The organism is Sphingomonas sp. PP-CE-1G-424 (assembly GCF_004341085.1).
Lineage (GTDB): Bacteria > Pseudomonadota > Alphaproteobacteria > Sphingomonadales > Sphingomonadaceae > Sphingomonas.
In genome coordinates this window covers 683,236-911,467 of sequence record NZ_SLXW01000002.1, presented here as the reverse complement: position 1 = coordinate 911,467, position 228,232 = coordinate 683,236, and the positions used below count along the sequence as shown (strand labels likewise).

Below are 228,232 nucleotides of genomic sequence, written 5' to 3'. Positions count from 1 at the left end.
CTTGAACTGGTCGATATGCGCGTCGGTATACGCGAGCCCACCCGAAAAGCTGAGGTCGCGGACCGGCTGGAACACCAGATCCAGTTCGCCGCCGCGCGTCGAGATCTCGCCCGCATTGGTGAACCGGGTCACCAGCACGCCTGCGACGATATCGGGGTTGTTCGCCTGGAAATTATGATATTTCGCGTAGAACGCCGCGAGGTTGACGACCAGCTTGCCGCCGAACAGCGTGTTCTTCAGGCCGAGTTCGTAGCTGTCGGCGGTCTCCGGCGCGATCACGTTGGTGCCGGTCGCGGTCAGGTTGTAGAAGATGTTGAACGCCGGCCCCTTATAGCCGCGTGAATAGGTGGCGTAGGCGGTCGACTGCCGGACGATGTCGAACTGCACGCCGCCCTTGCCCGACCAATTGTCGTTGGTGGTCTTGGCGGTGAACGGCACGCCGTTCGAGGACGCGACGGCCTGCGTCGCGGCAAGGTCGGGGCGGATGCCCTGCCCGACCAGCCGGACATACGCGTCGTTCACGCCCTGGTCGAAATTGGGGTTGATGCCGGGGCCGGTCAGCGTCGTGCGCCGGATATGCGACACGTCGAGCTGGTCGGTGGTGTAGCGGATCCCGCCGATCAGGCGCAGGCGATCGGTGAGCCGCAGCGTCCCTTGCCCGAACAGCGCGAAGTTCTTGAAGACCGAACCGAACTCCGCAGTCCCGGTCGGCCGCGTCGTGACCGTGCCGGTCGTTCCGCACGGGATCAGTACGGTCGTCGAGGTCGCCCCGGTGCAGGCGATATCGTTGCGGGTGAACGTGCGGTCGGTCTCGGCGCGCGAATAATAGGCGCCCAGCACATAGCTGAAGAACTGGTTCGACGGCGACGTCAGCCGCAGTTCCTGCGTCAGCGTATTGCTCACCTGCGGCCCGAAATCATGCAGCTGGTTCAGCCCGACATAGGCCCGCGGCAGCCAGTCGCCATCGCGGATCTCCTCGTTGTCGTACTCGCGGTACGAGCCGATATAGGTCAGCGTCTGGTTGCCGAGCGTCCAGTCGACCTGACCCGAAGCCCCCCAACTCTTCTCGTTCGAGCGCGTGACCAGATCCTGGTTGATCACCCGCGACTTGTCGCCTCGCGGCGTCGGCAGGACGGTGGCGGACAGGGTGTTAGGCACGGTACCGATCACCTCGGCGCAGCAATTGTCCTTGCTTCGGCGATAGTCGGCGATCAGCGTGATCGTCAGGTTGGGCGTCGGATCGGCGACGACGATCCCGCGCACGCCGTAATGCTTGTAGCCGTTGACGCGATCATTGCCCTGCGCGAGGTTGCGGATGTTGCCGTCGTAATGCCCGTAAAAGCCCGTGATCCGGCTCTTGATGATCCCCGAGATCGGCAGATCGACCGCGCCGCGCACACGATACTCGCTGCCGTTGCTGTAATACCCGCCCTCGACATAACCGCCGAAGTCGTTGCCGGGCCGCTTGGTGACGATGTTGATGACGCCCGCGCTGGTGTTCTTGCCGAACAACGTGCCCTGCGGTCCGCGCAGCACCTCGATCCGGTCGACGTCGATCAGGTCGCTGAACGCTTCCCCGGCACGGCTGTAGACCACGCCGTCGACCACCGTGGAGATCGACGGCTCGCCGGCGATCGAGAAGGTCGAGGTGCCGACCCCGCGCAGGAACAGCGACTGGTTGATCGCGGTGCCCGACTTCCGGAAGTTCAGCGTCGGCACGAGGTATTGCGCGCTTTCGAGGTTGGTGCCGCCCTTGGCGCTGATCGCATCGCCCGAGATCACCGACACCGCGACCGGCACGTCCTGGAGACGCTCGGATCGCTTCTGCGCGGTGACGACGATGTCGCCGGGCTGGTTCTGCGCGCCCGTAGCCAGCGCCTCGGAAGCTACAGCCGGCGCAGGCGGGGCCGCATCGGTCGGCGGTGCCGCCGGCGCCTGTTGCGCAAATGCGGGGGCGGCAATCGCCAGCGCGGCCAGGGCGACGCCCGTCAACAATCCCGTGTTCAAATCGGCTCTCCCTTTTCCTACCTGACCGGTAGGTTATATTTCTAACGCCGCCTTGTCGTCGGCGGTTCGTCTTTGGTCCGGGCAAGGCCTGCTATCGTCGAACCCGACGTCAAACCGGGCGTCGAACCCGCCGTCAGAAGTCCAGTTCGCGCATTTCCACGACGCGGTGTTCGCGCGCGCTGATCTCGGCCGCGGTGCCGATCGCGACCGCCATCAGCCCGTCGCGCGCCGTCACTTCGACGGCCCCCTCGCCGCGCACCGCCGCAATGAATTTCTGGTGTTCGTAGAAGGTCGACCCGTGATGGCTGCCCGCATCGAGTGCGACCGGATCGACCGCGACGACGCGGCGCGTCGCCCGCTTGGGATTGCGAAAGCCGACGCGCGGCGAATGGATCAACGCCCCCTCGGGGATCAGCACTTCCAGCCGCGCTGCATCGCCGACCGCGGCGATCTCCTCCTGGTTCTCCGCGCCGTCGGCGAACATCGACAGGTCGAGCATCGCACGCACGCCATTGGCGAAATCGATCGTCGTGTAGCTGTTGTCGATGATGTCGGGCCGCGCGCCGTCATAGCGCTCGTCGAGATGGTTCACGTCCATCGCCCCCGAGCAATAGACGCGCACCGCTTCCGACCGCGTGATCAACCGCATCAGATCGAAGAAATGGCAGCATTTCTCGACCATCGTGCCGCCGGTGTTGCGCGCGAACCGGTTCCAGTCGCCGACCTTGGCCAGGAAGGGAAAGCGGTGCTCGCGGATCGACAGCATCTTCAGCGCACCGATCGCGCCACCGTGGATCTCGTCGATGAACGCGGCGGCGGGCGGCATGTAGCGATATTCCATCGCGGTCCAGAACGGCGCTTCGCTCGCCTCTGCCTGTTCGACGATCCAGCGCGCATCGTCGATCGTCGTCGCGAGCGGCTTTTCGCAGAGGATCGCGATGCCCTCGCCGAACAGCGGCGTCAGCACGTCGCGGTGCGTGTTGTTGGGGCTTGCGACAATCACCGCATCGACCAGACCGCTTTTAGCCAGCGCGCTGGAGTCGGCAAAAGCAGTCACGCCATCCGCCCGCGCGCCCAGTGCTTCGCGGGCCCAGCCAAGCGACGCCTCGGTCGGATCGGCGATCGCGGTCACGACCGCGCCGGGCGTGACCGCGAGGTTGGCGAGATGCTCCACGCCCATCATCCCCGTGCCTACCAACCCGTAACGGACTTGCTCAACCGGCATTCGCCCCCCTATCATGACAACGATGTCTGACCTTCATGTTACACCTGATTCGCGTCCCCTCGGCAAGAGCGGAATCCTCGTCTCACCGGTCGCCTGGGGCATGTGGCGGTTCGCCGGCAACACCGAGAGCGAAGGCCGTGCGCTGATCGACGCGGCGTTCGAGGCCGGCGTGACGCTGTTCGACACCGCCGATATCTACGGGTTCGACGGCAGCGGCGGGTTCGGCGATGCCGAGGCGCTGCTCGGCCGCATCTTTGCCGCATCGCCGGGTTTGCGCGATCGCATGGTGCTCACGACCAAGGGCGGCATCACCCCACCCGTGCCCTATGACTCCAGCCGCGACTATCTGATGTCCGCGCTCGATGCGTCGCTCAAGCGGATGCAGGTCGAGCAGGTCGATCTCTACCAGATCCACCGCCCCGATATCCTGACGCATCCGCACGAAGTGGCGCGCACGCTCGAGGACATGGTGACGTCGGGCAAGGTGCGCAGCATCGGCGTGTCGAACTACACGTCGGCGCAGACCGCGACGCTCGCATCGTTCCTGACGAACGTGCCGATCGCGACGCAGCAACCCGAATTTTCTCCGCTGTTCCTCGATCCGATGACCAACGGACTGTTCGATCAGGCGATCGTGAACGACATCGCCGTTCTTGCCTGGTCGCCGCTCGGCGGCGGCAGGATCGCCAAGCCGACGACCCCGCACGAAACCGCGGTCGCGGATGCGCTTGACGCGGTCGCGGCGAAGTTCGGCGTCAGTCGATCGGTTGTCACCTACAGCTGGATCATGGCACATCCAGCGCGCGTGATCCCGATCGTCGGCACGCAGAACGCCGGCCGGATCGCCGAACTGCGCGACGTCTTCAAGGTCGTCTGGTCGCGCGACGACTGGTACGCGGTTCTGACCGCCGCGCGCGGAGAGCCACTGCCATGACGACCGGCCCTTGCGAGGTTTCATGGTTCTCGGCGCTCTGCGATGACGATTACGAATTCCTTGGCCAGCCCGACCCCGCGTTGGCGTCCAGCTGGGAGCATTGCCGCGATATCGTGATGCAGGCCGAAACCGGCGGGTTCGACAATATCCTGCTGCCGTCGGGTTATGCGCTCGGGATCGACACGACCGCGTTCGCCGCGGGGATCGCCGCGTTGACCAAGCGGATCAAGCTGCTGATGGCGGTACGCGTCGGTGAATCCTGGCCGCCCCAGCTCGCGCGCCAGATCGCGACGCTCGACCAGATGACCGGCGGCCGCCTGACGATCAACATCATCTCCTCCGACCTGCCCGGCGAAACGCTCGCCTCGGCGCCGCGCTACGCCCGCACGGTCGAGGCGATGCACATCCTCAAGACGCTGCTCAACGGCGAGGCGCTCGATCACCAGGGCGAATTCTGGCAGCTGAAGGTCGATCCGCCACGCATCCGCACGGTCTCGGGCAAGGCGCCCCTGCTCTATTTCGGCGGCCTGTCGCCCGACGCGCGCGAGGCGGCGGCCAAGGGCTGCGACGTCTTCCTGATGTGGCCCGACAAGAAGGAGACGATCGCAGCGATCATCGCCGACATGACCGCGCGCGCGGCCGCACACGGCCGCACGCTCCGCTTCGGCTACCGCGCACACGTCATCGTCCGCGATACCGAGGCCGAGGCGCGCACCTATGCCGACCGCCTGCTGTCGAAACTCGACGCGCAACAGGGCGCCGAAATTCGCGCGAAGTCGCTCGACTCCAACTCGGCCGGTGTCGCCGCGCAGGCCGCGCTCCGCGAAACCGCCGCCGACGACGGCTATGCCGAGGAGAATCTGTGGACCGGCGTCGGTCGCGCACGCTCGGGCTGCGGCGCAGCGATCGTCGGCGATCCCGATCAGGTGCTTGCCAAGCTGCGCATGTACCAGGACATGGGGATCGAGGCCTTCATCCTGTCCGGCTACCCGCATGCCGCGGAGGCCGACCTGTTCGCGCGCCACGTCCTGCCGCGTATCGACCACGCTCCGCTGGCACGCTGATCCTGCGAGGATCGCCGCCGCGTCGGCGCGTCCGCGCCGACATTTATACCCGTGACATTAGTAGTTTCCGATCGCTCGCAGCGTCGGAAACAGCCGTAGGCACGCCCGTCTAAACCACGGGTGGTAGCCATGACGGATCTGCACGACGGCGGCGCAACGGCCGCGCCTGACGACTTTATCGAAGACGACGCGGCGTATTTTCGCACGCGCGCGGCATGGCATCGTGCCCGCGCCTCGGTCGCGCTGGACTCGCCAACACGCAACCTCCATCAGAAATTTGCGACGCTGTATGAAGCGCGTTCGCTCTCCTGACGTGGTACATCCCGCTTAGTATTTGTGAGAAAAGTACCAGGAACCAATCGGTTAGGCTCGGGTTTATCCGCCTGATCCGATGGCACATCGCTTTCGGACGATCGCTGGAGCGTTGCCGATGAAGCGCCTGTTCGAAATCGCCGAGGTCTCGACCTCGCGCGGACCGTCGCCCGCCGCACTGCTCCCTGGTCGCGACGCCGCAGCCGGGTGACGGCGGCATCCTGTTTCAGGATCCGCCCCCTCTCCGCTTCGACATCTCCGTCTCACCGCGGCGTGCTCGTCAGAGCCGCTCGCGACTTATTCCAACAAAGGACACCAGCATGAACAAGGACGAATTCCAGGGCGGTGCACGCTATGTCGGCGGCAAGGTCGAAAAGGCCATCGGCGATACGGTGAGCAGCCGCGACTGGCAGGTCGACGGCGTCGTCGACCAGGTCGCGGGCGGCGCGCAGAATTTGTACGGCCGCGCAAAGTCGGCGGTCGAGGACATCGTCGACGGAGCGCCCGAACTCGCCGACAAGCTTGGCAGCGAGGCCCGTCAGGCCGCCGATCGCACCGCCGAGGTTGCCCGCCAGGGCGCACGGACCGCGCAGGATTCGGCCAAGGACGCACCTTTGCTCTGGGCACTGGGTGCGGCGGCGATCGGCTACGGCCTCGCCTGGCTCGTTCACGGCCAGCGCGACTAAGCCTGTGACGTTGGTCCCGGTCCTCAAATCGCTTCGCGACTCCGCGGATCTGCGTCATTTGCGCCAGATCATCGCGGGGCTCGACGAAGGCGTGATCCTGATCGATCCCGATCAGTCGATCCTGTGGGCGAACGCTGCGGCGCTTGCGATGCACGGGGTGGAGTCAGTCGAGGATATCGGGGCCGATGTCGACGATTATCGCGGACGGTTTCAACTGCGGTATCGCAACAACCACCGACTGAGTGGTGCCGACTACCCGATCGAACGCGTCGTGTCGGGCGAGGCGTTCTCACAGGTCGTGGTCGAGGTCGCGGTTGCCGGAGAGGACGACCCTCGCTGGGTCCACCAGGTCCGCAGCCTCGTCCTGACCGACGACGATGACGCGCCCGAATGTCTCGTCCTGATCATTCAGGACGTGTCGGCGCAGTTCGAGGCGGAAGACCGGTTCGAACAGTCGTTCAACGCGAACCCCGCGCCCGCGGTGATCTGTCGCCTCAGCGATCTCAGGTTCGTGAAGGTCAACCAGGGGTTCGTCGAGATGACGGGCCACGACAAGGCCAATGTGCTGTCGCGCACCGTCTACGACATCGACGTGCTCGAACGCGCCGAAAAGCGCGACCTCGCCAAACAGCGGCTGTCCGAAGGCCGCACCATCCCGCAGATGGAGGCCGAACTCGACCTGCCGGACGGCACGACCAAGCTCGTCATCGTCGGGGGCCAGCCGATCGACATGGGCGATCAGCCCTGCATGCTGTTCACCTTCGCGGACCTCGAACCGCGTCGCAAGGCCGAGACCGCGCTGCGCCAGAGCGAAGAGCGGTTCATGCGGACCTTCTCGCTCGCTCCCGTGGCGCTGGCGATCGGTTCGCTCGACGGCCACCGCCTGTGCGACGTCAACGAGGCGTTCACCGCCCTCACCGGCTATGCGTCGCAGGAGATCATCGGCCGCCCGCTCGGCGAGGTCGGACTGTGGGAAACGCCTGCGCTCCGGACCGCGATCGAGGCGGACATCGACGCGGGCGTGGCGATCCGCGACCGCGAGACCCGCATCCGCGAGAAGGACGGCGACGTCCTCGACTGCATGATCTCGGCAGAGCCGATCCATCTCGGCGACGAACCCTGCGTGCTGTGGGCGATGCGCGACATCAGCACGCGCAAGGCGTCCGAACGCGAGCTGGTCAACGCGATCGAAGCGGTGATGAAGGACACGAGCTGGCTGAGCCGGTCGATCATGGAAAAGCTCGCCCGGATCAGAACCCCGGAAGCGACACCGCTGGGCGTCGGGCTCGACGAACTGACACCGCGCGAGCGCGAGGTGCTGGCGCTGATCTGTCGCGGTCTCGACGACAAGTCGATCGCCCGTACGCTCGACGTCTCGGGCAACACGGTGCGCAATCACGTCGCACGGATCTATTCGAAGATCGGCGTCAACCGTCGCAACGCGGCCGCCGCCTGGGCGCGCGCGCGCGGGTTCGACGGCGACTCGATGCCGCCGCCGCAGCGCCCCGTCGCGCCCGCCAAGGAGATGGCAGCATGACCAGCAAGAAAGACGAGGCCGTGGTCCGCCAGACCAAGGGGTCCGTCCAGGAAGCCATCGGCAAGATCATCGGCGACGTCGCTGTGGAAAAGCAGGGCTCACGCGAGAGCAAGGCCGGCGCGAAGCAAGCGGACGCCGAGACCCCCATCGATCCGAACGACAAGACCTAAGCGTTCGTCGAAACTTAGAATCAACAGGAGTGACTATGGCTATCGATACGACAACCGGCATTTTGCCGGAGCATGACGCGCGCTTTGTGAAAACGCCCTCCCGCATCTCGTGGGGCGCGATCTTTGCCGGCGTGGTGATCGCGATCGCGGTGCAACTCGTCCTCGGCATCCTCGGTACGGGCATCGGGCTCACCATGGTCGATCCGGTCGAGGGCACCACGCCCGGCGCAGCCGGCTTCGGGATCGGCGCAGGGATCTACTGGATCATCACGACGATCATCGCGCTCGGCGCCGGCGGCTATTCCGCCGCCCGTCTCGCCGGTGTCCATGACCGCTTCGACGGCCTGGTCCACGGGCTGGTCGTGTGGGGCGTGACGCTGATCCTGACGCTGTACCTCCTCACCTCGGCAGTCGGTGGCATTATCGGCGGTGCCTTCCGCACCGTCGGTTCGGTCGCGACCGCCGCCGGTAGCGGCATCGGTGCCGCAGCCCCCAAGGTCGCCGACGTCGCTGGCGTCGACACCGGCGATGTCCGCGACGAGGCGTCGGCCTATCTGTCGACGGCACCGTCGGATCCCGCCCAGATGACTCCCGAGCAGGCGCAAAAGGAAATCGCCAAGGAACTGCCCGCCCTTGCCCGCGGTGGTCAGGACGGCGCGCAGGCTGAAAGCCAGATCGTCGACATCGTCGCCGCGCAGCGCAAGATTAGCCGTCCGGAGGCACAGGCTCAGGTGACGCGCGCCAAGGCGCAGTTCGTCAAGACCAAGGACAACGCGATCCAGACCGCCAAGTCCGCGACCGACAAGGCCGCCGGTGCCGCCGCCGGAACCTCGTTCATGGTCGTGATCGCGCTGCTAATCGGCGCCGCCGCAGCGGGCTTCGGGGCGACGGCCGCCACGCGCCGCCGAGTCTGATTTCGACACTTGATATCGATGAGGACGGTATCCGCCAGACTGATACCGCCCTCGTTCGATCGACAATATGACGAGGATATCCTGCGCCGCTGCCGATTACCTCGTGCAGCGGCGTAGTCGTATGGGGACCCCGCCAAAGCAGCGACGCACGCCGATCTCTGTTTGCCACGTGGTCAGTTCTGAAGATAACCTAGAGTCTACAAATACAACTTCATGTCAAGCACTACGATATCCTCCAGCATTTGTACCATTTATCGGCTCTTATAGATTTTATCTTACAGTATTAATAAAATTAAACCCAACCTGAACGAACACATTCAGCCTTGCGTGCCATCACTCCGGTATGCCGAACTCTACCAAGCCATTCAGCTCGGTACGGTTTGATGAAAAGATGTTCACGCTGGAACTTACCGTCTTCAAATCGTCTTTCCGACCCCGACTGAAGCGATGCGAGGACGTGCACACATGGCAAGCAAGGCGCTGACGCCCTCCGGCGAACGGCAAAGCGATGCCAGTCGCGCGAAGACGGCGCTCCAATCGCTCAATTTCTTCATGGCGGACATGCAGGCGGGCATCGGCCCGTTCCTCGGCGTGTTCCTTCAGCAGCGCGGCTGGTCGACCGGTCCGATCGGCACGGTGATGACCGCGGGCGGCGTCGCCGGGATGATCATGACGGTCCCGGCCGGCGCGTTCATCGACCATACCGAGAAGAAGCGGATGGTCGTGATCGTCACGGGCATCTGCACGGTGATGGCGTCGTTCCTGATCCTGCTGTCGCAATCCGCCTGGGTCGTCACCGTCAGCCAGGTCGCGACCGCGATCGCCGGCGCCGCGATCGGCCCCGCGGTCGCGGGCATGACGCTCGGCGTCGTCCGCCAGCGCGGCTTCAACGCGCAGAACGGCCGCAACCAGGCCTGGAACCACGCCGGCAACATGATCGGCGCGGGACTGTCCGGCTATCTGGGCTGGAAATTCGGCATGCCGGCGATCTTCTATCTCGCCGCAGTGTTCGGCGTCCTCGCGATTACCAGCGTGCTGATGATCCCCGAAAAGGCGATCGACCACCGCGTCGCACGCGGTCTCGAAGCCGCCGACGACGATACCGGTAGCGAGGGAGAAAGCGGCAAGGTTGAAGGCTTCAAGGCGCTGCTCCGCAACAAGCCCATGCTGATCCTGGCCGCCGCCCTCGCCTGTTTCCATCTCGGCAATGGTGCGATGCTGCCGCTCTACGGACTGGCGGTGGTCGGCGCGGGCAAGGGCAACGCCGCGCTCTTCACTGCGGAGACCGTCGTCGTCGCGCAGGCGGTGATGATCGTCGCGTCGTTGCTGGCGATGCGGATGTCGGCAGGCAAGGGCTATTGGCTGGTGCTGCTGATCTCGTTCGCCGCGCTGCCGTTGCGCGGGTTCCTTGCCGGCACCTTCATCGAACATTGGGGCGTCTGGCCGGTCCAGGCGCTCGACGGGATCGGCGCGGGATTGCAGAGCGTCGCGGTGCCGGGACTTGTCGCGTGCCTGCTAGACGGTACCGGCCGCGTGAACGTCGGCCAGGGGGCCGTGATGACCGTGCAGGGCGTCGGCGCCTCGCTCAGCCCGGCGATCGGCGGCTGGCTCGCGCAGGAACTCGGCTACAATATTGCCTTCTATATCCTCGGCAGCTTCGCGATCGTCAGCGTCGCGCTGTGGGTCGGGTTCGCGGGAACCCTGCGCCCCGCCTGTTCGGGGTCGCGGTCGCAGCATAAGGAACAAATCGCATGACGCCCTCGCTCACCTGGGTCCATATCGGCGATCTCCACATGGACGAGGCGAACGGCTGGCAGAGCCGCGACCGGCTCGCCGCGATCGTCGCCGAGATCAACGCGCATATCGGCGACGCCGCTGATTTCGTCTATTTGCCCGGCGACAACGCGAACCACGCGACCGCCGAGCAATACCGCGTCATCACCGGCACGCTCGCGCCGCTGTCGCTCCCCTACCGCGTCATCCCCGGCGATCATGATTTCGAGCTCGGCGATCTCGCGAATTACGAGGCCGCTTTCCCCAAGGCGAACCGGCCCGAAGCGGAGGTCATTGCCGGCCATCGCTGCATCTTTCTCGACATCATTTCGGCCGGCGCGGGCGGTCCCGATTTCCGGCTGACGATGCACCATCGCAACCGCCTGCTCGAAGAACTCGCGCGCGCCGAAGCCGAGGGCCAGACCCCGGTCGTCTTCATGCACGCCTATCCCGGCGATCTCGCCGCCGATGGCGAGGACATCGCCCGCACACTGGCCGACGCGCGAGTCGCGTTCGTCGACACCGGCCACACGCATTACAACGAACTGCTCAACGACGGCCGCGTGATCTACGGCGCGACCCGCTCGACCGGCGAGATCGAGGAGGGCGGCGGCAAGCCCGGCTTCTCGATCACGACGATCCATGGTCGCGTCCCGAGCTGGCGGTTCAAGGAAACCGGCGGCGATTGGCCGTTCGTCCAGATCGTCGCACCCGCCGACCTCCGCCTGGTCACGCGTCCCGCCGATCCGACGCAGGTTCCGCGCCCCGGCGAGGTCGAGATCGTCGCCAAGCTGTTCGGCGCCACGTCCGAGACTGTCACGCTGTCGGTCGATGGCACCGCGCACGCGATGATCGCGACGCCCGGCACTGCATTCTGGACGGCCCGAGTCCCGCTGGACGCCGGACTACACCGAGTGGGAGTTTCCGTCGGCACGGATCGCGACGTGATCGACATTCTCGTCCGCGGCGAAAAGGACATTCCCCGTCGCGGCATGCCGATCGCGCCGGGACGCGATATCCACAGTATCGGACCCTGGCCCGAACACGGTATCGAAGCGTCCAGGCTCGGCCCCAACAAGAACGGAAAGCATTGGTGATACTGGCGACGGGCGCGACTTGGGGGATTTGCGCCGCCTCGACCGCCGCGGTGATCGCGCGACCGTTCCGCTGGCCTGAGGCGATCTGGGCGGTCGCCGGTGCCGCGCTGTTGCTGCTGTTCGGCCTGATGCCCTTCCCCGCGGCGCTGCATGCGGTCGAAAAGGGCATGGACGTCTATCTGTTCCTGATCGGCATGATGCTGCTGAGCGAGACCGCGCGCGCCGAAGGGCTGTTCGACTGGGTTGCGGCCACCGCGGCGATCCACGCCAAGGGATCGCGCGCGCGCCTGTTCGCGCTGGTCTACGTCACCGGGATCGTCACCACGACGTTCCTGTCCAACGATGCGACCGCGGTCGTGCTGACCCCGGCGGTGTATGCGGCGGCGAAGAAGGCGAAGGCGGACCCGCTGCCGCTGTTGTTCGCGTGCGCGCTGATCGCCAACGCGGCGAGCTTCGTGCTGCCGATCTCCAACCCCGCCAACCTCGTGCTCTACGGGGGCAAGATGCCGCCGCTCGGCCAGTGGTTCGCCTCGTTCGCGCTGCCGTCGCTCGCCTCGATCCTCGTCACCTTCCTCGTCCTGCGCTGGCTCGAGCGCAAGCGACTGGCGGGCGAGTGCGTCAGCGATGTCGAGCGCACGCCGCTGACCGCCGGCGGCAAGGCCGCGTTCGTCGGGATCGTCGCGACCGCAGTCGTGCTGTTGGTCGTCTCCGCGCTCGACATGGAACTGGGCCTGCCGACCGCGATCGCCGGGATCGTCACGACGCTGGCGGTGTCGGCGATCGCCAAGTCGTCGCCGCTGAAACTCGCGCGCGAGATCTCGTGGAGCGTACTGCCGCTCGTCGCCGGCCTGTTCGTGCTGGTCGAGGCGCTCGACCTGACCGGCGTGATTGCAGAGGTCGCACAATTCCTGCGAACGCTGTCGGTCGATCCCGCCCACGGTGCGGCAATCTCGGGGACGATCCTCGCCTTCGGGTCGAACCTGATGAACAATCTCCCCGCCGGCCTCGTCGCGAGCACCGCAGTCGCGCAGGCGCATCCGCCGCGGCTGATCGTCGACGGCCTTCTGATCGGCGTAGACCTCGGCCCTAACCTGTCAATCACCGGCAGCCTCGCGACGATCCTGTGGTTGCAGGCGATTCGTCGCGAGGGCGAGGATGTCGGCTTCTGGCGGTTCCTGAAGGTCGGCGCGGTCGCGATGCCGCTTGCGTTGCTCGCCGCGCTCGGCACGCGTATCGCGCTCGGATGACCCGCACCCGCCCCTGGCGCAAAGTCCTGATCGCGCTGTTCGTCGCCGTCGTGGCGTTTACCGGCTATCACGCGGTCCGCACCGTCAGCGACGCGATCTACTGGAACGCGCACCGTGACGAGCCGATCGAACGCTGGATGACGATCGGCTATGTCGCGCATTCCTATCACGTGCCCCCGCACATCCTGCATCAGGCGCTGAACCTGCAACCCGCCCCCGACCACCGTACGCTCGGCCGGATCGCGCGGCAGAGCGGCCGGTCGATGACGCAGGTCGAGGCCAAGCTCACCTACGCGATCGTCCATGCGCGCCCGCCCTACCCGCCGCCCGGCCCGCCGCCACGACCGTTCCAGCCTGCGCCGTCGCCCAAACCGTGACGGAACAGCTTCTCGAACTGCTGACCACCTACGGCCTGCCCGCGCTGTTCGGCGCGATGGTGCTCGCCGCCGCGGGCATGCCGTTCCCGAGTTCGCTCACGCTGGTCGCGATGGGATCGTTCGTTGCGCAGGGCGAGCTGTCATTCTGGCCCGTGGTGTTCGCTGGCGCTACCGGCGCGATCGTCGGCGACCAGATCGGCTATGCGTTCGGTCGCTACGGCGGCCGCCCGCTCCTCGCGGCGGTGACGCGGCGGATCGGCGGCGCGGACAAGGTCGAGCAGGCTGAGGCCTATTCGCGCAAATGGGCAGGCTGGGGCATCTTCTTCAGCCGCTGGCTGATCGGGCCGCTCGGACCGTGGATCAACGTCACCAGCGGCCTTACCGAATATCCGTGGATGCGGTTCATCGCGCTCGATGTCGCGGGCGAATTCCTGTGGCTGCTGATCTACGTGTCGCTCGGCCGCGCGTTCAGCGATCAGGTTCAGACGATCGCGAGCCTGCTCGGCAACCTCACCTGGGTCATCGTCGGGGTGCTCGTCGCCGGACTGCTCGGCTGGAAGCTGTTCGCGAAATCGTCGAACGGCGAGACCGCCCCGGAATCCGACGAACGGACCGCAACGAAACGCTGATGCTGGCATGATGTGGAGCGGGTGAAGGGAATCGAACCCTCGTCACTTGCTTGGGAAGCAAAAGCTCTACCATTGAGCTACACCCGCATAGCCTTGAGATTACCGCGTAATGTCAGGCACCGGCGGTTGCTGTGCAGCACGCCGATGCCCCGCCTCTATCCGCTGCCCGTGACCGGCGCAAGAGTCCCTTTTGCGCATGCGGCGCTGCGCTTTCCTGTTACGGTGAGAGCATGGACGAACTGACGCTCAGCGTGGTCGGCATCGACTTTCCCAATGCGGACCGGAGCAAGAGCAACCGGCGCATGGAACTGCTGCTCTGCGCGCCCGGCGAACCGGTCGACCTCCGCAGCGAGCCCAAGAACCCGCACGACGCCAACGCGGTGGCGGTGTTCAGCGCACGCGGTATCCAGATGGGCTATCTTTCTGCCGAGCGCGCACCGCTGATCGGCCGACGGATGCAGCAGGAGGAGCATGTCGCGGTGTTCCAGGCACTGACGGGCAGCATGGGCTACGTCCGCATTCGATTCGGCGGCGGCGCCCCAAGCTTGCCGAATCCAGAAGCGCCCACGCCTGCAAGATCTCGCGCGGCTACGTTCGACCCCGACGCCTTCTACCCCGATCCCGAAGGACCCGAATGGGGCGCATGACCGCAAACCTCTGACCCTCCCCCGCCAGGGGGAGGTGGCCGGCGCTTGCCGGACGGAGGGGGCGGCCACGCAACGGAGGTCATCGCCCCCCTCCGTCGCTAACGCGCCACCTCCCCCTAGCGGGGGAAGATACTCGAATAGCCTTAGATCGCCTGCCCGCTGACCGTCCGCCCGGTCGCTTCGAGATCGCGCGTCAGGTCGGCGAGGCAGCGGTCGACCAGCGCCTCGTCCGAACTCCGCACGACGAAGTTCGCGCCCGTCCTGCCATCGCGAAAGAACGGATAGCTGCCGATCGCGACGCCCTCGTGTGTCTTCTCGGCGTCGCGCAGGATATCGGCGACCTCACTCTCCGCGACCCAGCACCCGATCGTCTTCGACACAACCGGGCGTCCGCCCTCAAGCGTCCCCGTCAATGCGTCGAGCATCCCCGCGGTAATGTGCGGCACGCCCGCCATGATGAAGATGTTGCCGATCTTGATCCCCGGTGCGCCCGACACCTTGTTGTCGATCAGGTCCGCCCCGACCGGCACCCGCGCCATCCGTGCGCGCGCCTCGGTAAGCCCGCCGCGCGTCGCGTAATACGCCTCCAGCACGGCCATCGCACGCGGATGATGCTCGACCGCGACGCCCAGCGCCTCGGCGATCGCGTCCACCGTGATGTCGTCGTGCGTCGGCCCGATCCCGCCGGTCGTGAACAGGTAATCGTTGCGCGCGCGCAGGATGTCGACCGCCTCGACGATCGCCTCGGTCTTGTCGGCGACCACGCGCACCTCGGCGAGGCGGATGCCCTGCACGTTGAGCCAGGCCGCGATCTGCGCGACGTTCTTGTCCTGCGTGCGGCCCGACAGGATCTCGTCGCCGATGATCGTCAGCGCGGCCGTCCAGATGCGTTCCTCTACCATGCCCCTCGCATAGCCTCGCAAAACCGCGCCCGCCACGCTATATCGCGCGTCATGACCGAATATGTAACCGTCACCTCGGACCAGCCCGACGCGCGCACCGGCGCGATCAAGCTGCACGGCCCCGCCGCCTTCGAAGGCATGATGAAGGCGGGCAGGCTCGCCGCCGAAACGCTCGACATGATCGTACCGCACATGGTGCCCGGCGTGACCACCGCCGAGATCGACCGGCTGATCTACGACTTCATCGTCGCCGGCGGCGGCGTCCCCGCGACGCTCGGCTATCGCGGCTACACGCACAGCGTCTGCATCTCGATCAACCATGTCGTCTGCCACGGCATCCCGAGCGAGAAGACGCTGAAATCGGGCGACATCGTCAACGTCGACGTCACGCCTTTGCTCGACGGCTGGCACGGCGACACGAGCCGGATGTACCTGATCGGCGACGTCCCAATCAAGGCGCGGCGCCTCGTCGAAGTCACCTACGAATGCCTGATGATCGGCATCGAGCACGCCAAGCCCGGCAACCGCATGGGCGACGTCGCCAACGCGATCCAGCGTCACGCGGAGAAGCACCGCTACGGCGTGGTCCGCGATTTCTGCGGCCACGGCGTCGGCCGGCTGTTCCACGACGCCCCCGAAGTTGTCCATGTCGGCAAGCCCGGCACCGGCCCCGAGCTTCGCTCCGGCATGATCTTCACGATCGAGCCGATGATCAACATCGGCCGCCCCGACGTAAAGCTGCTCGACGACGGCTGGACCGCGGTGACGCGCGACCGCTCGTTGTCCGCGCAGTTCGAGCATTCGATCGGCATAACGGAAGACGGCTGCGAGATCTTCACGCTGAGCCCCAAGGGGTACACGCAGCCGCCTTACGGCTGATCAGGCCGGCAAATGGTCTACCGCATATACCCCACGAGCCCGGCTATGCCGCCGCCGGCCTGAACACCAACATTCAGGCCGCCAAAAATTACGGCCCCCGCAGCATCGGCGATCGCACGGCTAGTCAACATCGAGAGCGCCGGGTTTGTAATACCGGCAAGAAGCATAACCGGGTTTATGCCGAACAGCATGCCGTCGACGGCGGCGCCACCAATCAATCCCAGGCCGCCTTCGACAAATACAACTGCGCCCCGAATGTCATCCGCTGTCAGATCTCGGTTCCCCAGCTTGGCCGAACGAAAAACCCAGCCGACGCTCGGGAAGTCCTTGGTCGACACGGCGCCCGCAACGTTTTTGCCTCGGATCGCCACTTTGGGCATTTTAGGTATCTTGAACCCTGCCGACCATCCTGCGCCTAGTCCGCCAAAGACAAAACGCTCGACGTTGCCCTTCGGCGACTTCAGAAAAATCGCTCCACCCGAGACGGCGACGATGGCTATACCGATGCCGCCTGTTGCTCCGGTTTCATAAGTCCATTTGCTCGGCTCGAAGAACATTCGGTTACCCTTTCCGGCTGGACAACCATTGAACTGCACCAAGGACGGCTAGACCGCCACCAATGAAAGCCAGTAGCAGCGGCACGGCATACAGCGCGCCAAATCGATCAATGGACGCTGATCCCGCAGGATTGGCTTCATCGTATCGCACTCTAACCTTGTCGCCGACGGCGTATCCCCAGATCAAGCCACCTTGCGGATAGCTCACCGGGACACCGGTCCGTGTGACGAACGCTATCTCGGGATGGCTCCCACCGGCGTTCAATCGAGCTACCCGCCCATCGGCAACCACGCTGCCGCGAACGAAGCGTGCGATACTGACCGTCGCAGTTGCCGCGCTAGCCAGCAGCAAAAGACCGACGAGCAGGAAGACGACGCCTTTTACCTTTTCCATGAAATCTTTTATCATTCCGTGGGTGGAGGGCAACGGATAATTGCAATCGCCGATACAGAGCGTCCGTCCCTCTCCCCATTCGGTCCCACTCGACAGGGAACATCTGCTGGCAACGCCGGGCTACCCCCGCTAAAGCCCGCCCCATGACCGAGATCACACCGCAGATCGTCGCCGACCACGGCCTGTCCCCCGAAGAATATGAGCGCGTCCTGCGCGCCATCGGCCGCGAGCCGAACATGGTCGAGCTCGGCATCTTCTCGGTCATGTGGTCCGAGCATTGCAGCTACAAATCCAGCAAGATCCACCTGATGAAGCTGCCCACCAAGGGTCCGCGCGTTATCTGCGGCCCGGGCGAGAATGCCGGCGTCGTCGATATCGGCGACAATCAGGCGGCGATCTTCAAGATGGAGAGCCACAACCACCCGTCCTACATCGAGCCGTACCAGGGTGCTGCGACCGGCGTCGGCGGCATCCTGCGCGACGTCTTCACGATGGGCGCGCGACCGATCGCCAACCTCAACGCGCTCCGCTTCGGCCGCCCCGATCACCCCAAGATGCGCCACCTGATCTCGGGCGTGGTCCACGGCATCGGCGGCTACGGCAATTGCGTCGGCGTCCCGACCGTCGGCGGCGAAGTGAACTTCCACTCGGCCTATGACGGCAACATCCTGGTCAACGCGATGACCGTCGGGATCGCCGATCAGGACAAGATCTTTTATTCCGCCGCGAGCGGCATCGGCAATCCGATCGTCTATGTCGGCAGCAAGACCGGCCGCGACGGCATCCACGGCGCGACGATGGCCTCGGCCGATTTCGGCGAGGATTCGGACGCCAAGCGTCCGACCGTCCAGGTCGGCGATCCCTTCACCGAGAAGCTGCTGATCGAAGCCTGCCTCGAACTGATGGCCACCGACGTGATCGTCGCGATCCAGGACATGGGCGCCGCCGGCCTCACCTCGTCCGCGGTCGAGATGGCGTCGAAGGGCGGCGTCGGCATCGAACTGACGATGGACGACGTGCCGCAGCGCGAGACCGGCATGACGCCGTACGAGATGATGCTCTCGGAATCGCAGGAACGCATGCTGATGGTCCTGAAGCCCGGTCGCGAAGCCGAGGCCGAGGCCATCTTCAAGAAGTGGGAGCTCGATTTCGCGGTCATCGGCCGCGTTACCGACACCGGCCGGATGGTGCTGACGTTCAAGGGCGAGACCGTCTGCGACATCCCGCTCGGACCTTTGGCTGACGAAGCCCCGCTCTACGATCGCCCGCACGTCCCGACGCCCAAGCCCGCGCCGCTTGAAAACGCACCGCACAGCAGCGACATCGCCGCCGACCTGCTAACGCTGATGGGCTCCCCCGACATCGCCTCGCGCCGCTGGATCTGGGAGCAGTACGATCACATGGTCGGCGCCGACACGGTGCAGCGCCCCGGTGGCGACGCCGCGGTCGTCCGCGTCCACGGCACGCAGAAGGCGCTGGCGATGACCACCGACTGCACGCCGCGTTACTGTTTCGCCGACCCGGTCGAGGGCGGCAAGCAGGCCGTCGCCGAAGCGTGGCGCAACCTGACCGCGGTCGGCGCGCTGCCCTTGGCGGTGACCAACTGCCTCAACTTCGCCAACCCGCAGCGCCCCGAGATCATGGGGCAAATCGTCGGCTGCCTCGAAGGCATGAGCGACGCCTGTATCGCGCTCGACTTCCCGATCGTGTCGGGCAACGTCTCGCTCTACAATGAATCGAAGGCAACGGGCGGTGGCTCGGCGATCCTGCCGACGCCGGCGATCGGCGCGATCGGGTTGCTGGCGGACTGGCAGAAGAATGCGACGATCGCGTTCAAGGGCTCGGGCGACATCATCCTCGCGGTCGGCACGCGCGGCGGCCATCTCGGCCAGTCGCTCTGGCTGCGCGAATGCCACGGCCGCGAACAGCTCGACGCCGGCCCGCCCCCACCCGTCGATCTCGCCGCCGAACGCCGTGTCGGCGACCTGATCCGCGAAGCGATCGCGCTGGGCCAGCTGACCGCGGTTCACGACGTGTCCGACGGCGGCATCGCCGTGACGCTTGCCGAGATGGCGCTCGCCGGCGGTATCGGCGCGATGATCGACCGCAAGCAACCGTTCGACTGCGCACGCTCGTTCTTCGCCGAGGACCAGGGCGTCTATATCGTCACGGTCGACGACCATTCGCTGCTCGACTTCCTCGGCGCGGCGCACGCTGCCGACGTCGAGGCCGAACCCCTGGGTCGCACCGGCGGCAAGCGCCTGATCTTCGAACGCCCCGACCGCGACGACGTCATCGCACTTGATACGTTGCGCACGGCGCACGAGGGGTTCTTCCCGAAGCTGATGGGGGTCGACGCGGCACTGGCTTAAGGCAACGCGGCGGCGGGCGAACTGAAACGCAGTCCGCTGCCGGCGACCGCTGATTGCCACTGCCCGCCCTCACACGCACCACCCCGGCGGAGGCCGGGGCCCAGTTGGGAAGGCCGAGGTAATTGAGCACCGCGCTCATCATCACCGTTTCCCAACTGGGCCCCGGCCTCCGCCGGGGTGGTGGATTGAGAGCGGGGATAGCCTTAAACGCAGCATGTTTCCCCGCGAAGGCGGGGACCCAGTCTGGGCTCCCGCCTTCGCGGGAGAACAAGGAGCGGAGAGGTGTCGTTCGATCAAGCTCACGTCGGGTTTGACTACCTCCCCCTCTCCGTCATCCCAGCGGAAGCTGGGATCTCCCGCACCGGGCCGCAGCGCTAGCAAACGGGGATACCCCAGCGTTCGCTGGGGTGACGGGGGTGGATCGGCTTCGGGTGCGACAGCCGAGGAGGACAACAGGCGAGGTACGGCGGGGTATTGCGCAGGAACGACAGGTCAAGCAGATGACCGACCGACTGGCCGACGCACCAAGCCGCGAGGCTTCTGACGCCGAGATGCCCCTCAAAGCGGCCTGTCCTACACCACCCCGATATGCCAGCGTCGAACCATGACAGAAGCATTCCAAGCCTACAGCGCTACCAATACACGTCGACCGGATCCGAGCGTCGATCGAGCACCACCTGCGTTGGGCCGGCCCAGCCGAGTCCGCCACTCTTGCAACGCCGCCGAGCGCGATCATGCCGCCTGCCAGCGTGTGCTACGGCCTCACGGAAATGCTGCGCGAGCGTCTACACTTCCTATACTTCACTTTTCCCGCAAGCCCTCTGCCCCCGCCAGAACCGCCACGCTCGACCCCATCCGTGGCGTCACCGTCGCCAGTACGCTAGCAGTCGAAATTGCCTCCTCCCAGGCGATGCGCCGCTCCCGTGAGATGCTGCGCGAGCGTCTACACTTCCTATACTTCACTCTGCCCGCATGACCCCCGCCCCCATCAGAATCGCGACGCTAGACCTCATCCGAGGCGTCGCCGTCATGGGCATTCTCGCATCAAACATCGCCGCATTCGGCTTCCCCGAGTTCGCCTACATGACCCCCGCCTCGATGGGCTGGCCAAGCACGACAGACCTCATCGCCTGGACCACGACCTTCATCGTCATCGACGGCAAGATGCGCGGGTTGTTCTCGTTCCTGTTCGGCGCGTCGATGTTGCTGGTCATCGACCGGGCCGAGGCAAATGGCGAGGACCCGGCGACCGTCCACCTGCGCCGCATGGCGTGGCTGTTCGTGTTCGGCATCGCGCATCTGTACCTGCTGTGGTGGGGCGACATCCTCGCGCACTACGCGCTGGTCGGCGCGATCGCGTACATGTTCGCGCGGTTGCCGGTGCGCTGGCTGATCGGCGTCGGGCTCGCCTGTATCGCGTTCCAGACAGTAGAGCTGACGACGCTCGTCGCCTACACGTTCGACCTCCACGGCGCCGCGCTCCGGCCGGGCGCAACGGCGCGAGTCATCACGAACTGGCAGCTGTTGGCGGATCAATTCGGCCAGCCCTCCCCCGCCTCCGTCACCCGCGAACTCGCCATCGGTCGTGGCGGATGGCGCGATCTGGTCGCGTGGCGCTGGACGCACGCCGCTGGGCCGATCACGTCGCTGACCGCCACTGGTCCGGAAACGCTAGGCTTCATGCTGTTCGGCATGGCGGGGCTGCGATCGGGGTTCCTGACGGGGGAATGGTCGCGGCGACGCTACACCGTGATTGCGGTCGTCGGGATCGGACTCGGCTGGATCTGCTATGCGACCATTGCGGCGTTCGACATCGCCCACGGGTTCGACGCACGCTATGTCGCGCTGTCGTGGCTCGCGCTCGCAACCCCGCTTCGGCCACTGACGATCATGGGGTACGCCGCGGCAATCATCCTGCTCGCACGGCCCGGCGGCTGGCTGACGACCCGAGCCGCGGCGGCAGGTCGAATGGCGTTCTCCAACTATCTCGGCACGACCGTCCTCTGCACCACCCTGTTCTACGGCTATGGTTTCGGACTGTACGGCGACCTCTCCCGCGCCCAGCTCTACCTGGTCGTCGCACCGATCTGCCTGCTGATGCTCCTCTGGTCGAAGCCATGGCTCGATCGGTTCCGCTATGGTCCGCTCGAATGGCTGTGGCGCAGCCTGTCGCGATTCGCGTGGCAGCCGATGCGCGGTTCGGCGTTCACGACGAACCGATCGGACTAGTTGCGAATAAGACGCAAAACAGCTTGCGAGTGGTTCGCATTATCCGTATCCCGTGCTTACAGCTAGGGAGTTCCCATGGTCGTCTGCGTTTGCAATGCCATACGAGAATCCGACGTTCGCAACTGCGCACGCGGCGGTTGCACTACACCGTGCCAGGCCTTCCGTTCGATGGGCCGCAAACCCAAATGCGGGCAGTGCACATCGATAGCGCGAGCGATTATCGACGAGGAACGCGCCGCTGCATAAGCGTCGCAACAGCTAAGAAAGCCCGGAAAACCGCCATTTTTGGGGGTTGTGCTAATCTGTGTCAGCCCGCTACATGCTCCTCAGAGGTGACGGAGATATGGCCATGCGCGGCGACCCACAAGTAATCGAATTCCTGAACGAGGCGCTCAAGAACGAGCTGACCGCGGTCAATCAATATTGGCTCCATTACCGGATGCTCGAGCATTGGGGCGTCTACAAGCTCGCCCAGTACGAGCGGATGGAATCGATCGACGAGATGAAGCACGCCGACTGGCTGTCGGAGCGCATCCTGTTCCTCGACGGCCTGCCGAACTTCCAGCTGCTCGGCCGCCTTCGCATCGGCGAGACTGTCGAGGAGGTCCTGAAGTCGGATCTGGCGCTCGAAGTCGAGGCGACCGTCCAGCTCAAGGGCGCGATCGCGTACTGCGAAGAGGTCAAGGATTACATCAGCCGCGACCTGTTCGCGCGCATCCTCGCCAGCGAGGAAGAGCATGTCGACACGCTCGAGCGCCAGTTCGAGATGATCGCGCGGATGGGCATCCACAACTACATTCAGCTCAACTCGATCTCGGAGCATGATTCGCCTAAGGCGGGCGCGGCTCCGTATCTGAAGGGGTGATCTAGTCCCCGTCGTCCTGACGAAAGCCAGGATCGAGAGCCGAAGGTGCGTATCCTTGCGGCTCTGGATCCCAGCTTTCGCAGGGATGACGGATTTGGTTCATTGTCTTCTTGTCGAGGGCTTCGATGAGACACGAACCGACGGCGTTATTCTTCGCCGAAGCCGGTCGGGACGGCTCGGCGACCGAAGCCGACAGCGGTGGGCTTGCGCGCGACGATCGGGTTGGCTTCGCGCTCCAACAACGTCAGCGTCTCCCTGAACAACGGCCGCAACCGAACGATATGCTCCAGCGCCTCGTCCGGCGTATCCTGCATTTCGACACATTCGCGCGCGATGACCTCGATCGCTTCGGCCAGATCGGCGAGCGGCTCGGCCCCGAACTGCAGCGCTTCGCCCTTGAGCGTGTGCGCCGGAATCACCATTGCCGCCGCATTGAGCGATCGCATCGCCGCTTCGATCGCCGCGACCGACTTCACGCCGTCCTCGCGGAAATAACCGAGAATACGGCCAAATCCCGCACCCAGCTCACTGCGCGCCTGCGAAAACGCCGGCCAGTTGATCACGGTGCTTCCTTCGAACGACACTGTCGCCTTCTCCCGTTGAGCAATAGCGCCATGAAGATCAGAACCGCATCTTACCCGGTTCTGGTAAATACAATGTTCTCATACTACCGACAAGTTACGACATACGTCCGGTAAGTTTCATCCAAAATGATCTCGATCGTCGCATCGTTCGCTTCGGCAACCGCCGCAAGTTCGGTCGACGCCTGCGGATCGTCGGCAAGGATCTCGGCGATCCGCGCGCCATCACGCAGCCCGCGGGCAAGCCGCACCGCCGGCCAGGGGCAGCGCATACCCCGGGCGTCGATGCGGACCATGCCGGACACCACCGCCTTAGCTGCCGCCGCCGCCCCTGCCGTTGTCGTCATACGGATTCTTCGGCGCACGGAACATCAGACGCACCGGTACCGCACCGAACCCCAGATCCTTGCGCATCGAATTGACGAGATAGCGCTCGTAGCTCGCCGGGAGCTGATCGACGCGCGTGCCGAAGATGACGAAGCTAGGCGGACGCGTCTTGACCTGCGTGACGTAGCGCATCTTGATTCGCTTGCCGCCGGGGGCCGGTGGCGGCGTCGCCTCGATCGCGCGCTCGAACCAGCGGTTGAGTTCGCCGGTGCCGACGCGCTTCGACCATGCGTCGCGCGTATCGAAGCACGCTTGGAGCAACTGGTCGATGCCCTTGCCGGTCGCACCCGACACGGTCATCACGGTGACGCCCTTGACCTGGCTCAGGCCGTCTTCGAGCGCCCGCTTGACGCCGTTGAACAGCGACGAGGCGCTTTCGGCGATATCCCATTTGTTGAGCGCGATGACGAGCGCACGGCCCTCCTGCAGCACCTTGTCGGCGATGCGGAGATCCTGCGCCTCGAGACCGAGCGTGGCATCGAGCAGCAGCACGACGACCTCGGCGAAGTCGACCGCGTGAAGCGCGTCCTCGACCGACATCTTCTCGAGCTTGTCCTGCACTTTGGCGCGCTTGCGCATGCCCGCTGTGTCGATCAGCCGAACCTTGCGCGCTTCGCCACCGGTCGGATGCCAATCGTAATCGACACTGATCGAATCGCGCGTGATGCCCGCCTCGGGACCGGTGATCATGCGGTCCTCGCCAAGGATGCGGTTGACGAGCGTAGATTTGCCTGCGTTCGGGCGGCCGACGATCGCGAGCTTCAGCGGGCCCTCATATTCGTTGTCGGGTTGCTCCTCGGGCGGCTCTTCCTTGCCTTCGAGCAGCGGGAGCAGGCCTTCGAACAGGTCGCCTAGGCCTTCGCCGTGCTCGGCCGACAGCTGGACCGGATCGCCGAAACCGAGTGCTAGTGATTCGAGGATGCCGTCTTCGCCCGCGCGGCCCTCGGCCTTGTTGGCGACGAGAATCACGGGGACGTCGGCGGTGCGCAGCCAGCGCGCGATCTCTTCGTCGAGCGGGACGATACCGGCGCGCGCGTCGAACAGGAACAGCGCGACGTCGGCTTGCTCGACGGCAGCTTCGGTCTGCTGACGCATGCGGCCGGGCAGAGTCTGCGCGTCGTGGTCTTCATAGCCGGCGGTGTCGATGATGCGGAATTCGAGGCCGATCAGCGACGCGTCGCCTTCGCGGCGGTCACGCGTGACCCCGGGCCGGTCATCGACCAACGCGAGCTTCTTGCCGACGAGGCGGTTGAACAGGGTCGACTTGCCGACATTGGGGCGGCCGACGATTGCGACCACGGGGAGTTTGGACATGGCGTGCCCTTAGCGCGGGAACGCGCTGGCGTCACCTAGTCCCTCACCCCCTCCGGGGAGAGGGAGGGAGGAGCGAAGCGACGGAAGGGTGCGGGGAATTTGGGAGAGCGTTCCGAGCCTCATCCCCCTCACCCTTCCCACCCGGCTTCGCCGTGCGGGCCCCTTCCCTCTCCCCGACGGGGAGAGGGAGTTCAGGTCACCGGTACGCGGTGACCTTGCCCTTCTGGTCGAGCGTGTAGAGCGTCGAGTTGGCGACGATCGGCGACAACGAGAACGGCGTCTTGGTCTCGATCGTCGAGCTTACCGAACCATCGGTCGGCGAGACGAAATTGATCTCGCCGCGCGAGTTGGTGAGCACGAGGTGATTGCCGGCGAGGACCGGACCGAACCACGTGATCGCATTGCTGCGCTTCTTCTCGTTCTGGAACCGCGGCAGCTGGGAAATCCAGCGGGCCTTGCCGTTCGAGCGCGAGAGGCAGACGAGCTTGGCGTCGTCGGTCACCACGAACAGCCACTCGCCCGCGATCCACGGAGTCGAGATACCTGCGAAGTTCTGCTCCCACAGCCGCTGGCCGGTCGCCAGTTCGAGCGCGACCATCCGGCCACCCTGTCCCACCGCATAGACGCGACCGCCGTCGATCACCGGCGCCGCGTCGATGTCCGACAGGCTCGACACCGAGGTCGTGATCGACGTGCGCGACAGCGCGTCCTGCCACAGGATACGGCCGTTCTCGTAGCGGTATGCGCTGAGTTCGCCGCTCGAGAAGCCGGCGACGACGGTGCCCTGGCTGACCGCAGGCGCCGCGACGCCGAACACGCCCTGCGTTTCGAGCGTACCGGACTGTACCCACTGGACCTTGCCGTCGGTCTGGTTAAGCGAGAACACCTGGTTGTCCTGAGTCAGGACATAGACCGCGCCGTTGGCGACGGTCGGCGACCCGCGCAACGGCGCGCCGGGCTTGGCCCGCCACAGGATCTTGCCGTCCGCCGCGCTCATCGCGACGACATCGCCGACGCCGTCGGTGGCGTAGAGCTTGCCATCGTCATAGCTGACACCGCCGCCGAAGCGGGCCGCGCGGTTGATCTTGCCTTCGGTGATCGCCGCGCTCCACAGCGCCGCGCCCGTATCGGCCTTGAACGCATGGATCGTCGCGGTGACGTCGCTCACGAACAGCATGCCGTCGGCGACGACCGGTGGCGCACCCAGGCGCTCGCGGTTCGAGCCACCGTCGATCGACGCCTGCCAGGCGCGCTTGGGCTGGTCGCCCAGCGCGAGCTGCCCCATCGACTTGGCGGGGTTGCCGCCGGGCTGCGCCCAAGCGTCGTTGACTGCCGGCGCGGGCAGCAGAACCTGGACGTCGGCGATCGCCTTGTCGGTCTCGACTTGGTTCTCGGAGACCAGGATCGATACGCGGTCGCCCACCGTAGGGGTCTTCTTGCCGCCGCCCTTGAAGATACCACACCCGCTCAAGGCCACCAGCGCGGCGACGGCGACCGTCACCCGATATGTCTTCATCATTGCGCCTTGGTATCCTCGTTTGATGCAGCCGTCTTGATCGTTCCGGCCCGCGCCTCAGTGCTCGCAACAGCGTCGACACCCAGTACGCCGGCCATCTGAACCGCGCGTTGACGGATCGTGTCGGGCACGGTCGCGTCACGCGCGATCTGCCCGAACATCGTGCCGGCCTGCTGACGCTGGTTCATGCGGAGATAGGCGATCGCGACCATCTCGCCAGCGCTGCCCAGCCATGCGCCACCCGGTACCGCCAGCGGCCGCAGCCGCTCGACCACGACCTGCGGCTTCAGCGTGTCGAACTCGGCCGACGTCTGGCGAACCAGCGCGAGATCGCGGAAGGGCTTGGCCAGCGAAGTATCCGCGGCGATCGCACCGAGCTTGGCAGCGGCGCCCTTCAGATCGTCCTTCTGCAGCAGCACGTCAGCCTGCGTGAACTGGGCGAGCGCGCGGTAGCCGTCGCGGTTCGACTTGGCGAGTTCGGCCAACGGCTTTGCCGCGGCCGCAGCGTTGTTCGCACCGAGCGCATCATATGCCACCTGAAGCTCTTCGCCCTCGACGCCTGCCGCTTCACCATTATGGTGCTGCCAGTACAGGAATCCGGCGAGTGCGGCGAGCGCGGCGACGACGCCGATCGCGACCCAGACGCCCCAGTTCGTCCAGAACCCGGCGAGTTGGTCGCGGCGGAGTTCTTCGTCGACCTCGCGCAAAAATGCTTCATCGGTTTTCGGCGGGAGGGCCAAGGACAGCTCCGGAATATTGGGGATGGACGGCGCGGACCTTAGCCGCGCGGGAACCGAAACGGAAGCGGATCAATCCTTGGGCGCGTAGACCTGCTCCGGCCCCGGAAATGCGCGGCTCCGAACGTCGTCGGCATAGGTCTGCGCCGCCGACGAGATCGTGTCGGCGACGTCGGCGAACCGCTTTACGAACTTGGCGGTGCGATCGAACATCCCGAGCATGTCCTCGGCGACCAGGACCTGCCCGTCGCACTGCGCCGACGCACCGATGCCGATCGTCGGGCACGCGATACTGTTGGTGATCTCGATCGCGATCGGCTCGACCACGCCCTCGATCACCAGCGCGAACGCCCCCGCCTCGGCGATGTCCTGCGCGTCGGCAACGATCTTGGCGGCCTCCTCCGGCGTGCGACCGCGGGCACCATAGCCGCCGAGCACGTTCACCGCCTGCGGGGTCAGCCCGACATGCCCCATCACCGGAATGCCGCGCTCGGTCAGGAACTTGACCGTCGGCGCCATCGCCGTGCCGCCCTCGAGCTTCACCGCCGCCGCGCCGGTCCGTTTCAACAGATACGCCGCGCTTTCGAACGCCTTCTCGGGCGACGCCTCATAGCTGCCGAACGGCATGTCGATCACCACGACCGCATGATAGCTACCACGCACGACCGCCGCGCCGTGCGCCGCCATCATCTCGAGCGTCACGGGGACGGTCGACGGCAGCCCGTAGATCACCTGCCCCAGGCTGTCGCCGACCAGCAGCATGTCGCAATGCGGATCGAGCAACTGCGCGGTCCGCACGGTGTAGGCGGTCAGCATAACGAGCGGCGTTGCGCCCTTCTGGCGACGAATCGCGGGCACGGTGAGGCGCTTCAGCGGCGCAGGCGTTGGATTGGCGCGACTCGTCGCGGTGTCGAGCGTGTAGGTCGTGGACATGCGGGCGTTCTAGCGATTGTCGGTGGGCTAGCCCAGCCGCCGAAATTTCAGCGGACCCGCGGTCGCGTTTCGGACCGGGAAGAGCGGGAGCTTCCGACTGCAACTCTTCCCGGCGTCGCATTAGGAACGTGCGATGCGGCGTATGAACCTGCGCTGAGTGGGCTCGGCACCTACTCAAGCGGACGCATTCTCTGGGGACGCCTCCACTACCGCGAAGGCGTATCGACCAGTCAGACTAGTCGGCTTTGCTTGACGGCGGCTTCGATGAAGCTTGCGAACAGCGGATGCGGGTCGAACGGCTTGGACTTCAGTTCGGGGTGGAACTGAACGCCGACGAACCAGGGGTGATCGGGACGTTCGACGATCTCGGGCAGCGTGCCGTCCGGTGACATGCCGGAGAAAACTAGACCGCCCTGCTCCAACGCTTCCTTGTAGCCGGTGTTGACTTCGTAGCGATGACGATGGCGCTCCGAAATGTCGGTGCCGCCGTAGATCGACGCCACCACGCTGTTGCCGTCGAGCTTCGCATCATACGCGCCGAGCCGCATCGTGCCGCCCATGTCGCCTTCGGCCGCACGGGTTTCGAGACCTTCGCGGCCCATCCATTCGGTGATCATGCCGACCACCGGCTCGTCGGTCGGGCCGAATTCGGTCGACGACGCATTGGGAATGCCGGCGAGATCGCGCGCGCCCTCGACGCAAGCCATCTGCATGCCGAAGCAGATCCCGAAATACGGGATCTTACGCTCACGCGCGAACTTTACGGACGCGATCTTGCCTTCCGCGCCACGCTCGCCGAACGCGCCGGGGACTAGGATCGCGTCGCACGGCTCGAGCTGGCCGGCGATGTCACTCTCGGCGTTCTCGAAAAGCTCGGCGTCGATCCAGCGGACGTTGACCTTCACGCGATTCGCGATGCCGCCGTGGACCAGCGCCTCGTTGAGCGACTTGTACGCATCCTGGAGCCCGACATATTTGCCGACCACGCCGATCGTGACTTCGCCTTGGGGATTGGTCAGGCGGTCCATGATCTCGGTCCAGCGCGACAGGTCGGGTGCCTCGGCAGGTTCGATCCCGAATGCGCGCAGCACTTCGATGTCGAGGCCTTCGCCGTGATACTGGAGCGGCACCGCGTAGATGCTCTTCGCGTCGAGCGCGGGGATGACGGCGCTGGCGGGAACGTTGCAGAACAGCGCGATCTTGGCGCGCTCCGACGGCGGCAGCGGATGTTCGCAGCGGCAGACGAGCACATCGGGCTGGACGCCCAAGGCGGCGAGTTCGCGGACCGAATGCTGCGTCGGCTTGGTCTTCAGCTCGCCGGCGGCGGCGATGTACGGCACCAAGGTCACGTGGATGCTGATCGCGTTGCCGCGGCCCTCCTCGTTCTTGAGCTGGCGAATCGCCTCGATGAACGGCAGCGATTCGATATCGCCGACGGTGCCGCCGATCTCGCAGAGGACGAAGTCGATACCGTCGGTCTCGGCGCGCGCGAACGCCTTGATCGCGTCGGTGACGTGCGGGATGACCTGCACGGTGGCGCCGAGATAATCGCCGCGACGCTCGCGGGTGATGATCTGCTGATAGATGCGGCCCGACGTGACGTTGTCCGACTGGCGCGAGGGAACGCCGGTGAAGCGCTCGTAATGGCCGAGATCGAGATCGGTCTCGGCGCCGTCGTCGGTGACGTAGACCTCGCCGTGCTGATACGGCGACATCGTGCCGGGATCGACGTTCAGATACGGATCGAACTTCCGAATCCTGACGGTATACCCGCGTGCCTGGAGGAGAGCGGCAAGCGATGCCGCCATGAGACCTTTACCGAGCGACGAAACCACGCCCCCGGTGATGAAAATGTACCGAGCCATGGGAAGAGTCTCGTAGCGTGTGTTGGGGACGAACGACAAGAGCCCCGCGGATCACGCAGGGGCCTTTTATCGGCGAATGGAGTGTTTAGCGGGCGAGTGGGACCGCAGAATTGTCGGCGGGCGTGGTGGTGCCGGCGGGAACGCCAGCGTTCTCGGCGCCACCGGCGAACGGCGCCGCATCACCCTTGGGCTGCGCAGTCGGAACGGCCGTTGCCGCCGCCGGGGTGCGGGCGAGCGACGTGTCGATCGTGGTCGTCCGGTGATTCGCCGCGAGAACCGCGAGCAGGATCGAGAACAGCACGAACATCGTCGCCAGGACGCCGGTCGCGCGGGTCAGGAAATCGGCCGCGCCGCGCGCCGACATCAGGCCCGACGGACTGCCGCCCATGCCCAGACCGCCGCCTTCCGAGCGCTGCATGAGGATCACCGTGACGAGGGCGGCCGCGATGATCGCGTGGATGACGAGCAGAAAGGCGAACATTGCGCGGAAAACCCCGGAACTTTTGCGAAGGCGCGCACATAGGCGACGTCGCGGTTTCGATCAACCGCAACACGGGCTCCGCATATCGCAAGCCAATCGCAAAACGACGGAAACATGACGTCCGGGGGGCGTTGTGAACCCGTAATGACGCTCATGACTGGGTATCGTGCATATAAATTCAGATGGCGGATCAACGCTGTGGCATCAATGGCAGCCAATACCTTATCGACCTGGATGACCGCTCTGGTGGATTATGTCCGCTCGGGTGAACCCGATCTGACCAATCGGCAGATGGCGCTTCTTCTGCTCGTTTATCTCAAACCGGGGCCGCATACGGTGCGCGGCCTGGCCCGTGCGCTGAACGTATCGAAGCCGGTCGTCACGCGCGCCTTGAACAGATTGGGTGCCCTCGGCTATCTGCGCCGGCAACGCGACGATAGCGACAAGCGCAACATCTTCGTCGCGCGCACGACCGAAGGGGCAGATTTTCTTGAAGAGTTCGGGCAATTCATCGGCGACGGCCCCGCCCCAGCCGGCTCCAATGGGCGCACAGCCGCTCACGCTTGAGCCGTTCGACGACCAGGCCCGCACGAGCTTTTCGCTGACGGGCCGCTCGGTCGACCTCGACCCGCGTACCCACGCGGTTCGCCGCGATATCGCCGACATTCGCCTCGCCGAATACGTATTCGCTCCACACTATGCTGTGCCGATGATACGGCCCGTCGCGCGCACAGCTTTGTTGCGCAGCGGACGAGACGAAGCGAGCGATACGATGGTCGACCTCAACCCCGGCGACAGTTTCGAAGTGCTGGAAATTGCCGGCGTTTCGGCATGGGGCGTTGCGCGCCCGAGCGGGCTGGTCGGCTATGTCGAGGCCGCTGCGCTCGACCTTTCGACGACGGACGCGGCATGACCACGGTCTTCATCGACGGCGCCGTCGGCACCACCGGCCTCGAGATCCGCGAGCGGCTCGCCGGGCGGACCGACATCACACTGGCGCTGCTGCCTGAGGATCGTCGCAAGGATCCGGCGGCACGGCGCGAGGCGCTGAACGATGCCGATTTCGTCATCCTTTGCCTGCCGGACGACGCATCGCGCGAAGCCGTCACGCTGATCGACAATGCGCGTACCCGCGTGATCGACGCATCGAGCGCACACCGTGTCGCTGTCGGCTGGACCTACGGATTCCCCGAGTTGCCGGGCCAGGCCGGGAAGGTCGCGACCGCGATGCGCGTGTCAAACCCCGGCTGCTATCCCACTGGCTTCCTTGCGCTCGTCGCGCCTCTGGTCGCGGCCGGTCTCATCCCCGCCGACCTCCCGCTGAGTGTCAATGCGACCTCTGGTTACTCGGGCGGTGGCAAGGCAATGATCGCGGCGTTCGAGAATGGCGAGCCTGCGACGGCGTTCCGCGCCTACGCGCTCGACCTTGCGCACAAGCATATCGCAGAGATGACGCAGCATGCGGGCCTCACGCACGCGCCGATCTTCGCGCCTGCGGTGGCGAATACGTATCGCGGCATGGTCGTCGAAGTGCCGTTACATCTCCACGCCCTGCCCGGCCGCCCGTCGCTCGCAGCGATCGAAGACGTGCTGCGCGCTGCGTTCGATGGCTCGAAGCTCGTCTCGGTTGCCCCCAGCGATATCGGATCGGTCGATATCGAGGAGAATGCAGGGACCGATCGTCTGATGCTGCGGATCTGCGGTAACGACGCGGTCGGTCATGCGCGGTTGGTCGCGACGCTCGACAATCTGGGCAAGGGCGCCGGCGGTGCCGCGGTCCAGAACCTCAACATCATGGCCGGGGTCGATCCCGTAGCCGGTCTCGTTTTCTAGGACCGGCGTTTTTCGCCAGGTCCATCGCCACATCCAGGAGCTTCCATGCACCGTAATCCCGTAGCCAAGCTGCTTCTGTTCGGCGCGACCGGCGATCTCGCGCAGCGCATGCTGCTGCCATCGCTCTATGGCCTGCATGCCGACGGGTTGCTGCCCGAAGAACTGACGATCACCGGTGCCGCGCGTCACGAGCATGACGACAAGGATTACCGCAAGTTCGCCAAGAAGGCGCTCGACGAGTTCCTGCCCGAGGATCGCAAGGACGAGAGTGCGATCGGGACGTTCCTCGACCGGATCTTCTATCAGCCGACCGACCTGTCGGATCCGGCGAGTTTCCAGCCGCTGGCGGACAAGATCGGCGATATCTCCGGCGGGCTGGCGATCTATCTGTCGACCGCGCCCTCGTTGTTCGAGGCTGCGATCGAGGGGCTGCACAAGGTCGGGCTTGCTGGCGAGACCGTGCGCGTCGGGCTGGAGAAGCCACTCGGCTACGATCTGGAGACGAGCCGCGAGATCAACGATGCGGTGGCGAAGGCTTTCCCCGAAGAGCGGACCTACCGGATCGATCATTATCTCGGCAAGGAAACCGTCCAGAACATCCTTGCGCTGCGCTTCGGCAACTCGTTCTTCGAGCCGGTGTGGAACGCGCAAGGCATCGACAACGTCCAGATCACGATCTCGGAGACGGTTGGGCTCGAAGAGCGCGCAGGCTATTACGAGACGGCGGGTGCGTTGCGTGACATGGTCGCCAACCACATGCTCCAGCTGCTCGCGCTGATCGCGATGGAGCCACCGGCGCGGTTCGAGGGCACCGACGTCCGCGACGAGAAGTCGAAGGTGTTCCGTTCGCTGCGCATGATCAAGCCGGAAGAAGTGCCTAACGTCACGGTCACCGGGCAGTATGGCGAAGGCGCGGTGAAGGGGAAGTTCGTCAAGAGCTACTCCGAAGAGTTGGGCCAATCTTCGACCACCGAGACGTTCGTCGCGATCAAGGCGCATGTCGATAACTGGCGCTGGCAGGGCGTGCCGTTCTATCTGCGCACCGGCAAGCGCATGGCGACGCGGCGCAGCGAGATCGCGATCCAGTTCAAGGCGGTCCCGCACTCGATGTTCGCGGGGCGTGGCGGGCTGCTCCAGCCTAACATGCTGATCATCCGCCTGCAGCCGGAGGAATATATCCAGCTGCTCGTGATGGCGAAGGAGCCGGGTCTCGACCGCGAGGGCGTCCGCCTACGCGAAGTGCCGCTGAACCTGAGCATGGATGCCGAGTTCGCCGGCTCGCGTCGGCGGATCGCGTATGAGCGGTTGCTGCTCGACCTGATCGAGGGCGACCAGACCTTGTTCGTGCGCCGTGACGAAGTCGAGGCGCAATGGACCTGGATCGACGCGATCCGCGAGGGCTGGAAGGCCAACGCGATGAAGCCCAAGAGCTATGCCTCGGGCAGCTGGGGTCCGTCGGCCGCGATCGCGCTGACCGAACGCGACGGCGTGACCTGGCAGGACGACTGAGTTTGGTTTCGTCCGTTCGTCCCGAGTAGCCTTCGAGCAAAGTTGAGAAGGCGTATCGAGGGATCGGCCCGATTGTGGCATTGTACCTCGATACGGGCTCTCGGCTTCGCTCGATCCCTACTCGGCACGAACGGCATTTTTTGACAGCAATTTTCTGAGTGAGTTCAAGTTTATGACCGAAATCGAATGGTGGGAATATGACGACGCGGGCGAGCTCGCCAATGCGGTCGCGGGCGATATCCAGTTCGTCATCGAGAGCGCACTGGACGCGCGCGGCTCGGCGGTGATCGCGCTGGCGGGCGGCAAGACGCCGATGGCCGCGTATGAGAAGCTCGCCCAGGCGAAGCTCGACTGGAAGAAGGTCACGATCATCCCCGGCGACGAGCGGATCGTGAAGCTCGGCGATCCGCTGTCCAACGTGACGGCGCTGGCGAAAATCTTCCTCCCCAAGGGCGCGCGCGTGAAGCCGATCGTTCCCGAGGCGATGTCGGACTACAAAGCTGCCGGGCGTTCGGCGGATGCTCTGATGCAGGACCTGCACTGGCCGCTCGACTTCTGTCTGCTCGGCATGGGCGGCGACGGTCATACCGCGTCGATCTTCCCCGGCCCCGATTACGACGAGGCGCTGAGCGGACCGAAGGAGCGTCGTGCGCTCGGCGTGATGCCCGATCCGCTCCCGCCCGAAGCACCTCTGGCCCGCGTGACGTTGTCGGCTGCGGCGATCGCATCATCGAAGGCGCTGATGATCATGATCACCGGCGACGCGAAGAAGAAGGTGCTCGAGCAGGCGATCGAACAGGGTCCGTCGTCGTCCTATCCGATCGGCCGCGTGCTGGCCGAAGTCGAGCTGCCGGTCGACGTGCACTGGGCACCGTGACGATGTTGAACGCCGTCGTCTCCGCGGTCACCGATCGGATCATCGAACGCTCGCGCGACAGCCGCGCCGCCTATCTCGCGCTGATCGAGCGCGAGGCAGCGGCGCAAGTCCGTCGTCCCGGCCTCGGCTGCGCGAACCTCGCGCATGCTTATGCCGGCACCGAGGAAGATCGCGACGCGATGAAGGCCGATGCCGGCATGAACATCGGCATCGTCACTGCGTATAACGACATGCTTTCCGCGCACGCTGTCTACTATCGCTACCCGGAGCTGATGAAGATCTGGGCGCGCGAGGCGGGTGCGACGGCGCAGGTCGCGGGTGGCGTGCCGGCGATGTGCGACGGCGTGACGCAAGGCTATCCCGGCATGGAGCTGTCGCTGTTCAGCCGCGACACGATCGCGCTGAGCACGGCGATCGCGTTGTCGCATGGGACGTTCGAGGGCGCGGCGCTGCTCGGCATCTGCGACAAGATCGTGCCGGGGCTGCTGATGGGCGCGTTGCGCTTCGGGCATCTGCCGATGGTGCTGATCCCAGGTGGGCCAATGCCGACCGGCTTGCCGAACAAGGCGAAGGCGGCGGTCCGCGAGAAATTCGCGGAAGGCCTAGTTGGGCGCGACGAGCTGCTCGAAGCCGAGATCGGCGCGTATCACTCGAAGGGCACGTGCACCTTCTACGGCACGGCGAACACCAACCAGATGATGATGGAGGTGATGGGCCTCCACATGCCCGGGGCGGCGTTCGTCAATCCGGGCACCAAGCTGCGCCAGGAACTCACGCGGGCCGCAGTGCACCGCTTGGCGAAGATCGGTGCGCGCGGCGATTCGTATCGGCCGCTCGGGCACTGCGTCGACGAGAAGGCGATCGTGAACGCCGCGGTCGGCCTGCTCGCGACCGGCGGCTCGACCAATCATCTGCTCCACGTTCCGGCGATCGCTCGCGCAGCGGGGATCATCATCGACTGGGAGGATTTCGACCGCCTTTCCTGCGCAGTCCCGCTGATCGCACGCGTCTATCCCAACGGCTCGGCGGACGTGAACGCGTTCGAGGCTGCCGGGGGCATGCCCTATGTGATCCGCGAACTGCTCGGCGAAGGCCTGCTGCACGGCGACATCATGACGATCGGCGGCGAGGACCTGTCGGCGTATGCGAAGACCGCGGTGGTCGAAGGCGATACGCTAGCCTGGCGCGATACGCCGGATAGCGGCGACGAGACGATTCTGCGTCCTGCGACAGCTCCGTTCTCGCCCGATGGCGGGATGCGGATTCTCGCGGGCAATATCGGCCGCGCGTGCATCAAGGTGTCCGCGGTCGAGCGCGAGCGCTGGATCGTCGAGGCGCCCGCGATGGTGTTCGACGACCAGCTCGACGTGATCGAGGCGTTCAAGCGCGGCGAGTTGGAGAAGGACGTCGTCGTCGTCGTCCGCTTCCAGGGGCCGCGCGCGAACGGCATGCCGGAGTTGCACAAGCTGACGCCGCCGCTGGGGGTGTTGCAGAACCGCGGGTTCAAGGTCGCGCTGGTTACCGACGGCCGCATGTCGGGTGCGAGCGGTAAAGTGCCGTGCGCGATCCACTGCTCACCCGAGGCGCTGCTCGATGGTGCGATCGGGTTGATTCGCGATGGCGACATGATCCGGGTGGATGCGGTCAACGGTACGCTGGACGCGCTGGTCGACGCGGACGTGTGGGCGACGCGCGAAATGGTCGCGGTTCCACCGCCGGTTAGCGGCATGGGGCGCGAGCTGTTCGGGATGTTCCGCGGGCTTGCCGACGAGGCTGAAAAGGGCGCGTCGGCGATGCTGGCGGGGGCTGGGCTTTAGGATCCCTACCTACCGTTCGTCCTGAGCGAAGTCGAAGAACCGCCCGCTTGGGGCCATGTCCTTCGACTTCGCTCAGGACGAACGCGTATAAAGATATCGAGGAGCGGGAGAGACGAATGGAAATCGTAGCGGCAGATATCGGCGGAACGCACGCCCGCTTCGCGATCGCCGAGGTCGAGAACGGTCGCGTCGTGTCGCTTGGCGAGCCGGCGACGCTGAAGACCGCAGACCACGCATCGCTCCAGACCGCGTACCAGGCGTTCGAGGCGGGGCTCGGGCGCCCCCTCCCCCGTGCGCTCGCGATCGCGGTCGCGTCGCCGGTCGCGAACGACGTCATCCGGCTGACCAACAACCCGTGGATCATCCGCAAGTCGCTGATCACCGAGCGCTTGAAGGCCGACCAGTGGGTGGTCGTCAACGATTTCGGCGCGGTCGGCCATGCCGTCGCGCAGGTGCCGAGCAGCGACTTCATCCACCTCTGCGGCCCCGATACGCCGCTGCCGTCGATGGGCATCACGACGATCTGCGGCCCCGGTACTGGGCTTGGCGTCGCGCAGTTGCTGCGGCGCAAAGACGGGTATCAGGTGCTCGAAACCGAGGGTGGCCACATGGACTTCGCCCCGCTCGACGGGATCGAAGACGCGTTACTGAAGCGACTGCGGAAGACTTTCACACGTGTCTCCGCCGAGCGCGTCGTGGCCGGGCCGGGCATCGTCGCGATCTACGAGACGCTTGCCGCGCTGGAGGGGCGCGCAGTGCCGAGCCATGACGACAAGACGATCTGGACCGAGGCGATCGACGGCACCGATTCGATCGCGCTCGCCGCGCTGGACCGGTTCTGCCTCGCGCTCGGCGCGGTCGCTGGCGATCTGGCGTTAGCGCAAGGCGCGAAGGCGGTCGTGATCGCGGGCGGCTTGGGCTTCCGGATCAAGGATCGGCTCATCCGCTCAGGCTTCGACCAGCGCTTCGTCGCCAAGGGCCGCTTCCAGGGCATGATGGCGGCGATGCCCGTCAAGCTCATCACTCATCCCCAGCCCGGCCTGTTCGGCGCCGCGGCCGCCTTTGCACAGGAACACACCCAATGACCGCAACCCCCTCGCCCACTATCGCAGACATCATGCAGACCAGCGCCGTCATCCCGGTGCTGGTGATCGAGGACGCGGCGCTTGCTCGCCCGCTCGCGGAAGCGCTGGTCGCCGGCGGCCTGCGCGTGCTCGAGGTGACGCTGCGCACCGGCGCCGCGCTGGAGGCGATCGCCGAGATGAAAAAGGTGCCGGGCGCGATCGTCGGCGCGGGAACCGTCGTCAACACGCAGCAGTTCGCGCAGGTCCGCGATGCGGGCGCGGAATTCATCGTCTCGCCGGGGCTGACCGAACGCCTTGCTACGCCGATCATCGAGAGCGGCATTCCGTTCCTGCCGGGAATCGCCAATGCGGCGGATATCATGACCGGGCTCGACCTGGGGCTGACGCACTTCAAGTTCTTCCCGGCCGAGGCGAATGGCGGGTTGAAGGCGCTAAAGGCTCTGGCCGCGCCGTTCTATCAGTGCAGCTTCTGCCCGACCGGCGGTATCACCGAGGCAAGCGCGCCCGATTGGCTGGCGTTCAAGCCGGTGCTCTGCGTGGGCGGAAGCTGGGTGACCGGCGGGACGATGGCCGAGATCGAGATCAAGGCGCGCGCGGCTAACGCTTTGCGGGGGTAGCTCCTCCCCGGCACGGGGAGGGGGACCGCGACGCGCAGCGGCGGGGTGGAGGGGGAGCGCCGCGAGCGTACCACCTGCCGTACCCCGCCACTGACGGTACGCGCGCGGTGAGCCCCCTCCACCATCCTGCGGATGGTCCCCCTCCCCGTTCCGGGGAGGATTACATTTCGCCGCGGGCTTTTCGGATTGCGTACCATTTCTTCACGTTGGCGTTGTGTTCGGCCAGCGTGTTCGCGAACACGTGGCCGCCGGTGCCGTCTGCGACGAAATACAGCGCCTGGGTCTGCGCCGGATCGATTACCGCGTCGATCGAGGCGCGGCCGGGGTTGGCGATCGGGCCGACCGGGAGGCCGGCTTCGGCGTAGGTGTTGTAGCCGTTCTTCGCATGCAGTTCCGACCGCAGGATACGGCGGCCTAGCGGGCGGCCCTTGGTGATCGGGTAGATCACCGTGGGGTCCGCCTGAAGCGGCATGCCGTTGCGCAGGCGATTGCCGTAGACGGCAGCGACGGTGCGCCGTTCGGAGGGCTTGCCGGTTTCCTTCTCGACGATCGAGGCGAGGATGATCGCCTGTTCGGGCGTCGTCACCGCGATGCCAGGCTTGCGCGCGGCCCAGGCGGTAGCGAGGTAGGTCTTCATCGCCGCCTGCATCCTCGCGACGACCGATACGCGGGTGTCGCCGGCCTGGAAGGCGTAGCTGTCGGGGAGAATCGAGCCTTCAGCCGGGACTGGTACGGTGCCAGTCAGGCCGTCCACCTTCGCCAGCGCTTCGTGGATGAGGACCGAGGGATAGCCTTCGGGGACGACGATGAGCCGCTGGACGACCTTGCCGCCCTGCATCAGCTTGAGGATGTCGGACTGGCTGGTGTGCGGCGCGATGCGGTATTCGCCGGCCTTGATCGGATCGCCCGAGCCGAACACGCGGGCGTACAGACGGAAGTGTCGCGCCGAGGGGATCGCGCCGGCCTTTTCGAGTTCAGCGGCAGCGCCGGCCAGCGTGCTGCCTTCGCCGATCTGCACGGTCAGCGTGCGGGCCGCTGGGCCGGCGCCGCCCCAGCCTTGGACGACAAAGAACAGCGCGACGACTGCCACCAGGCCGATAATCAATCCGAGACAGCCGACCTTACGCATTGGTACTCCTTGGATCCCCGCGAAGGCGGGGACCCAGTCTGGGCCCCCGCCTTCGCGGGGGAACAACTTCGTTACTGGACCTTCGTCATCACCAGCGACGCGTTGGTGCCGCCGAAGCCGAACGAGTTGTTCAGCACCGCGCGGACTTCACGCTTCTTGGCCACGTGCGGGACGAGGTCGACGCCCACGCAGCTGTCGCTCGGGTTGTCGAGGTTCAGCGTCGGCGGGACGATCTGGTCGCGCAGCGCGAGGATGCAGAAGATGCTCTCCACCGCGCCGGCGCCGCCAAGCAGATGGCCGATCGCGGACTTTGTCGACGACATCGACAGACCCGAGATCGCGTCGCCGAACAGTCGGCGGACCGCGCCGAGTTCGAGTTCGTCGCCCAGCGGCGTCGAGGTGCCGTGTGCGTTGATGTAGTCGATGTCCTCGAGCTTTAGGCCCGACTTCTTGATCGCCATCTGCATCGAGCGGAACGCACCGTCGCCTTCCGGATGCGGCGCGGTCACGTGGTATGCGTCGCCCGACAGGCCGTAGCCGATCACCTCGGCATACATCTTCGCGCCGCGCGCCTTGGCGTGCTCGTACTCTTCGAGCACCAAGACGCCCGCGCCCTCGCCCATGACGAAGCCGTCGCGGTCCTTGTCGTAAGGGCGCGAGGCCTTTTCGGGCGAATCGTTGAAGTTGGTCGACAGCGCGCGGGCCTGTGCGAACCCGGCGATGCCTAGCGGGCAGACGGTGCCCTCCGCGCCACCCGCGAGCATCACGTCGGCGTCGTCCATCGCGATCATCCGCGCGGCGTCGCCGATCGCATGCGCGCCGGTCGAGCAGGCGGTGACGACCGCGTGATTCGGACCGCGCAGGCCGTATTTGATCGAAACCTGGCCCGAGATCAGGTTGATCAGGCGGCCGTGGACGAAGTGTGGCGAAACGCGACGCGGGCCCTTTGTATGGAGCACGATCGCCTCGCTCTCGATACCCGGCAGGCCACCGATACCCGAACCGATCGAGACGCCGGCGCGCCAGCTTTCCTCGAGCGTCATGTCGAGCAGACCGGCATCCTCAAGCGCCTGACCAGCCGCGTCGATGCCGTAGATGATGAACGGATCGACCTGACGCTGGACCTTGTGGTCGACGCGCTTGCCGGGATCAAAGCCATATTCGTGGTCGGCCGGTTTCACCTCGCAGGCGATGCGGCACACCTGATCCGACGCGTCGAAGCGCGTGATTGGGCCCGCGCCCGACTTGCCGGCGAGGATATTCGCCCAGGCCGTTTCAACATCCGCCCCCAGGGGGGTGACCAGGCCTAGCCCGGTTACGACGACACGCCGCATGGCTTCAAACTCCGTCTGCTCTCAAAACGAAACGGCTCCCCGCCCTCTTTGCCCAAGGACGGGGAGCCGCTCAAATCACACCCTTCAGGGCAGGTCCAAAGTTTTGAACCCTAGACCCTGATCAGGCCTTGTGCTCGTCGATATAGGTGATCGCGTCCTTGACGGTCGCAATCTTCTCGGCGGCATCATCGGGGATCTCGACACCGAATTCTTCCTCGAACGCCATGACGAGTTCGACGATGTCGAGGCTGTCTGCGCCCAGGTCGTCGATGAAGCTCGCGTCCTCGGTCACCTTGTCGGCTTCGACGCCGAGATGCTCGACGACGATCTTCTTCACGCGGTCAGCGGTCTCGCTCATGGTAGTTCCCTCTTCAAATCTGGGGGTTTTCGGTATTTCCTGAACGCACCTAGAACGCGGTAGTTCAGCGCGCAAGTTCAGATCATCGCCATCCCGCCGTTCACGTGCACGGTTTGTCCCGTGACGTAACCGGCTTCACGGCTTGCAAGGTACACGATCGCGGCGCCAATGTCTGCGCCTTCGCCGAGGCGACCGGCAGGAATCTTTGCGGTGAGCGCTGTCTTCTGCGCATCGGGCAGCGCGTCGGTCATCGGCGATGTGATGAAACCGGGGGCGACGCAGTTGACGGTGATGCCGCGGCTGGCGAGTTCCTGCGCCATCGATTTGGACATGCCGATCAGGCCGGCCTTCGACGCGGCGTAATTGGCCTGGCCGGGGTTGCCGGTGACGCCGACGATCGAGGTCACCGAGATCATCCGGCCGAAGCGCGCTTTCATCATCGGCTTGGCGGCGGCGCGCATGAGGCGGAACGCGGCTTCGAGGTTGACGCGGATGACGCTGTCCCACTCGTCATCCTTCATCCGCATCGCGAGATTGTCGCGGGTGACACCGGCGTTGTTGACGAGGATGTCTAGCTTGCCGAGCTTCTCCACTGCCTGTGGGACGAGCGCGTCGACGGCAGCGGCGTCGGAGAGGTTGCAGGGAAGCGCGACGTGGTCGCCGCCGAGGGTGGCGCGGAAGGCTTCGAGCTTGTCGGCGTTGGAGCCGGATACGGCGAGGCGGGCGCCTTGCGCGGCGAGGGCCTTGGCGATCTCGGACCCGATCCCGCCGGATGCTCCGGTGACGAGGGCGGTCATGCCTGTGAGGTCGAACATTTTGGTCTCCAAATTCAAGAAATTTGTTCGCGCAGAGGCGCGGAGGACGCGGAGGGGCGGTAGTTATTGACGAGGCGGCGGACGCCTTCTTTCAGGGTGGCGCCGCCGAAGTTTATGAGCAGCCCGACGGGCTGTTTGGTGAGCCTTAGATAGGTCAGCAGCTGCTTGGCATGGACAGGGAGAAGGCACTCGACCGATTTGATCTCGACGACCAAGCGGTCGTCAACAAGGAGATCGATCCGAAACGCTGCTTCGAAACGCAAGCCTTCGAACTCGATATCGATTGGCCGCTGCCGGGCGACCATATAGCCCATGGCAACCAATCGACCGGCAAGGACCGCTTCGTAAACGCTTTCGAGCAGTCCCGGCCCTAAATCTCGATGCAATCGCAGAGCAACATCCAGGACGTCGCCACTGACCACATCGATATCTTTCATGGGCTCTGCGTCCTCTGCGCCTCTGCGCGAAAATCTACAGTACCTTAATCAACGCCTCGATGTCGTCCATCGTGATGACGCTCGTCGTTTCGGCGTCGGGGGTGATGCGCTTGACCATGGGGCTGAGCACCTTGCCGCCGAATTCGACGAAGTGGTCGACCCCCGCCGCATGCATTGCCAACACCGATTCGCGCCAGCGGACCATGCCGGTGACCTGCTGGACCAACAGGTGACGGATTGCGCCGGGGTCGGCGACGGCGGTTGCGTCTACGTTGGCGAAGACCGGGACCAAAGGCGCGCGGAGGTCGGCGTCGAGGAGCGCGGCTTCCATCGCTTCGGCGGCGGGTTGCATCAGGGGGCAGTGGAAGGGGGCGGATACGGGCAACAATACCGCACGCTTGGCGCCGAGGTCCTTCGCCAGCGCGATCGCCTTTTCGATGGCGAGGCGGTGACCGGAGATGACGACCTGTGACGGATCATTGTCGTTGGCGACGGTGCAGATCAGCTCGGGGCCGCCCTCCGCGAGGATCGCGTCGACCGCGGCGCCGGCGATCACCTGGGCCTTTTCGAGGTCGGTGCCGAGCAGCGCGGCCATCGCGCCCTCGCCTACCGGAACCGCCGCCTGCATCGCGCGGCCGCGGAGTTTCAGGAGGCGGGCGGTGGTCGACAGGTCGAGCGCACCGGCAGCGCACAAGGCGGTATATTCGCCTAGGCTGTGGCCAGCGACATAGTCCGCCTTGTCAGCGAGGCGGATGCCGCCTTCCTTCTCGGCGACGCGCAAGGTGGCGATCGCGTTCGCCATGATCGCGGGCTGCGCGTTCTCGGTGAGGAGCAGGTCGTCCGCGGGACCTTCGCTCATCAGGCGGAACAGGTGCTGGCCGAGCGCCTCGTCGACTTCGGCGAAGACCTCGCGGGCGGTGGCACTAGCGTCGGCGAGCGCCTTGCCCATGCCGACAGACTGGCTCCCCTGGCCGGGGAAGATGAACGCGCGCATGGCCTCTCCTCTGTGTTCGGTCTTCGTTTGAACGCGGGGCCTATAAAGGTGCGCGTCGAGTTGCAACCTGAACGAACCTTGCGGCCTTGCGACAATATGCGACCATTTCGCCGACCTTGCGACAATCGCCTGCGACAATCGGCTCCCAGATTATGGAGGACGCCGCAGCAACGGCGCCGTGTTTCAAACGGGAGATTATCATGAAGAAGTTCATCCTCAGCGCGCTTGCCGCCACCCTCGTCGCCAGTCCGCTGCTCGCCGCAGCGCCGGCCGAAGCGCAGCAGCGCCGCGAAGTCACTACCGTGCGCCACAACGACAACGGCCGCACCGTCGTCACCAAGCGCACCGTCGTCCGCACGCCGCAGTATCGCAACTGGCGCGCCGGCCAGCGCTTCGATCGTCGCCAGGCGCAGAACTACCGGGTCATCACGACGTACCGCAACTATCGCCTTGCCGCCCCGCCGCGTGGCAGCCAGTGGGTCCGCTCGGGCAACGACGCGCTGCTAATCAACGGTCGCGGCAACGTGGTGCAGGTTCGTGGCGGCGCGTTCCGGTAAACCTGAACACCTTGCCTTTCCCCGATAAACGGGTAAGGCCCTCTGCAACCGGGGTGAGAGATTCGCGTCTCTCGCCCCTGTTTGCATTCTAGACGACAGCCGGAGGGGTGCACGCATGGGGCGTGTATCAGCGATCGGCCAAGACGAAGGACAAGACATGGCTCTTTACGAGCACGTGTTCCTTGCGCGCCAGGATCTGGCACAAGCGCAGGTGGACGCACTGGCGGAAATCGCCACCAAGATCGTGAACGACAACGAAGGTCGGGTCGTAAAGACCGAGAACTGGGGCCTGCGTTCGCTGGCGTACAAGATCGCCAAGAACCGCAAGGCGCACTATGTCATGCTCGAGATCGATGCCCCGGGCAGCGTGATCGCAGAGCTGGAGCGCCAGACCCAGATCAACGAAGACATCATCCGTTACATGACGGTCAAGGTCGACACCCTTGAAGAGGGCCCGACCGTGATGATGCGCAAGCAGGATCGTGACCGCGAGCGTCGTGGCGACCGTGAAGGTGGCCGTGAGGGCCGTCCCGATCGTGGCGATCGTCCGGACCGGGGTCCCCGTCGTGACCGCGAAGAGGGAGCTGAATAATCATGGCACGTCCATTCTTCCGCCGCCGCAAGAGCTGCCCGTTCTCCGCCAAAGACGCTCCCCGGATCGACTATAAGGACGTCCGGTTGCTGCAGGGCTTCGTGTCCGAGCGTGGCAAGATCGTCCCGTCGCGTATCACTTCGGTGGCCGCAAAGAAGCAGCGCGAACTGGCTCAGGCCATCAAGCGTGCGCGTCATCTGGGCTTGCTGCCCTACATCGTTAAGTAAGGAGCGCCCACATGGACGTCATTCTGCTTGAGCGCGTCGAAAAGCTTGGTGCTATCGGCGACGTGGTGAAGGTCAAGGACGGTTACGCGCGTAACTTCCTGCTTCCCAACAAGAAGGCGCTTCGTTCGAACGAAGCCAACCGCAAGGTGTTCGAGTCGAACCGTGCGAAGATCGAATCGGACAACGCATCGCGTCGCAGCGATGCCGAGACCGAAGCGAAGACCTTCAACGACGCGACCGTGACCCTGATCCGTCAGGCGTCGAACACCGGTCAGCTCTACGGTTCGGTCGCGGTTCGCGATCTGGTCGATGCGCTGGTGGCCGACGGTCACAAGGTCGGCAAGTCGGCGATCGTGCTCGACAAGCCGATCAAGGCGATCGGTGTGTATACCGTCAAGGTATCCCTGCACCCCGAGGTGTCGGTGGCCGTCAAGGTCAACGTCGCCCGCTCGCCTGAAGAGGCCGAGATGCAGGCTTCGGGCGTCGACGTGATGTCGTCGATGTTCGAGCGCGACGAGGCTGGCTTCGTCGAGGATTACGATCCGAACGCAGAGCCCGGCGCGACCGCCGAAGCACCGCGCGACCAGGAGGACGAAGCGCAGGGTTGATCCCTCCGCTTCCTTCTAGCCGATACAGAAAGGCCCGCCCGGAGTGATCCGGGCGGGCCTTTTCTTTTGTGCTTTTGCGGGGGTGTCAGGGGCAGGTTACGCAGGCGCCGATCATTGCCGCGAAGGGGATGAGGGCGCAGAGGATGGGGACTAGGTGTTTCATGACCGGGTGACTCTTGGGGGGTGTTATCCGGTTAATGCACAAGGTCTGGAAAGGTTGCCGGGAGGTGAACGAATTTTGTACCGATCGGTTTTCGGTGCGAGAACTTTACTGGCTTACCACCCCGGCGGAGGCCGGGGCCCGATTGGGAAAGCTGGAGTAACGGATCGCAGCGTCCATCATTCGCGTCCTCCAATTGGGCCCCGGCCTTCGCCGGGGTGGTTCAAAACTAAAGGTGTCAGCTTTCGACATTCTCCGGCTTCTCGATCAGCGCGGGGCCCTCGCCTAGCGCCAGTGCGTCGACCGAGGACACGTCCTCCAGATCCCGCGCGCCGGTCTCGATGTTCAGGTCGCGGAACTTGCGCCCCGTCACCATCAGGCGGCCGTTGAACGAGTTTGTGAAGCCGTTGAAGTTCTTCACCGCGCTGTTGAGGCCGACGCCGACCTTCCGCAGGTCGTCCGCCACCTTGGCGAGGCGATCGTGCATCTCCTTGCCGAGTTCGCCGATCTTGCGTGCTTCGTTGGCGAGTTTTTCCTGGCGCCAGACCGCCGCGACGGTGCGGGCGATCGCGATCAGGTTCGTGGGGGTGGCGAGCAGCACGCGCTTTTCGAAGGCGAAGTCCCAGAGCGTCGGGTCGTGTTCGAGCGCGGCGGAGAGGAAGTGTTCGCCGGGAACGAACATGATGACGTAGTCGGGGGTGTCGGCGAACTGGCTCCAATACGCCTTGTTGCCGAGGCCGTTGACGTGCGCGCGCATCGAGGCTGCGTGAGCAGCGAGTCCGATCAGGCGTTCGGCGTCGTCGACCGCGCCGAAGGCGTCCTGGTAGGCGTTGAGCGAGACCTTCGCGTCGATGACCAGTGCTCGACCGCCGGGGACGCGGATGATCGCGTCGGGGCGCAACCTTGCCCCGTCGTCACCGACCGCGACTGAGACTTCCGTCTGGAAATCCGTGTGCTCGCTGAGCCCGCAGGTTTCGAGGACGTTCTTGAGCTGCTGCTCGCCCCAGCGGCCGCGGGACTTGGGGGCGTTGCGGAGCGAGTTGACGAGTTTGGCAGCTTCGGTCGAGACCTTTTCCTGGCCGAGGCGCATCTGCTCGATCTGGCCCTTGAGGTCGCCGAACGCGTCGCGGCGCTCGGCCTCGACCTTGGCGACGCCCTCTTCATAGCGTTGCAGGCGATCGCTGACGGGTTGTAGCATCGACTTGAGGTTGAGGCCGGCGGATTCTTCGGACTGGCGGAAGCGGGCGTCGGCGCGTTCGAGGAAGGTCTTCTGCGCGTCGCTGAGCAGCTTGTTGGCGACGTCGCCGAACTGCGCGGCCATGACGTCCTTCGCCTCGCGAAGTTCGAGCAGGCGCGCTTCGAACGCTTCGCCTTGTGCTTTCAGCGTGGCGATTTCGGTGCGGGCCGCGTCGCGGTCGGTGCGGATCGTTGCGAGGTCGAGGCGCAGGCGGTCGGTGTCGGTGGCGCGCTCGGCGTTCTGCGCGCGGAGGGTAGCGAGGTCCTGCATCGCGGCGTTGCGTTCGCGCTCGACGGCGTCGCGCGCGGTGCGGATAAGGTCGGCGTCGGCGACCTTGGTTTGGGCGACGGCGAGTTCGCTGGCGAGAGTGGCGGCTCGGCGGGAGGCTAGCAACCAGCCCAGGAGGATGCCCGCGGCTAGCGCGAGGACGGCGATGATGGCGAACTCAGCCATTTTGCACCGGCGAATTTAGCTGGAAGTGCACAAAGTGCAGACACTGGCGCAGCATTTTCTCAGGGGAGAATGTGCGCATCGCCGAGCGGGTTTGGGAAGGAGATGGAGACGTCATGCGTGGAACATACGTCGAACGGTTGATGTAGGACAATCGGAATATGTTGTTCTTCCGCGGAGGCGAGAGCCCAGGGTTACGGGCGGTGGCGCTCGTGGTCCTGGGCCCCCGCCTTCGCGGGGGAACTAGAAAGGGGGCGCTCCGACACCCTCGCCGAACAGTACCACCCCGGCGGAGGCCGGGGTCCAATTGGAAAGGTTTCAATAACGAGGGACTGCGCTCAGTTGGCGATGTCCCCCAATTGGGCCCCGGCCTCCGCCGGGGTGGTTGCGTGTTGGGTGAGTAAGCCGCGCTCTCAGGGACGCACTCTCAACACAGAGAGCACGGACACCCCCCGCGCCTCAGCCCAGCTTCCGCTGCTTCGCCAGCTTCTTCAGCACCATGTCCCGCTTCAGCCGGCTGATGTGGTCGATGAACAACACCCCGTCGAGGTGGTCGATCTCATGCTGCATGCAGGTCGAGAGCAGCCCGTCGAAATCCTCCTCGTGCGCAGCACCGGTCTCGTCGAGCCACTTGACGCGGCACCGCGCCGGGCGCGCCACTTCGGCATATTGCTCGGGGATCGAGAGGCAGCCCTCGTTGTACGTGGAGACCTCGTCGCTGACCGACAGGATTTCGGCGTTGATGTACGCCTTGGGGTTCTTGATCGGCTTGTCCTCCTCGTCCTTCTCCTCCTGGAGATCGATGACGAGGACGCGCAGCTGGACGCCGACCTGGGTCGCCGCGAGGCCGATGCCGTTGAAGTCGTACATCGTCTCGATCATGTCGGCGACGAGCGTGCGGGTGGAGTCGTCGACCGTCTCCACCGGCTCGGCGACGAGGCGCAGGCGGGGATCGGGGACTTCGAGAACGGTCATGACGGTCATAGCGCGTCCGCTAAGGTACGCGTGGGCATCACGTCAAGCCGATGGGCGTCAAGCCATTGGCCTTCTGGCCCTTAATGCCTGCGCCAACGTCCCCTCGTCGAGATAGTCGAGTTCGCCGCCGACCGGCAGGCCGTGCGCGAGTTGGGTGACGCGGACGGGGAAGCGTTCGATGCGCTCGGCGATGTAGTGCGCGGTGGTCTGGCCTTCGAGCGTGGCGTTCATCGCGAGGACGACTTCGTCGATGCCGCCGGCTTCGATGCGGCGGACGAGGCTGTCTATGCTGAGATCCTCGGGGCGGATGCCTTCGAGTGCCGACAGGCGCCCACCGAGGACGTGGAAGCGGCCGGGGAACAGGCGGGAGCGATCTAGCGCCCAGAGGTCGGCGACTTCCTCGACGACGCACAGCGAACGCTGGTCGCGGCGCGGGTCGGCGCAGATCGCACACGGGTTGGTGGTGTCGACGTTGCCGCAGGTCGAGCAGTTCTCCAGCCGCTCGTCGACCGCGGTCAGCGCCTCGCGCAAGGGACCCAGCGCCGCGTCGCGCTTCTTGAGCAGATGCAGCACGGCGCGACGTGCGGACCGGGGGCCGAGGCCGGGGAGCCGGGCCAGCGCCTGCGTCAGCGCCTCGATCTCGGGGGAAGCCATAGGGAACAGATAGGGGGTTGCGCGGCTCCCCGCCAGCGTGTTCGAGAGGGGCATGCGGATCATCTTCATGGGAACGCCGGACTTCGCAGTGCCGGTGCTGGAGGCCCTCGTCGCGGCGGGGCATGACGTGGTGGCGGCGTATTGCCAGCCGGCGCGACCGGGCGGGCGGCGTGGGCGCGAACTGGTGCCGTCGCCGGTGCAGGTTCGGGCGGAGGCGCTGGGCATCGAGGTGCGGACTCCGGTGTCGTTCAAGGCGTCGTTGCCGGAGGGGCTGGAGGCTCGCGAGGCGTTTGCGGCTTTAGGCGCGGATGTTGCGGTGGTCGCGGCGTATGGTCTTATTCTGCCGCGCGCGGTGCTGGAGGCGCCACGGTTTGGGTGCCTCAACGTGCATGGATCGCTGTTGCCGCGGTGGCGCGGGGCGGCGCCGGTGCAGCGCGCTATCCTCGCGGGCGATGCCGAGACGGGCGTCGGGATCATGCAGATGGAGGCGGGTCTGGATACCGGGGCGGTAAGGCTCGAGGGTCGGACGCCGATCGTCGGCAAGACCGCGGGGGACCTGACGTCCGAGCTGTCGGCGATGGGGGCGCGGTTGATGGTCGAGGTGCTGGGCGATCTCGACGCCTACCCTGCCCGGCCCCAGCCCGAGGAGGGCGTCACCTATGCCGCCAAGATCGACAAGGCGGAGGCGCGGATCGATTTCGAGCGGTCGGCGGTCGAGGTCGAGCGGCTGGTGCGGGCGATGAATCCGGCGCCGGGGGCGTGGTTCGAGGTTGCCGGCGAGCGGGTGAAGGTGCTGGCGGCGGACGTGTTGCCGTTCTCGTTCCTTGGCTGCGAGGGGCTGACGGTCAATGCCGAGCTGACGATCGGGTGCGGCGACGGGGCGATCCGGCCCACCCTGGTGCAGCGCGCTGGGCGCGGCGTGACGTCTGCGGAGGAAATGCTGCGCGGGTTTCCGATCCGGTCGGGGACGCAGCTTTGACGCGGTTCGCGTTGACGGTGGAGTTCGACGGGCGGCCGTTCATGGGCTGGCAGCGGCAGAAGCATGGGCCGAGCGTGCAGGCGGCGCTGGAGGCCGCGGTGCTGAAGATGACCGGCGAGACCGCGTCGGTGCAGGCGGCGGGGCGGACCGATGCGGGGGTCCACGGGATGGCGATGCGCGCGCATGTCGACATCGCGAAGCCGCTCGCGGCGTTTCGGTTGATGGAGGGGTTGAACGCGCTGGTGAAGCCCGCGCCGGTGTCGGTACTGGCGTGTGAGGTGGTCGACGACGATTGGCATGCGCGGTTTTCGTGTGTCGGGCGGTCGTACGAGTACCGGATCGTCAATCGGCGATCGCCGCTGACGTTCGAGGCGGGGCTGGCTTGGCAGGTGCCTCAGTTGCTGGAGGCGGACGCGATGGCGGAGGCTGCGGGGGCGCTGGTCGGGCGGCATGACTTCACGACGTTTCGGTCGGCGCATTGCCAGGCGGATAGTCCGGTGCGGACTTTGGACCGGCTTGAGGTGGTGCGCGAAGGGGAGCGGTTGTTCGTCTATGCGGCGGCGCGGTCGTTCCTGCACCATCAGGTGCGGTCGATGGTCGGGTGTCTGGCGCTGGTTGGTATGGGGCGCTGGGCGGTTGGCGATGTTGCGGCTGCGCTCGCGGCGAAGGACCGGGCGATGCTGGGGCTGAATGCACCGCCCGATGGGTTGTTCTTCGTTACGGCCGTCTACCCCTGACAAGCTTGTTCCCCCGCGAAGGCGGGGGGCCAGACTGGGCCCCCGCCTTCGCGGGGGAACAAGGGCTTAGCGGATGAACTTGGCGGCTAGCTCGACATGCGTCGACCAGCGGAACTGGCCGACCGGCTGGACCCAGTCGATCCGCCAACCCGCGTCGCACAGCTCTTTCGCGTCGCGCGCGAAGCTCGCCGGATTGCATGAGACGTAAGCGATCACCGGCGTCTTGCACTCCGCCAGCGCGGTCGCCTGCTCGCGCGCGCCGGAGCGGGGCGGATCGATCACCACCGCATCGAAGCGATCGAGTTCGGCCACCGTCAGCGGTCGGCGGTAGAGGTCACGGTGCTCCGGATAGACGGGCCGCTGGGTGCGGTGTGCGGCGGCCTTGAGCGAGCCGAGTGCGTCGCGCGCGCCTTCTGCCGCATAGACCTTCGCCGGGATTGCTAGTGTGAAGGTGCCGAGGCCGGCGAACAGGTCGGCCACAGTGCCGGGCTTGCCGATCGCTTCGAGGACGGCGGCGGTGAGTGCGGCCTCGCCGTCGGGCGTGGCCTGGAGGAACGACGCGGGCGGGAGCGGCACGGGGACGCCGCCGAGCGTGATCGTGACCGCGTCGGGCTCCCAGCGCGTCTCGGGGCCGAGACCGTCGTCGAACGCCACGCGGGCGATCTTGTGGTCTTCGCAGAATTTGGTGAGCGCTTCGGCGGCGGGGAGGCCTTCGGGGGCGAAGCCGGTGATCAGGATGTCCGCGCCCTGGTCGGCGAGCGTCAGGTGGATATCCGCGCGGCGGCGGAAGTTGAGGCGCTTGAGCAGTTGGCGCAAGGGCTGGACGAGCGCGAACAGGCGCGGATCGAGGATCCAGCATTCCTTGATGTCAACGATCGTGTGCGCCTTCTCGGCGGTAAAGCCGAGCGTGATCTTGCCGCCCTTGGCCTCGGCGTGGAGCGTCGCGCGGCGGCGGCTGCGTTCGGGGGAGATGTGCGGGGTGCGGATCGGCGCGGACAGGTCCTGACCGTCGAGCGCGGAGGCGATGCGGTCGGTGACGAACTCGGCATAGGCCTGGTCGTCGAGATGCTGGAGTTGGCAGCCGCCGCAGGTCGGGAAATGCACGCAGGGGGGCGTCTGGTGGTGCGGGCCGGGGATCACGGTGCCGTCGGCGGCGAGCGTGTCGCCGGGCGCCGAGAAGGCGGCGTGGCGGCCGTCGGCGGTCATGCCGTCGCCGCGCGCCGCGACGCGGATGATCGTGTCGATATTCGTTTCAGAGGTCGAGTCAGTGGTCATGGGGCCGCTCTGGCCGACCGGAGCGCTTCCGCCAAGTCGTCGGCGATGAAAGCCGCGCCCAATCGGCGGGCAGCGTCACCGTGGAGCCACACTCCGGCGCAGGCTGCGTCGAGCGGATCGAGCCTGGCGGCGAGCATTGCGCCGATCGCGCCGGCTAGCACGTCGCCGGTGCCGGCGGTGGACAGCCAGTCGCTGGCGTCTTGTGCGATGCGGACGCGGCCGTCGGGGGCGGCGATGACGGTGTCGGCGCCTTTGAAGACGACGATCGCGTTGGCGCGGGTAGCGGCGTCGCGGGCTCGGGTGATCTTGTCCGCGTCGGACTTGCCGAAAAGCGCGTCGAATTCGCCTGAATGCGGGGTGAGGATCACGGGGACTTGCAGCGCTTTGATCCGGTCGAGGTCGAGCAGGCGGAGCGCGTCCCCGTCGATGATGAGGGGATGACCTGAGGTCAGCGCGGCTTCGAGACGCGCCTTGGCGACATCGTCGCGCCCGAGGCCGGGACCGATGACGAGCGCACCGATCCGGTCGTTGGCGAGCGCGTGGTCCGAGAACCACGTGCGGACGAGCGCGTGCGGGGGGCCTTGGCTGTCGCCGAGCAGGGTTACGTAGCCGGCGCCGACGCGCATTGCAGCTAGGGCTGCAAGATCGGAAGCGCCGGACATGGTGCCGGCGATGATCGCGATCATGCCTCGGGTGTATTTGTGCGAGTCCGGGCCGGGGGTTGGAAGGATTGGGGCCTTGAGGACTTCGGCGTGGCTGACGGTAGGAACGCCGATGTCGAGGAGGCGGATCTGGCCGCAGTAGCGCGCGGCGGGTTGAAGGAGGTGTGCTGGTTTCACCGCACCGAGCGCGAAGGTGAGGTCGAAGACGGGGGGCGTGCTCAGCGCCTCCCCTGAGTCGGTGGCTAGGCCACTGGGCAGGTCGACCGCGATGCTTAGCTCCGCGGCGTTCGCGAGGGAATGGAGACACTCGACCACAGACCGTTCCCCCGCGGACGCGGGGGCCCAGGATAGGCCGCTAGGTGAGCCCTCGGGATTTAGCTGGGCCCCCGCGTCCGCGGGGGAACGGTTGGGGGTCGGTGGTGTACTGGCGTCGAGCGGGCGCGTGAGGCCCGTGCCGAACAGCGCGTCGACCAGGATGGGCGCGGGTTTTGCCTCCGCCAGCGTTTCGACCGGGCCTGGCCACCCTGCCCTCGCCGACTTCGCCGCGTCGGTCTTGGGCTCCGACAGCGCCGCGACCCTCACCGCAATGCCCATTTCGGCCAGCACGCGGGCTGCGACATAGCCGTCGCCGCCGTTGTTGCCGGGGCCGCAGAGGATCAGGACTTCGTTCGTACCCGCGAGCCGGCGGACTGCCTCAGCGATCGCCATGCCGGCGCGCTCCATCAGCGTTTCAACCGAGACGCCGGTAGCGATAACCGCGTCTTCCGCCGCGCGCATTTCGGCGGCGGTAAGGACCGGCTGGCCTTCGATTCGGATCATGAGGGGTTCGTCGTACCCTTGACGGTAGCCGGGAGGCGATAGCGGTTGCCGCCGAGCGCGACCTCGATGCCGTCCGTGCCCGTGATCGTGACCTTCGCGACCTCGGCGCCGTCCGCGGCTATCACGCCGCGGCCGTCCTGCGTTACCAGCAACCGGCGGAAGGCTCCGTCGGGGTGGCGGATCGTCAGGATCAGGCCATCCTTGCCTTGCGCCTGCTCGATCGTGCAGGTCGACGCGAACGCGGCGTCACCCTGCGCGCAGGCGATACGGCTGTCCCCAGCGGTTTCGGTGCGCTGCTTTGCCGCGACCTGTTCGCTGCTCGGCTGCCCCCGCCCGCACGCTGAGAGCGGGAGCGAGAGAAGCGCGGCAACCGCCAGTATTTGCTTAGATATCCGCGTAGACATGGGTTTCGGCTGCCGCTCCAGGGTGCGTGACGGCACCCTTGTAGGCGGGGCCGACGGTCTTCGCATAGCGCCAGAGTGCGCCCGAGCCGTAATCGTTCGTGCGCGGCACCCACGCGGCGCTGCGCTCCGCCATCACGTCCTCGGGAACGTCGAGGTCGATCGTGCCAGCCTCGGCGTCGATGTGGATGATGTCGCCGTTCTCGACCAGCGCGATCGGGCCGCCGTCCGCGGCTTCGGGACCGACATGGCCGATGCAGAAGCCACGCGTGCCGCCCGAGAAGCGGCCGTCAGTGATCAGCGCCACGCTCTCGCCCATGCCGAGGCCGTAGAGCGCGGCGGTGGTCGACAGCATCTCGCGCATGCCGGGGCCGCCCTTGGGGCCTTCGTAGCGGATGACGATGACTTCGCCTTCGTTGATCTCGCGCTTCTCGACCGCGGCAAAGGTGTCTTCCTCGCAATCGAATACGCGCGCCGGGCCCGAGAACTGAAGGCGGTGCATGCCGGCGACCTTCACGATCGCGCCGTCGGGGGCGAGGCTGCCGCGTAAGCCCACGACGCCGCCGGTCGGGGTCAGCGGAGTCTTGATGTCGTAGATGACCTTCTGGTCGGGGTTCCACGTCACCTGGTCGATGTTCTCGCCGAGCGACTTGCCCGTCACCGTCAGGCAATTCCCGTCGAGGAACCCGCCAGCGAGCATCGTCTTCATCAGCATGTAGACGCCGCCGGCTTCATACATGTCTTTCGCCACATACTTGCCACCGGGTTTGAGGTCCGCGATGTACGGCGTTGTCTTGAAGATCTCGGCGACGTCGAACAGGTCGAATTCGATGCCGGCTTCGGACGCCATTGCGGGGAGATGCAGCGCGGCGTTGGTCGAGCCACCGGTCGCGGCGACGACGCGGGCGGCGTTGATGAACGCCTCGCGCGTGCAGATGTCGCGGGGCCGGATATTGTCGGCGAGACAGTCCATAACCTGCGCACCGGCCGCCACGGCGATCTGTTCGCGCGTGGTGTAAGGTGCGGGCACCATGTTGCTGTTCGGGATCGACAAACCGATCGCTTCCGCAACGCAGGCCATCGTGTTGGCGGTGTACTGGCCGCCGCACGCACCGTGGCCGGGGCACGCGACCTTTTCGATCGCGTGGACTTCGGAGAGCGGGCACGCACCGGCGGCGTATTTGCCGACGATCTCGAACACGTCGACGACGGTGACGTCGCGGTCCTGATAGCGGCCGGGCAGGATCGAGCCGCCATAGACGAAGACGGAGGGGATATTGAGGCGTAGCATCGCCATCATCATGCCCGGAAGCGACTTGTCGCAACCGGCGAACCCGACCAGCGCGTCGTAGCAATGGCCGCGTACGGAGAGCTCGACCGAGTCGGCAATGACTTCGCGGCTCACGAGGCTGGCCTTCATGCCCTGATGGCCCATCGCAATGCCGTCGGTGACGGTGATCGTGTTGAAGCGGCGCGGCATGCCGCCGCCCTGGATGACACCGGCCTGCGCGGCATCGGCCTGCGCATCGAGCGTGGTGTTGCAGGGCGCGGAGTTGTTGCCGGCCGAAGCGAGCGCGACGAACGGGCGGGCAATCTGCTCCTCGTCGAGGCCCATCGCGTAGTAATAGCTGCGGTGCGGGGCGCGCTCTGGGCCGAGGGAGACGTGACGGCTCGGCAGGCGCGATTTATCGAATGTGCGGGTCATGGCGAACGCCTATGTCGCGGGAGAGGGTATTTACGCAAGAGAGTTGCGAGGCCGAACGGGCAATTTAGTGGACGAGCGCCATCAGCGCGATCAGCAGGACCATGACCCCGATCACCACGACGAAGAGCGGTGCGAGGATCAGAAACGTGCCGCTGTCGTTGTCGAACGCCCAAGCGACCGGGGGGAGCGCGAGTATCACGACGGCTATCGCGACGCTGCTGCCGCCGAAACCATACCCTGCGACCAGTGCTACCAGCGTGCACGACAGCGTTACCGTCCGGGCTCGCGAAAGTCGCATCAGGTCTGATGTAGCAAATACATAGGAACGCCGCGTGAGGCTGGGACAGTGTTTGTGCAATACGGTGGCATCGAGTCGCCAACGGGAGTCATTCCGACGAGGTCAGAATCCAAGGTTACTGACGATGCGCCACTTGGCTCTCGGTCCTGACCCTCGTCCGGGATGACGGTCTAGATGGAGGTTGCTCTCACCAAGCGCCCCCCGGCCTCCCCTTTTCAAGGAGGAGAAGGAGTCAGAGGCCTTCAAGGGCCTTGGCTACGCCGTCCATCGTGAAGGGCTTTTGCAAGCGGGGGCGGTCGCGGAATTCTGGGGCCACGCCGTCGTCACCGCCGCCGGTGGCGAAGACGAACGGGACGCCGCGCGCGGCCAGGGCCTCGGCGACCGCGGTGCTCTTTTCGCCGCCGCGGAGGTTGACGTCGAGGATGGCGCCATCGACGCCGCCCTCTTCGATCCGCTTGAGCGCGTCGGCGACGGTATCGACCGAGCCTGCGACTCCCTTGTCCAGCACCTCGAGGAAATCCTCGAGCATCATGGCGATCAACGGTTCGTCCTCGACGATCAGAATCTGCTGCGGGAGGATCTGCTGGGAAGCGGTCATGCCATGCGCATAGTCGGGATTGTTACGACTTGCCAACATCTTGTTCAATTCATTCCGGTTTCGTTTCACCGCGTGGCGAGCACGTCCCGCGCCGCTTCGGCGAGTTCCTGCACCGAGAAGGGTTTTGGTAGGAACGAGACGTTGTCCAGATCGATCGACTTGCGCAGCTGCTCCTCCGCATAACCCGACATGAACAGGATCGGCAGGTCGGGATATTTCTCGCGCACGTGCCGGACCATCGTCGGGCCGTCCATCTGCGGCATGACGACATCGCTGATGAGCAGATCGGGGCGGCCATGCTTCTCCAGCACTTCGAGCGCGACCTCGCCGTTCTCCGCGGTCAGTACCGTATAGCCCTGCCGCGAGAGCGCGCGCTCGGCGACCGCCCGGACCATGTCCTCGTCCTCGACCAGCAGGATCGTGCCGGTGCCCCAGAGATCGACGGGCTTCGGCGCCGGCTTCACGATCGCGGGCCGCGTCGCGGCGGGGGCCGAATGGACCGGCAGATACATCGTGAAGGTGGCGCCCTGCCCCAGCTTGCTGTCGGCGAAGATATAGCCGCCCGATTGCTTGACGATCCCGTAGACGGTGGAAAGGCCGAGGCCGGTGCCCTTGCCGAATTCCTTGGTCGTGAAGAACGGTTCGAAGATCTTGGGCAGCACGTCGGGCGGGATGCCAGTGCCGGTGTCCTGGACGATCAGCGCGGTGTAGTCGGCGACGGGCAGGATATCGGAGGCCATCGCGCGGACTTCGGACGCATACACCGCGCGGGTGGTTATGGTCAGCACGCCGCCACCGCGTGCGTTCGCCGAGACGATCGCGTCGCGCGCATTGACCGCGAGGTTGACGACGACCTGCTCGAGCTGGCCGGGATCCGCGCGCACCGGGCCGAGGTTGCGGCCATGCGTCATATCGAGGCGGACGTTCTCGCCCATGAGCCGCTTGAGCAGGTTCGAGACTTCGGAAACGACATCGGGGAGTTGCAGGATCTGCGGCCTCAGCGTTTGCTGGCGCGAGAAGGCGAGCAGCTGGCGCGTCAGGCTGGCGGCGCGGTTCGAGTTGGTGCGAACCTGCTGGATGTCGTCGTAATCGCTGTCGCCGGGCGAATGGCGCATCAGCATCAGGTCGCAGTGGCCGATGATCGCGGTCAGGATATTGTTGAAATCATGCGCGACGCCGCCCGCGAGCTGGCCGACCGCCTGCATCTTGGTGGCCTGCGCGACCTCGCGCTTGAGGCGGCTCTCCTCGCTATTGTCCTTGAGGCTGAGCAGCACGGCCGCGTCCCCGAGCCCGCGCGCGCCGGCGATGGTCAGCGCGACCGGCTCGTCGGGGTGATCCTTGAGGCGGACCGCCATGTCGGCGGAGTGCGTCGCGCCGTTCGCAAACTTGCGGATCGCGTCGGCGACCGCGGCCTTGTCCTCGCGGACGACCAGATCGCCCGGATACAGCGGCGGGGCGACCGGATTGACGCCGGCCGCGCGCAGGAACGACGTGTTCATCTGAAGAAACCGGCCGTCACGGTCGACCAACGCCATCCCGAACGGCATCAGGCTGACGAGGCTGCGGACGTGCGCCGACGCACTCGCACCGACCGGCGGAGCGGCCTCCTCGTCGTCCAGCAGCGCTACGAGAACCGGCGCATCGTCGCCCTCGAGAAACGGCACCTGGAGGACGCGAAGCGGCGTGCCTTCAAGACCCTCGCGTTCGAAGCGGACGAAGCCGCGGCTGTCGGTGATGAGAAAGCTCGCGAAATCGCGTCCGTCGATCGATTCGTGATCGTTGCCGCTGGCCCGCGCGCGCAGCACGCGGTTGGCGGTCCGCACGCGGCCGTCGGTGGAGAGCAGCGCCGCCATGATGCCACTGCCGCCGAGCCGGTCGCCGGTCGGGCCGGGCAGCAACGCCGCCAGCGTCTCGGCGAGATCGTGATCCTGCGCAGTGACGAATCGCCAGACGAGCATGTCCGCTTCATCCCCGGCGCGTGCGATGTGCGCGGACAGGCAGACTCCGCGGGCGTTGAGGCGCTCGACCCGCGCAATCCCATCGCGCCAGGCGGTTCGGCCGGCATCAGCAAGCGCCGCCGTGCCGACATCGTCGAGCGGCAATCCCGGGGGTGTCGGAAAGCCTGCGAACAGCGCATCGTATGCGTCGTTGGCGCAGACCAGTCGGCCGGCGCGGTCGGTGATCGCGATCGCGTCGGTGCCGGCTTCGGCGACGGTGCGGGTGAGGTCCCAGTCGACCGGGCGCGACGCGTCCTTCGCGACCGGGTTCAGCAGACGCCACGCTATCAGTGCACCGATGACGATGACGGCCGCGGCGAAGAACCCCGCGGCGGCGATCCAGCTGCCGACAAGCAGGAGAACGATCGCCGCGGCGGCGATGCCGGACGCGATGGCGACGAGCGCGGCGTTGCGGGCGGGAGTGGGTAAAGCGAACGATGCCATCGGGTGGGTCATCCGCTCAAGCGGGGCTGGGCGTCAAGCGGGTTGCGGGGGTATTGCCGTGGTTACTCGTATCACAGGCGACGTTCCCCACAAGAAATCGCCACCCCGGCGGAGGCCGGGGCCCAGTTGGAGAGGTGGTAATAACGATGCGCGGACCGTCGTCAGCAACGTCCCCCAACTGGACCCCGGCCTTCGCCGGGGTGGTTGTTGTGCCTAGGGTAAGGTTGATCCTGCTCCCCTCCCTGGAAGGGAGGGGTTGGGGGTGGGTCGGCCCGTTGGCGGACGTCGTGCGTTTCCCAGCGGCCTACCCACCCCCTGCCCCTCCCTTTCAGGGAGGGGAGACCGTTGGGGGTTAGGCTGACTTGAGCGCTTTCCTCCGAAAGACACGCCCAGTTTACGCTCCCCCCGCTATTCCAAGGGAAACCCTTACCAGATCCGAACGCGCTGTTCCGGCGTCAGGTACAGCTTCTGGCCCGGCGTCGGCTTGTATGCCGCGTACCAGGGGTCGAGGTTGCGCACGACCCATGCGCGCTGCTGCGACGGCGAGTGAGGATCGGTCAGCAAGCGGTTGCGAAGGTTCGCCTCACGGTAGTTGCGACGCCAGACCTGCGCCCAGCCGAGATAGAAGCGCTGATCGCCAGTAAACCCGTCGAGCACCGGCGCCGTCTTGCCGCCGAGCGCGGTGTGGTACGCATCATATGCCACCGTCAGGCCGGCAAGATCGGCGATATTCTCGCCCATCGTGAGTTGACCCTTCACGTGCATGCCGGGGAGCGGTTCGTACGCGTCGTACTGCGCGCCGAGCTTGCCCGTCAGCGCCTTGAAGCGCGAGACGTCCTGCGGCGTCCACCAGTCGGTGAGTTGGCCCTTGGCGTCATACTTCGAGCCCTGATCGTCGAAATGATGGCTCAGCTCGTGGCCGATCACCGCGCCGATGCCGCCGTAATTGACCGCGTCGTCAGCCTTCGGATCGAAGAACGGCGGTTGCAGGATCGCCGCGGGGAAGACGATCTCGACCATGCCGAAATTGGCATAGGCGTTCACCTCCATCGGCGTCATGCCCCATTCCCAGCGCTGGAGCGGCTTGCCGAGCTTGGCGATGTTGTCCTGGTGCTGCCATTCGTTCGACCGCCATTCGTTGCCGAACGCGTCGCCGCTCGTGACCGTCAGCCCGGAAAAATCCTTCCACTGGCTCGGATAGCCGATCTTCGGCGTGAACGCGGCGAGCTTGGCGTGCGCCTTGACCTTGGTCTCGGGCGCCATCCATTCGAGCTTGTCGATCCGGCGGCCCATCGCGGCGAGCACGTTCTTGACGAGCTTGTCGGCTGCGGCCTTGGTCTCGGGCGGGAAATACTGTGCGACGTAGAGCTTGCTGACCTCGTCATCGAGCGCGCCGGAGGTGAACTGGACGCCACGCTTCCAGCGCGCTTCCTGCTCGGGCGTGCCGCCGAGGACGGTGCCGAAGAACGCGAACTGCTCCGCGTCGAACGCCTTGGGCAGGACGTCCGCGTAACCGTCGAGCGAGCGGAGGATCAGCTGGTCCTTGAGCACGCCGATCGGTGCAGTCGCGACGAGCTTGGCGATGCCGGTGATCGCCGATGGCTGCGCGACGATGACGGTTGGGACGGGCGTGCCGATGCCCTTGAAATACGCGGCGAAATCGAAGCCGGGTGCGCGCTTGGCGAGATCGGCGACGGTCATCTTGTTGTAGGTCTTGGTGGCGTCGCGGCTGTCGACGCGGGTCCAGCTGACCTTGGCGATCTCGGTCTCGAACGCGAGCAACGCGGTGGCGCGCGCCTCGGCATTGGGTTCGCCGGCGAGGGTGAGCATCTTGACGATGTGCGCGCGGTACGCGTTGCGGGCCTCGACCAGCTTGGCGTCGGTGCTGAGGTAGTAATCACGATCGGGGAGGCCGAGGCCGGACTGGCCGAGCGAGAGCGCGTATTGCTCAGGCGACTTGTCGTCCTGGCCGACGCCGCCGCCGAACGGGCCGCCGATCCCGGCGCGGTCCGCCTCGGCGAGGAGGGCCGGATAGCCCGCGCGGTCGTTCAGCGCGGCGATTGTCTTCAGCCACGGACGGATCGGCGCGAGGCCCTTGGCCTCGATCGTGCCGGTGTCGAGATAGGTCGCGTAGGCGCGGCCGATCTTCGACTTCGGGTCCTTCGCGGCGGTGTCGAGGATGCCGCGGGTTCGGCTCTCGGACAGGTCGGACAGGAAATTGAACGCGCCATACGCCGCCTTGTCGGCCGGGATCGGCGTGGTCTTCGCCCAGGTGCCGTTGGCGTAGCTGTAGAAATCGTCGCCGGGCTGGACGGTCTTGTCCATGCCCTTCTCGTCGAAGCCGAAGGTCCCGTATTGCGCGCCGGTCGAGGCGGGTGCGGGCGGGGTCGGCTCAGCCGTTTGCGAGATGGCGGCGGTGACACCGGTGATGGCGGTTGCGGCGAGCAGGCCGGCGACGATGAACGACTTCATGTTTCTCTCCAGACTTCGTCATCCTGACGAAAGTCAGGATCCAGAGCCAACCGCGTTATCTGCGTGGCTCTGGATCCTGAGTCGAGCCCAGGATGACGGGGCTCTATGGAACGGGGTCAGTTACCAGATGCGGACGCGGTTGGCGGGGGCGAGGTAGCTCTTCTCACCCGGCTTGGCGCCAAATGCCGCGTACCAGGGATCGAGGTTGCGGACCGTCAGGACGCGCTGGTGACCCGGCGAATGCGGGTCGGACAGCAACGTCTGCTGGAGCGCTGCGTCGCGGAACTTGGTGCGCCAGACGCCCGCCCAGCCATAATAGAAGCGCTGGTCGCCGGTCGTGCCGTCGATGATCGGCGCCTGCTTGCCGCCGAGCGACTTGTGGTACGCGTCGTAGGCGACCGTGAGGCCGGCGAGATCGGCGATGTTCTCGCCGAGCGTCAGGCCGCCCTGGATGTGCTGGCCAGGGAGCGGTTCGTACGCGTCGTACTGCTTCACGAGCGCATCGGTGAACACCTTGAAGCGGGCGACGTCCTGCGGCGTCCACCAGTCGGTGAGCTTGCCGTTGAGGTCGTATTTGCGGCCCTGGTCGTCGAAATGATGGCTGATCTCGTGGCCGATTACCGCGCCGATGCCGCCGTAATTGACCGCCGGGTCCGCCTTCGGATCGAAGAACGGCGGCTGGAGGATCGCAGCCGGGAAAACGACCTCGTTCATCGTCGGGTTGGCGTAGGCGTTGATCGTCATCGGCGTCATGAACCACTCGCCGCGATCGATCGGCTGGCCCAGCTTCCTGAGGTCGCGGTCGTATTCGAACGCGTTGGCGCGCGCGACGTTACCGACGAGATCGCCCCGCTGGATCTGGAGCGCGGAGTAATCGCGCCACTTGTCCGGATAGCCGATTTTCGGGGTGAACGCGGCGAGCTTGGCGAGCGCCTTGGTCTTGGTTTCGGGCGCCATCCATTCGAGGTTCTTGAGACGCTCGCCCATCGCTGCGATGACGTTCTTGACGAGATCATCCGCCGCAGCTTTCGACGCGGGCGGGAAATACTTGGCCACGTACTGCTGGCCGATCGCCTCGCCCATCGCGCCCGACACGGTCGTGACACCGCGCTTCCAGCGGACCTGCTGCTCGGGCGTGCCGGACAGCGTGGTGCCGTAGAACGCGAAGTTGGTCTTGTCGAAATCGCTCGACAGATACGGCGCGTAGGCGCGCAGCACCTTGAGCATCGCATAGTCCTGGAGGACGTTGACCGGCGTGTCGGCAAAGACCTTGGCCTCGCCGGTCACTGCGCTGGGCTGTGCGACGAGGTAGAACGGACGGCCGGTGACGCCCATTGCGGTCATGTACTGCGCCCAGGGGAAGCCCGGCGCTTTCGCGGCGAAGTCGGCGGCGGTCCATTTGTTGTAGGTCTTGTCGGCGTCGCGGCTCTCGATCCGAGTCCAGTGCGCCGTCGCGAGGCCCTTTTCCATGTTGAAGACGGCGGCGGCGCGGGCGGCGGCGTTTGGCTCGCCGGCTAGCGTCAGCATCCGCGCCAGATACGCTTGGTACGCGGTGCGGACGGTCGCGAGCTTGGCGTCGTCCTTCAGGTAATAGTCGCGGTCGGGGAGGCCGAGGCCGCTCTGCCCGAACTGGACGACATAGGTGGTCGGGTCCTTGTCGTCCTGCGACACGCCTACGCCGACGAGGCCACCGACGCCCTGACGCTGGAGCCTGGCGATCTCGGTGACGAGCGCGGTCTTGTCCTTGGACGCCTTAAGCGCGGCGAGCATCGGCTTGACCGGGCCCGCGCCCTTCGCGTTGACCGCGGCCTCGTCCATGAAGCTCGAGTAGAAATCGCCGACCTTGTCGCCGGGCTTGGTCGCTGCGGCATCGAGGATCGTACGGGTACGAGCGAGCGACAGGTCCTGGAGGACGTGGAACATCCCGTAGGACGAGCGATCGGCGGGGATCGGCGTGGTCTTCACCCAGCCGCCGTTCGCGTAGTCGAAGAAGTCGGTGCCCGGCGTCACGCTGGTATCGCGGCCTGCCATATCAAAGCCGAAATCGCCGATCTGGGGCTTGTTCGCATCCTTGGCGGCGACGGGGCCTTTCGCGGCCTTCGCCAGCACAGGCGATGGGCGGTTGGTGCTGGGTTTCGTCTGGGCGAAAGCCGACGCCGCGGACGCGAGCAGGATCACGGTAACAATCGACTTGCGCATCAAGAACCTCGGAGAAAGATCGTCAGGATGCGGTGTGTTCTACGCCGATAGGACGGTCCGTCAATTCCAACCGGTGTCAAATGTTACGAAATATGACCGTGGCGATTATCATGCCGGTGCCGCCACTTGCGCGCGATCCACAACCGCCAGCCAAGCGCACTGAGCGCATAGCCGCCGATCGAACACACGACCGTTATGACCAGCAGGCCGAGCGCGGTGGCGGGGCCAGCCTGCATCAGCCACGGGATCCATTCGGTGCGCGCCGCAGCATCTGCGACGGGCTGGCCGGGGACGTGCGCGTCGAGGCGGAGCAGAGACGTGCCAATCCAATAGGCGGCGATCCAGAGCGGCGGCGTGGTCAGCGGGTTGGTGATGAAAGTGGTCAGCGCCGCGGTCGGCACGTTGGCGCGAAACGGCAGCGCGAAGATCGCGGCGACCGGGGTTTGCGCGACCGGGATCAGGATACCCGCGACCATTCCGAGCGCGACGCCACGCGGGACAGAGCGGCGCGTGAAACGCCACAGTTCGGGCGCGAGCACGCGGTGCGCGACGGGCCGCAGCAAGCGGTTCCGCTCCATCGATTCGCGGGTCGGCAGATTACGACGCGACCACGCCGCGAGACGCCCGAATATGCTCAAGACGATAGGGTCATCGACACCGGCGCCACGTCGGTTATCCGCGATCCCGCATGATCCGGCCCTGCTCGCGCTTCCAGTCCTGTTCCTTCACCGAGTCGCGCTTGTCGTGGTTCTGCTTGCCCTTGGCGAGCGCCAGTTCGATCTTCGCGCGGCCCTTCGAATTGAAGTAGATCATCAGTGGCACGAGCGTCATGCCCTGGCGCGCGACCGCACCGAACATCTTGTTGATCTCGCGCTCGTGGAGCAGCAGTTTGCGGGGGCGCTTGGGCTCGTGGTTGAAACGGTTGCCGTGGCTGAATTCGGGGATGTTCGAATTCACCAGAACGACGTTCTTGCCCTTCACCTCGGCATAGGCCTCGGCGATCGAGCCCTCGCCGCCGCGCAACGCCTTCACCTCGGTGCCGGTGAGCGCGATACCCGCCTCGAACACCTGCTCGATGTAATAGTCGTACCGCGCGCGCCGGTTCTCGGCGACGATCTTGGTCTTCTCGAAGGTCGGGGGTTTGGGACGTGCCATGGGACGCGCGATGTAGGAGGTCGGAGGGCTTAGGGGAAGCGGTCGTGGTCGTTATTAACTGCCCCCTCCTCTTCTCTGCCCCTCCCTGGAAGGGAGGGGTTGGGGGTGGGTCGGCTTCCGCATATCCGAACCGTGGCGGCTCAAGCTGGCCTACCCACCCCCTGCCCCTCCCTTCCAGGGAGGGGAGACTGTTGTGGTTGGTTCAAACGAGGTTCGCGTTCGCCGGGGCGGCGTCGACTGCGTCGCAACTCGTTCTGCAACCAAAAGCACATGATTGCCGCCCCCCAACCATTGGGTTAGCTCATGCCATGAACGTCACCGAACGCTACGACCAAGACGGCTATGCCGCCGTTCCGCGCTTGATCGCGCCGTCGGTCGCCAACGCCTTCCTCCGCCAACTCATCACCGACATGGAGGCTCGGGGCACGCCGCTAACCGCGCAGAAAAACGGCTCGGCGTTGCTGCGGCGCGACGCGATCGAGGTCTACGGGTTCCATTATCCGCCGATGCTGGGGCTGCTGTGGGGCCTGACGCCGTTCGTCGCGAATGCGATCGGGCGCGACCTGCTGCCGGCGTACAGCTATTTCCGGATCTACCAGGAAGGCGATATCTGTCGCGTGCACAGCGATCGGCCGTCGTGCGAGCACAGCCTGTCGCTGACGCTGGATTACAGCGACGGCGTGGCGTGGGATCTGGAAATCGGCACCGACCACATCGCCGTGCCGAAACCCGTGGTCGAGGAAGATTTCGGTTCGGCGGGGTTCGCCTCGGTCAGCATGGAGCCCGGCGATGGCGTCCTGTACCAAGGCGTGCACCGTCGGCACGGCCGGATCACGCCCAATCCCAATGCGTGGTCCGCGCACCTGTTTCTGCACTGGGTCGAGCGCGGTGGGCCCAACGCCGCGTTCGCCTTCGACGGCAACCATGCGGCGACCCGGCCCGTCGACCTCGCCTTGTAGCAGCAGGCTTCAGACCAGCCGGGCGTGTGCGAGCGCCGCATCAACCGCCGCGCGCGAGGCTTCGCCGGCGGGGGTCATCGGCAGGCGAAGGGTTTCCGGGAAGCCGGCCCGCACTTTGGTCATCGCGTACTTCACCGGCCCCGGCGAGGCGTCGGTGAACAGCGCCTCGTGCAGCGGATAGAGTTGATCCTGATACGCCAGCGCCTTGACGAAATCGCCCGCCTGGCACGCCGCCTGGAATTCCGCGCAGAGCTTCGGTGCGACGTTGGCGCTGACCGAGATGCAGCCGGTGCCGCCCATCACGTTGAACGCCAGCGCAAGGTCGTCATTGCCCGAAAGCTGGCAGAAATCCGCGCCGCATGACGCGCGGTGCTGCGAGACGCGGGCGAGGACGCCGCTGGCATCCTTCACGCCGACGAACATGTCCGGGAACGCCGTGACGATCCGCGCCAGCGTCGCCGGCTGGATATCCGTCACCGTGCGCGCGGGGACGTTGTAGAGGATGATCGGCAGCGGCGTCGTCTGCGCCAGCGCTTCGAAATGGCGAAAGATGCCCTCCTGCCCGGGCCGGTTATAATACGGCGGGACCATCAACGCGGCGTCGGCGCCGGCGTCCTTCGCCGCGCGCAGGTTTGCCGACGCGACGCGCGTATCGTTCGAGCCCGCGCCAGCGATCACGGGGACGCGGCCCTTCGCCTGGTCGACGCAGACGCGGACCACGTGGAAATGTTCGTCGTACGACAAGGTCGCCGCCTCGCCGGTGGTGCCGCACGCGACCAAACCCGACGAGCCCTCGACGATCTGCCATTCGATGAAGTCGCGATAGGCGGGTTCGTCGAAGCTGCCATCGGCGGCGAACGGCGTGACGAGCGCGGGAATGGATCCTGAAAACATGCGGTGGCCTGCGGTCCTATTGCGCCAGATCTTGGTACATATCTGGATTTCGTTCAGGACAGATACGGGTTCGATGCGTATGCTGTCCACATGGTAGCATCGATGTTCAAAACGAGCCTTCTTCTAGCCGTGGTCGCGGGGACGGCGGTTTCGTCCGGCGTGTTGGGCCAGGGCGGCGAGCAGACGCTGGATCGCTACAGCACGCAGCTCGCCAATATGGGGCCACAGGCTCAGCCGGTCGCGAACCCGACGATGAGCGACGGCGCGATCGCCTCGACCATCGCGCAGTGGCGCGCGTTACAGCAGACCGATGCGTTGCCGTTCGACAGCTATGCCGGCTTCCTGATGGCGCATCCGGGCTGGCCGAACGAAGCCGCGAACCGGCGGGCAGCCGAGCGCAAGGCGGCCACCGGATCGCCAACGAGCGTCGTCGCGTTTTTCCGTCGCTATCCGCCGCAGTCGGCGTCGGGCGGGGTCGGTTACGCGCGGGCGTTGATGGCGACGGGTGCGCGCGATCAGGCGTATGCGGCGGTGCGGACGGCGTGGCGGAGCAGCGGGCTGACGCCGACAGACGAGGCGATGGTGCTGTCGGGCTTTCCGGGTGCGCTGACGCCGGACGATCAGGATGCGCGGATGGATGCGCTGCTGTGGGCGGGCCAGACAGGCACGGCGCAACGGCAACTGGCATGGACGAGCCCGGCGCGGCGGCCGATCTTCGAGGCGCGGCTGGCGTTCCGGACGAATGCGCCGAACGCGTCGGATATCTCGGCCTCGACGCAGACGCTGTATGCGAACGATGCGGGCTATGTCGCGGACCGGGCGCAGTGGTTGCGCAATTCTGGGGCGAGCCCGTCGGCGCGGTCGTGGCTGGCGCGGCCTCGGTCGCTGGTGGCGCGGCCGGGCAATGCGGCGGAATGGTACGAGGTGCTCGTCACTAACGCGAACGGCGCGGCGAACGACGGGCAATATCAGACCGCCTACGATATCGCGCGGCAGATCGACGATGCGTATCCTTACGGGGCGGACGTCTCGACGAAATCCTATGCCGAGCGTGACGAATATACCAACCTCGCCTGGCTCGGCGGGCGGGTGGCGATGAAGCAGCTTGGCCGGCCGGCGGATGCGATGACGCTGTTCGACCGGTACGCGCGCGGCTCACGTTCGCCGCAGGTGCGGTCGAAGGGCTATTACTGGGCGGGGCGTGCGGCGGAGGCGGCTGGGCTCGCGCCTCAGGCGGCTGCGTTCTACGGGCAGGCGGCGGGGTACCGCGATCAATATTACGGACAGTTGGCTAACGAGCGGACCGGACGAGCGCTGGTCGCGCCGCCTTCGGTTGCTTCGGTGGCGATCGATCCGGCGACGCGCGCGGCGTTCGATCGGCGCGAAGTTGTGCGCGCGGTGAAGTTCCTCGGGCAGATCGGCGACTGGCAGGACCAGACCGCATTCGTCCGTCAGATCGCGGCGGACGCGACCACCGATACCGATCACCTGCTCGCAGCCGAGCTGTCCAAGACGATCAACCGGCCGGACCTCGGCGTGATGGTCGGGCGGAGTGCGCTGGCGAATGGGCTCAGCGATTATTCCGCGGTCGGCTTCCCGATGGTGGCGGTGCCGGCGGGGTATGAGGACAACTGGACGATCATCCACGCGATCTCGCGGCAGGAGAGCCAGTTCGATCGTGCCGCGGTGAGCCACGCCGGTGCGCGCGGGCTGATGCAGCTGATGCCGGCGACCGCGCGCGAGCAGTCGGGGAAGATCGGGCTGGCGTACAACCAGGCGGCGCTGACGACCGATCCGAACATGTCGATCATGCTGGGCTCGAGCTATTTCCAGCGGGTCTACGCCAATTACGGCAGTTATCCGCTGGCGGTGGCGGCGTATAATGCGGGCGGCGGCAACGTGAACAAATGGCTCCGCGCGAACGGCGATCCGCGGACCGGGGCTGTCGACATGGTCGATTGGGTCGAGGCGATCCCGTACCAGGAAACGCGCAACTATGTGCAGCGCGTGCTGGAAAATGCGGTGGTGTACGACCTGATGAACCCCGCGCGGGCGAAGAGCCGGGGGGCGGCTCGGCTGTCGTGGTATCTGGGGAAGAACCGGCCGGGTTGAGCTGTTCCCGTCACCCCAGCGAAAGCTGGGGTATCCCGGCTGTCGGTCGGACTGGAGCCGCGGGAGACCCCAGCTTTCGCTGGGGTGACGGTTGAGGCTAAAGTGTCCCGCATGGATCGCCCCAACTACATAACCCCTGTCGGCTACGCCGTACTTCGTACCGAATACGAGCAACTCCTGTCGACCGAGCGCCCGGCGTTGGTTGAAGTCATCTCGTGGGCGGCAGGCAACGGCGACCGGTCCGAGAACGGCGATTACATTTACGGCCGCAAGCGCCTGCGCGAGATCGATCGCCGGCTCGGCTGGCTGTCGAAGCGGATGAAGGCGGCCAAGGTCGTCGACCCCGCCGCGCAGGAAGATCGCTCGCGCGTGTGGTTCGGCGCGTGCGTTACGGTCGCCGACGAGGATGATGTCGAGCGTGTGCTGACGTTGGTCGGCGACGACGAGACCGATGCGAGCAACGGGCGGATCGGCTGGAACTCGCCGTTCGCACGCGCCTTGCGCGGCGCTGCTATGGGCGATGTGCGCCGCGTGGACCTGCCGGCAGGCGAGCGCGAATATGAGGTAACATCGATCGAGTATCCGTAATTTACGATCCTCCCCTGCCAGGGGGAGGTGGCTGGCGCTTGCCAGACGGAGGGGGAGGTAAGGGAAAACCGCTGTTCCGTGTCCTCCCCCTCCGTCACCTGCGGTGCCACCTCCCCCTGGCGGGGGAGGATCGTGAGTTGCCTGCGAACGATCCGTTTCGATTTACGCGAATTGACCTCCGCCCGTGCCCGTGGGACATTTCGCTCACGCAACGACTCCGAGGATACCCCATGCCGATACCCGCCACCTGGTCCACCCGCCTGCTCAGCGTCATGCGCATCGTCGTCGCGCTGGTGTTCTTCAGTCACGGCATCTCGAAATTCTTCGGCTTGCCCCCCTTCCCGATGCCGATGAACCCGCTGCTGACGGTCGCCGGCGTGCTCGAAGTCGTTGGCGGTGGCTTACTGATCGTCGGCCTGTTCACGCGGCCTGTCGCGTTCGTGCTGTCGGGCATGTCCGCGGTCGCGTATTTCATGGCGCACATGCCGAAGGGCCCCTTCCCGATCGCCAATGGCGGCGAGGCGGCGGTGCTCTACTGCTTCGTCTTCCTGTACCTCGCCGCGGCCGGTGGCGGCGTCTGGAGCGTGGACGCGCAGCGCGGGCGCGGCTAACCTCTAACGCATGATCGATACCACAACGCGCAACGTCGCCCTCCTGATCGACGCGGACAATGCGTCCGCGGCGACCCTCGACCCGGTGCTGACCGTCCTTGCCGAGCTCGGCACGGTCAACGTCCGGCGGGTCTATGGCAATTGGTCGAAGCCTGCGCTGAAGGCGTGGAGCGACATGTCGATCAAGCACGGCATCGAGCCGCAGCAGCAGTTCGACCTGACCAAGGGCAAGAACGCGACCGACATGAAGATGACGATCGACGCGATGGACCTGCTGTTCCGCGGCCGCATCGACGGCTTCGGCATCATGTCGTCGGACAGCGACTTCATGCCGCTTGCCACGCGTATCCGGCAGGACGGGATACCGGTCTACGGCTTCGGCACCAGCCGCACGCCCGAAGGGTTCCGCCAGGCTTGCACGCGGTTCATCGACGTGGGGGCGCTGAACGAGACGTCGCAGGCTATGCCCGCGCCAGCGCCTGCTCCGGTGGCTGGCGAGAAGCCCGCTGCCCCGACGCCGGTCGCTCGGCCGAAGACCGCTCAACCGATCGACGAGCAAGTGATCAAGCTGCTGATCGACGCGTACAATGCGGTGAAGCGCGACGAGAAGGGTTACGCCAGCGTCGCCGAACTCGGCCAGCTCGCGGGAAACCGGTCGAGCTTCGATGCGCGGAACTACGGGTTCAACCGATTGTCGGACCTGATCGAGACTATCCCGAACTTCCAGCACGAGCGCCGCGAAGGTGGGCGTTCGTTCGTGAAACGGCTGCGGTAGGCAGTTCAAGCCTGACTAAAGGTGAACCTCCCCGGCGGAGGCCGGGGCCCAGTTGGGGAACGTTGCGAACCGAGCGTGGCACTTAGTTATTGCAACCTTTCCAACTGGACCCCGGCCTCCGCCGGGGAGGTAGCTTTGATCTAGCGGGGCCAGATTTCGGCCTCACCCCGTAGGCTGCAACCGCCCGCCTGGCTCACTCATTCCGTGCGCCTGTTCCTCACTGTCGTCAGGCACCACCAGCGCGCCCTTCCGCCAGTTCCCGTAGCGATAATACCACGCGGCAATCGCCAGCGTCGCCAGCGACCCCAGCGGGAAGCTCCACCACAACGCATCCGCCCCGAGCCACGGCTTGGCGAGCAGCGCGAAGCCGATCCGCACCGGATACAGCGCGACGATCAGCGCGATCAGCGGCGCGATCACCGCGCCGTTCGCGCGGACGGTCGAGAACAGCACCATCGTCATCCCGAACAGGATGAAATTCCAGCTCGCGATCAACTGGATATGCCGTGCGATTGGCAGCGCGGGGCTGGCCGCGCCGATGAACAACGTCATCACCGGGCGATCGAACAGGATCACCACGCCAACCATCGCGCCGGTCAGCGCGATGTTGAAGAGCAGGCCGTACTTCGTGATGTCGCCCACCCGGTCCCAACGGCCCGCGCCGATATTCTGCGCCGCCATCGAACTGACCGCGGCGCCGATCGCCAGCGCGGGCATCTGTATATAAGTCCAGAGCTGCTGCGACACGGCATATGCGGCCGCGCTCTCGACGCCGAGCCGGTTGACCAGCCCGACCATCGCGAGGCCGGCGGTCGACATGACGAGCATCTGCGCGCCCATCGGCAGGCCTTTCCGCACGATCGTGCCGGTCAGCGCGCGCTCTGGAATGAGGTAGCGGAGTTCGTTGCCGCGCAGCCTCAGCGGCAGGTCGCGCTTGTAAATGTAGGCGATCAACCCGAGCAACGAGACGTGGCTGGCGACCAACGTCGCCATCGCCGAGCCGGCGATCCCCATCTGCGGGAACGGTCCGATACCGGCGATCAGCAACGGGTTGAGGGCGCTGTCGAGGATTGCGCTGAGCAGCATGAACCAGAGCGGCGTCATCGAATCGCCGGTGCCGCGCAGGCCCATCATGAGGAGGACCATCATCATCGACGCGGGCAGCCCGAGGAAGATCACCCGCAAATACGCGAGCGCGAGCGGCATGGCGTCGCCGGGGGTGGCGAGCAGGTGGAGGATCTCGGGCGCGAACACCCAGCCGAGCGCGGCGATCACGATCGCGCCGCCGAGGACCAGACCGACCGCGGACCCGAACGCGCGGCGTGCGCCCTCCAGATCGTGACGGCCGAAGCTCTGGCCGACCAGGATCGTCGCTGCCATGCCGAAGCCGAACACCGCGCCGAAGGTGAGGAACATGATGATGTTGGCGTTCGAGGTGGCCGCGAGTGCGCCTTCGCCGAGGTAGCGGCCGACCCAGATCGCGTTGATCGAGCCGTTGAGCGACTGGAGGATGTTCGAGCCGAGTGTCGGGAGGGCGAACGCTAGGAGCGTGCGGCCGATGTGGCCGGTGGTGAGATCGCGCTGGCCTGGCTTGCCGCGGGGGCGGTCGGACTTTGTGCTAAATGGGTCTTTGGAAACGGCGGTGGTTTCGACGTCGGGTGGAAGGTCGCTCACACAGTCTCTCCGTTAGGCCGAACCCGGTCCGGCAACCCCCGGCGAACGGTCAGGCGCTCTGTCATGTCGACTGCCTAGCCGCGGAGTGAACTCCGGAACAAGACGGTAGGTCCCCTGCCCCGAATAACTATGCCGCCCCGGCGAAGGCCGGTGCCCAATTGCGAAGGTCGTAGTAACGCAGCGCTGTCACAGTCAGCCACGTCACCCGATTGGACCCCGGCCTTCGCCGGGGGGGGGGAAGCGGGGGAAACGGCGGTGCTGATTTGAGGGTCGAAGACTCCCTCGCCCATGCCCCCCCGATTCGCCATCCCGGCGGAACCTGGGGGCGGACCTTGGTAGGAGCGACGAGGTCTTCAAGCACTTGTTCCCCTCCCGCTTGCGGGAGGGGTCAGGGGAGGGCGCGACGTACGTACTGGCGTCCGGCCTCTTGGGGCACGCCCTCCCCCAACCCCTCCCGCAAGCGGGAGGGGAGCTAGTTCACCCCAGGCGTCCCAGTGCCGCCTGCAATCGCGCGGCTTCGGCGGCCTTGTCGGCGTGGTCGGCCTTCGCCTTCTCCACCGCTTCGGGCTTGGCGCGTTCGACGAAGCTGGCGTTGCCCAAGCGGCCCGACAGCGCGTCGCGCTCCTTCTCCGCCGCCGCGATCGCCTTGGTCAGGCGGGCGCGTTCGGAGTCGAGGTCGATGACGCCTTCTAAAGGCAGGACGAACGTTGCTTCGTCGACCACGACCTGCGCCGCGCCGCCGGTGGCTTCGCCGTCGGCATGCGTGACGCGGGCGAGACGCGCGAGCGCCGGCGCCTGGCGTTCGAGCCGCGCCAAGGTTGCTGCATTCGCATCGCGGACGTGGAGCGGCAGGCGCGCGCCTGGCGGGACGTTCAGTTCGTTGCGCGCGGTACGGATTTCCTGAACCAGGCGGATCAGCCAGTCGACTTCCTTGCTCGCCTCGGGATCGAGCGCGCGCGCGTCCGCCATGGGCCATTTCGCGACGATCAGGTCGTGATCGCGCGGGCCCATCGCGTGCCACAGTTCCTCGGTGATGAACGGCATGAACGGGTGGAGCAGGACCAGGATTTGGTCGAGCACCCAGCCTGCTACGGCCTTAGACTCATCGTCGATGACACCGCGCTCGTCGCCGACCATCTGCGGCTTGATGAGTTCGAGATACCAGTCGCAGAAGCGGCTCCACGCGAACTGGTAGATCGCGTTGGCGGCGCCGTCGAAGCGGTAGTCGGCGAGCGCGAGGTCGACCGTCTGGACCGTCGCGATCGTCTCGGCGATGATCCACTTGTTGACCGCCAGTTCCGCGCGCGGTGCCTCCAGATTCGTGCTGGCGACGATGCCATTGGCCTGCGCGAACCGGGCTGCGTTCCACAGCTTGGTGGCGAAGTTGCGATAGCCCTCGACGCGCTTCTCATCCATCTTGATGTCGCGGCCCTGGCTTTCCATCGCCGCCATGAAGAAGCGCAGCGCGTCGGCGCCGTAGGTGTCGATCAGGCCGAGCGGGTTGACGACGTTGCCCTTCGACTTCGACATCTTCGCGCCGTCCGCCGCACGGACGAGTCCGTGGAGGTAGAGCGTGCGGAACGGCACGTCCTTCATGAAGTGCAGCCCCTGCATCATCATCCGCGCGTTCCAGAAGAACAGGATGTCGAAGCCGGAAATGAGGACGTCGTTGGGGTAGCGCCCGCCTAACTGCTTCTGCTCCCTCTCCCCTGCGGGGAGAGGGTCGGGGTGAGGGGTGGTACCGGGCGTTGCGCTGCTTGGCTGCCCCTCACCCTGGCCCTCTCCCCGGAAGGGAGAGGGAACGGCACCTTCCTCAGGCCAGCCGAGCGTGGCGAAGGGCCAGAGGGCGGAGGAGAACCAGGTATCGAGCACATCGGGGTCGCGGTAAATTGGCACCTTTCCCCGGTTTTGCTCGGCAAGGGCAAAGTTGCTGGAAAGTGCAGTATCCCAATCGAGATAATCGTCCTCCGTCTCGAGAAAAACGAATTCTCGATCTGGCCCATAGTATTCCGCGAGCTGCTGTTTCAGTTCTTCTTCGTCCAGTGCGACGAACGCTCTATCCGAAATAGCTGCCGTCAAGTCGGAAGTGTCAGGGTCGTTGGTTGCAAGCGTCGGCCCGAACCACGCCGGAATGCGATGCCCCCACCAAAGCTGACGCGACACGCACCAGGGCTGGATGTTGTCCATCCAGTTGAAGAACGTCTTCTCCCAGGTCTTAGGGACGATATCGATCGCGCCGACGCGCACCGCCTCGATCGCGGGCTGCGCGAGTGTCTTCGCGTCGACATACCATTGGTCGGTCAGCCACGGCTCGATCACCACGCCCGAACGGTCGCCATACGGCGTCTGGATCGTGCGCGGCTCGGCGTCGTGCTCTTCGCCGTCCTTGTCGACATGCGCGATCAGGAAGCCTTCGTCCTTCAGACGCGCGACGACGGCTTTCCGCGCCTCGGCAGTGGTCAGACCGAGCAGCTCGGCCGGGATCAACCCGTCGGAAACCTGCACGACGCGCGCCTTCGCATCGAGCATGTTGAGCATCGACCCCGCGGCCATCCCTGCCCGCTTGCCGACCTCGAAATCGTTGAAGTCGTGCCCCGGGGTGATCTTCACCGCGCCCGACCCGAGCTCCGGATCGGCATGGTCGTCGGCGATGATCGGGATCAGACGGCCGGTGATCGGCAGCTTCACCTGCTTGCCGATCAGCGCGGTGTAGCGCTCGTCCGCGCCATTCACCGCCACCGCCATGTCGGCGAGCATCGTCTCGGGCCGCGTGGTCGCGACTTCGATGAAGCCCGATCCGTCTTCGAGCGGATAGCGCAGGTGCCAGAAGCTGCCCTTGATCTCGCGCGTCTCGACCTCGAGGTCGCTAATCGCGGTGCCCAGGCCCGGATCCCAGTTCACCAGGCGCTTGTCACGGTAGAGCAGGCCCTGCTTGTGGAGGTCGACGAACACTTTCAGGACGGCCTTCGAGAAGCCCTCGTCCATCGTGAAGCGCTCGTTCGCCCAGTCCATCGAGCAGCCGAGACGGCGGAGCTGCTGCGTGATCTCGCCGCCGCTCTCTTCCTTCCACGACCAGACCTTCGCGACGAATTCCTCGCGCGACATGTCCGTGCGTTTCTGCGGGGGATCGAGCGCGCCCATCTGGCGCTCGACCACCATCTGCGTTGCGATGCCGGCGTGATCGGTGCCGACCACCCACAACGCATCCTTGCCCTTCAGGCGGGCGTGACGCGTGAGGATGTCCTGCAACGTGTTGTCGAGCGCGTGGCCGATGTGCAGCGAGCCGGTGACGTTGGGCGGCGGGTTGACGATCGTCCAGGGCTCGGCGTTCGGCCGGTCGGGGCGGAACTGGCCGCTCGCCTCCCAATGCGCATACCAGCGCGATTCGATGGAGGCCGGGTCGAAGGTTTTGGGAAGCTCGCTCATGCGCCGAGCCTTAGCGAGCGTGCCCGCGCTAGGCCAGCCTCCGGTACGTCAACGTCAGGTACGGGCGCCGGGCTTGTCGAGCACCTGACGGATCCGCTCGTTCAGTTCGTTGCGGCGGTACGGCTTGCGGATCAGCTCGAACGACCGGCTGCCTTCGTCGATCGCCTCGTCGGCAAACCCCGTGGTCAGCAGCACCGCGGTATGCGGATAATCGCGGCGCACCGACTGCGCGAGCGCGACGCCGTTCATCCCACCGGGCATGAGGATATCGGTGAACAGCAGCTTGAAATCGGAATCGCCCGCCAGCGTGTCGAGGGCACCGCGCGCGCTGTTCACCAGCACGACCTCATAGCCGAGATCCTCGAGAATCGTCCGGCCGAGTTCGCCGACTTCGATCTGGTCCTCGACCATCAGCACGCGTTCGGCGCCACCGGTGCGCGGCGCGAGCGGAGCGGCAGGCTTGCGCTCGACAGCACCACTGGCGCGCGGGAAATACAGCGAGAATTCCGCGCCGCCGCCAGCGCCGTTGCGGACGGTCGCAAGGCCGCCCGACTGGCGCATGAAGCCGTACACCATCGCTAGGCCGAGCCCGGCGCCCTTGCCCATTTCCTTGGTGGTGTAGAACGGTTCGAACAGCTTGTCGGCGGTCGTCAGATCAACGCCCGGGCCGTCGTCGCAGATGCTGACCACGACATATTCGCCGGGTTCGAGCTTGGCGAGGCTGGCATCCTCGGGCAGCACCGCGTTGCGCGTCACGATCGTGACCTTGCCGGCGCCGCCGGTAGCGTCGCGCGCGTTGGCGATGATGTTGAGCAACGCCATCTCGGCTTGGACCGGGTCGACCCGGCAGTTCCACAGATCCTCTGCCAGATCGCGCTTGAGCGTGATGCCGCTGCCGACGCTACGTTCGAGGATCACACGGAAGTCGCCGATCAGCTGGTTGAGGTTCATCAACCGATCGCGCAATTCCTGTTTCCGCGCGAACGCGAGCAGCTGCTGCGTCAGCGTCGCGGCGCGCGTCGCCGAGGTCGAGATCGCGTCGACCGCGCGGCGTGCCGACTTGTCGTCGGGATCGATCCGCGCGTCGAGGATGTCGGCATAGCCTTGTATGACCTGCAACAGATTGTTGAAGTCGTGCGCGATCCCGCCGGTCAGCTTGCCAACCGCCTCCATCCGCTGCGCTTCGTGGAGCGCCTCCTCGGCCTCGCGCCGACGCGAGATGTCGAGCTGGCTGGCGAAGAAATATTTAAGCGTACCGTCCTCGCCGAACACCGGCGAGACGAACAACGCGTTCCAGAAGGTCGAGCCGTTCTTGCGGTAGTTGAGGATCTCGACCGCGACTTCCTCGCGGTTCTCGATCGCCGCGCGGACTTCGGCGACGGCGGTGCGGTCGGTCTCGGGGCCTTGCAGGAAGCGGCAGTTGCGGCCGAGGATCTCGTCCTGCGAATAGCCGCTCATGAACGAGAACGCCTCGTTGCAGAAGATGATCGGGTTGTCGTCGCGGTGTGGGTCGGTGACGACCATCGGCATCCGCGTGGTCTTCACCGCGGCGAAGAAGATATCGCTGTTGGCGTCCGCGGACGAAAAGTCGTTCTGCCCGCCGTGCGACGCAGGAACTGCCGGTTTTTCGACGGGGCTAACGGTCTCGGTATCGGACATAGTTAGTCAAACACCGCATCGCACGGCGTTGTTCCGCAGCGATAAAACCAGATCGACCGCGTCGGCAACCCACTTGAGGTGTCGAGCGATATGAACGGCAGACGCGCGCGTCCGCCGCTCCGATCAGGGCTGCTGGTTCATGATCTTGGCGATCTCGCGCGCGACCATGTCCTCGACGAGGCCGGGCAGGTTCGCGTCCATCCATTCGCGCAGCATCGGCCGTAGCATTTCGCGGACGAGGCCTTCGAGCGTGCCGTCGCTGTTGGCATCGGGTTTCACCATCATCCGCGTCAACGCTTCGAGCGGCGCACGCGTTGCAGCGGCGGTTTCGCGCGACACGATCGGGCGATCGGTCGGTGCGACGGTCGCCGAGGGCGAATCGGCAGGCTGCGGCTTCGGCGCGGACTGACGCGACTCGGGGACTGCATCGACGGAAGACAGCACCGGGGACTTCGGGGTGCGGGGCGTACGGTCGACTATCGGCATGGGATCGCTCAGTTCGAGGATTTCGTCGTCGTCGGCATCGGCGCTGCCGTCCAGATAGGCGTCGCGATCGACCGGCGACGGCATCGGCCGCGACGGACGGCGGTTACGACCGGGCATCGTATCGCCCTCTTCGGCAATGATCCGTTTGATCGACGAGAGGATTTCCTCCATCGACGGCTCCGCACTGATATCCCCCATCCGGACCATCCCAAACCCCATGGCCGCGCGACGCCCCTATCGGCGGCTCGGCGCGTCCATACCTGTCGTCAATGCCGGGTTCCTGTCAACTGGCGTTGCGAGCAACGGATCGCTTTGCGGCTGGACATGCGCGTCCTGCGCGGGCGATTGCGCGGTGCTGGTCGCGACCGCAGCAGGTTCGCCGTCGCCGCCGAAGTCCCAGATCTTGTGGCTGACCCGCGTGTAATTGGCGACCGGATCGTAGAGCACGCCGCCGTCGAGCCCCAGGTCGCGCGCCTCCGCCTGCCCCATCGCGGCGAGCAACGCGAAGCCCGCGACATACGCATCGCGCCGCGCCGTCACGAGCGTGACCTGGCTGTTGAGCAATTCCTGCTCCGCGTTGAGGATATCGAGGATCGTCCGAGTCCCGACGCTGTTCTCGGCACGGACGCCTTCGAGGCTCAGCTTGTTTGCGTTGACCGCGGTCTCCGACGACTGGATCACCTGCTCCGACGACCGCCAGACCGCATAGGCCGAGCGCGCCTGCGAGATGACGTTGCGCTCGGTCGCGGTCACGTTCTCGATCGCGCGCGAGCTCAGCGCCTCGGCCTGCCGCACCTGCGCCGCGGGACGCCCGCCCTGGAACAGCGGCAGGGTCAGTGACAGCCCGCCCTGCACCGTCTTGTTCGCGTTGGGAAACGCGGCGACGCCGTTGGTCTTGCCGATCGACCCGAGATAATTGGTGTAGCCCGCACCGCCCGTCGCGCTGATCTGCGGCAAGCGAGTCGCGCGCGCCACGCCAATATCGTAGCGGGTCGCATCGCGCTCCTTGGCGGCGGCGAGCAGGGTCGGATTATTGTCGATCGCCACCGTCACCGCCGATGCCGGGCTGTCGGGCAGATGCGGCAACACCGGCGGTGGCTCGAGCGTGCCGGGCGGCGTGCCGACTAGCTGGATGTAATTTTCCCGGCTCGAGATCAGCTGCGCCTGTGCGGACTGGAGCTGCGCGCGGGCGAGCGCGAGACGGGCCTCGGACTGCGCGACGTCGGTACGCGTCAGGTCGCCGACCTGGAACCGATCACGGCTGGCCTGCAGATTGACGTCGAGCACGCGGACGTTCTGCGTGTTGAGCCCGACGATCGATTCGTCGCGGATCACGTTCATGTACGCGCTGACGACGTTGGTGAAGAGATCCGCCTCGGTCCCGCGCAGCGTCGCGCGACCGCCCTCGACGCGCGTCTTGGCGGCGGCGACCGAATTGCGGACCTGACCGCCCAGATACAGCGGGATCGACACGTTCGCGCGCGCCACCGCCTGCCGAGGGGGCGCGATGAAGCTGTTCTGCGCGGTCACCACGAACTCGGTATAGTCGCCGGTCGCATTCACCGACGGCAGTCCGGTCGCGCGCGCGATCGGCACGTTCTCGTCGCTCGCGCGCAGGGCGGCGCGCTGACCGGTGATCGTCGGGTTGGTGTTGTACGCCTTGACCAGCGCCTCGCGCAGCGTTTCGGCGCCAACCGGTGCAGCGCCGTAAACCAGCGCAACACCCAGAAACAAACGACGAATATGAGCGGTGCGCGGCATGGTCTGCCTCAGAACTTGAAGGATTTGGGCGTATCGAAGCCGGGTAGCGTGACGCATTCGACGTCGACGAAGGCCACCAGCGCGAAACCGCCGTCGGTCTTTCGTCCTGCCGCCAACCGGGTCAGCCCGCGCTCGGCGATCCCGGAGACGACACGGCCGCCCGGATGAACCTGCGCGATCAGCGCCTCGGGCACCGATTCGACCGCGCCGTCGACGATCAGCACGTCATAGGGTGCCCCGGCAGCGCTACCGTCCGTCATCGGCCCCTCGACGAGCTCGACGTTGCCGACCCCGGCCAGCGCCGTGCGTGCGGTCGCGACCAACGCCGGATCGCTCTCCACCGCGACCACCGAGGCGACGATCTCGGACAACACCGCGGCGGTGTAGCCGCTCGCCGCACCGATCAGCAGCACGCGGTCGCTGGCTGTGAGATACGCTTCGGTCAGCAGCCGGCCGGTCGCCATCGGCAGGTTGGCATAGCGACCGCCGCCGAGCGGGATCGCGGTGTCGCGGTACGCGATCGACCGGACGGCGTCGGGCATGAACGTCTCGCGCGGCACCCGCGCCATAGCCGCGACCACGCGCTGGTCGTTGACCGCGTTGGTGCGCAACTGGCTGGCGACCATCGCGTGGCGCATGCCGTCGTATGCCGATCCGGTGGGGCCGGTGTCTGCGCCGCCGATCGGGCGCGTGGCGGGCTGGCTTGCGAGGGGGGCGGTGTCGATGCTCATCGTCGTCATGGCTTATCCTGTCGCACAGCTGTTTTACATGTGCAATACACTAGTTGTCGTGATGACCTGATATCGCGCGCCCCGCGCTACGCCAAGCACGCGTTTGGTTCAAAACAGGCGGAAGCCCCCGCCCGACGCGACGAAGTGCGGAAGAGGACCGATGCTGGGAGGGTGACGCCCCGCCCGCCCGTGTGACACCGAGATGCCGCGGGCGGGACGTCGAGGGCGCATGCGGAAGTCCACGGCAACACCTCTGTGGCTCCCCTAGCAAGCAAACCGACCGTCGTCCCGCGCAAATCGCCTGTCCGCGCTACGGCTCACCGCATCCACTGCCCCGCGCCCGTCGTGACCAGACCGCGCTCCCAGGAACGGCCGGTCGGTTTGCACGCCCCCGCCACGCCGATCGCGACAATTCGACGCGATCGGCAAACTCCCGGTTGACCCGCCGCGCAAAACGAAGCATTTGCGCCGCCTTCACGCATCGGGGCCCGATGGCGGAGTGGTGACGTAGAGGACTGCAAATCCTCGCACCCGGGTTCGATTCCCGGTCGGGCCTCCAAATTGTCTAACCGTGATTTTCAGTCACTTAGCGCTGGCCAACTACGTCTAATCGCGAATTTCGTCGACTGCTGGTCGGCTGGAATGTCCGAAATGGGAAGGAAAGCGGACGTTAGGCCGCCAGGCGAACGATGATGCTGCCTATCCCGAAATAAAGAGCCAAGACGCCGACCATAACGGCAATCCCAGATAGGCCTGACTTAACCGTGCTAGGGAACCAGCGTCCGCCTTGTTCCAGAAGCCGCTGTTGAACGACGGCATTGATCGCGGCAGCCGAGAAGACTGCGACACAAACGATGAGGATTGTTACGGCCAGCATCGGGTTAGACTGCCACCGCCCCCCGCCTCGCGCAACGTCCGCTTGTGGGCGAAAAGCGGACGGCCGGAATGGGGAGGATAGCGGACATAACTACCTTCGGCCATAACGCACCCTTAGTTTGGGGTGCGGACAAGCCATGGAAGAGACGTATCAACGCCTTCGCGCGGGATGGGACGCGGGCGATCGCGATCGAGGATCAGCCCTGCATCTGCTATTCCTGACTTGGTGGCATTGGGCGGAGCCCGATTTTCTTACCGGACTCTCTCATGATCCGGCCGCTCCCAAACTATGGCGGGATGTGTTCGACCACTTCGGGGGTGAAGCCTCATCGGACGCGGAGTTCCTGTTTGTGGGAGCTATCATGGTCGCGATAACACCGTGGATCTTCGAAGATGACGCCGTTTCGAAAAATCTTGCCAAAGCGATGGAGACACGATCACTGGTTCTGCAACCAACTGGCTTTCACGCAGAGGCATTCGAAGGTCGAGGCGACTACGGCGAGTACTTTGCCCACCAAGCCCGCACGCCCCGGCCATAAGTATGGAACGACCGGGTGTGGGGAAAGCGCACATTACCAGATCGGTGCATTCAAATCGTCTCCGGCCTCATATCTCAACGTGCTAATCCGTTTGAACGCGGCTTCCCAAGCTCGTGTTTGCGCACGATCGCCATCGTCACGGGCCTTTTTGAGTTGCTCCGCCGCATCCCTGTGCCGCGCTCGTAGAGTAGGGATTAGGTCGCTTCTTTCCGTAGAGGCCATTCGAGCATCATCGAACGTCTCTCGAATGTCTGCAAGTGGGCGTTCCTTAAGCGGAATGGCCGGTGTGGGAAGTAAGCGGAAGGGCCGCTTTCGAACACGTCAGCGGCGATCGCTGCCACTGCGCGGCGGGGCCGCCTTTCTCGCAGTGCTGATCGATCACCCTTACTGGCTGCCACAGCCTTGGACCTTCGGCTCATGCAGGATCGGCTAGGCCGGTCGAAACGGTTGGACTTCGCGATAAAGTACCGATTCGGCCAGATGCGGCCAGGGTAGTTGCCTTGTAGAAGCTTGCTCCGCGCTCTGCTCGCCGCCGGAGCCATTTTCTCCCGCGGCGACCGAACGAGGTGCTCCCGACATGACCAGCATTCTCAAGATATTCGAGACTCACGAGCGTCTGGAAATCAAGCCAGCCGAGGCCACGGTGGTAGTGCCCCGATGAATATCAAGGACCGCGTCGACCGCATTCCGGGTGGCATGATGATAGTGCCACTGTTCATTGGCGCATTGTGCCGAACGCTGGCCCCAGGCGCGCCGCCGTATTTCAGCGGCTTTACCCAGGGGCTCATGACCGGGATCATCCCCATCCTTGCGGTCTGGTTCTTTTGCATCGGCGCATCCGTCCACCTCAGCACGACCACGACGGTGCTCCGCAAATCCGGTTCTCTGTTGCTGACCAAGCTTCTTACGGCTTGGGTGATCGTTGCCATCGCGTCCCGGTACATTCCACCGGACGGTGTTCAGACAGGATTTTTTGCCGGCATGTCGCTTCTCGCGATCGTGTGCGCAGTCGATATGACCAATGGCGGACTGTACGCGTCGCTGATGCAAAGTTTCGGGAGCAGCGAGGAATCCGGGGCTTTCGTCCTGCTCTCGATCGAGTCCGGTCCGCTGATGAGCATGCTCATACTCGGCGCAACTGGCGTAGCGCATTTCAAATTCGCGGTGTTTATCGGCGCCGTATTGCCATTTGTGGCGGGCTTTGCTCTTGGGAACCTCGATCCGAAGCTACGCGATTTCTTTTCGCCGGGATGCAAGATCTTGATCCCCTTCTTCGCGTTCGCGCTAGGCAATACGATCGATCTGCATACGTTGCTGTCACCATTGGCTGCGCTTGGGATCGTTTTCGCGCTTTTTGTAATCGTCGCGACTGGCGTGCCGCTGATCATCGCGGACATTCTGGTCGGCGGAGGCACCGGCACTGCTGGCATCGCCGCATCGTCTACCGCCGGCGCCGCAGTGGCCAACCCTCTGGCAATCGCCGCCGTCGCACCGGAATTCATGCCGGTCGCCAAAGATGCCACGACGTTGGTCGCCATCTGCGTGATCATGACATCGATCATAGTGCCGATTATCACCGGGCTTTGGCACAAGCGCTTCGGCCAGGGCCGCAACGCCGCAAAGGGCCAAGTTTCTGCAGGTCGTCTCCCTAGACGTCCTCCGGGTCGGTCAGATGCCATACGACGGCAGTGACGTTTGTCTGGCGGTCGCAGCCGCGATCGCAGTTGCGGCTGACGTACCGGCTCGCCGAGTCAGATCAGCGCGTCGAGCAGGCCGATCAGCGGACGGTCTGCGGGGGGCATCGCCAGCGCGTGCATCTCGACCGGCCTGACCCAGCGCAACGCGGTCGCTTCGAGCGCGCGCGGGACACCGCTCCACTTGCGCGTCACGTACAGCAGCAACAGCAGGTGGCGATCGCCCAGCGGTGCACTCGCGAACGTCGCCGGGGCGAGGCAGGCGTGCGGGACCGCGATTCCGAGTTCCTCCTCGAGTTCGCGAATCAACGCCGCTTCGGGCGTCTCCCCCGGTTCGACCTTACCGCCGGGAAATTCCCAGAGTCCCGCGAGCGACTTTCCCTCCGGCCGTTGCTGGAGCAGCACCCGCCCCTCCAGATCGACCAGCGCCGCGGCCACCACAGGCAGCAATCGCGCGGGAACACTGTCGTCGTTGGTCATTCTTTAATCTCCTGCGCCTACACGTGCGAGCATGCGTTTCCTGACGTCCAGATCGAACCGGGTGCCCCGCACCATCGTTAGCATCGTCCGCGATTCACGCGGCGCGACGGCGATCGAATATGGCCTGATCCTCGGTCTCGTGGTGATCGCGATGATCGTCGGGCTGTCCGCCATGGCGGGCTCGACGATCGGCATGTGGAACACCGTCGACGCCAAGGTTTCGCAGGCGCGCTGACCTGCGGAGCGCCATCGCGGCCCCCCTGTATCGGCACCGCCAAAACTATCGATCGCGGCCTTAAACCTTTCTCAACCAGACACTTGTATCTGTCGATGCGCTGTTCCGGTCCATCCGGCCAGCCGGGTGACACTGAAGCAATCCAACAATGGAGACCGGAATGAAGACGATCCGCAAGTTTTTCAAGAACTCCAAGGGCGCAACCGCAATCGAGTACGGCCTGATCGCCGCGCTGATCGCCGTCGCCGCCATCGCCGCGATGCAGGGCCTGGGCAACAGCCTGAACAAGACGTTCAACAACGTTTCGACCAAGCTGAACACCTCGACCACGTAATCGAGTTACCAGTAGCGTACGAAAAAGGGCGGCGAAACTTCGGTTTCGCCGCCCTTTTTCGTTGCGCTGTTCGGCGAAGTGCCGCCGGGCGAACGACCGCGTCAGAGGCGACCCATCTTGAGGAACTTCGCCTGGCGATCCGTGCGGAGGTCGGCAGGCGAGAGCGGCGCCAGCTCGGCCAGCGCAGACGACACCGCATTGCCGAGCGACTCGATCGCCACCACCGAGTCGCGGTGTGCGCCACCGAGCGGTTCTGCGACGATCTCGTCGATCACGCCGAACGCCTTGAGGTCCTGCGCGGTGATCCGCATTGCTTCGGCGGCCTCGGGGGCCTTGTCGGAGGTGCGCCACAGGATCGACGCGCAGCCTTCGGGGCTGATCACTGAATAGACCGCATGTTCGAACATCAGCACGCGGTTGCCCGCGGCGAGTGCGACCGCGCCGCCCGAACCGCCCTCCCCGACGATCACTGCGACGATCGGCACGCCGGCGTTGAGGCACGCTTCGGTCGAGCGGGCGATCGCCTCGGCCTGGCCGCGCTCTTCGGCCTGGATACCGGGGAACGCGCCCGAGGTGTCGACCAACGTGACGATCGGCAGGCCGAATCGGTTGGCGAGTTCGACCAGACGGATCGCTTTCCGGTAGCCCTCGGGCTTGCCCATGCCGAAATTGTGGCGGAGGCGGCTGGCGGTGTCGTCGCCCTTCTCGTGGCCGAGCACCATGATCTTCCGACCGCGGAACGTGGCGAAGCCGCCAATGATCGCCTGGTCGTCGCCGAACGCGCGGTCGCCCGCGAGCGGCACGAACTCGTCGAACAACGCGGCGACGTAATCCCTGAAGTGCGGGCGCTCGGGATGACGCGCGACCTGCGTCTTCTGCCACGGCGTCAGCCGCGCGAAGGTGTCCTTCAGCAGCTTGTCGGACTTGGCTTGCAGACGGGCGATATCGACCGACAGGTCGACGCTGCCTTCGGCGGCGGTGTCGCGGAGTTCGTCGATCCGGCCCTGGAGTTCGGCGATCGGTTTCTCGAAGTCGAGGAAGCTAGGCATGTGCGGCGGTTACGGCGCGGCGCCGTCCGCGTCAACGCGCCGCCCCGTTCGCGTCAGCGCGGGGGCAGATCCGCGAGGGGGTGATGCGTGTTGACGAGCTCGACGAGGCGGCTCGAATCGACGTGCGTGTAGATCTCCGTCGTCGCGATATCGGCATGACCGAGCATCGACTGCAGCGCGCGCAGGTCGGCACCGCCGGCAAGCAGGTGCGTCGCGAACGCATGGCGCAGGACATGGGGGCTGACCCGGTCGGGGGGGATGCCGGCTTCGGCGGCGAGCGCCTTTACGATCTGGTACAGCCGAATGCGCGAGAGGTGCCCCTTGCCCGACGGGAACAGCCAGGCGCGATCGGTCGCGACATATGTCCGCCACAGCGCCACGGCGGCGCGCGCACGGTCGGAGATCGGCACCAGCCGCTCGCGCCCGCCCTTGCCGCGCAGGATCAGGAACGGCCGATCGGGATGGACCGCGTTGCGCGGCAGGCTGACCAGTTCGGTCGCGCGCAGTCCGGAGCCGTAGAGCAGCTCGAACAGCGCGGACAGGCGCAGGTCGTTGGGGTCGAGCGGATCTCGCGCTGCCCGTTCGGCGATCGCCGCGAACAGCCGGTCGACATCGGCGTGGCTCAATATCCTGGGCAACGCGCGGACGGTGCCGGGACGAGGGAGCGCATTGCCGGGATCGTCGGGACGGTGACCCTCGTCGGCAAGGAACGCGAAGAAACGCCGGAGCGACGCAGACTTCCGCCCGACCGTCGCATTGGACAGCGCGGACCATTCGCCCGCGAGCGTCGCCAGCGCATCCGCATTTGCGTCGACTAGGCCGCCTTCAAGTGCCTGCGACGCGAGCGACAGGTCGCTGCGATAGGCCGCGACGGTGTTCGCCGCCGCGCCGGCCTCCGCCGTCATCATTTCCAGGAAGCGATCGATCAGCGCGCGATCCCGGCCGTGCGTCACGCCCGCGCGATCGCCTCGGCCGCGATCATCCGCGCTTCGCCGTCGAGCCCGACCGCGCGCAGCGCACCGACGATCCGGTACAGCGCCTCGGGCGGGATACCCTTCCAGTTGGGCGCCTGCATGCCGATCGCCGCGAGCAGGACGACGGTCCCTGCCTGACCGTCGCGCGCGGCTCGATCCAGCGCGCGCGTCCAGGCATTGGCGGCACCGATCCGCACACCGAGCGTCTGCGCGGCACGCTCGATGTCGCTTTGCGAAAGCCGGCCCATCCCGGCGAGGCCCGCGAACAGCATCCGTTGCTTCAACGCCGAATCGCCCGCGCCGCCCGAATAGGAGGCGAGGTCGCCATAACTCAGCCGGCGATACGCATCGGGATCGCTCAGCACGATCATCGCCCAGGCGTCGCTACCGCTCGGCACCGTACCGAGCCAGCGCGCCGCGGTCCGGTCGAGCCCGGCGGTCAGCATCGACGCGACCAGATGATCGGCGTCCGCCTTGCCCGAGGCCGGATCGATCCGCGCTGCCGCCCGCGCGGTCAGCACCAGCCGCGCATAGGCAGGTTCCGCCTCCTTGCCGCCCCACAACTGGCGCAGCGCGGTCAGTCGCGTCTCGGCATTGCGATCGGCATAGGCGGTCTGGAGATCGTTCGCCGTCGCGCTTGCGCCACTCTGCGCGTCGTCGTCGGTCGCGGTCGCCGCATACAGGTCGACCAGCGCGGCGCTGGACAGCACGCCCTGCCCCGCCGCCGCCTCGGCAGGCGCCAGTCGGTCACCCAGCGCGACCGACGGCGAGAGTGCCTGCCAGTATCGCACCTGCGGCCCGGCGCTCGCATAGAGCTCGTCGGGCACGGTGACGCCGGTCGCCATCGCCAGGCCGAACCGCCAAGCGGTCAGCTGATCGACGCCGTCCCATTCGATCGTCACCGCCTGACGCCCTTGCGCGCCGGCACCGACGACCTTCTGCGCCAGCAGCATGTCGACGCCGCTGGCGACGTTGCGGCGCTTGGCGGTCGCGATCAGCGGGGTCGCCTGCGCAGGATTGCCCGACAGCCCGGCGCATATCGCCTGCGCCATCGTCCAGCCGCGCGACGGGGCATAGCGCATCGCGCCGGGAACCAGCGGGCAGAACCCGGCAGGATCGCCGGTCGCCAGCGACGCGTTCATCGCGACCTGATACAGCTTCGGCGTGTAGTTGAAGGTATCGACGTTCTGCGTGACCGCCCGCGCCGCGACCGATTCGCCCATCCGCAACAGCAGCCACGCCCGCTCGGCGGCGAAGTCCGCGCCGTTGGTATGGCTCGGCGTATCGACATGCGACACCAGCGCGCGCCGCAGCAGGATCGACATCCACCGCGACGGCAGCGGCGCGGTCAGCCGGCGCATCAGCGTCTCGACATACTGGCCATCGGCATCGCCGAACGCATCCGTCTCCAGCCCGCCCTCGCTCGCCGTAAGCGGGCCTACCGTCTCGAGCGAACGCCGCGCGGATTCGGGCATCTCGTAGCGCGCGAGCACGCTCGGATCGACCGGCGAGGGCGTGGCGACGGGCGGTAGAACCGGCAGCCCGTCCGGCGTCGTCGACGGCAGCGGCTGGATCATCGCGCTGGAGGGCGATGGGGGTGTCGATGAGGGCGGCGATGATTGCGCCGCCGTGATCGGGCGCGTCGGCTGCGGTGCGTTCGCAGGCGCGTTCGGTCGCTGCGCGGGGGCCGGCGACGGGGTCGTATCGCCGAAGCCCGGCGGCAGGATCGATTCGGGGCGATCCTGACCGATCGCGGGTGCCAGCGCGACGAGCGCCCCAACGGCGACGGCCGCCGCCAGCGTTGCCTTAAGAGAGGTTCGCAAGCGTCACGGCCTTCTCGACGTGGCTCTGCGGACGCTCGGTCGCGCGGCCCGCCAGTAGGAACAGGCCGCCGACCACGACCACAAGAACGACGACGACCGAGACGATGAAACGGGACATACGACGTAACCTTGTAGTGAACGGGGGTAGTGAACGGGCAATGACAGATCGCACGCCAAGAGCTTTTGCCCTCACGCGGAGCCGCTGTATAGCGCGGGCTACGATGTTGCAAAGCCACAACCCTTCAGGCGGCCCCTCGGGCAGTCGCCGCCCTGCCCCGATCGATCGCCCGATCGTGCTCGTCGGGCTGATGGGCGTCGGCAAGACCACCGTCGGCCGCCGCCTCGCACTGCGCATGAACCTGCCGTTCGTCGATGCCGACCACGAGATCGAGGCTGCGTCGGGGATGACCGTCGCCGAGATCTTCGCCAAATACGGCGAAGAGTATTTCCGCGATGGCGAGCGCCGCGTGATCGCGCGGCTGATCGACGGCACGCCCAAGGTCATCGCAACCGGCGGCGGCGCGTTCATCAACGACGACACGCGCGCGCTGATCCTGCGCGATACGGTGTCGGTGTGGCTCAGCGCGCATCCCGACATCCTGGTCGAGCGCGTCGGCCGCCGCGACAGCCGCCCGCTGCTCCGCAACCGCGATGCGGGGAAGGTGCTCACCGAACTGGCGCGCGTGCGGAACCCGATCTACGCGCAGGCGCACATCCATATTGTCAGCAACAAGACGCCGCACGAAGCGACCGTCGCCGCTATCCTGAGAGCGCTTGGCCGATGAAGACCGTTATCGTTGAACTGGGTGCGCGGACCTATCCGATCCACATCGAAGCCGGGTTGCTCGCGCGGGCGGGTGAGTTCCTTGCGCCGCTTGCAAAAGGGCGGCGCGTGGCGATCGTCACCGACGAGAATTTGTCGATTCACCTCGCGACGTTGCAGGCTTCGCTGACTGCGGCGGGGATTGCATCCGAGGCGATCGTTCTGGCACCCGGCGAGGGCAGCAAGAGCTGGGCGACGCTGGAGATGCTGTGCGACCGGCTGCTCGAACTCGGTGTCGAGCGCGGCGATCACGTCGTCGCGCTGGGTGGCGGCGTGATGGGGGATTTGGTCGGGTTCGCCTGCTCGATCCTGAAGCGCGGGTGCAAGTTCGTGCAGATCCCGACGTCGCTGCTGGCGCAGGTCGACAGCTCGGTCGGCGGCAAGACCGCGATCAACACGAAGGCCGGCAAGAATCTGATCGGCGCGTTTCACCAGCCGGTGATGGTGCTGATCGATCCGCAGGTGCTCGACACGCTGCCGATCCGGGAACTGCGCGCGGGTTACGCCGAGGTCGTGAAATACGGCCTGATCGACGACTTCGCGTTCTTCGAATGGTGCGAAGCCAACGGTGCCGCGTTGCTAGGTGGCGACATCGGCCTGCGCGAATACGCGATCGCGCACAGCGTTTCGGCGAAGGCGCGGATCGTCGCGGCGGACGAGCATGAGACGAACGGCATCCGGGCGTTGCTCAATCTCGGGCATACGTTCGGCCATGCGCTGGAGGCGGAGACCGGGTTCTCGCAGGCTTTGATCCACGGCGAGGGCGTCGCGGCGGGCTGTTCGCTTGCGTTCGGGTTCTCGGCATCGCAGGGGATCTGCTCGGGGCAGGACGCCGCGCGCGTTGCCGCTCACTGGCGCGACGTAGGGCTTCCCGACGGTCTCGCGGCGGCGAAGATCGGCGCGAGCGGTGCGCGGCTGGTCGATCACATGCGCCACGACAAGAAGATGGCGGCGGGCACCCTCCCCTTCCTGCTCGCGCGCGGGATCGGCCAGACGTATCTCGACAAGACGGTCGACCTAGCTAACGTCGAGACCTTCCTCGACGCGCAGCCCCGCTGATGCCCAACGGTGTCGCCAAGCAGAATTTGCCGACGAAGATGTGCCCCGCGTGCGAGCGGCCCTTCGCGTGGCGGAAGAAATGGGCGCGCGACTGGGACAGCGTAATCTATTGTTCGGACGCGTGCCGGAAGAAGCGGTAGCACCCGAAGGTCACCAAGAACCTTGTTCACCCGCGAAGGCGGGTGCCCAGACTGGGTCCCCGCCTTCGCGGGAAACAAGCTTTGTCAGTTATCCCCGGGCGCTCCAAGCCAGCCACAACCACCCGCCGATCAGCAGCGCGCCGCCGATCGGCGTGATCGCGCCGAACCAGCGTGGCGCGCCCAGCGCCATCGCGTAGAGCGTCAACGCGAAAATCGCAGCGCCGACCACGAACAGCCACGCCGGCCCGCGCGCCTCCATCCGCACCGCAACCAGCGCCGCCACGACGTGGACGAGCTGGTACTGCGCACCGGTCTTGAGCCACTCCGCCGCCGAGCCACTCGCGCCGTGCGCGCCGAACGCTCCCGCCGCGACCGCGATCGCCCCCGACAAGGCGGCCAGTATGGCAATGATCATGTCGCGTCGTTCCCCCACGGAAAGCGTTCGGCGGTTTCGGCACGCGCCGCGCGCATGTCGCCCGAATCGATCTGGAGCTGCAACCGCTCCTTGTCACGCGCGCGGTACATGTCCTCCGCACGGTCGATATCCGCGCTCGCGACGCCGAGCCCGTCCATCGCCAGCCGCGCCATCTTCACCGCCGATTCGAGCACCTCGCGGATGACATACTGCGCCGACGTGTTCTTCAGCTTGACCAGCGCGCGGCGATCGAACGCGCGGACATAGATCGCGGCGTTCGGGAACGCCTCGTGCACGCCCTCGATCGTGTCGGGTTCGAGCTGATCGCCATCCATGCAGAAGCAGATCAGTTCGGCCTCCGCCGCCCCCGCCTGCCGCAACAGGTCGAGCCGCGTGCCGTCGCCGTAATAGACCTTCGCACCGAACTCGCCGGCGATGTCGATCATCTCGATATCGGTGTCGATCAGCGTCACCGGGATATCCTGCGCGAGCAGCATCTGGCCGACCGTCTGGCCGAACCGCCCATAGCCGACGATGATCGCATTCGCGCCGTCGACCTTGGGGCCGTCGCGTTCCTGGTTCTTCGCCAGCGGTTCGGTGCGGAAACGCCGGGTAATCCCCATCAGGAACGGCGTCGTCGCCATCGACAGCGTGATGATCGCGCCGAACAGGCTCGCCGCCTGCGGTTCGATCAGCAGCCCCGCCTGCGCCTGCGCGAACAGCACGAAGCCGAACTCGCCGCCCTGGCTGAGCAACAGCCCAAGCGCGAACGCCTGCCGCCATGTCATCTTGAACGCCATGCCGATCAGCATGATGACGCTGGTCTTGGTCGCGATCAGTGCGGCAGCCATCGCCATGACGAACACCGGTCGCTCGGCGATCGCGTTGAGGTCGAGCACCATGCCGACCGCGAGGAAGAACAGCCCGAGCAGGATCGAGCGGAACGGCTCGACATCGGCCTCAAGTTCGTGGCGATAGGGACTATCCGCCAACATCACGCCGGCGATGAACGCCCCGAGCGCGGTGGACAGCCCGAGCCATTCCATGATCGCCGCGCTGGCGATCACGGTGAACAGGCCGGCGAACACGAACATCTCGCGCTCGCCGAGATTGCCGATCAGGCGGAAGAACGGGCGCAACAGGAAGCGTCCCGCGACAACCAGCCCGACGACGGCGAGCACGGTGTAGATCGCCAGCAGCCAGCCGGGAGGCGCGTTGGCGTCGGCCGGGTTGCGGCTCATCGCGGCGACGATCGTGATGAGCGGCACGATCGACAGGTCCTGGAACAACAGGATCGAGAACGCGCGTTCGCCGAACGGCGTGCGCATCCGCCCCGAGGAGCGCAGCATCGGCAGCACCTGCGCGGTCGACGACAGCGCGAGCGGGAGGCCGAGCGCGAGCGCGGCGGGGAGCGAGAACTTCGCCCCGACCCAGACGATCGCGGTGATCGCGAGACCGCAGATCGCGACCTGAAGAAGCCCCAATCCGAAGATTTCCTCCTTCATCTTCCAAAGCCGTGAGGGGTTCAGTTCGAGCCCGACGATGAACAGCAGCAACGTGATGCCGAGTTCGGCGAACCCGAGCTTCGATTCCGCATCGCCGACCAGGCCGAGCACATGCGGCCCGACGACCGCGCCCGCGACCAGATACCCCAGCGTCGCGCCGAGCCCGAGCCGCCGGAACAGCAACACGAACATGAGACCGAACCCGAGCAGCACGACGCCATCGCGGAGCAGCGACGGTGCCGTCCCCTCCGCCATCAGACCTTCGCCTTTGCAGCGGTGTCGGCAGCCTCGGCCGCGGCTTCGAACGCGAGCCGGATCGACGGGTGCCGCGCGGTATAGTCGAGCGCGGGGGTGAAGATATCCATCCCGGGCCAATCGGGCGCATCGCCCTCACGCGCAAGCCATGCCGTCAGCGCGTCGCGCGCGGCGGCGAGTTCGGCGGGCGTGCGGCCGAGGATATTCGACGCCAGCAGCGACGACGAAGCCTGGCCGAGCGCACAGGCACGGACCAGCAGGCCGACCTCGCTGACCCGGCCTTCGTCGTCGACCGCGACGTCGATCGTCACGCGGCTGCCGCAGATCGGCGACCGTCTCTCCGCGGTCGCCATCGGCTCGGGAAGGCGTTCATGGTGCGGGATCGTGGCGGCAAGGCGGAGGATCTCGGCGTTGTAGAGGGGCGCGCTCATGATTTCGGGTCGCTTGCGTTGTCGGAATGGGAAGGCGGCGTGCGGGCGCCGAAGACGGGCTGACCACGGCGGCGACGATCGACGAAATCGGCGATGCCGGCGCTGGTCGCGTTGAGCAGCGGATAGGTGCGCGACCGGGTCATCCATTCGGGCCGGCGCGACGGTCCGCCGCTCATCGTATCGATCACGAGCGTCGCGAGCAGGAAGACGAGGCTGGCGAGGATCAGGCCCTTCAACGCGCCGAACCCGAAGCCGAGCGCACGGTCGACCGGCCCCAGGATCGAGGTCCGCGTCCGCGCGCCGATCGCGTTGGCGACCAGCCTACCGCCGATATAGGTGACGCCGGTGATGATCGCGAAGGCGAGTACGGCCGCCCCACCGACCGTGCCAATCATCGGCGACAACGCAGCGGCGAGCGGGATGTGGAACAGCTTCAACATCGCCACCATCGCCACCCAGGCGAACATCGACAGCACTTCGGTCACGAACCCGCGCACGAGCCCCAGCACCGCGGACCCGGCGACGGCGATCAGGACGACGATGTCTAGGGCGGTCAGGTTCATGGTCTCTGGAATAGGGACGCGGCGCGCGAACCGCTAGTGCACGCGGAAACCGAGGCTTAGCGGTTCGCTCCGAAAACAGCGTAGCGTTCGCGCCATGCGGCGACCTCGTCCTGCAAATGGTTGGGTGCCGCATCTTCCGAGAGAACAAAGCGCGCAACGTCGTTATCGGGATGCATCAGCATCTTCTTCGAGCCGTCGCTGAACCAGACCGGGACCAACTGGTCGCACAAGACGTCCAACACGGTGGCCGCCATACCGTTGCCGATCGCGTCGCTGCCGGTGAGCATGCGTACATGAATCGAGACGCCCTCAAGGCAGTTCTGCGGCCTGTCGACGAAATTGAGCGAGACGAGAAGCCCGGACCGGTCGGGCCGCGCTTCGTCGGGCAGGCTGGCCACACGGCGCCACGCGCAGAACCACGTCCGGCAGATCCGGGGGCGGACCGCATGGATGTCGCACCCCTCGCCTGAGAGGTGGATGCACGGAATTCCCGCGGGTTTGGCGAACTCAGGCGTGTTGACCGTCAGCTCGGTGCAGCACGCGGTGCAATCGCCGCACTCTCGATCAGGCAGGATCGGCCCCAGCAACGTGGTTTCCACGTCGGCTTGGGGCTGCATCTGCGTGCGAGCGTCCGTCGGGGTCGGGGTGTCACGCCGATCCACGGCTCAGTTTCCTTCGGAATCCACCGTGAAGACCATAGGTTTGCCGCGCGACATCGGCTCCCATCCCGCGGCCAACGCCGCCCGTACGCCGCGCGCGATCGTCGCGTCGTCGATCTGAAGACGCCCACGCGGCAAGCCCTTCAACAGCCGTTTGGGCGCGGGGAATTCGAGCAGGGCTTCGCGCTGCGCATCGTCCTGCAACAGCGAGATCGTCATGCCCTTCCAGCCCTCGGCATCCGTGTGTTGCGGCTCGCGCTCCAGGTTCCAGTCGTATCGGATGCCGTCGACCTCGAGGGTACCGGTATTGCTTTTAGTGTTCGCCATGCTGGCGGCCATAGCATGGCTGTCGCGAGAGGCCATGCGTTCGCCGCTTGGCCGAACCTGCCCGCCACGATGACGTCGTGTGCAGCTCGATCGATCGATGACCGACAACGGCCCTCACCACCCCACCCCGGCGGAGGCCGGGCCCAATTGGAGAGGTCGTGGTAACGAAGCGCAGCGGTCGCCAGTCGCGTTTCCCAATTGGGCCCCGGCCTCCGCCGGGGAGGAGACCATTCGGGACGTTAATAACGAACCGGAGCTATCCCCGTCGTAAAGGTACGTTTGACCCAACAGCGTCACTAACGCTACCTTGTTCTCCCGCGAAGGCGGGAGCCCAGTCTGGGTCCCCGCCTTCGCGGGGAAACAAGGTTTGGAACGCCTAACCCCGCCCCATCATGTGATCGACGAACGACGCCAGCGTCTTGAACCCTGACAGCTTCATCCCGCTCTTTTCTCCCGTCATCGACGCCGGCACCAACGCGCGTTCGAAGCCAAGCTTGCTCGCTTCCTTCAACCGCAGCGGCCCATGCGCGACCGGCCTGATCTCGCCCGACAGCGCGACCTCGCCGAACGCTACCGCGTCGACCGGCACCGGCCGCTCCGACATTGCCGAGATCAGCGCCGCCGCTACCGCGAGATCCGCCGCCGGGTCCTGCACCCGGTAACCGCCGGCGATATTCAGATATACTTCGGCGTTGGAGAAACTCAGCCCGCACCGCGCTTCCAGCACCGCCAGGATCATCGCGAGACGTCCCGAATCCCAGCCGACCACCGCACGCCGGGGCGTCGCGCCCGATGCGAGCCGCACGGTCAGCGCCTGGATCTCGACGAGCACCGGCCGCGTCCCCTCCAGCGCCGGAAACACCGTCGCCCCCGTCATCGCATCATCGCGGTGCGTCAGGAACAGCGACGACGGATTGCCGACCTCCGCCAGTCCCTCGGTCTGCATCGAGAACACGCCGATCTCGTCGGTTCCACCGAATCGGTTCTTGATCGCGCGGAGGATGCGATACTGGTGGCTGCGCTCGCCTTCGAACGACAGCACCGTGTCCACCATATGCTCCAGCACCCGCGGGCCGGCGATCGAGCCGTCCTTCGTCACATGCCCGACCAGAACGACGGCCGTGCCGCGCTCCTTTGCGAAGCGGATCAGTTCCTGCGCCGACGCGCGCACCTGGCTGACCGTGCCGGGCGCGCCCTCGATCAAATCGGAATGCATCGTCTGGATCGAATCGATCACCAACATCGCGGGAGGCCGCGTCTGCAAGGTCGTCAGGATGTCGCGCGTCGAGGTTGCCGCCGCCAGTTGCACCGGCGCATTGCCGAGCCCCAACCGCCGTGCACGCAACCGCACCTGATCGGCCGCCTCCTCGCCCGAGACATACGCGACCGACTGCCCCGCCAGCGCCATCTTCGCCGCCGCCTGCAACAACAGCGTCGACTTGCCGATGCCCGGATCACCACCAATCAGCGTCGCCGAGCCCTCGACGAACCCGCCGCCCAGCGCCCGATCGAGTTCGGCGATCCCGGTCGCCATCCGATCGGGCAACTTGATCTCCGCATCGAGCCCGACGAGCTGGATCGCCCGCCCGCCGGTCTGAAGATTATGCTTCGAATGGAACGGCGTAGCGGCAGTGTTCGCCTCCTCGACCAGCGTGTTCCATTCGTTGCAATCGGCGCATTGCCCCGCCCAGCGGTGCGACACCGATCCGCAGGCCTGACACACATAACGCTTCTGGGGTTTCGCCATATCGACGATGTACGAGAACGATACGGGAACATCAATGGGCGCCGTCCTGCACGGTGGCGAAGCTATCGTGCGGATTTAGTGGCGCTTCACCGCACCCGGCGTTATCCGCGCGGCGATGGACGCCACCGACCTGCGTATTGCCCTGTTCAGCGGCAATTATAATTATGTTCGCGACGGCGCCAACCAGGCGCTGAACCTGCTCGTCGGCCATTTGCTGTCGCAGGGCGCAAAAGTGCGTATCTATTCGCCGACCAACGCCAAGCCCGCCTTCCCGCCGACCGGCGACCTGGTCGCTGTCCCATCGCTGCCGCTGCCCGCCGGACGCGGCGAATACAAGATGGCGCGCGGGTTGCCCGCCGCGATCCGCCGCGATCTCGACGCGTTCGCGCCCAACCTGATCCACGTCTCGGCACCCGATTTCCTCGGCCACCGCGCGATCACGTATGGCCAGCGCCACGGGCTCGACACGGTCGCGTCGCTGCACACGCGGTTCGAGACGTATTTCCGCTATTACAGGATGGCGTTCTTCGAGCCCGTCATGATCAAGATCCTGACTCGCTTCTACAACCGTGTCGACGAAGTGCTGGTGCCGGGGCGCGGCATGGCCGAGATCGTCCGCGACTGGGGCGTGACGACGCCGACCGCGATCTGGTCGCGCGGCGTCAATCACGACCGCTTCACGCCGACCCGCCGCGATCTCGCCTGGCGTCGCGAACACGGGATCGCCGACGGCGAGGTCGCGGTCGGATTTCTCGGCCGGCTCGTAAAGGAAAAGGGTCTCGACGTCTTTGCCGACGTGATCCGCACGCTCGAGACGCGCGGCATAGCGCACAAGGTGCTGGTGATCGGCGAAGGTCCGGCGCGCAACTGGTTCGCCGAGCGCGTGCCCGGGGCGGTCTTCGCCGGGTTCCAGTCGGGCGACGATCTCGGCCGCGCGGTCGCGTCGATGGATGTGTTCTTCAACCCCAGCGTCACCGAGACGTTCGGCAACGTCACGCTGGAGGCGATGGCCTCGGGCGTACCCGTCGTGGCGGCGCGCGCCTCGGGCGCGGTCGGCCTGGTCGACGACGGCGTCACCGGCTTTCTCGTGCCGCCGACCGACATCACCGGCTATGCCGACGCGATCGGCCGGATCGTCACCGAACCGGGCCTGCGCGAGACGATGGGCTGGGCCGGCCACGACAAGGCCGCGGGCTATCTGTGGGATACGATCAACCAGACGGTGCTCGACACGTATCTGCAGGTCATGGCCCGGCGGGGGGCGTAGGTCGCTCAGACCTGGACGCTCAGGATGGCGATCCAGACTCCCGAGAACGGCGGTTCGTTCAGCACGATCAGCGAATTGAATGTCCCGCTATGGGGTCCAGGTCGAGATCGGGCATGGTTTAGCCGGCACCTCCAGCCACAGGTCAGAGAGCGAAAGCAATCTGGTTGGTAGCGTGTGGTCGCGAGGTAGGTTTGGCTCACTCAGCCAGGGGCGAAAAGGTTGCAGCTTGTCCATGCGTTGACCCATCGCGGTCGGTTAACTGCCAAATGCAACCGTCATCAATCGAGAATCGGCGACCGGACTTCGTTATCCTCACGCCGCAATATCCAGAGTAATGTCCGTCTTTTTTGACCTTATCCAGCAGGATCTGTCGATCCGCACGATTGATCGGCTCCGCGGATAGACGTGATGGTAGCGATGTAAACTCGCTCCATCCGTAACCGAAACAGCGCTGAGCCGCGATATTGGCGTAAATGAAAACGGGATCGGGATCGGCGTTGTGAGCGACAACAGCGAACGGCGCTTGATGATAAAGCCAATATTCATCGCAGTTTTCAGGAAATAAGGCATCGCCCACGATGCGGCGGTAACTACCGACCAATAGCTCGAAGAACGGCTTATCGAGGTGGGGCGACTCTGATGCCACTGCTGGTTCGATTTTCCGACCCTTGTTAGCCTCGATTTTCTGGAGAATGCCGGTCATTTCGGAAGCACTTCTTTCGATCGCTGCGGGAGAAGACGGATTGGGCTGGAGCCGGAGCACGAAGCACGCTTCTAAAGGGCAATCCCGTTGGCCGCATCTGGCCGAATCGGTACTTTATCGTAGCGTTCGACCGGTTCGACTGGCTCGCGAGCCCCGAATGAGCGAACATCGACAGAGCTAGCGGTTCGCAATGATGGGCGAATGGCCACAGCCGGGACCGCGCGAAAGCCGCCCGTCTGCTACCCACGTCATCCGCCATTCGCCGGATATCCCCTCCGCCTCCACCGCGATTCTTTTGGGGGTTCTGCAACGGCCATGCGCGCGTCGTGCGTGCCCAGGCGGCCGAACTTCGCGATAAGGTACCGATTCGGCCAGATGCGAGCGGTGTGATTACCCTGTAGAAGCACCGCATCCGTACAGATTGCGATTATTCAAAAGCTGCCTCCAAGCTCGAAACGAGGATGTCCGCGTATGAACGTCTTGACCGATCACGCCGAACTCGATGGCCATGACCAGCTCGCAGCCTTGATGGCAGCCAATGTTCACCCGCCGATCCACGAGACGCTGGATATCGTTTTGGTCGAACTCGAGCGTGGTCGTGTGGTGTTCGAGGGTTCGCCGTCGCGCAAGGTCTACAACCCGATCGGATCGGTGCATGGCGGCTATGCGGCGACGTTGCCCGACAGCGCCTGCGGCGCCGCGGTCCATTCCAGCCTGCCCGCGGGTCAGGGTTTTACGACATTGGAACTCAAGGTGTCGTATCATCGCGCGCTGAGCGAGACGAGCGGACCAGTGCGTGCCGAGGGCAAGGTTGTGTCGTTAGGGCGCCGTGCCGCTTTTTCCGAAGCTCGACTGCTGGATGTACAGGGACGACTATGCGCATCGGCGACATCGACCTTGCTGATCTTCCCTATGGCGGCTTCCACTGCGTGACCCGATCGAGCGTGAGCAGGCTATGCTCGCATGCGACTTTAGCCTGCCGACCTGATAAATTGGTATCGAGAAGCAGACCGTAACCGCAGTTGACGGGCGTTATCGAAAAAGGCGGCAGCGTCGCGCGATGGTGGCGATCGCGATACCCCCGCCCGGAAGCGGGCGTTCCGCTTTCCTCTCCAAACCGGCCAATCCGCTCACGCTTGAGACTTCCCCTGGGCGGACCGGACGCCCCTACCCTAGAGGGTAGGAGGATCGGTTTAAACCGCCTCCGTCCAGTCGAACGTCAGCGGCGCTTCGCGGAAGGCGAACCGGTCGAGGTGGCTTGAGACCACGCCGCGCATGCGGTCGACGTCCTCGTCCGCCGGGACCGTCAGCGCGATGTCCAGCGTGGCGGTGTCGACGCGCATGTCGAGCACCGCGCCGTTCGGAAAGGCGATGCGCCCCTCCTCTTCCGAGAACGTCACCTCCATCTTGTGGCTCCAGTGCTTGGCGAGCTGCTGGAGATACTTGCTCGCGGACTGCGTCGGCACGCGCGCGACCGAAATGATGGGCGAGACGCTCACTTGAGCCGCTCGATCTTCTGCGCCGCCTCGTCGAGCAACCCGGCGACCGCGTGCAGCGTGTCCTCGTTCACGTCCTCGCGCATCAGCCGCGTCTGGAGCACCTGTCGCAGATTGCCCATCGCGCGGCGGATCGGTGCGCCGTCGGTCCGCTCGGACTCGGCGCCGACGGCCGCCAGCCGGGCGAACAGCGCCTCGACGATCTCGGCATTGTCCTTCAGCAACTGACGCCCTTCGTCGGTGACCGCGAAGCGTTTCTTGGCACCTTCCGACTTCTGCTCGTCGATCAGCCCCATGTCGTCGAGCGTGCTGAGCGTGGGATAGATCACGCCCGGGCTCGGCGCATAACTGCCGCCCGCCAGTCCTTCGATCTCGCGGATCAGGTCGTAGCCGTGCCGCGGCGCATCCGCGATCAGCTTCAACAGCACGAGCTTCATCTCGCCGCCGTCGAAGACCCGGCGGCCGCGACCGCGTGGTCCCCCGCCCGACCTCCAATGGGCATGGTCCTCACCATGCTCGCGACGGCCGTGGCCACCATGCCGGGGGCCACCGCTCCACGGTCCAAATCCCATTTCGTTACGCATTTGAGTGTTCTCCGATATTTCTAGAATGGTATGAGATATATCGCAGAATATTCCGAATTCAAGGGATGCACTGAATTTTGTTCGATCTCGCCTGCAGCAGTCCTGAGCCCGCACCTCATCGCCAAGGGTTCAATGTCGGCGCCACACCCCTTATGTTCTCTCAGGCGAAAGACCCGCCGCAGCGATGTCGGCGATTGCCGTGCGCCGCGGTATCGCCCGCTGCGCTCCCTCGATCCGTGGAACCCGAGACCCGATGTCCGACACGCTCTTCAGCGCCAACGCACCGCGACCGCTCGCGGAAATCCTGCGCCCGCGCCGGTTTTCGGACATCATCGGCCAGGAGCACCTCGTCGGACCCGAGGGCGCGCTCGCGCGGATGATCGCCGCCAAGCGGCTGTCCTCGTTCATCCTCTGGGGCCCGCCCGGGGTTGGCAAGACGACGATCGCGCGGCTGATGGCGGACGAGGTCGGCTACAACTTCATTCAGCTCTCGGCGGTGTCGACCGGTATCGCCGACCTGCGCAAGGCGCTCGCCGAGGCGACCCGATTGCGCGAATCGGCGTCGAAACCGACCGTCGCGTTCGTCGACGAGCTTCACCGGTTCTCGCGGCCGGTGCAGGACGCGCTGCTCCCCGCAGTCGAGGACGGGACGATCGTGCTGATCGGCGCGACCACCGAGAATCCGAGCTTCAGCCTGGTATCCGCGCTGTTGTCGCGCGCGAAGGTCTACACGCTCAACCGCCTCGCTGCCGCCGACCTGCACCGCGTGATCGCGCGGGCGGAAGCGCATTTCGAACGCCCGCTGCCGCTCACCGACGATGCGCGCGACGCGCTGGTGGCGATGGCGGATGGCGATGCGCGCTATCTGCTCGGGCTGTGCGAGGATATCGTCGCGACCGATCACCCGTCCGATCTCGATACCATCGCGCTGGCCACCTTGGTGCAGCAACGCGCGCCGCTCTACGACAAGGGGCAGGAAGAGCATTTTAACCTGCTCAGTTGCTTCCACAAGAGTCTGCGCGGCAGCGATCCCGATGCTGCCTTATACTGGGCGGCACGGATGATCGCAGGCGGCGAGGACCCGTCGGTCGTATTCCGCCGGCTGTGCTGCGCGGCGTCGGAGGATGTCGGGATGGCCGATCCGCAGGCGCTGGTCCAGGTGATGACCGCGTGGCAGGCGTTCGAGCGGGTCGGCCTGCCCGAGGCGCGGTTGTTCCTCGCGCAGGCGATCAACTATGTCGCGACCGCGCCGAAATCGAACGCCTCGTACCGCGCGTTCGACAAGGCCAGCGCGCTGGCGAAATCGACCGGGTCGATTGCGCCGCCCAAACGCATCCTCAACGCGCCGACCAAGCTGATGAAGGAGCTCGGCTATCACGATGGGTATCAATACGACCACGATCACCCCGATGCGTTCGCGGGGCAGAGCTTCTTTCCCGACGAACTCGGCGGGCACGATCATCCCGTGCTCTACGAACCCAACGAGCGCGGCTTCGAACGCGACGTGAAGAAGCGCCTCGAATTCTGGAACCGCCGCCGCAAACAGGCGCCCGAGGCCAAGGACTGACGTGCGATTGGACAGCGGCGCGCGCCGATCTGCGTGGCGATGCGTTGGGGGTGCTCGTCCTGCCATCCCCAAGCCGTGAGATCCTCATGTCCATCATCGACCCCGCGCGCGACTATGCGACGCGCGACGCCAGCATCGTCGTCAACAGCTACACCACCGTGCTCCGCCGCCCCGGGGTTCCGCACGAGGTGTTCGCGAGCTATTGGCGCGACGTCCACGGCCCGCTGTGCTCGCGCATCCCGGGGCTCGGCTGGTATGTCCAGACGCATCTGAACCGCGAGCAGGACGCGCATCTGTGGCCGGCGATCGACGGCATCGCGCCGTTCGACGACTATGTCTTGGATGGCGGCGTCGAGATCGGCTTCGCCTCCGAAGCGGATCAGGACATTTTCAACGAGTCCTGCGCGATCCTGTTCGCGGACGAACAGAACATGTTCGCGGCGACCGTCGCCTATGCGCTGCCGAAGGGGTCGCGGACGCTGGTCGACCGCGCCCCGGACCCGATCCCGAACGGCGATGACGGTCTCGACCGCCTCCACGTGCATTTCGGCGCGCGTCACGACGACGCGGCCGGGTTCGCCGCGTTCATGACGCAGTTCGCCGAGACGCTGGCGGGCGATCCGGCGGTGCTGAAGGTGCGGCTCCATTTGCCCGAGCGCTACGATAATGCGGACCCCGCCCCGCCCGCGCCCAACGTCGATCACAGCGTGCCGCCCGAACGCGCGCTGGTGGCGATCCTCGACATCGCCTTTGCCACGCCGATGACGCGCCGCGCGTTCTACGCGTCCGACGCATTCCAGCGCACCACCGAGGGTCAGAAGGCGCATATCGCCCACACCTCGGCGTTCGCGGTCAGCGGGGTCTACACCTATGTCCGCGACGGCGCGCTGACGGTCGCGGGTCTGCGCGGCAGCCGCCCCGCGCAGCTGATCGAACGGCTCGGCGCCGCCAACCAGGTCGCCGACGACGCCCGCCACCTGCTCTTCACGGGCAACCTCGAGGACTAGGCGCGGGTCGCGGCACCCTTTGCCCGGCGGCTCGCCAGCGCGCTGCCGGGCACCGAACGCCCGGCCGAGCCGTCGATCCGATAGCGCACCATCACGCCGATATGATCCGACAGCATCGCGTTGTCGGGACCGCGACCGAACGGCGCGCTGAGCGCGAGCGGCTGGATGGCGGCGCCGTTCGACGGACGGTACAGCAGGAAGTCCTTGGCGCGCCCGGTCGAGTAGGCGATGTCGGCGGGCTGCGTCACCAGACAGGTCCGCGACTCCCGGCACTTCAGCGACCCGCCGGACAGCGCGGTCGCGCCCCCGAACATATGCTGCGCGAAATAGGCGCGCCGCGCGATGTCGCGGCCGACGTTGAAGTCGCCCGCCACCAGCATCGTCCCGCCGGGCCGGGCCATCGAACCGATGAACCCGCTGAGCACGTCGATCTGGCGCCGATACGCATACAGCGCGCGCGGCTCGGATACGCCGGTCGCGCCGTTCGAGTTGAGATGCGTGTCGATCACCGTGACCGGCCCCGCGACACCGGGGACCGCGATCAGCGCCGCCATCGCCCCCTTGTTCGCAAGGCAGTCATACCCTGCGCAGACCGGATAGCTGATCCGCCGCACCGCCAGGATCGGATAGTCGGAGAAGATCGCGAGACCGCTGCCGACATGCTTGCCGACCCGCTCGCCGCGCAGCATGCTGCCATCCGCGGCGAACTGCCGGTCCTGTGCGGTTGCGGGGTCCGCGGTCGCCTCGGCCGGCGCACCGAACGCGACGTAGCGATAGCCTGCCGAGGCACCGATCGCCTTGGCCTCCGGCACAAACGATTCCTGCAACGCGACGATTCCGGGTTGCCGCCCCTCGGCGCGCATCGTGCGAAGCTGCGCGGCGATCGCCGACAACGCGCTCGATCGGTCTTCCGCGACCGGCCAGGGCACGCCGTGGACGTTGTAGGTCATCACCGACACGCTCGTGCCGGGCGCGGTCATCACAGCGGAGGGCGCCACGGCGGCGGGCGCTGCGCTTCCGACCAGCGCGGCGATACCGACACCCAAACTCGCGATCCGTACCGACACCGTGCGATCTCCCTGCTCTTGCTTCGACGACGAGACGCCGCCGCCGCATCGGTTCCACATGTCCCGAGTAAAACTTCCGCGATTTCCGGTGTGCGATACTGCGGATCGATCGCCTCGTCGGCGTCTCCCAAGCAACGAGGGGAGAACATCATGACGGTTCGCGATCGCGCCACGCTCGCCAAGGTTGCCGCCAAGGTGCCGGCGGTGACGACGGCGTTCTGGATCATCAAGATCCTCGCCACCACGCTCGGCGAGACCGCGGGCGACACGGTCAGCATGTCGCTCAACCTCGGCTACCTCACCGCCACCATCGTCTTCGTCGCGATCCTGCTGCTGCTGGTGTGGCGACAGGTCGCGGCGGACCGCTATCGCCCGGCGCTCTATTGGGCGACGATCATCGCCTCGACGACCGCGGGCACGACGCTCGCGGACTTCGCCACCCGCTCGCTCGGGATCGGCTATCCAGGCGGATCGCTACTGCTGCTCGGCTGCGTCGTCGCGTCGCTGGCGCTGTGGCACAACCGGCTCGGCTCGGTGTCGGTCGCGACCGTGCACGAGCCGCGCGCGGAACTGTTCTACTGGCTGACGATCACGTTCTCGCAGACGCTGGGCACCGCGCTCGGCGACTGGACCGCGGATACCGGCGGGCTTGGCTACGGCGGTGCCGCGATCCTGTTCGGCATCGTGCTCGCGGGGATCGCAGGCCTGTATCTGTGGACCGCGGTCGACCGGGTTCTCCTGTTCTGGAGCGCGTTCATTCTCACCCGCCCGCTCGGCGCCGCAGTCGGCGATTTTCTCGACAAGCCGGTCGATCATGGCGGGCTCGCGTTCAGCCGCCCCTATGCTTCCGCGGCGCTGGTGATCGCGATCGTCGTCCTGGTGCTGCTCAAGCCCTTGTACCCGTCGGAACGCCGCGCCACCTGAGCTGCGATGCCGAGCCCGCCGCCTGTGAATTCCGAACCCGGCAAGGCGACGCGGTTTACCCGGTTCACCGCGATCGACTGGTCTGGCGCGCAAGGGCATCGCCACAAGGGTATCGCGGTGGCGACCTGCGGGGTCGGCGATGCGGCGCCGGTGCTGGTGTCGTCCCCCGACTCGGCGACTTGGTCACGCGTGGACGTGCTCGACTGGCTGCTGGATCAGCGCGGTTCGGCGATGCTCATCGGGCTCGATCTCTCGCCGGCGTTCCCGTTTGTCGATCAGGGCGGCTATTTCCCCGGCTGGCAGCAAAGCCCGGGCGACGCGCGTGCGTTGTGGGATCTGGTCGAAACGCTGTCGGCGAACGACCCGCATCTTGCGGTCGACACGGTCCTGCGCGATCCCGACATCCGCCGCCATTTCCGCCAGCACCGCGATTGCGGCGATCTGTTCGCGGGCGGCGCGGGCCGGATGCGCGTCTGCGAGCTGGGCCAGCGCGCGATGGGCTTTGCGCCGACGAGCTGCTTCAACCTGGTCGGCGCGGCGCAGGTCGGCAAATCGAGCCTGACGGGGATGCGCGTGCTGCACCGGCTGGCGGGCCGCATCCCGGTATGGCCGTTCGATCCGCTGCCCGATCACGGTCCGGCGATCGTTGAAATCTACACGACGATCGCCGCGCGCGCCGCCGGGATCCGCAAGGGCCTGAGCAAGATGCGTGACGCCGCCGCGCTCGATACGGCGCTGGCAGGTCTCGGCAGCGATCCGCATACGCCGCTGCCGCGCTACGACGATCACGCCACCGACGCGATCCTGACCGCGGCGTGGCTGCGCGCGAACGCGGATCGCGCCGATCTCTGGGCGCCGGCAGCCATGACGCGCGATATCGCCCGCACCGAGGGCTGGACCTTCGGCGTTTCTTGAAGCATTGGAGCGCAACGTCGCGGACGCCTTGCCGCTGCGCACGTGGGCCGGTTTAGCTCAGTTGGTAGAGCGCCAGTTTTGTAAACTGGATGTCGCGGGTTCGATTCCTGCAACCGGCACCACTTTTCACCACCACGGGAAGTCGAAACTCTTCTTCGACGGACACGGCCCCTGTCTCGACGTCCTGAAGCCGAGCGCCAAAGCGCCCTCCCCGCCTCTTCGAACCAAGGTTTCGCCCGTCGAGGGCAATATGGTTGCACCGGAATCTTGCGCGCGTTGACATTACGGCGTGGGTCCACGATGGTATTCGCATGTACGCACCTGCGACACATAAGCGTTTTCGCGACCACGCTGGCCAACTCGCCGCACGCGGTTAGCCCGAGCTCGCGGCCAATGCCGCTCGAGTTCGGGCTTTATTCGATCTGACCTTTGGGACGCGTGCTGCGCGCCCATGATCTCGAATGTGCGGAAACCGTAAAATGGCAGACAATATCTCGAAATCCGATGACCCTTCTGCGAACGACCATAAGCCACAGGTTCGCAGCCCGTCGCCTCAGCCTTTTCTGAGAATGCGACCCAAACACTTCTTCTCGAACAAATTCGACATGGAAATCGTCGAGGACTATTCGAAAGCCGATGCGGCGGGCGGGCCGGAGGGAAAGCGGAACTGGCTCGGTAGACTTATGGAGCTGAACCTTCTGCTTTTGATCCTTTTGATCGGCGTGCCGGTGCTGGTGTATTGCATCTTGTCGTCAGCGGCCTGACTCGGAACCAGACATGCGCGCCCACGCGGCTCGGCCAGCCACAGGTCACGCCGCATACCTGGTCCCTCTGCCCCCGGTGCGTATTGTCTTCGCCGGGGGGACGCTCCACACCGTAAGTCATGCCTTCCAGCCGACCCGACATGGCCGATTTCACCTATTTTCTGGCGATCGCGCGACACCGCAGTTTCAGTCGCGCGGGGCTCGAACTCAGCGTCACCGCTTCGGGCCTGAGCCATGCGCTGAAGGGGCTGGAAGGACGGCTCGGCGTGCGTCTGCTCAACCGCACCAGCCGCAGCGTCACGCTCACCGCGGCCGGGGAGGCGTTGCGCGATGCGGTCGAAGGACCGTTCGCCGAGATCGCCTTGGCCGTGGAAGGCCTCAACCGCTTTCGCGACACGCCGGCCGGGCGGATACGCCTCAACGTCGTCGCCGACGCTGCGACCTTGCTGCTCGGGCCGGTGATGTCGGCGTTCGCCGACCGCTATCCCGACGTCGAGGTCGACATCGTCGCCAGCAACCGGATGATCGATGTGGTCGATTCCGGGTTCGACGCGGGCATCCGTCATGGCGGCACGGTGCCGGAGGACATGATCGCGCAGCGGCTGTCCGCCGACCTGCGCTGGGTGGTCGCGGCGGCGCCTTCGTATCTCGCGCGGTTCGGTACGCCGACGACCCCCGCCGATCTCGTTCGGCATCGCTGCATCGGCGTGCGGCTGGGGGACGATCGCATCTATCGTTGGGAGTTCGAGGGACCGGACGGGGAGTTCGCGGTGCCGGTCGCGAGCCGGATCACCGCCGACGATGGCCGCGCCATGCTGGCGATGGCGCTCGGCGGCGCGGGACTAGTTTATGGCATCGCGCCGATCTTTGAGCCCCATGTCGCATCCGGTGCGCTCTCGCTGGTGCTGGAGTCCTGGTCGACGACCGGCCCCGGCTACGAGTTATATTACCCGAGCCGCCGCCATGTGCCGACCGGCCTCCGGGCGTTGATCGACTTGATCAAGGAGTTGCAGCCGCTCGGGCGGTGATGCGAAACGTTGAGCGCTGCTCACAGGTCCTGGGAGCGCATCGGGGCTAATCGTCGTCGCCGAACAGGCCTATCTCGCCGGAGAAATACGCCGCCGCGTTCCGAGGAGAGCTTCGCTGACCACCGCAACCCTGATCGACGCCGAGCACGGCCACGCGTCGCAAGCGCCCGCATGGAGCGCCGTGTACGCGATGACGCTCTGCACCTTCGTGCTGGTGGCGTCCGAATTCATGCCGGTCAGCCTGCTCAGCCCCATTGCCGCCGATCTCCGGCTCACCACAGGCCAGACGGGCCAGGCGATCGCGATCTCGGGCCTGTTCGCGATGATCGCCAGCCTGACGCTCGGCCGGGTGATCAACGGCATCGATCGCCGCCTGGTGCTGCTCGGGTTGACCGCCCTGCTGATCGTGTCCGGCGCCGTGGTGGCCTGCGCGCCGACCTACGCGATGCTGATGCTCGGACGCGCGGTGCTCGGGATCGCCATCGGCGGCTTCTGGTCGATGTCCGCGGCGATCGCGATGCGGCTGGTGCCGGCGGAGGCGGTGCCCAAGGCGCTCGCCATGCTCAACGGCGGCAACGCGCTCGCCACGGTGATCGGCGCGCCGCTAGGCAGCTTTCTCGGTGGCCTGATCGGCTGGCGTGGCGCTTTCTTCTGCGTGGTGCCGATCGCGATCGCCGCGACCGCGTGGCAGGCCTTTGCGCTGCCGTCGCTACCCGCCGAACGACGCGTCGGGGGCAGCGGCATGCTGGTCCTGTTGCAGCGCAGGATGGTCCTGCTCGGGCTGGCCGGTGCGGTCCTGCTCTTCATGGGCCAGTTCGCGCTCTACACCTATCTGCGTCCTTTCCTCGAACAGGTGACGCGGGTCGGGCTGGGCACGTTGTCGACGCTGCTGCTCGTGGTCGGCGTCGCGGGGTTCGTCGGCACGACGCTGATCGGTCGCCTGATCGGCCGCCGGCTTCACCTCCTGCTCGCGGCCATCCCGGCGATCATGGCCCTCGTCGCGGTCGGCCTGGCGATCTTCGGGAGGTCGGTCGCCATCGTCGCGGTCCTGCTCGCCGTGTGGGGCTTCGTCGCCACCGCGGCACCGGTCGGATGGTGGACCTGGTTGACCCGCGCCGCCCCCGACCATCCCGAAGCCGGTGGCGGGCTGATGGTCGCGGTGGTCCAGTTCGCGATCATGTCCGGGGCGACCATCGGCGGCCTGGCGTATGATGCCGCCGGACCGAGCACGGAGTTTCTCGGCTGCGCGGCGATCCTCGGCGCGGCAGCAGCGGTCGCGCTGTTCTGCGGCACCGAACGCGCCGCCGCCTGACCGCGTCCCGCACGCCCTCGCGCCGTACGCGCACTATCTATCACGGCCGACGAACCCACCGAAGCCCGCAAACATGCGGCGATATCTCGCCTAAATCACCCACAAGGAGTCGTTCGATGCACCTCAAGCGCGCAGGATCACAGCCGTCGCAACCCGGCCCAGCCGGCTATTTCACCGGCAGCGTACGTATCGACCCGCTGAACGTGCCGCCCGCTCCCGCCCGTCATTCCTGCGCGGCGGTGACGTTCGAGCCCGGCGCGCGATCGCACTGGCACACCCATCCGCTCGGCCAGACGCTGATCGTCACCGCCGGCTGCGGCTGGACGCAGTGCGAGGGCGAAAAGGTCGTCGAAATCCGCGCCGGCGACGTGATCTGGTGTCCTCCCGGCCACAAGCACTGGCATGGTGCGACCCCGACGACGGCCATGGCTCACATCGCCGTCCAGGAGGCGCTCGACGGCAAGAACGTCGAATGGCTCGAACCCGTCACGGATGCGCAATATGCCGGCGTTCGGGACGATGCCTGAGACCGTGCCGCGCCGCTCGACCCATCCACCAGGATCGCGAAACGGCGACTAGGGTGTGGAACACCGGGGCCCGGCTTGATAGCCTCGGCAATGCCTATATCTCCTGCCCCGCGCATCGCTTCCCTGCTGGTGCTCACGACGCTCGGCGCATCGGTCATGGCCAAGGAAGACCGTCCGGTGCGGAGCGTCCGCTTCGTGGGACCGGTCGAGCGGGTTACCGCCGCCAGCCTCCCCGACTTGTCCTCTAGTCTGGCCCGGCTGGCAGCGATCGAACCGACGCATCCGCTCGGCGACGGCAGCACCGCACAGACGCTGAGCCTGTTTGGTCGGGAAGACCTGATCGCAGCGAGCAGCAATGATTATCGGGCGAAGGCATGCGCGCCGGTCGCGGCCGCAACGGACGTCCTGACCGAGATCGCGCGACGCGCGCGGAGGACCTCGATCGTCATCGTCACCGAGAGCCACGAGCGCACCGACCATCGCGGATTCAGCGCCGCGGTCGCGACCCGGTTGCGGCCGCTCGGGTACGACACGCTGGCACTGGAAACGCTGTCTGCGTCGCTGCCCGGCACGCCGGCGCGATATCTGCCGGCGTTCGTCCGGCAGCCGGCGCTGCCGTATTTCGAGGACGGCGACGGCCATTATCTCTCGGAGGCGGGATACGGGCGGCTCGGTCGACGTGCCAAGGCACTCGGCTATCATCTCCTGGCCTACGAGTTCATCGACGAACATCCGGCGGCGGACGCGACGATGGAGCAGCGGATCGCAACGCGCGAGGAAGGACAGGCGCGCAACCTCGCCGCCTACGTACACGATCATCCCGGTGCCAAGCTGCTGGTCCATGTCGGCTACTCGCACGCCGCGGAGGTGCCTCGCGCCGACGGCACCCGGTGGATGGCCGCGCGGCTCAAGGCGACGACCGGAATCGATCCGCTCACCATCTCGCAGACGACGTGTCGCGGCGGCGGCGGCGAGGTGCGGCTGTCCGCGCTGCCGAACGACGAGCCGCCCGGCACGTTCGACCTGGTCGTCGATCACCCCACCGCGCGCTTTGTCCGCGGCCGCCCCCTATGGCGGCAGCGGGCCGGCGACCTGCCCGTCAGCATCCCGCGCGGGCTGTATCCGGCAAGCGGCTGGCGCGTCGTCGAGGCCCGCCCGGTCGGCGAGCCCGCCGCCTCCGTGCCGCTGGACCGGATCGCGATCCGCGCGGGCGATGATGTCGCGCTGATGCTGCCGGCAGGACGCTATCGGTTGCGGGTGATCGACGTCGGACCGACGCGAGGATCGCACACGGCGAGCAAACGGGCCCTGTGAACGGCGAACGGCAGGCTTCGCGCTTGATCCCTGCGCGCCAGCCCGTCCGCAAATGCAGCCTGCTCAGCGGATCGTGACGATCACCTGGTCGGCGGCGCGACCGGCTGCGTCGACGAGCCGTAATCGGTGCCGGCCCGGCGGAGCGAAGAACAGCAGTTGTTGCGCGGCGGGGCCGAGGTCGCGATTGTCGAGGAACACGTGGTGCGCGCGGACGTCGCCGGTCGTCTCGATCGCGAGGCGCTGGCGGTCGGCAGGGATGTCGGGGTCGATCGCGTAGACGCTGCCCGAGGCGGGGTTGACGATCCGCGCGCGGCGGGCGGTGGCTGGCGCCGCGGCGATCAGCGACTGGCCGGTACCGCGGAGGAAATACTCGATCCGTGGCTGCTCGATCGCATCGGCAAACGCGATGCGGCGACGTTCGACGCCGGCGGGCATGGGGGGCCCGCGTTCGTCGTCGCGTCCGAGCGCGAGCATGACGTCGCGCCACACCGGCGCCGCGCCGCTGGTGCCCGAGACCGCGCGCATCGGATCGCCCTCGACGTTCCCGACCCACACGGCGACGGTGTAGCGGCGTGAGAAGCCTACGCACCAATTGTCGCGCATGCCTTTCGAGGTGCCCGTCTTCACCGCGGTCCAGAACGGCAGCCGCAGTGCCGAGTCCAGACCGAAGGTGGCGGCGCGGGCGTTGGGGTCGGCCATCATGTCGGCGACGATCCACGCGGCCGCGGGCGTCGTGACCGGACGAGCGGCAACGTGGGGAGCGTCGGCGGTGAGCCGCAGCGGGGACCAGCGCCCGCCATTCGCCAGCGACCGGTACGCATCGGCCTGTTCGAGCAGGGTCACCTCGGCCGATCCGAGCGCAAGGCTGAACCCGTAATAATCGCCGTCCTCGACGAGCCCACGATAGCCCGTATCCCAGAGCCGATCACGGAACGGCTCGACCCCGACCAGCAGCAACGTCCGCACTGCGGGCACGTTGAGCGACCCCGCCAGCGCGCTGCGCACCGACACGCGCCCCTTGAACCCGCGATCGTAGTTCTGCGGTACGTAGAGCCCCGACGCCGTGTCGAGCTGCACGGGAGAATCGTCCAGCACCGACGCCGGGGTCAGGTATCCGCGCTCGATCGCTTGCGCGTAAAGGAACGGTTTCAGCGTCGACCCGGCCTGGCGATAGGCGTCGGCGGCATCGACGGATGGCGCGGTCGAGGCACCGCCGATCCCGCCGACATAGGCGAGGACGTCACCGCTCGCATTGTCGATCACGACCGCGGCACCGTCGCGCGCGCGCGATCCACCGAGCCCGAGCAACTGGCGACGCAGCGCGGCGGCGACCGTGCGCTGGAGCGCGGCGTCGAGCGTGGTCGTGATCCGCAGGCCGGGCTTGGTCAGCAGGCGATCAGCGAGATGCGGCGCGAGCCCCGGATCGAGCGCCAGCGTCCGCACCGGGCCGAGCATCGACGCGGCCTCGCTGGCGAACCGCGCGCAGTCCCCTGTGCCACCCAGGCGACACGCCCGCGCGGCGATGCGAGGGGCGGGCGCCTGGGGATCGGGGAGCAGCGCGGTCAGCAGCAGCGCGTCGTCGCGTGCCATCGCCGCGGGGGTCTTGCCGAACAGCGACAGCGCCGCCGCACCGATCCCCTGCGCCTCGCCGCGGAACGGCGCGAGGTTGAGATACGTCTCGAGGATCTGGTCCTTGCTCCACGTCATCTCCAGCGATCGGGCCGCGCGCATCTGGCGGAGCTTGTCGCGCCAGCCGCGCGCGCCGGGCATCGCCAGTGTCGGCGACAGGAACGCGGCGACCTGCATCGAGAGCGTACTGGCACCCCTGCCCCGCTCGCCCTTCGTTCGGGCGCGGATCGAGCCGAGGATCGCCAGCCAGTCGACGCCGCCGTGGCTGCGGAAGCGGGCGTCCTCCGCCGCGACGACGGTGGTGGGCACGACCGGGGCGATCTGGTCGAGCGGTACCCACGCCAGCCGACGCGCGGCGAAATTGACGCGTGCGCTGTCGATCAGCACGCCGTGGCGATCGTAGAGCCACGCCTCCGACGGCTTCCACGCAGCGCGCACCTGCGCATAGCCCGGCAGCGGCGGCGGGAACGTCGCCCAGTCGAACCCGACCGCGGCGAGGATCAGCACCAGCAGTCCGGCAAGCGCCGCGCGCTGCCTCATCGATCCGCGACGACCATCGTCTGGTTCGGCACCGCGGCGCGAATTGCGGGCGAATACATCGCCTCGACCCGGCTAGGCGGCATCTGGAACCGGCCGGCACCGTTGAGCCGCAGCGTGTACGATACGGTGGTGGTCCCCTTGGGCAGCCAGGCGAAATAGGCGCGCCACGTATCGCGGCCGCGTTCGACATAGCTCGGCCCGCCGCCCTCACCATCTGCCGCGCCGCCCTGCTGGAGCAGTTGTGACTGGCCACCGAGATCGCCGATCACGGTCGCGCCGGCGGGCACGGGATCGCTGATCGCGACCCAGTTGCGCTCGGCGGTCGCCTCGACCGACAGCGTCACGCGGAGCACGTCGCCCGTCGTCAGCCGCCCTGGGTTGCGCGCCTGCACGACGTCGACCTTCCGCGTCAGGCGATAGCCCGCGAACAGCGGCTGCCGTAGCGGCACCGCCGCCGAGATCGACACGGTCGCCCACGGCCCTGCCCCGCCGCCTTGCGCCAACCGCAGCGGTCCGGCGGCAGCGAGCGGGAACGACACAGTCCGCGCCGGTTCCGCCAGCGGCCAGCCGCGCGCAACGCTACGCCCGGCATAGGACAGCATCGTCGTGCCCGTGACAGCCTGCGCCGGATAGACCTGCGCGAACCGCCGCGCGGCGATCGCACCCCAGGCGTTGGCGGTGGTCGTATCCCAATGCCCGCGCGACTGGCGCAATGCCGTGCCGACCATCAGCCGCGGCGCGGCGTCCTGCCAACCCGGCCGCCCGAGCACCGCCGCGGTCGCCTTGTTCGCCGCCTCGTCCGCCGACGACATCAGCCACCACGACGCGTTGGCCGAGTCCGACAGATCGAGCCGCGTGCCCTCGAACACGAGGCGCGTGCGCAACACCGCCTCGGCCTGCGCCTTGGCCTCGGTCGACGCACCAGGGATCGCCGTCAGTGCGGTGATATAGTCGGCAAGGCTCGCGGTTGGCATGTCGGCGGGCGTCATGCCGATCTGGCCGAGCATCGCTGCCGTCGCCTCGCCCTGCCGCGCCAAGGCCGCCAGCGCCGCGACCTTGGTCAGGCGGACATCGCCGTAATCCTCGTGTCGCAAGCGTCCGTCGAGCACCGCCTTCATCGCCTCGATCATCCGCGCGCGCTGGACCGGCGGCAGCGACAGGTTCGCCGCGCCCGTCATCGACAGGACATAGGCGGTCAGCGCCTCCGACCCCTGCAGGCTGTCGCCGGGAAAATACCGGAGCAGTCCGTCGGGCGCCTGATAGGTCGGGATCTCGCCGGCCAGCGTCGCCCAGCCCGCCATGTCGCCGAGCACGACGATCCGCGACAGCCGCTGTTCGAAACAGTTGAACGGATAGCGCGTCATATAGTCGCGCACCCCGACGAGCGACGGCGCCAGCGTATCGGCAAGGCGGATGTCGACGCTGCCGCGACCCGGCAGCGCGCCCATCGGCGGCGCGATCGGAATCAGCGTATTCTCACCGACCTGCGCGAGCGTCGCCGCCCAGATCTCGGTCGGCACCGCCGGGATGACGTCCTGCGTCACCGTAACCTGATCGGTCGCACGGCCGTCGTTGCTCTTCGCCCGCACCGTCCAGCGCAGCGTATCGACTCCGGACGGCGCGGTGAGGTTCCACGCCACCGGTGCCGCACCGCCGGCGGGAATGGTGACCGTCAGCGGTTTGCCTTGTGCAATCCGCGGGAAGACGTCGATGTTCGCGGTGACCGTCATCGCGCGGTCCGATCCGTTCCTGAGCGTGAACCGCGCACCGTAGAAATCGCCCGAGCGGACCAGCGGCGGCATGCCCGCATAGAGCGACAGGTCCTGCGCGGTACGGATGTCGGTGCTGCCGGTACCGAACGCCTGCGCGCCGTCGGTGGCGATCGCGACGAGCTTGAACGACGACAGCGCATCGGACAGCGGCACGGACACGCGCGCACGCCCTTGCGCATCGAGCGGGACATGGCCCTTCCACAGCAATACCGGCTGGAAATTCTCGCGGTTGAGACCCGACAGGTCGCCGCCGCCACCGCCGCCACCCGCTTCGAGCGCCTTGCGGCCATAATGCCGTTTGCCGACGACCTGCATCTGCGCGGTCGCGGTCAGGACGGACAGCGGGCGATCGCCCATCATCGCGTCGAGGATGTTCCAGCTGTCGTTCGGTGCGAGTTGCAGCAACGCCTGGTCGACCGCGGCGAACGCAACGTCGGCCTCACGCGCCGGGCTGCCATCGGGCTTCCGCACCTGGATCGCGACGTTGGCCGTGCCCCGCGGCGCGTAACGCTCGCGGTCCGCCTTGACCGCGACGGCGAGCGTATGGCCTTCCCAGCCGACCTTCACCTTGGCGATGCCCAGGCGGTAGGCGGGTTTAGCGAGATCGACCAACGCGGTCGGCTCGGCGGCGTCCTCCGGCGTATCCGACAGCCCGAGCGTCCGCGCGATGCGGTGGATCCAGCTCCAGAAGCCGCTCTCGACACGACCGCGCACGACCAGCACCGAGACATAGACGTCGGGCGCATAGGCCGCGTCCATCGGCACCTCGATCACCGGGTCCTTGCCCGACAATTCGGTGACGAAGCTCGACAACACGCCCTCGCGCTCGACGCTGACCAAAGCGGTCGCCGAGCGGAACGGCATGCGGACCTGGAACCGCGCGGTCTCGCCCGACGCATAGGTGAGCTTTTCTGGCACGACGTCCATCCGGTCGCCATTGTCGCCGCCGAACCACCAATCGTCGTTCCCCGCGAGCCACACCGACTTCACCGCGCGCGCGACGTTGCCGTCCGCGTCGGTGGTGGTGACGACCGCGTAGATCTCGCCCGAGACGCCCGGATCCGCCTTGCACTGCGCAAGCCCCTGCGCGTCGGTGGTGGCGCTGCACGAGGCCGACAGCTTGGTCGTCCGCATCCGGTTGTCATAGGCGTAGAACCCGCCGATCAACCGCCGCCGCGCGGTCAGGATCTGGCGGCTGTAGAGCGCGACCGACAGCTTCTGCCCCTTGATCGGCTTGCCGTCGGTATCCAGCGCGACGAAGCGCAGGCGCAGATCGTCCGCGCGCATCATCCAGCCATCGGTGGCGACGCCGAGCTGGACGCCCGAGGCGTAGATCGGGATCGATTTCGAGGCGGTCAGCGTCTCGCCATTGGCATCGCGGTAATCCATCTCGACCTGCATATCGGTCGTGCCGGGCAGCGTTTGCGGCATGTCGACCGTCATCCGCCGCGTGCCGTCGCTGCCGAGCGTCGCGGGCAGCATCTGCGTCGGCGGCAACGGCGTCTTCGCATCCTCGCCCTCGCCATCGAGCGGCTTGACGCCTTCGCTGATCGGTTCGCCGCCGAAGCTGAATTTGTCGTAGCCGACAGGCGTCGCACTGTGCGCGAACCAGCCGATGCGGACGTCGACCGGCAAGCCGGGGGCACCGCCGCCCGAGAGATAGCCGGCGAACAGATCGAGTTGCGCGGTGCGCGGCTTGACGAGCGCGGTCTTGGGCCCGGTCACGCTCGCGCGCATCGTCGGCAGGCGGTATTCGTCGACCTTGAACGACTGCGTGGATTCGGTGGTGGTGTCGCCGACGACGAAGACGAGGTCGTAATCCCCCATCGGCGCGCCCTTGGGGGCGGTCCAGACCGTCTCGCCGGTCCCATTCGCGCCGATCGTCACGGGCATCTCGAACTGCGTGTCCGAGCCGCGGTGCGAAAGCCGGAGCGTGCCGGTAAAGCCCGGCGCGAGGCTGAAGCCACGCGCGTCGGGGCGGCGCAGGATATGCTTCATATGGATCGTCTCGCCCTGGCGAACCAGCGCGCGATCAAACACGGTGTGGATGATGTCGGTCGCCGCCGAATAACCATAGGACAGGTCGAAATCGAACGGCCGGATGCCCTCCCCCCAGTCGGTCAGCGTGAAGCTGAAATCGTCGCCGGTACGCGCCGAGATCATCAGCGGATGCGGTGAACCCTCGCCTTTACAACTGCCATAGGTCTCGGGTTCGGGAAGACCGCGCGCCACCATCAGCCCGCCGCTCTTGTCGGTCGCGCCGCGCGCGAGCGGCTTGCCGGTGCAGCTGTCGCTGACCTGCACCACCGCATTCGCCACCGGCTTGCCGGTCGACAGCCGCGTGACCCAGGCGAGCGAGCGATCGCGCCCCCATTCGAAGTGCACGGCAAGATCGGTGACGAGCGCGGCGCTCGCGACGTAGCGCGGCACGTCGCGGCCGAGCAGCGCACGGCCGAGCGTCGGGCTGGCGAGTTCGACGACGTAGAAACCGGGCTTGCCGAGCGGCAGGCCGACGACCTCGAAGTCCTTGCCTTTGCCCGGCAGGTCGAGCTTGAAGGGATCGCCTTCACCGCCGCCCCCGCTCCCGAACAGCAGCGGCTTCTCGCCGGTATGGTTGATCTGGAGCGGCTCGGCCCCCTTGCGCTCGATCGTCTGATAGTCGGTCTTGCCCGCCTCCTCGACGCGCCGCAGCCACGCGGCGATCTCGCCGTCGGTGCCGCCCACGCGCAGCCGCTGGCCGCCGATACCCGCGGTCTGGCCTTGCAGCGAAGGCTCGACGTTGCGGACGGTGACGGGCAGCACGCCGCCCTGTTTCGCCTCGAGGATACCGAAATCGGCCGCGAACTTGACGAGCGGCGGGGCTTCGTCGAACTTCACCTCAAGCGGGAAGCGTTCGCGGTTGGCGAGGATCCGGCCGCTCTCGTCCTTGAGGTCCGCCGGAATCGACACGTTGCCGCGCGTCGCGACTGGCAAGGGCGCGGCGAACGTGACCTGCTCGATCGTCGCGCGGTTCTTTTCTTCATCGCTGAACACGGGCGCGATCGATTTGCCGTCGGCGAGCGTCACGCGGACCTGCGTCGCCGCGCTCATCGGGACCGGCGCGGAGAACCGGAGATACGCCTTCTCGACCGGGCTGCATCCCGCCGCGGTGTTGACGCGCGAGCATTCGAACCGCGCGGTGAAGGGTTTCCGAACGGTGAAGTCGAACCGCTGATCGGCGCCGGCGAGCTTGCCGCCTGCACTGGCGATGTTGCTACCCCAGACCAGCGCCATGTCGCGGCCCGGCGGCAAGGGGCGTCGGCATTTCAGCGCGGTAATGCCGGCCAGCGCGCGCTTGCGCGACGCGGCATCGGCGGGGATCGCCTTGGGCCGTCCGGCACTCTCGAGGAAATTGGTGACCGAGTAGTTGCTTCCCAACCCGGCGAGCAGCTTGCCCGGCAAATCTGGCGCGAGCACGTCGACCGCGATCTTCTCGCCGATCCCGTCGACCGCACAATAGGCGTTGGCGGCGATCGATTCACGGGTCGCAAGCATGTTCGCGGCGACCAGGAACACCTGGTCCTCCTCGATATCGCCCTCGCCGGGCAGTACCGCGCGGGCGACCGGACCGCCGGCGTCGACGGTGAAGCTCTCCGCATCGACGCCGTAGCCCGCCGCGCTCTTGAGTCCTTCGCGCGTCGCAAGCGTGCAGCGCGTTCCGCCGGGCAGGCCTTGCGCGAAGTCCCAGACATAGGTTTGCTGATCGACCCAGCGCCCTTCGCCCGACACCGCGCACTCGACCTTCAGCGGCGAGGCGGCGCGCGGATCGCCGAGCGGGACGATCGCGTCGCTGAACCGCACGGTGAAGCGCGTGATCGCGCCATCCGAGATGGCGGGCGTGGCAAGCGTGACGTGCGGCGTATCGCCCCCGAACGCGGCAACCGGCGCGACGACGATCGCTAGCGCCGCCCACAGTCTAGCAAATCGCATCCCCGCTCTCCCCGCCGGCAGAATAGGGATTCGGGAGCGCTAGTCCAGACCGTTCCCGTCGATATTGGAATACGGCGCCACGCTACACCTACGAATAGGCCGTTCGACAGGGGCGGGAATGACCATGATGGCATTGAATACACGCAGGAGTCTTGGGCGGGCATCACCGGCGCTTCCCGATAACTCAATATGTTCGCTGGCAACGCGCGGGATCGAAAGTATAAATTGCGCAATGGTAGCGCTCTCTTTATCGTGGTGACCAATAACGATAAAACAGGGGAGAGCGATCATGGTACACGTGATGAGCAACAACGCGGCGGGTGGGGGCATGCGCCGCCGCCGTTCGGGATTCGGACTGGCACGACTCGGTTTCGCCGCAGCCATGATCCTCGCGACTCCCGTCCACGCGCAGTCCGACCAGATGACCCCGATCGCGATTCCCGCGCAGACCGATGCGATCGTCCTCGGCACCGGCAAGCTGCCTGGCGCAACCGCCCCCGAAGCCTGGCACAGCCAATATGGCAGCGTGTTCGCGCGCAACGTCACGATCGCCACGCTGACCCCGTTCCTGCCCGATCCGTCCAAGGCGACCGGCACCGCGGTGATCGTCGCGCCGGGCGGCGGCTTCAAGACGCTGTCGATGGAAAACGAAGGCTATGACGTCGCGCGCGCGCTGGCCGCCAAGGGCGTCGCCGCGTTCGTGCTCAAATATCGCCTCAACCCGACGCCGGAGGCGATGCCGGCGTTCGAAAAGTCGATGACCGCGATGTTCTCGTCGATCGCGCGGGCGCCGCGTCCGAAGCCCGATGCGATGATGGCGGGGCTCGCGCCGCAGATCGCGGACGCGCGCGCCGCCTTCGCACTTGTCCGCAAACGCTCAGCCGAATGGCATGTCGACCCGACTCGCATCGGCATGGTCGGGTTCTCCGCCGGCGCGATGCTGACGATGGCGACCACCGTCGCGGGCGGCGATGCGAAGCCCGCATTCATCGGCAACATCTATGGGCCGCTTGCGGCGATGACCGTTCCCGCCGGCGCCCCGCCGCTGTTCGTCGCGCTCGCCGCGGACGATCCGTTCTTCGGCAATAGCGGGTTCGGGCTGATCGAGAGCTGGCACGCGGCCAAGCGTCCGGTCGAGTTCCACCTGTTCGAACAAGGCGGCCACGGCTTCGGCATGTACCCCAAGACCACCACCAGCACCGGCTGGTTCGACGAGTTCACCCGCTGGATGGCGATGCACGACCTGCTCAAGCCCGCGAAGTAACCCCACCAAGACCTTGACTACCCAGCGGCCCCGCGAGCGCTCGATAGAAGCGCCGCCGCCGGACGAACTTGCAGACATCATCAGGGAGAGGCCTGTGCCAAGATCGGCGTTTATCGCTTTGCTCGCATCCGTCGGTGCGTGCGTCGTTCCAGCATTTTCCGGAGGCGCCGGAACGGCCTCCGCCCAATCGCTCACCGCGACGCCCGCCGGGACGCTGGAAACGCAGGGGCTGTCGGTGATCATCGACCAGAACCAGTTCAGCCCGATCTTCTTCGACGAGAAGAACGCGGGTATCCAGATCGTCCTGCACGGCAATCGCCTCGCGACCGACGGCGCCGTCCGGCTTGATCCCACCCCCGAACAATGGGCGCGCGTGCCCGCGTTCGTCAGCCGTACCAAGGGCAGCGAACCCAACCAGATCGTCGTCCGCTCGACCTACAAGGACATGAACCTCGCTTATGCAGTGAAGGTGACCGCGGAAGGCGACGGCTTCCGGATCGCGGTCGATCTCGATCAGCCGCTACCCGCCAGCCTCGCGGGCAAGGCGGGCTTCAACCTCGATTTCCTGCCGACCGCCTATTTCGGCAAGACCTACCTGATGGATGCCGCGCCGGGCCTGTTCCCGCGCCATCCGACCGGACCGATGGCGAAGGACGGCTCCGGCGATCCGCTGCCGATGGCGAGCGGTGGCAAGTCGGTCACGCTGTCGCCCGAGGATCCGCTGACCCGCGTGACGATCACCTCGGATCAGGGGCCGCTGTCGCTCTACGATGCGCGTAATCGTGCGCAGAACGGCTGGTTCGTCGTCCGCTCGATGATCGCTGCGGGTGCGAAGGAGAATGCGGTCGTCTGGCATGTCCGGCCCAATGTCGTGAAGAACTGGGTGCGCGAGCCGATCGTGTCGTTCAACCAAGCGGGCTATACGCCCAACCGGCCCAAGATCGCGCTGATCGAACTCGATCCCAAGTTCAAGGCGCCCACCGACGCCGCGCTCGTCAGGCTTACCGCCGATGGCGGCCAGCAGACCGTGCTGCGCGCCCGGACGCAATCGCGCGGCCGTTGGACGCGCTACGATTACGCGGCGTTCGATTTCTCGACGGTACGCGAACCCGGCATCTACGCGATCTCTTATGCGGGCAAGACGACCAACCCGTTCCGGATCGCCACCGACGCGTATGACCGGATCTGGCAGACCTCGCTCGACACCTTCATCGCCGAGCAGATGGATCATGTCGGGATCAGGGAGCAGTACCGCGTGTGGTCGGCGCCGTCGCATCTCGACGATGCGCGCCAGGCGCCGCCGAACATCACCCATTTCGACGGCTACAAAATGGGCGCGAACCTCGACTCGCCGTTCAAGGCGGGCGAGCACATCCCAGGCCTTGCGGTCGGCGGTTTCCAGGATGCCGGCGATTACGACATCCAGACTCCCGAGAACGCCGCGGTCGTGCGCGATCTCGTCTGGGCGCGCGAGTTGTTCGGGCTCGACTGGGACGAGACCAGCGTCGACGAGGCCGCGCGAGCGGTGGAAATCCGCAAGCCCGACGGCGTCGAGGATGCGGTCCAGCAGATCCGCCACGGTACGCTCCAGCTGCTCGCGCAGTACAAGGTGTTCGGGCACGCGATCGTCGGCATCGTCGACCCGGCGCTGCGCCAATACGCGCATCTCGGCGAAGCGGGATCGCAGACCGATAGCCTGCTATACGACGCCGCGCTGAAGCCGGCCGAGCGCAAGGGCGGCACGTCGGGCGCTCCCGACGATCGCTGGGCGTTCACCACCGACCTGCCCGCCAACAATTTGCTCGTCGCCGCCGCGCTCGCCGCCTCGTCGCGCGCACTGGCCACCAGCGATCCGGCGATGGCGAAGGACGCGCTGACCGCCGCGACGGCGATGTGGGGCAAACAGCAGCGCGGCATCGCCAAGTCGGGCGACGGTCGCGATGACTCGTCGTCGCCGCGCTCGGCCGAGGCGGCCAACGTCGCGGCGACGATCGAACTGCTGATCACCAGCAAGGGCGACAAGGTTTATGCCGATCGCCTCCGCCAGTTGCTGCCCGTGATCCACCAGAATTTCGGCTGGATCGGCGGCGTCGCGGTGCGGGCGATCCCGTTCATGGACGCCGACTATCGCGCGCAGCTCGCGCCGCTGGTCCAGCAGTTCAAGGCGAAGGCCGATGGCGACCGGGCACGCAATCCGTTCGGGGTGCCGATCAGCGACGGCTCCTGGGCCGGATCGAACCAGGTCGTGAGCTTCGGCACCTCGATGTACCTCATGCACAAGGCGTTCCCCGAGTTGATCGGCACGGGCTATACGCTCGACGCGCTCGACTATGTGCTCGGGCGCCACCCCGCCAACAACCTGTCGCTGGTGTCGACCGTCGGCACCGACTCGAAGCTGATCGGCTATGGTCACAACCGTGCCGACTACAGCTTCATCCCGGGCGGGATGGTGCCGGGCGTGCTGATCGTCAAACCCGACTTTCCCGAGTTGAAGACCGATTGGCCGTTCCTGTGGTTCGAGAACGAATACACCGTCAGCACGACCTCGGCCTATATCCTCGCCGCGCGCGCGGCGATGGCGGCCGCGGCGGAAGCCAAGTGATGCGCGCCCTCTGGGCGATCGCGGCGCTGGTCATGGCGGGGCCCGCGGCGGCACAGGACCCCGCGCCGGTGCCGGCCCCGACCTACACGTCGATCCCGCTCTGGCCGAACGGCGCGCCCGGTTCGACGGGACGCCGCAAGGAGGCGGAGGTCGGCCGCGACTATTGGGTCCGCAACATCCACGATCCGTCGCTGGTCGCCTTCCCTGCCGCGCCTGCGCACCGCAACGGCGCGGCGATGGTCGTCATACCCGGCGGCGGACACAAGCTACTCGTCTGGACCAACGAGGGGACGAAGGTCGCCACCGCGCTCAACCGCATGGGCGTCACCGCGTTCGTCCTGAAGTACCGGTTGGCGAACGAACCGGGTTCGCCCTATTCGGTCGAGGGCGACGCCGCCGACGATGCGCGGCGCGCCGTGCGCTGGGTCCGCGCCCACGCCGCCGACTACGGCGTCGATCCGCACCGCGTCGGCGCGATGGGCTTTTCCGCAGGCGGCGAACTCGTGTCGCTGATCGCCGACAATCCAGAGCCGCCCGCCCGGCCCGCGGTGGACGCGATCGACCGCCAGTCCGCGCGCCCCGATTTCCAGGTCCTGGTGTTCCCCGGACCGCGCGGCATACCGGCAAAGGCGATCGGCAGCGCGCCACCCGCCTTCCTAATCGCCGGCAGCCGCGACGCCTGCTGCGCCGCACCGCCGGTCGCGCTCTACGAACAATTGCGCAAGGCGGGCGTCTCGGCCGAGCTGCACATGTATGCGGACAGCGACCACGCGTTCAATCTCGACGAGTCCGACCGCATCTCGATTCTCCACTGGCCCGACCGGCTGAACGACTGGCTCGCCGACAGCGGCTGGCTGTCCGCCAAACCCGCGGCACCGCAGAAGTAACGCGATCCATATTTGTTCGCGGGCGCGCGGACCAAACGCCGGGCCATGCGTTGGGGGATGTCTGATACTGGACGAAGGACGCAGCGTGCCGCATTTTCTCGTCGCCGAGAGCGAAACCGCCGACGAGCGTGACGCGCGCCGCCAGCATACCGGCAAGAGTTCGGGCGAAAGCTACGCCGCCACGCTCGAACAGCTTCGTCCCGATGCCAGGATCACGATCGTCGCCCCGGCGGACGACGACGCGGAGGTCTACGACGCGACCGAAATCGCGGCGTTCGATGCGGTGTTCGTCACCGGCTCGCCGCTCCACGTCTACGACGACACCCCCGAAGTCCGCCGCCAACTGAGCTTCATGCGCAACGTCTTCGCATCGCGCACCCCGTCGTTCGGATCGTGCGCCGGCCTGCAACTCGCGGTGGCCGCAGCGGGCGGCTCGGTGCGGAAAATGCCCGGCAAGCTCGAGGCCGGGCTCGCGCGCCGGATCACGCCGACCGATGCGGGGCGCAGCCATCCGTTGCTCGCGGGCCGGGCACCCAGCTGGGACGCGCCCGCGATTCACGGCGACGAGGTCGAGCACCTCCCCGACGATGCCACCCTGCTCGCGAGCAACGCTGTCACGACCATCCAGGCGGCGGAAATTCGTCACGACGGCGGGATCTTCTGGGGCGTGCAATATCATCCCGAACTGGCGCCCGGCGAGATCGCGGTGGCGCTACGCCGACAGTCCGACGATCTGATCGAGGCGGGTCTTGCCGATACGCCCGAGGACGTCGAACGCCGCGCCGCGCAACTCGACGCGCTGCACGACGACCCCGGTCGCCGATCGATCCTCTGGGCGCTCGGCGTCGACAAGGAGTTCGCGCAGGAAGCAAGTCGGCGGATCGAGCTGACCAACTTCCTCGATCATTTCGTCGCCGCGACGAGCGCCGATCGTTCGGATCACCCCACCCCCCTTCCCGCCTAACCCAAGGAGTTCCCATGCCCACGACCCTCAAAGCCAAGTTCGACACCCGCCGCGAAGCCGAGATGACCGTCGAGCGCCTCGTCCAGGAGCAGCATATCGAGCGCACCGACATCTTCATCACCACCGACGGCCCCGCCAACAGTGCCGGCAGCGAGACGGCGGGCGCGGACACCGAAGGCCAGGACCCCTCGCCCGCATCGCGCGACGACGCGGCGCTCGAGGACAAGATCGTCGTGTCGGTCGACATCGCGGACGAGGCCAAGGCCGCCAAGGTCAAGGCCGCGTTCGCCGAGTTCGACGCGAGCGACGTCGCGCAAGGCTGAATGCGCATGCCGACGCGGGTCGATCCCGCGTCGGCGTTCCGATCGCTTTGTCGTTTCGCAGGCATGACGCCGCAACCCATTTCCCGGACGCCGCGTTAAGCCCTCACGCATGATCAAGGTTGCCAGCTACAATATCCACAAGGGCATCGGGCTCGACCGTCGGCGCAATCCCGAGCGCGTGGTCGAGGTGTTGCGCGAAATCGATGCCGACGTGATCGCGCTCCAGGAGGCGGATCGACGCTTCGGCGCCAAGGCCTGCGTCCTCCCGCACCACCTTCTCGACGAACATAGCGACTGGAAACCGGTCGATTTCGGCCTGCGCGCGCTCAGCATGGGCTGGCACGGCAACGTCATCCTCGTCCGCAAATCGGCGCGCATCGTGGCAAGCGAACCGCTGCATCTGCCCGCGCTCGAGCCTCGCGGCGCGGTGATGGCGGACATCGAACTCGCCGGCGCGACGCTACGCGTGCTCGGCATGCACCTCGACCTGTCGGGGCTCTGGCGCCGCAAGCAGGCTGCCGCGATCATGAACCACGTCGACGCCTGCGCGCACCGCCATCCGACCGTGATGATGGGCGATCTCAACGAATGGAGTGCAGGTGCGGGGTGCCTGCGCGATTTCGGGCGCGACTATGCGTTTGCCGAGACCGGCGCGAGTTTCCATTCCAGACGGGCGATCGCACGGCTCGACCGGATCATGGTCTCGCGCGACTTGCACGTCGCCGACTGCGGCGTGCATGCAAGCCCGGCAGCGCGGAAGGCATCGGATCATCTGCCGATCTGGGCTATTCTGCAGCCGACATAAGCGCGGTACGAACGACGATGCGGGACGGGATCTAGGATGCGCGAGAAGGAACTGCGGCTGGCGCTCGTCTGCTATGGCGGGATCAGCCTGGCGGTCTACATGCACGGCATCACCAAGGAGATCTGGCGCCTCGTCTGCGCCAGCCGCGCGTTCCACGACGGCGAAACCCCGGTCGGCGGCAGCCAGGGCATCTATCACGCGCTGCTCCAGGAAATCGAAGAGCATGCGTCGATCCGTGTCCGCGTGCTCGCCGACATCATCGCCGGCGCGAGTGCGGGCGGGATCAACGGCATCTTCCTCGCGCAGGCGATCGCCACCGGCCAGAGCCTCGATCCGCTGACCGACCTCTGGATGACGTCGGCCGATGTCGAGGCGCTGATCGATACCGAGGCGGCGCCGAAATCGCGGCTGTCGAAGGTCTGGGCGATGCCGCTCGCGTGGATGGCGGCGGGGCGCAGCACCGACAAGGTCGAGGAACTCGACGAACCGACGCGCGAAGAGGTGCGGACCAAGCTGTCGCACTTCATCCGCTCGCGCTGGTTCGAGCCGCCGTTCGGGGGGAAGACCTTCACCAACCTGCTGCTTGACGCGTTCGACGCGATGGCGGCAAGCACGCGCGGCCCCCGCCTGTTGCCGCCTGGGCAACCGCTCGACCTGTTCGTGACCGTCACCGATTTCTCGGGCCATCCCGAGCGGTTGCAGCTCAACTCGCCCGCCGAGGTGGTCGAGACCGAGCATCGGCTGGTGGTCGACTTCACCGACAATGGCGGCGCGACCGATACGCTCGCACCGCGTGCGGAACTCGCGTTCGCGGCCCGCGCGACATCGAGCTTCCCCGGCGCGTTCCCGCCGTTCACCGTCGCGGAACTCGATACCGTGCTCCAGACCCGCCAGATCGCATGGCCGGGGCGTGGCGCCTTCCTCAAGCGCGTCCTGCCACGCCATGCTGCGGCGAAGGCGGCGGAGACCGCGGTGCTGATCGATGGATCGGTGCTCGCCAACGCCCCGTTCCGACCCGCGCTCGATGCGCTCAAGGAACGGCCGGCACGGCGCCAGATCGACCGTCGCTTTATCTATATCGACCCCTCGCCGGGCATCAAGCTGCGGCTCAATCGTGGCGAAGGCACGCCTGGTTTCTTCCAGACGATCATCGCCGCGATCAGCGACATCCCGCGCCAGCAGCCGATCCGCGACAATCTGGAGGCGATCGCCGAACGCTCTGCGCGGATCGATCGGATGCGCGGGATCGTCACCGCGATCCGCCCCGATGTCGAGGCCGATGTCGAATCGCTGTTCGGCCACACGCTGTTTCTCGACCGCCCGACCGCCCCCCGGCTGATCGCTTGGCGACGGCGCGCGCAAAAGGCGGCCGCGTCGAAGGCAGGGTACGGCTTCGTCGCCTACGGACACGTCAAGCGCAGCGCGGTGATCGAGACGATGGCCAGCCTGCTGTTTCACGCGGGCCGTCATCATCGCCCACGCCGCCTCGCCCAGATCAGGTCGGCGATCGTGGCGAGCGTCGTCGCGACCAGCGCCGATCAGCTCGGCTCGAACTATCCCGGCGGCGCCAGCCCCGCGTCGATCGCGTTCCTGCGCACCTTCGACATCGGCTTTCGCATCCGCCGGTTGCGGTTGATGGCGCGCCGGTTGGCGGAGGTGGAGACGCAGGCCGACGAGCCCGAACTCGCGCCGATGCGCGACGCGATCTACGAATCGCTGTCGCCGTATCTCGATCGGATGCGCGGCGAGATGCATGCCGGACAGCATGACGCGGTCCGCGCGATGCGCGGCGATGCGACCGAGGTGCTGGCGACGCTCGGCCGGACGTTCGACCTCGGTCGGCTCGACGCGGAGACCGACCAGCGCCTCGCCGGGGCGTTCGCGCAACTCGCCAAGCCCGCACGGCGCACGATGTTGCTCGCCTATCTCGGCTTTCCGTATTTCGACACCGCCACGCTGCCGTTGTTGCAGGGCGAAGGACTCGACGAGTTCGATCCGATCAAGGTCGACCGCATCGCCCCCGACGATGCCACCGCGATCCGTTCGGGCGGGGCCGACGCGACGTTGAAGGGGATCCAGTTCGGCACGTTCGGCGCATTCTTCAGCCGCGCCTACCGCGAGAATGACTATCTCTGGGGCCGCCTGCACGGCGCCGAGCGGATGATCGACATCACCGTCTCGACGCTGCCGAAGACGGTGCGGATGAAGCCCGGTCGGGTCGCCGCGATCAAGCGCGCCGCGTTCGTCGCGATCCTCGACGAGGAGGAACCCCGGCTCACCGCGATCCTGCCGCTGATCGCGCAGATCAGGACCGAAATCGGCTGAAACCCGGCTTGTTCGGCACAAGACTGGCCAAACCGGCCGCTTGGCGGTAGCTCTGGCACACCCATCGGCGCTTCGGCGCGGAGGGACGCGATAGAGGTGGCCGCATGCAGTTCCTGAAAATCCTGTTCTGGTGTCTGTTGGCGTTCATCGCCGCAGTCTTCACGATCTCGAACTGGAACGCCGTCCAGATCCAGCTTTGGGGTGGGCTGATCGCCGACGTGAACCTGCCGCTGCTGCTGTTCGTCACGTTCCTGATCGGGTTCGTACCGACGATGCTGTACAATCACGCGATCCGGTGGCGGCTGCGCCAGCGGCTTGCGACGTGCGAACGCGAGTTGGTCGAACTGCGGACGCCGCGGCCCGAACCGGTGGCCTTCGCGCACGCCGAGACACCGGTTGCGCCGATCACCCCCGTTGGCCCAGCCACGGACATGTCGACCGCCACCCCGCCGGGCTCGCTGCTGTGAGCAACCGCATCTACGTCGCGCTCGACACGCCCGATCTCGCCAAGGCCAAGGCGATCGCATCGCGCGTCCGCCATCACGTCGGCGGCATCAAGCTGGGACTCGAATTCTTCTCCGCACACGGTCAGGCCGGCGTCCATGCGATGGCGGAACTCGGGCTGCCGATCTTCCTCGACCTGAAGCTTCATGACATTCCCAACACCGTCGCCAAGGCGGTGCAGGCGCTCGGCGCGCTCGAACCCGCGATCCTTACCGTCCACGCAAGCGGCGGCCGGGCGATGCTCGAGGATGCCAAGGCAGCCGCGCCGATCGGCACCAAGGTGATCGCGGTGACGATGCTCACCAGCCTCGACGCGTCCGATCTTGCCGCAACGGGCGTCGTCGGCAGCGCGCACGACCAGGTATCGCGGCTGACCGAACTGGCGTGCCAGGCGGGGGTCGACGGCATCGTCTGCTCGGGGGCCGAGGTCGCGGCGGCGAAGAAGATCTGGCCGAAGGGGTTCTTCGTCGTGCCGGGCGTACGCCTGCCGGATGGCCATATCGGCGACCAGAAGCGAGTCGTCACGCCGCGCCAGGCGATGGACGCCGGCGCGTCGATCCTGGTCGTAGGCCGCCCGATCACGCAGGCCGAGGACCCCGACACCGCCGCCCGCGCGATCGGCGCGACGCTCTAAACTCACGTCGTCATCCTGACGAAAGTCAGGATCCAGTGCCAAGATCGACAGCGTTCGTTACTCTGGATCCTGACTTTCGTCAGGATGACGGGCGCTAGAGCGCTACGTATTAATCGATCGCTGCTCCGTCCCGGACATCCGCTACCGTTGCAAAGGCCGAGAGAAGACCATGACCACCGCCAAGATCTGCGGCCTCTCCACCCCCGCGACACTCGACTCCGCGATCCGCCACGGCGCGAGTCATGTCGGGTTCGTGTTCTTCCCCGCCTCGCCGCGCCACGTGACGTTCGCCAAGGCCGCCGAACTCGCCGCGCGCGTGCCGGGCCATGTTGCCAAAGTAGGCGTGTTCGTCGATCCCGAGGACGAGATGCTCGAACAGGCGGTCGGATCTGCCACCCTTGATGTGCTCCAACTCCACAAGGCGACCCCGCCCCGCGTCGCCGCGATCCGCGCGAAGTTCGGGATCGAGACCTGGGTCGCGGTCGCGGTTCGCACGCGCGGCGATCTCGACGCGGCGCACGGCTTTGTCGGAGTCGCCGACCGCATTCTCTACGACGCGAAGACGCCGGACTCGGCAGCGCTGCCCGGCGGGATGGGCTTGCGGTTCGACTGGGACCTGCTCGACGGCTTCCGGCATCCGCTGCCCTGGGCGCTGTCGGGCGGGCTCGATCCGACGAACGTGGCGGAGGCGATCCGCCGCACCGGCGCGGAACTGGTCGATGTCTCATCAGGCGTCGAAAGCGAACCCGGTACCAAGGACGAAACCAAGATCGCGGCGTTTCTGAGGGCGGTCGCCACGCGCTAGCACCACCCCGGCGAAGGCCGGGGCCCAATTGGAAAGGTCGAGGTAACGGAGCATCCGACCCGCCAAAAAGCCTTTCCCAATTGGGCCCCGGCCTCCGCCGGGGTGGTCTTTAGCGGAAACGGAAGGGGTGACAGCGATTTACGAAGTGCTAAACGCCCCTGCATGAACGCTCCCCTCGCCCCCAACTCCTACCGCGCACAGCCAGACGAGCGCGGCCATTTCGGCGACTTCGGCGGCCGCTATGTCGCCGAGACGCTGATGCCGCTCGTCCTCGAACTCGACGAAGCGTACCGCGCGGCCAAGGCCGACCCCGCTTTCAAGGCGCAGTTCGACGACCTGCTCGAACATTATGTCGGCCGCCCGAGCCCGCTCTACTACGCCGAACGCCTCACCGAGGCACTCCGCGAGTCCGCCCCCGAGGGCATGGGTGCGCAGGTCTGGTTCAAGCGCGACGAGCTGAACCACACCGGTGCGCACAAGATCAACAACTGCATCGGCCAGATCCTGCTCGCGATGCGGATGGGCAAGACGCGGATCATCGCTGAGACCGGCGCGGGCCAGCACGGCGTTGCGACCGCCACGGTCTGCGCGCGCTTTGGCCTGCCGTGCGTGATCTACATGGGTGCCAAGGACGTCGAGCGTCAGGCACCCAACGTGTTCCGCATGAAGCTGCTCGGCGCCGAAGTCCGCCCCGTGACCAGCGGCGCGCACACGCTGAAGGACGCGATGAACGAGGGGATGCGCGACTGGGTCGCCAACGTCCACGACACCTTCTACATCATCGGCACCGCCGCCGGCCCGCACCCGTATCCCGAGATGGTCCGCGATTTCCAGAGCGTGATCGGCACCGAGGCACGCGCACAGATGCTCGAGCGCGTCGGTCGCCTGCCCGACATGCTGGTCGCGGCGATCGGTGGCGGCTCGAACGCCATCGGACTGTTCCATCCGTTCCTCGACGATGCCGACGTGCAGATGCTCGGCGTCGAGGCGGCGGGGCATGGTCTCGACAAGGAACATGCCGCCAGCCTCGCGGGCGGCTTCCCCGGCGTGCTCCACGGCAACAAGACCTATCTGTTGCAGGACGAGGACGGCCAGATCACCGAGGCGCACTCGATCTCGGCCGGGCTCGACTATCCCGGCATCGGCCCCGAGCATGCCTGGCTGCGCGACATCGGCCGCGTCCAGTATGACAGCGCGACCGACACCGAAGCGCTCGACGCCTTCCAGCTGCTGTGCCGCACCGAAGGCATCATCCCCGCGCTGGAACCAAGCCACGCGATCGCCACGGTGACGAAGAAGGCGCGCGAGATGCGGCAGGACCAGATCATCCTGGCCAACCTCTGCGGCCGCGGCGACAAGGACATCTTCACCGTCGCCGAAGCACTAGGGGTGGCGATATGAAACTGGACTGGCGCCAGGGAATGACGAGCGTCGTGGTTGGCGGATGTACCGCGGGCGTGGTGAGTTGGCTTGCCAGCCGCGTGGTCGACAACGGTCACTCCGTGTCTGTGCTCGCGATCGGTTTGGGCATCGGCGCGTCGCGCCTCGTCGTGAGTGACAAGCAATGAGCCGCCTCGCCGCCACCTTCGCGCGCACCGCCGCTGCCGGGCGCGCCGCGCTCGTCGCGTTCGTCACCGCGGGCGATCCCACCACCGAGGCTACCGGCCCGATCCTCGACGCGCTCGTCGCGGGCGGCGCGGACGCGATCGAACTCGGCATGCCGTTCACCGATCCGATGGCCGACGGCCCCGCGATCCAGGCAGCGAACATCCGCAGCCTCGCGCAAGGGACCCGCACTGCGGACATCCTCGCCACCGCCACCGCGTTCCGCGCGCGGCATCCGGACGTGCCGCTGGTGCTGATGGGCTATGGCAACCCGATGCTCCGGCGCGGCGCTGACTGGTTCGCGCAGGCCGCGGCCAATGCCGGTGTGGACGGCGTGATCTGCGTCGACGTGCCGCCCGAGGAAGACGATGCGCTCGGCCCTCAGTTGCGCGCCGCCGGAATCGACCTCATCCGCCTCGCTACCCCCACGACCGACGCCGCCCGCCTGCCGACCGTACTCGATGGCGCCAGCGGGTTCCTGTATTACGTCTCGGTCGCGGGGATCACCGGGCTCCAGCAGGCGCAGCAGTCCTCGATCGAGGACGCCGTCGGCCGCCTGAAGGCACAGACCGACATCCCGATCGCGGTCGGCTTCGGCATCCGCACCCCCGAGCAGGCCGCCAACGTCGCGCGCGTCGCGGACGGCGTCGTCGTCGGCTCGGCGATCGTCGAACTGGTCGCGCAGCATGGTACCGCTGCGGCCGAACCGGTCCGCGCCTATATCAAGTCTCTCGCCGACGCCGTCGCGTCCGCACGGAAGGTCGCCCCTATGGAGATTGGCGCATGAGCTGGCTCAACAGCGTCCGCAACGTCCTGCCCTTCGTCGCGAAGCGCGAGACGCCCGAGAATCTCTGGCACAAGTGCAAGGGCTGCGGGCAGATGATCTTCACCAAGGAGCTCGAGGACAATCTCTACGTCTGTCCGAAATGCGATCACCACGACCGCATCGGGCCGAAGATCCGTTTTGCGCAACTGTTCGACGAGGGCAGCTGCAGCGAACTCCCCGCACCCAAAGTGCCCGAGGATCCGCTCAAGTTCCGCGATCAGAAGCGCTACACCGATCGCCTGAAAGCGGCACGCACCGACAGCAGCGAACAGGACGCGCTGATCAACGCACGCGGCGCGATCAACGGCCACCGCGTCGTCGTGGGCGTGCAGGATTTCGGCTTCATGGGCGGGTCGATGGGCCTGGCCGTCGGCGAGGCGTTCGTGCGCGGCGTCGAGGCAGCGATCGAGGACCGCGTGCCCTACGTGATCTTCACCGCGAGCGGCGGCGCGCGCATGCAGGAAGGTATCCTCAGCCTCATGCAGATGCCGCGCAGCACGGTCGCGATCCAGATGCTGCACGACGCCGGCCTGCCGTACATCGTCGTGCTGACCGATCCGACGTCGGGCGGTGTGATGGCGGCGTATGCGATGCTCGGCGACGTCCAGATCGCCGAACCCAAGGCGACGCTGGCGTTCACCGGCCGGCGCGTGATCGAGAGCACGATCCGCGAGAAGCTGCCCGAGGATTTCCAGACGTCGGAATATTATCTCGAACACGGGATGATCGACATGGTCGTCCACCGGAAGGACCTGCGCGAGCAGCTCGGCACGGTGATCGGGTATCTCAGCGCGCGCGAGGCCGCGTAACGCACTCCCTCTCCCCTCCGGGGAGAGGGTCGGGGTGAGGGGCAGCCACAGACGCGGCGCTCGGAACTGCCCCTCACCCCAGCCCTCTCCCCGGAGGGGAGAGGGAGCCTAGAAGAATGCCCGACCACGCGACGTCTTCCTCGCCCGCAGTTCAGGCCCAACTCGACCGCCTCACCGCGCTGTCGCCCGGCGCCGACATCCTCGGCCTTGAGCGCATCAGCGCGCTCCTAAGCCGCCTCGGCGACCCCCACCTCAACCTCCCGCCGCTGTTCCACGTCGCTGGCACCAACGGCAAGGGCTCGACCTGCGCGTTCCTCCGCGCCGCGATCGAGGCTGCCGGGCACAGCGTCCACGTCTATTCTTCCCCCCACCTCGTCCGCTTCAACGAACGCATCCGCCTCGCGGGATCTCTGATCGAAGACGACCTGCTCGCCGCCCTGCTGGCGGAAGTGCTCGACCACGCTGCCGACCTCCAGGCGAGCTTCTTCGAAGTCACCACCGCCGCCGCCTTCCTCGCCTTCGCCCGCACGCCAGCGGCAGCGACGATCGTCGAAGTCGGCCTCGGCGGTCGGCTCGACGCGACCAACGTCATCCCCAACCCGGTCGTCACTGGCATCGCCGCGCTCGGTATCGACCACCAGTCATTCCTCGGCGACACGCTGCTGGAGATCGCCGCCGAGAAAGCGGGCATCGCCAAGCCCGGTGTTCCCCTCGTCACGATGGACTATCCCAAGGCCCTCCGCGCGAAGATCGCAGCCATCGCCGCAGCGGCCGGCGCACCCGTCGTCGCCCGCGGCACTGCCTGGACCAGCGAGACCGCGCGCGCGACCGTCCGCTACGAGGACGAAGGCTTTTCGGTCGTCACCAATCGCCCCCGCCTCGTCGGCGCGCACCAGTCGCGCAACCTCGCGCTGGCGATCGCCATGCTGCGGCACCAAGGCGCATTGCATATCCCCGAAGCCGCGATGCGCGCCGCCGCCGACTGGGCGCAATGGCCGGCGCGCATGCAGCGGCTCTCGGACGGCCCGCTCCTAGCGCACCTCCCCGCCGGCAGCGAACTATGGCTCGATGGCGCACACAACCCCAACGCCGCCAAGCCGGTCGAAAGGACATTGCGCCGGATCGCGCAAGGTCGCCCCGTCACGCTCGTCATGGGGATGCTGGCGAACAAGGATGCCGACGCCGTCCTCCGCATCCTGTCGCCGTCGCTGGCCCGGATCATCGCCATCCCTGTCGAAGGGCACGCGCACCACGCCCCCCAGGCACTGGTCGAGATCGCAGCCCTGTACGGCGTCCAGGGCGACGTCGCTCCGGGCATTGCGGACGCGCTCGATCGCCTGTCCACGCAGGGTCCATCAGTCGTGCTGATCGCAGGATCGCTGTACATTGCAGGCGAAGCGCTCGTCGGAAACGACCAGCCGCCGGACTGATCTCTTATTGCTATTGACTATCAATAACCAACAGGCGAGTTTGGCGCGACCACCACGGAGTCGCGTGAATGACCGATGTTCGAACCGCCACTGCCCTGCTTCCGCACGCGTTGCCCGAATGTGAAAACGCGCGGATCGCGCTGTTCGCGATGCGGCGGATGGGCGCGAACGGCCTTGCCGACGCACGCGCCGCGCACACCCTGTTCACCGCGTTCGGCCAGAGCTTCCGCCGGCCGCTCGTCCTGCTGCGCGCGTTGATGGCGGATCTTGCGGGCACGTCCGCGGGAACGATCGCGATCGCGCCGTGCTGCTGCGCGCGGATGACGCCGGCCGAGGCAGCGATGCTGTCGATCCTCGCGCGTATCGAGACCGCGCCCGAGACCGCCCGCCTGCTGATGGCCGATCTGCTCGGCGTGCGTCGCGTCGATGGGGTCCTCGCGAGCGCCGCCGCCGTCGCCGCAGCCTTTGCCGACGAAGGGCGCCCCGTCACCGCCTAGCGCGGGTCGGTCTGCGGCGATCGGTCTGCTGATGCCGGACGGGTGCCGGCATGGCGGTGCGCTACAGTCGAACGATCGTGGTTTTGCCGTCCTCGATCAATATCCCAGCGCGTGCGCCAGCGTCAGCAGCAGCCAGTACAGCCCCCCCGACAGCAGCATCGCCACCGGCAGCGTCATCACCCAGGCCAGCGCCATGTTCATCACCGTACGCCGCTGCAACCCGGCGCCGTTGGCGACGCTGGCCCCCGCAACGCCCGACGACAGGATGTGCGTCGTCGACACCGGCAAGCCGTAGCGGACCGCCAGCAGGATCGTCGCCGCCGCGACCAGCTCGGCCGATGCGCCCATCCCGTAGGTCAGATGCGACTTGCCGATCTTCTCGCCGACCGTGACGACGATCCGCTTCCATCCGACCATCGTCCCGAGCCCAAGCGCCAGCGCGACCGAGATCTTGACCCAGGTCGGGATGTAGCGCGTCCCCTGCTCGAGCTGCCCGCTATAGCTTTTGAGCGTCGTGACCTCCTGCGCGGTGAAGCGGCTTTGCGCGGCCGTATCGGCGGTGATCAGCTTGGTCGTATCGAGCAGCAGATACATGTCGTTGCGCAGGTTCGGCGTCGCCGCGGCGGGCACCTTGCCGAGCGAGCCATAGCCCGCGATCCGCGTCGACACGTCATCCGACAGCGTCGCCAACGCGCCATAAACGACCGGATCGGCGACCTGCTTCGTCTTCAGCGCGCGCGTCACGTCGATCCGCGCGGCGGCGACGTCTCCGGGCGCGCCATTCGCATGCGCCACGAACGCGGTCGACGCGTCGTGCGCGGCCCGCACGAACGCCGGCGTCGCGCTCTCGGGCATCGTCCGGTTGAGCGCATAGGCGGTCGGCGCGCAGCCGATCAGGATGAGCATGATCAGCCCCATCCCCTTCTGCCCGTCGTTGCTGCCGTGCGCGAAGCTGACCGCGGTGCACGTCCCGATCAACAGCGCCCGGATGCCGCGCGGCGGCGGCGTATCGCTCTTGGGTGCCTCGTACAGCGCGCGATCGCGCAGGAACCGCTTCATCACCAGCAGCATCAGCAGCGCGCCGACGAAGCCGACGACCGGGCTGAACGCGAGTGCGGACAACACTTTCCACACCTGCGCCATGTCGACGCCCGACGTGCCGTCCGCGCCGCCCTTGATCATCTGGTTGGCCAGGCCGACGCCGAGGATCGAGCCGATCAGCGCATGGCTCGACGAATTGGGCAGTCCAGCCGCCCAGGTCGCGAGGTTCCAGACGATCGCGGCGAGCAGCAGTGCGAAGATCATCGCGAACCCGCCGACGCTGCCGACGTTGAGGATCAGGTCGACGGGCAACAAGGTGATCACCGCATAGGCGACCGCCCCCGACGACAGCATCACGCCGAGGAAGTTGAAGAACCCCGACCACACCACCGCGAGCGGCGCGGGCATCGAATGCGTGTAGATGACGGTGGCGACCGCGTTGGCGGTATCGTGAAACCCGTTCACGAACTCGAACCCCAGTGCGATCAGCAACGCGAGCGCGAGGAACGCGAACGCGCCGCCCGCCAGCGATTCGCCGACTTGCGCGGTATCGATCGCGATGCTGAACCCGGCATAGGCGAGCCCGCCGATCAGGACTGCGAGGAAAATCCAGCGGCCAGACGGATGAATCGCATGATCGAGTTTGGGACCGGTGCGCGGGGCCGACGCCGCAGCGCTCGAATCAGCCGTCATCGCATCGGGTGCAAATGTGGAGGTTGCCATGAGGATGTGCAGTCGGCCCTAACGATGACAATCTTATGACAGATGTAAATCAAGCGACGATCCGCCCTGATTTGGGACGAGGCCGTCACCGATCCTCCCCCGCCAGGGGGGTGGAGCCAAAGGCGACGGAGGGGGAAGACATGCAACAGATGTGTCGCCTTACCTCCCCCTTCGTCTGGCAAGCGCTAGCCACTTCCCCTCGTGGGGGAGGACGTTCGGCGCCGACCTTCTCACCGAGCGCTACAGCTCACCGCCCCGCGCCGATGCTGGCGAGCTGCGTCCCGTTGCGGCCGAGGATCGCGGCGAACTTGACGCGCGCATCGTCGGTCATCTCCTGACGGCACTGGCGCGCGTCGGCGAGCGCATCGAGACCGTTGGTACGCGGCTGGCAGGCGCTGGCGATCGCCGAGCGCAGGCGGCGCTGGAACGCGGTGCGCCCGGCGTCGCTGGTCAGGTCGAGTCCGCGATGCGACACGCGCACCGACACTGGCTCGCGCACCGCGCTGGCCGATGCCCCCGCCGAGAACAGGCACGCGCCAAGGATCGCCGCCGAAACGACGCTGTTGAAAAGCTTCATGATGATGGTCCTCAAATGGTCCTGCGGTCCGCAGGGCGCTGCCTGCGGGACGACGGCGCCAGTGCGTCGGGCAGCCTTTCTGCATGGGGCTACTCCGACCACGAACCACGTCGCTGCGCCGTCTCTAGGCGCGCTTCATGACGCCCGCGCGACGATTCGGCGACGTTTCAAAGGTTGCCCGATCGCGCCGCGTTCCCTACCTGTTCACCGGTGAACCAGATCGCCCAAACGTCCGCGCCGCAAGCAGAGCCTCCCTATCTGCGCGGCCTCAATCCGCCGCAGCGCGAGGCGGTGCTGACCACCGACGGCCCGGTGCTGATCATCGCCGGCGCCGGCACCGGCAAGACCGCGGCGCTCACCGCCCGGCTCGCGCACCTGATCTTCACGAAGAAGGCGTGGCCGTCCGAAATCCTCAGCGTCACCTTCACTAACAAGGCCGCGCGCGAGATGCGCGAGCGCGTCGGTCGTCTGGTCGGCGATGCGGTCGAGGGGATGCCGTGGCTCGGCACGTTCCACGCGATCGCTGCGAAGATGCTGCGACGTCACGCCGAACTGGTCGGCCTGCAATCGAACTTCACGATCCTCGATACCGACGACCAGTTGCGGTTGCTGAAGCAGCTCATTCTCGCCGCCGACATCGACGAGAAGCGCTTTCCGACGCGGAGCCTCGCCGGGCTGATCGACCAGTGGAAGAACAAGGGCCTCGTCCCTGCCGACATCGATGCGGGCGAAAGCGAGCGCTATGCCAACGGCCGCGGCGGCGAGCTGTACCAACAATACCAGGCGCGGCTGATTGCGCTCAACGCCTGCGATTTCGGCGACCTGCTGCTGCACATGCTGGTCATCCTGAAGACGCACCGCGACGTGCTCGCGCAGTATCAGCAACGCTTCAAATACATCATGGTCGACGAGTATCAGGACACCAATTCGTCGCAATATCTCTGGCTGCGGCTGCTCGCGCAGGAGCGCAAGAACATCGCCTGCGTCGGCGACGACGACCAGTCGATCTATTCGTGGCGCGGCGCACAGGTCGAGAACATCCTGAAGTTCGAGCGCGACTTCCCCGGCGCGAAGGTCATCCGGCTGGAGCAGAACTACCGCAGCACGCCGCACATCCTCGGTGCCGCGTCGGGCGTGATCGCCAACAATGGTGGACGCCTCGGCAAGCAGCTGTGGACCGAACGCGACGTCGGCGAGAAGGTCAAGGTCATCGGCGTCTGGGACGGCCCCGAGGAAGCGCGCCGCGTCGGCGAGGAGATCGACATCGTCAGGCGCTCCGGCAAGAGCCTCGACGAAGTGGCGATCCTGGTCCGCGCGCAGCACCAGACGCGCGAGTTCGAGGACCGCTTCATCGCGATCGGCATGCCGTACAAGATCGTCGGCGGCTTCCGCTTCTACGAACGCGCCGAAATTCGCGACGCGCTCGCCTATCTCCGCGTGGTCAACCAGCCGGCGGACGACCTCGCCTTCGAACGCATCGTCAACGTCCCCAAGCGCGGCCTCGGCGACAAGGCTGTCGCGCGCATCCACCAGCTCGCGCGCGCCACCGGCACGCCGCTGACCACCGCCGCCGCGCGCATTCTCGACACCGACGAACTGACCGGCGCCGCGAAGAAGTCACTCGGACGCCTGGTCGGCGACATCGCCCGCTGGCGCGACATGGCGACCAGCCTGCCGCACGCCGAACTGGCCCGCCAGTTGCTCGACGAAAGCGGCTACACCGCGATGTACCAGGCCGAGAAATCGGTCGAGGCGACCGGCCGCCTGGAGAACCTCAGCGAACTCGTCCGCGCGATGGAGGAATACGACTCGCTCGGCGCATTCCTCGAACACGTGTCGCTGGTGATGGACAACGAGGGCGGCGCGCAGGATCCGCAGGTCACGATCATGACCATCCACGCCGCCAAGGGCCTCGAATACGATACGGTGTTCCTGGTCGGCTGGGAGGAAGGCCTGTTCCCGTCGCAGCGCTCGCTCGACGAAGGCGGCGTGAAGAGCCTCGAGGAGGAACGTCGCCTCGCCTATGTCGCGATCACCCGCGCTCGGCGACTTGCAGTGATCATCCACGCCGCCAACCGCCGCATCTACGGTCAGTGGAACTCGTCGATCCCGTCGCGCTTCGTCGCCGAACTCCCCGCCGAACATATCGACACCGAAACCACGATGTCCGGCGGCGCGAGCCTCTGGCAGGCCAACTGGTCCGACCGCGCCGATCCGTTTGCGGACGTCGCGAGAGGCACGGGTCGCGGTCCCGGCTGGCAGCGTGCGTCGGGCACCGGCAGCACCTTCTCCACCAAACCCGCCCGCGTCGTCGAAAGCCGGTCCAGCGCGATCAGCCTCGGCAACAAGGGCCGCGACGACCTCTCGCTCGGCATGCGCGTCTTTCACCAGAAATTCGGCTACGGCACGATCGCGGAGATCGAAGGCAACAAGCTGGAGATCGACTTCGAGCAGTCCGGGCGCAAGCGGGTGATGGACAGCTTCGTTACACTGGGATGAGGTAAAGCGTCGAGATGCGCTCGATGCCAAACTGGACGGATCATTTCCCCCCATTCCCGTAAACTTGCAACTTTCGGTCAAGTTTGAGATCATCCCCCCAAGACTTCGAGTCGAGGACAGATGCATGTCGGGTAACAAGCGAACGATTCCGCAGATCCGTTCTCGACTTCGCGAGATTGCGGACGAGTCCGGAATCGAAGAACTTCACGATCTAGCCGACGAAACGTATCGAAATTCGCCCGTTACGCATGCTTCGGTGCGAAGCGCACATTTCACGCCAGAACTCGCGGAGGATATCCGGGCATTCGTTGCCAGATATCCAAAGCTACATCAACGTGACGTGGCACAGAAATTCAACGTAAATCCGGGACGAGTATCCGAGGCGTTGACCCGCCAGATGTAAAACGATCCTGAGGTGATCGATGTTGAGGCGGTTAGGCCGCCACTCGCTCTACCTCGATCTCGCCCTCACGCGTCCGCGCTTCTGCCAGATCATACGCCGCCTGCATCCGCATCAGCGTTTCAGCCTGCAGACCGAACGCCTTCTCGAACCGGATCGCCATCTCAGCCGACAGCCCGGCCCGACTGCCAAGCAGGTTGCTCATCGCCTGCCGCGTCACGCGCAGTTTGGCGGCGACGTCGGTCACGCTCAACCCATGCGGCGCGACAACTTCAGCCCGCAACCAAGCGCCTGGGTGAACCGCAAAACTCGCATGAAGCTTGATCGCCATCAGTGATAATCCTCCAAATCGAGATCCTCGATGCCACCCGCATCGTTGATCCAAAACGTCATCCGCCAATTCTTCGTCACCGTCAGCGACCATAGGCCTGCCCGATCACCCGCCAGGCGATGCGCGCCGAAATTGGGTGGCACCGTCAGTTCGTCCGCGGCTTCGACAGCGACGAGATACGCCAGCATATTTCGCAATCGATCAACGAGATTGCCCGGTAATCCCCTCGACCGGCCGGTCTCGGCGAACGACCGCAACGCCTTATGCCGAATGCTTTCGATCACCATGATAAAGCGTGCGCCATTCGACGCAGATCGTCAACCGTCGCTTGTCGCTTTCCGATCACGCACTTCAATCGGGGGCGTCGTGCCCCCCAAACCTGTACCGCAGCCGACAACCCCGTTCAGGAACGATGTCACTCGACAGCCGTATCACCGGCACATCCCGATTGTCGGGTTCGAGAGGACATCTCATGAAGTTTACCCATCTCATCGCCGCCGGGCTGGCCTTCGCAACGCTCGGTCTCGGCGCCGCCGCACCGGCCGAGGCGCAGCGCGATCGCGGGCATAGCGAACAGTATCGCGACAACGATCACCGTGGCGACCATCGCGGCGACCGTCGTGATTTCCGCCGGAACGATCACCGCGGCGATCGTCACGACGGCCGGCGCTATCGTGGTCGCGACCATGATCGTCGCAACTGGAACAACAATCGCCGCTGCCGCACCGAATGGCGCAACCATCGTCGCGTGCAGATCTGCCGCTGATGTAAGGCGATCCGGTGCGTGAAATCGCGCGCCGGGAAAGGTGGACGGTGGTATCATGCTGCCGTTCGCCGTCGCGTTCGACCCTCGATAAGGATTTCAGTCATGAAGCGTTTGTTCGGTACGGTTGCAGTGATTGCGGCGACGTGCCTTTCCGTTGCGACACCGGCGCTCGCGCAGAGCAGCGCCGACGACGCGCGTTTCGCCGCCGCCCAGTCGCGCCTCGACAGCGAATTGCAGATCTTCCGCCAGGAATTCGATCGCTACCAGTCGGTCCGCAATCGCGGCGGCTATGCGCCACAGGGCGGCTATCGCACCGCACCCGACCGTGGCTATCAGGAAGCCTATCCCGACGAGCGCGACGAGGGCAATTACGACCCCTCGCGCTATTACCGCGCGGGCCCGAACTATCAGGAGCGGACGCTGTCGACCAACGATCGCGTCTATGCGGGCCAAGACGGCAAATATTATTGCAAGCGCAGCGACGGCACGACCGGGCTGATCATCGGCGCAGCGGGCGGCGGTATCCTCGGCAACGTGATCGACGGCGGTCGTTCGCGGACCGTGGGTACGCTGCTGGGTGCAGCGGTCGGCGGCCTCGCCGGGCGTGCAGTCGACCAGAACAACAGCCAGGTCCGCTGCCGCTGAGCCGCACCCCCATCCCGTCATCCTGACGAACCTCCGTCATCCTGACAGAAGTCAGGATCCAGAGCCACGAGCATAACGCGTCGTGGCTCTGGATCCTGGATCAAGTCCAGGATGACGGGACGGCCACCCCTACTTCACCGGCCCGACCAGCTTCTGCGTGAAGTACGTCATCTGCAAAGCCTGCAACCGAGCCCCCTGCTCGATATCCGCATCGCCCGAATGCCCGCCCGCCGTGTCCTCATAATACAGATATGGCAGTCCATATTCCTTCAACCGCGCCGCAAACTTGCGCGCATGCTGCGGCCCGACCCGGTCATCCTTGGTCGTCGTCCAGATATACGGCTCCGGATACGCGACGCCCTTCTTGATGTTCTGATACGGCGAGATCGTCTCGAGGAACGCCTTCTCCGCCGGCACCGTGACCGAGCCATATTCGTCGACCCACGACGCCCCTGCCGCGATCCCCTCGTACCGGATCATGTCAAGCAACGGCACCTGGATCGTCACCGCCTTCCACAGATCGGGATGCTGGTTGAACTCGACTCCCATCAGCAACCCGCCATTCGACCCACCATAGATTCCCAGCTTGGCAGGGCTGGTCAGCTTCCGCGCAAACAGGTCCTTCGCCACTGCGGCAAAGTCGTCATAGATCACCTGCCGCTTGGTCTTGCGCCCGGCGTCATGCCATTTCGGCCCGAACTCGCCGCCGCCGCGGATGTTGGCGAGAACATACGACCCGCCCCGCTCCAGCCAAAGCTTGCCGGTGCTCCCCGAATAGCTCGGAGTCATCGACACCTCGAACCCGCCATAGGCGGTCATGATCGTCGGCGTCGTCCCGTCGAGCACGATGCCCTTCTTGTGCACCACGAAATACGGCACCTTCGTCCCGTCGGTCGAGGTCGCCTCGAACTGCTCGACGACATCGTTCGACGCATCGAACTTCGCCGGCAGAGTCTTGATCGGCTTCGGCGCAGCGCCCGTCGCCGCATCCAGCGAATAGAGCGACGTCGGCGTCAGGAACCCGGTCACCGTCAGGTACGCGTCGTCGCTGCGATCGGTCGTGCTCACGACATCGATCGAGGCATTGTCCGGTAACGCGATCGGCTTGGCGGTCCAGCCGTTCGCGCCGTGCGAATAGACCGACGCGCGACCGCGGACGTTGTCCGACACGACCAGCAACAGCTTCGACCTGGTCAGCCCCATCCCGTCGACCGACTGACGCGGCCCCGGTGCGAACACGATCGTCGGGTTGATCGTGCCCTTCTCGACCTCGGCAAGCGGTGCAGAAGCGACCGCCCCCTCGGGAATCTTGCCCCACGGGTCGCTGGTCGAGAAGATCACCTGCCCGTCGATCATCCCCGCCGGAAACGTCCGATCGGGCAGCGCGAGAGGCCGCGTACCCGTCGGCGTCCACACCAGCTTGTCCGCGCCGAAGAACGTCTTGCGCCGCTGGATCACGATCAGGCGGTTGCCCCTCTCGTCGGTCAGCACATTGGTCGCGGTGCTGCCCTGGTCGGTCGCCGCCCCGCGATAGACTTCAGTCGCGGCGGTCAGCGGCTGGCCGCGCTTGAGCGTCTTCATTACGAACGCATAGCCCGACTGGGTGGTCGTCCCCGCCCCCCAGTCGCGCGCGACCAGCAGCGTGTCCTTGTCGACCCATGCCGCATCCTGCTTCGACCGCGGCAGCAGGAAGCCGCCCTCGACGAACTGTCCGGTCGACAGGTCGAACTCGCGATACGTCACCGCATCCTCGCCACCCTCCGATAGCGCGACCAGGCACAGCCGCTGCTCGGGCTCGAGGCAGGTCGAGCCCTTCCAGACCCACTGCTTGCCCTCGGCCTTGCCCAGCGCATCGAGATCGAGCGCGGTCGTCCATTTCGGCGTCGCGCTCGCGTAATCCGCCGCGCTGGTCCAGCGCCAGAGCCCGTGCGGATGATCGGCATCGCGCCAGAAATTATAGATCCGCCCGAACATCTGGTTCGGCATCGGGATGCGATCCTTCGCCGACGCGATCGCCAGCGCCTCGGCGTAGAAGGTCTTGTAGCGCGGATCGTTCTGGAGCCGCGGCAACGTCTTCGCATTCTCCGCCTCGACCCAAGCCAGCGGCTTCGCGCCATCCTTGTCCTCGAGCCAGATATACGGGTCGGCGGCGGTGTTCGTTTTGGTCATCGGTGCGACTTGGGCGGTGGCTGCCGTCCCCGCAAGCAGTGTCGCCGCCGTCGCAAACAAGATACCACGCATATACAACTCCCTATCGTCACCCCGACCCTTCGACTTCGCTCAGGAGAGCCTTGTTCCGGGGTCCACCGATCCGCATAACAAATCCTGTCGAGTGTGCGGCACGGTGGTCCCCGGAACAAGGCTCTCCTGAGGAAAGTTGAAGGATCCGGGGTAACGAAGCGAGTTCAAGAAAATGCAGGACGGCCTGCCCAAGCCTCGTCGCTTCGTCGCGATCGCCGCAATCTCGGCAGGGACCGCGCTGACGATCATCGACGGCGGCATCGCCACCGTCGCGCTCCCGACGATCGCGCGCGACCTGCACGTCGGCAGCAGCGCGGTGGTCACCGTCGTCACCGTGTACCAGCTGATCCTGGCGATGGCGCTGCTCCCGTTCTCCGGGCTCGGCGACCGCATCGGCCTGAAGCGGATGTACCAATACGGCCAGCTGATCTTCACCGTCGCGACGTTGCTCTGCTTCTTTGCCAAGAGCCTGCCGTTCCTGCTCGTCGTCCGCGCCGCGCAGGCCCTGGGTGCGGCGGCGGCACTGAGCGTCTCGTCGGCGCTGATCCGCTCGATCTACCCGACCAAGCAACTCGGCCGCGGGCTCGGTATCAACTCGGTCGTCGTCTCCAGTTCCGCGGCACTCGCCCCGACGATCGGCGGTCTCGTCCTCGCCATCGCCCCTTGGCCCTGGGTGTTCGCCAGCGCCGTACCATTCGCGATCGCGTCGCTGGTACTAGGCCGAGCGCTGCCCGAACCGCGCAAACACGACGAACCCTTCGACGTGCTCGGCGCAGTCATGTGCGCAGCGATGATCGGCCTCGTCATCGGCGGCGCGGAAAGCGCGGTCCACGGCGACAGCCCGATCGTCTCCGCCGCGATCGTGCTGACCGGCGCGGTGATCGGCTGGTTCTTCGTGAAGCGCGAGCAGGGCGAGACCAAGCCGATCCTGCCGATCGACCTGCTCGCCCGGCCCGTGCTCGCGCTGTCGGCGATCGGCGCCTACACCGCGTTCATCGCGCAGATGACGCTGCTGCTCTCGACCCCGTTCCGCCTGACGCATGCCTACGGCTTTAGCGCGGCGGAGGTTGGCGCGGCGATCGCACCATGGCCGCTCGCCAACATGTTCGTCGCGCCACTGTCTGGGTGGTTGTCGGATCGCTACCCGGCGGGGCTGCTCGGCGGGATCGGCATGGGGGTATCGATCTGCGCGCTCTTGCTGATCGCATACATGCCGGCGGACCCGGGGTATTTCGATATCGCGTGGCGGATGGCGCTGTGCGGATCGGGCTTCGGCATGTTCATGGCGCCGAATGCGCGCCTCATCATCGGATCCGCCCCCCGCGAACGCGCCGCAGCGGCAGGCGGCCTGGTCTCGACGGTGCGGCTGGTAGGCCAGACCACCGGTGCCACCCTGGTTGCGGCGTTGTTGGCGATGGGCGTAGGCGCCGGCATGACCCCGCCGCTCGTGGCCGCCGGCCTAGCGCTAGTAGCAGGCCTATGCAGCCTAAGCCGCCTCCGCCCCTCGATCCGCAACCCACCGACCGAAGAAACCCAAGACGTACAACCCGCGCAACAAACGCGGTGACTCCTGCTCCCTCTCCCCCCCGGGGAGAGGGTCGGGGGTGAGGGGCAGCCCCAAACGCCGCACTACTTGGCTCCCCCTCACCCCAGCCCTCTCCCCGGAAGGGGGAGAGGGAGCAGAAAGAAGAAGAAGAAGAATGTTCATCCGCGAAGGCGGGTGCCCAGTCTGTGTTCCCGCCTTCGCGGGGACACATGCTTTGGTTTGGGACGCCCTAACACCGAGAGCTACCACCCCGGCGGAGGCCGGGGCCCAATTGGAAAGGTCGGCGTAACGGAGGACTGCGCTTCGTTAGCGACGCTCCCCAATTGGGCCCCGGCCTTCGCCGGGGTGGACGGAAGGTGATGCAACCCCTCTCAGATCAAAACGCAGCCGTCGCCTTGGCCTCCCCCATCATCGCAGCCCGCACCAAAGGAATCGGCGGCCCCCCATAACTCAAGAATTGGTCATGGAACGCCTTCCAGGCCTTCCGCCCACCGCGCGTCGCAGTCCAGTCCGCCCGCAGTTTCCGGATCATCAACTTACCCATCGTATAGTTCAGATATGCCGGATCATACGTCCCCCGCGCCGCCTGCTGCTTGGCGTTCCCCTCGTCCTGGTAACACTCGTCGACGAACATCCGGAACGACTGCTCCTGCGTCATCCCCTTCGCATGCATCCGGATCGCCGAAAGATACCGGCAATCCCGCAGCAGAGCGTTCGAGATCTGCCCAACATGCGTCTCAGGATCGCCGTTGTTGAGCCCGGCCTCCCACATCATCTCCTCGGCATAATGCGCCCACCCCTCGGCAAACGCATACCCCACGAACAACCGCCCAAAGAGCGACGGCGAGCGGTTCGCATGCAGGAACTGGACGAAATGCCCCGGCATTACCTCGTGCACCGAGGTGAACAGCAGGTCGTTCTTGCCCGGCACGAACGCGTCCTGCACCGCCTTGGTCCAGCTCGGGTCGGGCGGCGAGATGTAATAGATCGACGGCACGCCCTTATCGAACGGCCCCGGCGGATCGATATACGCCGAGTTCTGCCGGTTATACGGCGGCGATTCCTCGACCAGCGCCTGCTCGGTCCCCGGGATCGTCACCAGGTCGTGATCCACCACGAACTTGCGCAAGGTCGGGATTTGCCGCCGTGCTTCGGCGACCGGGCCGCCGACCGGCTTGTTCGCATTCATCTTGTCCATGCACGCGAGGATCGTCTGCCCCTTGGCGAACAGCCCGCACGCCTGCGCCAGCGCCGCCTGGTTGCGCTTCAGATCCGCGACACCCGCCGCCTCGAGCTGGTCGAGCGGCGTATCGACACCCTCGGTCATCGCCACCATCCGCGAGAACTTGTCCGCCCCGAGCGCAAAATCCTGCGTCGCGGTCGCGCGCTGGCCCTCGGTCCACGTCCCCAGATCGCGCATCGCCTTCGACGCCGCCTGCGCTGCGTTGGTCAGCTGCTTCTGCGCCGCCGCATCCTTCACGCTCGCAAACGCCCTCACCGCGTCGCCCGCGTAATAATCCGCAAACCCGTTGAACGCCGCCGTCCCGTAATTGACGTAGCTCAGCGGCATCGGCGCCTTGAGGTTCGCCTTGATGTTACCCGCCGCCGCCGGGATCTTCTGCAGGAACGCGGTCAGCGCCTTCATCCGGGTCGGCGCATCGGCATAGTTGCGCGCGATATACGTGTTCGGATCGAGCCCCGCGCTCACATACCACGCCGGATTGTGATGCGGCTGGTCGGCATCCTCCAGCCAGAACAGCTTTCCCTTGGCGACCTGCACCAGATAGTCGCGCTCGAACGCCTCGGCGGGCTTCAGATCCTTGAACGCCCCTGCCTTGTCGATCGCGCCATGCAGGAAGTCCGCCTGCCGCTTCAGCCCCGCCGCGCTCCAGTCGCCCAAGCCGCCGTCATATTCGTGCTTGCCCTGATAGACCGCATTCGCCGGATCGATCTTGAACCAGCCGTCGATGAAGCCATCGCGAAACCCCGCCCAGTCGCCCTTCGCAGCGGTCGTCGGCGCGGCAGAAGCCTGCGTGTTCGCGGTCGTCTGCGCAGGGCCGCACGCGCTCAAGGCGAGGACCGCGCCGAGCGCCGTCGTCAAAAGTCCGATCCGCATCCTGTCTCCAATTCCGATTCGTCTGGGACCATGCTGCCAGTCGAAGCTTCGGTACGCCAGCGTGCGGAACGGTGGGCGCGATGAGCCGTTGAGCGCACACCTCCCTAGAGAGACTGGATAGCTTGATGCCCTACGTAAAAACCCGTGACGGTACCGATATTTACGTCAAGGACTGGGGCACGGGACGCCCAGTGATCCTGACGCACGGCTGGCCGCTCAACGCCGACAGCTGGGACGCACAGGCGATGGCGCTCGCGCACGCCGGCTTCCGCGCGATCGCGTATGACCGCCGCGGGTTCGGTCGCTCGGGCCAGCCCTGGACCGGCTACGACTACGACACGCTCACCGACGATCTGGCCGACGTGATGGAAGCCACCGGCGCGAACACCGACGCGACGATCGTCGGCTTCTCGATGGGCGGCGGCGAGATCGCGCGCTACATGAGCCGCTACGAGGGCAAGGGCGTGGTCGCCGCCGGGCTGATCTCGTCGGTCGTGCCGTACATGCTCAAGACCGACGACAATCCCGACGGCGTCGACGAGGAAACGCTCGCCAGCATCGGCGCGAACATCGAGGACGATCGCCCGGCGTTCTTCAAGACCTTCCTCCAGCAATTCCTCGGCGTCGGGTTCATCACCTCGCCGGTCAGCGACGAGGTCGTCGACTGGGCCTGGAGCTTGGCGATGCAGGCGGGCCTGCACCCGACGCTGGAATGCGCCAAGGCGTTCGGCCACACCGACTTCCGCGGCGATTTGGCGGCCTTCGGCGTACCAACGCTGGTCGTCCATGGTACAAGCGACAAGACGGTCCCGATCGACGCCACCGGCCGCGCCGCCGCCAAGGGCATCGCGGACTCGCAACTGGTCGAATATGACGGCGCCCCGCACGGCCTGACGATCACCGAGAGCGATCGCTTCACCAACGACCTGCTGACCTTCCTGGGTCGGTAACCTCCGGACGATCACACTTCTTGCCCCTCCCTGGAAGGGAGGGGTCAGGGGTGGGTCGGCTTCCCCATGTCCCATCGATGGCGGCTCAAGTTGGCCAACCCACCCCCAGCCCCTCCCTTCCAGGGAGGGGAGCAGAAGATCCCTCCTTTTAAAGAAGGGGGCCGAAGTCTAATTCCCCAGTGGGACGATAACTTCATCCGGATGCGCGACGTTCAGCTCTTTCCGGACCATCTCGTCGACCATATCCGGGTTCGCATGATCCGGGTTCAGCAACGCCACGCGGTTCTTCAACACCTCACGCTTGCGATCGAGCGCGGCATAGTCCTGCTCGCGCTTCGCAAGCTGGCGCTTGTAATCGCCATACGCGAACATGCCGTTCGGCCCGAGCACGGCATACGCGCCGAAGAACGCCATCAGCGTCAGCCCCAGCGCCGGCCACGCGGCCTTGCGCATCGTCTTCCGCAGCTTGCTGGTCTTCGTCGTCACGCGTGCCATGTCGAACCTCCGGTTTCCGAACCTATCAGCCCCCAATCAGGATGTCGCGCCCAGCATAACGCGCCGCGTCGCCCAGCTCTTCCTCGATCCGGATCAGCTGGTTGTACTTCGCCAACCGGTCCGACCGGGCAAGGCTGCCCGTCTTGATCTGACCGCAGTTGGTCGCGACCGCCAGATCGGCAATCGTCGAGTCCTCGGTCTCGCCCGAACGATGCGACATCACCGCGGTGTACTTCGCGCGCTGTGCCATCGACACCGCCTCCAGCGTCTCGGTCAGCGTGCCGATCTGGTTGACCTTCACCAGCAGCGAGTTCGCGATGCCCTGGTCGATGCCACGCTTGAGACGCTTCGGGTTGGTCACGAACAGATCGTCGCCGACCAGCTGGACCTTGTCGCCGATCAGGTCGGTGAGCGTCTTCCAGCCCTCCCAATCGTCCTCGCCCATGCCGTCCTCGATCGAGAAGATCGGATAGCGGCGCGTCAGGTCCGCGAGATATTCCGCCATCTCGGCGCTTTCGAGGATCCGGCCCTCGCCCGAGATGTCGTACTTGCCGTTCTTGTAGAACTCGGTCGCCGCGCAATCGAGCGCGAGCATCACGTCCTCGCCGGGCTTGTACCCAGCCTTCTCGATGCTCGACATGATGAAGTCCAAAGCTTCGGTGGTGCTGCCGATGTTCGGCGCGAAGCCGCCCTCGTCGCCGACGCTGGTCGACAGGCCCTTCTCGCTCAGGCCCTTCTTCAGCGTGTGAAAGATCTCCGAGCCGCAACGGACCGCTTCGAGGATATTCGACGCGCCGACCGGCACGACCATGAACTCCTGGAAGTCGATCGGGTTGTCGGCATGCTCGCCGCCGTTGATGATGTTCATCATCGGCACCGGCAGCAGATGCGCCTGCACGCCGCCGACATAGCGGTACAGTGGCAGCCCACGTGCTTCGGCCGCCGCCTTGGCGACGGCGAGGCTTACGCCGAGGATCGCGTTCGCGCCCAGCCGGCCCTTGTTCTCGGTGCCGTCAAGTTCGATCATCGCGCGATCGAGGTCCGACTGGTCCTCCGCGTCCATGCCGAGCACGGTATCGGTGATCTCGTCGTTGACCGCGTCGACCGCGCCATCGACGCCCTTGCCGCCCCAGCGGGTCTTGTCGCCGTCACGACGCTCGACCGCCTCGTGCGCGCCGGTCGAGGCGCCCGACGGCACGGCGGCGCGGCCGAAGCTGCCGTCTTCGAGCAGCACGTCGACTTCGACGGTCGGATTGCCGCGGCTGTCGAGGATCTGGCGTGCATGAAGGTCGATGATTGCGGTCACGTAACGATGCTCCTACAAATCCCGGTGCCGGGTCGTTCGCGCCGCCTCTATCGTCTCACGCCATATCGGGCAATCGCGCGGACATCCGAGAATAGTGTCGTGCAATCGCGCGACGGTTCGGGAACCGCGCTCCAACGACGGTGTTGAGGGCGTAACAATTCTGAAAGGGACCGTCATGGCCGACTCCAGCGTAAACGACACCGTCAACGACCTGAAAACGACCGCGAACGAGGTCGGGACCGAGCTCAGCAAGACGATCGATAACGGCGATGTCTCGGCCAAGGCCGGCGATGCCAAGCAGGCGATCAAGGACGGTGCGAACAAGTACACCGCGCAGGCGACCGACAAGGTCCGCACCTTCGCCGAGGACGGCAAGGCACGTGCCAGCGGCGCCCTGGAGCAGGTCGCCCAGTTGCTGACCGACGCCGCCGGCCAGGTCGATGAGAAGCTCGGGTCTCAGTATGGCGGCTATGCCCGCAGCGCCGCCGACAGCGTCTCGGGTTTCGCCGACCAGGTGAAGGCGAAGGACATCGACGAGCTGTTCGACGACGCGCGCGAACTCGTGCGGAAATCGCCTGCCATTGCGGTGGGTGCAGCAGCCGCCATCGGCTTCGTCGTCGCGCGACTGGTGCAGTCGGGCGTCGATGCCAACTCGAAGGTCTGACGTCTTGGTCGATCCACTGACGTTCGCGACCGGCGAGGACGAGAGCATCGCGTCGATCGTCGGTCGCCTGGCGACCGAGACGAAGAGCCTCGCGACCGCGGAAGTCGCTGTCTACAAGGCGAAGTTCGGTGAGACCGCCAGCGCGTACAAGTCGGCCGCGATGTTCTTCGCGGTCGCCGGCGTACTGGCTCTCGCCGCGCTGATCGCACTGCTGGTCGGTGCGATCTTGACGGTGGCGACGCTGGTGGGGCCAGGATGGGCGACCGCCATCGTCGTGGTGGCCGTCCTTGCAGTGGCGGCGATCCTGGCGATGATCGGCAAGTCGAAGCTTCAGACGAAGAGCGAGCCCGTATCATGACATCCGCCAAAGTCGCCGCCGCAGAGATCGAATCGGCCCTCGCCCGCCAGCGCGTCATGATGACGATCGGGCAGTTGCAGGACCGGCTCAATCCGCGGAAGCTCGCGCTGAACGCCAGCCGCGACGTTGCCGATGCCGGCACCGCCGCGCTCAGCGCCAGCGTCGAGACCGTGAAGCGCAATCCAGGGCCGACCGCGGGGTTCGCCGCAGTCGCCGGGCTGTTCCTCGCGCGCCACCGGATCGTCGGACTCTTCCGCCGCGGGCGGTGACCGAACTGACCGCGTCTCCGTATTGAAACCTAGAAGTCCCGGCTCGCGTTGAACCCTCATTGCATTGAACGGCGAGCAGCTTGCCACCAGAAGGACATTTCCATGACCGACGCAAAGACCACTGTCAACGAAGCCGCCCACGAGACCGAGAGCCGTCTGCGCGAAGGCCTCGACACCGTCCGCGAGACCGCATCGAAGGTCTATCACGATGCCGGCGACAAGGCCTCCGAGGTTCTCGAAGTCTCGCGCGAGAAGACCAAGCGCGTCGTCAACAACCTCGAATCCAACCCGCTCGGCATCCTCGTCGGCGGCCTGGCCGTCGGCGCACTCGCTGGCGCGCTGCTCCCGCGTTCCGCGCGTGAGAAGGAACTGCTCGCCCCGGTCGGCAAGCGTCTCAGCGAAACCCTCGTGGCGGCGACTGCCGCTGCGAAGGACGCCGGTCGTTCGGAACTTGGCGAACTCGGCCTGACCAAGGACAATGCCCGCGACCAGGCCAAGGGCTTGCTCGAGGGTATCGTCAAGGCGGTCACGACGGCCGGTACCGCAGGTGCGAAGGCGGTTTCGCAAAAGCCTACCGTCTAAGGGTTCAAACCGCGGGTCGAACACGCTAGGGAGGCGGCAACCACCTCCCTAGGAAAGCAAGCGCATGAGCAAGCTCCACCTCGTATTCGGCGGCCGCGTCAGCGACCCGCGCACCCTGGATTTCAACGATCTGAGCAAGATCGAGTTCGTCGGCGTATTCCCCGACTATGCGAGCGCGGAGAAGGCCTGGCGTGCTGCGGCGCAGCGTACAGTCGACGATGCCGAGATGAAGTTCGTTGTCGTGCACCTGCACCGCATGCTCGAACCGAACTTGGGTGCGACTCTAGCATAACAGCCGCCACCCACCGTCATTCCCGCGGAGGCGGGAACCCATACTGGCTAACGTAGCGACCTGATCGCAGCGATACAGTTCATGGATCTCCGCCTTCGCGGGGATGACGGCTTGGCGATACCTGGCCGACAATCAGGTTCTAGTAAGGTCACGGGCTCCGTCCTTCTCCCGATCGGGAGAAGGAAAGCCGCCAAAGGCGCCGCACCCCTTTCCGTTCGTGCTGAGTAGAGACCGAGTAGGCTCGAAGAGCCGTATCGAGGGCTCGTATCGAAGCACAGGTTCCGCCCACCAAACTGTCCTTCGATACGCCGCTTCGACAAGCTCAGCAGCTACTCGGGACGAACGGTGTGGACGGGGGCGTGGGCGTGGATCCGCGTGGCGCGGCGCACACGCCTGTGAGGGACAGGCCCTTCAAGCAGCCCGGTAATGCCAAAGCAACAACGGCCGGGCCAGCACCAGCCCCGCCAAAAACCCACCGATATGTGCGCCAATCGCAATCGGTCCACTAGCCCCAACAGAAGCCCCAAACCCGGCCAGCCCCATCAGCAACTGGATCCCGATCCACGCCGCGGCCAGCCAAACGACATGCACGACCCCAGCCGGCACCGGCCCGATCGCCTGCGCCCGCCGCTCGCCATACAACAGCGCATAAGCCCCAACGACAGCAGAAATCGCGCCCGAAGCGCCGATCATCGGCGCAGTAGACTCAGGCCCGAACGCCCAATGCCCCGCCGCCGCCGCATACGCGCCCAGCACGTACAAAACGACCAACCCGACCGTCCCCAGCGCCTTCTCGACGAACTGCCCGCAATACACCAGCATCACGAGGTTAAGCGCGATGTGCGCCCACCCGCCGTGGATCAACGTCGCGGTCAGCGGAGTCGCCCAAGACGGCACCACGAACATATGCTCGCTCGGAATACCGAGATCGGTCATCCGCAACGGAATGAACCCGGCGTTCACCGCCCAGTAGCCAAGCGACCCGCTCAGCACCAGAAATCCCGAGACGATGACAGTCACGATCGTGATGATCGCCGTCGCCCGCGTCTCGAAGAATTGCATAAGGCTCAGATGAACTCGATCTTGGAGACGACGTAGTAACGCTCGCCGGCCGGCACCGTGACCTCAACCTCTTCGTCGAGTTTCCGCCCGATCAGCCCGCGTCCCAGCGGCGAGTTGTACGAGATCCGCCCGGTCTTGGCGTTAGCCTCGGTCTGGCCGACGATCTGATACTTCACCGGCTTGTCGTTCTCGTCGAGCAACGTCACCGTCGCGCCGAACACGACCTTGTCGCCCGACAGGTCCTTCGGGTCGATGATCTGCGCGCGGCTCAGCTTGTCCTCGATGTCCGAGATCGATGCCTCGACCTGGCCCTGACGCTCCTTCGCGGCATGATATTCCGCGTTCTCGCTCAGGTCGCCGTGCGCGCGCGCCTCTTCGATCGCGTCGACGATCGTCGGACGTTCGGCTTTCAGGCGCTTCAGATCCGCGCTCAGCGTCTCATAGCCTTCCTGCAGCATCGGCATCTTTTCGACGGTCGCCATCATCTCGTCCCCAAATCCATTTCCCCGCGCGAGGCCCTGTACCAGCCCCGCCCACACATCATTCTCATGTCGGGATCAGTCGTGCGACTGAGAATAATAGGATTGCAGCGGCCGTACTTCAAGGCTGTGCGTCGAAAGCTTGGCAATCGCCTTCGCCGCTTCGAGCGAAGCGGGCGCGGTCGTGAAGTACGGAATGCGTTGTCCCAGCGCGGAAGCGCGGATCGGCTGCGAGTCCTTCAGGCTCTGCCACCCCTCGGTGGTGTTGAAGATCAGCGCGATATCGCCGTCCTTGATCCGGTCGACGATATGCGGCCGACCCTGGGCCACCTTGTTGACCTTCTCGACCGGCAAGCCGGCAAGTGCGAGATGATCCGCCGTCCCACCCGTCGCGACGATCGAGAAACCGGTGTCGACCAACGCCTTCACCGCCTCGACGATCATCGCCTTGTCCCCGTCCTTCACGCTGACGAAGACATTGCCCTTGGTCGGCAGGATCGTCCCCGCGCCAAGCTGAGCCTTCGCAAACGCGATGGTGAAATCGGGATCGATTCCCATGACTTCGCCGGTCGACTTCATTTCCGGTGACAGCACCGGATCGACGCCGGGGAATTTGTTGAAGGGGAACACCGCCTCCTTCACCGCATAATAGTCGATATGCCGGTCGATCTTTGGCAAATTGACCAGCTTCTCGCCCGCCATGACACGCGCGGCGATCTTGGCGATCGGCGCACCGATCGCCTTGGCGACGAACGGCACGGTGCGCGATGCACGCGGGTTGACCTCGATGAGGTAGACCAGGCCGTCCTTCACCGCGAACTGGATGTTCATCAGGCCGACGACCGACAAGGCATGCGCGAGCGCCACCGTCTGCCGCTCGATCTCGGCGATGATCTCCGCCGACAGCGAGTAAGGCGGGATCGAGCAAGCCGAGTCGCCCGAATGGACGCCCGCCTCCTCGATATGCTGCAACACGCCCGCGACCACCACGTCGGTGCCGTCGCAGATCGCGTCGACATCGACCTCGATCGCATCGCGCAGATACTGGTCGATCAGCACCGGCGAGTCGCCCGACACCTGCACCGCGGTCGCGATATAATGCTCGAGCTGCCCGATCGTATCGACGATCTCCATCGCCCGCCCGCCGAGCACATACGAAGGCCGCATCAGCACCGGATAGCCGATCCGCTCTGCCGCCGCGACCGCCTCGTCCCGGCTCCGCGCCAGGCCATTCGCCGGCTGCAGCAACCCGAGCTTGGTGATCAGCGCCGCGAACCGCTCGCGGTCCTCCGCCAGATCGATCGCGTCCGGCGTCGTCCCCAAGATCGGAATGCCCGCAGCCTCCAGCGCACGCGCAAGGTTCAGCGGCGTCTGCCCACCGAACTGCACGATCACGCCCACCAGCGTGCCGTTCTGCTGCTCGACATGCAGGATCTCCAGCACGTCCTCGGCGGTCAGCGGCTCGAAATACAGCCGGTCGCTAGTGTCGTAATCGGTCGACACCGTCTCCGGGTTGCAGTTGACCATGATCGTCTCATAGCCCGCATCCGCCAGCGCGAAGCACGCGTGGCAGCAGCAATAATCGAACTCGATCCCCTGCCCGATCCGGTTCGGCCCGCCGCCCAGGATCACGATCTTCTTGCGATCGGTCGGCTCGGACTCGTTCTCGGGATCGCCAAAGCTCGGCGCCTCGTAGGTCGAATACATATACGGCGTCTTCGCATCGAATTCGGCCGCGCACGTATCGATCCGCTTGAACACCGGCCGCACGCCGAGCTTCAGGCGATGCTGGCGCACCTCCTCCTCGGTCACGCCACCGGTCATCGCCTTCACGACCTCGTGGATCAGCCCCGAGCCGCGCGCGATCCCGCGGTTCATGCCGCGCAGATTGGCGGATTGCAGCGCCAGCCACGCGAGCCGCTTGTCGCTGAACCCCATGCTCTTGAGGCGGCGCATACCAGGCGCGTCGATCGGCAGGCCGTCCTTCATCACCTCGGCCTCGGCCGCGATGATCTCGGCGATCCGCTCCAGGAACCACGGATCATACTTGGCGATCGCATGCACCTCGGCGACCGTGAAGCCCTCGCGCAACGCCTGCGCCGCCACCAGCAACCGGTCCGGCGTCGCGACGGCCAGCGCCGCCTCGATTTCCGCGCGCGGTGCACCGACCAGATGATCGACCTGGTTGAAGCCCGACAAGCCCGTCTCGAGCCCACGCAATGCCTTCTGCATCGATTCGTGGATGTTGCGACCGATCGCCATCACTTCGCCGACCGACTTCATCGCGGTGCCGAGCGTATTCGACGCGCCCTTGAACTTCTCGAACGCGAACCGCGGGATCTTGGTCACGACGTAATCGATCGTCGGCTCGAACGCGGCGGGCGTAGCCCCGGTGATGTCGTTCTCGATCTCGTCGAGCGTATAGCCAACCGCCAGCTTCGCCGCGACCTTCGCGATCGGGAAGCCGGTCGCCTTCGACGCCAGCGCGGACGAGCGCGAAACACGCGGATTCATCTCGATGACGACCAGCCGGCCGTCCTTCGGATTGACCGCGAACTGGACGTTCGAACCGCCTGTTTCGACACCGATTTCGCGCAACACCGCGATCGATGCGTTGCGCATGATCTGGTATTCCTTGTCGGTCAGCGTCAGCGCCGGCGCGACCGTGATCGAGTCGCCGGTGTGGACGCCCATCGGATCGACGTTCTCGATCGAGCAGATGATGATCGCGTTGTCGTTGCGATCGCGCACCACCTCCATCTCGTATTCTTTCCAGCCGAGCAGCGATTCCTCGATCAGCACCTCGGTGGTCGGCGACAGATCGAGCCCGTTGCGGACGATCGCGATGAATTCCTCGCGGTTATACGCGATGCCGCCGCCCGAGCCGCCCATCGTGAAGCTCGGCCGGATGATCGACGGAAGCCCCGTCTTCTCAAGGCCTTCCAAGGCTTCCTCGACAGTGTGGGCGATCGCCGAGCGCGCGCTTTCCAGCCCGATCCGGTCCATCGCGTCGCGGAACTTCAGCCGGTCCTCCGCCATGTCGATCGCATCGGCATCCGCGCCGATCATCGTCACGCCGAACTTCTCCAGCGTCCCGTCATGGAACAGCGCGAGCGCAGTATTCAGCGCGGTCTGCCCGCCCATCGTCGGCAGGATCGCGTCAGGCCGCTCCTTCTCGATGATCTTGGCGACGATCGCGGGCGTGATCGGCTCGACATAGGTCGCGTCGGCCAGCTCGGGATCGGTCATGATCGTGGCGGGGTTCGAATTGACGAGGACGATACGATAGCCCTCCTCCTTCAACGCCTTGATCGCCTGCGTGCCCGAATAATCGAACTCGCACGCCTGGCCGATGACGATGGGTCCTGCGCCGATGACGAGGATCGAGGAGATGTCGGTGCGTTTTGGCATCTAACTAATCATCTTTGCAATTTCGAGAGCAAGCGTAAGAACCGTCGATATACTTGCGATTAATATCATCAGCTCTTTGATTGATTCCCAAGGAGGGCTTGGCGCTTCGGCCATCGTTATCGATGCAGCAATCAAGGCACCTGCCTGAGATTTTTCTGAGTTCGTAAGATCGGAATCCTCGACCACAGCCTGCAAGTTCTTTATTCTTTTGATAATTTCGACGCGCTTGGAGTCGGTGATGCTCGTTCTATCAAGCGACCCGGTCCATGACTCGGAGTTGATCGAGCTTGGCGTCGCCGCAATTTCCGCATCCATAATCTGGATGCCCTGCGAGGTTATCTGAAACCTGTCGCGCACTCCTCTCTTTGGTGCACCAACTAGTCCCTGAGAGAGAAGGTCATCGAGATGAATTTGAAGCACGGCAGGAGAAAGCTTTACCTTGCTGACATCGCTAAGAAGCTCGCTTATTCTCGGGCGCGTTAAACTGGGATCAGTCCGATGACCTTTTGTTGCGCGATCAAATAGCACATGCAAAACGTCACGCTGAGTTTGATGCGGCGATCTGCTACTCACTGCGCAAGCCGCCTACAAATCGCGCAAACAGATACAGGCTGTCCTGCGGCCCCGGGCTAGCTTCCGGGTGATACTGCACGCTGAACGCGTTCCGATCGGTCAGTTCCAGCCCTGCGTTCGACCCGTCGAACAGCGACACATGCGTCTCGCGGACGTTGGCCGGCAGGCTGTCGCGCTCGACCGCGAAGCCGTGGTTCATGCTGGTGATCTCGACCGCGCCGTCGGACAGGCGCTTGACCGGGTGGTTGGCGCCGCGGTGGCCCTGGAACATCTTGGTCGTGGTCGCGCCGACCGCGAGGCCGAGCAACTGATGGCCGAGGCAGATGCCGAACAGCGGCTTGCCCGTCTCCAGCAGCTTGCGGATCACCGGGACGGCGTAGTCGGCAGTCGCGGCAGGGTCGCCGGGGCCGTTCGACAGGAAGATGCCGTCGGGGGCGAGCGCCATCACGTCGTCGAAGCTGGCGGTGGCGCTTACGACGGAAACCCTCGCGCCCGCCTCGACGAGGTTGCGGAAGATGTTGCGCTTCGAACCGTAATCGATCGCGACGACGTGCGGGCGAGCCTTCTGCTCCCCTTCCGCGGAGCGGGAGGGGTTGGGGGAGGGCATGGCCTCCGGCGGGGTCGGCGCTGGTTGGTCAGCCCCTCCCCCGCCCCCTCCCGCAAGCGGGAGGGGAGCAGAAGCACCCTCTCCTGCTTGCGCGCTGTCCCCGTAGCCGAAGCCAAGCTTCCAGACACCGCCGGGCGCATCCTCACCCCAGCCATAATGCATCTCGGTCGACACGTCCTTGGCGAGGTCCATGCCCTCCAGCCCCGGCCATGCCCGCGCCATCGCCAGCAACGCCGCCACGTCGAACTCGCCGCTCGCCGAATGCGCGATCACGCCGTTAGGCGCGCCCGCAACCCGGATCCGCCGCGTCAGCGCGCGCGTGTCCACCCCCGACAGCCCGATCCGCGCATGCCGCTTCATCCAGCCATCCAGCCCCTCGACCGCACGAAAGCTCGAAGGCTGCGTCACGTCCTCGCGGACAATGATGCCGAGCGCGTGCGGGTCGTCTGCCTCGACGTCGTCGGGGTTCGCGCCGACATTGCCGATATGCGGGAAGGTGAAGCAGATCATCTGCCCGGCGAAGGACGGGTCGGTCAGCACCTCCTGATAGCCGGTCATCGCGGTGTGGAAGCACACTTCGCCGACCGCACTGCCCTCTGCGCCGAACCCGCGACCCCAGATCACGTCGCCATTGGCGAGGACCAACACGCCGGTGGCGCCAGCAGGCATTGCCAAAGACATGGGTGTAGGATTGGTGTCGGCCATCAGGCTGGGCACTCTCTTTACGTTGACGATGTCGCTAAGTGGTGTCCGCTAAGGCCGGCGTGCCGCAGCGTCAATCTGTTAAACGGACGGCGGACGCGCTATCCCGTCGGGCTATCCCGAACCGCCTGAAAGACCAGTACATGATTCGCGACGACATCAAGGCTGCGCAGCTGACCGCCATGAAGGCCGGCGACAAGCAGAGCCGCAACGCTATCTCGTTGATCCAGGCCGCGATCAAGAACCGCGACATCGAGGCGCGGACCGGCAAAGCCCCCGAGAGCGACGACGCGCTGGTGGTCGAGGTGCTCCAGAAGATGGTCAAGCAACGCCGCGAGTCGATCGAGATGTTCGCGAAGGGCGGCCGCCAAGAGCTCGCCGATGCGGAGACCGCCGAGGTCGCGGTGATCGAACGCTTCCTCCCGCAGCAGATGAGCGAGGCGGAAACGTCAGCGGCGATCGAGACGATCAAGGCAGAACTCGGCGCGACCGGCATGAAGGACATGGGCCGCGTGATGGCCGAACTGAAGGCGCGCCACGCGAGCGAGCTGGACATGAGCAAGGCAAGCGGCCTGGTAAAGGCAGCGCTGTCGTAAATGGATAAGGGCGAGCCCCTTCTTCTTCCCCTCCCGCAAGCGGGAGGGGACCGACGGGTGGGCACCTTCTGCGCCGCTCCCGCTCGCAACCGGCCTCTTCTTTTCCCGTTCGTTTCGAGCGAAGTCGAGAAACCCTGAAAACGGGCGGATCACTCGTTCCAACCCTCTGATACCGGTCGACCACCACCCCCAATTTTGGTACGACGACAGATGGTCTTCTGGACATACATGCTGCGATGCGCCGACGGCCTGTATTACACGGGCCACACCGATAATCTGGAGCGGCGTATCGGTCAGCACGACGCAGGCGGCCATTGCGGTTTCACCTCGTCAAGGCGTCCGGTAAACTTGGTCTGGAGCGAATACTTCCCATCACGCCTCGAAGCGCTGGAGGCCGAGCGCATCGTCGGCGGCTGGTCGCGCGGCAAGAAGGAGGCGCTGATCGCGGGGAACTGGTCGCTGGTCTCCCATCTCGCGCGTCCCCCCAAGGAGAGGGCTTTCTCGACTTCGCTCGAAACGAACGGTGGGGTGGGTGATACGACCGTTCCGTCGGCCTTAGCTACCGCTGACACACCTAAACCGTTCGTTTCGAGCGAAGTCGAGAAACCGCTCACCCCATGGCCCTAACCCCACAATTCCTCGACGAGCTCCGCGCCCGCACCTCGCTCTCGGCGCTCGTCGGCAAGACCACCAAGCTCACCAAGGCCGGTCGCGAGCACAAGGGCTGCTGCCCGTTCCACAACGAGAAGACCCCCAGCTTCTACGTCAACGACGACAAGGGCTTCTACCATTGCTTCGGTTGCTCCGCGCACGGCGACGCGATCAAGTGGATGACCGACCAGCGCGGCCTCCCCTTCATGGACGCGGTCAAGGAACTCGCCCAGGCCGCCGGGATGGACATGCCCGCGATGGACCGCCAGTCCGCCGCCAAGGCCGAGCGCGCCAAGGGCCTGCACGAGGTGATGTCCGACGCCGCCGACTGGTTCACCGAACAACTCAACGGCCTCCCCGGCACCGAAGCGCGCGCCCTGCTCGACCGCCGCGGGATCAGGCCCGAGACGGCGCGCGCGTTCGGCATGGGGTTCGCCCCCGACAGCCGCGGCAAGCTCAAGACCGCGCTGAAGGACTACGGCGACCCGATGCTGGTCGAGTCCGGCATGCTCATCAATGTCGAGGGCAAGGACCCGTACGACCGGTTCCGCGGCCGCCTGATGATCCCGATCCGCGATCCCCGCGGGCGCACGATCGCGTTCGGCGGGCGCGTGCTCGACGGCGGCGAGCCGAAGTACCTCAACTCCCCCGACACGCCGCTCTTCGACAAGGGCCGCACGCTCTACAACCTCGACAAGGCCGCCCCCGCCTCGCGCAAATCCGGCCGCGTACTCGTGGTCGAGGGCTATATGGACGTCATCGCGCTCGCCCAGGCCGGCTTCGGCGAAGCGGTCGCCCCACTCGGCACCGCGCTCACCGAAGCGCAGCTCGAACGACTATGGCGGATGGTCGACGTGCCCCTGCTCTGCTTCGACGGCGACGGCGCCGGCCAGAAGGCGTCGCTCCGCGCCGCCCACCGCGCGCTCCCGCTACTGGCACCCGGCCGCAGCCTCGCCTTCGTCACGCTCCCGCAAGGCCAGGACCCCGACGACCTTGTCCGCGCCGGCGGCCCCGGTGCGTTCGAGGCGTTGCTGAAAACCCCCGAACAGCTCGTCGACCGGCTCTGGGCGTCCGAAGTCGCCGCCGAGGCGCTCGACACCCCCGAACAGCGCGCCGGCCTCAAACGCCGCCTCCACGAACTTGCGGAAGGCATCGCCGACCCGTCGGTGAAGCAGCAATATCACGCCGAGTTCAAGAACCGCTTCTACGAGCATTTCAAACCCGTCCGCGCGCCCTTCGTGCCCAGAGGCGAGAAACCGAAAGGCGGCTGGAAGCCCCCCCCCGCGCCCGTCACCGAAGACGCGAAGGCCTTCCTCGCCACCGGCATCGACCGCGTCTTGGCCAAGGCGGTGCTCGCCGGCCTGATCCGCCACCCGGTCGAGATCGCGCGCCACATGGAGGTGCTCGGCTCGCTGCAAATGATCGACGGCGCGCTCGGCCGATTGTTCGAAGCGGTCGTAGATGTTGCACTTGAGGACCAGAAGCTTGATAGCGGGCGCTTGCTCACCATATTGGCGAGGTCCGGTTTCAATTCAGTCGCGAGTGACCTGTTGAGAGCCGATACGATGCCCTATTCGTTCACGCAGACCACGGCCGATCCAGCCCGCGTCCGTGCCGACCTCGACGAGGCGATCGCGATCATGGTCGCCCGCCCTGAGGTAGACGCGGCACTCAAGCAGGCGACCGCGGCGATGCAGACGCACTTCACCGAAGATGCGTTCGAACGACAAGTGGCTATGGTAAGAGAGAAACAGGCGTTGGAAGTCCGACTTGCAAATCTTGTACAGTCGAACGAAGACGCCCGAGCGTTGGGTACCGAGGGCGATTGATGGCTAAGGCGAACATGGCGGAACCCGCCGAGACGAACGAAACCGGCGATGCGCCGCTGATCGACATGAACGATGCGTCGATCAAGAAGGTCATCGCGCGCGCCAAGAAGCGCGGCTACATCACCTATGAGCAGCTCAACGAAGCGCTGCCGCAGGGCGAGATGTCGTCCGACCAGATCGAGGACATCAGCGCCGCGCTGAGCGAGATGGGCATCAACATCGTCGAGAACGACGAAGCCGGCGAGGACGGCGAGACCGAGCCCGCCAAGGACGACGAGGACGAGCCGGAGGCCGCCGACGCGGACGCCGACACAGGCCCCGCGATCGAGAAGAAGAAAGAGACGATCGATCGCACCGACGATCCGGTCCGCATGTACCTGCGCGAGATGGGCGCGGTCGAGCTCCTCAGCCGCGAGGGCGAGATCGCGATCGCCAAGCGCATTGAGGCGGGTCGCGACACGATGATCCTCGGTCTCTGCGAATCGCCGATCACCTTCAACGCGATCATCGACTGGTCGACCGCGCTGAACGAGGGCACGATGCAGCTGCGTGAGATCATGGATCTCGACGCGATGCTGTCGAAGGACCCCGCCCCCGAGGCGATGGCCGAGGACGGCGAAGCCGACGACGGCGAGATCAGCGAGAAGAACGCCGGACCTTCGTTCAAGGAAGAGGCCGAGCCCGAAGAGCCGTCCGCCGACGAGGACGAGGACGGCGAGCGTCGTGCCCCGCGCGCATCGGACGACGAGGAGGAGGACAACACCCTCAGCCTCGCGCAGATGGAAGAGCAGCTCAAGCCGATCGCGCTCGAGCGGTTCGCCAGCATCACCGCGCTCTACAAGAAGTTCAGCAAGATCCAGCAGTCGCGCGTCGACGCGATGGGCATCGGCGGCGATTTCTCCGCGGCCGACGAGCGCAAATACCAGAAGCTGCGCGAGGAACTCACGGCGGAAGTCGAGAGCGTCCAGTTCCACAACGCCAAGATCGAATATCTGGTCGATCAGCTCTATGCCTATAACCGTCGCCTGACCGCGCTGGGCGGCCAGATGCTGCGCCTCGCCGAGCGCCACAAGGTGCCGCGCAAGGACTTCCTCGATCGCTATATCGGTCACGAGATCGACGAGAACTGGCTGACGACGGTCAACAAGGTCGACAAGAAGTGGACCGCGTTCGTCCTTAACGAGGGCGAGGCGGTCGAGCGCATCCGCGCCGAGATCGCCGACATCACGCAGCAGACCGGCATGGCGCTCACCGAGTTCCGCCGGATCGTCAACATGGTCCAGAAGGGCGAGCGCGAGGCGCGTATCGCCAAGAAGGAGATGGTCGAGGCGAACCTGCGGCTGGTGATCTCGATCGCCAAGAAATACACGAACCGCGGCCTGCAGTTCCTGGATCTCATCCAGGAGGGTAATATCGGCTTGATGAAGGCGGTCGACAAGTTCGAGTATCGTCGCGGCTACAAGTTCAGCACCTATGCGACGTGGTGGATCCGCCAGGCGATCACCCGCTCGATCGCCGACCAGGCGCGGACCATCCGCATCCCGGTCCACATGATCGAGACGATCAACAAGCTGGTCCGCACCAGCCGCCAGTTCCTCCACGAGCAGGGCCGCGAACCGACCCCGGAGGAAATGGCCGAGCGCCTCTCCATGCCGCTGGAGAAGGTGCGCAAGGTGATGAAGATCGCCAAGGAGCCGATCAGCCTCGAAACGCCGATCGGCGACGAGGAGGATTCGCACCTCGGCGACTTCATCGAGGACAAGAACGCGATCATCCCGGTGGATGCCGCGATCCAGGCGAACTTGAAGGAGACGGTCACGCGCGTGCTGGCGTCGCTCACCCCGCGCGAAGAGCGCGTGCTGCGCATGCGCTTCGGCATCGGCATGAACACCGATCACACGCTCGAGGAAGTCGGCCAGCAGTTCTCGGTGACCCGCGAGCGCATCCGCCAGATCGAGGCGAAGGCGCTGCGGAAGCTGAAGCATCCGTCGCGTAGCCGGAAGATGCGGAGCTTCCTCGACCAGTAAGGGTTGGGGTTTTCGCAAATTAGGGGCCGCAGCTTTCGGCAAGCTGCGGCCCCTTTTTTATCAGCCTGAGGTTCTGGACCTGACTAACTCAGCCGTGCGCGTATCGTCGTAGCACCGTTCCTGTGATGACGATCGCACTTCCCCAAAAAACAACAAATAACAAATTTCCTCGCCAGCCAGAGTAGGCAGGGGGCGGCATAGGCGGCGATCGCCATTCTACGCGCTTGATTCCAGCAAGTCGGATTACGATCCAAGCAACGGCACGAACAAGCAAATCGTCGATCGGGCCAGCGGCTTCGGAACCCAACAATATACGCAGCGGCGCCCGCTCATACCCACTAACACCACGCGCTAGGCACCTTCTAATCAGACCCAAGTCCATGTCGCGGCCCAGCTCGAAAATGACCTGCTCCCATGTAGGCCAGATCCCCCTGCTCAGAGCGCCGTCGGAGGTTTTGCGCTGCATTCCAACCCAGCTTGATCAAGTCGTGCAGCTATTTGGCGAACAAGACTGAGAAAGTCTCGATCACGCGTACAGCTACCAGTAAAGTCGACAAACATGGTTGGTTTATCACTCGCAACGAGTCCAGCGGTCCGAACTTTAACCTTTTCGGTAGCTGGGAGTTCGTGGTTCATCGCATCTATAATCGCCCAACCACTGTCCTGTGTTTTCGGATTAAATACGATATAGCCATGCTCGACGTCATCTGGCGATCGCCCCCGGTCCGGACTACATGCCGTAACAAGTAGTGCGATCAAAAATACTCGCGTCCTCACCAGCCACGTCCCCGAATAAAAGAACCTACATGATCCGCCAAGGTTGGCGCGCGTCCTATCAGATCATGGCTATCAAACGGACGGCGGAAGAGAGTGAAGGGATCCTCCGTCGGGACATATACTCGTAGAATTCCGGCATCGTTGGTCAGCGGCCCAATCGCATTGGGGGCGAAAGTTGTGATGGACCTCCCCGAAGCACCTCCTATGGCGGCGCTTCCTGCAGCGGAGGCGGATGCCTTGAGACCGTCAGATGCCTTGGCTTTGCCGAGCATGCTTCGTCCGCTCGCTTGCCCGCTATACCAAGTCTGCTTGAACCAAATACGCCACGCAACCGGTTGCGTGGGAACCGAGCTACGGAACACTTGAGGACGTACTTCACCATAGGTAAGTTCGATACGACGGTCGCGCGCCATCGCTACAGCATTGCCAACACTGACCGGTAGCCCCATCAAGTTCGACTTAACGCGACTTTCCATAAACTCGCGATCTAAGCCAGCCTGCGAGGCTGCTATCGGCTCAGGAACACGCCCGCGAAAACGACGTGAGTTCACCTGAAAATCGAACTCGCTCTTACCGATTCTCATGTCATATTTCTCGACCGCGATTACAGCACCCGCGGAAAAATACAGACTGCCACCCTCGTTCACCGTAGCGACGAGACGAAAGGTCTTACGATCGATGCGGATCACTTTCTCGGCCATCGCTCAACCTCCAAGTCAAACCACCAGTCGTTGATGATAAATGTAATTAATCGTTTGATACAGCCAAAAATGGTAGCTTTTGGGCGCCACCTTACTTGGCGTGCTTCCATGCGTGGCGGCATCAACGAGTCTTTTATGTCGCCGGTTTGGCGTTACCCCTCGACCCTCTTAATGGTCTTCCCCTAAGACAGCGCCATGCCCCGGGTAATCCTGTTCAACAAACCGTACGACGTGCTCAGCCAGTTCACCGACGTGAACAGTCCGACCCCGCGCGCGACGCTGTCGCAGTTCGTCGAGGTGCCGGGCGTCTATCCGGCGGGGCGGCTCGACCGCGATAGCGAAGGGCTGTTGCTGCTGACCGACGACGGCCGCCTCCAGGCGCGGATCGCGGACCCGAAGTTCAAGCTGGCCAAGACCTATCTCGTGCAGGTCGAGGGCGATGCCGGCGAGGACGCGCTCGATCGGTTGCGGGGCGGCGTCCTGCTGAAGGACGGCCCTGCCCGCGCCGACGTCGAGCGGATCGCCGCGCCCGACCTTTGGCCGCGCGTCCCGCCGATCCGGGTCCGCGCGAGCATCCCCGATTGCTGGCTGAAGATAACGATCCGCGAAGGCCGCAACCGCCAAGTCCGCCGCATGACCGCCGCGATCGACCACCCCACGCTGCGGCTGGTCCGGTGGAGCATCGGCGACTGGACCGTGGCGGGTCTGGAGCCCGGCGCGTGGCGCGAGGCCTGACGGGTGCTTGAGGCGGGCTGACGGGTGCGTGGGGGCCACCGGAGGCGGGTACGCTCCACGGGCACGACCTACAGACGGCAGCGTTCGTGATTGCAAGCGGAACGCCTCCCCACCCACGCCGTCATCCTGACGAAAGTCAGGACCCAGAGCCAAGCAGCGCGGCGTTCGTGATCCTGGGTCCTGACTTTCGTCAGGATGACGGAGAAGGGCATGTTCACGCGAAGGCGCTAAGGCGCGAAGAGAAGCTCATTTAGCGCACTTGCCCAGTCTTCTCTTCGCGCCTTAGCGCCTTCGCGTGAATCCAGTCCTTGAGCTGCGCTCCGTGGCGCAATGTGATCATAAGTCCCGAGGATAGGGTTCCCCGCCCGCGCGGGGAGTGCGTTGCGTGACGCGCCGAAATTGCATGGTGGCACGACGAAAACTCCCTCCCCTTCAGGGGAGGGTCGGGGTGGGGCATGTCCACGCGAGCGTGCTCAGCGTGGCAAAGCCCCTCACGCCTCAAACGAGCAGCCATCCCAATCCGCCAGCAAGACGTGTTTCCCCGCGAAGGCGGGGACCCAGACTGGGCTCCCGCCTTCGCGGGAGAACAAGGAAGCGCAAGTCGGCCTGCGAAGGACCGCGCGTCCCTGTCCGACCGGATAACCGCCTCCCACGCCCCGATGGACAGACGAAGCGTGCAGCCCCACAACCACCGCTGGCCGGCGGCTAATCGGCTGTCCTACATGCCCGGAGAAGCGCACCGTCATCAGATGCCCGCGCCGACCCCCTTAACCGCGACACCGCCCTTACACCCCGACACCACGCCCACATCGAAAATGCTTCCCAGCGTCTACACTTCCTATACTTCCGTGCTGCAGCATAAACACGAAACACCAACAAACGGCAGCCTTTCCAACAGCTTGCTGCGCCAACCAGCCCCCACCCCGCGCACAACGAAAAAGGGCGCGGGGACCATCGCCCCCGCGCCCTTTTTCAACTCTAGCAGGCTCCGATTACTCGGCGGCTGCGGTGCCCTTTGCGGGGCGCATGTCGCGACGCTCGGCGATACGCGCTGCCTTGCCGGTGCGGCCACGCAGGTAATACAGCTTGGCGCGACGCACGGCGCCCTTGCGGACGACTTCGATCGAATCGACGTTCGGCGAGTAGAGCGGGAAGACGCGCTCGACGCCCTCGCCGAAGCTCATCTTACGCACGGTGAAGTTCGAACCCATGCCCTTGTTCGAGCGCGCGATGCACACGCCCTCGTAGTTCTGAATACGCGTGCGCTCGCCTTCGACGACCTTCACGCCGACCTTCAGCGTGTCGCCGGGGCGGAAATCGGGGATCGTCTTGTTGGCCAGGAACTTCGCGATGTTCTCGGCTTCGATCGTCTGCAACAGGTTCATGTCTCGTCCTCGTGTCGCTGCGCGCCAGAGGGCGACTGGACCCGAACGCCCTCATGGCGCTCCCAAAGGTCCGGTCGCCGTGACCGTGTATCGATCTCCGCGCGGCGTTTGCGCCATGCAGCGATCTTCGCATGATCCCCCGATCGCAGCACCTGCGGGATCGTGCGCCCTTCCCATATCTGAGGTCGGGTATAGTGCGGATATTCGAGCAGCCCCGCTTCGAAGCTCTCGTCATCCCCACTAGAAGCTGCGCCCATTACGCCGGGCAGCAGCCGAATGCAAGCATCGAGCAGCACCAGCGCGCCCATCTCGCCGCCCGACAGGATGTAGTCGCCGATCGAGACCTCCTCGATCTCCCGCGCCTCGAACAGCCGTTCGTCGAACCCCTCGAACCGGCCACAAAGAATGGTGACGCCGGGGCCCTGCGCGAGCTGGCGCACCCGCTCCTGGGTCAGCGGCTTACCCCGAGGCGTCATCGCCAGCACCGGCCGCCCATCGGCCACGCTGTCGATCGCCGAGGCCACCACGTCGGCCCGGAGCACCATCCCAGCCCCGCCCCCCGCCGGCGTATCGTCCACCGACTTGTGCTTGTCCGTCGCAAAGTCCCGGATCTGCACCGGCGAGCAAGACCACCGCCCCTCCCCCAGCGCACGGCCCGCAAGCGAAGTCCCCAGCGGCCCCGGAAACATCTCCGGATACAGCGTCAATATCGTGGCAGCGAAAGTCACAGCGTCCAATTCTCTAAGCGTTTGCGCCAGTGTGCGGCGCCGAATGCGTCCAGCACCTATACGGATCGCCGCGGTGGAACAATTACGCTGGCGAAACGCTCGCGGCGAATGGACGATTGCATCATCATCGGCGCCGGCCCGGCAGGCCTGACCGCGGCCATCTACCTCGCGCGGTTCCACCTCTCGATCCGCCTGTTCGATTGCGGCAGCAGCCGCGCCGCGCTGATCCCGTGCACGCACAACCATGCCGGTTATCCCGAAGGCATCCGCGGCACGGACCTGCTCGGGCGGATGCTGGCGCAGGCAGAAACCTATGGTGCAGTCCGCGAGGGCGTGCGGGTCGACGCGATCGAAGTCGACGACGACGGCTTCACCGTACGGCTCGGCGATCGTCGGGCGCGGGCTCGCAGCGTGCTGCTCGCCACCGGCGTCGTGAACAACCGTCCAAACATGCCCGACGCGATCCACGACGAAGCGCTGGAGGCGGGGCTGCTCCGCTACTGCCCGATCTGCGACGGCTACGAGGTCACCGACAAGCGCGTCGGCATCATCGGCACCGGCGACCACGGCATGCGCGAGGCGCTGTTCCTGCGCGGCTACACGAAAGACGTGACGCTGATCGCCCCAGAGGGTGGCCACGACCTCGATCCGGCATGCGAAGCGGCGCTAGACGATGCCGGGATCGTCCGCGTCGGAGGCCGTTGCGGCAACTATGCGATCGAGGGAGACAAATTGGCTTTGGACACGGTCGAGGGACGGTTGTCGTTCGACAGCATCTATCCAGCGCTCGGATCGGTCATCCGTTCGGAACTGGCCGTCGCCGCAGGCGCACGCGCATCCGAGGACGGGTGCCTGGAGGTCGACCCGCACCAGCGCACCTCGATCCCCGGCCTGTTCGCAGCCGGCGACGTCGTGAAGGGGCTCGACCAGATCAGCCACGCCATGGGAGAAGCCGGCGTCGCCGCAACAACGATCCGCAATCTGCTCGCCGAGCAGCAACCGCTGCGGCGGTGAGCGCACGCTTAAAGAAGATTGTTTCCCCGCGAAGGCGGGGACCCAGACTGGACTCCCGCCTTCGCGGGAGAACAAGGAAGCGGTAGTTAAAGCCTATTATTCGGCCGCGAACGAAGCCTCGACAATGAGCCGGTCGGCGTCCCACTCAGGAACGGCCTCGGGTCGCATCGGTATCATGAACCGCTTGCCGGGCTTGTCGTCCACGGACGGCCGCTCGATCTCGATCACATCGCCCGCACCGAAATTATCGATAGCAACGACCCGTCCGATCGCCTCCCCATCGGTCGAGACGACATCGAGCCCGATCACATCCGTGTGATAATACTCACCATCTTCCAGCGGCGGCAGCGACGACCGGGGCACCGTCAGCTCGGTTCCGCGCATCGCCTCGGCAGCGTTGCGATCGGCGACCTCGGCGAAGCGCGCGATCATGCCGTTGTTGCCGCTGCGGGCGGACTTCAGCGACAGCGCGCCATTGTTGAAGCTCTTATAGCTTCCGAAATTCTCGGCGAAGACCTTCAGCCGCACTTCGCCACCGATGCCGTGCGCACCGATGACGACGGCGAGCGTCACGTCAGCCTTGCGCGGAGCCTCCATCGCGGCCGGGGGTGTCGTCGGAGCCTTCGGCGGGGTCGTCGGCGGAGACGCCTTGGTTGGTGGCATCTTCGATGTCCTCGGGTGCGGGGGCTGTGCGGGGGTCGGATTGGGGGGCCATCATGCGCTCCTGTTCGGGGTTACCGATTGAGAGAACGCATGAAGTCCGGTTCGGGTGCGCTTACGCACGCGTCGGTGGAGGGGACACTCAGGCCCCGCTCCCTCACCGTCATCCTGGGCTCGACCCAGGATCCAGAGCAACGGAACGCTTTCGTCCGTGGCTCTGGATCCCAGCTTTCGCCGGGATGACGAGGAAAAGGATGGATCGGTCCAATCAGAACCGATCCGTCCGCCGTCTTACGAAGCGGCTTCTTCGGTCTCGGCAGCGGCAGGTGCCTCTGCCTCGGCAGCAGGTGCCGCCTTTGCAGCAGCCTCGGCCTCGGCAGCTTCAGCCGCCTTGGTCGCACGCTCTTCGGCGCGCTCGGTGGCCTTCTCGCCGGGCTTGCCCTTGTTCGGGTTGTTGCGCGCCGAACGCTCAAGCACGCCAGCCTGGTCGAGGAAGCGCGCGACGCGGTCGGTCGGCTGTGCGCCGACGCTCAGCCAATGCTTCGCGCGGTCGGCGTCGAGCTGCACGCGCTGCTCGTTGTCCTTGGCGAGGAGCGGGTTGTAGTTGCCGATCTTCTCGATGAAGCGGCCGTCACGCGGCGAACGCGCATCGGCAACGACGATCTTGTAGTAAGGACGCTTCTTGGAGCCACCGCGCGCGAGGCGAATGTTGATTGCCATGATATTTTCCTTCGTTTTCTAGATAGATCCCCGAGCGAACGCCGAGGTGTCGTGGTTGGATAAGGAGGGTTATTTCTTCTTCAGAAAATCGTCGAAACCGGCCGACATCTGCGGCATCTTGGGGCCACCAAGCCCCGGCAGGCCACCAGCGCCAGCCTTGTTGAGCATGTCGCCCATCTGCGGCCCGCCGATCGCGTTGCCGATGCCGCCAAGACCACCGCCCATGCCGCCCTTGCCGAGCATCGCCATCATGCCCTTCATGCCGCCCATCTTCTTGATCTTCTTCATGGCGGTCGACATTTCGAGGTGCATCTTCAGCAGCTTGTTGACCTCCTGGACGGTCGTCCCGGAGCCCTTGGCGATGCGGATCTTGCGCTTGGCGTTGATCAGTTCGGGCTTGTTGCGCTCCTTGATCGTCATCGAACCGATCATCGCGTCCATGTGCACCAGCACCTTCTCGCCACCGACCGACGCGACCGCGCCCTGCGCCTTCTTCATGCCGGGAATCATCCCCGCCAGCGCGCCGAGCCCGCCCATCCGCTGCATCTGCGCCAGCTGGGCACGCAGGTCGTTCATGTCGAACTGACCCTTGGCCATCTTGGCGGCCATGCGCTCGGCGTCTTCGGCCTGGATCGACTCCGCAGCGCGCTCGACCAGGCTGACGACGTCGCCCATGCCGAGGATGCGGCCGGCGACGCGCTCCGGGTGGAACGCCTCGAGCGCATCGAGCTTCTCGCCGGTGCCCGCAAACTTGATCGGCTTGCCGGTGACCGCGCGCATCGACAGCGCCGCGCCGCCGCGGGCATCGCCGTCCATGCGGGTCAGCACGATACCCGTCAGCGGCACCTGGTCGCTGAAGTTCTGTGCGACGTTGACCGCATCCTGGCCGGTCAGCGAGTCGACAACGAGCAGGATCTCTGCCGGGTTCGCGACGTCGGCGACCGCCTTCATCTCATCCATCAACGCCTGGTCGACATGGAGACGACCCGCGGTATCGAGCATCAGGACGTCATAGCCCTGGAGCTTGGCCGCCTGCATCGCGCGCCGGGCGATATCGACCGGCTGCTGACCCTGCACGATCGGCAAGGTCGCGACATCGATCTGCGTACCGAGCGTGGCCAGCTGCTCCTGCGCGTTCGGGCGATTGACGTCGAGCGACGCCATCAACACCTTTTTGCGCTCGCGACCGGCCTGTCCGAAATTGGCCTGCCCCGCCGCCAGCCGCTTGGCGATCTTGGCGGTCGTGGTCGTCTTGCCGGACCCCTGAAGGCCGACCATCATGATGACGGCGGGCGGCGTAACGCCCAGTTCGAGCTCGACGGCATCCGAGCCGAGCATCTCGACCAGCGCATCGCTGACGATCTTGACGACCTGCTGCCCCGGCGTGACCGAGCGCAGGACGTTCTGGCCGATCGCCTTCTCGGTCGCCTTCTCGACGAACTCACGCGCGACGGGCAACGCGACGTCGGCTTCGAGCAGCGCGACGCGCACCTCGCGCATCGCCGCGCGCACGTCCGCTTCGGTCAGCGCACCCCGGCCGCGAAGGCGGTCGAAGACGCCGCCAAGTCGATCGCTCAGGCTTTCGAACATCGAAATACTCCCATACACCGTTACCAAACGCAAAAGCGCCGGCGGGCGAAACCTCGCCGGCCAGCGTGCATCCTTGGATGCTCGTCCAATGCGCCCCGTAACGGAACGTGGGCCGCCACCTACGGGAAACGCGCGCGAAGTGCAAGGCAGGCATGATCCCGGAGGCCCGCCGACGGCGTACGGGGTCCTGCGTGTTCCCTTCACCGCAGCATATCAACGCCCCGGCGCAACGCGGCGGACCTTAACCTGTCCTACATATCTCACGGAGCACATCGGATGGACCAAGGACCCTACAGGCCGTTTTATCGATGATTTTACCGCCGGCGACGACCCGTTCGCTTCGCCTCATCAGCCGGGAATTCATGACCGGCGCGCTCACGGGCGCCGCACTGCTGCTGTTCATCGGCACCGGCGGGGGCGTATTGCTGGAAGCGATCGAGCATTTGAAGGGCGGCAACGCCGTCATCGATCGCACGCTGATCGCGGCGATGTTTCTCAACGTCGCGCTGATCCTGTTCGGCTGGTTCCGGTATCGCGGCCTCGCCGAAGAACTGTCGCAACTGTCGGACGCGGATCAGCGCGCGAAGCTGCTGTCGCAATATGATCCGCTGACCGGCTTCCTGAACCGCCGAAGCCTGATCGAGGAAGGTGCAGCGCTGTTCACCGGATCGCTTCGCCGGGGCAAGGCCTTGGCCCTGCTGACCATCGATCTCGATCACTTCAAGACGGTCAACGACGTGCACGGTTATGCCATCGGCGATGCGCTGCTCACGCTGGTTGCCGAAAAGATCAGCGCATTGGTCCCCGGATCGAGCCTGCTCGCGCGCCTCAACGCCGACGAGTTCGCCTGCGCAGTGGTATTCGATGCCGCCTATCCCGGGGTCGTCGACCGGATCGCCGACCGACTGATCGCGGACCTGTCGAAACCGTTCCTCATCGGCGAGACCGAAGTCCACGTCAGCACCTCGATCGGCATCGCCCGCTCGGACATCGATTGCACGTCGATGGACGCGCTGCTGCGGACGTCGGACATGGCGTTGCATGCTGCCAAGGTCGCCGGGCGCAATCGTCATGCCTGGTTCGATGGCGCGATGGAGCGATCCGTCCAGTTGCGCGGCGAACTCGAGGCCGGGTTGCGCGTGGCCGTCCCCAACGATGCGATCGTGCCGTTCTTCGAACAGCAGGTCGATCTGACGACCGGCTGCATCACCGGGTTCGAGGTGCTCGCGCGGTGGGAGCATCCGACGCGCGGCGCGATCGGGCCGGAAGTTTTCATTCCGATCGCGGAGGGGATCGGCCTGATCGGCGATCTGTCGCTGTCGGTCATGCGTCAGGCGTTCACCGCGGCGCGCGACTGGGATGCAGGCCTGTCGCTGTCGATCAACATCTCGCCGGTGCAGTTGCGCGACGCGTGGCTGGCGCAGAAGATCATCAAGACGCTCGTCGAGACCGGTTTTCCCGCCAGCCGGCTCGAGATCGAGATCACCGAGAGCGCGCTGTTCGACAATCTGCCGCTCGCCCAGTCGATCGTCGGCAGCCTGAAGAACCAGGGCATCAGCATCGCCCTCGACGACTTCGGCACCGGCTATTCGAGCCTCGCGCATCTACGCGCGCTGCCGTTCGACCGGATCAAGGTCGACAAGAGCTTCGTCGGCTCGATGCTCGACAATCCCGACAGCATGGCGATCGTCAACACGATCGTCCGGCTCGGCGATAGTCTGAACCTGCCGACCACCGCCGAGGGAATCGAGAACGCCGCAATCGAAGAGCGACTGCGCGGCATGGGATGCGCGAAGGGCCAGGGCTATTTGTACGGGCGGCCGCTGTGCGCTGCGCAAGTGCGCCGGCTGCTCGCGGAAAAGCGGCTGCTGGCGCAACGACCGGACATCAGCGCGCCGCCTCAGCGCGGCATCGCGCCAAGGTTGGCGGGCTGATCGACGGCAGCCGGGCCCGACCCGAGCCACAAAGCGTGGACTTCGCCCCTTACGGCTCCTAAATCGCGCGCATGTCACCCGCCCCCGCGCCAGAGGTCATCAGCCTCGGCTGCCGCCTCAATATCGCCGAAAGCGAGACCATCCGCGCGCTCGTCGCCGGGCGGGACATGGTCGTGGTCAACAGCTGCGCGGTCACCAACGCGGCGGTGAAGGCGACGCGGGTCGCGATCCGCCGGGCTAAACGCGATCGGCCGGACGCGCAGATCGTCGTCACCGGCTGCGCCGCTCAGATCGACCCTGCCAGCTTCGCCGCGATGCCCGAGGTCGACCGCGTCATCGGCAATGCGGACAAGCTCACGGCTCAGTCCTGGCAGACCGACGCCGCAGTCGTCGTCTCTGACATTATGCAGGTCCGCGAGACCGCGCCGCACCTCGCCGCGAGCTTTTCCGCCCACGCTAGAGCGTTCGTCGAAGTCCAGAACGGCTGCGATCACCGCTGCACCTTCTGCGCGATCCCGTTCGGCCGCGGCCCGAGCCGCTCGGTCCCCGCGGGCGCGGTCGTCGACCGGATCGCCGGTCTCGTCGACGCAGGCCATCGCGAGATCGTCCTCACCGGTGTGGACCTCACCAGCTACGGCCCCGACCTCCCCGGCACGCCGACACTCGGCCACCTCGTCGAACGCATTCTGCATCACGTGCCCGCGCTCGAACGCCTGCGCCTATCCTCGCTAGACGGCATCGAGATCGACGACCGCCTCTTCGCGCTGCTGACGACCGAGCGCCGGATCATGCCGCACGTACACCTGTCGTTGCAGGCCGGCGACGACCTGATCCTCAAGCGCATGAAGCGCCGCCATTCGCGCGCCGAAAGCGTCGCGCTGGTCGATCGCCTCAAGACCGCCCGCTCCGACATCGCGATCGGCGCGGACCTGATCGCCGGCTTCCCGACCGAGGACGCGGCGATGTTCGCCAACACGCGCGCTCTGATCGGCGACTGCCACATCGTCCACCCGCACATCTTCCCCTATTCGCCCCGCGCCGGCACCCCCGCCGCGCGCATGCCGCAGGTCGAGCCCGAAGTCCGCCGCCAGCGCGCCGCCCTCCTCCGCGAGGCTGGCGAAACGTCGCGAGCGAACTGGCTGCAAACGCTGGTAGGCACGTCGCAGGATCTGCTCGTCGAACGCCCCGGCGATCGCGGGCATATCGGCAATTTCGCAGAAGCCCTGCTGGACGAACCCGCCATACCCGGCGACATCGTCCGCATCACGATCACCGGCGCCACGGCCGAACGCCTCAGCGCAACACGAGAACCATCATGAGCACCACCCCAACCTGGCACGACAAGCTGATCGGCGGCTTCAAGCGCACCTCCGACCGGCTCGTCGGCAACCTCGCCGGCCTTGGCGGCGCACGGCTCGACGATTCGACGCTCGACGACATCGAGGAGGCGCTGATTGCCTCCGATCTCGGTCCCGAGACCGCCGGCCGCATCCGCCGCCGCCTGTCCGAAGGCAGCTTCGAACGCAACATGGAGGAGCTCGGCATCCGCGTGATCGTCGCGGAGGAGGTCGAGAAGGTCCTCGCCACGGTCGCCAAGCCGATCGAGATCGACGCCTTCCCGCGCCCGCAGGTGATCCTCGTCATCGGCGTCAACGGCTCGGGCAAAACGACGACCATCGCCAAGCTCGCGCATCTGCTGATGGAGCAGGATTACGGCGTGATGCTCGCCGCCGGCGACACCTTCCGCGCCGCCGCGATCGGCCAGCTCCGCACCTGGGCCGAGCGAGTCGGCGTGCCGATCGTCACCGGCCCCGAGGGCGGGGATGCAGCCGGCGTGGTATGGGACGCGGTCAAGAAAGCGACCGAGACCGGTATCGACGTACTGATCGTCGACACCGCCGGCCGCCTGCAGAACAAGCGCGAACTGATGGACGAACTGGCCAAGATCCGCCGTGTGCTGGGTCGCATCAACCCGGAGAGCCCGCACGACATCGTCCTGGTACTCGACGCCACCACCGGCCAGAACGCACTCCAGCAGATCGAGGTCTTCAAGGAGGTGGCGGGCGTCACCGGTCTCGTGATGACCAAGCTCGACGGCACCGCGCGCGGCGGCGTGCTGGTCGCGGCGGCCGAGAAATACGGCCTGCCGATCCACGCGATCGGCATCGGCGAGGGCATGACGGATCTGCGCCCGTTCGATGCCAACGAAGTGAGCCGGATCATCGCCGGTGTGGAGAGCGTCCGGAAGTAACGCTTGGCCCGTTCGCTCAGCGCACCTCGTTTTCCGTTCGCCTTGAGCCCTCTTTTTCCGTTCGTCCTGAGCGTAGTCGAAGGACCGGCCCGTTTGTGGCAATGTCCTTCGACTACGCTCAGGACGAACGGTATTCTGGATTGATCTCGTGACCCCAACCAAGCCCCCCCTTTCCCCCGGCCTCCGCATGGCGGTCGACTACGGCCCGCTCGCGATCTTCTTCGCGGTGAACTTCCTCACCCCCGGCCTGCCGATCGTCCGCGTCGTCGCCGCCACCACCGCGTTCATCATCGCCACGGTCGCCGCGATGATCGTGTCGAAGCTCAAGACCGGCCATATCTCGCCGATGCTGTGGCTCTCGGGTGCGCTGATCGTCGTGTTCGGCGGGCTGACGATCTATTTCCACGACCAGCGCTTCATCCAGATGAAGCCGACGATCATCTACGCGATGTTCGCGGCGATCCTGACGTTCGGTCTCGTCACCGGGCGCCCACTGCTCCAGTCGCTGCTCGCAACCGCTTACCCCGGTCTGTCCGCCGATGGCTGGCGCAAGCTCACGCGCAACTGGGCGGTGTTCTTCGTGTTCATGGCAGTGCTGAACGAGGCCGTGTGGCGCAACACGACCTGGGATTTCTGGGTCGGCTTCAAGCTCTGGGGCGCGATCCCGCTGACGCTGCTCTTCGCGTTCGCCAACATTCCGATGCTACTGAAGCACGGATTGCAAACGGGCGACAAAGCCGTGACCGACCTGCCGCCCGAAGGGTAATCTATTGCTCCCCTCCCGCCTGCGGGAGGGGTCGGGGGAGGGCCTGACCAAACAAACCGGACGCCGGTACGTACGTCGCGCCCTCCCCTAGCCCCTCCCGCAAGCGGGAGGGGAATTCAGGTCAGCCCGCGATCTTCGCGTAGCGCTCACCGACGACGTCCCAGTTCACGATGTCCCACCAGGCCTTCAGATAGCCCGGACGATCGTTCTTGTACGTCAGGTAATAGGCGTGCTCCCACACGTCGTTACCGAGCAGCGGCGTGCCGGGCTCCTTGGCGTCGTCCATAAGCGGGTTGTCCTGGTTCGGCGTGCTCGTCACCTTCAGCTTGCCGCTCGCATCCGCGATCAGCCATGCCCAGCCCGAGCCGAACTGCCCTGCACCCTTGGTGTTGAACTCTTCCTTCAGCTTGTCGAGGCCGCCGAAGTCGCGATCGATCGCCTCGGCGAGCTTGCCGGACGGTGCCTGGCCATTCTTGGCCGCCATCGTCTTCCAGAAGAAGTCGTGGTTCCAGAAACCGCCGCCATTGTTGCGGACCAGCGGCGGCTGCGACGAGATCATGCCGAGGATGTCCTCGATCGACTTGCCCGCCAGCGCGGAATCCTTCTCGACGCCTTCGTTCAGCTTCGCGGTGTACGCCGCATGATGCTTGTCGTGATGAAACTTCATCGTTTCCTGGTCGATCACCGGCTCGAGCGCGTCATAGGCATACGGCAACGGTGGGAGTTCGAAAGCCATGGGGGTTCTCCTTTATGGGGTCGGACGCTCAACGTCCGCACGTCGCAAATGGTCCCGCAAAAGTCGTTGCGCAAGCGTATCCAGCGGCCGAAACGCCGCGACCCGACAGCATCATCGGTCAGGCGGCGGTCTTGCCGTATTCCTGTCGCGTGACGGGGTGGCTGGACGAGAGGCCCCCGTCGACCGCGATCGCCTGCCCGTTGACATAGCTGGCGTCGTCGGAGGCGAGGAACAGCGCGACCTTGGCGAGTTCCTCGGGCTGCGCGCCGCGGTGGAGCGGGTTGAGGCGGCCGACGCGGTCCATCTTGTTCGCCTCGCGCGCGTAGTCGAAGACGGGCTTGGTCATGCCGGTCTCGGTCAGGCCGGGGCAGATCGCGTTGACGCGGACGTTGGAGCCCGTAAGTTGTTGGGCGGAGACGGCGGCAAGGTTGATGACGCCGGCCTTCGACGCGGAATAGGCGGGCGAGCCGGCGCCCGAGCGGATCCCCGCGACGCTGGCGGTAAGGACGATCGCGCCTTTCCCCCGCTCGGCGATGCGCGGCGCGGCGTGCTTGATCGCGAGGAACGGGCCGATCAGGTTGACGCGCAGCACTTCGGTGATGAGCGCGACGTCGGTGTCGAACAGGTTGGCCATGCCGCCCGAGATCCCCGCATTGGCGAACATCACGTCGAGCCCGCCGAAGCTGTCGCAGGCGAGCGCGATCGTGCGGATCACGTCCTCTTCGAGCCCGGCGTCGATGCGGATCGCCTTCGCCGTGCCGCCGGCCTGCGTGATCAAGTGCGCGGTTTCGTCCGCGCCCTCGGTCTTGTCGGCGACGACGACCCTGCCCCCTTCGCTCGCGAACAGGAGCGCGGCGGCGCGGCCTATGCCGGAGCCTGCGCCGGTGACGATGATGGATTTGTCCGTGAAACGCATCGCATGGTCCTTCGGTTAGATCGTGACGCCCCCGTCGATGACCATCGTCTGGCCGGTCATGAAATTGCTTGCCGACGACGCCAGAAAGACGACCGCGCCCGCGATTTCTTCCGGCTCGCCGATCCGGCGGAGCGGCACGCTGGTGTTCGCCGCCTCGATCCGCTGCGGGTCTTCCAACAAGGCGCGCGCGAAGTCGGTCTTGATCAGGCCCGGCGCGATGCAATTCACGCGGACGTTGGACGGGCCGAACTCGACGGCGAGGTTGCGCGCGAGCTGCATGTCGGCGGCCTTGCTGATGCAGTACGCGCCGATCACCGGCGAGCCGCGCAGACCGCCGATCGAGGAAATGATGATTATGCTGCCACTGCGGCGCTCCAGCATCTCGGGCGCGACCATCTGGATCAGCCAGTGGTTGGACACGATGTTGTTGTCGAGGATCTTCCGGAACTGGTCGTCGGCGATGCCGGCTTGCGGGCCGTAATAGGGGTTCGAGGCGGCGTTGCAGACGAGGATGTCGATCCGGCCGAGCTGGGCGCGGGTCTGGTCGACGAGGTTTTGCAGGCCCGCCTTGTCGGAGATGTTGGCAGCGATCGCGATCGCGGTGCCGTCTCCGTGCCTGGCGTTGAGTTCGGCGGCGACCGTGTCGCAAGCGTCCTGCTTGCGGCTGGAGATCACGATCTTCGCGCCGTGCTCGGCCAGCTCTCGCGCGGAGGCCAAGCCGATGCCACGCGAGGAGCCGGTGACGATGGCGACCTGCCCTGTGAGATCAAATTGCGACACTGACTTCTCCCTCCCGCTTGCGGGAGGGGTCGGGGGAGGGCCCGATCTTTCCGCAACGTTTCATGCCGGGGAAGGTCAGCCCCTCCCCTAACCCCTCCCGCAAGCGAGAGGGGAATTACGCCCCCGCCTTCACCGCAAAGCCCCACGCAGCATCCGCCAACCCGTGGATCTTGGCGACCGTCTTCTCCGCCTGAGCACTCGACGCAGTGCCGTCGATGATGCGCTTCTTGATGCCCTGCACGATGCCGGTCAGCCGGAAGAGGTTGTAGGCGAAATACCAGTTGAGATCGGGGACGCCATCGCGACCGGTGGCGGCGCAATAGCGCTCCACGACCTGCTCGATCGTCGGAATGCCCGTCCTCGGTCCGGTCATGCCAAGCACGCCCGAACGCCCCTCGGGCTCGGTCACCCAACTCATCAGCAGATACGAGAAGTCCGCCAGCGGATCGCCGAGCGTCGACAATTCCCAGTCGAGGACGGCGATGACCTTGGGCTCGAACGGCGCGAAGATCATGTTGTCGATCCGGTAGTCGCCGTGGACGATCGCGGTCCGCGTCTGCTCGGGCAGCGTGCGCGGGAGCCACTCGATCAGGCGTTCGACCGACTCCATATGCTCGGTCTCGGCGGCGCGGTATTGCTTGGTCCAGCGGCCGACCTGGCGCTCGAAATAATTGCCGGGCTTGCCGTACTCCTCAAGCCCTGCCGCCGCGTAATCGGTGTTGTGGAGCGCGGCGAGCGTGTCGACCATCGCCTCGTAATGCGCGGTGCGCTCGGGCGGAGTCGCGCCGGGCATCGCGCCGTCCCAGATCGTCCGCCCTTCGACCATTTCCATGACGTAGAAGGCCGAACCGATGACCGCCGCGTCCTCGCAGAGACCATAGGGTTGAGGCACCGGGAAGCCGGTCGGGTGGAGCCCCGCGATGACGCGGTATTCGCGGTCGACGGCGTGCGCGCTCGGCAGGATCGGGCCGAACGGTTTCCGGCGCAGCACGTACGCGCGCTCCGGCGTGTCGAGGCGGTAGGTCGGGTTCGACTGGCCGCCGGCGAACTTCGCGTAGGTCAGCGGGCCGGCATGGCCGGGCACGTTGGCGGTCATCCACGCGCCAAGCGTGTCGAGGTCGAGACGGTCCTTGTCGCCGACCGCGATCGTGCCGACCATGCTGGTCGATGCGTCGTTCACGAGAAGGTGATCACGCTACGGGTCGTGTCGCCGCGGCGGAGTTCGTCGAACGCGTCGTTGATCCGCTCGAGCGGCATCCTGTCGGCGATGATGGTGTCGAGATCGAGCAGCCCGCGCATGTAGAAATCGACCAGCCGCGGGATGTCGACCGGGAACCGGTTCGATCCCATGAATCCACCCTGCAGACGCTTGCCCGACAGCAGGTCCATCGCCGACAGCCCGACCTTCTCGCCGAGCGGCATCATGCCGAGGATCGTCGCGGTGCCGCCGCGTCGAAGCACTTTCACGGCGGTTGCCGCCGATTGCGCGCGCCCGACCGCCTCGATCGCGTGGTGCACGCCGCCCTTTGTGATCGCGACGACCTCGTCCGCTGCGGTCTCGGACAATGCATCGATGCTGTGCGTCGCACCGAGCTTTTCGGCCATCGCACGCTTTTCCGGGACGGGATCGAGCGCAATGATCTTCCCCGCGCCCGCGATCTTGGCCGCGTTGACCGCCGCGAGCCCGATGCCGCCGCAGCCGACCACGCACACCGTCTCGCCCGGCGTAACGTCGGTCGTATTGAAAACAGCGCCCGCCCCGGTGGTGATCGCGCACCCGAGCAGCGCGGCACGATCCATAGGCATGTCGCGGTCGATCGCGACGCACGCATGCTCGTGGACCAGCATCATCTCGGCATAGGCCGACAGGTTGAGCATCTGCGCGATAGGTCGGTCGCCGAGCATGAGGCGCGGCGCGGCGCCCTTGGGACGGCGCACGCTGGCATCGATGCACAGCGACATCCGGCCGGTGACGCAAAACTCGCACTGACCACAGAATGCCGACAGACACGTCACGACATGGTCGCCGACCTTCACGCCGCGCACTTCGTCGCCCACCGCCTCGACCACGCCGCACGCTTCATGGCCGGGAATGGTCGGCATCGCATGCGGATAAGCCCCGTCGACGAAATGCAGGTCGGACCGGCACACGCCGACCGCGACCGTGCGGATCAGCACTTCGTGTGCCGTCGGCTTCGAGATGGTGACATCCTCGATGCTGAGCGGGGTGTTGGCTTCGAAAAGGACTGCGGCTTTCATGGGTAGTCAGGCTCCGAAAACTGGCGGGCGGACAATCAAAAATTCCGTTCGTCCTGAGCGCAGTCGAAGGACATTGCCCCAAGCGAGCCGGTCCTTCGACTTCGCTCAGGACGAACGGGGGGATAGGTTTACCGGCTCACCCCGACGTCACCGCTGGACACCCCGCCCTTGCGGAAATCACCGTACTTCCCGAACTCGTTGCGCGCGATCGAGCGGTTGTGGACCTCGTCCGGGCCATCCGCGAACCGCAGCGTCCGCATCGCCGCCCAGTCGTGCGCCAACCGGAAATCGCCCGACACGCCGCCGCCGCCATGCGCCTGAATCGCGTCGTCCAGAATGCGCAACGCCATATTCGGCGCCGCCACCTTGATCATCGAGATCTCGATCTGTGCAGACTTGTTGCCCGCCTTGTCCATCATGTCCGCCGCCTTGAGGCAGAGCAAACGAGTCATCTCGATATCGATCCGCGCGGTCGCGATCCGCTCCTCCCACACCGAAAAATCCGCGATCCGCTTGCCGAACGCGACCCGGTCGAGCAGCCGCCGCGCCATCGCCTCGATCGCGGTCTCGGCGACACCGATGGTGCGCATGCAGTGGTGGATACGCCCCGGCCCAAGCCGCCCCTGCGCGATCTCGAACCCGCGCCCTTCGCCGAGCAGCACGTTCTCGACGGGCACGCGGACATTTTCCAGCACCACTTCGCCATGGCCGTGCGGCGCGTGGTCATAGCCATAGACGGAGAGCATCCGCTTGATCGTCACGCCGGGCGTATCCATCGGCACGAGGATCTGGCTCTGCTGCTGGTGCCGCGAACCCTCGAACGACGTCTTGCCCATCACGATCGCGATCTTGCAGCGCGGATCACCGACGCCGCTCGACCACCATTTCGTGCCGTTGATGACGTAGTGATCGCCATCGCGCACCATCGACGTCTCGATGTTGGTCGCATCCGACGACGCCACCGCGGGCTCGGTCATCAGGAACGCCGAGCGAATCTCGCCGCGCATCAACGGCCCGAGATAGGCCTCCTTCTGCTCGCGCGTGCCATAACGGTGAAACACCTCCATGTTGCCGGTATCGGGCGCCGAACAGTTGAAGCACTCGCTCGCCCAACTGATCTTCCCCATCTCCTCCGCGCATAACGCATATTCGAGATTGGTCAGCTGCGTGCCCTCGAACGCGAACGAATCGTCGACATGCGTCTGGCCCGAATGCGGTGGCATGAAGAAATTCCAGAGCCCGGCTGCCTTGGCCTTCTCCTTCATCTCCTCGATCACCGGAATCACCTTCCAGCGCTCGCCCTCATGCGCCTGCTGGTCGTAATCGGCTTGGCGCGGGCGGATATTCTGGTCGATGAAATCCCGGACCCGATCCCGGAAATACGTCTCTCGTTCGCTAAAGCTGAAATCCATGCGGGCTCTCCAATCGTCATCGCTTTGAAGGCGAGGTAGACCATACCGCACATTCGGTAAAGCGTGTGGAGGGCCCCGGAAAGCATGTTTTCAAGTCCGCCCTGAAAGCGCCTAAAAAGCACTGTATCTTCAAATCGAAGCTGTTAGGGTGTTTCGATGAAGGTTCCGGCAGAGGCCAGCGACGAGAGCGAACAGGGGACCAAGCGCTTCCGTGCGAAGCGTGACGCGATCCTCGCCGCGGCGGCAGAAGCGATCAACGAACAGAGTGCCAAGGGCATGACGTTCGCGGACGTCGCGCGGCGCGTCGGGCTCAACACGACGAGCGTTACCTATTATTTCAAGCGCAAGGAAGACCTTGCGGCGGCGGCGTTCGAGAACACGCTCGAATCGCTGATCGCGATGCTCGACGTCGCGGCCGAAGAAGCGACGCCGGAGGACCGCGTTCGGCGCTATCTCGCGCTCAACATGGACCGGCTCGGGCGGATCCAGCGCGGCGAGGAGAAGGCGTTCGCCGTCCTCTCCGATCTGCGCGCGACCGAGGAGCCGATGCGTGGGCGGCTGATGGCGGGCTGGCGCGAGGTGTTCCGCCGGACGCGGCTGTTGTGGGGGCCGACCTCGTCGCGCGCGCAGACCGATCTCAACGGCGCACGCGCGCACGTGCTGCTGGAGAATACGTTCTGGCTGCCGATCTGGCTGACGCGGTACGAGCCCGACCAGTACGGCCGGGTGGAAGAGCGGCTGATGGATGTGTTCGCGCACGGCATCGCGGGCAAGGACGCCAAATGGTCGCCTACCCTGCTCGATCTCAGCCATGACGAGGCGGAGCCGGGCCGAGAGGCGTTCCTGCTCGCCGCGACGCGCCTGATCAACGAACTCGGCTATCGCGGCGCCTCGGTGCAGAAGATCGCGTCCGAGCTGAACGTGACCAAGGGCAGTTTCTACCACCATCTCGATGCGAAGGACGATCTCGTCATCGCGTGCTACCGCCGCAGCTTCGACACGATCGCCGATGCGCAGAGCCGCGGCGAGGCCGAGGGCGGCAGTTATTGGCACAAGCTGTCGAGCACCGTCGCTACGCTGCTCGACGTGCAGTTTGCCGAGCGTGGCCCGCTGCTCCGCACTACCGCACTCAGCGGATTGCCGGTCGGCGTGCGCAACGCGATGGTCGATCGCTCGAACGGCATCGCACGGCGCTATGCGGGCATGATGATGGACGGGATCGGCGAAGGCTCGATCCGCGCGGTCGATGCGCTGATCGCGGCGCAGGCGTTGATGGCGCTCCAGAACGCCGCGTTCGACATGCGCAAATGGGCGTCGACGATGCCGCGCGAGCGGGCGATCGCGATGTACGCCTCGACGCTGATGTTCGGCCTGTTCGACGATCGGATGGCGAAGGCCTGACGCCAGTCGGCACGACGACACAGGCGGGGCGACAATCGCACTCGTAACGGTTTGGTTACGCGCCGTTAACGCCGAGCGGCCGATCCCGACACCTCCACGGAGGGCGTCATGCACACGATCACGACCGATCTCGACACCGGCATCATCGAGGTCGAGGCATCGGGATTCTGGACGATCCCGCATGTCGAGGGCTTTCTACGCGATCTGGACGGCGAGGCGCGGCGCGTGCTGGCAACCGGCAAGCGTCACATGCTGCTGGGCAATTTCTCGCGGTCCGCGATCCAGCCTCAGGAAGTGGTGGCGATGCTCCAGCGCGTGGCTTTGACCATCCCGCTGAAGTCGCGCAAAGTTGCGTTGTTCACGGATGGTAAACTCGCGCGACTGCAGGTGAAGCGGATCGTCGCGGTGCGCGACGACATGGCGGTGTTCGACGACCGGACAAGCGCGATGACATGGTTGTTGGCGGATGCGTTGGCCCACCCTGCCGCGGCCGCCGCCTCTCCGCCGGCCTGATGAAGAGGCGGTTACCTCGCGGCATCCTCCGCGCGCTTCAGCAGGACCCCGGCGCGCCAATAGTGGAACAGCGCCCACGGCGTCATCAGCACGATGATGATCAGCGCATACCGCAACGAATCCTCGCCGAACCCCGGCTTGAGCAGGTCGCTGAGCCAGCCCACCATCGTCGGCCCAAGCCCCAGTCCGACCAGATTGATCACCAGCAGCGTGATCGCCGCCCACATCGCACGGATCTGCAACGGCGCGAGGTGCTGGATCAGCGCGAAGCTCGGCCCGAGATACGAATTGGCGAAGATCAGCGAGACGAAATAGCTGCCGATCGCGATCACCGGCGCATCGATCAGGTAGAAGGCGAGCGCGAACGGGAGCGACAGGCCCTTCATCACCAGCACCACCCAGGCCTGGACATGGAGCCCATGACGCTTGGCGAGCATGTCGGCGATCTTGCCGCCCGCCAGCGCAGAGACCGCACCAAACAGCGCCCCCGGCAGCGCGATATACCGCGAGATGTCGAGCATCGAGATGCCCAGCGACCGCTGGATATAGCTCGGCCCCCAGCCGGTCAGCGCGTAACCGATCATCGACGTCAGCGTCACGCCGACCACCAGATGCCGCGCGGGGGCACTCGCCCACATCGACGCGAACCCTTGCGCGACGCTCGGCATCGGCGTCGCCACCGCGCGGGCAGCGTCGGACAGTCCGCGACGCGGCTCGACCATGAACAGGCGGACGAGGATGGCGAGCGCGATTCCCGGCAGGCCAACGGTCATCATCGCGATCCGCCAGCCGTACGAGTGCGCGACGACCCCGCCAATCAGCGTCCCGAACCCTGCGCCGAGCACCACGCCGAGCGAATACACCGCCATCGCACTCGCGCGTTTCTCGGGCGGGTAGAGATCGGCGATGATCGAATGACTGGGCGGGCTCGACCCCGCCTCGCCGATGCCGACGCCGATCCGGAAGAGCATCAGCTGCGTGAAGTTCTGCGCGAGCCCGCACAGCGCGGTCATCGCGCTCCAGATCGTCAGGCTGGCGGCGATGATGTTGCGGCGGCTGGTCCGATCCGCGAGTCGCGCGACCGGAATGCCGAGCGTCGCATAGAAGATCGCGAAGACGAGTCCGGACAGCAACCCGAGCTGCGTATCGGTCAGCAGCAGGTCCGCCTTGATCCGCTCGAGCAGGATCGCGAGGATCTGGCGGTCCATGTAGCTGAAGAAATAGGTGAAGGTGAGGAGCGCGAGCGTCAGGCCCCGTCGCTTCATCGCCAACGCGTCGGCGATCTCGGGATGGGACTGATACGCTACTGCCATTACGATACCTCGACATCGAATATTGCCCGAGGCTAAGGCATTGGTCGCGTACCAGACAAGTTAAACCTGCATTATAGCGCGGCTAGCGACGACCACGGCACGCGCAGATCGGCTGAAACGCGCGCCGCGGGCGGGGGTTTTGACGCGTCTGGCTTGAAACTATGGGATGCGAAGAAGGACGGCGGAAGATGCGACCTCCGTAGGTCGCTCTTCCGCCTTATCCCCTCTCCAACCTCGTGGCCGGGCTCGTCGGTCCATCGGCGATGGAGCGGAGCGTCCGGGCAATCTGAATACCGGGTATGCGGCTCCCTCGCACAGAAAACCGGGATTGCAAAGGGTCTTTTCGTACATGCGCTAGACCGATCGCGCCGTGTCGACGCCTGCCGGCTCGTCAGTCGCTGATCGTCCACCCCAGACGCGGATCACCGCCACGGACGGGTTGCGCGGCAGCGAGCCGCTGCGCCAAGGTTCCATAGGCGACGTAGGCGGGCGCGACTTTAGGAGCAGCATCCCCGAATAGCGGTCCGTTCGACCCCACGCGCTCGAACATCGCGTTGCGCATGTCGGGCGTCCTGACGGGCGGAACGAACCGCGCCATCCGAACGGTCGGGCGGGCGATCGGAGTCGCGGCGCCGGTAAAGGCGGTGAACTCGCGGCCTTCCTCGAAGATCGCGTGATGACCCGTGACGAAGGCGCCGGCGACGACCCCGCCGATCAGGATCGTACCGATAGTCTCGCCGGTCCGGCCGTCGCCTGCGGCATGATAGCGGCCGACCACCGGGACCATGCGCCCCCCGACGTCGACCGACCTTAGCTCGATGTCGACCTTGCCCGATTTGCCGAACGCGCCCTTGCCGGTGCGATAGGTCACGGCGCCCGTTCCCGCGGTGCCGCGTGGGATCACCACCAGACCGTCGACGACGACATCGCGCGCCACCGAGACGGCGACCGGCTGGCCGACGCGGGCACGGTCGGAGCCGATTTCCTCGTCCAGCCGCAACATCATCTCGGTATGTGCGGGCACGACGATCTGTGAAACCGGGGCGACCGCCACAGACGCGACACCGGGCCGCCCATCTTCGGCCAATGCCGCCGTCGGCAGCGCGCAGATCGCTCCGATTAGTAACGCCGCTTTCATCGATGCTCCCCGAACTGTGCAATCAGCCTGCCGGGGGTTTTAGGTCGCGATGACTGCGATCTCGTCAAACGAGTTGGTTAATCCAGCCTGTTCGCATCAAGATAGCTCTACGCACTCGCACTGGGGCGCGCCGACGCACGCGCATGCCAGACCTTCAGGTGCGCCAGTTCGTCGGGCATCGCGATGCCGACGAACTTGGCGAAGTCGATCGTCGTCAGCAGAACGATATCGGCGATCGTATAGCGTTCGCCGTCGAGCCAGTCGCGGCCGTCGAGCGCGTGATCGAACTCCGCCATTGCCGCCAGCACGCGTGGACGCTGGCTCTCGCCAAACTCGGTATATTGCGGCTGGACGATCCGCGCGGTCCAGGGATGCGTGTGCAGCCAGACCATCGACAGCGGGGTCATCAGCCGGAGTTCGATCCGCCGCGTCCACATGTCGATCTCGGCGATGTTGTGCGCACCGTGCCCGAACATCGGCGGTTCGGGGTGCAGCAACTCGAAATAGCGGCAGATCGCGACGCTCTCCGTCAGCACGCGGCCATCGTCCAACGCGAGCGCAGGGGTCTGGCCGAGCGCATTGACCGACAGGAACGCTTCCGCCTTGTGCTCCGCCTTGGGGATCGAGATCTGCGCCATCGGCACGCGGATATGCTTTTCAGCGAGGAATATGCGGACGCGGCGCGGGTTGGGCGCTGGCAGTGCGCTATCGTAGAACAGCAACGGCGTCTCCTCGAGTCCGGTTTTCGAATATACCGTATGGCATTGCCGGACGCGTTCGCCTAGCGATGCGCGGATGACGACCGCCGCAGACATGCTCGCCACCGGCTTTGCCACCCTGCCCGATCTGATCCGTGCGCACGCGCTCGAACGGGGGAATCGTACCGCCGTCGCCGACGCACAGGGCAGCATCGACTATCGGACGCTGGACGCGATGATGGACCGGATTGCGGCGGCGTTGCAGCGCGATGGCGTGACATCGGGTCAGGCGGTCGCCATCGTCGCTGCGGCGTCGACCGACTATGCGGCGGCTTTCCTTGGTTCGGTACGCGCAGGGTGTGTCGCAACGCCAATCGCGCCGTCAGCCACGCCGGCGGCGATTGCTGCGATGATTGCGGACAGTGGTGCGCCGTTGGTGTTCCTCGATGCGGAAAATGCGCGGGCGTTGGAAGGGCAACTCCTAACGGCCCGCATAGTATTGTTCCCCCGCGAAGGCGGGGGCCCAGGCTGGGCTCCCGCCTTCGCGGGAGAACAATCTTTTGATGAATGGCTCACTCCTCCAGAGACCAAACCAATCCCCGTCGCGATCGGACCCGAAGACCCGTTCAACATCATATATTCCTCCGGCACCACCGGCACCCCGAAGGGCATCGTCCAGAGCCACGCGATGCGATGGGCGCATATCTCGCGCAACAATGCCGCGGGGTTCGACACCGCGGTGACGATGATCGCCACCCCGCTCTATTCGAACACCACGCTGGTCAGCTTCCTGCCGACGCTCGGCTGGGGCGGCACTGTGGTGCTGATGGGCAAGTTCGACGCCCGCGCCTATCTCGAACTCGCGCAGCGCTATCGTGCGACACATACCATGCTGGTCCCGGTACAATATCAGCGGATCATGGCGCTGCCCGATTTCGACGACTTCGACCTCTCGGCATTCCGCTTCAAGACCAGCACCAGCGCGCCGTTCTCCGCGACGCTGAAAGCCGATGTCGTCGCGCGCTGGCCGGGCGTACTCGTCGAATTCTACGGCATGACCGAGGGCGGCGCGAGCTGCGCGCTGAACGCCACCGCCAATCCGACCAAGCTCCACACCGTCGGCCAGCCGATGCCGGGCCACGAGATCCGCCTGATCGACGACGACGGCATCGAGGTCGCGCCGGGCGAGATGGGCGAAGTGGTCGGTCGCAGCCCGGCGATGATGAACGGCTATCACGGCCGATCGGAGGCGACCCGCGACGCCGAATGGCATGATGCGGACGGCAACCGCTACATCCGCCACGGCGATGTCGGCCGGTTCGACGAGGACGGTTTCCTGACGCTGATGGATCGGAAGAAGGACCTGATCATCTCGGGCGGGTTCAACATCTATCCGTCGGACCTGGAGGCGGTGTTGGCCCATCATCCCGCGGTGGCGGACTGCGCAGTGATCGGCGTTCCGTCGGAGGCCTGGGGTGAGACTCCGGTAGGGTTCTACGTGCCGCGCGATGGAGCGCGCGATGATACATCCGCGATCTTGGCGTGGGTGAACAAACAACTCGGCAAGACACAGCGACTGTCGGCGCTCTTCGCTACGGACGAACTCCCCCGCAGCGCGATCGGCAAAGTCCTGAAGCGCGAGCTCCGCGACCGGCTGGCAGCCTCCCTCCCGTCATCCTGACGAACGTCAGGATCCAGAGCCACGAATGCTCCGATGCTTGGCTCTGGATCCTGGGTCGAGCCCAGGATGACGAAGGATGAAAGGGCTAGAATGACCAGTCTCAAACAGGCGATCGATGCCTTGGAGCCAATCGAGGGCGGCTGGTGCGGCACCGTGCCGGAGAACTGGACGCAAGGCCGCACGGCCTATGGCGGCTTCTCCGCCGCGCTGGCACTCCACGCCGCGCAGAACTCCGATGTCGACCTGCCGCCGCTGCGGTCCGCGCAGGTGTCGTTCATCGGGCCGCTGTCGGGCGATATCACGATCCGGGCGCGTCGCCTGCGCCGGGGTCGCAACGCGGCGTTCGTCCAGGCCGACGTCGAGAGCGAGGCCGGGCTTGGGTTGCGCGCGACGTTCGTGTTCATGCGCGCGGTCGAGTCGCGCGTCGATCACCAGACCGGCAGCGCGCCCGACTTCCCGATGCCGGGGCCGGACACGCAGACCTTCCGCGGCCACAGCGCGGTCGCGTTCTCGCGCAACTTCGACCTGCTCGACCGCCGCGACGACAGCGTAGGGCCCGCCGAGTGGCTGCGCTGGGCGCGGCTGGTCGAGCGCGAGGGGCTCGATCCGATGGTCGAGCTGATCGCGATCGCGGACTGCCTGCCACCCGCCGCGCTGAAGCTGCTCGGCGGCCCCGCCCCGCTCAGTTCGATGACGTGGCTGCTCAACATCCTGGGGCCTCAGCCGGTGACGCGCGACGGCTGGTGGTTGCTCCGCGCGACCACCGACTACACGCGGGAAGGGAGTTCGAGCCAGCAGATGGCGATCTGGAACGCCGACGGCACGCCGGTCGCCGAACAGATGCAGAGCGTCGCGATCTTCGCCTGACGCCGGCACATCTTGCGACACATTGGCGGCCCGGCGGCAAAAGCCTGCGACAACCGGGGTTTAGACCGGCGTTATTCGATGGGAATTCGTCCCACACAGCCGGAGTCCGACATGCGCAAGACCGTCCTCACCCTGATGCTCGCCGCCAGCGCGATCACGTCCGCTGCCAGCGCGCAGACGGCGCCTGCAACCCCGCGCCCGCCGATGCGGCAGGATGCAAACCACGACGGCGTCGCCACACGCACGGAAGCGATCGCGCAGGCCGACGCGCGGTTCGCGCAGATGGACACCGACCATGACGGCCGGGTGACCGCAGGCGAGATGCGCGCCTATCGCGAGGCGATGCACGACCGGATGGTGGCCAGCGGCCGCGACGTGCCCGTGCCCCCGCCGGGTGGTCGCAAGCATGACGGCATGGGTCGACGGATGGATACGAACGGCGATGGCAGCGTCACCCGCGAGGAGTTCGAGGCGCGCGCGCTTAAACGGTTCGACCGGATGGATGCCAATCACGACGGCACGATCGACGCGACCGAACGCGCCAACGCCGCCGAGATGCGCCACGTCGATCGTCGCGAACGCCGGGAAGGCGTGACCCCGCCCGCGCCAGCACCTGCTCAATAACTCGATATGGGGAAGTACCACGCGCCGGTGCTTCCCCTGGACAGCTGCCATGCTAGACACTGCCCCGATGGGAGATATGCCGCATCTGCTGCTCGTCGACGACGAGCGCTCGATCCGCGAGCCGCTGGCCGCGTACCTCACCAAACAGGGGTTTCGCGTCACGCAGGCGGGCGATGCGGAGAGCGCGCGGACGCGGCTGACGGCGTATGCGATCGATCTCGTCATCCTCGACATCATGATGCCGGGCGAGGACGGGCTGTCGCTGTGCCGCCATATCGCCGCGACCAGCGACGTGCCGGTGATCCTGCTGACCGCGCGCACCGAGGAGACCGACCGGATCATCGGGCTCGAAATGGGCGCGGACGATTACGTGGTGAAGCCGTTCTCGCCGCGTGAGCTGGCGACGCGGGTCAAGGTCATCCTGCGGCGTGCGAGCGCGGGCGGTGCGCGCCAGCACGCGCCCGAGGCGAACGCCTATGCCTTTGCCGGCTGGGTGCTGAAATCGGGCGAACGCGCGCTGGTCGACCGCGAGGGCGTGTCGGTGCCACTGTCGACGGGCGAGTATAATCTGCTGCTGGCGCTCGTCACGCGGCCACGCCAAGTGCTGACCCGCGACCAGTTGCTCGACCTGACTCAGGGACGCGAGGCCGCGGCGTTCGATCGCGCGGTCGACAACCAGGTCAGCCGGTTGCGGCGCAAGATCGAGACCGATGCCAAGACGCCCGAGTTGATCAAGACGGTCTGGGGTGGCGGCTATACGCTGGCCGCCGAAGTGACCCGTCTGTGATCGCCCGCCTGTGATTACCCGCCCGTGATCCTACGCTCATGACCCGCCCCTGGCCGCGAAATCTGGCCGGGCAGATGGCCTTGCTGATCGCGCTCGCGCTGTTCGTCGCGCAGGCGATCAACTTCGGTCTGGTCCTGCGCGATCGGATCGAGTTCCGTCTTTCACAGGCGACCCGCCCCGTCGCGACCCGGATCGCCGATGCGCTCGACCGCGAGGCGCATGGCGGGCGTCCCCTGACCGCGGACCGCGGCCGCGTCCGCCGTCTTCCCGCCGATCCGATCCGACGGACCGGAAACGCCGGAAACGAGGGCCATCCCGAAGTCGCCGCCGAACTTCGCCGCCAGCTCGCGGATCAGGGCGTGACGGTCGGGCGGATCGATACCGGGCTTCAGCCCTCGACGCTCGACGACGACAGCGACCGCGATAATCGTCGCCGTGCGGGGATACGCCGTGGCGAGCGCGATGGCGCGACGCTGTTGATCGCGGTCGAACAACCCGGCCGCGGCTGGCTGACGATCACCGCGCCGTGGCCGCAACCCGGCGCGCGCCTGCTGTTCGCGTTGCTGAGCCAGACCGCGATCCTCTACATCATCGTCCTTTTGCCGGTGCTGTGGATCGTCCGGCGGCTGTCGCGACCGTTGCGCGACCTGCGCGTTGCAGCGGAGCGGTTCCGACCCGGCGAACCCGGCGCGCCGATGCCGGCGGAAGGACCCGACGACGTCGCCGCACTGATCACCGCGTTCAACGCGCTCAGGCTGCGCGTGACAGGCATGCTCGACGAGAAGGACCGCATGCTCGGCGCGATCGGGCATGATCTGCGGACACCTTTGGCGGCTTTGCGGGTGCGGATCGAGTCGGTCGAGGACGACACCGATCGCGCGAAGATGATCGACACCGTGGCGGAGATGAACCGGACGCTCGACGATATCCTGTCGCTGGCGCGGCTGGGACGACCTAGCGAGCCGCCGACCGACGTCGACCTCGCGGCGCTGGTCGATGCGGTGGTCGAGGATTTCCGCGACATCGGCAGCGATGTGAGCTTCGTCGAGGCGGACCGGTTGCGGATGCGATTGCGGCCGTCGCTGATGCGCCGCGCGGTGCGCAACCTGATCGAGAATGCGGTGAAGTATGGCGTCTCGGCGGAGGTACGGGTCGAGGCTGGGGCGAAGACCGTCGCCATCGTGGTGGCGGACCAGGGGCCGGGGATTCCGGAGGACCGTATGGGCGACGTGTTCGATGCCTTCACGCGGTTGGAGAGTTCGCGCAACCGGGAGACGGGGGGGATCGGGCTTGGGCTGGCCTTAGCACGCGCGATCGTTCGCGAGGCTGGCGGCGAGATCCGTTTGGTGAACCGTGCTCCATCAGATCAGGCTGGCGGCGGCCTCGACGCGATCATCGAACTGCCGCGATAGTTCTGCTCCCTCTCCCCTCCGGGGAGAGGGTCGGGGTGAGGGGCAGCCAAGCAGCGGTCCGCCCGGAACAGCCCCTCACCCCAGCCCTCTCCCCGAAAGGGAGAGGGAGCAGTAAGGTCAATCCTCGACGATCTGGCTGTTCGTCCGCGTGTCCTTCATGCGCAGATACACGACCAGCGACACCGCGATCATCGCCGTCACATACCAGTAGAAGCCGCGTTCGAAGCCTGCGCCCTTGAACTTGAGCGCGACGAACTCGGCGGTCCCGCCGAACAGCGTATTGGCCAGCGCGTAAGGCAAGGCGACACCCAGCGCGCGGATATGCGCCGGGAACAGTTCCGCCTTCACGACCGCGTTGATCGACGTGTAGCCCGTCACGATCACCAGCGCCGCCATCACCAGCAACCCGGCATAGATCGGGTTGGTCGCGGTCTCCAGCGCGGCGAAGATCGGATAGGTGAACAGCACGCCGGCAATGCCGAACCCGACCATCAGCGGCTTCCGCCCGATCTTGTCCGAAAGCCCGCCCGCGATCGGCTGCAACAGCATGAACACGAACAGCGTCGCGGCGTTAATCTGGCTCGCCACTTCACGGCTGAACCCACTGGTATTGACCAGGAACTTCTGCATGTAGATCGAGTAGGCATAGAAGGCGAGCGTACCGCCAGCGGTCAGCAGCATCACCGTGATCGTCTCACGCGGATGCTTGGTGATCAGTTGGATGAAGCCCGACTTCGGCTTGCCGTCGCCCGCATCGGCCTTGGCATTCTCGAAGCTCTGCGTCTCGGCAAGGCCACGGCGGATGTAGAACACGACCACGGCGAGCACCGCACCGATCGCGAACGGAATGCGCCAGCCCCAGGAATCGAGCGCCGCCTCGCTCATCGTCGACTGCAGGATCAGCAGCACACAGATCGCGAGCAACTGGCCCGAGATCAGCGTGACGTACTGAAACGACGAGAAGAACCCGCGGCGGTTCTTGCCCGCCATCTCGGTCAGGTACGTCGCCGACGCGCCGTATTCGCCGCCGACCGACAGACCCTGCATCAGCCGCGCGATCACCAGCATCGTCGGTGCGAAGACGCCGATCGTCTCATACCCCGGCGTGCAGGCGATGATCAGCGAGCCGGCGCACATCAGCGTGACCGACACCGTCAGCCCCGCCTTGCGACCATGGCGATCCGCATAGATGCCCATGATCCACGCGCCGATCGGCCGCATAAGGAAGCCGACCGCGAAGACCGCCGCCGTGCTGAGCAACTGCGCGGTGCGATCGGTCGACGGGAAGAAATGCGGTGCGAAATACAGGGTGAAGGCGGAATAGACGTACCAGTCGAACCATTCGACAAGGTTGCCGGTCGATCCACCGATGATCGCCTTGAGGCGCGTTTTCTGATCGGGTGCCATTACTTCGTCCCCTGCGGAGCTTGTGTCGGGAAGCCGCGCTTCTTGAGCAGCGCGTTCACATCGGGATCACGTCCCCGGAACGCACGATACGCCTCGGCGCGATCGGTCTCGTTGCCGGTCGACAGGAGGATCCTGGCGAACTTGTCCGCCGTCGCCTTGTCCCACGGGCTGCCCGCCTCCTCGAACACCGCGAACGTGTCCGCGTCCATCGTCTCGGACCACAGATAGCTGTAATAGCCCGCCGAATAGCTGTCCGACGCGAACAGATGCTGGAACTGCGGCACGCGGTGGCGCATCACCAGCTGCTTCGGCATGCCGATCTCGGCGAGCGTCGCGGCCTCGAACGTGCCGGGGTCGATCACGCCGTCGGACACGGTGTGGATCTTCATGTCGACGATCGCCGACGACAGATATTCCGCGGTCTTGAAGCCTTCGTTGAACTTGCTCGACTGCTCGATCTTGTCGAGCAACGCCTGCGGCATCGCTGCCTTGGTCTGATAATGCCGCGCATATTTGTCGAGCACGTCGCGGGTCAGCAGCCAATGCTCGTTCACCTGGCTCGGATATTCCACGAAGTCGCGCGGCGTGCCGGCGAGTCCCGGATAATAGACGTTCTGGAGCATCGCGTGGATCGCGTGGCCGAACTCGTGGAACAGCGTCTGCGCATCGTCGAGGCTGATCAGGATCGGCTCGCCGGGCGCACCCTTGGCGAAATTGTTGTTGTTCGACGACAGCACAAGCTGCGCCGGGGCAAGACCACGCTGCCCACGATACGTGTTCGCCCACGCGCCCGATCGCTTGCCGGTCCGCGCGAAGTCGTCGCGGTAGAACAGCCCGACGTCCTTGCCGGTCTTGTCGGTGACGCTCCACACCCGCATGTTCGGTTCAAACACGGGGACGGTGCCGGTGATTTCCTTGAAGTTCAGCCCGTACAGCCGGTTGGCGGCGTAGAGCGATCCCTGAATGATGTTGCCGAGCTCGAAATACGGCTTCAGCTGTGCCTGATCGAGGTCGTACCGGGCTTTACGCACCTTCTCCTGATAGAAGCGGTAATCCCACGGCTCGATCGTCAGCGATGTGCCGGCGACCTTCTGCATGTCCGCGACTTCCTCGGCCACGCGTGCCTTCGCCGCGGGCCAGACGCGCATCATCAGGTCCATCGCCGCGGCGGGCGTCTTCGCCATCGTGTCCTGCATCCGCCAGTCGGCATGCGTCTTGAACCCGAGGAGGTGCGCACGGTCGGCGCGGAGCTTGACGATCTGCGCGATCGTCGCGTTCGTGTCGTTCGCATCGCCATTGTCGCCGCGGTTGACGAACGCGCGCCAGACCTTCTCGCGGAGCGCACGATCGGTGGCGTAGGTCAGCACGGGATCGACCGCCGACCGCGTGTTGACGATCGCGAAGCCCGGCAGCTTCCGCTCGGTCGCAGCGGCCTTGGCGACCGCCTTCACGCTATCGGGAAGCCCGGCGAGCTGTGCTTCATCGCCGACCGCGATGGCGGTGCTCTCGTCGGCGAGCAGCTTCTCGCCGAACGTCGAGAACGCGGTCGCGAGCTGCTGGTTATACTGCGAAAGCTGAGTCTTCTGCGCATCGGTCAGCTTGGCGCCCTGGCGCACATAGCTGTCGTAGATCCGCGTCACGAGCCGGATCTGCTGCGCGTTCAACCCACTGGAGTTGCGGCCTGCATAGATCGCCTGGATCCGCGCGAACAGCGGCTTGTCGAACGTGATCGCGTCCGACGCCGCGGAGAATTTGGGCGACCATTCGCGGTCGAGCTTCTGATACGCCGGGGTGTTCATGTTGCCGGTCATCACGCCGAACAGCGTCATCACCTGACCGTAGCGTTTGCCAGCCAACTGCATCGGCGCGATCGTGTTGGCGAAGGTCGGCTTGGCCGGATTGTCGGCGATCTTGCGGTAGTCCGCGGTCCGTTCGGCGAGCGTCGTCTCGAACGCCTGCGGGAACAGTTCGGGGCGAACCTTGTCCCAGGGCGGCACTCCGCCCAGCGGACCGGTCCAGTCCGCGAGCAAGGGGTTCGTGGCAGGCGTCGTCGGTGGCTGGGCGGCGGGCGCGAGCTGCGCGACGACGGAGGTAGACGCCATCAGCGCAACGGCACTGGCGGCGAAGTATAGAAATTGCACATGGATCTCCCGGTCGATGTCCCGGGTAGCATAGTGATAAAGTCACAATGCGGAACCCTGCCGCAGGATCCAGCGTGATCTTCGCCGATCCGCGACACTATTCCGGTTCACCCGTCCGTGTGCGTGCCGTACAGATATTGCGGTTCGAACTCGGCCAGCTTGGCGAGTTTCTGCTGGTCGAGAATACAGACCTGCCCGCCCTTGAACGTCAGCAATTCACGCTCGCGCAGCACCCGCAGCACGCGGTTGACGTGGACTCCCGTCAACCCCGTCGCCTCCGCCAGATCCGGCTGCGTCATCGGCAGCATGAACTGTCCGTCCTCGGCCATCCCGATCATCTCGAGCCGCGCATTCAGTTCGCAGAACAGATGCGCGATCCGCCCTTCGGCGCCGAGCCGCCCGAGCCGGAAGATCCACTCGCGGTGCATCGCCGCATCGAGCAGCGTGCTGAACCACAGCTTTTTCGTCAGATGCGGATAGCGCTCGGTGATCATCTGGAGCGTGCGGTGTTCGAAGCAGGCGATCTTCACCGGCCCCAGCGTGGCGATGTCGTGATCGAGCCGCTTCATCGGGAAGGCGTGGAGGTCGACGAAATCGCCCGGCACGTGCACCGCGACCAGCTGACGCTGGCCTTCGCGATCGTCCATATACCGGCACACGAAGCCCTCGATCAGGAGCGTGCTCGTCTCGATCAGATCGCCCGCGCGGACGATCTGTTTGCGCGCGGGCACCTGCCGCACGGATTCGATGCCGTCCTCCAGCACCTGCTTTTCTTCGCTGCTCAGCTCATGGCGGCCGCGCCCCATGAGAAACTTTTCCGAGATCATCGACACCCCTTCATCACCCGGTCCCGTACCGCCCGGCCTCGTACCGCCCCGCGCGATAGAAGAACAGATCGGGATTCGTACTGATCAATATCAAAGGTTGTGCCGGATGCGAAACATTGCGGCGGTTCGCGGGTTCCTCCCCGACCATGTACCAGCCAATCTTCCAGAACGATCATCCGCTCGCGCGCAAGTTCATCGAAACGGTGCAGGCGCCGCAGTTTCCGTGCGTCGGCGCCAAATCGGCGCTCGCCAAGGGCCAAATGGATATCCTGGTCGCCCGCGACGTGCGATCCGCTTGGGATGACATGAGAATTTCTCCCGCGCTGGGTGAAACGGTGCGGAAATACCGCGAAGATCGCGCGATCTTCCGAACGCTCATTATCCTGTTCGAGGCGCCTGCCCTACTGTCGGAAGAAGAGTTCGAAGCGCATCTTTGGGCGCGGGCCCAGTCGCTTAGCGACAAGGACGAGTGGCTTGGCTATCGTCCCGACCCGTCGGTTAGCAGCGATCCCGACGATCCGCATTTTTCACTCAGCTTTGCCGGCGAGGCGTTCTTCGTGGTCGGCCTGCATCCCAATGCGAGCCGTCCGGCGCGAAAGTTCGAATCGCCCGCGATGGTGTTCAATCTGCATGACCAGTTCGAGGTGCTGCGTGACCAGCAGCGCTACGACAAGTTGCGCTCGTCGATCCTCGCGCGCGACCTCGAATATGCCGGTTCTATGAACCCGATGCTGGCGCGGCACGGCGAATCGAGCGAGGCACGGCAGTATAGCGGACGCGTCGTCGACGAATCCTGGAAATGCCCTTTCAAGCGAGGCGAAGCCCGTGGCTGACATCAAGACGATCCCCCCGCGTTCTGGGGCAGGGTTCACGCTCGACAAGGGGCAGACTCTGACCGTGATCGATCCGGAAGGCCGCCAGGTATCGGACTTGCTCGCCTACAACCGCGCGGACGTTCGCGAGGCGATCTCGTCGGGGCGGACGCTCGATTATGCTAGCCGGTTGTACCTTACGACCGGCGACTTGCTCTATTCGAACCGCAGCAACGTGATGCTGGAGATCGTTTCTGACGATGTGGGCCGGCATGATTTCCTGCTGACGCCGTGTTCGAAGGAAACCTTCGCGATCATCTATGGCGATACCGATCCGCATCGCGGCTGTTTCGGCAACCTGGCCGAGGCGCTCGCGCCCTGGGATATCGAGCCCGACCAGATCCCGGTGGCGTTCAACTGCTTCATGAACGTGCCGATCAATGGCGAAACGGGCACGTTCACGGTCGAACCGCCGCTGAGCAAGGCCGGCGACACGATCGTCTTCCGCGCGGCGATGGACCTCGTGATCGGCATGACCGCCTGCTCCGCACTGCAATCGAACGGCGGCAGTTTCAAGCCGATCCAGTACCGCATCGACTGAGCCTCAGCGCGGCTGGCGAACCGCGCCGGCCTTACGCACGTCGGCGATGCTCTGGTATCCGTTGACCGCCATCAGCAGGTCGGCCTCAGCGAGCAGGCACTTCAGGACGTGCGCCGCGCCGTCCGCGCCATCAAGCGCCAGACCGTAGGTATAAGGGCGGCCGACCCCGACCGCGGTGGCACCGAGCGCGAGTGCCTTCACGACATCGGTGCCGGACCGCACGCCCGAATCGAACAGCACCGGCGTCGAGCCCGAGGCGGAGACGACATCGGCGAGCATGTCGATCGCGGCGATCCCGCCATTCGCCTGGCGTCCGCCGTGGTTGGAGCAGTAGATCCCGTCCGCGCCCTCGTCGACCGCGCGGCGCGCATCGTCGGGGTGGCAAATGCCTTTCAGCACGATCGGCAGTTTGGTGAGCGATCGCAGCCACGGCATGTCCGCCCAGGTCAGCACGCGTCCGAACGTCGCCGCCCACGCGCCGATCGCCGCCGCGGAATCTTCCTCGGGCGATTTAGCGAGCAGTTTGCGGAAGGCGGGGTCGGAGAAGTAATTCATCAGCACATGGCCGCGAAGCTGCGGGAAGTTCGCCGCATTCAGGTCGCGCGGTCGCCAGCCGGTCACCCAGGTGTCGAGCGTCACGACGATCGCCTTGTACCCCGCCGCCTCCGCGCGGTGCACCAGGCTCTCGGCGACGCCGACGTCCTTCGGCGTGTAGAGCTGGAAGAACCCGGGCGTGTCGCCCAATGCTTGCGCCACGGTTTCGAGCGGATCGTTCGACAGCGTCGACGCCATCAGCGGCACGCCGGTCATCGCCGAAGCGCGCGCGGCGGCGAGATCGCCGTGCTGGTCCTGCGTGCAAATGCCGTTGATCCCGACCGGGGCCATGAACAGCGGCGTCGGCAGCGCCATCCCGAACAGCTCGACCGACAGGTCGCGAGTCCGGCAGTCGACCATCATCCGCGGCACTAGGCCCCAATGGCTAAAGGCGCGCGCATTCTCGTCCTGCGTGAACTCGTCGCCGCACCCACCCTGGAGATACGACAGCACCGCGGGCGGCAGCGCCGCGCTGGCGCGCCGTTCGAGCGTTGCGAAATCGACCGGCAGCTTCGGCACGACACCGCGCAGGCCCGCGCCATAGATCGCGTTCTGGAAATCACCGTACTGCGCCATCGGACCCTCTCGCGTTTCTCGTTACGGCGATCGTGCAGGAGCGGAGCCGCGCGGGCAAGCGGCGGAATACCGGCATGAAATACCGGGGCAGTAACATCGATGAACAGGATCCAGCGATATCCGCTAAATCGGACTTGCCCACCCCGCCCTCCTCCTGCACGGCTTGGGACATGAGCGAATCCGCGCCCCTGTTGTCGGTCAAGGCGCTCGGCAAATCGGTGCCGGGACCGCGGCGGCTGTTCGAGCATCTCGATCTCGAGGTCGCAGGCGGCGAGTTGGTCGCGATCATCGGCGAATCCGGGGTCGGCAAGTCGACCTTGCTCAACATCCTCGCCGGGCTCGACGACGCCGATGAAGGCAGCGTCGCGATCGACGGCGTGGAGCTAGGTCCGCTCGACGAAACCGCGCGGACGCGGCTGCGGCGCGAGCGGATCGGCTTCGTGTTCCAGGCCTTCCACATCCTGCCCTATCTGACGTTGCAGCAGAACGTCGCGCTGCCACTCGCGTTGATTGCGCCCGATGCCGGTGCGGCCAAGGCGCGCGCGGAAGCGATGCTCGATGCGGTCGGTCTTGGTGGCCGCGGCGACGGCTATGCGCGCGATCTGTCGGGCGGCGAATTGCAGCGCGTCGCGATCGCCCGCGCGCTCGTGCATCGGCCTGCGCTGATCCTCGCCGACGAACCGACCGGCAATCTCGACCCCGAGACGGCGGCGCGCGTGCTCGCGTTGTTCGCCGACGCGGTGCGCGGCAACGGCGCGGCGGGGATCATGGTGACGCATTCGGCAGCGACCGCGGCGATCGCCGACCGCGTGCTGACGCTCGGACGCGACGGGCTGGTGGAGCACCGTGGCGTTTAAGCCAGGCGAACGGGGTGAACCAGGCCTGCGCTCGAGCCGCCTGGCGCTCGGCTGGCTGATCGGCGGCGAGTGGCGGTTCCACCCTGCCCGCTTCCTGCTGACCGCGGTCGCGATCCTGGTCGGCGTGGCGCTCGGCTTCGCGGTGCATTTGGTCAACGGATCGGCGCTGGCGGCGTTCGACGGAGCGATGCGCGGCGTCAGCGGTGCGGCCGAACTGTCGGTCCGCGCGACCAGCCCGCTCGGCATCGACGAACGGCTCTATGCGCGCGTGGCACGCGCCGACGGCGTCGCCGATGCGAGCCCGGTGGTCACGTTGGATGCGCGGATCGGCAAGACCCGGCTGACGCTGCTCGGGGTCGACGTGATCCGTGCGGCGATGGTAACGCCGTCGCTGATCGGCGTGCGTCCTCCGGGTCTGGGACAGGACGAGTCCAACGACACCCCGTTCAACGAGGACTCGGTGTTCCTGTCGCGGGCCGCGCTGACGCAGGCCAGGACCGCGGTCGGGCGACGCATCGTGGTGACCGCGAACGGCCGGTCGGTGCCGCTGCGTATCGCCGGCACGCTGCCCGCGTCCGACGCCGCAACCGCGATCGCGGTGATCGACATCGCCGCCGCGCAGTGGCGGTTCGGGCGTCTCGGCCGGGTCGACCGGATCGACCTGGCGCTGGCGGATCGGCCCGCCGCGGAGTCGGCATTGCGCGCGATCCTTCCCGCCGATGCGATCCTCTCCACCGCGCAGACGCAGAACGCGCAGGGCGACTCGCTGTCGCGCGCGTACCGGGTCAACCTCGACATGCTGGCGCTGGTGGCGCTGCTGACCGGCGGTTTCCTCGTCTATTCCGCGCAGTCGCTGTCGGTGGTCCGTCGCCAGCGCGCGTTCGCGTTGCTGCGGACGCTTGGCATGCCGCGTGGCGGGATCGTCGCGGCGGTCGTCGTCGAAGGGCTGGCGATCGGCCTGGTCGGCGCATCGGCGGGCCTCGCCGCAGGCTATGGCCTCGCCTGGGCGGCGCTGCACTGGTTCGGCGGCGATCTAGGCGCGGGCTATTTCGGTGGCGGCGCGGCGCATGTCGTGTTTCAGCCCGCCGCGGCGCTCGGCTTCTTCGCGCTCGGGCTACTCGCCGCGGTTCTGGGTAGCGCGCTGCCCGCGCGCGCCGCCGCCCGCGCCGCGCCCGCCGCCGCGTTGAAGAACGCAGGCGACGTCCTCGACCCGCGCCGTGCCGTGCCGTGGTGGCCCGCCGCCGCGCTGTTGCTGGTCGGTGGCGGCGTGGCGATGCTGCCAGCGATAAACGGGCTCCCGCTGTTCGGCTTTGCCGGGATGGCGGCGATGCTCGCGGGCGGAGTCGCCGGCGTGCCGTGGTTCGCCCGGACGCTGCTCGCGCCGATGGCGAAGCGAACGCGCGGTAGCGTGCCCGGGATGTTGGCGATCCGCCATCTCCACGGTGCCCCCGGTGAGTCGGCGACCGCGCTGTGCGGGATCGTCGCGTCGACCGCGCTGATGATCGCGATGGCGACGATGGTGACCAGCTTTCGCGGCGCGGTCGACGAATGGCTCGGGCAGGTGCTGGGCGCCGATCTGTATCTGCGCACGACCGCGGGCGCGAGTTTCGATCCGGCAACGCGGACTCGTCTCGCCACCACGCCCGGCGTCGTGCGGCTCGCCTTCAGCCGCCAGATCCCGCTGACCATCACGCCCGATCGTCCGCCGATCAGCCTGATCGCGCGTCCCGAACGCGGCGGTCGCGATCCGCTGCTGGTCCTGATCGCGAAGGGGTCGGCCTTGCCCGCCAACACGCTACCCGTCTGGGTCTCCGAACCCGCGCAACGGCTATACGGCTGGGATCCGGATGAGACCATCACGCTGCCGATCGCCGGACGGACCCGGTTCGTGGTCGCGGGCGTCTGGCGCGATTACGGACGGCAAGCGGGCGCGGTGCTGATCGACGAGGGCGATTACCAGCGGCTCACCGGCGACGAGGGCCGCGACGAGATTTCGGCGATGGTCAGGCCCGGCGAGGATATCGGCAAGCTCGCCGACGCGATGACCGCGCGCTTGCCTGCAAGCCTGCGCGATCAGGTCGAGGTCGGTCGCCCGGCAACGCTGAGGAAACTCGCGCTGACGCTCTTCGACCGCAGTTTCGCGGTGACCTATCTGCTCGAAGCCGTCGCGATCCTGGTGGGGCTGGCCGGCGTCGCGGCCACGATGTCGGCGCAGACGATTGCGCGCGAACGCGAGTTCGGGATGCTGCGGCATCTCGGGCTGACGCGGCGCCAGTTGACCGCAATGCTAGGGATCGAAGGCGCGATCGTCGGACTGACGGGCGCGCTCGCCGGGATCGGGCTGGGACTGATCCTGTCGCAGGTGCTGATCCACGTCATCAATCCCCAGTCGTTCAACTGGACGATGACGACGCGAATTCCCTACGAGACGCTGCTCGGGGTAGCCGCGGCGCTGACCGGGGCGGCCGCGATCACCGCCGTGCTCGCAGGACGCCGCGCGACCGCGAACAGCGCGGTGCAATCGGTACGGGAGGATTGGTGATGCGCCGCACGCTGCCGTTGTTGCTCGGCTTCATCGCAACGGTCGGCGTCGCCGCGCCCGCCGCGACGCCCTACCCCGTCGTCCAGCCCGGTATCGTGCTGCGTTTCCCCGCCGATCACGGTGCGCATCCGCAGTTCCGCACCGAATGGTGGTACGTCACCGGCTGGCTGAAGACCGATGCGGGCGAGGATCTCGGCTTTCAGGTCACCTTCTTCCGCACGCGGCCGCCGGGCGAGGCGCGCAATCCGAGCCGGTTCGCGCCGAACCAGGTGCTGTTCGCGCACGCCGCGCTGTCCGATCCCGCGACTGGAAGATTGCTCCACGGCGAGCGCGCCGCGCGCGCCGGGTTCGGCCTGGCGCAGGCGCGTACCGGCGATGCCGATATCGCGATCCGCGACTGGCGGATGCTGCGCGCGAAGGAGGGGCATTGGACGACGCGCGTGACCGCCGATGGGTTCGGTCTGGCGCTCGATCTCCAGCCGACGCAGCCGCCGCTGCCGCAGGGCCGTGGCGGCTATAGCCAGAAGGGGCCTCGGCCCGAGGAAGCGAGCTATTATTACTCGATCCCGCATCTGCACGTGACCGGGCGGGTGATGCGCGGCGGGCGAGCGGTCGCGGTGCGCGGCGAGGCGTGGCTCGATCGCGAATGGTCGTCCAACTATCTCGCGCCGACCGCGCAAGGCTGGGACTGGACGGGGCTCAACTTCGACGACGGCTCGGCACTGATGGCGTTCCGGATCCGCCGCAAGGGGGGCGGTATCCTGTGGACGGGCGGGTCGCTGCGCCGCGCCGATGGCACGACGACGGTGTTCGGGCCCGACGACGTCGCGTTCCGCCCGCTCGCGACGTGGCGGAGCAAGGCGACCGGCGCGACCTATCCGGTGGCGCAGGAGCTCAGCGTGCGGATCGCCAATCGGATTCAGCGCTGGCGCCTGACGCCGATGTTCGCCGCGCAGGAACTCGACGCGCGCCGCAGCGGACTACCGGTCTATTGGGAGGGTGCGGTGCGCACGCGTGGCGGCCGGGGGTATCTCGAACTCACCGGCTACGATCGCGCGCTGGCGATGTAGGGCGCGCGCCTCAGAAGCCCGCGGCCGAAAGCTGCGACCGGAAGCTCAGCCGATCGTGCTCGGAGATCGGTGGCAATGCCCCTGCGGCCTTCCCCTTGCGCAACCGCGCGCGATCCTTTTCGGACGGTTCGACGCGGCGCACCCGCACCGCAGCCAGCCCGCCGGCGCGTATGCCGAGCAGTTCGGCGGCGCCGCGCGACAGGTCCAGGATCCGCGCATGCCCGGCGAACGGCCCGCGATCGTTGATCCGGACGATGATCCGCCGACCGGTGTCGAGCGCGGTGACCTCGACATAGGTCGGCAGCGGCAGCGTGGTATGCGCTGCGGTCGGCCACTCGGCACGGAAGCGCTCGCCATTGGCGGTCCGGTTGCCCGATTCGCTGCCGTACCAGCTCGCATAGCCGAGCACGTCGTAGCTCGGGTCCGCCGCCGGGACATAGGTCGTGCCGCGCACCCGATACGGCCCGCCAAGCTTGACCTGCGCGTCGCTGACCGGACGGTACGATCCGCCCGCGCACCCCGTCACGAGGAACACGGCGAGGCAGGCGACCCTCGCCAGCGGTCTCGAAAGTGTAAGCATAGACGTCATCGCCGTTGATAAAAGATATGGGACTCGACGGTCGCCACCTTGACGAGCGAGCTTCGCCAATACGGCACCATCCAGTCGGTATGATAGTGCGTCGCGCGACCGACCGGCGCGTAGACATAGCCGCGCAGCGCACGGCGGGCGGCGCGACGCGCCTGCTCCCAGCCGTCATGTTCGGGCCGCCGCGTGCGCGACCCGTCACAGCTGAACGAGAACTGGCACCCGGTCGTCCGGTTCGCACCCTGATAGACGACGCCGCACACCGTCTTGGGAAATCCCGCCGCGCCGACGCGGTTGAGCACGACCTGGATCACCGCGCGCTGCGCGTCGCGGTCGTCGCCCGCCTCGTACAGCGCGACGGTCGCGAGGCATTCGGTCGCCTGCAACCGCGCGGCCGGACCGCCACGGAAGCGGAACGGCGTCGCCGCCCGGCGCTTGGCGGTCGCGACCGGGACCAGGGCGTTCGATGCGCGCGCCTGCGCCATCGTCAGCCGCGGTTTTCGGTTACGCGTCGTGGTTTCGGTCGGCCAGGGCACATCGGTCAGCCAGCCGATGACGACCGCGAACGCGACAACCGCACCAAGCAGGAGCAGCCAATGCTCGGACGATGGCCTCAGCCCGGATCGCTTGCGCCGTCGCGACGAGACATATCGGACCGGTCGCTTCGCCATCCCGCGTCCTTACCGGCGAAATTTTCGCAAGGGAACGGTGGGTATGACGCTCGCCGGAGGGTCGAAGCGTGATCGTCGGAAAGAGATGGTGCCCCTGGCCTCTGCCGGTTTTCGCCGATCATGATATTGTTGTTCCTGCGTTTTCATAGTTGATTGATTTGGGAGGTGCCCCCTTAAGTGCCCCCATCCTCAGGGGCGTAGGGGGCACGCTGCTAGCCGTTCGCGCATCCAATCATCGATGTCGGCCTGCCACCAGCCGCTGGCTTGCACGGTCAGCTTCACTTGCTGAGGGAACGTACCGGCCGCGACCATGCGGTAGATCGTCGATCGACCAAGGCCTGTGGTCTTCATCACGTCAGGTACGCGCAGGAAGCGACCGCCGGAGCTGGCCGCGCCGCGTTGTCTGGCGGTAGCGAGGGTCATAGCGGTCATGCGGCTTCCTTGAGGCAATCGTGTTCAAATAGGCGGGCGAGTACGGTGCGAAGACTGCGTGCATGGGCGAGGAGCCGTTCGCCCCTTCCCTCGCGGGCGGCCGCTGCGGACCTGATGTCGGCATCGGACGCGCCACGCTCGCCGCTGATTTTGTAATTGAGTGCGCGAACGGTGATGCAGAGTTCGTCTGCACGGCGGCCCTTGCCCATCAACCCCACTGCGGTATCCAGGCCCATCATCGGCACGACCTCGATAGGCAATGCTACCTGTTCCCGCTTTAAGGCACTCCCAGTTGGAGTGCGGCCCTGTTCCCGAATTGGGGAACAGGCAGCTAGCTGCTTCGATGGTTCATTCACGTGGGTTTCAACGGTCGCTGCAATGCTCATCATGAATTTCCCACTGGTGGAGATTCGGCTGCCATTGCGGAGCGATCGTCGCGGCGATCACACCGATCGACACGCCGCCCCCCCCTCATGAACAGAGCGATCCCGACGTCGTGAGGGATTGGCTGCGCGATCATGCGCGGCGGTCCGATACGCGGAGCCTGCCGGTTGTCGTTGGCTGCCATGGAAGCCGCTGCGGGAGCGGCTACAGGCTTGGCGTTTATCATCAGATGCGTTCCGGCAAGGCGGTGGCGTTCTCGGAAGCGCGTTCCGAGCGATGGGGTAGGGCGGACGTGTCGAAATTAGCGGGTGTGCTTGGCCTTGGGCGGTCGCAGGCGCGGCTTACTGGTCACGCGGTACGCCTCGACCAGTAGCGTCAGCCACCAGCGGACCAATATGACCTGGAAAACCTCGCCGATCGGACGGGGCCTCGGCACCGTCTCCAACGGAGCGTAGAGGTCGGCCGGTTCGCGAGGCTTCACGATCATGCGGAAGCTCCGCCTTCTGGTGTGTGCCAGACCGATCGCAGAACCGCGGAGACGTCGATCGCGATCATGGACTTTGCGCCATCCGCGCGCGCCAATTTGCCTGCGTCGGGACCCCATCTGAAGCGGTAGTCGTCAGTCTCTCCAACCCGCCAGAAAAAGGTCAATTCCTCGGGGGATGCAACGCCGTCGGGCGCATAGCTCACCTCGGCCTGCTCGGTGATGTTCACATAGGGATCGAGGTGGCGGCGAAATTCCTCGCGCGGCATCCCTTCCCACAACTCCATGACGCGCACGGTTACCTTCTGCGCGCCGTGGATTTCAGCGGTCCACGGCACGATCTCGGCCCAAAGCTCGTCTTCCATCGAGATATTATCGGCCGCTTCTGCGGCAATCAGTGGGTTCGTCTCTGGGTCGAAGCCGGGGGCTTCAACTATGTCGCGATACCCCCAGCGCTTCACCCTGCGGGCGATCACGTTGCGCTCGATCATGTCGAGCGACCACATGGCGTGAACTTCGTCGCGAGTCGCGCCGCGACCGTCGAAGAACGCAATAGCGTCGCGATAGACCTTGCAGACCGACAGCATCCCTTTGATGCTGACGCCAAGGATGCGGAGCTGGTTCATGATCGCGGCGATGTTCGCCTCGTACCATTCGAACCGCAACTTAAAGCCGGTGCCCGTTTTCGGAGCCTCGATCGGGCGCAGCACGCCGCCCCGAACCCAGAACGTCATGACGTCCCGAGGGATTTCAGCCTTGGCCATGATATCGCCGCGTAGAATCGGCTCTTTGGTTGGCATCGGCCATCCTTGTATTCGACTGGCTCTCACTTCTAAGTGACCAAAGATCACTCCGCAAGCGACGATTTGGAAAGCCGGTGCCTGTCACGCTGCGTTCTGCCAAAGGATATCGATCCGCGCGTCTGCTATTGGGCCGTCTTCGTCCGCCGTGCCGCGGTCTAGGTCCCCGTCTTCCAAGTCCGGATCGCCTGCGGCTTGGTTCAGCAATCCAAACAACGCCTTGATCAGATTGCCAATCCGGATGCCGTCGACGCGATCGAGCGCAGCCGGCGCAACCGACTTAGCGAGGGCGAACACTTCGCCCTGCCTCACCAAGCTATCTGCGGCCTTCCGTTGCGACGCGGCCCTCACGCTGCCGTGACCTTTGGCAAGCGCTGGCCGGCCTTCTCCATTGCCCCGCCGACGTCGACGATCTCGGTTGCCTTGGTCCGGACCATCGTAAGCAACGACGCAATCGCACCCCAAAACTCGTATCGATCAGGAAGGCGTCGGCGTGCTGATGACGCATCATTCCACGCTGCCGCTCGATCAAAACCTCGACGCCAAGTATCAGCGCGTCGATCGATTCGCCGCCCTCTTGGACGTCGCTGGAACCGCTCATGACTATGTCGCGGTCGGCCATGTCCACCAAAGGGACGTCGGCAGCATGAATTTCAGGTGCACGGATTCGCACACCCCTATAAGGGGCTTCAGCAGCCATGTTCGATCTCCACTCGATCGGTTGTGGTCAGAGCTGGCGCGAGGGTCCTAAGCCTTGCGTCAGCTCGTCATATCTGGCACCAACTATTAACCATGTCAATTGTTGGCGCCAACAAAAGAGGTCGCGGAAGGCCGCCAGTGGGTTCGACACCCATCAACTTGCGCTTGGCTCCTGATCAACTCGCCACGCTGGATGCATGGATCGACCGCCAGACGAGCCCACTGTCTCGTCCCGAGGCAGTGCGCCAACTCATGATGGCACAGCTCGCCACAGCCGACTGATCCAGATTCGAATTTTGCATAATCCGCACAGACTGGGCCGCCTTTAGGGCTGTTGTTCCTGAACGGGGTCGTCCAAATCGGCTATGCAAATTCGCCCAGAGCATCACTGGTTCCGCCCGATTGGCATGAGTTTTCTGCGGCGATACAAATTCCTCTGGATCAGCCAGCCGCGAACGTCGGCAATCGGTCCTTGATGGCCCGGCCGGTTGGGGCCGGCGAGACCGAATTGCGGACGCTCACGCCCCTTCCCTCGCTTCCCAACTTCGGACGCTGGTTCATCTTTGCGAAAACCGATTTTGAAGCCCGACTATCCGCTCGCGAATGTCGTGATGGAGAGGAAAGCGGACAGGCTGCTTTCGGGAAGGCGGGTGGCAATAGCAGACATTGGGCAGCTGCCGGCTTTCCCAAAAAGGATCGTATTTTCGGGAATGGCCGGGTCTGGGTGGTCACCGCGAACGACCGCAATTAGACGCGGGCCTGATTTATCTGCCTTACGGCTAACTGAAACCTTTCGGGGTCATCCACGCAATGGGCAATCGCTGTGATGCTCTTGCCACGCCGTATAATCGGGTTTTTTAAGTCGAACATAACGGTTGGCCATGCCGCTAACGCCATGCTCAAGACATAGTGAGCCTTCAAGTCGTCGCCGCTCCATGTCGTTCTAAAGTGTTTGATTTCATCTATGACAATGGGAACGCCCATTGTGCGACCTCTTCTCATCGTGACAATGTTGTCCCGTATAGTGATAGGATTCAGTCGGAACGATCGAATCATTCGATACAGCATGACTACTAGTGACAGATCGAGCAGGCCGATCACGATCGCAACCTTCCAACCCCATAATGCCATCGCAATGACATGAAGTACAATGGTCTCGACAAAGGCAAGCGCCAATATCACTCCAACGATCGGGCTAAGCTTCTTGTGGTATGTAAAATCCATTCCACCCCCGCTATTTGCCGTCTCGCAACATCTGCTGTAATGAACGAACCGCTAGGTTCGGGCAATCCCTGAGCCTCCTCAAATGACTAGGATTGGGCAAAAGCGGAATGGCCGGAATGGGAAGGTTAGCGGACGGGCGGGTTGCGGCAGGGTCGTTGTCAAATTTGCCGCTGCCTTAGCTCAATGCCGCGGATCAACGGGCAGATTGATGGGAAAGCACGCGATTTTGGATACGCTTGCGTTCCTCTCGTACCGCTTGAAGCTCTTACCATTCGTTAGTCGTGTGCGTTTAATTACACCTTGTCTTTCAGAGGAGTGATTAAGTGAGTCGTTTGTTTGCTCTCGGTGTATTCGCAGCTCTTGCTGCCTGCTCTTCCGCAGGAGTGGGTGACTATGCAGCGCAGGCTGCCCCCGCTGACGGCGGTACTGATGCCCGCCTCAGCGTACTTGGTTTAAAAGTGAATGATACGCCGGCGGTTGCTCAGCGTTCTATGGCCGGTGAAGGCTTTGCCTTGGTTAAGGCATGGGACCAGTGCACGAATGCTGGCACTTTCGACGCCGCGGTAGCTGAGATGGTTCGAAATCGTTTTACCTCTGGAAGCGGGATGTCGTGTACCCAGCGGTACGAGGACAAAGCTGGCCGCTACGCAATGGTCACCTTCACGCTGCAATCCTCGGGCTATTTGCTTAATAGCGTCGAATACACCATGCCATACTCAGGAAGCGCCGCTGATCTAAATGCCGTTATGCGGAAAAAGTATGGTGCCTCAAAAGGCATGTTTAAGGCGATGAACGGCCCGATCCCACAGTACACCACCCCAGCCGATCTCAACGAGCATGTGTACCTTCGCGTCGGCGTCACGTCGAACATCGCTAAGATTACGATGGCTGATGCAGAAAGCTTCAAGCGGGTACAGTCGGGCAAAGCTCTCAGTGCTGCGGCTTCGAAAAAGAGCGGAGCCAGTGAACTGAAGCTCTGACATTCTGGGCGAGAGCATTGCTCTCGCCCCCCCTTGGCATGAGGCTAGGTAAACCCGGTTGATCGCCAGTTGGCGTAACGACCATGCCGCCGAATCGAACGCGACCCCACTCAGAGGGCCTGATGCCACCTCAACTCCGCGGCGCCCTCCTAATGTCCGGTTTGGAAAGGAAAGCGGAACAGCCGCTTTCGGGACGATGCGCTGGAAAGGAGACGCACGACGAAAAACTGTGGTTTGCCGTTTATCCGCTTTGCCCGGCAAAGCGGGGTTTTGCTCAGTCGCTACGGCTTCGCTTGCTCGTTTCCGATGAAGGCAAACTCAAAACCCGAGGCCCACGCGGCGTTGATTACGCAAGCGAGTGGCCCATCCTCCTTAGGCGGACCTTGCTGCTGATTTGCCCACGCGGGGTTGAGTGCGTGGACGCCAAATTGTGAGTGCAGTGCGCCGCTTGCACCGCAGAGCTCCTCTACACTGCGGGCAAAGCTGTCGTCGTCCGTGACCCCAGCTTCATACTGGGGCAGCTTGCCAAGGAGGTGGTGCGTGGTCAGCCATCTCCTCCCCTCAGCTTTCACGAGCGCCAAAGATTTCGCCTTTGTGATCGCTTCCAGTCGCGGTTGAGCATCGCGCGGGAGCTCGACGTCATAGAAGCTGGCTGCTTTTGCAATACAGGCAATCTGTTCATCGGTGATTGCGCCTTTTGCAACCACCACGAGAACATCCTCCTCGATCGCCTCGTCCGACCTGACCGTCACAGGACCGACCCCACACCGCACAATTCGTGTTGCCGCCACTTTCGGCGTTATCTGGTCATAGGCGCCTAGCATTGGACTGCTTACCTGAGCGGCAAGAAGGGCGGCTAGAATGAACATCATTCTACTATGCCCGCCTTCGCGATCAACTGAAAGCCTTCGAGATTTCCGTTGTTGTGCGGCTGCCGACCGTCAGCTTGAGCCGATAGTTGATGCAAACCTTTTGATTTTCGCATCACGAGTGACCGATGCGAAAATCAACCTTGACGAATGACCGCGTTCGGGAACCCTGATTTGTGGCCCAAGCGTCCGGCATTGGGCGTCACCAGACGCGCAGGCGAGTCTCGTCAAGGTGAGCGCCAGCACTCCGAAGCACCGTATGCCGCTCGGCTTAGTTATCGGCGAAGTTGCCCGCCGCAATCACGTGTGCCGCATCCCCGGTTATCGACGACTTGCCTTTGCACACCTTAGACGAAATCGGGCGCTTCCCGCGCGAGACCACTAGCCCGCTGGAAAGTTCCGGATCGTTGCCGCTGTCCCCGAACCTGGTGCGAACAGTACTATCGTATACGGTGTAGGTGTACTCACCATTCTTGGCGGTGATCTGCGACTCACCACCCCCCGAATAGCCACGGTTGGCGAATGTCAGATTGCGCGAGGTCAACTCCACCTTGCCGGGCGTTCCGTAGCGATAGACCGCACCCGATCCGCCGCCGCACACCGACACGCGCTTGGCACCGAGATCGCAAAAGAAGAAGGGCGTCTCGCCGGCGTCGCACAGCGTGTCGTCCGCCAATTTGCTGGCGGCGGGGACGGCCTGCGTCGGGTGGGCGGCAGCCTCTGCGACAGCCGCGCTGGCCGTAACCGGAACCATCCCTACCGTTGGCGTTGCAGCCCGCGCTGCGCTAGGTTCTTTAGCAGCTGCACGGGCGTCTCTAGACGAGTCGCAGCCCGCGATGGACGCCAGTGCGATCAGTACTCCGCCGGCTGCAAGGCTGCTAACGCTCTTTGATGTGCTGCCCATCGTTCCGTACTCCCGTAGACGGTTTGCGTAGGTATCGACCCATATGTAGAAACCGGCATATTCTCGATTCACGCCATCCATAGCGGCTGGCTGAGTTCGCCGAAACGTACGTCACTCGCAGGAACGAGCGGCCGGGTTCGGGTTGCGGCTCAACGCTGCTGGGCTTCAGGCTTTGGGCGAACACGCCCTGCCCTACGGCTTCCGGCCAGACCCACTAGTGGACGTTCAGCCGGCCCTTTCCGCACCCTTACTTCGGACGCTCGTTCATGCAGCGGATCACTAGGGTCCGCTAAAGCAAGGTTGCTCGCAAACGATGGCGATTTGGAATGGCGATCCCCGTCGGAAAGGCTACCTGCGCCTCCGATACCAAGACCGCATACGATGACGTCTCTAAGCCGCAGTGGCCCGAGAAACCCATCCTAGACGGCATCCGAGGGGTTCTCGAGCTTCACACTGCTCAGAATTGTGCGTTCAATCGAATTCGCGCTCTACCTTTGGACCAACCCGTTCCGCGCCATCCGGCAGGCCACCCTTGCGCGGTGCAGGATCGGCCCGCAGCCCCAGCGTAATCAGGAGCGACGACGACACGTAGATTGACGAGTACGTCCCCACAACGATGCCTAGGATCATTGCCGCGGTGAACCCTCGCAGCACGTGCCCTCCCAGGATCAGCATGGCAACCAAGGCCAGCAGGATGGTCACCGATGTCATTACGGTGCGCGGCAGCGTCTCGTTCACTGACAGGTCGATAATATCGCGCATATCCATCTTCCGATAGCGGCGCATGTTTTCGCGGATACGATCGTCGATCACGATCTTGTCGTTGATCGAGTACGAGATGATCGTCAGCACCGCCGCGACGATGTTAAGGTCGACCTCAAAATCATTCCGCATGAGCGCGAAGAAGCCGAGTGTCATCAATAGATCGTGGACGATCGCGACGACGGTCGAGACGCCGAATTGCCACTCGAACCGCACCACAGTGAACAGCGCGATGCCTAGGATCGCAAGACCAACGGCCAGAACACCTCGGGTAATCAACTCATCGGAAACCTTGCCTGTAATCGTGTCATATTTGGAGAATGTCGCACCAGGAAATTTGATCGCCAGATCGTCTGACACCTTCTTTACGAGCCGGTTTGTCGCTTCCTCGCCGCCGCTATTCGGTAGCGGCAGACGGATCGAAAGCGTTTTGGGATCACTGAACGACTGGATCGATGCTTCGCCAACCCCAAGGCTGTCGACTTCGGAACGGACGGCCTCGATCGATGGTGCAGTCTTGAAGTTCTGCTCCATCAGGACGCCCCCGACGAAATCGACGCCCATGTTAAGGCCCCGAAAGGTGACGAGGCCGACAGCGATAAGCGACAGCATGAGCGTTAATCCGAACGCCCATTTACGAAGCGAGACGAACTTCAGGTTGGTGTTGTCAGGTACAAGTTTCAGTAGGCGCATGATATTCTCCCGCCTCAGATATTGATTGTGGTGGGGCGGTTCTTCCGCAGCCACAGCGCGACCATCATCCGCGTGAACGTGACGGCGGTGAACACCGACGAGCAGATGCCGATCAGCAGCACGACCGCGAAGCCCTTCACCGGACCCGAGCCGAGTAGCAGCATGATCACGCCGGTAATGGCATGCGTCACGTTCGCCTCGAAGATGGTCCGGCTTGCCTCCTTGTAGCCCAGCTCGACCGACTGGATTACGCTACGCCCGCGTCGCCGCTCTTCACGAATGCGTTCGTTGATCAGCACGTTTGCATCAACCGCAGTGCCGATCGTCAGCACAAAGCCAGCGATGCCGGGCAAGGTCAGCGTCGCTTTTAGAAATGCCATTACCGCCAGGATAACGAAGACGTTGATGACTACGGCAATGTTCGCATACAAACCAAACCGACCGTACGTAGCGAGCATAAACAGGATTACGGCAACCGCCGCAACAACGCTTGCGATTACGCCTGCACGGACCGAGTCATGTCCAAGGTCGGGACTAACAGTGCTTTCAGCGACGATCTTCAAGTTCACTGCAAGTTTGCCAGATCGCAGCGCGATCGCGAGGTCGTTTGCAGTCTGAACCGTGTAGTTGCCCGCGATCGATGCCCGGCCACCAAGAATCGGCTCGTTGATGTTGGCAACCGAGATTACCTTGTTATCGAGGATGATCGCGAACGGCTTGTTGACGTTTTCGGATGTCACCTTCGCAAATCGCCGGCCTCCCTCCGCGTCGAACGTGATCGCAATGTTGGGGGCATTGGTCTGTGGATCGAACTCCTGTCTCGCATCCGCAACCTGCTCGCCTGAGATCACCACCGGGCGCTTTAACGCTACAAAGGGCACACCTTGCGGATTGTCGGGATATGGCAGAACCTGGCTACCAACCGGGGCGATGCCCTTAGCGAGATCAGCGGGGTTCGCAGTTTGGTCGACCAGCTTGAACTCAAGCTTGGCAGTTGTCCCGACAAGCTTCTTTAGCGCCTGTGGGTCCTCCAAACCCGGAACCTGAACGACAATTCGTGTCGCGCCTTGGCGGACGATCGTCGGTTCCTTGGTCCCTAATTCATCGATGCGGCGACGAACGACTTCGGTCGCATCCTTCATGGCCGTGTCGATGGCCTGGGTTAGTCCGGCCTCGGTCGGCTTGAGCGAGAAGCGGTTTGTGCCGAGCACATTGACGTCCCACTGACTTTGACCGGTTATTCCAACCGCAGAGCCGGTAATCGTCGACAGACGCTGGCGAGCGAGGGCAATCTGAGATGGCTTGCTGACAGCGAAGGTGAGTTGCCCCCCACGCGTCGAAATGTCGCCGATTTCAATACGCGGCGTTCCGTTATGCATTGCGCCCGATACGCTGTCACGCATCGCCTCGATCCGCGTCTTCGCCAAATCAGCGGTATCACCTTCGAGGAGTAGATAACTCCCACCATTGAGATCAAGCCCGAGGTTCACATGGGATTGCGGATACCAGGCTGGCAGATGACCAGTTGGAATAAGGCTGGGGATCCCGAGCATGATGCCAATAAGGCACACGCACAGAACCGCCCCCGCCTTCAGACGGGAGAAATTGAGCATTTTCGACCCTCGTTCGTAGTCGTGAAGAAACAAGTGCGCCGGCACAGGCGCACTATCCGGCCGCGCGTTTCAGGCGCGGCAAGGCATCTTCAGGCTGCGGGAGGGCCTGTAGCGGGGTGAGCGCGGACCGAACGTTCAGCGAAGGCTAGTACAGCGAGCTGAATGGGGGAAAGGCGCGACGGTTTTGGATTTGCGGCACGCGCCAGCTCGGCGGGCGGTAATGCGTTACCACCGCTCTGCCGGGGGTCAGGGCGATCGGCTTCTTCGTTGAGGGCGATCGCGCGGTCACTGAGCGTGAAAGGCCGCGCCGCAGCCTCGCGGACGGCCAGACCCTGCCCGCGCCCGTGAGTCGAGCCAGGATCGCCGAACGAGCTTAAGCTCAGCAACGCTGCAAATAGCGTTTGCAAAACAGCTACGAAGACGGACGGCGAGATCAGATCGGGGCACCCCTGTACGTGCGCTGACGTTATTACGGCGCACACCCGTCCGGAAAGATTTAAGCTATAGCCGAATTTCGCCGAAAACAAGAAGAACGTGTCAGACTTTTGATTGCTGGATGCCAGTTTAGCGTCTGAATTCTTGTCGGACGCAAGCGTGTTTTTTGGCCGATCTCGATCGGGAACGGCGGTCAGGACGATCAGCGAGTTCCCGGTATCGAACCTGTAGCGGTGCAGTCGTCAGGGTGCTCGCACCGAGATCCGTCCCAGGCAGGCACCCCATTTCGTAAAATCTTTCCCCTATTACTCTCTCCCGATATGGCCTGTCTGAGACGGAGAGACGGGAATACTCGCGCTTACCATTGCAGTCATTGGACGCTTAGATCGTCACGCTAGACGTCAGAGAGTGTGTCTTCGAACGCGCCTCGCCCTACGGCTTCCGGGCAGACCCATAAGTCGCCGTTCCCGGCGCTTTTCCGCGTTCCCAACTTCCGACATTCATTCATCGGTTCGCGACCGACCTGCCGCGCCGCGGGAATGGCGAAAATTGAGACATATCTGCCATTGTATGCGCCATGGCGAACGGCTGCTCTCATGAAAAGCCGTCAATCAGCGCCCGTCCGACCAGCATCACAGAACGAGATTGACTGAGCCCAAAGCCGACTGATTGCTTTTGGCTAGACACAGCCTTCGCAGACAACCGTTTTGCGGTGCTCGAAAGTCCGGAATAGCCCAGACCCGGACGTTCACAACACTCCTTTGGCCCCTCAGGTGCGATCGTCTGTTCCAAACGGTTATCATCCAAATTGAATTAGCTGACCGGCAGTCCACCTCTGGCGCTTCGACGCAGGACGCAAGCCTGCATCTCAATAGCGTGAGCGATTGGAAAAACCTGCGACGCTGAGGCCGACGGCAAAGGCTCCGAGGAGAGCCTCGGATGCGGCGGCGATTTTCAGTGTGGCGACACTTGGGTATATGTCGCCGTACCCGAGGGTCGTGAACGTCACCATCGAGAAGTATATACTGTCCCACCAGTCCAGCCGAGCGCCCCCTACAGCTCTCGTGAACAGACCGTAGCGATGGTAATAAGTCGCGTAGCCGAGAATGGCGGTGAGCGACGCCAGAAATATCCGCGATGGTCGCTCGCCATACCCCCACACCGCCCACTCAAGACACGACGCGAGCCATCGCGCCTTGTATTTCGCCAAGCCGAGCAGGCCCCTGGGCGAGATCAGCAACAAGAGCTTTGCGACGTAAGTCCGTCCAATCTCCCGGGGAATCTGACGGGCGGAAAGCCAGCCTCTCCGGTACATCGCGATCACCTCGGATGAGCGCCCGCCGTATGGGACGTTGGCAAAGAGCCGCCGGTCGCGGCCATATGGATGAGAATAGGATTTCCGCTCGAAGACGCGCTCGTTATAGTAGGCTTCGGAAGCCTCTTGGCGCAGGGCGCTTGATTGAAAGATCGCACGCAGAAGACGATAGGTTCCCGCCACAATCTCCGGTTGCATTGCGCGCGCCGGCTTAAATCCCAACTCCCTCGCCTCCGTATTGCGGAAGAACGGCTGGACGCCGCATTGATCGAAGCTCATGCGGTATATAAAAGAGTCCTGCGCTTCGATCCTCACGGGGCTTCCACCATCAAAGTAAAAATCCTGCAGCGTTGATCGGAGGACGTCGATCTTCTCCATGCTGCAGTGAAAGAACGTCACGAAGGCGATTTCTGCGTTCCGGAACAACATATCTCTGCAGGAACTGAAGTTGACATGTGTCCAATAGGATCCATGCGCGGCGCCGGTGACGATCAGTCCGTCCAGATTGCAGAAGTCGAGATTCCTGGATCCAATCGTCACCCGTTCGACCAGCTGCATCTGTCCAAGATTCAACACTTCGAACGAGCCAAGGAGGAAGGCCTTGGCGTGGTTCAAGCCCGACTCCCAGCGGGTATATACGAGATCGTCCGACCTCTGATTATTGACTATGTCGTACTGGATGAACCGGTGACGCTTAAGTGTCCGCTTGGCCCATTTGAGATAGGGCTCGAAAGATCCCAAGACCTCTATCTTCCGATGCAGAATGCCCCACCAGCGGATCGCCTCGTCGGCTGATCCATCGAAGCATTCGATAACCTCGACCAAGGGATTGTCGTCGGGGCGCTTCAGAATGACCTTTCTCACCTCGCCTTTAAAGAGATCGCCAGTCGGAACGACCCTGTGTAGAACTCCCGCTTCGAAGGGCAACGTCGCGACCCAGTCCTCAAAGCCGGGGAGCATCGTCCAGAACCAGGCAAACAGCCGGGGAATGTCGTTTGCCGCACGCCACGCGTTAAATTCAGGTGGCGCCATCTGCCACAGTTGAGACGGCGGAGGGTAGGAACTCGGCATAATAACTTCTCGCGACCTGTTTTCGAGTCACTCTCTAACGGCCCGACCCCAACGCACTCAATGTGCCACCGCCTCCCAACCATGGATACCGAGGTACATCTGGTTTCTAGCGTGCGACCAGTTGAATTTAGCGGCCGCAACTAGGCACACTGCTGCCGGTCTGCTTGACGGAGGAAAAGTGGCGGGTGTCCGCAAGAATGGCCGTTCTGGTGCGGACCGGCGGACGAGGTATTCTGGGTCGGGAACGGCCGGTCGGCTACGCCCCCCAGAATCGGTTGTTAGGTACGGCTTTGCGAAACCCTAGAGCTGCCGTCTGTTCGTCCTCGGCTGAGCGGCCCGTGATATGACCGAGTTTGGGACAAACCCGTCATCCCCACCACACAGGTCGAACCTCTGCTCTTTTCACAAGCCGACGTTCGGCAGCTGTCGACGCGGCCTGGCGTTACGACTGACGCTGGGCCGGTTGCGGCCTGGAAGGTTTTGGGCAGCCGACGCAGGATAGCTGCCATTCCCAAACACCTTTTGGCGGTGACAGTTCGGTTGCGATTCGAATTCACGCCCCAACCTTTCAGATCAAAGCGCGAACATCTATGGAGTGGGAATGTCCGATGTCCTGTCGCGTGCCCTCCCCGCCCCGAAACGATGGCAAGAACTCGAGAGCTTGGCCTTCGACGTCTATCGTCGGCTTTGGCAGACGACGGATGCGGACCTCCACGGGCGGACCGGCCAACCTCAGGCTGGGGTCGATGTCTTTGGTACGAACCGGCTCGAGAAGCAGTTCACCGGTGTCCAGTGCAAGGGCAAGGACGCCGATTACGGCGGTGCCCTGACCGAGGCCGAGCTACGTGACGAGGTCGCAAAAGCGCTCATGTTCCAGCCGCCTCTGGACGTCTATATCGTTCTGACGACGGCACCCAATGACGTCGCAATCCAAAGGATCGCCAGAGAGATTACCGCCGAGCATGCCAGAAAAGGCTTGTTCGAGGTTCGGGTTACGGGCTGGGATACGTTTCGTCATTACGTCGCCGACCATCAGGATCTGCTGCTCAAATATTTCCGGGATTTCGCGCCGGTCGATGTGGTGGGAGCGTTTGAGTCCTCGAAGGTCGAGCAGCGCCAGGACATCGCGCAGTTGAGCCGGATGCTCCAGTCGACCCAGCGGATGGTGACCGGCCTGCGGGACGACAAGGCGGGGACCGACGAGCTCGCCGTGCGCGTCAACGAGGTCAGCAAGCTGATCGCCGATGGCTCGCCCAAAGCGGCGTTGAAACGACTGGACGCCCTGGTCGCGGAGGAAGGCGCTTCGGCGAGCCCGCTCGCCCAGTATCGGCTGCTCGCAAGCAAGGGCAATGCCCATTACGCGCTGGGAGACGAGACCACCGCGATCTCGTTTTTTCGCGAGGCCTATGACGCTTATCCCGAGTTCCCCAACGCGCGCGCAACGATGGCGGTGGTCCATTTGTTTGAGGGCGATCGCGAGAAAGCGTTCGCGTTGGCCAGTGCCGCGCTCGCGGAGGATCCGACATCGGCGCGGACCGCCGGCATCGTGCTCGATACCGCGCCAAAGGACATATCGCTTGACGCGCTGACCGCGCTTCTTCAGCCGGATCTGCTCGACGATCTCGAGATCAAACTGCATCTTGCGATCAGGGCGCACGAGCACGGTGATAAAGTGTCTCACCGCCGGTTCGCGGAAGAGGCGCTGGCGCTTGCACCGGAAGACTGGCGGGCCTTGTCCGCGGTCGCGGAGGCTCTCTCGCAACCCCTCGTCGCGATGGATGGGCGCGCGCTCACGCACGTCATACCAGTCGATATTCGGGCAGATGTCGAGAAGGCGACAGAGCTGAATGGCAAGGCGTGGGAGATCCTCGCGCAGCGGGATGCCAGCTTCCAGGGCCGGCACGTCGCCGCGAACCTCGTCAGTCTGCTCTCCCTGTTGGGCCGAGACGAGGAGGCGATGGTCGTTCTTGAGCAGGCGCTCGCCACTAACCCGACCTATGATCCCCTCGTGTTCCGGGCGGCGCAGCGCTTCGCGTCGAACGGGGATTGGAAGAGCGCCGCGGACGCACTCGACCAGGTCTCCGAGGCGGAGATGTCGTTCGATGCCTTGCTCATGCGGACGCAGGCGGCCCTGATCCTGAAGGACGCGGTGTCCGCTGCGGCGTTTTGCGAACGGCTGGCGGCAAAGGCCGTCACAGAGCCGCTGATTTCGGAACGCGACCAGCTGATCGAGGCGCTGCGCGTGAGAGCGGCGATCCTCGCCGGTGCCGACCAAAGCATGGCCTTTGAAGCAGCAATCGAGGCCAGTCCCAACGCGATCGTGTTGCGATCGGTTTTGTTCGACGATCTGGGCGAAGAGGATCCCCTGCGGCTCCGGATAGTCGATGAGATCCGCGCGCTCTCCGTTGCCGACCTGTCCCTTCGCGAGCGCATCCACGCGGCGGAGACATTGTACGAGGCCGGTCATTTCTCGCTGGCGGCGGACCTGTTCGAACCGCTCCACGACACGTCCGACAGTCAGGCGCTACGCCGGCGGCTCAACGCACTCCTCCACGCGGACCGGCGCGCGGACGCGCGTCGGCTCTTCGAATCGCTTTCGCCCGCGCTGCGGTCGGCACCGAGCTACGTCTCTGCTGGTGTGAACATTTACGAGCGCGTCGGGCTCCTCAAGCCGGCGATCGACCTTCTCGATCGCGCCCTGAAGCGTGACGACAATCTCACGAATCGCCTCGGCTGGATGCAGCTGCTGGCCCGTTCGGGGCGCCACGACGCCTTCCAGACCTGGCTCAAGGCGGTGCCCGAGGGCATCGCGGGCGAGCCGCGTGAACTGTTGAGCTTCGCCAGGGTCATCGACCGGTATCTCGGCGATGACCCCAAGGCGCTCGCCATCGGCTACCGGGCGCTGCGTGCGGGCTACAAGCATCCGCAGATCCATCTGGGGTATGCGCTCGGACTGATCATCAACGGCCGGCCGAATCAGGCTGCGCTGGCGGCACCTGCCGAGATCGGGCCCGGCGCAGGTGTCACGCTCCGCAACGAGGCGACCGGCGAGGTGATCTATCGGGTTATCGAGACGGCTCCGGACCCGGTTGTCGAGCGGGGCGAAGTCGCGCCTTCGGATCCCTTTGCCAAGCGGCTCATCGGGCTCAAGCTAGACGACACGATCGAGATCGCCAAAGTCGGCGTCGGCCCCCAGTCGCATAAGGTGATAGAGCTACAGAGCCGATATCTGTTCGCGCACCACCGCACGCTTCGCGACTTCCCCGGGCTGTTTCCCGGGCATCCTGCGTTCGGATCGTTCGAGATCGACGAGAGCAAGGGCGACGAGAAATTCGAACAGATGTTCGCGCTCGCCAGGGACCGGGCGGCACAGGGCCAAGAAATCGAGACCCTCTATCGGGAGAATATCCTGCCGTTGCCGATGGCGGCGAAATTTGGCGGCGCCACGGTGTTCGATATCTGGGATGCGTTTTCGGAGAACCCGACGCTCGGCCTCAAATGCGCGCTCGGGGTTCCCGGCGAGTTCGATGTGGGGCGCACTGCGTCGATCGCAGGCATAACGGTGGTCGATCCCCTGACGCTCTATGGCTGGACGCGCATGGGGGTCACGGCAATCCTGGCCAAATCGCCCGATCGCCTCGCGGTGGTGCAGGCGACGATCGACGTGCTGCGTGAACTCGTCGAGGAGCGTGAGGCGCAGCGTGGCAAAAGGCTGGGTACGTTCGGCTGGGACGGCGAGCGCTATCACCTCATCGAACTATCCGAGGAGGCGATCGAGCAGCAGATCGCAGATGCCACCGCAGCCCTGCACTTTGCCGGGTCGCTGATGCTTGTGCCGGCGGAATCCGACCATGCCCTGACCGAAGAGATACTCGACATGCTCAAGGGCATGGACCCGGCCTATCACGACACTTTGCTCGCCTCACTCCAGCCCAAGCGCGCGTTTCTCACCGACGATCTCGGCATCCGGGCCATCGCGCAGGAGGCGGGCGCGGCAGGCACCTGGACGCAGGCGTTCGTGCAGGCCGGACATCGTCCGGGCGGGATCTCCCATCCGGAATACCGGCAGGTCTTGGCCGCGTTGCTGGAACGGCATCATCGCTTCACCCAGATCGGAAACGTGGAGGTGCTCGCCGAGCTTCTTGAGTCCGGCTGGGCCATCAACGATCGCCTGAAGAGCTTTGCGCGCGTGATGACCGGTCCCGAGATTGATCGTGCCAGCGTCGGGAACCTTCTCGCCCGCCTGCTGGTCAACAGCAGCCGACACGCCCCGAACGATACCGCCCTTGCAGCGTTTCACCGCGAGTATGTCGCTGCCTGCCACGCGGCGGGGCGCCCCGACGACGTGGAAGAGGTTTACGGTATGGTCGCCGCTGCGGCGCAGGACCTGCTCGCTGGCAGCATCAATCGAGTGACCTTGCCGCCGCAACTTATGGCGACCACCAATATGCACTCGCCAGTCAGCCTTACGCTGGCCGCCAGGAAAATTGCGCGGGGTGAGGCAGGGCAGCTGTTCAAGCGGTTGGGAAACGGTGGTCTGACCCTGGACGCATAAAATATCATCCGCGCCCGGCAGGGCGCAAAGACCCTGGAGACAATGAATGGCGAAAGCCGCCCCCCTGGTTCGATCGACCATCCTCCGAGATGCGAGGCCGCCTGCAACATCCTTGAGGGATCGCGCGAGGCGTTCGATCGGCGTGCCGCGGTCTATGGGATCGCACGCGGTGCGTAACGGTCGAGGCAGCCAGCCCGGACAGGAGGTCCGATAGGATGCCGTCGGTCCGCCCTTCGGTCTTCAACCAGCGCGAGCGCGCGGACGGTGGCCCCTTCCTGATCATCGAGCCCAATGAAGAGCATGAGGGCTTCAGCGTCGATGTGATCTTTACAGACACGCCCCCCGCGGAGCGGACCGGCGACTATCCGTGCGAGCGGATTCTCACCGTGTCGCCGGACGTGTTGCGGATCTACCCGCTCAACGTCAGGCCCGACCGCCCGGACTATCTGAAGCCCCGCTATGGCACGCTCACGACGTTCGCGCTGAACCGGCGTGTCAACGCCCCTTACCCGATCCCGACGACTACGGAGGAGGTGGAAGCGCTGCTCGAAATACTGCCCGACGGCTTCGCCAAGGACTTCCGGTTGGGACTCGGACTGCTCTGGGAATATCGTTCGATCTGCGAGGCGCTTGGAGCGCAGGGCCATATCGAACTGCTCATCGTGCATGGCGGGCATCAGACGACCGAGGCGACATTGGACGGGTCGATATTCGTGCTGGGCCTCCGCCGTTTCCATGACATGCGCAAGGAGATCAACCGGATCACCAACCGCTATCAGCGCGACGCGCGGCGCGACAAGCAACTCCATGCCTATCACGAGCTTCTTCACGCTGCCGACCCGGTCCTGTTCCCCCGGCAGAGGAAGACGCTGCGCCCCGACGCGATCTCCGATGCCACGAGCGGCGGCCGCGACACTGTGACCCTGTCGAAGCGCGACCGCCGAGCGAGCGTTGGGCTCGTGCGGTCAAACCTCGAGGCACTGGCCGCGTCCGAGCCCGAGGCGCTCCTGTCGCTCAAGACCGACATCGAGGAGGTCACGCTCGAACAGCTGATCGCGCGATTTGCGGAATTGCTCGACAAATCCCTGCCCGAAGCGAAATGGCAGAGCTTCCTGACGCAGAACCCGTTCATCCTCAGCCTGGCCTTCGCGGTGCCGGCGATCGTGGTCGCGGAACAGGCCTATGTCGGCGGCAAGCGCCTGAACGGTCGCGGCGGATCGGTCGTCGATTTCCTCGTCGCGTCGGCCTCGACCGGCAACCTGGCGATCGTAGAGATCAAGCGCCCGTCAACGGAGCTGCTCGGGGCGAAGCCCTATCGCCCGGAGGTGTTCGCGGCATCATCCGGGCTGTCCGGCACGATCGCGCAGGTTCTCGACCAGCGCGTGAAGCTGCAACGCGACCTGCCGATGCTAAAAGATGAGCCGGGTCGCGGCGACATCCAGGATAACGGCATCCGCTGCATCATCGTCGCTGGCCGGACACCGGACAGCGGACCGCAGCGGCGATCGCTCGAACTGATCCGTGGCACGATGACCGGGGTTACGGTGATTACATTCGACGAGCTGCTCGGGCGGTTGCGCGAGATTCGCGCGGCGCTCGGCGCGAAGGTCGAGCGCCCGACGCCCGGCTCCGCGCCCTGGAACCGGTCATGAGTGGCAACCTGCCGATACGTGCGGCGCAGCCGGCGATTTCAACGACACCGAGCGCGCGCTTCTTAGAATCGGTTCTGGAAGGCTCGCCGCTGGATGAACGAACCACCGCTTTCAGGATGTCGCCACTTCAGTCTCGATGGCCGATATCAGGGCGCTGCCCTGACATCAAACGCGGCCGCTTAGGCAAGTATGTTTCGGAACGAGTGGCTTCGTGCGCCCCCCACGACTTGCCCGTCACCATCAGGATGCCGGGGCGAGAATCCACTTCATCGGCAATGCCCCCTCAGACTTCGCCGTCGACCTCGGCGGGTTGGAGGACTTGCACGCCCAGCGGCGCGCGGCCCTCCGCTAGGCCTTGCCGGCGGGATATGCGGATCGGCTCAGCGGGCAGATGGAGGCGCTGGACCTTGACGCCCGGTATCAGCAGGAGGTGAACACCTACATTTCGTCCCACGCGGCCGCGCTGCATCTCGCGCATCGAGCCGAAGGACATCGTCCGCGATCATGATCTGGATCCCGTCCGCGTCCGACAGCTTCGAGACGGTAATATCGATCCGGCCTTTCGAGACATAGTCGCCATAGGCATCTTCGATGGCGAACATCGCATTGCTCACGGCCTCGAACAATGGCTGCAGGCTCTGGGTTGCGTTCGACGGCTTCGGAAGCTTGCGAACGCGATTTTCGATATTGGGCGTAAGTGCCGGCAATTTGGCTGCCCCCGCAGGAAGTGGTACGACACCTATAGGCCAAATGAGCGGCACGGCCAGCTCTACGGATCGCCGGATGACCTCGCCGGCACCGCGAACCCACGCGGTCTTGGGCAAACAAGTGCGGGCCATGAAGACCTTGAGGTCATCGAGCGTCAGCGCCGCGATCGACCCACAACTCGTTGTTCAAAGCCCTCTGCTCGCTTCCCAGATTCTGCCGTTCGTTCATCTTGCAAATGAAGTGTCATGCATCGCTACGCCAGGTAAGTGAATATCCGCCCCGGGTGAAATGCCGACGTTCCGCCTTCTCCACAAACAGAGCGGCATCGTTTCAGCTTGACGGGTGTGTACGTTTTGCCTGTTCAAAGTCCAAGAGTGACAGGGAAATTTATTAGAACCGGCATACTTGTCGGCAACCCTCCCACCGGCACGATGGCACAGCACAGCCCGAGCGGGCTAAACAGGCTTTGCCTGATTAATTGCTCGGGACTAGTCACGAATGACCGCTTCAATGCCGCTTCGGATCGCTGCTATATGCGCGCGCCCCGTCTCGATACGGTAAAAGACACGTGGGAACCTGCACCCGACACACGGTACGACAGCCAGTTAAGCCCTAGCCAACTCGACTCGCTCATTCGAAAGCGTCTCCAGCTTCCGCAGGGCGGCATCGTCGATACGACCATCACGGCGGGCACGAGCGATGTTCGCCATTAACGAACTCTTCTCTCGATCAATCAATGCGAGGCGAGCTTGCTTGGTCATGATCATCATATAACGCGTTGCTGCACGAAAAGCACCTTCAAACCGAATTTCTCTCGCTTTCAGAAAAGTCGACTGAAACGCCCTCGGACCCCCTCTGCGCATCCGCGACCGCCAGAAGCGCCATAATCCCAGCCACGTCCCGGATCATGTCGACTGCCTGGACTTCGCCCTGCGGAGGCTCATCCTTGAATCGACCAAGCCTGTCGCTAGTAGCCGTGGCCACGCCCCAGATCCGCTGATCGGGACCCGCGAAGATCGGGACTGCTGCCACGGAACGATACCGTTCGGCGTCGTATTCCCGCAATCTCTCGCCCGCGACCGGATACCGCCGCGTTGCACGAGGATCGGAGGTGTCTTCCTCGATCACCTCGGCACCGTCACGCCATGCGACTCCGGAGTAACCCTCACCCCTCGTCCAGGACCGACCGGCCGTTTGTTCTCCCGCCCGGTCGGCCCATGCCGCCGCTATCCGGACCAGTTCGTCGTCCTGAACTTCGAACACAGACAACGTCCAGTACTCGGCAGAATCGAAGCCAATCGCGCCGTCGATGTTGCGAGCCGCAACCTTGAGGACCGCCTCGGCCGACGTGCTTGCTCCCAACCCGCTCGCCAGACACTGCTCGGTCATCTCGCGCATGTCGGCGACGGCAGTTAGCCGGTGCACGCGACGCTTATCGAGTTGCCGCTGATTCAACTCGCAAGCCGCCAGCCTCGCCATTGAATCCCGCCCCTCGGCGATGGCCGCCTCCGCGAGGCCTTCAACCT

At 65.5% G+C, this 228,232-nt stretch carries 215 protein-coding genes and 3 tRNA genes (2 of these 218 running past the window's edge); 110 read left to right on the top strand and 108 right to left on the bottom strand.

What is annotated here, in order from left to right; translation table 11 throughout:
- Together C8J43_RS09335 and C8J43_RS09330 are read right to left on the bottom strand one after the other, a co-directional pair.
- Positions 1-2,007 carry the 5' portion of a TonB-dependent receptor gene (locus C8J43_RS09335; protein WP_133030617.1) on the bottom strand. Its footprint begins 408 nt before the window's first position, so the window shows 2,007 of its 2,415 coding nt (coding positions 1-2,007); its start codon is at positions 2,005-2,007; its stop codon lies beyond the left edge, outside the window.
- A 133-nt stretch (positions 2,008-2,140) separates the two neighbouring features.
- A complete protein-coding gene (locus C8J43_RS09330) occupies positions 2,141-3,232 on the bottom strand; it encodes a Gfo/Idh/MocA family oxidoreductase (RefSeq protein WP_133030616.1) in 1,092 nt (363 codons plus the stop codon).
- 22 nt (positions 3,233-3,254) lie between these two features.
- Between C8J43_RS09330 and C8J43_RS09325 the strand changes: the two genes are divergently transcribed.
- The 13 genes from C8J43_RS09325 (at position 3,255) to C8J43_RS09275 (ending at position 13,972) form a co-directional block, all read left to right on the top strand.
- Positions 3,255-4,166, top strand: a complete 912-nt coding sequence (locus tag C8J43_RS09325) for an aldo/keto reductase (protein ID WP_133030615.1) — start codon at positions 3,255-3,257, stop codon at positions 4,164-4,166.
- Complete coding sequence (locus tag C8J43_RS09320) at positions 4,163-5,230, top strand: LLM class flavin-dependent oxidoreductase (protein ID WP_133030614.1); 1,068 nt, start codon at positions 4,163-4,165, stop codon at positions 5,228-5,230. Before C8J43_RS09325 ends, C8J43_RS09320 begins: the two co-directional genes overlap by 4 nt.
- A gap of 129 nt (positions 5,231-5,359) precedes the next feature.
- Complete coding sequence (locus C8J43_RS09315; RefSeq protein ID WP_133030613.1) at positions 5,360-5,542, top strand: hypothetical protein; 183 nt, start codon at positions 5,360-5,362, stop codon at positions 5,540-5,542.
- Positions 5,543-5,621: 79 nt separating this feature from the next.
- Positions 5,622-5,753 (top strand): hypothetical protein, encoded by a 132-nt coding sequence (locus tag C8J43_RS22535; protein WP_279388829.1) that lies wholly within the window; start codon positions 5,622-5,624, stop codon positions 5,751-5,753.
- 109 nt (positions 5,754-5,862) lie between these two features.
- On the top strand, positions 5,863-6,228 hold the full coding sequence (locus C8J43_RS09310) for a CsbD family protein (RefSeq protein ID WP_133030612.1): 366 nt from the start codon (positions 5,863-5,865) through the stop codon (positions 6,226-6,228).
- A gap of 58 nt (positions 6,229-6,286) precedes the next feature.
- On the top strand, positions 6,287-7,765 hold the full coding sequence (locus C8J43_RS09305; protein ID WP_243645483.1) for a PAS domain S-box protein: 1,479 nt from the start codon (positions 6,287-6,289) through the stop codon (positions 7,763-7,765).
- Positions 7,762-7,935, top strand: coding sequence for a hypothetical protein (locus C8J43_RS21885; RefSeq protein ID WP_165899582.1), 174 nt, complete (start codon positions 7,762-7,764; stop codon positions 7,933-7,935). The genes C8J43_RS09305 and C8J43_RS21885 overlap by 4 nt, the downstream gene beginning before the upstream one ends.
- 35 nt (positions 7,936-7,970) lie before the next feature.
- A complete protein-coding gene (locus tag C8J43_RS09300; RefSeq protein WP_133030610.1) occupies positions 7,971-8,849 on the top strand; it encodes a hypothetical protein in 879 nt (292 codons plus the stop codon).
- Positions 8,850-9,314: 465 nt separating this feature from the next.
- The gene (locus C8J43_RS09295; RefSeq protein WP_207893349.1) at positions 9,315-10,604 is read left to right on the top strand and encodes an MFS transporter; all 1,290 of its coding nucleotides are present in this window, start codon (positions 9,315-9,317) and stop codon (positions 10,602-10,604) included.
- Entirely contained in the window at positions 10,601-11,719 is a 1,119-nt protein-coding gene (locus C8J43_RS09290; protein WP_133030608.1) for a metallophosphoesterase, read from the top strand. Before C8J43_RS09295 ends, C8J43_RS09290 begins: the two co-directional genes overlap by 4 nt.
- A complete protein-coding gene (locus tag C8J43_RS09285; protein ID WP_133030607.1) occupies positions 11,716-12,966 on the top strand; it encodes an arsenic transporter in 1,251 nt (416 codons plus the stop codon). The genes C8J43_RS09290 and C8J43_RS09285 overlap by 4 nt, the downstream gene beginning before the upstream one ends.
- The gene (locus C8J43_RS09280) at positions 12,963-13,343 is read left to right on the top strand and encodes a hypothetical protein (RefSeq protein WP_133030606.1); all 381 of its coding nucleotides are present in this window, start codon (positions 12,963-12,965) and stop codon (positions 13,341-13,343) included. Before C8J43_RS09285 ends, C8J43_RS09280 begins: the two co-directional genes overlap by 4 nt.
- The gene (locus C8J43_RS09275; RefSeq protein WP_133030605.1) at positions 13,340-13,972 is read left to right on the top strand and encodes a DedA family protein; all 633 of its coding nucleotides are present in this window, start codon (positions 13,340-13,342) and stop codon (positions 13,970-13,972) included. Before C8J43_RS09280 ends, C8J43_RS09275 begins: the two co-directional genes overlap by 4 nt.
- A gap of 13 nt (positions 13,973-13,985) precedes the next feature.
- On the opposite strand, the gene C8J43_RS09270 is transcribed toward C8J43_RS09275, so the two are convergent.
- Positions 13,986-14,059, bottom strand: a tRNA-Gly gene (locus C8J43_RS09270).
- 143 nt (positions 14,060-14,202) lie between these two features.
- Between C8J43_RS09270 and C8J43_RS09265 the strand changes: the two genes are divergently transcribed.
- Positions 14,203-14,619 carry an HIRAN domain-containing protein gene (locus C8J43_RS09265; RefSeq protein WP_133030604.1) on the top strand — a complete coding sequence of 139 codons (417 nt, stop codon included), beginning with the start codon at positions 14,203-14,205 and terminating at the stop codon, positions 14,617-14,619.
- A 143-nt stretch (positions 14,620-14,762) separates the two neighbouring features.
- Here the strand turns inward: C8J43_RS09265 and C8J43_RS09260 are convergent, their stop codons facing one another.
- Positions 14,763-15,521: a molybdopterin-binding protein gene (locus C8J43_RS09260; RefSeq protein ID WP_133030603.1), complete on the bottom strand. Its 759-nt coding sequence runs from the start codon at positions 15,519-15,521 to the stop codon at positions 14,763-14,765.
- Between the two features lie 51 nt (positions 15,522-15,572).
- On the opposite strand from C8J43_RS09260, the gene map reads away from it, so the two are divergent.
- Positions 15,573-16,400: a type I methionyl aminopeptidase gene (gene map / locus C8J43_RS09255; RefSeq protein WP_133030602.1), complete on the top strand. Its 828-nt coding sequence runs from the start codon at positions 15,573-15,575 to the stop codon at positions 16,398-16,400.
- A gap of 17 nt (positions 16,401-16,417) precedes the next feature.
- Here map and C8J43_RS09250 read toward each other — a convergent pair whose 3' ends face one another.
- Both C8J43_RS09250 and C8J43_RS09245 read right to left on the bottom strand, forming a co-directional pair.
- Positions 16,418-16,957, bottom strand: a complete 540-nt coding sequence (locus C8J43_RS09250; protein WP_133030601.1) for a hypothetical protein — start codon at positions 16,955-16,957, stop codon at positions 16,418-16,420.
- A 4-nt stretch (positions 16,958-16,961) separates the two neighbouring features.
- Positions 16,962-17,351 carry a DUF3592 domain-containing protein gene (locus C8J43_RS09245; RefSeq protein WP_165899581.1) on the bottom strand — a complete coding sequence of 130 codons (390 nt, stop codon included), beginning with the start codon at positions 17,349-17,351 and terminating at the stop codon, positions 16,962-16,964.
- Positions 17,352-17,494: 143 nt separating this feature from the next.
- Between C8J43_RS09245 and purL the strand changes: the two genes are divergently transcribed.
- From purL to bfr, 4 genes are all read left to right on the top strand, one after another.
- Positions 17,495-19,723: a phosphoribosylformylglycinamidine synthase subunit PurL gene (gene purL / locus C8J43_RS09240; RefSeq protein ID WP_133030599.1), complete on the top strand. Its 2,229-nt coding sequence runs from the start codon at positions 17,495-17,497 to the stop codon at positions 19,721-19,723.
- Positions 19,724-20,695: 972 nt separating this feature from the next.
- Positions 20,696-21,952, top strand: a complete 1,257-nt coding sequence (locus tag C8J43_RS09235) for a DUF418 domain-containing protein (protein WP_133030598.1) — start codon at positions 20,696-20,698, stop codon at positions 21,950-21,952.
- 75 nt (positions 21,953-22,027) lie between these two features.
- On the top strand, positions 22,028-22,198 hold the full coding sequence (locus C8J43_RS22300) for a (2Fe-2S)-binding protein (protein ID WP_082441433.1): 171 nt from the start codon (positions 22,028-22,030) through the stop codon (positions 22,196-22,198).
- Between the two features lie 103 nt (positions 22,199-22,301).
- Positions 22,302-22,817 carry a bacterioferritin gene (gene bfr / locus C8J43_RS09225; RefSeq protein WP_093399561.1) on the top strand — a complete coding sequence of 172 codons (516 nt, stop codon included), beginning with the start codon at positions 22,302-22,304 and terminating at the stop codon, positions 22,815-22,817.
- Between the two features lie 146 nt (positions 22,818-22,963).
- Here bfr and C8J43_RS09220 read toward each other — a convergent pair whose 3' ends face one another.
- The 8 genes from C8J43_RS09220 to secG form a co-directional block, all read right to left on the bottom strand.
- Positions 22,964-23,401 (bottom strand): Hpt domain-containing protein, encoded by a 438-nt coding sequence (locus C8J43_RS09220; RefSeq protein WP_121884635.1) that lies wholly within the window; start codon positions 23,399-23,401, stop codon positions 22,964-22,966.
- Between the two features lie 83 nt (positions 23,402-23,484).
- Positions 23,485-23,694 (bottom strand): sulfurtransferase TusA family protein, encoded by a 210-nt coding sequence (locus tag C8J43_RS09215; protein WP_133030597.1) that lies wholly within the window; start codon positions 23,692-23,694, stop codon positions 23,485-23,487.
- 16 nt (positions 23,695-23,710) lie between these two features.
- A complete protein-coding gene (gene der, locus C8J43_RS09210) occupies positions 23,711-25,099 on the bottom strand; it encodes a ribosome biogenesis GTPase Der (protein WP_056050847.1) in 1,389 nt (462 codons plus the stop codon).
- Between the two features lie 196 nt (positions 25,100-25,295).
- Complete coding sequence (locus tag C8J43_RS09205; RefSeq protein WP_056050849.1) at positions 25,296-26,618, bottom strand: PQQ-binding-like beta-propeller repeat protein; 1,323 nt, start codon at positions 26,616-26,618, stop codon at positions 25,296-25,298.
- A complete protein-coding gene (locus C8J43_RS09200) occupies positions 26,615-27,355 on the bottom strand; it encodes a tetratricopeptide repeat protein (protein ID WP_133030596.1) in 741 nt (246 codons plus the stop codon). Before C8J43_RS09200 ends, C8J43_RS09205 begins: the two co-directional genes overlap by 4 nt.
- Before the next feature lie 69 nt (positions 27,356-27,424).
- A complete protein-coding gene (panB, locus tag C8J43_RS09195) occupies positions 27,425-28,285 on the bottom strand; it encodes a 3-methyl-2-oxobutanoate hydroxymethyltransferase (protein WP_133030595.1) in 861 nt (286 codons plus the stop codon).
- Positions 28,286-28,515: 230 nt separating this feature from the next.
- A complete protein-coding gene (locus C8J43_RS09190; RefSeq protein ID WP_133030594.1) occupies positions 28,516-30,150 on the bottom strand; it encodes a CTP synthase in 1,635 nt (544 codons plus the stop codon).
- Positions 30,151-30,235: 85 nt separating this feature from the next.
- On the bottom strand, positions 30,236-30,631 hold the full coding sequence (gene secG, locus C8J43_RS09185; RefSeq protein ID WP_133030593.1) for a preprotein translocase subunit SecG: 396 nt from the start codon (positions 30,629-30,631) through the stop codon (positions 30,236-30,238).
- A 234-nt stretch (positions 30,632-30,865) separates the two neighbouring features.
- Between secG and C8J43_RS09180 the strand changes: the two genes are divergently transcribed.
- From C8J43_RS09180 to eda, 8 genes are all read left to right on the top strand, one after another.
- Positions 30,866-31,198, top strand: a complete 333-nt coding sequence (locus C8J43_RS09180; RefSeq protein WP_133030827.1) for a MarR family transcriptional regulator — start codon at positions 30,866-30,868, stop codon at positions 31,196-31,198.
- On the top strand, positions 31,173-31,544 hold the full coding sequence (locus C8J43_RS21880) for an SH3 domain-containing protein (RefSeq protein WP_165899580.1): 372 nt from the start codon (positions 31,173-31,175) through the stop codon (positions 31,542-31,544). The genes C8J43_RS09180 and C8J43_RS21880 overlap by 26 nt, the downstream gene beginning before the upstream one ends.
- Entirely contained in the window at positions 31,541-32,464 is a 924-nt protein-coding gene (argC, locus tag C8J43_RS09165) for an N-acetyl-gamma-glutamyl-phosphate reductase (RefSeq protein WP_133030591.1), read from the top strand. The genes C8J43_RS21880 and argC overlap by 4 nt, the downstream gene beginning before the upstream one ends.
- Before the next feature lie 45 nt (positions 32,465-32,509).
- Positions 32,510-33,973 (top strand): glucose-6-phosphate dehydrogenase, encoded by a 1,464-nt coding sequence (gene zwf / locus C8J43_RS09160; RefSeq protein WP_133030590.1) that lies wholly within the window; start codon positions 32,510-32,512, stop codon positions 33,971-33,973.
- 172 nt (positions 33,974-34,145) lie between these two features.
- A complete protein-coding gene (gene pgl / locus C8J43_RS09155; protein WP_133030589.1) occupies positions 34,146-34,850 on the top strand; it encodes a 6-phosphogluconolactonase in 705 nt (234 codons plus the stop codon).
- Between the two features lie 2 nt (positions 34,851-34,852).
- Positions 34,853-36,667, top strand: coding sequence for a phosphogluconate dehydratase (gene edd, locus C8J43_RS09150; protein ID WP_133030588.1), 1,815 nt, complete (start codon positions 34,853-34,855; stop codon positions 36,665-36,667).
- Positions 36,668-36,783: 116 nt separating this feature from the next.
- Complete coding sequence (glk, locus tag C8J43_RS09145; RefSeq protein WP_133030587.1) at positions 36,784-37,752, top strand: glucokinase; 969 nt, start codon at positions 36,784-36,786, stop codon at positions 37,750-37,752.
- Positions 37,749-38,369: a bifunctional 4-hydroxy-2-oxoglutarate aldolase/2-dehydro-3-deoxy-phosphogluconate aldolase gene (gene eda / locus C8J43_RS09140; RefSeq protein WP_133030586.1), complete on the top strand. Its 621-nt coding sequence runs from the start codon at positions 37,749-37,751 to the stop codon at positions 38,367-38,369. The genes glk and eda overlap by 4 nt, the downstream gene beginning before the upstream one ends.
- Positions 38,370-38,529: 160 nt before the next feature.
- On the opposite strand, the gene mltG is transcribed toward eda, so the two are convergent.
- The 6 genes from mltG to fabD all read right to left on the bottom strand — a co-directional run bounded on the left by mltG (position 38,530) and on the right by fabD (position 43,436).
- Positions 38,530-39,498, bottom strand: coding sequence for an endolytic transglycosylase MltG (gene mltG / locus C8J43_RS09135; RefSeq protein WP_133030585.1), 969 nt, complete (start codon positions 39,496-39,498; stop codon positions 38,530-38,532).
- Positions 39,499-39,569: 71 nt separating this feature from the next.
- On the bottom strand, positions 39,570-40,832 hold the full coding sequence (fabF, locus tag C8J43_RS09130) for a beta-ketoacyl-ACP synthase II (RefSeq protein WP_133030584.1): 1,263 nt from the start codon (positions 40,830-40,832) through the stop codon (positions 39,570-39,572).
- A gap of 121 nt (positions 40,833-40,953) precedes the next feature.
- Positions 40,954-41,190: an acyl carrier protein gene (locus C8J43_RS09125; protein ID WP_031393971.1), complete on the bottom strand. Its 237-nt coding sequence runs from the start codon at positions 41,188-41,190 to the stop codon at positions 40,954-40,956.
- Between the two features lie 77 nt (positions 41,191-41,267).
- Positions 41,268-42,005: a 3-oxoacyl-[acyl-carrier-protein] reductase gene (gene fabG / locus C8J43_RS09120; protein WP_107962932.1), complete on the bottom strand. Its 738-nt coding sequence runs from the start codon at positions 42,003-42,005 to the stop codon at positions 41,268-41,270.
- A gap of 14 nt (positions 42,006-42,019) precedes the next feature.
- On the bottom strand, positions 42,020-42,442 hold the full coding sequence (locus C8J43_RS09115) for a GxxExxY protein (protein WP_133030583.1): 423 nt from the start codon (positions 42,440-42,442) through the stop codon (positions 42,020-42,022).
- A gap of 34 nt (positions 42,443-42,476) precedes the next feature.
- A complete protein-coding gene (fabD, locus tag C8J43_RS09110; RefSeq protein ID WP_133030582.1) occupies positions 42,477-43,436 on the bottom strand; it encodes an ACP S-malonyltransferase in 960 nt (319 codons plus the stop codon).
- 200 nt (positions 43,437-43,636) lie between these two features.
- On the opposite strand from fabD, the gene C8J43_RS09105 reads away from it, so the two are divergent.
- From C8J43_RS09105 to rplI, 4 genes are all read left to right on the top strand, one after another.
- Positions 43,637-43,993, top strand: coding sequence for an RcnB family protein (locus C8J43_RS09105; protein ID WP_121884759.1), 357 nt, complete (start codon positions 43,637-43,639; stop codon positions 43,991-43,993).
- Positions 43,994-44,150: 157 nt separating this feature from the next.
- Positions 44,151-44,585, top strand: a complete 435-nt coding sequence (rpsF, locus tag C8J43_RS09100) for a 30S ribosomal protein S6 (RefSeq protein ID WP_056050884.1) — start codon at positions 44,151-44,153, stop codon at positions 44,583-44,585.
- Between the two features lie 2 nt (positions 44,586-44,587).
- Positions 44,588-44,812, top strand: coding sequence for a 30S ribosomal protein S18 (gene rpsR, locus C8J43_RS09095; RefSeq protein ID WP_031393978.1), 225 nt, complete (start codon positions 44,588-44,590; stop codon positions 44,810-44,812).
- 11 nt (positions 44,813-44,823) lie between these two features.
- The gene (gene rplI, locus C8J43_RS09090) at positions 44,824-45,420 is read left to right on the top strand and encodes a 50S ribosomal protein L9 (RefSeq protein WP_107952437.1); all 597 of its coding nucleotides are present in this window, start codon (positions 44,824-44,826) and stop codon (positions 45,418-45,420) included.
- A gap of 398 nt (positions 45,421-45,818) precedes the next feature.
- On the opposite strand, the gene rmuC is transcribed toward rplI, so the two are convergent.
- From rmuC to recR, 3 genes are all read right to left on the bottom strand, one after another.
- Complete coding sequence (gene rmuC, locus C8J43_RS09085) at positions 45,819-47,270, bottom strand: DNA recombination protein RmuC (protein ID WP_132897672.1); 1,452 nt, start codon at positions 47,268-47,270, stop codon at positions 45,819-45,821.
- A gap of 456 nt (positions 47,271-47,726) precedes the next feature.
- On the bottom strand, positions 47,727-48,251 hold the full coding sequence (gene def, locus C8J43_RS09080) for a peptide deformylase (RefSeq protein WP_133030581.1): 525 nt from the start codon (positions 48,249-48,251) through the stop codon (positions 47,727-47,729).
- A 48-nt stretch (positions 48,252-48,299) separates the two neighbouring features.
- Entirely contained in the window at positions 48,300-48,896 is a 597-nt protein-coding gene (gene recR / locus C8J43_RS09075; protein ID WP_056052820.1) for a recombination mediator RecR, read from the bottom strand.
- Positions 48,897-48,948: 52 nt separating this feature from the next.
- Between recR and fmt the strand changes: the two genes are divergently transcribed.
- The gene (gene fmt / locus C8J43_RS09070) at positions 48,949-49,875 is read left to right on the top strand and encodes a methionyl-tRNA formyltransferase (protein WP_133030580.1); all 927 of its coding nucleotides are present in this window, start codon (positions 48,949-48,951) and stop codon (positions 49,873-49,875) included.
- On the top strand, positions 49,872-50,612 hold the full coding sequence (truA, locus tag C8J43_RS09065; RefSeq protein ID WP_133030579.1) for a tRNA pseudouridine(38-40) synthase TruA: 741 nt from the start codon (positions 49,872-49,874) through the stop codon (positions 50,610-50,612). Before fmt ends, truA begins: the two co-directional genes overlap by 4 nt.
- Positions 50,613-50,678: 66 nt before the next feature.
- On the opposite strand, the gene C8J43_RS09060 is transcribed toward truA, so the two are convergent.
- The 11 genes from C8J43_RS09060 to smpB form a co-directional block, all read right to left on the bottom strand.
- The gene (locus C8J43_RS09060) at positions 50,679-51,887 is read right to left on the bottom strand and encodes a class I SAM-dependent RNA methyltransferase (protein WP_133030578.1); all 1,209 of its coding nucleotides are present in this window, start codon (positions 51,885-51,887) and stop codon (positions 50,679-50,681) included.
- Entirely contained in the window at positions 51,884-53,368 is a 1,485-nt protein-coding gene (locus tag C8J43_RS09055; protein ID WP_133030577.1) for an NAD(P)H-hydrate dehydratase, read from the bottom strand. Before C8J43_RS09055 ends, C8J43_RS09060 begins: the two co-directional genes overlap by 4 nt.
- Positions 53,365-53,772 (bottom strand): hypothetical protein, encoded by a 408-nt coding sequence (locus C8J43_RS09050; RefSeq protein WP_133030576.1) that lies wholly within the window; start codon positions 53,770-53,772, stop codon positions 53,365-53,367. Before C8J43_RS09050 ends, C8J43_RS09055 begins: the two co-directional genes overlap by 4 nt.
- The gene (gene ilvD, locus C8J43_RS09045; RefSeq protein WP_133030575.1) at positions 53,753-55,474 is read right to left on the bottom strand and encodes a dihydroxy-acid dehydratase; all 1,722 of its coding nucleotides are present in this window, start codon (positions 55,472-55,474) and stop codon (positions 53,753-53,755) included. Before ilvD ends, C8J43_RS09050 begins: the two co-directional genes overlap by 20 nt.
- Positions 55,475-55,538: 64 nt before the next feature.
- The gene (locus tag C8J43_RS09040) at positions 55,539-55,772 is read right to left on the bottom strand and encodes a hypothetical protein (RefSeq protein ID WP_133030574.1); all 234 of its coding nucleotides are present in this window, start codon (positions 55,770-55,772) and stop codon (positions 55,539-55,541) included.
- A gap of 232 nt (positions 55,773-56,004) precedes the next feature.
- Positions 56,005-56,370 carry a response regulator gene (locus C8J43_RS09035; RefSeq protein ID WP_056052823.1) on the bottom strand — a complete coding sequence of 122 codons (366 nt, stop codon included), beginning with the start codon at positions 56,368-56,370 and terminating at the stop codon, positions 56,005-56,007.
- Positions 56,371-56,435: 65 nt separating this feature from the next.
- Positions 56,436-58,811 (bottom strand): response regulator, encoded by a 2,376-nt coding sequence (locus C8J43_RS09030; RefSeq protein ID WP_133030573.1) that lies wholly within the window; start codon positions 58,809-58,811, stop codon positions 56,436-56,438.
- Positions 58,812-59,237: 426 nt separating this feature from the next.
- A complete protein-coding gene (locus tag C8J43_RS09025; RefSeq protein WP_133030572.1) occupies positions 59,238-61,283 on the bottom strand; it encodes a M13 family metallopeptidase in 2,046 nt (681 codons plus the stop codon).
- 120 nt (positions 61,284-61,403) lie between these two features.
- Positions 61,404-63,482 (bottom strand): M13-type metalloendopeptidase, encoded by a 2,079-nt coding sequence (locus C8J43_RS09020; RefSeq protein WP_133030571.1) that lies wholly within the window; start codon positions 63,480-63,482, stop codon positions 61,404-61,406.
- A gap of 83 nt (positions 63,483-63,565) precedes the next feature.
- A complete protein-coding gene (locus C8J43_RS09015; RefSeq protein ID WP_133030826.1) occupies positions 63,566-64,060 on the bottom strand; it encodes a DUF2062 domain-containing protein in 495 nt (164 codons plus the stop codon).
- Positions 64,061-64,154: 94 nt separating this feature from the next.
- On the bottom strand, positions 64,155-64,637 hold the full coding sequence (gene smpB / locus C8J43_RS09010) for an SsrA-binding protein SmpB (RefSeq protein ID WP_055879372.1): 483 nt from the start codon (positions 64,635-64,637) through the stop codon (positions 64,155-64,157).
- 308 nt (positions 64,638-64,945) lie between these two features.
- On the opposite strand from smpB, the gene C8J43_RS09005 reads away from it, so the two are divergent.
- Positions 64,946-65,596, top strand: a complete 651-nt coding sequence (locus C8J43_RS09005; protein WP_133030570.1) for a hypothetical protein — start codon at positions 64,946-64,948, stop codon at positions 65,594-65,596.
- A 9-nt stretch (positions 65,597-65,605) separates the two neighbouring features.
- On the opposite strand, the gene dapA is transcribed toward C8J43_RS09005, so the two are convergent.
- Complete coding sequence (gene dapA, locus C8J43_RS09000) at positions 65,606-66,490, bottom strand: 4-hydroxy-tetrahydrodipicolinate synthase (RefSeq protein WP_133030569.1); 885 nt, start codon at positions 66,488-66,490, stop codon at positions 65,606-65,608.
- Between the two features lie 90 nt (positions 66,491-66,580).
- Between dapA and C8J43_RS08995 the strand changes: the two genes are divergently transcribed.
- The 4 genes from C8J43_RS08995 to C8J43_RS08980 all read left to right on the top strand — a co-directional run bounded on the left by C8J43_RS08995 (position 66,581) and on the right by C8J43_RS08980 (position 70,576).
- Positions 66,581-68,602 (top strand): lytic transglycosylase domain-containing protein, encoded by a 2,022-nt coding sequence (locus C8J43_RS08995; protein ID WP_133030568.1) that lies wholly within the window; start codon positions 66,581-66,583, stop codon positions 68,600-68,602.
- 111 nt (positions 68,603-68,713) lie between these two features.
- Entirely contained in the window at positions 68,714-69,190 is a 477-nt protein-coding gene (gene greB / locus C8J43_RS08990) for a transcription elongation factor GreB (RefSeq protein WP_133030567.1), read from the top strand.
- 230 nt (positions 69,191-69,420) lie between these two features.
- Entirely contained in the window at positions 69,421-69,801 is a 381-nt protein-coding gene (locus tag C8J43_RS08985; protein WP_133030566.1) for a DoxX family protein, read from the top strand.
- A 10-nt stretch (positions 69,802-69,811) separates the two neighbouring features.
- Entirely contained in the window at positions 69,812-70,576 is a 765-nt protein-coding gene (locus C8J43_RS08980; protein WP_133030565.1) for an NYN domain-containing protein, read from the top strand.
- Positions 70,577-70,738: 162 nt separating this feature from the next.
- Here the strand turns inward: C8J43_RS08980 and C8J43_RS08975 are convergent, their stop codons facing one another.
- From C8J43_RS08975 to C8J43_RS08950, 6 genes are all read right to left on the bottom strand, one after another.
- Positions 70,739-72,136, bottom strand: coding sequence for an MATE family efflux transporter (locus C8J43_RS08975; RefSeq protein WP_243645507.1), 1,398 nt, complete (start codon positions 72,134-72,136; stop codon positions 70,739-70,741).
- A gap of 591 nt (positions 72,137-72,727) precedes the next feature.
- Positions 72,728-75,676, bottom strand: a complete 2,949-nt coding sequence (locus C8J43_RS08970; RefSeq protein ID WP_133030563.1) for a valine--tRNA ligase — start codon at positions 75,674-75,676, stop codon at positions 72,728-72,730.
- Positions 75,677-75,730: 54 nt separating this feature from the next.
- Positions 75,731-77,335 carry a histidine kinase famiy protein gene (locus C8J43_RS08965; RefSeq protein WP_133030562.1) on the bottom strand — a complete coding sequence of 535 codons (1,605 nt, stop codon included), beginning with the start codon at positions 77,333-77,335 and terminating at the stop codon, positions 75,731-75,733.
- A 123-nt stretch (positions 77,336-77,458) separates the two neighbouring features.
- A complete protein-coding gene (locus tag C8J43_RS08960; protein WP_133030561.1) occupies positions 77,459-78,019 on the bottom strand; it encodes a DUF2497 domain-containing protein in 561 nt (186 codons plus the stop codon).
- Between the two features lie 36 nt (positions 78,020-78,055).
- Positions 78,056-79,582, bottom strand: coding sequence for a TolC family outer membrane protein (locus C8J43_RS08955; RefSeq protein ID WP_133030560.1), 1,527 nt, complete (start codon positions 79,580-79,582; stop codon positions 78,056-78,058).
- 8 nt (positions 79,583-79,590) lie between these two features.
- Positions 79,591-80,220 (bottom strand): protein-L-isoaspartate O-methyltransferase, encoded by a 630-nt coding sequence (locus C8J43_RS08950; RefSeq protein WP_243645506.1) that lies wholly within the window; start codon positions 80,218-80,220, stop codon positions 79,591-79,593.
- Positions 80,221-80,798: 578 nt separating this feature from the next.
- Between C8J43_RS08950 and C8J43_RS08945 the strand changes: the two genes are divergently transcribed.
- From C8J43_RS08945 to C8J43_RS08930, 3 genes are all read left to right on the top strand, one after another.
- Positions 80,799-80,872, top strand: a tRNA-Cys gene (locus C8J43_RS08945).
- Between the two features lie 454 nt (positions 80,873-81,326).
- Positions 81,327-81,728, top strand: a complete 402-nt coding sequence (locus C8J43_RS08935) for a hypothetical protein (protein WP_133030558.1) — start codon at positions 81,327-81,329, stop codon at positions 81,726-81,728.
- A gap of 657 nt (positions 81,729-82,385) precedes the next feature.
- Positions 82,386-83,420: a 2-keto-3-deoxygluconate permease gene (locus C8J43_RS08930; protein WP_133030557.1), complete on the top strand. Its 1,035-nt coding sequence runs from the start codon at positions 82,386-82,388 to the stop codon at positions 83,418-83,420.
- Positions 83,421-83,479: 59 nt separating this feature from the next.
- On the opposite strand, the gene C8J43_RS08925 is transcribed toward C8J43_RS08930, so the two are convergent.
- Positions 83,480-83,902, bottom strand: coding sequence for a (deoxy)nucleoside triphosphate pyrophosphohydrolase (locus tag C8J43_RS08925; RefSeq protein WP_121884601.1), 423 nt, complete (start codon positions 83,900-83,902; stop codon positions 83,480-83,482).
- Positions 83,903-83,963: 61 nt separating this feature from the next.
- On the opposite strand from C8J43_RS08925, the gene C8J43_RS08920 reads away from it, so the two are divergent.
- Complete coding sequence (locus C8J43_RS08920) at positions 83,964-84,137, top strand: Flp family type IVb pilin (RefSeq protein WP_243645482.1); 174 nt, start codon at positions 83,964-83,966, stop codon at positions 84,135-84,137.
- A 160-nt stretch (positions 84,138-84,297) separates the two neighbouring features.
- The gene (locus C8J43_RS08915; RefSeq protein ID WP_055879343.1) at positions 84,298-84,471 is read left to right on the top strand and encodes a Flp family type IVb pilin; all 174 of its coding nucleotides are present in this window, start codon (positions 84,298-84,300) and stop codon (positions 84,469-84,471) included.
- A 101-nt stretch (positions 84,472-84,572) separates the two neighbouring features.
- Here C8J43_RS08915 and C8J43_RS08910 read toward each other — a convergent pair whose 3' ends face one another.
- The 4 genes from C8J43_RS08910 to C8J43_RS22530 are packed head-to-tail and all read right to left on the bottom strand — an operon-like array spanning position 84,573 to position 88,435.
- The gene (locus tag C8J43_RS08910) at positions 84,573-85,520 is read right to left on the bottom strand and encodes an acetyl-CoA carboxylase carboxyltransferase subunit alpha (RefSeq protein WP_133030556.1); all 948 of its coding nucleotides are present in this window, start codon (positions 85,518-85,520) and stop codon (positions 84,573-84,575) included.
- Positions 85,521-85,573: 53 nt separating this feature from the next.
- Positions 85,574-86,473, bottom strand: coding sequence for a tyrosine-type recombinase/integrase (locus C8J43_RS08905; protein WP_279388828.1), 900 nt, complete (start codon positions 86,471-86,473; stop codon positions 85,574-85,576).
- Positions 86,470-88,317, bottom strand: a complete 1,848-nt coding sequence (locus C8J43_RS08900) for a hypothetical protein (RefSeq protein ID WP_243645481.1) — start codon at positions 88,315-88,317, stop codon at positions 86,470-86,472. The genes C8J43_RS08905 and C8J43_RS08900 overlap by 4 nt, the downstream gene beginning before the upstream one ends.
- The gene (locus C8J43_RS22530) at positions 88,301-88,435 is read right to left on the bottom strand and encodes a hypothetical protein (protein WP_258191373.1); all 135 of its coding nucleotides are present in this window, start codon (positions 88,433-88,435) and stop codon (positions 88,301-88,303) included. Before C8J43_RS22530 ends, C8J43_RS08900 begins: the two co-directional genes overlap by 17 nt.
- 103 nt (positions 88,436-88,538) lie before the next feature.
- On the opposite strand from C8J43_RS22530, the gene C8J43_RS08895 reads away from it, so the two are divergent.
- The 3 genes from C8J43_RS08895 to C8J43_RS08885 are packed head-to-tail and all read left to right on the top strand — an operon-like array spanning position 88,539 to position 90,339.
- The gene (locus tag C8J43_RS08895; protein WP_060526913.1) at positions 88,539-89,102 is read left to right on the top strand and encodes a shikimate kinase; all 564 of its coding nucleotides are present in this window, start codon (positions 88,539-88,541) and stop codon (positions 89,100-89,102) included.
- A complete protein-coding gene (gene aroB, locus C8J43_RS08890; protein ID WP_133030555.1) occupies positions 89,099-90,199 on the top strand; it encodes a 3-dehydroquinate synthase in 1,101 nt (366 codons plus the stop codon). Before C8J43_RS08895 ends, aroB begins: the two co-directional genes overlap by 4 nt.
- Positions 90,199-90,339, top strand: coding sequence for a DUF2256 domain-containing protein (locus tag C8J43_RS08885; protein ID WP_133030554.1), 141 nt, complete (start codon positions 90,199-90,201; stop codon positions 90,337-90,339). The genes aroB and C8J43_RS08885 overlap by 1 nt, the downstream gene beginning before the upstream one ends.
- Positions 90,340-90,427: 88 nt before the next feature.
- On the opposite strand, the gene C8J43_RS08880 is transcribed toward C8J43_RS08885, so the two are convergent.
- From C8J43_RS08880 to radA, 7 genes are all read right to left on the bottom strand, one after another.
- Positions 90,428-90,754, bottom strand: a complete 327-nt coding sequence (locus C8J43_RS08880) for a DUF423 domain-containing protein (RefSeq protein WP_133030553.1) — start codon at positions 90,752-90,754, stop codon at positions 90,428-90,430.
- Entirely contained in the window at positions 90,751-92,514 is a 1,764-nt protein-coding gene (locus C8J43_RS08875) for a cation:proton antiporter (RefSeq protein WP_133030552.1), read from the bottom strand. Before C8J43_RS08875 ends, C8J43_RS08880 begins: the two co-directional genes overlap by 4 nt.
- Positions 92,514-92,945, bottom strand: coding sequence for an iron-sulfur cluster assembly scaffold protein (locus C8J43_RS08870; RefSeq protein WP_133030551.1), 432 nt, complete (start codon positions 92,943-92,945; stop codon positions 92,514-92,516). Before C8J43_RS08870 ends, C8J43_RS08875 begins: the two co-directional genes overlap by 1 nt.
- Complete coding sequence (locus tag C8J43_RS08865; protein ID WP_056050952.1) at positions 92,942-93,508, bottom strand: CvpA family protein; 567 nt, start codon at positions 93,506-93,508, stop codon at positions 92,942-92,944. The genes C8J43_RS08870 and C8J43_RS08865 overlap by 4 nt, the downstream gene beginning before the upstream one ends.
- Positions 93,509-93,564: 56 nt before the next feature.
- Positions 93,565-94,125: a YkgJ family cysteine cluster protein gene (locus tag C8J43_RS08860; RefSeq protein WP_133030822.1), complete on the bottom strand. Its 561-nt coding sequence runs from the start codon at positions 94,123-94,125 to the stop codon at positions 93,565-93,567.
- A gap of 48 nt (positions 94,126-94,173) precedes the next feature.
- The gene (locus C8J43_RS08855; RefSeq protein ID WP_207893348.1) at positions 94,174-94,494 is read right to left on the bottom strand and encodes a hypothetical protein; all 321 of its coding nucleotides are present in this window, start codon (positions 94,492-94,494) and stop codon (positions 94,174-94,176) included.
- A gap of 376 nt (positions 94,495-94,870) precedes the next feature.
- Positions 94,871-96,241 carry a DNA repair protein RadA gene (gene radA, locus C8J43_RS08850; protein ID WP_133030549.1) on the bottom strand — a complete coding sequence of 457 codons (1,371 nt, stop codon included), beginning with the start codon at positions 96,239-96,241 and terminating at the stop codon, positions 94,871-94,873.
- Positions 96,242-96,356: 115 nt separating this feature from the next.
- Between radA and C8J43_RS08845 the strand changes: the two genes are divergently transcribed.
- Positions 96,357-97,508 carry a glycosyltransferase family 1 protein gene (locus C8J43_RS08845; RefSeq protein WP_133030548.1) on the top strand — a complete coding sequence of 384 codons (1,152 nt, stop codon included), beginning with the start codon at positions 96,357-96,359 and terminating at the stop codon, positions 97,506-97,508.
- A gap of 196 nt (positions 97,509-97,704) precedes the next feature.
- Here C8J43_RS08845 and C8J43_RS08840 read toward each other — a convergent pair whose 3' ends face one another.
- Complete coding sequence (locus C8J43_RS08840) at positions 97,705-98,211, bottom strand: MEKHLA domain-containing protein (protein WP_133030547.1); 507 nt, start codon at positions 98,209-98,211, stop codon at positions 97,705-97,707.
- A gap of 471 nt (positions 98,212-98,682) precedes the next feature.
- Here C8J43_RS08840 and C8J43_RS08835 point away from each other — a divergent pair, with 471 nt between their 5' ends.
- Positions 98,683-99,144 (top strand): PaaI family thioesterase, encoded by a 462-nt coding sequence (locus C8J43_RS08835; RefSeq protein WP_133030546.1) that lies wholly within the window; start codon positions 98,683-98,685, stop codon positions 99,142-99,144.
- Between the two features lie 260 nt (positions 99,145-99,404).
- Here C8J43_RS08835 and C8J43_RS08830 read toward each other — a convergent pair whose 3' ends face one another.
- Positions 99,405-99,710: a DUF2218 domain-containing protein gene (locus C8J43_RS08830; RefSeq protein WP_133030545.1), complete on the bottom strand. Its 306-nt coding sequence runs from the start codon at positions 99,708-99,710 to the stop codon at positions 99,405-99,407.
- The gene (locus tag C8J43_RS08825) at positions 99,707-100,291 is read right to left on the bottom strand and encodes a PadR family transcriptional regulator (RefSeq protein ID WP_243645480.1); all 585 of its coding nucleotides are present in this window, start codon (positions 100,289-100,291) and stop codon (positions 99,707-99,709) included. The genes C8J43_RS08830 and C8J43_RS08825 overlap by 4 nt, the downstream gene beginning before the upstream one ends.
- A gap of 253 nt (positions 100,292-100,544) precedes the next feature.
- Here C8J43_RS08825 and C8J43_RS08820 point away from each other — a divergent pair, with 253 nt between their 5' ends.
- Both C8J43_RS08820 and C8J43_RS08815 read left to right on the top strand, forming a co-directional pair.
- Complete coding sequence (locus C8J43_RS08820; protein ID WP_060526902.1) at positions 100,545-101,858, top strand: replication-associated recombination protein A; 1,314 nt, start codon at positions 100,545-100,547, stop codon at positions 101,856-101,858.
- Between the two features lie 86 nt (positions 101,859-101,944).
- Positions 101,945-102,865: a hypothetical protein gene (locus tag C8J43_RS08815; protein ID WP_133030544.1), complete on the top strand. Its 921-nt coding sequence runs from the start codon at positions 101,945-101,947 to the stop codon at positions 102,863-102,865.
- Here C8J43_RS08815 and C8J43_RS08810 read toward each other — a convergent pair.
- Positions 102,862-103,932 carry an endonuclease/exonuclease/phosphatase family protein gene (locus tag C8J43_RS08810; protein WP_133030543.1) on the bottom strand — a complete coding sequence of 357 codons (1,071 nt, stop codon included), beginning with the start codon at positions 103,930-103,932 and terminating at the stop codon, positions 102,862-102,864. The genes C8J43_RS08815 and C8J43_RS08810 overlap by 4 nt on opposite strands.
- 150 nt (positions 103,933-104,082) lie before the next feature.
- Here C8J43_RS08810 and C8J43_RS08805 point away from each other — a divergent pair, with 150 nt between their 5' ends.
- The 8 genes from C8J43_RS08805 to C8J43_RS08770 all read left to right on the top strand — a co-directional run bounded on the left by C8J43_RS08805 (position 104,083) and on the right by C8J43_RS08770 (position 110,716).
- Positions 104,083-104,856, top strand: a complete 774-nt coding sequence (locus C8J43_RS08805; RefSeq protein ID WP_133030542.1) for a hypothetical protein — start codon at positions 104,083-104,085, stop codon at positions 104,854-104,856.
- A 24-nt stretch (positions 104,857-104,880) separates the two neighbouring features.
- Positions 104,881-105,771, top strand: coding sequence for a hypothetical protein (locus tag C8J43_RS08800; protein WP_243645479.1), 891 nt, complete (start codon positions 104,881-104,883; stop codon positions 105,769-105,771).
- Between the two features lie 46 nt (positions 105,772-105,817).
- A tRNA-Thr gene (locus C8J43_RS08795) sits at positions 105,818-105,893 on the top strand.
- 357 nt (positions 105,894-106,250) lie between these two features.
- The gene (locus tag C8J43_RS08790; protein WP_133030540.1) at positions 106,251-106,535 is read left to right on the top strand and encodes a hypothetical protein; all 285 of its coding nucleotides are present in this window, start codon (positions 106,251-106,253) and stop codon (positions 106,533-106,535) included.
- A 140-nt stretch (positions 106,536-106,675) separates the two neighbouring features.
- The gene (locus C8J43_RS08785; protein WP_243645478.1) at positions 106,676-107,563 is read left to right on the top strand and encodes a LysR family transcriptional regulator; all 888 of its coding nucleotides are present in this window, start codon (positions 106,676-106,678) and stop codon (positions 107,561-107,563) included.
- Between the two features lie 190 nt (positions 107,564-107,753).
- Positions 107,754-108,875 (top strand): MFS transporter, encoded by a 1,122-nt coding sequence (locus C8J43_RS08780; RefSeq protein WP_133030820.1) that lies wholly within the window; start codon positions 107,754-107,756, stop codon positions 108,873-108,875.
- 116 nt (positions 108,876-108,991) lie between these two features.
- Positions 108,992-109,402, top strand: coding sequence for a cupin domain-containing protein (locus C8J43_RS08775; RefSeq protein ID WP_133030538.1), 411 nt, complete (start codon positions 108,992-108,994; stop codon positions 109,400-109,402).
- Positions 109,403-109,492: 90 nt separating this feature from the next.
- On the top strand, positions 109,493-110,716 hold the full coding sequence (locus tag C8J43_RS08770) for a hypothetical protein (protein ID WP_133030537.1): 1,224 nt from the start codon (positions 109,493-109,495) through the stop codon (positions 110,714-110,716).
- A gap of 63 nt (positions 110,717-110,779) precedes the next feature.
- Here the strand turns inward: C8J43_RS08770 and pbpC are convergent, their stop codons facing one another.
- Together pbpC and C8J43_RS08760 are read right to left on the bottom strand one after the other, a co-directional pair.
- Entirely contained in the window at positions 110,780-112,885 is a 2,106-nt protein-coding gene (gene pbpC / locus C8J43_RS08765; RefSeq protein ID WP_133030536.1) for a penicillin-binding protein 1C, read from the bottom strand.
- Positions 112,882-118,626, bottom strand: coding sequence for an MG2 domain-containing protein (locus tag C8J43_RS08760; RefSeq protein ID WP_133030535.1), 5,745 nt, complete (start codon positions 118,624-118,626; stop codon positions 112,882-112,884). Before C8J43_RS08760 ends, pbpC begins: the two co-directional genes overlap by 4 nt.
- Positions 118,627-118,915: 289 nt before the next feature.
- Between C8J43_RS08760 and C8J43_RS08755 the strand changes: the two genes are divergently transcribed.
- From C8J43_RS08755 to C8J43_RS08685, 16 genes are all read left to right on the top strand, one after another.
- Complete coding sequence (locus C8J43_RS08755; RefSeq protein WP_133030534.1) at positions 118,916-119,890, top strand: alpha/beta hydrolase; 975 nt, start codon at positions 118,916-118,918, stop codon at positions 119,888-119,890.
- A 94-nt stretch (positions 119,891-119,984) separates the two neighbouring features.
- Positions 119,985-122,492 carry a glycoside hydrolase family 9 protein gene (locus C8J43_RS08750; RefSeq protein ID WP_243645477.1) on the top strand — a complete coding sequence of 836 codons (2,508 nt, stop codon included), beginning with the start codon at positions 119,985-119,987 and terminating at the stop codon, positions 122,490-122,492.
- On the top strand, positions 122,492-123,379 hold the full coding sequence (locus tag C8J43_RS08745) for an alpha/beta hydrolase (RefSeq protein WP_133030533.1): 888 nt from the start codon (positions 122,492-122,494) through the stop codon (positions 123,377-123,379). The genes C8J43_RS08750 and C8J43_RS08745 overlap by 1 nt, the downstream gene beginning before the upstream one ends.
- An 85-nt stretch (positions 123,380-123,464) precedes the next feature.
- Positions 123,465-124,343 carry a type 1 glutamine amidotransferase gene (locus C8J43_RS08740; protein ID WP_133030532.1) on the top strand — a complete coding sequence of 293 codons (879 nt, stop codon included), beginning with the start codon at positions 123,465-123,467 and terminating at the stop codon, positions 124,341-124,343.
- 14 nt (positions 124,344-124,357) lie between these two features.
- Positions 124,358-124,666 carry a hypothetical protein gene (locus C8J43_RS08735; protein WP_121884573.1) on the top strand — a complete coding sequence of 103 codons (309 nt, stop codon included), beginning with the start codon at positions 124,358-124,360 and terminating at the stop codon, positions 124,664-124,666.
- Between the two features lie 109 nt (positions 124,667-124,775).
- Positions 124,776-125,471, top strand: a complete 696-nt coding sequence (locus C8J43_RS08730) for an endonuclease/exonuclease/phosphatase family protein (RefSeq protein WP_056050992.1) — start codon at positions 124,776-124,778, stop codon at positions 125,469-125,471.
- 36 nt (positions 125,472-125,507) lie between these two features.
- Positions 125,508-127,796 (top strand): patatin-like protein, encoded by a 2,289-nt coding sequence (locus tag C8J43_RS08725; RefSeq protein WP_133030531.1) that lies wholly within the window; start codon positions 125,508-125,510, stop codon positions 127,794-127,796.
- Positions 127,797-127,900: 104 nt separating this feature from the next.
- Entirely contained in the window at positions 127,901-128,263 is a 363-nt protein-coding gene (locus C8J43_RS08720) for a LapA family protein (RefSeq protein WP_133030530.1), read from the top strand.
- Positions 128,260-128,934, top strand: a complete 675-nt coding sequence (gene pyrF, locus C8J43_RS08715) for an orotidine-5'-phosphate decarboxylase (protein ID WP_133030529.1) — start codon at positions 128,260-128,262, stop codon at positions 128,932-128,934. The genes C8J43_RS08720 and pyrF overlap by 4 nt, the downstream gene beginning before the upstream one ends.
- Before the next feature lie 169 nt (positions 128,935-129,103).
- Positions 129,104-129,739: a phosphoribosylanthranilate isomerase gene (locus C8J43_RS08710; RefSeq protein ID WP_133030528.1), complete on the top strand. Its 636-nt coding sequence runs from the start codon at positions 129,104-129,106 to the stop codon at positions 129,737-129,739.
- Between the two features lie 162 nt (positions 129,740-129,901).
- On the top strand, positions 129,902-131,140 hold the full coding sequence (trpB, locus tag C8J43_RS08705) for a tryptophan synthase subunit beta (protein WP_133030527.1): 1,239 nt from the start codon (positions 129,902-129,904) through the stop codon (positions 131,138-131,140).
- Complete coding sequence (locus C8J43_RS21875) at positions 131,137-131,307, top strand: hypothetical protein (RefSeq protein ID WP_165899578.1); 171 nt, start codon at positions 131,137-131,139, stop codon at positions 131,305-131,307. Before trpB ends, C8J43_RS21875 begins: the two co-directional genes overlap by 4 nt.
- Positions 131,304-132,131: a tryptophan synthase subunit alpha gene (gene trpA / locus C8J43_RS08700; protein ID WP_133030526.1), complete on the top strand. Its 828-nt coding sequence runs from the start codon at positions 131,304-131,306 to the stop codon at positions 132,129-132,131. The genes C8J43_RS21875 and trpA overlap by 4 nt, the downstream gene beginning before the upstream one ends.
- The gene (accD, locus tag C8J43_RS08695; RefSeq protein ID WP_133030525.1) at positions 132,128-132,979 is read left to right on the top strand and encodes an acetyl-CoA carboxylase, carboxyltransferase subunit beta; all 852 of its coding nucleotides are present in this window, start codon (positions 132,128-132,130) and stop codon (positions 132,977-132,979) included. Before trpA ends, accD begins: the two co-directional genes overlap by 4 nt.
- A 116-nt stretch (positions 132,980-133,095) precedes the next feature.
- Complete coding sequence (locus C8J43_RS08690; protein WP_133030524.1) at positions 133,096-134,409, top strand: bifunctional folylpolyglutamate synthase/dihydrofolate synthase; 1,314 nt, start codon at positions 133,096-133,098, stop codon at positions 134,407-134,409.
- A gap of 68 nt (positions 134,410-134,477) precedes the next feature.
- Positions 134,478-134,906, top strand: coding sequence for a DUF6628 family protein (locus tag C8J43_RS08685; protein ID WP_133030523.1), 429 nt, complete (start codon positions 134,478-134,480; stop codon positions 134,904-134,906).
- A gap of 96 nt (positions 134,907-135,002) precedes the next feature.
- Here the strand turns inward: C8J43_RS08685 and C8J43_RS08680 are convergent, their stop codons facing one another.
- Positions 135,003-136,670: an inorganic phosphate transporter gene (locus C8J43_RS08680; RefSeq protein WP_133030522.1), complete on the bottom strand. Its 1,668-nt coding sequence runs from the start codon at positions 136,668-136,670 to the stop codon at positions 135,003-135,005.
- Between the two features lie 247 nt (positions 136,671-136,917).
- Positions 136,918-137,247 (bottom strand): UrcA family protein, encoded by a 330-nt coding sequence (locus C8J43_RS08675; protein WP_121904088.1) that lies wholly within the window; start codon positions 137,245-137,247, stop codon positions 136,918-136,920.
- 219 nt (positions 137,248-137,466) lie between these two features.
- On the opposite strand from C8J43_RS08675, the gene C8J43_RS08670 reads away from it, so the two are divergent.
- Positions 137,467-139,746, top strand: coding sequence for a UvrD-helicase domain-containing protein (locus C8J43_RS08670; RefSeq protein ID WP_133030818.1), 2,280 nt, complete (start codon positions 137,467-137,469; stop codon positions 139,744-139,746).
- Positions 139,747-140,180: 434 nt separating this feature from the next.
- Here the strand turns inward: C8J43_RS08670 and C8J43_RS08660 are convergent, their stop codons facing one another.
- Together C8J43_RS08660 and C8J43_RS08655 are read right to left on the bottom strand one after the other, a co-directional pair.
- Positions 140,181-140,477, bottom strand: coding sequence for a HigA family addiction module antitoxin (locus C8J43_RS08660; RefSeq protein ID WP_133030520.1), 297 nt, complete (start codon positions 140,475-140,477; stop codon positions 140,181-140,183).
- Positions 140,477-140,764 (bottom strand): type II toxin-antitoxin system RelE/ParE family toxin, encoded by a 288-nt coding sequence (locus C8J43_RS08655; protein ID WP_133030519.1) that lies wholly within the window; start codon positions 140,762-140,764, stop codon positions 140,477-140,479. Before C8J43_RS08655 ends, C8J43_RS08660 begins: the two co-directional genes overlap by 1 nt.
- Before the next feature lie 185 nt (positions 140,765-140,949).
- On the opposite strand from C8J43_RS08655, the gene C8J43_RS08650 reads away from it, so the two are divergent.
- Together C8J43_RS08650 and C8J43_RS08645 are read left to right on the top strand one after the other, a co-directional pair.
- On the top strand, positions 140,950-141,243 hold the full coding sequence (locus C8J43_RS08650; RefSeq protein ID WP_133030518.1) for a hypothetical protein: 294 nt from the start codon (positions 140,950-140,952) through the stop codon (positions 141,241-141,243).
- A 102-nt stretch (positions 141,244-141,345) separates the two neighbouring features.
- Entirely contained in the window at positions 141,346-141,888 is a 543-nt protein-coding gene (locus C8J43_RS08645) for a glycine zipper 2TM domain-containing protein (protein ID WP_056051024.1), read from the top strand.
- A 129-nt stretch (positions 141,889-142,017) separates the two neighbouring features.
- On the opposite strand, the gene C8J43_RS08640 is transcribed toward C8J43_RS08645, so the two are convergent.
- Entirely contained in the window at positions 142,018-144,129 is a 2,112-nt protein-coding gene (locus tag C8J43_RS08640; protein WP_207893346.1) for a prolyl oligopeptidase family serine peptidase, read from the bottom strand.
- Positions 144,130-144,301: 172 nt separating this feature from the next.
- Here C8J43_RS08640 and C8J43_RS08635 point away from each other — a divergent pair, with 172 nt between their 5' ends.
- Positions 144,302-145,696 (top strand): MFS transporter, encoded by a 1,395-nt coding sequence (locus C8J43_RS08635; protein ID WP_133030516.1) that lies wholly within the window; start codon positions 144,302-144,304, stop codon positions 145,694-145,696.
- 355 nt (positions 145,697-146,051) lie between these two features.
- On the opposite strand, the gene C8J43_RS08630 is transcribed toward C8J43_RS08635, so the two are convergent.
- Complete coding sequence (locus tag C8J43_RS08630) at positions 146,052-147,791, bottom strand: DUF885 domain-containing protein (protein ID WP_133030515.1); 1,740 nt, start codon at positions 147,789-147,791, stop codon at positions 146,052-146,054.
- 125 nt (positions 147,792-147,916) lie between these two features.
- Between C8J43_RS08630 and C8J43_RS08625 the strand changes: the two genes are divergently transcribed.
- A complete protein-coding gene (locus C8J43_RS08625) occupies positions 147,917-148,741 on the top strand; it encodes an alpha/beta hydrolase (protein WP_133030514.1) in 825 nt (274 codons plus the stop codon).
- Positions 148,742-148,909: 168 nt separating this feature from the next.
- On the opposite strand, the gene C8J43_RS08620 is transcribed toward C8J43_RS08625, so the two are convergent.
- Together C8J43_RS08620 and eno are read right to left on the bottom strand one after the other, a co-directional pair.
- Complete coding sequence (locus C8J43_RS08620) at positions 148,910-149,236, bottom strand: septum formation initiator family protein (RefSeq protein WP_055878455.1); 327 nt, start codon at positions 149,234-149,236, stop codon at positions 148,910-148,912.
- Between the two features lie 25 nt (positions 149,237-149,261).
- A complete protein-coding gene (gene eno, locus C8J43_RS08615) occupies positions 149,262-150,542 on the bottom strand; it encodes a phosphopyruvate hydratase (protein WP_121884554.1) in 1,281 nt (426 codons plus the stop codon).
- 175 nt (positions 150,543-150,717) lie between these two features.
- On the opposite strand from eno, the gene C8J43_RS08610 reads away from it, so the two are divergent.
- From C8J43_RS08610 to C8J43_RS08590, 5 genes are all read left to right on the top strand, one after another.
- Positions 150,718-151,206 carry a hypothetical protein gene (locus tag C8J43_RS08610; protein ID WP_056062308.1) on the top strand — a complete coding sequence of 163 codons (489 nt, stop codon included), beginning with the start codon at positions 150,718-150,720 and terminating at the stop codon, positions 151,204-151,206.
- Between the two features lie 4 nt (positions 151,207-151,210).
- Positions 151,211-151,564 (top strand): phage holin family protein, encoded by a 354-nt coding sequence (locus C8J43_RS08605; RefSeq protein ID WP_243645476.1) that lies wholly within the window; start codon positions 151,211-151,213, stop codon positions 151,562-151,564.
- Positions 151,561-151,833 (top strand): hypothetical protein, encoded by a 273-nt coding sequence (locus C8J43_RS08600; protein ID WP_056062302.1) that lies wholly within the window; start codon positions 151,561-151,563, stop codon positions 151,831-151,833. The genes C8J43_RS08605 and C8J43_RS08600 overlap by 4 nt, the downstream gene beginning before the upstream one ends.
- Positions 151,834-151,935: 102 nt before the next feature.
- Complete coding sequence (locus C8J43_RS08595) at positions 151,936-152,415, top strand: hypothetical protein (RefSeq protein WP_133030512.1); 480 nt, start codon at positions 151,936-151,938, stop codon at positions 152,413-152,415.
- Between the two features lie 64 nt (positions 152,416-152,479).
- The gene (locus C8J43_RS08590; RefSeq protein ID WP_133030511.1) at positions 152,480-152,707 is read left to right on the top strand and encodes a DUF4170 domain-containing protein; all 228 of its coding nucleotides are present in this window, start codon (positions 152,480-152,482) and stop codon (positions 152,705-152,707) included.
- 411 nt (positions 152,708-153,118) lie between these two features.
- Here the strand turns inward: C8J43_RS08590 and C8J43_RS08585 are convergent, their stop codons facing one another.
- The 5 genes from C8J43_RS08585 to carA all read right to left on the bottom strand — a co-directional run bounded on the left by C8J43_RS08585 (position 153,119) and on the right by carA (position 159,544).
- Positions 153,119-153,769 carry a rhomboid family intramembrane serine protease gene (locus C8J43_RS08585; RefSeq protein WP_056051044.1) on the bottom strand — a complete coding sequence of 217 codons (651 nt, stop codon included), beginning with the start codon at positions 153,767-153,769 and terminating at the stop codon, positions 153,119-153,121.
- A 5-nt stretch (positions 153,770-153,774) separates the two neighbouring features.
- The gene (gene greA / locus C8J43_RS08580; protein WP_056052861.1) at positions 153,775-154,251 is read right to left on the bottom strand and encodes a transcription elongation factor GreA; all 477 of its coding nucleotides are present in this window, start codon (positions 154,249-154,251) and stop codon (positions 153,775-153,777) included.
- A 75-nt stretch (positions 154,252-154,326) separates the two neighbouring features.
- Positions 154,327-157,659 carry a carbamoyl-phosphate synthase large subunit gene (gene carB, locus C8J43_RS08575; protein WP_133030510.1) on the bottom strand — a complete coding sequence of 1,111 codons (3,333 nt, stop codon included), beginning with the start codon at positions 157,657-157,659 and terminating at the stop codon, positions 154,327-154,329.
- Positions 157,660-158,232, bottom strand: coding sequence for a hypothetical protein (locus C8J43_RS08570; RefSeq protein ID WP_133030509.1), 573 nt, complete (start codon positions 158,230-158,232; stop codon positions 157,660-157,662).
- Complete coding sequence (gene carA / locus C8J43_RS08565) at positions 158,225-159,544, bottom strand: glutamine-hydrolyzing carbamoyl-phosphate synthase small subunit (protein WP_165899577.1); 1,320 nt, start codon at positions 159,542-159,544, stop codon at positions 158,225-158,227. The genes C8J43_RS08570 and carA overlap by 8 nt, the downstream gene beginning before the upstream one ends.
- Before the next feature lie 140 nt (positions 159,545-159,684).
- Here carA and C8J43_RS08560 point away from each other — a divergent pair, with 140 nt between their 5' ends.
- The 4 genes from C8J43_RS08560 (at position 159,685) to rpoD (ending at position 164,644) form a co-directional block, all read left to right on the top strand.
- Positions 159,685-160,137 carry a GatB/YqeY domain-containing protein gene (locus tag C8J43_RS08560; RefSeq protein ID WP_133030507.1) on the top strand — a complete coding sequence of 151 codons (453 nt, stop codon included), beginning with the start codon at positions 159,685-159,687 and terminating at the stop codon, positions 160,135-160,137.
- Between the two features lie 210 nt (positions 160,138-160,347).
- Positions 160,348-160,764, top strand: coding sequence for a GIY-YIG nuclease family protein (locus C8J43_RS08555; protein ID WP_133030506.1), 417 nt, complete (start codon positions 160,348-160,350; stop codon positions 160,762-160,764).
- Entirely contained in the window at positions 160,755-162,617 is a 1,863-nt protein-coding gene (gene dnaG / locus C8J43_RS08550; protein ID WP_133030505.1) for a DNA primase, read from the top strand. Before C8J43_RS08555 ends, dnaG begins: the two co-directional genes overlap by 10 nt.
- Positions 162,617-164,644 (top strand): RNA polymerase sigma factor RpoD, encoded by a 2,028-nt coding sequence (gene rpoD, locus C8J43_RS08545; RefSeq protein WP_133030504.1) that lies wholly within the window; start codon positions 162,617-162,619, stop codon positions 164,642-164,644. The genes dnaG and rpoD overlap by 1 nt, the downstream gene beginning before the upstream one ends.
- 773 nt (positions 164,645-165,417) lie before the next feature.
- Here the strand turns inward: rpoD and C8J43_RS08540 are convergent.
- A complete protein-coding gene (locus C8J43_RS08540) occupies positions 165,418-166,122 on the bottom strand; it encodes a hypothetical protein (protein ID WP_133030503.1) in 705 nt (234 codons plus the stop codon).
- Positions 166,123-166,317: 195 nt separating this feature from the next.
- Between C8J43_RS08540 and C8J43_RS08535 the strand changes: the two genes are divergently transcribed.
- Positions 166,318-166,857 (top strand): pseudouridine synthase, encoded by a 540-nt coding sequence (locus C8J43_RS08535; protein WP_133030502.1) that lies wholly within the window; start codon positions 166,318-166,320, stop codon positions 166,855-166,857.
- Positions 166,858-167,849: 992 nt separating this feature from the next.
- Here C8J43_RS08535 and rplS read toward each other — a convergent pair.
- The gene (gene rplS / locus C8J43_RS08530; protein ID WP_031395442.1) at positions 167,850-168,242 is read right to left on the bottom strand and encodes a 50S ribosomal protein L19; all 393 of its coding nucleotides are present in this window, start codon (positions 168,240-168,242) and stop codon (positions 167,850-167,852) included.
- Positions 168,239-168,970: a tRNA (guanosine(37)-N1)-methyltransferase TrmD gene (gene trmD / locus C8J43_RS08525; protein ID WP_133030501.1), complete on the bottom strand. Its 732-nt coding sequence runs from the start codon at positions 168,968-168,970 to the stop codon at positions 168,239-168,241. The genes rplS and trmD overlap by 4 nt, the downstream gene beginning before the upstream one ends.
- A gap of 108 nt (positions 168,971-169,078) precedes the next feature.
- Between trmD and C8J43_RS08520 the strand changes: the two genes are divergently transcribed.
- A complete protein-coding gene (locus C8J43_RS08520) occupies positions 169,079-169,984 on the top strand; it encodes an NAD(P)/FAD-dependent oxidoreductase (RefSeq protein ID WP_133030500.1) in 906 nt (301 codons plus the stop codon).
- Positions 169,985-170,080: 96 nt separating this feature from the next.
- Here C8J43_RS08520 and rimM read toward each other — a convergent pair whose 3' ends face one another.
- The 4 genes from rimM to ffh form a co-directional block, all read right to left on the bottom strand.
- On the bottom strand, positions 170,081-170,581 hold the full coding sequence (gene rimM, locus C8J43_RS08515; RefSeq protein ID WP_133030499.1) for a ribosome maturation factor RimM: 501 nt from the start codon (positions 170,579-170,581) through the stop codon (positions 170,081-170,083).
- On the bottom strand, positions 170,559-170,699 hold the full coding sequence (locus C8J43_RS22160; RefSeq protein WP_207893345.1) for a hypothetical protein: 141 nt from the start codon (positions 170,697-170,699) through the stop codon (positions 170,559-170,561). Before C8J43_RS22160 ends, rimM begins: the two co-directional genes overlap by 23 nt.
- A gap of 236 nt (positions 170,700-170,935) precedes the next feature.
- Positions 170,936-171,364 (bottom strand): 30S ribosomal protein S16, encoded by a 429-nt coding sequence (gene rpsP / locus C8J43_RS08510; protein WP_056062272.1) that lies wholly within the window; start codon positions 171,362-171,364, stop codon positions 170,936-170,938.
- A gap of 69 nt (positions 171,365-171,433) precedes the next feature.
- Positions 171,434-172,954 (bottom strand): signal recognition particle protein, encoded by a 1,521-nt coding sequence (gene ffh / locus C8J43_RS08505; RefSeq protein WP_133030498.1) that lies wholly within the window; start codon positions 172,952-172,954, stop codon positions 171,434-171,436.
- Positions 172,955-173,262: 308 nt separating this feature from the next.
- Between ffh and C8J43_RS08500 the strand changes: the two genes are divergently transcribed.
- From C8J43_RS08500 to C8J43_RS08485, 4 genes are all read left to right on the top strand, one after another.
- Positions 173,263-174,888, top strand: coding sequence for an EAL domain-containing protein (locus tag C8J43_RS08500; RefSeq protein WP_243645475.1), 1,626 nt, complete (start codon positions 173,263-173,265; stop codon positions 174,886-174,888).
- 71 nt (positions 174,889-174,959) lie between these two features.
- Positions 174,960-176,207, top strand: a complete 1,248-nt coding sequence (mtaB, locus tag C8J43_RS08495) for a tRNA (N(6)-L-threonylcarbamoyladenosine(37)-C(2))-methylthiotransferase MtaB (protein ID WP_133030497.1) — start codon at positions 174,960-174,962, stop codon at positions 176,205-176,207.
- Positions 176,204-177,139 carry a signal recognition particle-docking protein FtsY gene (gene ftsY / locus C8J43_RS08490; protein ID WP_056051078.1) on the top strand — a complete coding sequence of 312 codons (936 nt, stop codon included), beginning with the start codon at positions 176,204-176,206 and terminating at the stop codon, positions 177,137-177,139. The genes mtaB and ftsY overlap by 4 nt, the downstream gene beginning before the upstream one ends.
- Before the next feature lie 148 nt (positions 177,140-177,287).
- A complete protein-coding gene (locus tag C8J43_RS08485) occupies positions 177,288-177,905 on the top strand; it encodes a septation protein A (protein ID WP_279388827.1) in 618 nt (205 codons plus the stop codon).
- Between the two features lie 121 nt (positions 177,906-178,026).
- Here the strand turns inward: C8J43_RS08485 and C8J43_RS08480 are convergent, their stop codons facing one another.
- The 6 genes from C8J43_RS08480 to C8J43_RS08455 form a co-directional block, all read right to left on the bottom strand.
- Entirely contained in the window at positions 178,027-178,641 is a 615-nt protein-coding gene (locus C8J43_RS08480; RefSeq protein WP_133030496.1) for a superoxide dismutase, read from the bottom strand.
- A 118-nt stretch (positions 178,642-178,759) separates the two neighbouring features.
- Entirely contained in the window at positions 178,760-179,557 is a 798-nt protein-coding gene (locus tag C8J43_RS08475) for an SDR family oxidoreductase (protein ID WP_121884541.1), read from the bottom strand.
- Positions 179,558-179,572: 15 nt separating this feature from the next.
- Positions 179,573-180,337 (bottom strand): SDR family oxidoreductase, encoded by a 765-nt coding sequence (locus C8J43_RS08470; RefSeq protein ID WP_133030495.1) that lies wholly within the window; start codon positions 180,335-180,337, stop codon positions 179,573-179,575.
- A gap of 115 nt (positions 180,338-180,452) precedes the next feature.
- Complete coding sequence (locus tag C8J43_RS08465) at positions 180,453-181,496, bottom strand: phosphotransferase family protein (protein WP_133030815.1); 1,044 nt, start codon at positions 181,494-181,496, stop codon at positions 180,453-180,455.
- A 17-nt stretch (positions 181,497-181,513) separates the two neighbouring features.
- Positions 181,514-182,596: a Zn-dependent alcohol dehydrogenase gene (locus C8J43_RS08460; RefSeq protein WP_133030494.1), complete on the bottom strand. Its 1,083-nt coding sequence runs from the start codon at positions 182,594-182,596 to the stop codon at positions 181,514-181,516.
- A gap of 128 nt (positions 182,597-182,724) precedes the next feature.
- Positions 182,725-184,008, bottom strand: coding sequence for an acyl-CoA dehydrogenase family protein (locus tag C8J43_RS08455; RefSeq protein ID WP_121884538.1), 1,284 nt, complete (start codon positions 184,006-184,008; stop codon positions 182,725-182,727).
- Between the two features lie 156 nt (positions 184,009-184,164).
- Here C8J43_RS08455 and C8J43_RS08450 point away from each other — a divergent pair, with 156 nt between their 5' ends.
- Together C8J43_RS08450 and C8J43_RS08445 are read left to right on the top strand one after the other, a co-directional pair.
- Entirely contained in the window at positions 184,165-185,409 is a 1,245-nt protein-coding gene (locus C8J43_RS08450) for a TetR/AcrR family transcriptional regulator (protein ID WP_133030493.1), read from the top strand.
- Between the two features lie 108 nt (positions 185,410-185,517).
- Positions 185,518-185,922, top strand: a complete 405-nt coding sequence (locus C8J43_RS08445; protein WP_133030492.1) for a hypothetical protein — start codon at positions 185,518-185,520, stop codon at positions 185,920-185,922.
- 11 nt (positions 185,923-185,933) lie between these two features.
- Here the strand turns inward: C8J43_RS08445 and C8J43_RS08440 are convergent, their stop codons facing one another.
- The 3 genes from C8J43_RS08440 to C8J43_RS08430 form a co-directional block, all read right to left on the bottom strand.
- On the bottom strand, positions 185,934-187,235 hold the full coding sequence (locus C8J43_RS08440) for an MFS transporter (protein ID WP_133030491.1): 1,302 nt from the start codon (positions 187,233-187,235) through the stop codon (positions 185,934-185,936).
- Positions 187,236-187,626: 391 nt separating this feature from the next.
- Positions 187,627-188,373, bottom strand: coding sequence for a hypothetical protein (locus C8J43_RS08435; RefSeq protein ID WP_133030490.1), 747 nt, complete (start codon positions 188,371-188,373; stop codon positions 187,627-187,629).
- A 107-nt stretch (positions 188,374-188,480) separates the two neighbouring features.
- Positions 188,481-189,188 carry a glutathione S-transferase family protein gene (locus C8J43_RS08430; RefSeq protein ID WP_133030489.1) on the bottom strand — a complete coding sequence of 236 codons (708 nt, stop codon included), beginning with the start codon at positions 189,186-189,188 and terminating at the stop codon, positions 188,481-188,483.
- On the opposite strand from C8J43_RS08430, the gene C8J43_RS08425 reads away from it, so the two are divergent.
- The 5 genes from C8J43_RS08425 to C8J43_RS08405 all read left to right on the top strand — a co-directional run bounded on the left by C8J43_RS08425 (position 189,169) and on the right by C8J43_RS08405 (position 194,442).
- Positions 189,169-190,752, top strand: a complete 1,584-nt coding sequence (locus C8J43_RS08425; protein WP_133030488.1) for a class I adenylate-forming enzyme family protein — start codon at positions 189,169-189,171, stop codon at positions 190,750-190,752. The two genes, C8J43_RS08430 and C8J43_RS08425, sit on opposite strands and share 20 nt — an antisense overlap.
- Before the next feature lie 90 nt (positions 190,753-190,842).
- Positions 190,843-191,619, top strand: coding sequence for a thioesterase family protein (locus tag C8J43_RS08420; protein WP_133030487.1), 777 nt, complete (start codon positions 190,843-190,845; stop codon positions 191,617-191,619).
- Between the two features lie 111 nt (positions 191,620-191,730).
- On the top strand, positions 191,731-192,243 hold the full coding sequence (locus C8J43_RS08415) for an EF-hand domain-containing protein (protein ID WP_165899576.1): 513 nt from the start codon (positions 191,731-191,733) through the stop codon (positions 192,241-192,243).
- 67 nt (positions 192,244-192,310) lie between these two features.
- The gene (locus C8J43_RS08410; RefSeq protein ID WP_133030814.1) at positions 192,311-193,030 is read left to right on the top strand and encodes a response regulator; all 720 of its coding nucleotides are present in this window, start codon (positions 192,311-192,313) and stop codon (positions 193,028-193,030) included.
- 38 nt (positions 193,031-193,068) lie between these two features.
- On the top strand, positions 193,069-194,442 hold the full coding sequence (locus tag C8J43_RS08405) for a HAMP domain-containing sensor histidine kinase (protein ID WP_243645474.1): 1,374 nt from the start codon (positions 193,069-193,071) through the stop codon (positions 194,440-194,442).
- Between the two features lie 117 nt (positions 194,443-194,559).
- Here C8J43_RS08405 and C8J43_RS08400 read toward each other — a convergent pair whose 3' ends face one another.
- From C8J43_RS08400 to C8J43_RS08390, 3 genes are all read right to left on the bottom strand, one after another.
- The gene (locus C8J43_RS08400; RefSeq protein ID WP_107952251.1) at positions 194,560-195,849 is read right to left on the bottom strand and encodes an MFS transporter; all 1,290 of its coding nucleotides are present in this window, start codon (positions 195,847-195,849) and stop codon (positions 194,560-194,562) included.
- On the bottom strand, positions 195,849-197,990 hold the full coding sequence (locus tag C8J43_RS08395; RefSeq protein WP_133030485.1) for a M3 family metallopeptidase: 2,142 nt from the start codon (positions 197,988-197,990) through the stop codon (positions 195,849-195,851). Before C8J43_RS08395 ends, C8J43_RS08400 begins: the two co-directional genes overlap by 1 nt.
- A gap of 107 nt (positions 197,991-198,097) precedes the next feature.
- Positions 198,098-198,817: a Crp/Fnr family transcriptional regulator gene (locus tag C8J43_RS08390; protein ID WP_133030484.1), complete on the bottom strand. Its 720-nt coding sequence runs from the start codon at positions 198,815-198,817 to the stop codon at positions 198,098-198,100.
- 146 nt (positions 198,818-198,963) lie between these two features.
- On the opposite strand from C8J43_RS08390, the gene gntA reads away from it, so the two are divergent.
- Both gntA and C8J43_RS08380 read left to right on the top strand, forming a co-directional pair.
- Positions 198,964-199,650: a guanitoxin biosynthesis heme-dependent pre-guanitoxin N-hydroxylase GntA gene (gene gntA, locus C8J43_RS08385; RefSeq protein ID WP_056051135.1), complete on the top strand. Its 687-nt coding sequence runs from the start codon at positions 198,964-198,966 to the stop codon at positions 199,648-199,650.
- On the top strand, positions 199,643-200,230 hold the full coding sequence (locus C8J43_RS08380) for an urea carboxylase-associated family protein (RefSeq protein WP_056051138.1): 588 nt from the start codon (positions 199,643-199,645) through the stop codon (positions 200,228-200,230). Before gntA ends, C8J43_RS08380 begins: the two co-directional genes overlap by 8 nt.
- A gap of 3 nt (positions 200,231-200,233) precedes the next feature.
- On the opposite strand, the gene C8J43_RS08375 is transcribed toward C8J43_RS08380, so the two are convergent.
- Positions 200,234-201,400 (bottom strand): alpha-hydroxy-acid oxidizing protein, encoded by a 1,167-nt coding sequence (locus tag C8J43_RS08375; RefSeq protein ID WP_133030483.1) that lies wholly within the window; start codon positions 201,398-201,400, stop codon positions 200,234-200,236.
- Between the two features lie 170 nt (positions 201,401-201,570).
- Between C8J43_RS08375 and C8J43_RS08370 the strand changes: the two genes are divergently transcribed.
- From C8J43_RS08370 to C8J43_RS08360, 3 genes are read left to right on the top strand one after another with little or no spacing between them, the layout of a single operon-like run.
- Complete coding sequence (locus C8J43_RS08370) at positions 201,571-202,257, top strand: ABC transporter ATP-binding protein (protein WP_133030482.1); 687 nt, start codon at positions 201,571-201,573, stop codon at positions 202,255-202,257.
- The gene (locus C8J43_RS08365) at positions 202,247-204,799 is read left to right on the top strand and encodes an ABC transporter permease (protein WP_133030481.1); all 2,553 of its coding nucleotides are present in this window, start codon (positions 202,247-202,249) and stop codon (positions 204,797-204,799) included. Before C8J43_RS08370 ends, C8J43_RS08365 begins: the two co-directional genes overlap by 11 nt.
- Positions 204,799-205,869: a carotenoid 1,2-hydratase gene (locus C8J43_RS08360; RefSeq protein WP_133030480.1), complete on the top strand. Its 1,071-nt coding sequence runs from the start codon at positions 204,799-204,801 to the stop codon at positions 205,867-205,869. The genes C8J43_RS08365 and C8J43_RS08360 overlap by 1 nt, the downstream gene beginning before the upstream one ends.
- Positions 205,870-205,879: 10 nt before the next feature.
- On the opposite strand, the gene C8J43_RS08355 is transcribed toward C8J43_RS08360, so the two are convergent.
- The 7 genes from C8J43_RS08355 to C8J43_RS08325 form a co-directional block, all read right to left on the bottom strand.
- A complete protein-coding gene (locus C8J43_RS08355) occupies positions 205,880-206,449 on the bottom strand; it encodes a septal ring lytic transglycosylase RlpA family protein (RefSeq protein WP_133030479.1) in 570 nt (189 codons plus the stop codon).
- Positions 206,450-206,454: 5 nt separating this feature from the next.
- Positions 206,455-207,126 carry a cell wall hydrolase gene (locus C8J43_RS08350; RefSeq protein WP_133030478.1) on the bottom strand — a complete coding sequence of 224 codons (672 nt, stop codon included), beginning with the start codon at positions 207,124-207,126 and terminating at the stop codon, positions 206,455-206,457.
- Between the two features lie 189 nt (positions 207,127-207,315).
- Complete coding sequence (locus C8J43_RS08345; RefSeq protein WP_107952245.1) at positions 207,316-207,558, bottom strand: AlpA family transcriptional regulator; 243 nt, start codon at positions 207,556-207,558, stop codon at positions 207,316-207,318.
- Positions 207,555-207,944 carry a hypothetical protein gene (locus C8J43_RS08340; protein ID WP_133030477.1) on the bottom strand — a complete coding sequence of 130 codons (390 nt, stop codon included), beginning with the start codon at positions 207,942-207,944 and terminating at the stop codon, positions 207,555-207,557. Before C8J43_RS08340 ends, C8J43_RS08345 begins: the two co-directional genes overlap by 4 nt.
- A gap of 299 nt (positions 207,945-208,243) precedes the next feature.
- Positions 208,244-208,429 (bottom strand): hypothetical protein, encoded by a 186-nt coding sequence (locus C8J43_RS08335; RefSeq protein ID WP_133030476.1) that lies wholly within the window; start codon positions 208,427-208,429, stop codon positions 208,244-208,246.
- A complete protein-coding gene (locus tag C8J43_RS08330; protein WP_121884522.1) occupies positions 208,426-209,226 on the bottom strand; it encodes a hypothetical protein in 801 nt (266 codons plus the stop codon). Before C8J43_RS08330 ends, C8J43_RS08335 begins: the two co-directional genes overlap by 4 nt.
- A gap of 84 nt (positions 209,227-209,310) precedes the next feature.
- A complete protein-coding gene (locus C8J43_RS08325) occupies positions 209,311-209,523 on the bottom strand; it encodes a hypothetical protein (protein ID WP_133030475.1) in 213 nt (70 codons plus the stop codon).
- A gap of 736 nt (positions 209,524-210,259) precedes the next feature.
- Here C8J43_RS08325 and C8J43_RS08315 point away from each other — a divergent pair.
- The gene (locus C8J43_RS08315; protein ID WP_133030474.1) at positions 210,260-210,676 is read left to right on the top strand and encodes a hypothetical protein; all 417 of its coding nucleotides are present in this window, start codon (positions 210,260-210,262) and stop codon (positions 210,674-210,676) included.
- Here C8J43_RS08315 and C8J43_RS08310 read toward each other — a convergent pair.
- A complete protein-coding gene (locus C8J43_RS08310) occupies positions 210,673-211,149 on the bottom strand; it encodes a hypothetical protein (RefSeq protein ID WP_133030473.1) in 477 nt (158 codons plus the stop codon). The genes C8J43_RS08315 and C8J43_RS08310 overlap by 4 nt on opposite strands.
- Positions 211,150-211,472: 323 nt before the next feature.
- Here C8J43_RS08310 and C8J43_RS08305 point away from each other — a divergent pair, with 323 nt between their 5' ends.
- Entirely contained in the window at positions 211,473-212,129 is a 657-nt protein-coding gene (locus C8J43_RS08305) for a hypothetical protein (RefSeq protein ID WP_133030472.1), read from the top strand.
- Positions 212,130-212,410: 281 nt separating this feature from the next.
- Here C8J43_RS08305 and C8J43_RS08300 read toward each other — a convergent pair whose 3' ends face one another.
- From C8J43_RS08300 to C8J43_RS08280, 5 genes are all read right to left on the bottom strand, one after another.
- Positions 212,411-213,001, bottom strand: coding sequence for a hypothetical protein (locus C8J43_RS08300; protein WP_060525123.1), 591 nt, complete (start codon positions 212,999-213,001; stop codon positions 212,411-212,413).
- Positions 213,002-213,269: 268 nt separating this feature from the next.
- The gene (locus C8J43_RS08295) at positions 213,270-213,752 is read right to left on the bottom strand and encodes a hypothetical protein (protein WP_133030471.1); all 483 of its coding nucleotides are present in this window, start codon (positions 213,750-213,752) and stop codon (positions 213,270-213,272) included.
- A gap of 621 nt (positions 213,753-214,373) precedes the next feature.
- Positions 214,374-215,357 carry a protein translocase subunit SecF gene (secF, locus tag C8J43_RS08290; protein WP_133030470.1) on the bottom strand — a complete coding sequence of 328 codons (984 nt, stop codon included), beginning with the start codon at positions 215,355-215,357 and terminating at the stop codon, positions 214,374-214,376.
- Between the two features lie 14 nt (positions 215,358-215,371).
- Positions 215,372-216,970, bottom strand: a complete 1,599-nt coding sequence (gene secD, locus C8J43_RS08285) for a protein translocase subunit SecD (protein ID WP_133030469.1) — start codon at positions 216,968-216,970, stop codon at positions 215,372-215,374.
- Positions 216,971-218,273: 1,303 nt separating this feature from the next.
- Entirely contained in the window at positions 218,274-219,752 is a 1,479-nt protein-coding gene (locus tag C8J43_RS08280; RefSeq protein WP_165899575.1) for a potassium channel family protein, read from the bottom strand.
- A 640-nt stretch (positions 219,753-220,392) separates the two neighbouring features.
- On the opposite strand from C8J43_RS08280, the gene C8J43_RS08275 reads away from it, so the two are divergent.
- Both C8J43_RS08275 and C8J43_RS08270 read left to right on the top strand, forming a co-directional pair.
- Positions 220,393-224,346: a tetratricopeptide repeat protein gene (locus C8J43_RS08275; protein WP_133030467.1), complete on the top strand. Its 3,954-nt coding sequence runs from the start codon at positions 220,393-220,395 to the stop codon at positions 224,344-224,346.
- A 215-nt stretch (positions 224,347-224,561) separates the two neighbouring features.
- On the top strand, positions 224,562-225,998 hold the full coding sequence (locus C8J43_RS08270) for a Shedu immune nuclease family protein (RefSeq protein WP_133030466.1): 1,437 nt from the start codon (positions 224,562-224,564) through the stop codon (positions 225,996-225,998).
- Between the two features lie 380 nt (positions 225,999-226,378).
- On the opposite strand, the gene C8J43_RS08265 is transcribed toward C8J43_RS08270, so the two are convergent.
- The 3 genes from C8J43_RS08265 to C8J43_RS08260 all read right to left on the bottom strand — a co-directional run.
- Complete coding sequence (locus tag C8J43_RS08265) at positions 226,379-226,705, bottom strand: hypothetical protein (RefSeq protein ID WP_133030465.1); 327 nt, start codon at positions 226,703-226,705, stop codon at positions 226,379-226,381.
- Between the two features lie 606 nt (positions 226,706-227,311).
- Positions 227,312-227,467, bottom strand: coding sequence for a hypothetical protein (locus C8J43_RS21870; protein WP_165899574.1), 156 nt, complete (start codon positions 227,465-227,467; stop codon positions 227,312-227,314).
- A 37-nt stretch (positions 227,468-227,504) separates the two neighbouring features.
- Positions 227,505-228,232: the 3' portion of a hypothetical protein gene (locus tag C8J43_RS08260; RefSeq protein WP_133030464.1), read on the bottom strand. 274 nt of this gene lie beyond the right edge of the window; only the last 728 of its 1,002 coding nucleotides appear in the window; the start codon falls outside the window, past its right edge; the stop codon is at positions 227,505-227,507.

Excerpts from the sequence above, each read along its gene's own strand:
- C8J43_RS09330 (WP_133030616.1), bottom strand. The coding sequence starts at position 3,232 with ATGCCGGTTGAGCAAGTCCGTTACGGGTTGGTAGGCACGGGGATGATG.
- C8J43_RS09325 (WP_133030615.1), top strand. The coding sequence starts at position 3,255 with ATGTCTGACCTTCATGTTACACCTGATTCGCGTCCCCTCGGCAAGAGC.
- C8J43_RS09320 (WP_133030614.1), top strand. The coding sequence starts at position 4,163 with ATGACGACCGGCCCTTGCGAGGTTTCATGGTTCTCGGCGCTCTGCGAT.
- C8J43_RS09315 (WP_133030613.1), top strand. The coding sequence starts at position 5,360 with ATGACGGATCTGCACGACGGCGGCGCAACGGCCGCGCCTGACGACTTT.
- C8J43_RS22535 (WP_279388829.1), top strand. The coding sequence starts at position 5,622 with ATGGCACATCGCTTTCGGACGATCGCTGGAGCGTTGCCGATGAAGCGC.
- C8J43_RS09310 (WP_133030612.1), top strand. The coding sequence starts at position 5,863 with ATGAACAAGGACGAATTCCAGGGCGGTGCACGCTATGTCGGCGGCAAG.
- C8J43_RS21885 (WP_165899582.1), top strand. The coding sequence starts at position 7,762 with ATGACCAGCAAGAAAGACGAGGCCGTGGTCCGCCAGACCAAGGGGTCC.
- C8J43_RS09300 (WP_133030610.1), top strand. The coding sequence starts at position 7,971 with ATGGCTATCGATACGACAACCGGCATTTTGCCGGAGCATGACGCGCGC.
- C8J43_RS09295 (WP_207893349.1), top strand. The coding sequence starts at position 9,315 with ATGGCAAGCAAGGCGCTGACGCCCTCCGGCGAACGGCAAAGCGATGCC.
- C8J43_RS09290 (WP_133030608.1), top strand. The coding sequence starts at position 10,601 with ATGACGCCCTCGCTCACCTGGGTCCATATCGGCGATCTCCACATGGAC.
- C8J43_RS09280 (WP_133030606.1), top strand. The coding sequence starts at position 12,963 with ATGACCCGCACCCGCCCCTGGCGCAAAGTCCTGATCGCGCTGTTCGTC.
- C8J43_RS09265 (WP_133030604.1), top strand. The coding sequence starts at position 14,203 with ATGGACGAACTGACGCTCAGCGTGGTCGGCATCGACTTTCCCAATGCG.
- C8J43_RS09260 (WP_133030603.1), bottom strand. The coding sequence starts at position 15,521 with ATGGTAGAGGAACGCATCTGGACGGCCGCGCTGACGATCATCGGCGAC.
- map (WP_133030602.1), top strand. The coding sequence starts at position 15,573 with ATGACCGAATATGTAACCGTCACCTCGGACCAGCCCGACGCGCGCACC.
- C8J43_RS09250 (WP_133030601.1), bottom strand. The coding sequence starts at position 16,957 with ATGTTCTTCGAGCCGAGCAAATGGACTTATGAAACCGGAGCAACAGGC.
- C8J43_RS09245 (WP_165899581.1), bottom strand. The coding sequence starts at position 17,351 with ATGGAAAAGGTAAAAGGCGTCGTCTTCCTGCTCGTCGGTCTTTTGCTG.
- purL (WP_133030599.1), top strand. The coding sequence starts at position 17,495 with ATGACCGAGATCACACCGCAGATCGTCGCCGACCACGGCCTGTCCCCC.
- C8J43_RS09235 (WP_133030598.1), top strand. The coding sequence starts at position 20,696 with ATGACCCCCGCCCCCATCAGAATCGCGACGCTAGACCTCATCCGAGGC.
- C8J43_RS22300 (WP_082441433.1), top strand. The coding sequence starts at position 22,028 with ATGGTCGTCTGCGTTTGCAATGCCATACGAGAATCCGACGTTCGCAAC.
- bfr (WP_093399561.1), top strand. The coding sequence starts at position 22,302 with ATGCGCGGCGACCCACAAGTAATCGAATTCCTGAACGAGGCGCTCAAG.
- C8J43_RS09215 (WP_133030597.1), bottom strand. The coding sequence starts at position 23,694 with ATGGTCCGCATCGACGCCCGGGGTATGCGCTGCCCCTGGCCGGCGGTG.
- der (WP_056050847.1), bottom strand. The coding sequence starts at position 25,099 with ATGTCCAAACTCCCCGTGGTCGCAATCGTCGGCCGCCCCAATGTCGGC.
- C8J43_RS09205 (WP_056050849.1), bottom strand. The coding sequence starts at position 26,618 with ATGATGAAGACATATCGGGTGACGGTCGCCGTCGCCGCGCTGGTGGCC.
- panB (WP_133030595.1), bottom strand. The coding sequence starts at position 28,285 with ATGTCCACGACCTACACGCTCGACACCGCGACGAGTCGCGCCAATCCA.
- C8J43_RS09190 (WP_133030594.1), bottom strand. The coding sequence starts at position 30,150 with ATGGCTCGGTACATTTTCATCACCGGGGGCGTGGTTTCGTCGCTCGGT.
- secG (WP_133030593.1), bottom strand. The coding sequence starts at position 30,631 with ATGTTCGCCTTTCTGCTCGTCATCCACGCGATCATCGCGGCCGCCCTC.
- C8J43_RS09180 (WP_133030827.1), top strand. The coding sequence starts at position 30,866 with ATGACCGCTCTGGTGGATTATGTCCGCTCGGGTGAACCCGATCTGACC.
- C8J43_RS21880 (WP_165899580.1), top strand. The coding sequence starts at position 31,173 with ATGGGCGCACAGCCGCTCACGCTTGAGCCGTTCGACGACCAGGCCCGC.
- argC (WP_133030591.1), top strand. The coding sequence starts at position 31,541 with ATGACCACGGTCTTCATCGACGGCGCCGTCGGCACCACCGGCCTCGAG.
- zwf (WP_133030590.1), top strand. The coding sequence starts at position 32,510 with ATGCACCGTAATCCCGTAGCCAAGCTGCTTCTGTTCGGCGCGACCGGC.
- pgl (WP_133030589.1), top strand. The coding sequence starts at position 34,146 with ATGACCGAAATCGAATGGTGGGAATATGACGACGCGGGCGAGCTCGCC.
- edd (WP_133030588.1), top strand. The coding sequence starts at position 34,853 with ATGTTGAACGCCGTCGTCTCCGCGGTCACCGATCGGATCATCGAACGC.
- glk (WP_133030587.1), top strand. The coding sequence starts at position 36,784 with ATGGAAATCGTAGCGGCAGATATCGGCGGAACGCACGCCCGCTTCGCG.
- eda (WP_133030586.1), top strand. The coding sequence starts at position 37,749 with ATGACCGCAACCCCCTCGCCCACTATCGCAGACATCATGCAGACCAGC.
- mltG (WP_133030585.1), bottom strand. The coding sequence starts at position 39,498 with ATGCGTAAGGTCGGCTGTCTCGGATTGATTATCGGCCTGGTGGCAGTC.
- fabF (WP_133030584.1), bottom strand. The coding sequence starts at position 40,832 with ATGCGGCGTGTCGTCGTAACCGGGCTAGGCCTGGTCACCCCCCTGGGG.
- C8J43_RS09125 (WP_031393971.1), bottom strand. The coding sequence starts at position 41,190 with ATGAGCGAGACCGCTGACCGCGTGAAGAAGATCGTCGTCGAGCATCTC.
- fabG (WP_107962932.1), bottom strand. The coding sequence starts at position 42,005 with ATGTTCGACCTCACAGGCATGACCGCCCTCGTCACCGGAGCATCCGGC.
- C8J43_RS09115 (WP_133030583.1), bottom strand. The coding sequence starts at position 42,442 with ATGAAAGATATCGATGTGGTCAGTGGCGACGTCCTGGATGTTGCTCTG.
- fabD (WP_133030582.1), bottom strand. The coding sequence starts at position 43,436 with ATGCGCGCGTTCATCTTCCCCGGCCAGGGGAGCCAGTCTGTCGGCATG.
- C8J43_RS09105 (WP_121884759.1), top strand. The coding sequence starts at position 43,637 with ATGAAGAAGTTCATCCTCAGCGCGCTTGCCGCCACCCTCGTCGCCAGT.
- rpsF (WP_056050884.1), top strand. The coding sequence starts at position 44,151 with ATGGCTCTTTACGAGCACGTGTTCCTTGCGCGCCAGGATCTGGCACAA.
- rpsR (WP_031393978.1), top strand. The coding sequence starts at position 44,588 with ATGGCACGTCCATTCTTCCGCCGCCGCAAGAGCTGCCCGTTCTCCGCC.
- rplI (WP_107952437.1), top strand. The coding sequence starts at position 44,824 with ATGGACGTCATTCTGCTTGAGCGCGTCGAAAAGCTTGGTGCTATCGGC.
- rmuC (WP_132897672.1), bottom strand. The coding sequence starts at position 47,270 with ATGGCTGAGTTCGCCATCATCGCCGTCCTCGCGCTAGCCGCGGGCATC.
- def (WP_133030581.1), bottom strand. The coding sequence starts at position 48,251 with ATGACCGTCATGACCGTTCTCGAAGTCCCCGATCCCCGCCTGCGCCTC.
- recR (WP_056052820.1), bottom strand. The coding sequence starts at position 48,896 with ATGGCTTCCCCCGAGATCGAGGCGCTGACGCAGGCGCTGGCCCGGCTC.
- fmt (WP_133030580.1), top strand. The coding sequence starts at position 48,949 with ATGCGGATCATCTTCATGGGAACGCCGGACTTCGCAGTGCCGGTGCTG.
- C8J43_RS09060 (WP_133030578.1), bottom strand. The coding sequence starts at position 51,887 with ATGACCACTGACTCGACCTCTGAAACGAATATCGACACGATCATCCGC.
- C8J43_RS09055 (WP_133030577.1), bottom strand. The coding sequence starts at position 53,368 with ATGATCCGAATCGAAGGCCAGCCGGTCCTTACCGCCGCCGAAATGCGC.
- C8J43_RS09050 (WP_133030576.1), bottom strand. The coding sequence starts at position 53,772 with ATGTCTACGCGGATATCTAAGCAAATACTGGCGGTTGCCGCGCTTCTC.
- ilvD (WP_133030575.1), bottom strand. The coding sequence starts at position 55,474 with ATGACCCGCACATTCGATAAATCGCGCCTGCCGAGCCGTCACGTCTCC.
- C8J43_RS09040 (WP_133030574.1), bottom strand. The coding sequence starts at position 55,772 with ATGCGACTTTCGCGAGCCCGGACGGTAACGCTGTCGTGCACGCTGGTA.
- C8J43_RS09035 (WP_056052823.1), bottom strand. The coding sequence starts at position 56,370 with ATGACCGCTTCCCAGCAGATCCTCCCGCAGCAGATTCTGATCGTCGAG.
- C8J43_RS09030 (WP_133030573.1), bottom strand. The coding sequence starts at position 58,811 with ATGGCATCGTTCGCTTTACCCACTCCCGCCCGCAACGCCGCGCTCGTC.
- C8J43_RS09025 (WP_133030572.1), bottom strand. The coding sequence starts at position 61,283 with ATGAAGTCGTTCATCGTCGCCGGCCTGCTCGCCGCAACCGCCATCACC.
- C8J43_RS09020 (WP_133030571.1), bottom strand. The coding sequence starts at position 63,482 with ATGCGCAAGTCGATTGTTACCGTGATCCTGCTCGCGTCCGCGGCGTCG.
- C8J43_RS09015 (WP_133030826.1), bottom strand. The coding sequence starts at position 64,060 with ATGGAGCGGAACCGCTTGCTGCGGCCCGTCGCGCACCGCGTGCTCGCG.
- smpB (WP_055879372.1), bottom strand. The coding sequence starts at position 64,637 with ATGGCACGTCCCAAACCCCCGACCTTCGAGAAGACCAAGATCGTCGCC.
- C8J43_RS09005 (WP_133030570.1), top strand. The coding sequence starts at position 64,946 with ATGAACGTCACCGAACGCTACGACCAAGACGGCTATGCCGCCGTTCCG.
- dapA (WP_133030569.1), bottom strand. The coding sequence starts at position 66,490 with ATGTTTTCAGGATCCATTCCCGCGCTCGTCACGCCGTTCGCCGCCGAT.
- C8J43_RS08995 (WP_133030568.1), top strand. The coding sequence starts at position 66,581 with ATGGTAGCATCGATGTTCAAAACGAGCCTTCTTCTAGCCGTGGTCGCG.
- greB (WP_133030567.1), top strand. The coding sequence starts at position 68,714 with ATGGATCGCCCCAACTACATAACCCCTGTCGGCTACGCCGTACTTCGT.
- C8J43_RS08985 (WP_133030566.1), top strand. The coding sequence starts at position 69,421 with ATGCCGATACCCGCCACCTGGTCCACCCGCCTGCTCAGCGTCATGCGC.
- C8J43_RS08980 (WP_133030565.1), top strand. The coding sequence starts at position 69,812 with ATGATCGATACCACAACGCGCAACGTCGCCCTCCTGATCGACGCGGAC.
- C8J43_RS08970 (WP_133030563.1), bottom strand. The coding sequence starts at position 75,676 with ATGAGCGAGCTTCCCAAAACCTTCGACCCGGCCTCCATCGAATCGCGC.
- C8J43_RS08965 (WP_133030562.1), bottom strand. The coding sequence starts at position 77,335 with ATGTCCGATACCGAGACCGTTAGCCCCGTCGAAAAACCGGCAGTTCCT.
- C8J43_RS08960 (WP_133030561.1), bottom strand. The coding sequence starts at position 78,019 with ATGGGGGATATCAGTGCGGAGCCGTCGATGGAGGAAATCCTCTCGTCG.
- C8J43_RS08955 (WP_133030560.1), bottom strand. The coding sequence starts at position 79,582 with ATGCCGCGCACCGCTCATATTCGTCGTTTGTTTCTGGGTGTTGCGCTG.
- C8J43_RS08950 (WP_243645506.1), bottom strand. The coding sequence starts at position 80,220 with ATGCGCCACGCGATGGTCGCCAGCCAGTTGCGCACCAACGCGGTCAAC.
- C8J43_RS08935 (WP_133030558.1), top strand. The coding sequence starts at position 81,327 with ATGGAAGAGACGTATCAACGCCTTCGCGCGGGATGGGACGCGGGCGAT.
- C8J43_RS08930 (WP_133030557.1), top strand. The coding sequence starts at position 82,386 with ATGAATATCAAGGACCGCGTCGACCGCATTCCGGGTGGCATGATGATA.
- C8J43_RS08925 (WP_121884601.1), bottom strand. The coding sequence starts at position 83,902 with ATGACCAACGACGACAGTGTTCCCGCGCGATTGCTGCCTGTGGTGGCC.
- C8J43_RS08915 (WP_055879343.1), top strand. The coding sequence starts at position 84,298 with ATGAAGACGATCCGCAAGTTTTTCAAGAACTCCAAGGGCGCAACCGCA.
- C8J43_RS08910 (WP_133030556.1), bottom strand. The coding sequence starts at position 85,520 with ATGCCTAGCTTCCTCGACTTCGAGAAACCGATCGCCGAACTCCAGGGC.
- C8J43_RS22530 (WP_258191373.1), bottom strand. The coding sequence starts at position 88,435 with ATGTCCCGTTTCATCGTCTCGGTCGTCGTCGTTCTTGTGGTCGTGGTC.
- C8J43_RS08895 (WP_060526913.1), top strand. The coding sequence starts at position 88,539 with ATGTTGCAAAGCCACAACCCTTCAGGCGGCCCCTCGGGCAGTCGCCGC.
- aroB (WP_133030555.1), top strand. The coding sequence starts at position 89,099 with ATGAAGACCGTTATCGTTGAACTGGGTGCGCGGACCTATCCGATCCAC.
- C8J43_RS08885 (WP_133030554.1), top strand. The coding sequence starts at position 90,199 with ATGCCCAACGGTGTCGCCAAGCAGAATTTGCCGACGAAGATGTGCCCC.
- C8J43_RS08880 (WP_133030553.1), bottom strand. The coding sequence starts at position 90,754 with ATGATCATTGCCATACTGGCCGCCTTGTCGGGGGCGATCGCGGTCGCG.
- C8J43_RS08875 (WP_133030552.1), bottom strand. The coding sequence starts at position 92,514 with ATGGCGGAGGGGACGGCACCGTCGCTGCTCCGCGATGGCGTCGTGCTG.
- C8J43_RS08870 (WP_133030551.1), bottom strand. The coding sequence starts at position 92,945 with ATGAGCGCGCCCCTCTACAACGCCGAGATCCTCCGCCTTGCCGCCACG.
- C8J43_RS08865 (WP_056050952.1), bottom strand. The coding sequence starts at position 93,508 with ATGAACCTGACCGCCCTAGACATCGTCGTCCTGATCGCCGTCGCCGGG.
- C8J43_RS08860 (WP_133030822.1), bottom strand. The coding sequence starts at position 94,125 with ATGCAGCCCCAAGCCGACGTGGAAACCACGTTGCTGGGGCCGATCCTG.
- C8J43_RS08855 (WP_207893348.1), bottom strand. The coding sequence starts at position 94,494 with ATGGCGAACACTAAAAGCAATACCGGTACCCTCGAGGTCGACGGCATC.
- radA (WP_133030549.1), bottom strand. The coding sequence starts at position 96,241 with ATGGCGAAACCCCAGAAGCGTTATGTGTGTCAGGCCTGCGGATCGGTG.
- C8J43_RS08845 (WP_133030548.1), top strand. The coding sequence starts at position 96,357 with ATGGACGCCACCGACCTGCGTATTGCCCTGTTCAGCGGCAATTATAAT.
- C8J43_RS08840 (WP_133030547.1), bottom strand. The coding sequence starts at position 98,211 with ATGACCGGCATTCTCCAGAAAATCGAGGCTAACAAGGGTCGGAAAATC.
- C8J43_RS08835 (WP_133030546.1), top strand. The coding sequence starts at position 98,683 with ATGAACGTCTTGACCGATCACGCCGAACTCGATGGCCATGACCAGCTC.
- C8J43_RS08825 (WP_243645480.1), bottom strand. The coding sequence starts at position 100,291 with ATGCGTAACGAAATGGGATTTGGACCGTGGAGCGGTGGCCCCCGGCAT.
- C8J43_RS08820 (WP_060526902.1), top strand. The coding sequence starts at position 100,545 with ATGTCCGACACGCTCTTCAGCGCCAACGCACCGCGACCGCTCGCGGAA.
- C8J43_RS08815 (WP_133030544.1), top strand. The coding sequence starts at position 101,945 with ATGTCCATCATCGACCCCGCGCGCGACTATGCGACGCGCGACGCCAGC.
- C8J43_RS08805 (WP_133030542.1), top strand. The coding sequence starts at position 104,083 with ATGACGGTTCGCGATCGCGCCACGCTCGCCAAGGTTGCCGCCAAGGTG.
- C8J43_RS08790 (WP_133030540.1), top strand. The coding sequence starts at position 106,251 with ATGGCAGACAATATCTCGAAATCCGATGACCCTTCTGCGAACGACCAT.
- C8J43_RS08785 (WP_243645478.1), top strand. The coding sequence starts at position 106,676 with ATGGCCGATTTCACCTATTTTCTGGCGATCGCGCGACACCGCAGTTTC.
- C8J43_RS08780 (WP_133030820.1), top strand. The coding sequence starts at position 107,754 with ATGACGCTCTGCACCTTCGTGCTGGTGGCGTCCGAATTCATGCCGGTC.
- C8J43_RS08775 (WP_133030538.1), top strand. The coding sequence starts at position 108,992 with ATGCACCTCAAGCGCGCAGGATCACAGCCGTCGCAACCCGGCCCAGCC.
- C8J43_RS08770 (WP_133030537.1), top strand. The coding sequence starts at position 109,493 with ATGCCTATATCTCCTGCCCCGCGCATCGCTTCCCTGCTGGTGCTCACG.
- pbpC (WP_133030536.1), bottom strand. The coding sequence starts at position 112,885 with ATGAGGCAGCGCGCGGCGCTTGCCGGACTGCTGGTGCTGATCCTCGCC.
- C8J43_RS08760 (WP_133030535.1), bottom strand. The coding sequence starts at position 118,626 with ATGCGATTTGCTAGACTGTGGGCGGCGCTAGCGATCGTCGTCGCGCCG.
- C8J43_RS08755 (WP_133030534.1), top strand. The coding sequence starts at position 118,916 with ATGGTACACGTGATGAGCAACAACGCGGCGGGTGGGGGCATGCGCCGC.
- C8J43_RS08745 (WP_133030533.1), top strand. The coding sequence starts at position 122,492 with ATGCGCGCCCTCTGGGCGATCGCGGCGCTGGTCATGGCGGGGCCCGCG.
- C8J43_RS08735 (WP_121884573.1), top strand. The coding sequence starts at position 124,358 with ATGCCCACGACCCTCAAAGCCAAGTTCGACACCCGCCGCGAAGCCGAG.
- C8J43_RS08730 (WP_056050992.1), top strand. The coding sequence starts at position 124,776 with ATGATCAAGGTTGCCAGCTACAATATCCACAAGGGCATCGGGCTCGAC.
- C8J43_RS08725 (WP_133030531.1), top strand. The coding sequence starts at position 125,508 with ATGCGCGAGAAGGAACTGCGGCTGGCGCTCGTCTGCTATGGCGGGATC.
- C8J43_RS08720 (WP_133030530.1), top strand. The coding sequence starts at position 127,901 with ATGCAGTTCCTGAAAATCCTGTTCTGGTGTCTGTTGGCGTTCATCGCC.
- C8J43_RS08710 (WP_133030528.1), top strand. The coding sequence starts at position 129,104 with ATGACCACCGCCAAGATCTGCGGCCTCTCCACCCCCGCGACACTCGAC.
- trpB (WP_133030527.1), top strand. The coding sequence starts at position 129,902 with ATGAACGCTCCCCTCGCCCCCAACTCCTACCGCGCACAGCCAGACGAG.
- C8J43_RS21875 (WP_165899578.1), top strand. The coding sequence starts at position 131,137 with ATGAAACTGGACTGGCGCCAGGGAATGACGAGCGTCGTGGTTGGCGGA.
- trpA (WP_133030526.1), top strand. The coding sequence starts at position 131,304 with ATGAGCCGCCTCGCCGCCACCTTCGCGCGCACCGCCGCTGCCGGGCGC.
- accD (WP_133030525.1), top strand. The coding sequence starts at position 132,128 with ATGAGCTGGCTCAACAGCGTCCGCAACGTCCTGCCCTTCGTCGCGAAG.
- C8J43_RS08690 (WP_133030524.1), top strand. The coding sequence starts at position 133,096 with ATGCCCGACCACGCGACGTCTTCCTCGCCCGCAGTTCAGGCCCAACTC.
- C8J43_RS08685 (WP_133030523.1), top strand. The coding sequence starts at position 134,478 with ATGACCGATGTTCGAACCGCCACTGCCCTGCTTCCGCACGCGTTGCCC.
- C8J43_RS08680 (WP_133030522.1), bottom strand. The coding sequence starts at position 136,670 with ATGGCAACCTCCACATTTGCACCCGATGCGATGACGGCTGATTCGAGC.
- C8J43_RS08675 (WP_121904088.1), bottom strand. The coding sequence starts at position 137,247 with ATGAAGCTTTTCAACAGCGTCGTTTCGGCGGCGATCCTTGGCGCGTGC.
- C8J43_RS08660 (WP_133030520.1), bottom strand. The coding sequence starts at position 140,477 with ATGGCGATCAAGCTTCATGCGAGTTTTGCGGTTCACCCAGGCGCTTGG.
- C8J43_RS08655 (WP_133030519.1), bottom strand. The coding sequence starts at position 140,764 with ATGGTGATCGAAAGCATTCGGCATAAGGCGTTGCGGTCGTTCGCCGAG.
- C8J43_RS08650 (WP_133030518.1), top strand. The coding sequence starts at position 140,950 with ATGAAGTTTACCCATCTCATCGCCGCCGGGCTGGCCTTCGCAACGCTC.
- C8J43_RS08645 (WP_056051024.1), top strand. The coding sequence starts at position 141,346 with ATGAAGCGTTTGTTCGGTACGGTTGCAGTGATTGCGGCGACGTGCCTT.
- C8J43_RS08640 (WP_207893346.1), bottom strand. The coding sequence starts at position 144,129 with ATGCGTGGTATCTTGTTTGCGACGGCGGCGACACTGCTTGCGGGGACG.
- C8J43_RS08635 (WP_133030516.1), top strand. The coding sequence starts at position 144,302 with ATGCAGGACGGCCTGCCCAAGCCTCGTCGCTTCGTCGCGATCGCCGCA.
- C8J43_RS08630 (WP_133030515.1), bottom strand. The coding sequence starts at position 147,791 with ATGCGGATCGGACTTTTGACGACGGCGCTCGGCGCGGTCCTCGCCTTG.
- C8J43_RS08625 (WP_133030514.1), top strand. The coding sequence starts at position 147,917 with ATGCCCTACGTAAAAACCCGTGACGGTACCGATATTTACGTCAAGGAC.
- C8J43_RS08620 (WP_055878455.1), bottom strand. The coding sequence starts at position 149,236 with ATGGCACGCGTGACGACGAAGACCAGCAAGCTGCGGAAGACGATGCGC.
- C8J43_RS08610 (WP_056062308.1), top strand. The coding sequence starts at position 150,718 with ATGGCCGACTCCAGCGTAAACGACACCGTCAACGACCTGAAAACGACC.
- C8J43_RS08600 (WP_056062302.1), top strand. The coding sequence starts at position 151,561 with ATGACATCCGCCAAAGTCGCCGCCGCAGAGATCGAATCGGCCCTCGCC.
- C8J43_RS08595 (WP_133030512.1), top strand. The coding sequence starts at position 151,936 with ATGACCGACGCAAAGACCACTGTCAACGAAGCCGCCCACGAGACCGAG.
- C8J43_RS08590 (WP_133030511.1), top strand. The coding sequence starts at position 152,480 with ATGAGCAAGCTCCACCTCGTATTCGGCGGCCGCGTCAGCGACCCGCGC.
- C8J43_RS08585 (WP_056051044.1), bottom strand. The coding sequence starts at position 153,769 with ATGCAATTCTTCGAGACGCGGGCGACGGCGATCATCACGATCGTGACT.
- greA (WP_056052861.1), bottom strand. The coding sequence starts at position 154,251 with ATGGCGACCGTCGAAAAGATGCCGATGCTGCAGGAAGGCTATGAGACG.
- carB (WP_133030510.1), bottom strand. The coding sequence starts at position 157,659 with ATGCCAAAACGCACCGACATCTCCTCGATCCTCGTCATCGGCGCAGGA.
- carA (WP_165899577.1), bottom strand. The coding sequence starts at position 159,544 with ATGGCCGACACCAATCCTACACCCATGTCTTTGGCAATGCCTGCTGGC.
- C8J43_RS08560 (WP_133030507.1), top strand. The coding sequence starts at position 159,685 with ATGATTCGCGACGACATCAAGGCTGCGCAGCTGACCGCCATGAAGGCC.
- C8J43_RS08555 (WP_133030506.1), top strand. The coding sequence starts at position 160,348 with ATGGTCTTCTGGACATACATGCTGCGATGCGCCGACGGCCTGTATTAC.
- dnaG (WP_133030505.1), top strand. The coding sequence starts at position 160,755 with ATGGCCCTAACCCCACAATTCCTCGACGAGCTCCGCGCCCGCACCTCG.
- rpoD (WP_133030504.1), top strand. The coding sequence starts at position 162,617 with ATGGCTAAGGCGAACATGGCGGAACCCGCCGAGACGAACGAAACCGGC.
- C8J43_RS08540 (WP_133030503.1), bottom strand. The coding sequence starts at position 166,122 with ATGGCCGAGAAAGTGATCCGCATCGATCGTAAGACCTTTCGTCTCGTC.
- C8J43_RS08535 (WP_133030502.1), top strand. The coding sequence starts at position 166,318 with ATGCCCCGGGTAATCCTGTTCAACAAACCGTACGACGTGCTCAGCCAG.
- rplS (WP_031395442.1), bottom strand. The coding sequence starts at position 168,242 with ATGAACCTGTTGCAGACGATCGAAGCCGAGAACATCGCGAAGTTCCTG.
- C8J43_RS08520 (WP_133030500.1), top strand. The coding sequence starts at position 169,079 with ATGGACGATTGCATCATCATCGGCGCCGGCCCGGCAGGCCTGACCGCG.
- rimM (WP_133030499.1), bottom strand. The coding sequence starts at position 170,581 with ATGGAGGCTCCGCGCAAGGCTGACGTGACGCTCGCCGTCGTCATCGGT.
- C8J43_RS22160 (WP_207893345.1), bottom strand. The coding sequence starts at position 170,699 with ATGGCCCCCCAATCCGACCCCCGCACAGCCCCCGCACCCGAGGACATC.
- rpsP (WP_056062272.1), bottom strand. The coding sequence starts at position 171,364 with ATGGCAATCAACATTCGCCTCGCGCGCGGTGGCTCCAAGAAGCGTCCT.
- ffh (WP_133030498.1), bottom strand. The coding sequence starts at position 172,954 with ATGTTCGAAAGCCTGAGCGATCGACTTGGCGGCGTCTTCGACCGCCTT.
- C8J43_RS08500 (WP_243645475.1), top strand. The coding sequence starts at position 173,263 with ATGATTTTACCGCCGGCGACGACCCGTTCGCTTCGCCTCATCAGCCGG.
- mtaB (WP_133030497.1), top strand. The coding sequence starts at position 174,960 with ATGTCACCCGCCCCCGCGCCAGAGGTCATCAGCCTCGGCTGCCGCCTC.
- ftsY (WP_056051078.1), top strand. The coding sequence starts at position 176,204 with ATGAGCACCACCCCAACCTGGCACGACAAGCTGATCGGCGGCTTCAAG.
- C8J43_RS08480 (WP_133030496.1), bottom strand. The coding sequence starts at position 178,641 with ATGGCTTTCGAACTCCCACCGTTGCCGTATGCCTATGACGCGCTCGAG.
- C8J43_RS08475 (WP_121884541.1), bottom strand. The coding sequence starts at position 179,557 with ATGCGTTTCACGGACAAATCCATCATCGTCACCGGCGCAGGCTCCGGC.
- C8J43_RS08465 (WP_133030815.1), bottom strand. The coding sequence starts at position 181,496 with ATGGTCGGCACGATCGCGGTCGGCGACAAGGACCGTCTCGACCTCGAC.
- C8J43_RS08460 (WP_133030494.1), bottom strand. The coding sequence starts at position 182,596 with ATGAAAGCCGCAGTCCTTTTCGAAGCCAACACCCCGCTCAGCATCGAG.
- C8J43_RS08455 (WP_121884538.1), bottom strand. The coding sequence starts at position 184,008 with ATGGATTTCAGCTTTAGCGAACGAGAGACGTATTTCCGGGATCGGGTC.
- C8J43_RS08450 (WP_133030493.1), top strand. The coding sequence starts at position 184,165 with ATGAAGGTTCCGGCAGAGGCCAGCGACGAGAGCGAACAGGGGACCAAG.
- C8J43_RS08445 (WP_133030492.1), top strand. The coding sequence starts at position 185,518 with ATGCACACGATCACGACCGATCTCGACACCGGCATCATCGAGGTCGAG.
- C8J43_RS08440 (WP_133030491.1), bottom strand. The coding sequence starts at position 187,235 with ATGGCAGTAGCGTATCAGTCCCATCCCGAGATCGCCGACGCGTTGGCG.
- C8J43_RS08435 (WP_133030490.1), bottom strand. The coding sequence starts at position 188,373 with ATGAAAGCGGCGTTACTAATCGGAGCGATCTGCGCGCTGCCGACGGCG.
- C8J43_RS08425 (WP_133030488.1), top strand. The coding sequence starts at position 189,169 with ATGACGACCGCCGCAGACATGCTCGCCACCGGCTTTGCCACCCTGCCC.
- C8J43_RS08430 (WP_133030489.1), bottom strand. The coding sequence starts at position 189,188 with ATGTCTGCGGCGGTCGTCATCCGCGCATCGCTAGGCGAACGCGTCCGG.
- C8J43_RS08420 (WP_133030487.1), top strand. The coding sequence starts at position 190,843 with ATGACCAGTCTCAAACAGGCGATCGATGCCTTGGAGCCAATCGAGGGC.
- C8J43_RS08415 (WP_165899576.1), top strand. The coding sequence starts at position 191,731 with ATGCGCAAGACCGTCCTCACCCTGATGCTCGCCGCCAGCGCGATCACG.
- C8J43_RS08410 (WP_133030814.1), top strand. The coding sequence starts at position 192,311 with ATGGGAGATATGCCGCATCTGCTGCTCGTCGACGACGAGCGCTCGATC.
- C8J43_RS08405 (WP_243645474.1), top strand. The coding sequence starts at position 193,069 with ATGACCCGCCCCTGGCCGCGAAATCTGGCCGGGCAGATGGCCTTGCTG.
- C8J43_RS08400 (WP_107952251.1), bottom strand. The coding sequence starts at position 195,849 with ATGGCACCCGATCAGAAAACGCGCCTCAAGGCGATCATCGGTGGATCG.
- C8J43_RS08390 (WP_133030484.1), bottom strand. The coding sequence starts at position 198,817 with ATGATCTCGGAAAAGTTTCTCATGGGGCGCGGCCGCCATGAGCTGAGC.
- gntA (WP_056051135.1), top strand. The coding sequence starts at position 198,964 with ATGTACCAGCCAATCTTCCAGAACGATCATCCGCTCGCGCGCAAGTTC.
- C8J43_RS08375 (WP_133030483.1), bottom strand. The coding sequence starts at position 201,400 with ATGGCGCAGTACGGTGATTTCCAGAACGCGATCTATGGCGCGGGCCTG.
- C8J43_RS08370 (WP_133030482.1), top strand. The coding sequence starts at position 201,571 with ATGAGCGAATCCGCGCCCCTGTTGTCGGTCAAGGCGCTCGGCAAATCG.
- C8J43_RS08360 (WP_133030480.1), top strand. The coding sequence starts at position 204,799 with ATGCGCCGCACGCTGCCGTTGTTGCTCGGCTTCATCGCAACGGTCGGC.
- C8J43_RS08355 (WP_133030479.1), bottom strand. The coding sequence starts at position 206,449 with ATGCTTACACTTTCGAGACCGCTGGCGAGGGTCGCCTGCCTCGCCGTG.
- C8J43_RS08350 (WP_133030478.1), bottom strand. The coding sequence starts at position 207,126 with ATGGCGAAGCGACCGGTCCGATATGTCTCGTCGCGACGGCGCAAGCGA.
- C8J43_RS08345 (WP_107952245.1), bottom strand. The coding sequence starts at position 207,558 with ATGACCGCTATGACCCTCGCTACCGCCAGACAACGCGGCGCGGCCAGC.
- C8J43_RS08340 (WP_133030477.1), bottom strand. The coding sequence starts at position 207,944 with ATGAGCATTGCAGCGACCGTTGAAACCCACGTGAATGAACCATCGAAG.
- C8J43_RS08335 (WP_133030476.1), bottom strand. The coding sequence starts at position 208,429 with ATGATCGTGAAGCCTCGCGAACCGGCCGACCTCTACGCTCCGTTGGAG.
- C8J43_RS08330 (WP_121884522.1), bottom strand. The coding sequence starts at position 209,226 with ATGCCAACCAAAGAGCCGATTCTACGCGGCGATATCATGGCCAAGGCT.
- C8J43_RS08310 (WP_133030473.1), bottom strand. The coding sequence starts at position 211,149 with ATGGATTTTACATACCACAAGAAGCTTAGCCCGATCGTTGGAGTGATA.
- C8J43_RS08300 (WP_060525123.1), bottom strand. The coding sequence starts at position 213,001 with ATGATGTTCATTCTAGCCGCCCTTCTTGCCGCTCAGGTAAGCAGTCCA.
- C8J43_RS08295 (WP_133030471.1), bottom strand. The coding sequence starts at position 213,752 with ATGGTTCCGGTTACGGCCAGCGCGGCTGTCGCAGAGGCTGCCGCCCAC.
- secF (WP_133030470.1), bottom strand. The coding sequence starts at position 215,357 with ATGCGCCTACTGAAACTTGTACCTGACAACACCAACCTGAAGTTCGTC.
- secD (WP_133030469.1), bottom strand. The coding sequence starts at position 216,970 with ATGCTCAATTTCTCCCGTCTGAAGGCGGGGGCGGTTCTGTGCGTGTGC.
- C8J43_RS08280 (WP_165899575.1), bottom strand. The coding sequence starts at position 219,752 with ATGGCGCCACCTGAATTTAACGCGTGGCGTGCGGCAAACGACATTCCC.
- C8J43_RS08275 (WP_133030467.1), top strand. The coding sequence starts at position 220,393 with ATGTCCGATGTCCTGTCGCGTGCCCTCCCCGCCCCGAAACGATGGCAA.
- C8J43_RS08270 (WP_133030466.1), top strand. The coding sequence starts at position 224,562 with ATGCCGTCGGTCCGCCCTTCGGTCTTCAACCAGCGCGAGCGCGCGGAC.
- C8J43_RS21870 (WP_165899574.1), bottom strand. The coding sequence starts at position 227,467 with ATGACCAAGCAAGCTCGCCTCGCATTGATTGATCGAGAGAAGAGTTCG.